This is a genomic window from Halorubrum salipaludis (genome assembly GCF_002286985.1).
GTDB classification, from domain to species: Archaea; Halobacteriota; Halobacteria; order Halobacteriales; family Haloferacaceae; genus Halorubrum; species Halorubrum salipaludis.
This window is the reverse complement of record NZ_NSKC01000001.1, coordinates 112,002-334,965: the sequence shown is the minus strand read 5'-3', so window position 1 is coordinate 334,965 and position 222,964 is coordinate 112,002. Positions and strand designations below refer to the sequence as shown.

General features: G+C 69.4%; 213 protein-coding genes and 3 tRNA genes (2 of these 216 only partly in view). 87 read left to right on the top strand and 129 right to left on the bottom strand.

Annotated elements, in window-relative coordinates; translation table 11 throughout:
- The 7 genes in view from cobS to CK500_RS01535 are tightly spaced (at most 52 nt apart) and all read left to right on the top strand, a layout consistent with a single transcriptional unit that may run on beyond the window.
- A protein-coding gene (gene cobS, locus CK500_RS01565) for an adenosylcobinamide-GDP ribazoletransferase (protein ID WP_095635499.1) crosses the window boundary here: on the top strand, nt 1–569 show its 3' portion. The gene continues 217 nt to the left of window position 1, outside the view; the window shows 569 of its 786 coding nt (coding positions 218–786); its start codon lies beyond the left edge, outside the window; its stop codon occupies nt 567–569.
- The gene (locus CK500_RS01560) at nt 569–1,237 is read left to right on the top strand and encodes an NTP transferase domain-containing protein (RefSeq protein ID WP_095635720.1); all 669 of its coding nucleotides are present in this window, start codon (nt 569–571) and stop codon (nt 1,235–1,237) included. Before cobS ends, CK500_RS01560 begins: the two co-directional genes overlap by 1 nt.
- Nucleotides 1,234–2,277 carry a pyridoxal phosphate-dependent aminotransferase gene (locus CK500_RS01555; protein WP_095635498.1) on the top strand — a complete coding sequence of 348 codons (1,044 nt, stop codon included), beginning with the start codon at nt 1,234–1,236 and terminating at the stop codon, nt 2,275–2,277. The genes CK500_RS01560 and CK500_RS01555 overlap by 4 nt, the downstream gene beginning before the upstream one ends.
- A complete protein-coding gene (locus tag CK500_RS01550) occupies nt 2,270–3,031 on the top strand; it encodes an adenosylcobinamide amidohydrolase (RefSeq protein ID WP_095635497.1) in 762 nt (253 codons plus the stop codon). The genes CK500_RS01555 and CK500_RS01550 overlap by 8 nt, the downstream gene beginning before the upstream one ends.
- Entirely contained in the window at nt 3,028–3,786 is a 759-nt protein-coding gene (locus tag CK500_RS01545; RefSeq protein ID WP_095635496.1) for a cob(I)yrinic acid a,c-diamide adenosyltransferase, read from the top strand. The genes CK500_RS01550 and CK500_RS01545 overlap by 4 nt, the downstream gene beginning before the upstream one ends.
- A 4-nt stretch (nt 3,787–3,790) precedes the next feature.
- Nucleotides 3,791–5,398, top strand: coding sequence for a cobyric acid synthase (locus CK500_RS01540; RefSeq protein WP_095635495.1), 1,608 nt, complete (start codon nt 3,791–3,793; stop codon nt 5,396–5,398).
- Nucleotides 5,399–5,450: 52 nt separating this feature from the next.
- Nucleotides 5,451–5,639: a hypothetical protein gene (locus CK500_RS01535; protein WP_095635494.1), complete on the top strand. Its 189-nt coding sequence runs from the start codon at nt 5,451–5,453 to the stop codon at nt 5,637–5,639.
- Nucleotides 5,640–5,712: 73 nt separating this feature from the next.
- Here CK500_RS01535 and CK500_RS01530 read toward each other — a convergent pair whose 3' ends face one another.
- Complete coding sequence (locus tag CK500_RS01530) at nt 5,713–6,018, bottom strand: MazG-like family protein (RefSeq protein WP_095635493.1); 306 nt, start codon at nt 6,016–6,018, stop codon at nt 5,713–5,715.
- Between the two features lie 101 nt (nt 6,019–6,119).
- Here CK500_RS01530 and npdG point away from each other — a divergent pair, with 101 nt between their 5' ends.
- On the top strand, nt 6,120–6,788 hold the full coding sequence (gene npdG / locus CK500_RS01525) for an NADPH-dependent F420 reductase (protein ID WP_095635492.1): 669 nt from the start codon (nt 6,120–6,122) through the stop codon (nt 6,786–6,788).
- A 58-nt stretch (nt 6,789–6,846) separates the two neighbouring features.
- Nucleotides 6,847–7,689: a polyprenyl synthetase family protein gene (locus CK500_RS01520; RefSeq protein WP_095635491.1), complete on the top strand. Its 843-nt coding sequence runs from the start codon at nt 6,847–6,849 to the stop codon at nt 7,687–7,689.
- Between the two features lie 15 nt (nt 7,690–7,704).
- Here the strand turns inward: CK500_RS01520 and CK500_RS01515 are convergent, their stop codons facing one another.
- A complete protein-coding gene (locus tag CK500_RS01515; protein ID WP_095635490.1) occupies nt 7,705–8,205 on the bottom strand; it encodes a DUF7529 family protein in 501 nt (166 codons plus the stop codon).
- Between the two features lie 107 nt (nt 8,206–8,312).
- Here CK500_RS01515 and CK500_RS01510 point away from each other — a divergent pair, with 107 nt between their 5' ends.
- The 5 genes from CK500_RS01510 (at nt 8,313) to CK500_RS01490 (ending at nt 15,305) form a co-directional block, all read left to right on the top strand.
- A complete protein-coding gene (locus tag CK500_RS01510; RefSeq protein ID WP_095635489.1) occupies nt 8,313–11,024 on the top strand; it encodes an ABC transporter ATP-binding protein in 2,712 nt (903 codons plus the stop codon).
- 223 nt (nt 11,025–11,247) lie between these two features.
- On the top strand, nt 11,248–12,978 hold the full coding sequence (locus tag CK500_RS01505; RefSeq protein ID WP_095635488.1) for an ABC transporter substrate-binding protein: 1,731 nt from the start codon (nt 11,248–11,250) through the stop codon (nt 12,976–12,978).
- Between the two features lie 24 nt (nt 12,979–13,002).
- The gene (locus tag CK500_RS01500; RefSeq protein WP_095635487.1) at nt 13,003–14,022 is read left to right on the top strand and encodes an ABC transporter permease; all 1,020 of its coding nucleotides are present in this window, start codon (nt 13,003–13,005) and stop codon (nt 14,020–14,022) included.
- Nucleotides 14,019–14,948 (top strand): ABC transporter permease, encoded by a 930-nt coding sequence (locus CK500_RS01495; protein WP_095635486.1) that lies wholly within the window; start codon nt 14,019–14,021, stop codon nt 14,946–14,948. Before CK500_RS01500 ends, CK500_RS01495 begins: the two co-directional genes overlap by 4 nt.
- 3 nt (nt 14,949–14,951) lie before the next feature.
- Complete coding sequence (locus tag CK500_RS01490; protein ID WP_095635485.1) at nt 14,952–15,305, top strand: DUF7268 family protein; 354 nt, start codon at nt 14,952–14,954, stop codon at nt 15,303–15,305.
- 9 nt (nt 15,306–15,314) lie between these two features.
- Here the strand turns inward: CK500_RS01490 and CK500_RS01485 are convergent, their stop codons facing one another.
- The 5 genes from CK500_RS01485 to CK500_RS01465 all read right to left on the bottom strand — a co-directional run bounded on the left by CK500_RS01485 (nt 15,315) and on the right by CK500_RS01465 (nt 21,720).
- Nucleotides 15,315–16,646 (bottom strand): ABC transporter ATP-binding protein, encoded by a 1,332-nt coding sequence (locus CK500_RS01485; protein WP_095635484.1) that lies wholly within the window; start codon nt 16,644–16,646, stop codon nt 15,315–15,317.
- Nucleotides 16,639–17,901, bottom strand: coding sequence for an ABC transporter ATP-binding protein (locus tag CK500_RS01480; protein WP_198951478.1), 1,263 nt, complete (start codon nt 17,899–17,901; stop codon nt 16,639–16,641). Before CK500_RS01480 ends, CK500_RS01485 begins: the two co-directional genes overlap by 8 nt.
- A complete protein-coding gene (locus tag CK500_RS01475; RefSeq protein ID WP_095635483.1) occupies nt 17,898–18,917 on the bottom strand; it encodes an ABC transporter permease in 1,020 nt (339 codons plus the stop codon). Before CK500_RS01475 ends, CK500_RS01480 begins: the two co-directional genes overlap by 4 nt.
- Before the next feature lie 118 nt (nt 18,918–19,035).
- Nucleotides 19,036–20,055, bottom strand: a complete 1,020-nt coding sequence (locus CK500_RS01470; protein ID WP_095635482.1) for an ABC transporter permease — start codon at nt 20,053–20,055, stop codon at nt 19,036–19,038.
- A 6-nt stretch (nt 20,056–20,061) separates the two neighbouring features.
- The gene (locus CK500_RS01465) at nt 20,062–21,720 is read right to left on the bottom strand and encodes an ABC transporter substrate-binding protein (protein ID WP_095635481.1); all 1,659 of its coding nucleotides are present in this window, start codon (nt 21,718–21,720) and stop codon (nt 20,062–20,064) included.
- A gap of 152 nt (nt 21,721–21,872) precedes the next feature.
- Here CK500_RS01465 and CK500_RS01460 point away from each other — a divergent pair, with 152 nt between their 5' ends.
- The 3 genes from CK500_RS01460 to CK500_RS01450 all read left to right on the top strand — a co-directional run bounded on the left by CK500_RS01460 (nt 21,873) and on the right by CK500_RS01450 (nt 24,650).
- The gene (locus tag CK500_RS01460; protein ID WP_095635480.1) at nt 21,873–22,328 is read left to right on the top strand and encodes a DUF7529 family protein; all 456 of its coding nucleotides are present in this window, start codon (nt 21,873–21,875) and stop codon (nt 22,326–22,328) included.
- Nucleotides 22,329–22,430: 102 nt separating this feature from the next.
- Nucleotides 22,431–23,144, top strand: a complete 714-nt coding sequence (locus CK500_RS01455) for a phosphoribosyltransferase family protein (RefSeq protein WP_095635479.1) — start codon at nt 22,431–22,433, stop codon at nt 23,142–23,144.
- Between the two features lie 126 nt (nt 23,145–23,270).
- Entirely contained in the window at nt 23,271–24,650 is a 1,380-nt protein-coding gene (locus tag CK500_RS01450; RefSeq protein ID WP_095635478.1) for an NCS2 family permease, read from the top strand.
- A 49-nt stretch (nt 24,651–24,699) separates the two neighbouring features.
- Here CK500_RS01450 and CK500_RS01445 read toward each other — a convergent pair whose 3' ends face one another.
- Nucleotides 24,700–25,185, bottom strand: a complete 486-nt coding sequence (locus tag CK500_RS01445) for a hypothetical protein (protein WP_095635477.1) — start codon at nt 25,183–25,185, stop codon at nt 24,700–24,702.
- Between the two features lie 150 nt (nt 25,186–25,335).
- Here CK500_RS01445 and CK500_RS01440 point away from each other — a divergent pair, with 150 nt between their 5' ends.
- Both CK500_RS01440 and CK500_RS01435 read left to right on the top strand, forming a co-directional pair.
- A complete protein-coding gene (locus CK500_RS01440; protein WP_095635476.1) occupies nt 25,336–25,590 on the top strand; it encodes a glutathione S-transferase N-terminal domain-containing protein in 255 nt (84 codons plus the stop codon).
- Between the two features lie 61 nt (nt 25,591–25,651).
- Nucleotides 25,652–26,020, top strand: coding sequence for a DUF192 domain-containing protein (locus CK500_RS01435; RefSeq protein ID WP_095635475.1), 369 nt, complete (start codon nt 25,652–25,654; stop codon nt 26,018–26,020).
- Nucleotides 26,021–26,050: 30 nt separating this feature from the next.
- On the opposite strand, the gene CK500_RS01430 is transcribed toward CK500_RS01435, so the two are convergent.
- Together CK500_RS01430 and CK500_RS01425 are read right to left on the bottom strand one after the other, a co-directional pair.
- Nucleotides 26,051–27,469 carry a sensor histidine kinase gene (locus CK500_RS01430; RefSeq protein WP_095635474.1) on the bottom strand — a complete coding sequence of 473 codons (1,419 nt, stop codon included), beginning with the start codon at nt 27,467–27,469 and terminating at the stop codon, nt 26,051–26,053.
- A 101-nt stretch (nt 27,470–27,570) separates the two neighbouring features.
- On the bottom strand, nt 27,571–30,165 hold the full coding sequence (locus CK500_RS01425; RefSeq protein ID WP_095635473.1) for a DNA topoisomerase I: 2,595 nt from the start codon (nt 30,163–30,165) through the stop codon (nt 27,571–27,573).
- A 199-nt stretch (nt 30,166–30,364) separates the two neighbouring features.
- On the opposite strand from CK500_RS01425, the gene CK500_RS01420 reads away from it, so the two are divergent.
- Entirely contained in the window at nt 30,365–31,855 is a 1,491-nt protein-coding gene (locus tag CK500_RS01420; protein WP_095635472.1) for an aldehyde dehydrogenase family protein, read from the top strand.
- A 77-nt stretch (nt 31,856–31,932) separates the two neighbouring features.
- Here CK500_RS01420 and CK500_RS01415 read toward each other — a convergent pair whose 3' ends face one another.
- A complete protein-coding gene (locus CK500_RS01415) occupies nt 31,933–33,150 on the bottom strand; it encodes a DR2241 family protein (RefSeq protein WP_095635471.1) in 1,218 nt (405 codons plus the stop codon).
- Nucleotides 33,151–33,152: 2 nt separating this feature from the next.
- A complete protein-coding gene (locus CK500_RS01410) occupies nt 33,153–34,022 on the bottom strand; it encodes a CbiX/SirB N-terminal domain-containing protein (RefSeq protein ID WP_095635470.1) in 870 nt (289 codons plus the stop codon).
- Between the two features lie 140 nt (nt 34,023–34,162).
- Here CK500_RS01410 and CK500_RS01405 point away from each other — a divergent pair, with 140 nt between their 5' ends.
- Both CK500_RS01405 and pheA read left to right on the top strand, forming a co-directional pair.
- Nucleotides 34,163–34,702 (top strand): DUF7523 family protein, encoded by a 540-nt coding sequence (locus CK500_RS01405; RefSeq protein ID WP_095635469.1) that lies wholly within the window; start codon nt 34,163–34,165, stop codon nt 34,700–34,702.
- A gap of 80 nt (nt 34,703–34,782) precedes the next feature.
- Nucleotides 34,783–35,589 (top strand): prephenate dehydratase, encoded by an 807-nt coding sequence (gene pheA, locus CK500_RS01400; protein WP_095635468.1) that lies wholly within the window; start codon nt 34,783–34,785, stop codon nt 35,587–35,589.
- A gap of 418 nt (nt 35,590–36,007) precedes the next feature.
- Here the strand turns inward: pheA and cysS are convergent, their stop codons facing one another.
- The 3 genes from cysS to CK500_RS01385 form a co-directional block, all read right to left on the bottom strand.
- Nucleotides 36,008–37,531: a cysteine--tRNA ligase gene (gene cysS, locus CK500_RS01395; protein ID WP_095635467.1), complete on the bottom strand. Its 1,524-nt coding sequence runs from the start codon at nt 37,529–37,531 to the stop codon at nt 36,008–36,010.
- A gap of 453 nt (nt 37,532–37,984) precedes the next feature.
- Complete coding sequence (gene ilvA, locus CK500_RS01390) at nt 37,985–39,247, bottom strand: threonine ammonia-lyase (RefSeq protein ID WP_095635718.1); 1,263 nt, start codon at nt 39,245–39,247, stop codon at nt 37,985–37,987.
- A gap of 52 nt (nt 39,248–39,299) precedes the next feature.
- Entirely contained in the window at nt 39,300–40,772 is a 1,473-nt protein-coding gene (locus CK500_RS01385; RefSeq protein WP_095635466.1) for a cryptochrome/photolyase family protein, read from the bottom strand.
- Nucleotides 40,773–40,876: 104 nt separating this feature from the next.
- On the opposite strand from CK500_RS01385, the gene CK500_RS01380 reads away from it, so the two are divergent.
- Nucleotides 40,877–41,260 (top strand): hypothetical protein, encoded by a 384-nt coding sequence (locus CK500_RS01380; protein ID WP_095635465.1) that lies wholly within the window; start codon nt 40,877–40,879, stop codon nt 41,258–41,260.
- A gap of 609 nt (nt 41,261–41,869) precedes the next feature.
- On the opposite strand, the gene CK500_RS01375 is transcribed toward CK500_RS01380, so the two are convergent.
- The 5 genes from CK500_RS01375 to CK500_RS01355 all read right to left on the bottom strand — a co-directional run bounded on the left by CK500_RS01375 (nt 41,870) and on the right by CK500_RS01355 (nt 47,858).
- Nucleotides 41,870–42,262 (bottom strand): DUF6276 family protein, encoded by a 393-nt coding sequence (locus CK500_RS01375; RefSeq protein ID WP_095635464.1) that lies wholly within the window; start codon nt 42,260–42,262, stop codon nt 41,870–41,872.
- 88 nt (nt 42,263–42,350) lie between these two features.
- Nucleotides 42,351–43,046 (bottom strand): V-type ATP synthase subunit D, encoded by a 696-nt coding sequence (locus CK500_RS01370; RefSeq protein ID WP_095635463.1) that lies wholly within the window; start codon nt 43,044–43,046, stop codon nt 42,351–42,353.
- A gap of 173 nt (nt 43,047–43,219) precedes the next feature.
- Nucleotides 43,220–43,969: a bacteriorhodopsin gene (locus CK500_RS01365; protein ID WP_394338248.1), complete on the bottom strand. Its 750-nt coding sequence runs from the start codon at nt 43,967–43,969 to the stop codon at nt 43,220–43,222.
- A gap of 126 nt (nt 43,970–44,095) precedes the next feature.
- The gene (locus tag CK500_RS01360) at nt 44,096–45,763 is read right to left on the bottom strand and encodes a helix-turn-helix domain-containing protein (RefSeq protein ID WP_095635462.1); all 1,668 of its coding nucleotides are present in this window, start codon (nt 45,761–45,763) and stop codon (nt 44,096–44,098) included.
- 178 nt (nt 45,764–45,941) lie between these two features.
- Complete coding sequence (locus CK500_RS01355; RefSeq protein ID WP_095635461.1) at nt 45,942–47,858, bottom strand: DUF7096 domain-containing protein; 1,917 nt, start codon at nt 47,856–47,858, stop codon at nt 45,942–45,944.
- Nucleotides 47,859–48,037: 179 nt separating this feature from the next.
- Between CK500_RS01355 and CK500_RS01350 the strand changes: the two genes are divergently transcribed.
- Nucleotides 48,038–49,324, top strand: a complete 1,287-nt coding sequence (locus CK500_RS01350) for a helix-turn-helix transcriptional regulator (RefSeq protein WP_095635460.1) — start codon at nt 48,038–48,040, stop codon at nt 49,322–49,324.
- A gap of 55 nt (nt 49,325–49,379) precedes the next feature.
- On the opposite strand, the gene CK500_RS01345 is transcribed toward CK500_RS01350, so the two are convergent.
- The 8 genes from CK500_RS01345 to ahaH form a co-directional block, all read right to left on the bottom strand.
- Entirely contained in the window at nt 49,380–50,801 is a 1,422-nt protein-coding gene (locus CK500_RS01345; RefSeq protein ID WP_095635459.1) for a V-type ATP synthase subunit B, read from the bottom strand.
- Nucleotide 50,802: 1 nt separating this feature from the next.
- The gene (locus tag CK500_RS01340; RefSeq protein ID WP_095635458.1) at nt 50,803–52,581 is read right to left on the bottom strand and encodes an ATP synthase subunit A; all 1,779 of its coding nucleotides are present in this window, start codon (nt 52,579–52,581) and stop codon (nt 50,803–50,805) included.
- Between the two features lies 1 nt (nt 52,582).
- On the bottom strand, nt 52,583–52,912 hold the full coding sequence (locus CK500_RS01335) for a V-type ATP synthase subunit F (RefSeq protein WP_004049075.1): 330 nt from the start codon (nt 52,910–52,912) through the stop codon (nt 52,583–52,585).
- A complete protein-coding gene (locus CK500_RS01330) occupies nt 52,909–53,955 on the bottom strand; it encodes a V-type ATP synthase subunit C (RefSeq protein ID WP_095635457.1) in 1,047 nt (348 codons plus the stop codon). Before CK500_RS01330 ends, CK500_RS01335 begins: the two co-directional genes overlap by 4 nt.
- Nucleotides 53,952–54,530: a V-type ATP synthase subunit E gene (locus CK500_RS01325; protein WP_095635456.1), complete on the bottom strand. Its 579-nt coding sequence runs from the start codon at nt 54,528–54,530 to the stop codon at nt 53,952–53,954. The genes CK500_RS01330 and CK500_RS01325 overlap by 4 nt, the downstream gene beginning before the upstream one ends.
- 22 nt (nt 54,531–54,552) lie before the next feature.
- Entirely contained in the window at nt 54,553–54,804 is a 252-nt protein-coding gene (locus CK500_RS01320) for a hypothetical protein (protein WP_004049078.1), read from the bottom strand.
- Between the two features lie 180 nt (nt 54,805–54,984).
- Nucleotides 54,985–57,159, bottom strand: coding sequence for a V-type ATP synthase subunit I (locus CK500_RS01315; RefSeq protein WP_095635455.1), 2,175 nt, complete (start codon nt 57,157–57,159; stop codon nt 54,985–54,987).
- A 4-nt stretch (nt 57,160–57,163) separates the two neighbouring features.
- On the bottom strand, nt 57,164–57,520 hold the full coding sequence (ahaH, locus tag CK500_RS01310; protein ID WP_095635454.1) for an ATP synthase archaeal subunit H: 357 nt from the start codon (nt 57,518–57,520) through the stop codon (nt 57,164–57,166).
- A 156-nt stretch (nt 57,521–57,676) separates the two neighbouring features.
- Here ahaH and CK500_RS01305 point away from each other — a divergent pair, with 156 nt between their 5' ends.
- Nucleotides 57,677–59,416 (top strand): nucleotide-binding protein, encoded by a 1,740-nt coding sequence (locus CK500_RS01305; RefSeq protein ID WP_095635453.1) that lies wholly within the window; start codon nt 57,677–57,679, stop codon nt 59,414–59,416.
- Nucleotides 59,417–59,480: 64 nt separating this feature from the next.
- Here the strand turns inward: CK500_RS01305 and CK500_RS01300 are convergent, their stop codons facing one another.
- Entirely contained in the window at nt 59,481–60,452 is a 972-nt protein-coding gene (locus CK500_RS01300) for a transcriptional regulator (RefSeq protein WP_095635452.1), read from the bottom strand.
- Between the two features lie 185 nt (nt 60,453–60,637).
- On the opposite strand from CK500_RS01300, the gene CK500_RS01295 reads away from it, so the two are divergent.
- Nucleotides 60,638–62,044, top strand: a complete 1,407-nt coding sequence (locus tag CK500_RS01295) for a tRNA(Ile)(2)-agmatinylcytidine synthase (RefSeq protein ID WP_095635451.1) — start codon at nt 60,638–60,640, stop codon at nt 62,042–62,044.
- Between the two features lie 63 nt (nt 62,045–62,107).
- Here the strand turns inward: CK500_RS01295 and CK500_RS01290 are convergent, their stop codons facing one another.
- Complete coding sequence (locus CK500_RS01290; RefSeq protein ID WP_095635450.1) at nt 62,108–63,445, bottom strand: outer membrane protein assembly factor BamB family protein; 1,338 nt, start codon at nt 63,443–63,445, stop codon at nt 62,108–62,110.
- A 171-nt stretch (nt 63,446–63,616) separates the two neighbouring features.
- Between CK500_RS01290 and CK500_RS01285 the strand changes: the two genes are divergently transcribed.
- Nucleotides 63,617–63,982 (top strand): VOC family protein, encoded by a 366-nt coding sequence (locus tag CK500_RS01285; RefSeq protein WP_095635449.1) that lies wholly within the window; start codon nt 63,617–63,619, stop codon nt 63,980–63,982.
- Between the two features lie 41 nt (nt 63,983–64,023).
- Here the strand turns inward: CK500_RS01285 and CK500_RS01280 are convergent, their stop codons facing one another.
- Together CK500_RS01280 and CK500_RS17270 are read right to left on the bottom strand one after the other, a co-directional pair.
- Entirely contained in the window at nt 64,024–64,254 is a 231-nt protein-coding gene (locus CK500_RS01280) for a DUF7543 family protein (protein ID WP_095635448.1), read from the bottom strand.
- 63 nt (nt 64,255–64,317) lie between these two features.
- Entirely contained in the window at nt 64,318–64,461 is a 144-nt protein-coding gene (locus CK500_RS17270; RefSeq protein WP_198951477.1) for a hypothetical protein, read from the bottom strand.
- Between the two features lie 95 nt (nt 64,462–64,556).
- On the opposite strand from CK500_RS17270, the gene CK500_RS01275 reads away from it, so the two are divergent.
- The 3 genes from CK500_RS01275 to CK500_RS01265 all read left to right on the top strand — a co-directional run bounded on the left by CK500_RS01275 (nt 64,557) and on the right by CK500_RS01265 (nt 66,871).
- Nucleotides 64,557–65,705: an aminopeptidase P family protein gene (locus CK500_RS01275; RefSeq protein WP_095635447.1), complete on the top strand. Its 1,149-nt coding sequence runs from the start codon at nt 64,557–64,559 to the stop codon at nt 65,703–65,705.
- A 293-nt stretch (nt 65,706–65,998) separates the two neighbouring features.
- Nucleotides 65,999–66,286: a DUF5789 family protein gene (locus CK500_RS01270; protein ID WP_095635446.1), complete on the top strand. Its 288-nt coding sequence runs from the start codon at nt 65,999–66,001 to the stop codon at nt 66,284–66,286.
- 93 nt (nt 66,287–66,379) lie between these two features.
- Nucleotides 66,380–66,871, top strand: coding sequence for a DUF302 domain-containing protein (locus CK500_RS01265; protein ID WP_095635445.1), 492 nt, complete (start codon nt 66,380–66,382; stop codon nt 66,869–66,871).
- Between the two features lie 455 nt (nt 66,872–67,326).
- On the opposite strand, the gene CK500_RS01260 is transcribed toward CK500_RS01265, so the two are convergent.
- The gene (locus CK500_RS01260; RefSeq protein ID WP_095635444.1) at nt 67,327–68,562 is read right to left on the bottom strand and encodes a cation:proton antiporter; all 1,236 of its coding nucleotides are present in this window, start codon (nt 68,560–68,562) and stop codon (nt 67,327–67,329) included.
- A 61-nt stretch (nt 68,563–68,623) separates the two neighbouring features.
- Nucleotides 68,624–69,103 (bottom strand): cation:proton antiporter regulatory subunit, encoded by a 480-nt coding sequence (locus tag CK500_RS01255; protein WP_095635443.1) that lies wholly within the window; start codon nt 69,101–69,103, stop codon nt 68,624–68,626.
- Between the two features lie 131 nt (nt 69,104–69,234).
- Here CK500_RS01255 and CK500_RS01250 point away from each other — a divergent pair, with 131 nt between their 5' ends.
- The 4 genes from CK500_RS01250 to CK500_RS01235 all read left to right on the top strand — a co-directional run bounded on the left by CK500_RS01250 (nt 69,235) and on the right by CK500_RS01235 (nt 73,688).
- Complete coding sequence (locus CK500_RS01250) at nt 69,235–69,543, top strand: DUF7562 family protein (protein ID WP_095635442.1); 309 nt, start codon at nt 69,235–69,237, stop codon at nt 69,541–69,543.
- A 124-nt stretch (nt 69,544–69,667) separates the two neighbouring features.
- Entirely contained in the window at nt 69,668–70,969 is a 1,302-nt protein-coding gene (locus tag CK500_RS01245; RefSeq protein ID WP_095635441.1) for an RNB domain-containing ribonuclease, read from the top strand.
- Between the two features lie 147 nt (nt 70,970–71,116).
- Nucleotides 71,117–72,202: a sensor histidine kinase gene (locus tag CK500_RS01240; RefSeq protein WP_321166833.1), complete on the top strand. Its 1,086-nt coding sequence runs from the start codon at nt 71,117–71,119 to the stop codon at nt 72,200–72,202.
- 106 nt (nt 72,203–72,308) lie between these two features.
- Nucleotides 72,309–73,688, top strand: a complete 1,380-nt coding sequence (locus tag CK500_RS01235) for an MmgE/PrpD family protein (protein ID WP_095635439.1) — start codon at nt 72,309–72,311, stop codon at nt 73,686–73,688.
- Between the two features lie 37 nt (nt 73,689–73,725).
- Here the strand turns inward: CK500_RS01235 and CK500_RS01230 are convergent, their stop codons facing one another.
- The 3 genes from CK500_RS01230 to CK500_RS01220 form a co-directional block, all read right to left on the bottom strand.
- The gene (locus CK500_RS01230; RefSeq protein WP_095635438.1) at nt 73,726–74,178 is read right to left on the bottom strand and encodes a universal stress protein; all 453 of its coding nucleotides are present in this window, start codon (nt 74,176–74,178) and stop codon (nt 73,726–73,728) included.
- Nucleotides 74,179–74,224: 46 nt separating this feature from the next.
- Nucleotides 74,225–75,499: an MFS transporter gene (locus CK500_RS01225; protein WP_095635437.1), complete on the bottom strand. Its 1,275-nt coding sequence runs from the start codon at nt 75,497–75,499 to the stop codon at nt 74,225–74,227.
- A gap of 121 nt (nt 75,500–75,620) precedes the next feature.
- Nucleotides 75,621–76,814, bottom strand: coding sequence for an MFS transporter (locus tag CK500_RS01220; protein WP_095635436.1), 1,194 nt, complete (start codon nt 76,812–76,814; stop codon nt 75,621–75,623).
- Nucleotides 76,815–76,973: 159 nt separating this feature from the next.
- Between CK500_RS01220 and CK500_RS01215 the strand changes: the two genes are divergently transcribed.
- The gene (locus CK500_RS01215) at nt 76,974–78,176 is read left to right on the top strand and encodes an acyl-CoA dehydrogenase family protein (protein ID WP_095635435.1); all 1,203 of its coding nucleotides are present in this window, start codon (nt 76,974–76,976) and stop codon (nt 78,174–78,176) included.
- A 558-nt stretch (nt 78,177–78,734) separates the two neighbouring features.
- Here CK500_RS01215 and CK500_RS01210 read toward each other — a convergent pair.
- The 9 genes from CK500_RS01210 to CK500_RS01175 all read right to left on the bottom strand — a co-directional run bounded on the left by CK500_RS01210 (nt 78,735) and on the right by CK500_RS01175 (nt 86,688).
- On the bottom strand, nt 78,735–81,053 hold the full coding sequence (locus tag CK500_RS01210; RefSeq protein ID WP_095635434.1) for a TRAP transporter permease: 2,319 nt from the start codon (nt 81,051–81,053) through the stop codon (nt 78,735–78,737).
- Nucleotides 81,054–81,097: 44 nt separating this feature from the next.
- Entirely contained in the window at nt 81,098–82,195 is a 1,098-nt protein-coding gene (locus tag CK500_RS01205) for a TAXI family TRAP transporter solute-binding subunit (protein ID WP_095635433.1), read from the bottom strand.
- A gap of 154 nt (nt 82,196–82,349) precedes the next feature.
- Nucleotides 82,350–83,864: an acetyl-CoA hydrolase/transferase C-terminal domain-containing protein gene (locus CK500_RS01200; RefSeq protein ID WP_095635432.1), complete on the bottom strand. Its 1,515-nt coding sequence runs from the start codon at nt 83,862–83,864 to the stop codon at nt 82,350–82,352.
- Complete coding sequence (locus tag CK500_RS01195; RefSeq protein ID WP_095635431.1) at nt 83,861–84,439, bottom strand: MaoC family dehydratase; 579 nt, start codon at nt 84,437–84,439, stop codon at nt 83,861–83,863. Before CK500_RS01195 ends, CK500_RS01200 begins: the two co-directional genes overlap by 4 nt.
- A gap of 62 nt (nt 84,440–84,501) precedes the next feature.
- Nucleotides 84,502–84,630: a hypothetical protein gene (locus CK500_RS17710; RefSeq protein WP_255521202.1), complete on the bottom strand. Its 129-nt coding sequence runs from the start codon at nt 84,628–84,630 to the stop codon at nt 84,502–84,504.
- A 247-nt stretch (nt 84,631–84,877) separates the two neighbouring features.
- Nucleotides 84,878–85,912 (bottom strand): tyrosine-type recombinase/integrase, encoded by a 1,035-nt coding sequence (locus CK500_RS01190; protein ID WP_095635430.1) that lies wholly within the window; start codon nt 85,910–85,912, stop codon nt 84,878–84,880.
- Nucleotides 85,909–86,088 carry a YbdD/YjiX family protein gene (locus CK500_RS01185; RefSeq protein ID WP_144049503.1) on the bottom strand — a complete coding sequence of 60 codons (180 nt, stop codon included), beginning with the start codon at nt 86,086–86,088 and terminating at the stop codon, nt 85,909–85,911. The genes CK500_RS01190 and CK500_RS01185 overlap by 4 nt, the downstream gene beginning before the upstream one ends.
- Nucleotides 86,085–86,273, bottom strand: a complete 189-nt coding sequence (locus CK500_RS01180; protein ID WP_095635428.1) for a hypothetical protein — start codon at nt 86,271–86,273, stop codon at nt 86,085–86,087. The genes CK500_RS01185 and CK500_RS01180 overlap by 4 nt, the downstream gene beginning before the upstream one ends.
- Before the next feature lie 160 nt (nt 86,274–86,433).
- Nucleotides 86,434–86,688, bottom strand: coding sequence for a hypothetical protein (locus tag CK500_RS01175; protein ID WP_095635427.1), 255 nt, complete (start codon nt 86,686–86,688; stop codon nt 86,434–86,436).
- Nucleotides 86,689–87,017: 329 nt separating this feature from the next.
- Here CK500_RS01175 and CK500_RS16720 point away from each other — a divergent pair, with 329 nt between their 5' ends.
- A complete protein-coding gene (locus tag CK500_RS16720; RefSeq protein ID WP_144049502.1) occupies nt 87,018–87,254 on the top strand; it encodes a hypothetical protein in 237 nt (78 codons plus the stop codon).
- Between the two features lie 125 nt (nt 87,255–87,379).
- Complete coding sequence (locus tag CK500_RS16715) at nt 87,380–87,868, top strand: hypothetical protein (protein ID WP_144049501.1); 489 nt, start codon at nt 87,380–87,382, stop codon at nt 87,866–87,868.
- A 95-nt stretch (nt 87,869–87,963) separates the two neighbouring features.
- On the opposite strand, the gene CK500_RS01170 is transcribed toward CK500_RS16715, so the two are convergent.
- From CK500_RS01170 to CK500_RS01130, 12 genes are all read right to left on the bottom strand, one after another.
- Nucleotides 87,964–88,923, bottom strand: coding sequence for a hypothetical protein (locus CK500_RS01170; RefSeq protein ID WP_095635426.1), 960 nt, complete (start codon nt 88,921–88,923; stop codon nt 87,964–87,966).
- Nucleotides 88,916–89,755: a hypothetical protein gene (locus CK500_RS01165; protein WP_233138643.1), complete on the bottom strand. Its 840-nt coding sequence runs from the start codon at nt 89,753–89,755 to the stop codon at nt 88,916–88,918. Before CK500_RS01165 ends, CK500_RS01170 begins: the two co-directional genes overlap by 8 nt.
- On the bottom strand, nt 89,752–90,279 hold the full coding sequence (locus CK500_RS01160; RefSeq protein ID WP_095635425.1) for a hypothetical protein: 528 nt from the start codon (nt 90,277–90,279) through the stop codon (nt 89,752–89,754). Before CK500_RS01160 ends, CK500_RS01165 begins: the two co-directional genes overlap by 4 nt.
- Nucleotides 90,280–90,281: 2 nt before the next feature.
- Nucleotides 90,282–91,118, bottom strand: coding sequence for a hypothetical protein (locus tag CK500_RS01155; protein ID WP_095635424.1), 837 nt, complete (start codon nt 91,116–91,118; stop codon nt 90,282–90,284).
- A gap of 163 nt (nt 91,119–91,281) precedes the next feature.
- Nucleotides 91,282–91,929, bottom strand: a complete 648-nt coding sequence (locus CK500_RS01150; protein ID WP_095635423.1) for a hypothetical protein — start codon at nt 91,927–91,929, stop codon at nt 91,282–91,284.
- Nucleotides 91,930–92,015: 86 nt separating this feature from the next.
- The gene (locus CK500_RS01145) at nt 92,016–92,417 is read right to left on the bottom strand and encodes a hypothetical protein (protein ID WP_095635422.1); all 402 of its coding nucleotides are present in this window, start codon (nt 92,415–92,417) and stop codon (nt 92,016–92,018) included.
- Nucleotides 92,417–92,701, bottom strand: coding sequence for a hypothetical protein (locus CK500_RS01140; RefSeq protein ID WP_233138640.1), 285 nt, complete (start codon nt 92,699–92,701; stop codon nt 92,417–92,419). Before CK500_RS01140 ends, CK500_RS01145 begins: the two co-directional genes overlap by 1 nt.
- A 200-nt stretch (nt 92,702–92,901) precedes the next feature.
- Nucleotides 92,902–94,563 carry a hypothetical protein gene (locus CK500_RS16710; protein ID WP_144049500.1) on the bottom strand — a complete coding sequence of 554 codons (1,662 nt, stop codon included), beginning with the start codon at nt 94,561–94,563 and terminating at the stop codon, nt 92,902–92,904.
- Nucleotides 94,563–95,489, bottom strand: a complete 927-nt coding sequence (locus CK500_RS16705; protein ID WP_144049499.1) for a hypothetical protein — start codon at nt 95,487–95,489, stop codon at nt 94,563–94,565. The genes CK500_RS16710 and CK500_RS16705 overlap by 1 nt, the downstream gene beginning before the upstream one ends.
- A 145-nt stretch (nt 95,490–95,634) precedes the next feature.
- The gene (locus CK500_RS01135) at nt 95,635–97,575 is read right to left on the bottom strand and encodes a hypothetical protein (protein ID WP_095635420.1); all 1,941 of its coding nucleotides are present in this window, start codon (nt 97,573–97,575) and stop codon (nt 95,635–95,637) included.
- Between the two features lie 223 nt (nt 97,576–97,798).
- On the bottom strand, nt 97,799–97,975 hold the full coding sequence (locus tag CK500_RS17130; protein ID WP_158224015.1) for a hypothetical protein: 177 nt from the start codon (nt 97,973–97,975) through the stop codon (nt 97,799–97,801).
- Between the two features lie 177 nt (nt 97,976–98,152).
- A tRNA-Ala gene (locus tag CK500_RS01130) sits at nt 98,153–98,224 on the bottom strand.
- Nucleotides 98,225–98,544: 320 nt separating this feature from the next.
- On the opposite strand from CK500_RS01130, the gene CK500_RS01125 reads away from it, so the two are divergent.
- The 3 genes from CK500_RS01125 to CK500_RS01115 all read left to right on the top strand — a co-directional run bounded on the left by CK500_RS01125 (nt 98,545) and on the right by CK500_RS01115 (nt 101,714).
- The gene (locus CK500_RS01125) at nt 98,545–99,345 is read left to right on the top strand and encodes a DUF120 domain-containing protein (protein WP_095635419.1); all 801 of its coding nucleotides are present in this window, start codon (nt 98,545–98,547) and stop codon (nt 99,343–99,345) included.
- Nucleotides 99,345–100,118, top strand: a complete 774-nt coding sequence (ribB, locus tag CK500_RS01120; RefSeq protein WP_095635418.1) for a 3,4-dihydroxy-2-butanone-4-phosphate synthase — start codon at nt 99,345–99,347, stop codon at nt 100,116–100,118. Before CK500_RS01125 ends, ribB begins: the two co-directional genes overlap by 1 nt.
- A 666-nt stretch (nt 100,119–100,784) precedes the next feature.
- Entirely contained in the window at nt 100,785–101,714 is a 930-nt protein-coding gene (locus tag CK500_RS01115) for a branched-chain amino acid transaminase (protein WP_095635417.1), read from the top strand.
- Between the two features lie 91 nt (nt 101,715–101,805).
- Here CK500_RS01115 and CK500_RS01110 read toward each other — a convergent pair whose 3' ends face one another.
- The gene (locus CK500_RS01110; RefSeq protein ID WP_095635416.1) at nt 101,806–102,516 is read right to left on the bottom strand and encodes a DUF502 domain-containing protein; all 711 of its coding nucleotides are present in this window, start codon (nt 102,514–102,516) and stop codon (nt 101,806–101,808) included.
- A gap of 89 nt (nt 102,517–102,605) precedes the next feature.
- Nucleotides 102,606–103,445: a proline dehydrogenase family protein gene (locus CK500_RS01105; RefSeq protein ID WP_095635415.1), complete on the bottom strand. Its 840-nt coding sequence runs from the start codon at nt 103,443–103,445 to the stop codon at nt 102,606–102,608.
- 104 nt (nt 103,446–103,549) lie between these two features.
- Here CK500_RS01105 and CK500_RS01100 point away from each other — a divergent pair, with 104 nt between their 5' ends.
- The gene (locus CK500_RS01100) at nt 103,550–104,092 is read left to right on the top strand and encodes a CDP-2,3-bis-(O-geranylgeranyl)-sn-glycerol synthase (protein WP_095635414.1); all 543 of its coding nucleotides are present in this window, start codon (nt 103,550–103,552) and stop codon (nt 104,090–104,092) included.
- A 164-nt stretch (nt 104,093–104,256) separates the two neighbouring features.
- Nucleotides 104,257–105,270, top strand: a complete 1,014-nt coding sequence (locus tag CK500_RS01095) for an aldo/keto reductase (protein WP_095635413.1) — start codon at nt 104,257–104,259, stop codon at nt 105,268–105,270.
- Between the two features lie 12 nt (nt 105,271–105,282).
- On the opposite strand, the gene CK500_RS01090 is transcribed toward CK500_RS01095, so the two are convergent.
- The 10 genes from CK500_RS01090 to CK500_RS01045 form a co-directional block, all read right to left on the bottom strand.
- Nucleotides 105,283–106,983: a hydantoinase B/oxoprolinase family protein gene (locus CK500_RS01090; protein ID WP_095635412.1), complete on the bottom strand. Its 1,701-nt coding sequence runs from the start codon at nt 106,981–106,983 to the stop codon at nt 105,283–105,285.
- Nucleotides 106,980–109,121 carry a hydantoinase/oxoprolinase family protein gene (locus CK500_RS01085; protein WP_095635411.1) on the bottom strand — a complete coding sequence of 714 codons (2,142 nt, stop codon included), beginning with the start codon at nt 109,119–109,121 and terminating at the stop codon, nt 106,980–106,982. Before CK500_RS01085 ends, CK500_RS01090 begins: the two co-directional genes overlap by 4 nt.
- Before the next feature lie 9 nt (nt 109,122–109,130).
- Complete coding sequence (gene hisH / locus CK500_RS01080; RefSeq protein ID WP_095635410.1) at nt 109,131–109,790, bottom strand: imidazole glycerol phosphate synthase subunit HisH; 660 nt, start codon at nt 109,788–109,790, stop codon at nt 109,131–109,133.
- Between the two features lie 87 nt (nt 109,791–109,877).
- Nucleotides 109,878–110,966 carry a phosphonate ABC transporter, permease protein PhnE gene (gene phnE / locus CK500_RS01075; protein ID WP_095635409.1) on the bottom strand — a complete coding sequence of 363 codons (1,089 nt, stop codon included), beginning with the start codon at nt 110,964–110,966 and terminating at the stop codon, nt 109,878–109,880.
- A 22-nt stretch (nt 110,967–110,988) separates the two neighbouring features.
- Nucleotides 110,989–111,774, bottom strand: a complete 786-nt coding sequence (locus CK500_RS01070; RefSeq protein ID WP_095635408.1) for a phosphonate ABC transporter ATP-binding protein — start codon at nt 111,772–111,774, stop codon at nt 110,989–110,991.
- A 28-nt stretch (nt 111,775–111,802) separates the two neighbouring features.
- Nucleotides 111,803–112,888, bottom strand: a complete 1,086-nt coding sequence (locus CK500_RS01065; RefSeq protein WP_095635407.1) for a phosphate/phosphite/phosphonate ABC transporter substrate-binding protein — start codon at nt 112,886–112,888, stop codon at nt 111,803–111,805.
- A gap of 102 nt (nt 112,889–112,990) precedes the next feature.
- Nucleotides 112,991–113,644: a uracil-DNA glycosylase gene (locus CK500_RS01060; RefSeq protein WP_095635406.1), complete on the bottom strand. Its 654-nt coding sequence runs from the start codon at nt 113,642–113,644 to the stop codon at nt 112,991–112,993.
- A gap of 407 nt (nt 113,645–114,051) precedes the next feature.
- Nucleotides 114,052–115,485: a glycerate kinase type-2 family protein gene (locus CK500_RS01055; RefSeq protein WP_095635405.1), complete on the bottom strand. Its 1,434-nt coding sequence runs from the start codon at nt 115,483–115,485 to the stop codon at nt 114,052–114,054.
- A gap of 88 nt (nt 115,486–115,573) precedes the next feature.
- Nucleotides 115,574–116,167: an endonuclease dU gene (locus CK500_RS01050; RefSeq protein ID WP_095635404.1), complete on the bottom strand. Its 594-nt coding sequence runs from the start codon at nt 116,165–116,167 to the stop codon at nt 115,574–115,576.
- A gap of 4 nt (nt 116,168–116,171) precedes the next feature.
- The gene (locus CK500_RS01045) at nt 116,172–116,354 is read right to left on the bottom strand and encodes a DUF5786 family protein (protein ID WP_004049114.1); all 183 of its coding nucleotides are present in this window, start codon (nt 116,352–116,354) and stop codon (nt 116,172–116,174) included.
- Nucleotides 116,355–116,469: 115 nt separating this feature from the next.
- Between CK500_RS01045 and CK500_RS01040 the strand changes: the two genes are divergently transcribed.
- Nucleotides 116,470–117,111 carry an MBL fold metallo-hydrolase gene (locus CK500_RS01040; RefSeq protein ID WP_095635403.1) on the top strand — a complete coding sequence of 214 codons (642 nt, stop codon included), beginning with the start codon at nt 116,470–116,472 and terminating at the stop codon, nt 117,109–117,111.
- Nucleotides 117,112–117,461: 350 nt separating this feature from the next.
- On the opposite strand, the gene CK500_RS01035 is transcribed toward CK500_RS01040, so the two are convergent.
- The 5 genes from CK500_RS01035 to CK500_RS01015 form a co-directional block, all read right to left on the bottom strand.
- On the bottom strand, nt 117,462–120,377 hold the full coding sequence (locus tag CK500_RS01035) for a DEAD/DEAH box helicase (RefSeq protein WP_198951476.1): 2,916 nt from the start codon (nt 120,375–120,377) through the stop codon (nt 117,462–117,464).
- A gap of 135 nt (nt 120,378–120,512) precedes the next feature.
- Entirely contained in the window at nt 120,513–123,152 is a 2,640-nt protein-coding gene (locus CK500_RS01030; RefSeq protein WP_095635402.1) for a PAS domain-containing protein, read from the bottom strand.
- A gap of 106 nt (nt 123,153–123,258) precedes the next feature.
- Nucleotides 123,259–124,710: a kynureninase gene (kynU, locus tag CK500_RS01025; protein WP_095635401.1), complete on the bottom strand. Its 1,452-nt coding sequence runs from the start codon at nt 124,708–124,710 to the stop codon at nt 123,259–123,261.
- 69 nt (nt 124,711–124,779) lie between these two features.
- On the bottom strand, nt 124,780–127,464 hold the full coding sequence (gene leuS, locus CK500_RS01020) for a leucine--tRNA ligase (protein ID WP_095635400.1): 2,685 nt from the start codon (nt 127,462–127,464) through the stop codon (nt 124,780–124,782).
- 251 nt (nt 127,465–127,715) lie between these two features.
- The gene (locus tag CK500_RS01015) at nt 127,716–129,956 is read right to left on the bottom strand and encodes a hypothetical protein (protein WP_095635399.1); all 2,241 of its coding nucleotides are present in this window, start codon (nt 129,954–129,956) and stop codon (nt 127,716–127,718) included.
- Between the two features lie 174 nt (nt 129,957–130,130).
- Between CK500_RS01015 and CK500_RS01010 the strand changes: the two genes are divergently transcribed.
- On the top strand, nt 130,131–130,556 hold the full coding sequence (locus CK500_RS01010; RefSeq protein WP_095635398.1) for a hypothetical protein: 426 nt from the start codon (nt 130,131–130,133) through the stop codon (nt 130,554–130,556).
- 14 nt (nt 130,557–130,570) lie between these two features.
- Here the strand turns inward: CK500_RS01010 and hisE are convergent, their stop codons facing one another.
- The 3 genes from hisE to CK500_RS00995 all read right to left on the bottom strand — a co-directional run bounded on the left by hisE (nt 130,571) and on the right by CK500_RS00995 (nt 131,779).
- Nucleotides 130,571–130,915, bottom strand: a complete 345-nt coding sequence (gene hisE / locus CK500_RS01005; protein WP_095635397.1) for a phosphoribosyl-ATP diphosphatase — start codon at nt 130,913–130,915, stop codon at nt 130,571–130,573.
- Nucleotides 130,912–131,505, bottom strand: coding sequence for a pyridoxal 5'-phosphate synthase glutaminase subunit PdxT (pdxT, locus tag CK500_RS01000; protein WP_095635396.1), 594 nt, complete (start codon nt 131,503–131,505; stop codon nt 130,912–130,914). Before pdxT ends, hisE begins: the two co-directional genes overlap by 4 nt.
- Before the next feature lie 109 nt (nt 131,506–131,614).
- Nucleotides 131,615–131,779, bottom strand: a complete 165-nt coding sequence (locus CK500_RS00995; protein ID WP_095635395.1) for a preprotein translocase subunit Sec61beta — start codon at nt 131,777–131,779, stop codon at nt 131,615–131,617.
- Between the two features lie 183 nt (nt 131,780–131,962).
- Here CK500_RS00995 and CK500_RS00990 point away from each other — a divergent pair, with 183 nt between their 5' ends.
- Entirely contained in the window at nt 131,963–132,232 is a 270-nt protein-coding gene (locus CK500_RS00990) for a thioredoxin family protein (protein WP_004049143.1), read from the top strand.
- Between the two features lie 114 nt (nt 132,233–132,346).
- Nucleotides 132,347–132,496: a 50S ribosomal protein L40e gene (locus tag CK500_RS00985; protein ID WP_095635394.1), complete on the top strand. Its 150-nt coding sequence runs from the start codon at nt 132,347–132,349 to the stop codon at nt 132,494–132,496.
- A 96-nt stretch (nt 132,497–132,592) separates the two neighbouring features.
- On the opposite strand, the gene CK500_RS00980 is transcribed toward CK500_RS00985, so the two are convergent.
- The 3 genes from CK500_RS00980 to CK500_RS00970 are packed head-to-tail and all read right to left on the bottom strand — an operon-like array spanning nt 132,593 to nt 135,887.
- The gene (locus CK500_RS00980; protein ID WP_095635393.1) at nt 132,593–133,237 is read right to left on the bottom strand and encodes a dolichol kinase; all 645 of its coding nucleotides are present in this window, start codon (nt 133,235–133,237) and stop codon (nt 132,593–132,595) included.
- 4 nt (nt 133,238–133,241) lie between these two features.
- The gene (gene glyS / locus CK500_RS00975; protein WP_095635392.1) at nt 133,242–135,038 is read right to left on the bottom strand and encodes a glycine--tRNA ligase; all 1,797 of its coding nucleotides are present in this window, start codon (nt 135,036–135,038) and stop codon (nt 133,242–133,244) included.
- A complete protein-coding gene (locus tag CK500_RS00970) occupies nt 135,039–135,887 on the bottom strand; it encodes a CBS domain-containing protein (protein WP_095635391.1) in 849 nt (282 codons plus the stop codon).
- Nucleotides 135,888–136,198: 311 nt separating this feature from the next.
- On the opposite strand from CK500_RS00970, the gene CK500_RS00965 reads away from it, so the two are divergent.
- Nucleotides 136,199–136,420, top strand: a complete 222-nt coding sequence (locus tag CK500_RS00965; RefSeq protein ID WP_095635390.1) for a DUF7556 family protein — start codon at nt 136,199–136,201, stop codon at nt 136,418–136,420.
- An 84-nt stretch (nt 136,421–136,504) separates the two neighbouring features.
- On the opposite strand, the gene CK500_RS00960 is transcribed toward CK500_RS00965, so the two are convergent.
- From CK500_RS00960 to CK500_RS00950, 3 genes are read right to left on the bottom strand one after another with little or no spacing between them, the layout of a single operon-like run.
- Nucleotides 136,505–137,410 (bottom strand): ketopantoate reductase family protein, encoded by a 906-nt coding sequence (locus CK500_RS00960; RefSeq protein WP_095635389.1) that lies wholly within the window; start codon nt 137,408–137,410, stop codon nt 136,505–136,507.
- A gap of 58 nt (nt 137,411–137,468) precedes the next feature.
- Nucleotides 137,469–138,674 (bottom strand): pyridoxal-phosphate dependent enzyme, encoded by a 1,206-nt coding sequence (locus CK500_RS00955; RefSeq protein WP_095635388.1) that lies wholly within the window; start codon nt 138,672–138,674, stop codon nt 137,469–137,471.
- Entirely contained in the window at nt 138,674–139,630 is a 957-nt protein-coding gene (locus CK500_RS00950) for a succinylglutamate desuccinylase/aspartoacylase family protein (RefSeq protein ID WP_095635387.1), read from the bottom strand. Before CK500_RS00950 ends, CK500_RS00955 begins: the two co-directional genes overlap by 1 nt.
- Nucleotides 139,631–139,784: 154 nt before the next feature.
- Here CK500_RS00950 and CK500_RS00945 point away from each other — a divergent pair, with 154 nt between their 5' ends.
- Nucleotides 139,785–141,947: a caspase family protein gene (locus CK500_RS00945; protein ID WP_095635386.1), complete on the top strand. Its 2,163-nt coding sequence runs from the start codon at nt 139,785–139,787 to the stop codon at nt 141,945–141,947.
- Here the strand turns inward: CK500_RS00945 and CK500_RS17705 are convergent.
- Nucleotides 141,944–142,075, bottom strand: a complete 132-nt coding sequence (locus CK500_RS17705) for a DUF7503 family protein (protein WP_255521203.1) — start codon at nt 142,073–142,075, stop codon at nt 141,944–141,946. The genes CK500_RS00945 and CK500_RS17705 overlap by 4 nt on opposite strands.
- A 208-nt stretch (nt 142,076–142,283) precedes the next feature.
- On the opposite strand from CK500_RS17705, the gene CK500_RS00940 reads away from it, so the two are divergent.
- Both CK500_RS00940 and CK500_RS00935 read left to right on the top strand, forming a co-directional pair.
- Nucleotides 142,284–142,532 (top strand): hypothetical protein, encoded by a 249-nt coding sequence (locus CK500_RS00940; protein WP_095635385.1) that lies wholly within the window; start codon nt 142,284–142,286, stop codon nt 142,530–142,532.
- Nucleotides 142,533–142,626: 94 nt separating this feature from the next.
- Complete coding sequence (locus CK500_RS00935) at nt 142,627–143,424, top strand: helix-turn-helix transcriptional regulator (protein WP_095635384.1); 798 nt, start codon at nt 142,627–142,629, stop codon at nt 143,422–143,424.
- A gap of 303 nt (nt 143,425–143,727) precedes the next feature.
- Here the strand turns inward: CK500_RS00935 and CK500_RS00930 are convergent, their stop codons facing one another.
- Entirely contained in the window at nt 143,728–144,261 is a 534-nt protein-coding gene (locus tag CK500_RS00930; protein WP_095635383.1) for an inorganic diphosphatase, read from the bottom strand.
- A 434-nt stretch (nt 144,262–144,695) separates the two neighbouring features.
- On the opposite strand from CK500_RS00930, the gene CK500_RS00925 reads away from it, so the two are divergent.
- A complete protein-coding gene (locus CK500_RS00925) occupies nt 144,696–145,055 on the top strand; it encodes a PadR family transcriptional regulator (protein WP_095635382.1) in 360 nt (119 codons plus the stop codon).
- A gap of 105 nt (nt 145,056–145,160) precedes the next feature.
- On the opposite strand, the gene CK500_RS00920 is transcribed toward CK500_RS00925, so the two are convergent.
- Nucleotides 145,161–145,850 (bottom strand): DUF7108 domain-containing protein, encoded by a 690-nt coding sequence (locus tag CK500_RS00920; protein WP_095635381.1) that lies wholly within the window; start codon nt 145,848–145,850, stop codon nt 145,161–145,163.
- Nucleotides 145,837–146,433: a ribonuclease HI gene (gene rnhA, locus CK500_RS00915; RefSeq protein ID WP_095635380.1), complete on the bottom strand. Its 597-nt coding sequence runs from the start codon at nt 146,431–146,433 to the stop codon at nt 145,837–145,839. Before rnhA ends, CK500_RS00920 begins: the two co-directional genes overlap by 14 nt.
- A gap of 218 nt (nt 146,434–146,651) precedes the next feature.
- On the opposite strand from rnhA, the gene CK500_RS00910 reads away from it, so the two are divergent.
- Together CK500_RS00910 and nreA are read left to right on the top strand one after the other, a co-directional pair.
- Nucleotides 146,652–147,653, top strand: a complete 1,002-nt coding sequence (locus CK500_RS00910; RefSeq protein ID WP_095635379.1) for a transcription initiation factor IIB — start codon at nt 146,652–146,654, stop codon at nt 147,651–147,653.
- Between the two features lie 82 nt (nt 147,654–147,735).
- Nucleotides 147,736–149,064 carry a DNA repair protein NreA gene (gene nreA, locus CK500_RS00905; protein WP_095635378.1) on the top strand — a complete coding sequence of 443 codons (1,329 nt, stop codon included), beginning with the start codon at nt 147,736–147,738 and terminating at the stop codon, nt 149,062–149,064.
- Nucleotides 149,065–149,114: 50 nt separating this feature from the next.
- Here the strand turns inward: nreA and CK500_RS17125 are convergent, their stop codons facing one another.
- Nucleotides 149,115–149,288 carry a hypothetical protein gene (locus CK500_RS17125; protein WP_158224014.1) on the bottom strand — a complete coding sequence of 58 codons (174 nt, stop codon included), beginning with the start codon at nt 149,286–149,288 and terminating at the stop codon, nt 149,115–149,117.
- 170 nt (nt 149,289–149,458) lie between these two features.
- Between CK500_RS17125 and CK500_RS00900 the strand changes: the two genes are divergently transcribed.
- Nucleotides 149,459–149,854 carry a hypothetical protein gene (locus tag CK500_RS00900; protein WP_095635377.1) on the top strand — a complete coding sequence of 132 codons (396 nt, stop codon included), beginning with the start codon at nt 149,459–149,461 and terminating at the stop codon, nt 149,852–149,854.
- A gap of 80 nt (nt 149,855–149,934) precedes the next feature.
- Here the strand turns inward: CK500_RS00900 and CK500_RS00895 are convergent, their stop codons facing one another.
- The 4 genes from CK500_RS00895 to CK500_RS00880 are packed head-to-tail and all read right to left on the bottom strand — an operon-like array spanning nt 149,935 to nt 155,289.
- The gene (locus tag CK500_RS00895; RefSeq protein WP_095635376.1) at nt 149,935–150,936 is read right to left on the bottom strand and encodes a cytochrome b/b6 domain-containing protein; all 1,002 of its coding nucleotides are present in this window, start codon (nt 150,934–150,936) and stop codon (nt 149,935–149,937) included.
- Nucleotides 150,933–151,394: a hypothetical protein gene (locus CK500_RS00890; protein ID WP_095635375.1), complete on the bottom strand. Its 462-nt coding sequence runs from the start codon at nt 151,392–151,394 to the stop codon at nt 150,933–150,935. The genes CK500_RS00895 and CK500_RS00890 overlap by 4 nt, the downstream gene beginning before the upstream one ends.
- Complete coding sequence (locus tag CK500_RS00885; RefSeq protein WP_095635374.1) at nt 151,391–152,065, bottom strand: 4Fe-4S dicluster domain-containing protein; 675 nt, start codon at nt 152,063–152,065, stop codon at nt 151,391–151,393. Before CK500_RS00885 ends, CK500_RS00890 begins: the two co-directional genes overlap by 4 nt.
- Entirely contained in the window at nt 152,065–155,289 is a 3,225-nt protein-coding gene (locus CK500_RS00880; protein ID WP_095635373.1) for a molybdopterin-dependent oxidoreductase, read from the bottom strand. Before CK500_RS00880 ends, CK500_RS00885 begins: the two co-directional genes overlap by 1 nt.
- 430 nt (nt 155,290–155,719) lie before the next feature.
- Between CK500_RS00880 and CK500_RS00875 the strand changes: the two genes are divergently transcribed.
- The gene (locus CK500_RS00875; RefSeq protein ID WP_095635372.1) at nt 155,720–157,918 is read left to right on the top strand and encodes a hydrogenase iron-sulfur subunit; all 2,199 of its coding nucleotides are present in this window, start codon (nt 155,720–155,722) and stop codon (nt 157,916–157,918) included.
- Nucleotides 157,915–158,547 carry a TorD/DmsD family molecular chaperone gene (locus CK500_RS00870; protein WP_095635371.1) on the top strand — a complete coding sequence of 211 codons (633 nt, stop codon included), beginning with the start codon at nt 157,915–157,917 and terminating at the stop codon, nt 158,545–158,547. The genes CK500_RS00875 and CK500_RS00870 overlap by 4 nt, the downstream gene beginning before the upstream one ends.
- A gap of 33 nt (nt 158,548–158,580) precedes the next feature.
- Here the strand turns inward: CK500_RS00870 and CK500_RS17120 are convergent, their stop codons facing one another.
- The 8 genes from CK500_RS17120 to CK500_RS00835 all read right to left on the bottom strand — a co-directional run bounded on the left by CK500_RS17120 (nt 158,581) and on the right by CK500_RS00835 (nt 164,174).
- The gene (locus CK500_RS17120; RefSeq protein ID WP_158224013.1) at nt 158,581–158,739 is read right to left on the bottom strand and encodes a hypothetical protein; all 159 of its coding nucleotides are present in this window, start codon (nt 158,737–158,739) and stop codon (nt 158,581–158,583) included.
- 123 nt (nt 158,740–158,862) lie between these two features.
- On the bottom strand, nt 158,863–159,213 hold the full coding sequence (locus CK500_RS00865; protein WP_095635370.1) for a hypothetical protein: 351 nt from the start codon (nt 159,211–159,213) through the stop codon (nt 158,863–158,865).
- Complete coding sequence (locus CK500_RS17700) at nt 159,210–159,344, bottom strand: hypothetical protein (protein WP_255521204.1); 135 nt, start codon at nt 159,342–159,344, stop codon at nt 159,210–159,212. The genes CK500_RS00865 and CK500_RS17700 overlap by 4 nt, the downstream gene beginning before the upstream one ends.
- Nucleotides 159,345–159,602, bottom strand: a complete 258-nt coding sequence (locus tag CK500_RS00860; RefSeq protein WP_095635369.1) for a hypothetical protein — start codon at nt 159,600–159,602, stop codon at nt 159,345–159,347.
- Between the two features lie 89 nt (nt 159,603–159,691).
- Nucleotides 159,692–160,399 carry a DUF7124 domain-containing protein gene (locus tag CK500_RS00855; protein WP_095635368.1) on the bottom strand — a complete coding sequence of 236 codons (708 nt, stop codon included), beginning with the start codon at nt 160,397–160,399 and terminating at the stop codon, nt 159,692–159,694.
- Complete coding sequence (locus CK500_RS00850; protein ID WP_095635367.1) at nt 160,392–162,206, bottom strand: aldehyde ferredoxin oxidoreductase family protein; 1,815 nt, start codon at nt 162,204–162,206, stop codon at nt 160,392–160,394. The genes CK500_RS00855 and CK500_RS00850 overlap by 8 nt, the downstream gene beginning before the upstream one ends.
- Before the next feature lie 79 nt (nt 162,207–162,285).
- The gene (locus CK500_RS00845) at nt 162,286–162,582 is read right to left on the bottom strand and encodes a DUF7130 family rubredoxin-like protein (RefSeq protein ID WP_095635366.1); all 297 of its coding nucleotides are present in this window, start codon (nt 162,580–162,582) and stop codon (nt 162,286–162,288) included.
- 593 nt (nt 162,583–163,175) lie between these two features.
- Entirely contained in the window at nt 163,176–164,174 is a 999-nt protein-coding gene (locus CK500_RS00835) for a radical SAM protein (RefSeq protein ID WP_095635364.1), read from the bottom strand.
- Nucleotides 164,175–164,314: 140 nt separating this feature from the next.
- On the opposite strand from CK500_RS00835, the gene CK500_RS00830 reads away from it, so the two are divergent.
- A complete protein-coding gene (locus tag CK500_RS00830) occupies nt 164,315–165,028 on the top strand; it encodes a DUF6517 family protein (protein WP_095635363.1) in 714 nt (237 codons plus the stop codon).
- Nucleotides 165,029–165,157: 129 nt separating this feature from the next.
- On the top strand, nt 165,158–166,264 hold the full coding sequence (locus CK500_RS00825) for a DUF373 family protein (RefSeq protein ID WP_095635362.1): 1,107 nt from the start codon (nt 165,158–165,160) through the stop codon (nt 166,262–166,264).
- A 36-nt stretch (nt 166,265–166,300) separates the two neighbouring features.
- On the opposite strand, the gene CK500_RS00820 is transcribed toward CK500_RS00825, so the two are convergent.
- From CK500_RS00820 to CK500_RS00800, 5 genes are all read right to left on the bottom strand, one after another.
- On the bottom strand, nt 166,301–167,341 hold the full coding sequence (locus tag CK500_RS00820) for a DUF7139 domain-containing protein (RefSeq protein ID WP_095635361.1): 1,041 nt from the start codon (nt 167,339–167,341) through the stop codon (nt 166,301–166,303).
- A gap of 112 nt (nt 167,342–167,453) precedes the next feature.
- Nucleotides 167,454–168,515, bottom strand: coding sequence for a phosphotransacetylase family protein (locus CK500_RS00815; RefSeq protein ID WP_095635360.1), 1,062 nt, complete (start codon nt 168,513–168,515; stop codon nt 167,454–167,456).
- Complete coding sequence (locus CK500_RS00810) at nt 168,508–170,670, bottom strand: acetate--CoA ligase family protein (RefSeq protein WP_095635359.1); 2,163 nt, start codon at nt 170,668–170,670, stop codon at nt 168,508–168,510. Before CK500_RS00810 ends, CK500_RS00815 begins: the two co-directional genes overlap by 8 nt.
- Nucleotides 170,671–170,878: 208 nt before the next feature.
- The gene (locus tag CK500_RS00805; RefSeq protein WP_095635358.1) at nt 170,879–172,684 is read right to left on the bottom strand and encodes a PAS domain S-box protein; all 1,806 of its coding nucleotides are present in this window, start codon (nt 172,682–172,684) and stop codon (nt 170,879–170,881) included.
- 122 nt (nt 172,685–172,806) lie between these two features.
- The gene (locus tag CK500_RS00800) at nt 172,807–173,196 is read right to left on the bottom strand and encodes a winged helix-turn-helix domain-containing protein (protein WP_095635357.1); all 390 of its coding nucleotides are present in this window, start codon (nt 173,194–173,196) and stop codon (nt 172,807–172,809) included.
- Nucleotides 173,197–173,326: 130 nt separating this feature from the next.
- Between CK500_RS00800 and CK500_RS00795 the strand changes: the two genes are divergently transcribed.
- The 3 genes from CK500_RS00795 to CK500_RS00790 all read left to right on the top strand — a co-directional run bounded on the left by CK500_RS00795 (nt 173,327) and on the right by CK500_RS00790 (nt 174,847).
- Nucleotides 173,327–173,962: a helix-turn-helix domain-containing protein gene (locus CK500_RS00795; protein WP_095635356.1), complete on the top strand. Its 636-nt coding sequence runs from the start codon at nt 173,327–173,329 to the stop codon at nt 173,960–173,962.
- A gap of 121 nt (nt 173,963–174,083) precedes the next feature.
- Nucleotides 174,084–174,236, top strand: coding sequence for a DUF7560 family zinc ribbon protein (locus tag CK500_RS17265; RefSeq protein ID WP_198951475.1), 153 nt, complete (start codon nt 174,084–174,086; stop codon nt 174,234–174,236).
- 143 nt (nt 174,237–174,379) lie between these two features.
- Nucleotides 174,380–174,847, top strand: coding sequence for a pyridoxamine 5'-phosphate oxidase family protein (locus CK500_RS00790; protein WP_095635355.1), 468 nt, complete (start codon nt 174,380–174,382; stop codon nt 174,845–174,847).
- A gap of 367 nt (nt 174,848–175,214) precedes the next feature.
- On the opposite strand, the gene CK500_RS00785 is transcribed toward CK500_RS00790, so the two are convergent.
- From CK500_RS00785 to folP, 4 genes are all read right to left on the bottom strand, one after another.
- The gene (locus CK500_RS00785) at nt 175,215–176,285 is read right to left on the bottom strand and encodes an NAD(P)/FAD-dependent oxidoreductase (protein WP_095635354.1); all 1,071 of its coding nucleotides are present in this window, start codon (nt 176,283–176,285) and stop codon (nt 175,215–175,217) included.
- 146 nt (nt 176,286–176,431) lie between these two features.
- Nucleotides 176,432–177,160, bottom strand: coding sequence for a class I SAM-dependent methyltransferase (locus tag CK500_RS00780; protein ID WP_095635353.1), 729 nt, complete (start codon nt 177,158–177,160; stop codon nt 176,432–176,434).
- A gap of 68 nt (nt 177,161–177,228) precedes the next feature.
- Nucleotides 177,229–178,665, bottom strand: coding sequence for a DHH family phosphoesterase (locus CK500_RS00775; protein WP_095635352.1), 1,437 nt, complete (start codon nt 178,663–178,665; stop codon nt 177,229–177,231).
- Between the two features lie 36 nt (nt 178,666–178,701).
- Nucleotides 178,702–181,428, bottom strand: coding sequence for a dihydropteroate synthase (gene folP / locus CK500_RS00770; protein ID WP_095635351.1), 2,727 nt, complete (start codon nt 181,426–181,428; stop codon nt 178,702–178,704).
- Nucleotides 181,429–181,590: 162 nt separating this feature from the next.
- Between folP and CK500_RS00765 the strand changes: the two genes are divergently transcribed.
- From CK500_RS00765 to CK500_RS16695, 3 genes are all read left to right on the top strand, one after another.
- Nucleotides 181,591–182,682, top strand: a complete 1,092-nt coding sequence (locus tag CK500_RS00765; RefSeq protein ID WP_095635350.1) for an ABC transporter ATP-binding protein — start codon at nt 181,591–181,593, stop codon at nt 182,680–182,682.
- A complete protein-coding gene (locus CK500_RS00760; protein WP_095635349.1) occupies nt 182,679–183,434 on the top strand; it encodes an ABC transporter permease in 756 nt (251 codons plus the stop codon). The genes CK500_RS00765 and CK500_RS00760 overlap by 4 nt, the downstream gene beginning before the upstream one ends.
- A gap of 90 nt (nt 183,435–183,524) precedes the next feature.
- The gene (locus CK500_RS16695; protein WP_144049497.1) at nt 183,525–183,662 is read left to right on the top strand and encodes a DUF7560 family zinc ribbon protein; all 138 of its coding nucleotides are present in this window, start codon (nt 183,525–183,527) and stop codon (nt 183,660–183,662) included.
- A gap of 480 nt (nt 183,663–184,142) precedes the next feature.
- Here the strand turns inward: CK500_RS16695 and ilvA (CK500_RS00755) are convergent, their stop codons facing one another.
- Nucleotides 184,143–185,354: a threonine ammonia-lyase gene (gene ilvA / locus CK500_RS00755; protein ID WP_095635348.1), complete on the bottom strand. Its 1,212-nt coding sequence runs from the start codon at nt 185,352–185,354 to the stop codon at nt 184,143–184,145.
- A gap of 271 nt (nt 185,355–185,625) precedes the next feature.
- Complete coding sequence (locus tag CK500_RS00750; protein WP_095635347.1) at nt 185,626–186,027, bottom strand: gamma-glutamylcyclotransferase family protein; 402 nt, start codon at nt 186,025–186,027, stop codon at nt 185,626–185,628.
- Nucleotides 186,028–186,174: 147 nt separating this feature from the next.
- On the opposite strand from CK500_RS00750, the gene CK500_RS00745 reads away from it, so the two are divergent.
- From CK500_RS00745 to CK500_RS00720, 6 genes are all read left to right on the top strand, one after another.
- Nucleotides 186,175–187,629 carry an MATE family efflux transporter gene (locus CK500_RS00745; protein WP_095635346.1) on the top strand — a complete coding sequence of 485 codons (1,455 nt, stop codon included), beginning with the start codon at nt 186,175–186,177 and terminating at the stop codon, nt 187,627–187,629.
- A gap of 51 nt (nt 187,630–187,680) precedes the next feature.
- A complete protein-coding gene (locus CK500_RS00740; protein ID WP_095635345.1) occupies nt 187,681–189,189 on the top strand; it encodes a stage II sporulation protein M in 1,509 nt (502 codons plus the stop codon).
- Nucleotides 189,190–189,304: 115 nt separating this feature from the next.
- Nucleotides 189,305–189,805, top strand: coding sequence for an Hsp20/alpha crystallin family protein (locus CK500_RS00735; RefSeq protein WP_095635344.1), 501 nt, complete (start codon nt 189,305–189,307; stop codon nt 189,803–189,805).
- A gap of 116 nt (nt 189,806–189,921) precedes the next feature.
- A complete protein-coding gene (locus CK500_RS00730) occupies nt 189,922–190,350 on the top strand; it encodes an Hsp20/alpha crystallin family protein (protein WP_095635343.1) in 429 nt (142 codons plus the stop codon).
- A 66-nt stretch (nt 190,351–190,416) separates the two neighbouring features.
- Nucleotides 190,417–191,049, top strand: coding sequence for a protein-L-isoaspartate(D-aspartate) O-methyltransferase (locus CK500_RS00725; protein ID WP_095635342.1), 633 nt, complete (start codon nt 190,417–190,419; stop codon nt 191,047–191,049).
- An 84-nt stretch (nt 191,050–191,133) separates the two neighbouring features.
- Complete coding sequence (locus tag CK500_RS00720) at nt 191,134–191,934, top strand: protein-L-isoaspartate O-methyltransferase family protein (RefSeq protein WP_095635341.1); 801 nt, start codon at nt 191,134–191,136, stop codon at nt 191,932–191,934.
- On the opposite strand, the gene CK500_RS00715 is transcribed toward CK500_RS00720, so the two are convergent.
- On the bottom strand, nt 191,935–192,411 hold the full coding sequence (locus tag CK500_RS00715; RefSeq protein ID WP_095635340.1) for a DUF7382 domain-containing protein: 477 nt from the start codon (nt 192,409–192,411) through the stop codon (nt 191,935–191,937).
- Nucleotides 192,412–192,526: 115 nt separating this feature from the next.
- Here CK500_RS00715 and CK500_RS00710 point away from each other — a divergent pair, with 115 nt between their 5' ends.
- Genes CK500_RS00710 through CK500_RS00695 form a run of 4 tightly spaced genes read left to right on the top strand, consistent with a single transcriptional unit; the run spans nt 192,527 to nt 194,765 of the window.
- Nucleotides 192,527–193,675 carry an ATP-binding protein gene (locus tag CK500_RS00710; protein WP_095635339.1) on the top strand — a complete coding sequence of 383 codons (1,149 nt, stop codon included), beginning with the start codon at nt 192,527–192,529 and terminating at the stop codon, nt 193,673–193,675.
- 22 nt (nt 193,676–193,697) lie between these two features.
- The gene (locus CK500_RS00705) at nt 193,698–194,045 is read left to right on the top strand and encodes a fluoride efflux transporter FluC (protein WP_095635338.1); all 348 of its coding nucleotides are present in this window, start codon (nt 193,698–193,700) and stop codon (nt 194,043–194,045) included.
- A complete protein-coding gene (locus CK500_RS00700; RefSeq protein ID WP_095635337.1) occupies nt 194,042–194,398 on the top strand; it encodes a fluoride efflux transporter FluC in 357 nt (118 codons plus the stop codon). Before CK500_RS00705 ends, CK500_RS00700 begins: the two co-directional genes overlap by 4 nt.
- Before the next feature lie 52 nt (nt 194,399–194,450).
- On the top strand, nt 194,451–194,765 hold the full coding sequence (locus CK500_RS00695; RefSeq protein WP_095635336.1) for a hypothetical protein: 315 nt from the start codon (nt 194,451–194,453) through the stop codon (nt 194,763–194,765).
- Nucleotides 194,766–194,816: 51 nt separating this feature from the next.
- Here the strand turns inward: CK500_RS00695 and cca are convergent, their stop codons facing one another.
- Nucleotides 194,817–196,229: a CCA tRNA nucleotidyltransferase gene (cca, locus tag CK500_RS00690; protein WP_095635335.1), complete on the bottom strand. Its 1,413-nt coding sequence runs from the start codon at nt 196,227–196,229 to the stop codon at nt 194,817–194,819.
- A gap of 173 nt (nt 196,230–196,402) precedes the next feature.
- Here cca and CK500_RS00685 point away from each other — a divergent pair.
- The 3 genes from CK500_RS00685 to CK500_RS00675 all read left to right on the top strand — a co-directional run bounded on the left by CK500_RS00685 (nt 196,403) and on the right by CK500_RS00675 (nt 197,157).
- Nucleotides 196,403–196,511, top strand: a tRNA-Asn gene (locus tag CK500_RS00685).
- Between the two features lie 62 nt (nt 196,512–196,573).
- A complete protein-coding gene (locus CK500_RS00680; RefSeq protein ID WP_095635334.1) occupies nt 196,574–197,038 on the top strand; it encodes a group I intron-associated PD-(D/E)XK endonuclease in 465 nt (154 codons plus the stop codon).
- Between the two features lie 43 nt (nt 197,039–197,081).
- Nucleotides 197,082–197,157, top strand: a tRNA-Ile gene (locus CK500_RS00675).
- A 26-nt stretch (nt 197,158–197,183) separates the two neighbouring features.
- On the opposite strand, the gene CK500_RS00670 is transcribed toward CK500_RS00675, so the two are convergent.
- Together CK500_RS00670 and CK500_RS00665 are read right to left on the bottom strand one after the other, a co-directional pair.
- Nucleotides 197,184–198,047: a TIGR01548 family HAD-type hydrolase gene (locus CK500_RS00670; protein WP_095635333.1), complete on the bottom strand. Its 864-nt coding sequence runs from the start codon at nt 198,045–198,047 to the stop codon at nt 197,184–197,186.
- 82 nt (nt 198,048–198,129) lie between these two features.
- A complete protein-coding gene (locus tag CK500_RS00665) occupies nt 198,130–198,642 on the bottom strand; it encodes a UPF0146 family protein (protein WP_095635332.1) in 513 nt (170 codons plus the stop codon).
- Between the two features lie 39 nt (nt 198,643–198,681).
- Between CK500_RS00665 and CK500_RS00660 the strand changes: the two genes are divergently transcribed.
- The 3 genes from CK500_RS00660 to ygfZ all read left to right on the top strand — a co-directional run bounded on the left by CK500_RS00660 (nt 198,682) and on the right by ygfZ (nt 200,855).
- Nucleotides 198,682–199,203 (top strand): archaemetzincin family Zn-dependent metalloprotease, encoded by a 522-nt coding sequence (locus CK500_RS00660; RefSeq protein WP_095635331.1) that lies wholly within the window; start codon nt 198,682–198,684, stop codon nt 199,201–199,203.
- A 71-nt stretch (nt 199,204–199,274) separates the two neighbouring features.
- Complete coding sequence (locus CK500_RS00655; protein WP_095635330.1) at nt 199,275–199,574, top strand: DUF6432 family protein; 300 nt, start codon at nt 199,275–199,277, stop codon at nt 199,572–199,574.
- 120 nt (nt 199,575–199,694) lie between these two features.
- Nucleotides 199,695–200,855: a CAF17-like 4Fe-4S cluster assembly/insertion protein YgfZ gene (gene ygfZ, locus CK500_RS00650; protein WP_095635329.1), complete on the top strand. Its 1,161-nt coding sequence runs from the start codon at nt 199,695–199,697 to the stop codon at nt 200,853–200,855.
- 348 nt (nt 200,856–201,203) lie between these two features.
- On the opposite strand, the gene CK500_RS00645 is transcribed toward ygfZ, so the two are convergent.
- The 9 genes from CK500_RS00645 to CK500_RS00610 all read right to left on the bottom strand — a co-directional run bounded on the left by CK500_RS00645 (nt 201,204) and on the right by CK500_RS00610 (nt 209,515).
- Nucleotides 201,204–202,379: an inorganic phosphate transporter gene (locus CK500_RS00645; protein ID WP_095635328.1), complete on the bottom strand. Its 1,176-nt coding sequence runs from the start codon at nt 202,377–202,379 to the stop codon at nt 201,204–201,206.
- 1 nt (nt 202,380) lies between these two features.
- The gene (locus tag CK500_RS17695) at nt 202,381–202,509 is read right to left on the bottom strand and encodes a DUF7859 family protein (RefSeq protein WP_255521205.1); all 129 of its coding nucleotides are present in this window, start codon (nt 202,507–202,509) and stop codon (nt 202,381–202,383) included.
- 430 nt (nt 202,510–202,939) lie between these two features.
- Nucleotides 202,940–203,458, bottom strand: coding sequence for a metallophosphoesterase (locus tag CK500_RS00640; RefSeq protein ID WP_095635327.1), 519 nt, complete (start codon nt 203,456–203,458; stop codon nt 202,940–202,942).
- Between the two features lie 412 nt (nt 203,459–203,870).
- Nucleotides 203,871–204,854: a replication factor C small subunit gene (locus tag CK500_RS00635; protein ID WP_095635326.1), complete on the bottom strand. Its 984-nt coding sequence runs from the start codon at nt 204,852–204,854 to the stop codon at nt 203,871–203,873.
- A gap of 92 nt (nt 204,855–204,946) precedes the next feature.
- Nucleotides 204,947–205,201, bottom strand: coding sequence for a hypothetical protein (locus tag CK500_RS00630; RefSeq protein ID WP_198951474.1), 255 nt, complete (start codon nt 205,199–205,201; stop codon nt 204,947–204,949).
- Between the two features lie 50 nt (nt 205,202–205,251).
- Nucleotides 205,252–206,175, bottom strand: coding sequence for a DUF5995 family protein (locus CK500_RS00625; RefSeq protein ID WP_095635325.1), 924 nt, complete (start codon nt 206,173–206,175; stop codon nt 205,252–205,254).
- Nucleotides 206,176–206,268: 93 nt separating this feature from the next.
- Entirely contained in the window at nt 206,269–207,216 is a 948-nt protein-coding gene (locus CK500_RS00620) for an electron transfer flavoprotein subunit alpha/FixB family protein (RefSeq protein ID WP_095635324.1), read from the bottom strand.
- Nucleotides 207,213–208,001, bottom strand: coding sequence for an electron transfer flavoprotein subunit beta/FixA family protein (locus tag CK500_RS00615; protein WP_095635323.1), 789 nt, complete (start codon nt 207,999–208,001; stop codon nt 207,213–207,215). The genes CK500_RS00620 and CK500_RS00615 overlap by 4 nt, the downstream gene beginning before the upstream one ends.
- Nucleotides 208,002–208,183: 182 nt before the next feature.
- A complete protein-coding gene (locus tag CK500_RS00610; protein WP_095635322.1) occupies nt 208,184–209,515 on the bottom strand; it encodes a helix-turn-helix transcriptional regulator in 1,332 nt (443 codons plus the stop codon).
- A 152-nt stretch (nt 209,516–209,667) separates the two neighbouring features.
- Here CK500_RS00610 and CK500_RS00605 point away from each other — a divergent pair, with 152 nt between their 5' ends.
- The gene (locus CK500_RS00605) at nt 209,668–210,966 is read left to right on the top strand and encodes a DUF7094 domain-containing protein (RefSeq protein ID WP_095635321.1); all 1,299 of its coding nucleotides are present in this window, start codon (nt 209,668–209,670) and stop codon (nt 210,964–210,966) included.
- A 162-nt stretch (nt 210,967–211,128) separates the two neighbouring features.
- Nucleotides 211,129–211,620: a type IV pilin gene (locus CK500_RS00600; RefSeq protein ID WP_095635713.1), complete on the top strand. Its 492-nt coding sequence runs from the start codon at nt 211,129–211,131 to the stop codon at nt 211,618–211,620.
- Nucleotides 211,621–211,651: 31 nt separating this feature from the next.
- On the opposite strand, the gene CK500_RS00595 is transcribed toward CK500_RS00600, so the two are convergent.
- Nucleotides 211,652–212,275 (bottom strand): methyltransferase domain-containing protein, encoded by a 624-nt coding sequence (locus tag CK500_RS00595; protein WP_095635320.1) that lies wholly within the window; start codon nt 212,273–212,275, stop codon nt 211,652–211,654.
- A gap of 113 nt (nt 212,276–212,388) precedes the next feature.
- On the opposite strand from CK500_RS00595, the gene CK500_RS00590 reads away from it, so the two are divergent.
- Nucleotides 212,389–213,192 (top strand): DUF6663 family protein, encoded by an 804-nt coding sequence (locus CK500_RS00590; protein WP_095635319.1) that lies wholly within the window; start codon nt 212,389–212,391, stop codon nt 213,190–213,192.
- Nucleotides 213,193–213,198: 6 nt separating this feature from the next.
- On the opposite strand, the gene CK500_RS00585 is transcribed toward CK500_RS00590, so the two are convergent.
- Nucleotides 213,199–218,445, bottom strand: coding sequence for a VWA domain-containing protein (locus tag CK500_RS00585; RefSeq protein WP_158224012.1), 5,247 nt, complete (start codon nt 218,443–218,445; stop codon nt 213,199–213,201).
- A gap of 232 nt (nt 218,446–218,677) precedes the next feature.
- On the opposite strand from CK500_RS00585, the gene CK500_RS00580 reads away from it, so the two are divergent.
- Nucleotides 218,678–218,932 carry a hypothetical protein gene (locus tag CK500_RS00580; protein ID WP_095635317.1) on the top strand — a complete coding sequence of 85 codons (255 nt, stop codon included), beginning with the start codon at nt 218,678–218,680 and terminating at the stop codon, nt 218,930–218,932.
- Between the two features lie 72 nt (nt 218,933–219,004).
- Here CK500_RS00580 and CK500_RS00575 read toward each other — a convergent pair whose 3' ends face one another.
- Nucleotides 219,005–219,979: a C-terminal binding protein gene (locus CK500_RS00575; protein WP_095635316.1), complete on the bottom strand. Its 975-nt coding sequence runs from the start codon at nt 219,977–219,979 to the stop codon at nt 219,005–219,007.
- Between the two features lie 226 nt (nt 219,980–220,205).
- Between CK500_RS00575 and CK500_RS00570 the strand changes: the two genes are divergently transcribed.
- The gene (locus tag CK500_RS00570) at nt 220,206–220,484 is read left to right on the top strand and encodes a DUF7536 family protein (protein ID WP_095635712.1); all 279 of its coding nucleotides are present in this window, start codon (nt 220,206–220,208) and stop codon (nt 220,482–220,484) included.
- A 21-nt stretch (nt 220,485–220,505) separates the two neighbouring features.
- On the opposite strand, the gene CK500_RS00565 is transcribed toward CK500_RS00570, so the two are convergent.
- Nucleotides 220,506–220,787 (bottom strand): MarR family transcriptional regulator, encoded by a 282-nt coding sequence (locus tag CK500_RS00565; protein ID WP_007997999.1) that lies wholly within the window; start codon nt 220,785–220,787, stop codon nt 220,506–220,508.
- Between the two features lie 271 nt (nt 220,788–221,058).
- Here CK500_RS00565 and CK500_RS00560 point away from each other — a divergent pair, with 271 nt between their 5' ends.
- Together CK500_RS00560 and CK500_RS00555 are read left to right on the top strand one after the other, a co-directional pair.
- Nucleotides 221,059–221,367 carry an EMC6-like membrane protein gene (locus CK500_RS00560; protein WP_095635315.1) on the top strand — a complete coding sequence of 103 codons (309 nt, stop codon included), beginning with the start codon at nt 221,059–221,061 and terminating at the stop codon, nt 221,365–221,367.
- Between the two features lies 1 nt (nt 221,368).
- A protein-coding gene (locus CK500_RS00555) for a ribosome biogenesis/translation initiation ATPase RLI (protein ID WP_095635314.1) crosses the window boundary here: on the top strand, nt 221,369–222,964 show its 5' portion. The gene runs 225 nt beyond the window's last position; the window shows 1,596 of its 1,821 coding nt (coding positions 1–1,596); the start codon lies at nt 221,369–221,371; its stop codon lies off the right edge, out of view.

The window sequence follows — 222,964 nt, the reverse complement described above, 5'->3', positions numbered from 1 at the left end:
ACGCCGTCACCGGGATCGGTCACCTCGACGGCGTGGCCGACCTCGGCGACGCGGCCGTCGTCCACGGGGACCGCGAGGAGCGCCGGCGCGTGTTGAAGGACTCCCAGCTCGGCGTCGGCGGGACGGTCGCGCTCGCGCTGGTCGTCCTCGGGCTGGCGACCGCCGCGCTCGGACTGGTCGAGGTCGGGGCGACCGCGCGCGGCGGCGTCCCCCTCGCCGCGCTCGGCCTCGTCGTCGCCGCGGAGGTCGGCGCGAAGGCCGCGACCGCGACGCTGGTCTGCGTCGGCGACGCGCCCCACGAGGGGCTCGGCTCCGCCCTGACCGGCGAGTCGTCGGCTCGGGCCGCGCTCCCGGTCCTCGCGCTGGCGGCGCCCGCCGCGCTGTTCGCGTGGCCGCGGCTCCTGCCGGCTCTCGCAGCCGTGCTCGCCGCGCTGGCGACGGCGCCGGTGATCCGGCTGTGGTCCCGCCGGCGGCTCGGCGGCGTCTCGGGCGACGTGCTCGGGGCGACGACCGAGGTCGCGCGGGTCGCCGCGCTGCACGCGGGGGTGATCGCGTGGACGCGCTTCTGATGTGCGGCGGCCGGGGGACCCGCCTCGGCGGCGAGGCGGAGAAGCCGCTCCGCGAGGTCGCGGGGCGCCCGATGGTCGACCGCGTGCTCGACGCGCTCGCCGCGAGCCGGATCGAGGCGACTCACGCGGTCGTCTCCCCGCACGCGACGCGGACGCGCGAGCGCCTCGCCGAACGCGCGAGCGGCTCCCCGTCCCTGTCGGTCGTCGACGCGCCCGGGAACGGGTACGTCGCCGACCTGCGGCACGCGATGGAGGCGGTCGACGCGGGCGGAGACCCCCTGTTGACCGTCGCCGCCGACCTCCCGCTGCTCGACGCCGCGGCGGTGAACGCGGTCCTCGACGCGGCCCGCGCCGCCGACGGCGACTCGCTCACCGTCTGCGTGCCGGCGGCCCGGAAGCGCGACCTGGGCGTCAGCGCGGACGCGACGACCGAGATCGACGGGCGCGAGGTCGTTCCGGCCGGGATCAACGTCGTCGGCGGGGCGGGCGACGAGAGTGACGCGGAGGGCGACGACGAAGGCGAAGCGTCGGCGGACCGCGACGCGGGCGCGGTCCACCTCACCGACGACGCCCGGCTCGCCGTCAACGTCAACTACCCGTCGGACGTGCGGACGGCAGAACGGCTGCTGACGGACGACGGACCGGACCGACACCCCACCGACCCATGAACCTCGACAGCGCGCTCGGCCTCGACCGCGAACCGCACGGAAGCAGCGACGACCCCGACCTGCTGGACTTCTCGGCGAACACCAACCCCGAGGTCCCGCCGGGGGTCGAGGAGGCGTACCGCGAGGCGTTCGCGGCCGCGCGGTCGTACCCCGCGGAGCCCCCGGAGTCGTTCCGCGAGGCCGCCGCCGCGTACGTCGACTGCGACCCGGACGCGGTCGTTCCCTCGCCCGGCGGGCTCGCCGCGATCCGGGCCGCGATCGGGCTCGCGGTCGATCCGGGCGACACCGCCCTGCTCCCGGCGCCGAGCTTCGGCGAGTACGCCCGCGAGGTCCGCCTCGAAGGCGGCGACCCCGCCTTCGCCTCGGCCGACGATATCCTCGACGCCGACCCGGAAGACCACGCGCTCGCGGTCGTCTGCGCCCCGAACAACCCGACGGGAACCGACTACGAGCGCGGGGAGCTGGAGCGGTTCGCGGCGCGGTGCCGCGCGGCCGACACCGTCCTCCTCATTGACGAGGCGTTCCGCGGGTTCACCGACCGCCCCTCGCTCGCGGGGACCGCGGGCGTCGTCGTCGCCCGGTCGCTGACGAAGCTGTTCGGGCTCCCCGGGATCCGGACGGGGTTCGCGGTCGCGACGGGGGAGCTGGGCGCGGCGTTAGCGCGCGCCCGGCGGCCGTGGAACGTGAGCGTCCCGGCGCTCTCGACCGGCGCGCACTGCATGCGACGGGACGCGTTCGTCCGGGAGACCCGCGACCGCGTCCGGGCGGAGCGCTCGCGGATGGCGGCGGCGCTCGCGGAGCGCTACGACGTGACGCCCTCCGAGGCGCCGTTCCTGCTCCTCGACGTGGCGGAGAGCGGCCGGTCCGTCGACCGGGTCGTCGCCGACGCCCGCGACCGCGGCGTGGCGGTCCGGGACGCGACCACCTTCCGCGGGCTCGACTCGCACGTCCGGGTGGCCGTGCGCCGGCCCGCCGAGAACGATCGGCTGCTGGCGGCGCTGGGCGTGAACGGGGAACCGGAGGCGGATTCGCGTGTTTGACGCGACCGTCCGCGAGGGCGTGCTCCGCCTGCGCCGGCCCGGGACGCGCTGGCTCTCGACCGGCTGGAACGGGGGTCGATCGCGGTCGGCGGCCGCTTACAACGTCTCGGTGCCGGAGGGGTTCGACCGGACCGACCTCGGCGCGTACCGCGACGAGCGGCTGTCTCGGGCGGGGTTCGGAACTGAAGGCGAGCCGCCGACCCTCTTTACCGGCGTCTCGATGGACCACGCCCGCGGCGCGCGTCGCGGGCCGGTCGTCGCGTACGCGACCGCCGGCCTGTCGAACCCGGCGATGCTCCCGATGGACCCGGCGGGAGCGACGGCGGCCGCCCCCGACGACGCCGAGCGCGACGCGGACGGGTCCGGCGAGGTGCCCCCCGCGGAACCGACGGCGCGCCCCGACCGCCCCGGCACGGTCAACCTGATCGTCGGCACGACGCGCCGGCTCGCGGACGGCGCGGCCGAGAATCTCGTCGCGGTCGCGGCGGAGGCGAAGGCGGCGACGCTGCTCGCGACGGCAGGCGTGCCGGGGACCACCAGCGACGCGGTGGTCGTCGGCGACGACCCGACCGGAGATCCGGCGGCGTTCTCGGGCAGCGCCACCCCGGTCGGCGCGGCGGCTCGCGTCTGCGTCCGGGACGCGGTCCGCGCGAGCCTGCGGTCGCGGTACCCGGACGGCGACTACCCCGGTCCGCCGGCCGACGCCGAGCACGGCGTCGTCGCCGACGACCGGGCGGAGGTCTTCGAACCATGACGACTGACGACACAGACACCAACGACGGCGACGCGGCGGCATCGAGCGACGAGACCACGGCGACATCGGCCGAGGGCGACGAGTCGGCGGCGAACCGGGCGCGCACTCCCGGCGGCGGCGCCGCCCCCGAACCGGAGCCCATCGAGCCCGCCGCGCCCGAGGAGTTCGGGCTCGTGCAGGCGTGGTGGGGCGACGGTAAGGGGAAGACCACGGCGGCGATGGGGATGGGATTCCGGGCCGCGGGCCACGGCTACCGCGTCCACATGCTCCAGTTCATGAAGGGCGGCGCCGACAGCGTCGAGGGCGTCAGGGGGGAGTACAACGCGATCGCCGCCATGCCGGGGTTCTCCTACGAGAACGCCGGCCACTACGGCTGGCACGGCCTCCTCGACGGCTCCGGCGACGACGAGCACGCGGCGAAGGCGAGCGCGGCGTTCGAGCGCGCGGAGGAACTCGTCGCCGGCGCCGGCGACGCGGACCTGACCGAGCCCCTCCCGCTCAACGGCAACCCCGACGAGGGCGTCCACATGCTGGTACTCGACGAGGTGCTGTACGCCGCCGACCGCGGGCTCGTCGACCCGGACGACGTCGTCGCGCTCGCGGAGTCGAAGCCCGAGAACCTCGAACTCGTCCTCACCGGGAGCCACGCCGAGCCGGCGTACCTGGAGGGCGTCGCCGACCTGATCACCAACGTCCGGAAGGTGGCGCACCCGTTCGACGCGGGCCACCGCGCCCGGCGGGGGACGGAGTACTGAGGCCGTGAGCGAGACGACGGACACCGGCGAGACGGCGGAGACCGTCCTGATCGCCGGCACCGCGAGCCACGCCGGCAAGAGCACGCTCGCGGCCGGGCTCTGTCGGCTCCTCGCGCGCCGGGGCGTCTCGGTGGCGCCGTATAAGGCCCAGAACATGAGCAACAACGCCCGGGTCGCCTTGGCGCCCGACGGCGAGTGGGGCGAGATCGGCGTCTCCCAGCACGTGCAGGCGCGGGCGGCCCGCGTCCCGGCGACGACCGACATGAACCCCGTCCTCCTCAAGCCGCGCGGCGACGGCGAGAGCCAACTGGTGATCGACGGCGAGGCGGTTGGCCACTTTGCTGCCGGCGAGTACTACGAGTCGCACTGGGAGACCGCCCGGGACGCGGCGGTCGCGGCCCACCGCCGCCTCGCGGCCGACCACGACGTGATCGTCGCCGAGGGCGCGGGGAGCATCGCCGAGATCAACCTCCACGACCGCGACCTCGCCAACGTGGAGTGCGCCCGCTTCGCCGACGCCCGGATCCTGATCGCGGTGGACATCGAGCGCGGCGGCGCCTTCGCGAGCCTCTACGGGACCCTCGAACTCCTCCCCGACGACGTGCGCGAGCGCGTCGCCGGCGCGGTCATCACGAAGTTCCGCGGCGACCCGTCCCTCCTCGAACCGGGCATCGCGGAGATCGAGGACCGGACTGCCGTCCCGATCGTCGGCGTCGTCCCCCACGACGACCCCGGTCTGCCGGCGGAGGACAGCCTCTCGCTGCCGGACGCGGGAGACGCCGGCGGCGGGGGCGGCGAGGGGAGCAGAGCCGCCCTGGGCGCGGACGACGGGGTCCCCGACGCGGAGGCGGTCCGGATCGCGGTCCCGCGGCTCCCGCGGATCTCGAACTTCACCGATCTGGAACCGCTCGCGCGCGAGCCGGGCGTCCGGGTGGCGTACGTCCCGCTCGACGCCTCCGCCCGCGACCCCCTCGCCGACGCCGACGCGGTCGTGCTTCCCGGCTCGAAGAACACTGTCGACGACCTGCTCGCGCTGCGCGAGGCCGGCCTCGACGAGGCGATCCGGCGCTTCGAGGGGCCGATAGTCGGGATCTGCGGCGGCTATCAGCTCCTCGGCGAGCGGATCACGGGCGCCGACGTGGAGGGCACCGGCTCGCGCTCGACCGTCGTGGGCGTCGGCGTGCTCCCCGTCGAGACACACTTTTCGCCCGACAAGCGCGTCGAGCGCGTGACACGATCGGTCGACGGAATCGGTCCCTTGGCGGGAGCGACCGGGACCGCGACCGGCTACGAGATCCACATGGGCCGGTCGTCGCCGGCGGAGTCGGTCGCCCGACCGGTGGGCCCGGAGAGCGCGGCGACCGACCGAGCCTTGGGGACTTACCTCCACGGGATCTTCGAGAACGAGACGGTCCGGGAGGCGTTCGTCGAACGGGCGTTCGCGGCCGCGGGGAAATCGCGCCCCGCGGCCGGCTCGCGCGCTCGGGACGGAGACGCGACCGCGGAGGCGGACGACCGCTCCCCGTACGACCGGGCCGCGGACCTCGTCGCCGACAACGTCGAGCTCGACGCGCTCGGCATCGACGCCCTCGCGCTCGGCGACCGCGGCTGATCACGGCCGATCGGGCGGAACCGATTTGGTCGACGCGACCGACGGACCGCGCATGGTCTCCCGCGAGAACGCCGTCATCGGGACGTGTATCGCCCTCACGCTCGCCGCCGCCCTCCTCCTCGAGTCGCTGAACGCGTCGTCTCCCGAGTGGGCGCCCCTCGCGCTGCTTCTCGGCGGCGGGGTCGTCGTGCCGCTGGCGATCAACGGCGCGCTCGATCGGCGCGAGGAGGCGGCAGAGTGATCGCGGTACGGGGGTTCGGCCACTGAGACGGGAGATCGGTCACTGAGACGGGAGCGCAGGACGCTCGGTCCGGTCAGCGTCCGGAGCCCGCGTCGCCCGACTCGTCGATCCGAGACCGGTACTTCGCCAGCGACTCGTCGAGCGCGTCGCCGGCGTCGACGCCCGTCGCGTCCGCGAGCGCGAGCAGCGCGAAGAGGGCGTCGCCGATCTCGTCGGGCGCGATCGAGACCTCCGCGGGCGCGGCGCCGTAGTCGGTGGACGCCGTCACCTCCTTGGCGATCTCCCCGACCTCGCTCTCCAGATCGAGGACGCGGTACGGGAGGTCGGCGTCGAGGTCGTGCTCGTCGACGAACGCGGCCACGCGGTCCTGCTCGTCCATGGGCGTCGCCTCTGCGCGCTCCCGCAAGAGCGTACCGCTCAGGCGGTGGCGAGGACGGCCGGTCACGCAACCCTGAAGTCGCGAGCGACCCGACTGACCGTATGCAAATCGCGATACTCGGCGGCACGGGCGACATCGGGCAGGGGCTCGCGCTCCGGCTCGCGGCCGACACCCCCCACGCGGTCGCGATCGGGTCGCGCGACGCGGAGAAGGCGGAGACCAAGGCCGAGGAGTACACCACCGAGCTCGACAGCCGCGGCCTCGACGCCGCGGTCGAGGGCGCCGAGAACGAGGTCGTCGCCGCCGAGGCCGACGTGGTCGTGCTCGCGGTCCCGCCGTACCATATCGGCGACACCGTCGAGGCGATCGCGGACGAGCTCGTCCCCGGCGACGTGCTCGTCTCGCCGGCCACCGGGATGAAACGCGACGACGAGGGGTTCCACTACCACAGGCCCGGCGCCGGCTCGGTGACGCGGATCGCGGCGGACGCCGCGCCCGAGGGGGTCGCCGTCGTCGGCGCGTTCCACAACCTCGCGGCCGCCCGCCTCGCGAACCTCGACGCCGACCTCGGGATCGACACGCTCGTGATCGGCGACGACGAGGACGCGAAGGCGACCGTGGCCGACATCGCCGAGGGGATCGAGGGGCTGCGCGCGCTCGACGCCGGCGGCGTCGCCAACGCCCCCGAGATCGAGGCGCTCACGCCGCTTCTGATCAACGTCGCGGAGCACAACGACGGGCTTCACGACCTCGGGATCGAGTTTCAGTGATCCGAGGCCGGTCGACGTTCCGTTAGGCCTTTGCGCGGCGGGTCCCTCCGGGTAATAGATGGAGTACCTGGAGCGCCGGGTCGCGCTGGTCGAGGACCGGCTGGAGGCCGTCATCGACGAGGTCGAACCCGACGAGCTGTCCGCGGAGGTCGGCCACGTCGTCCTCGCCGGCGGCAAGCGAGTCCGCCCCGCCGTGACGATCCTCGCCTGCGAGGCGTTCGACGGCGACCCCGACGCCGCCGTCGACTTCGCGGCCGGGGTCGAGTTCGTCCACAACGCGTCGCTCGTGATCGACGACATCATCGACCGCTCCGAGGTCCGCCGCGGCACGCCCTCGGCGTGGGCCGAGTACGGCTACGGGCCGGCGATCATCGCCAGCGACGGGCTCCTCGGCGAGGCGTTCGCGCTTTTCTCCGCCGAGCCGCGCGCGATGCGGACCGTCGCCGAGGCGCTGGTCGAGCTCGGAGAGGGCGAGGCCACCGAGCTGGCCGCCCGTCCCACCACCGAGGCCGAGTACATGGAACTCGCCCGCCGGAAGACCGGCGCGCTGTTCCGGGCGGCCGCCGAGCTGGGGGCGATCGCCGGCGGCGCCGACCCCGACGCGGTCGAGTCGTTCGGCGAGTACGCCGAGCGCGTCGGCGTCGCCTTCCAGATGCGCGACGACGTGCTCGACGCGACCGCCGACGCCGACGACCTGGGCAAGCCGACCGGGCAGGACGCGGAGATGGACCGGCCCTCGGTCCTGCAGGTCACGTCGCTGTCGCCCGAGGAGATCGACGAGCGCGCCCGCGAGCAGTCCGAGCTCGCCTTGGCCGCGCTCGACGACGCCGACCCGCCGGAGACGGAGGCGATCGAGTACCTCCGCGACCTGGCGGAGTTCGTGGTCGTCCGCGAGCGGTAGGAGAGCGACGGCCAGCTAGGCGTCCCCGGTGTCCTGCGGCGGGAACAGCGGGGTGGGATCCTCGTGGTCGAACTCGAGCCGCTCGTCGCCGGAGAGGGGGTGGACGTACGTGGTCATCGCGTCGCCGGCCCGGACGCGATCGAGCATGCGGTCCGCCTCGACGACCCGGTAGTACAGCGGGAGACAGAGCGCGGTCTGGCTCGCCGTCGCCCGGAACACCAGCGTCAGATAGACGATTCCGTTCTCGTGGGCCCGGAACGCCTCGAACTCGTCGAACTCGTCGGTCTCTACCAGCTCCGCGAGGCGGTCGAACTCCTCGCCCGACAGCAACACGTCGAGGCCCACCTTCTCGTCGGCGGAGTCGCCCGGCGCGGGGAGCGGAACCACGTCGCCGGGGATCGGAGCGAACGCCGTCCACCCCCGTTCCCGGTACTCCTCGGCGGTCGCGCGGCACTCCTCGATGACCGTCGTCCACGCGTCGTCGTCGTCCGCGAGCGGATGCTCTTCGACGTCCATGCACGGCGTAGGCGGTCGACGGCGGGTAAAGGTTCCCTCCTGACGGCCGGCGATCGGTCGACGACCGAAGGCAAAAGTATATCCATAGACGGTCAGAAAATCGCCACATGCCTCCGTTACTCTCACTCTCTGACCTCCACACCCAGTTCTCGACTGAGCGCGGGCAGGTGAAGGCGGTCGACGGGATCGACCTCGAGATCCGCGAGGGAGAGACCGTCGGACTCGTCGGCGAGTCCGGGTCCGGAAAAAGCGTCACGGCGCTGTCGACCATGGGACTCGTCGACGATCCCGGCGAGATCGCCGGTGGAACGGTCGAGCTGACCGACGCCCGTCTCGCCGACGAGCTCCGCGATCGGTTCGACGCCGCGGAGTTCGTCGACGGCGACACGATCGACCTCACCGACGCCCCGGAAGAGGCGCTCCGGCTCATCCGGGGCCGGGAGATAAGCATGATCTTCCAGGACCCGATGACGTCGCTGAACCCCTCGGTGACCGTCGGCGAGCAGGTCGCAGAGAGCCTCAGACTCCACCAGTACGGCGGGCGTCGAAAGGACTCGTGGTTCAGCGCCGTCCGCGAGATCCTCCCGAAGATCAGCCGCGACGTGGACGAAGAAGTGCGCGAAGAGACAATCGAGGTGCTCGAAGACGTCGGCATCCCGGAGCCGGGAGCGCGGGTCGACGAGTACCCGCACGAGTTCTCCGGGGGCATGCGCCAGCGGGTCCTCATCGCGATCGCGCTGGCCTGTCAGCCGGGACTGCTCGTCGCGGACGAGCCGACGACCGCGCTCGACGTGACCATCCAGGCGCAGATCCTCGACCTGATAGACGACCTGCAGGCCGACCTGGGGATGTCGGTGCTGATGATCACCCACGACCTTGGCGTCGTGGCCGAGACGTGCGACCGCGTCGCCGTGATGTACGCGGGCGAGATCGTCGAGGAGGGTCCCGTCGAGGAGATCTTCGGGAACCCCTCGCACCCGTACACCTACACCCTCTTGGAGTCGCTCCCGACCGAGGAGAAGGAGCGGCTCACCCCGATCGAGGGGAACGTCCCCGACCTCATCGACATGCCGACGGGGTGTCACTTCGCGCCGCGGTGCCCGTGGGCGACCGAGGAGTGTACGAGCGGCGAGATCCCGTTCCTCCAGCACGGCGGCGAGGGTGTGGATCACCGGTCGAAGTGCATCATGGAGTCGTTCGACACCGACGAGTACGGCGACGACGCGGTCGCTCCGGGGCGCGACCGGTCGATCGGCGAACCGCTGGTCGAGGTTGACGGGCTCCGGAAGTACTACGACCAGGCCGACGGCGTGCTCGACAGGGTGCTCGGCGCCGACGACCGCAGCGTGAAGGCGGTCGACGGGATCGACTTCACGATCAACCGCGGCGAGACTCTGGGGCTTGTCGGCGAGTCCGGCTGCGGGAAGTCGACGGCCGGCCGGGCGCTGTTACACCTCACCGAACCGACCGACGGCCGAGTGGTGTTTGCCGGGACCGACCTCACCGACCTTGACGGGTCGGGGCTACGAGAGACCCGGAAGGACCTCCAGATGATCTTCCAGGACCCGCTCTCGTCGCTCGACCCGCGACAGACGGTCGGGCAGACGATCCGCGAGCCCCTGTCGATCCACGACCTGCCGGAGAGCGATCCGGCGGTGGCGACCGAGGCCGAGGTGACCGTTTCGGGAATCGCTCGCGATCGCGTCGACGTGACGGTCGACGACGAGATCGACGCGGTCGTCGGCTCCGGCGACGGCGTGGCGACCGCGCACGTCGACGTGACGGTCGCCGACGGCGAGGTCGACGTCGACGTGCGCGAACACCTCGGCGTCGAGGGAACGGTCGAGCGCACCGACGCCGGCGACGTGGAGCGGGTCTCCGTCACCGTCTCCCCCGGTGACACCGATCGGCTCCGACGGCGTCGCCGCGTTCACCAGCTGCTGGAGGCCGTCGGGCTCGAAGTGGGACAGCACGACCGGTATCCCCACGAACTCTCGGGCGGTCAGCGCCAGCGGGTCGGCATCGCTCGCGCGCTCGCGGTCGATCCGGAGTTCATCGTCGCCGACGAGCCGGTCTCCGCGCTCGACGTGAGCGTGCAGGCGCAGATCCTCAACCTGATGGAGGACCTCCAGGACCGGTTCGACCTGACGTACCTGTTCATCGCGCACGACCTGTCGGTGGTGCGGCACATCAGCGACCGGGTCGCCGTGATGTACCTCGGCGAAATCGTCGAGGTCGCGACCACCGACGAGCTGTTCGCGGACCCGCAACACCCGTACACGAAGGCGTTGCTCTCCGCGATCCCCGAGCCGGATCCGACGGCGGATACCGACGACCGCGTCATCCTCGAAGGGGACGTCCCGTCGCCGATCGACCCGCCCTCGGGGTGTCACTTCCGGACCCGGTGTCCGTCGGTGATCCCCCCCGACGACCTCGACATCGAACAGGAGACGTACCGCGAGGTGATGGACTACCGACAGCGCGTCGAACGACGGGCGATCGATGTCGAGACGATCCTCGACGGAGCCGGCGAGTCGGCCGAGCGAGTCGCGGCCGACGGCGGCACCGCGTCGGCCCCCTCGTCCGGAGACGACTCGGTTCCGCCGGGCGCGGTCGACGCGGTCCGCGACGCGCAGTTCGACCGGTTCCCGGACGGACGCGCCGCGGAAGTGGTCGACCGATCCATCGGGCTGGTGATCGCCGGCGAGTGGGAGGCGGCGGCGGACGTCCTCGAAGAGACGTTCGCGAGCGTCTGCGAGCGAAGGGACCCCGAGCTCCCCGACGGCGATCACCCGGCCGCGTGCCACCTGATCGAGTAAATTTTACCGCCGGACAGATCTGTCACGCTCTCGATCGATCCGTTCCAGCGCTGCTCGGCGGCGCGACGTGGCGAGATGGCGAATGAGGCGACGACGAGACTGACGAGCCGAACGGCTCGCGGGTAACCCGGATCGAAACCGTAAGGTCAGATATAGTTCGAATCGGAATATTCCTGCCGGTTCGTTCGGTAGGTTTATACTGGCAAGTGTTCAGATTCGATCTATGTCATCCCGCGACACGAACGTTTCACGGCGTAAGTTCCTCGGTGCCGCCGGTGGCGCCGCGGTTACGGTCGGTCTCGCCGGGTGTTCCGGAAACGGCGATTCTGACGGTTCGGACGGGTCGGACGGCTCCGACGGGTCCGATGGATCGGACGGCTCCGACGGGTCGGACGGCTCCGACGGCGGCGACGAAACGAGCCTGCTTCGGTACGGCCGGGGGAGCCACTCGCCGACGCTGGACTTCCAGAACAGCACGAGCGGCGAGGTCGCCAAGGTCACCGAGCAGATCTACGACACGCTCATCAACTTCGAGCCGGGCGAATCGACGCTCACCGACGGGCTCGCGTCCGACTACTCGCTCGACGGCCAGACGGCGTCGCTTACGCTGAAGGAGGGGGTCACCTTCCACAACGGCGAGGAGTTCACCGCACAGGACTTCGTGGCGACGTACCGCCGCTTCGTCGACTCTGAGTACGAGTACTACGCCGGCGACGACTACGTCTCCGCGTACGGCCCCTTCACGCTCGGCAGCTGGATCGACGAGATCCAGGTCGACGGCGACTACGAGCTGACGATCCAGCTCACCCAGACGTACGCGCCGTTCCTGCGGAACCTGGCGATGTTCGCGGCCGCGGTCCACTCCGAGGCCGCCATCGAGGAGTACGGCACCGACCTCTCCGAGAACGCGGTCGGGACGGGGCCGTTCGAGCTCGACACGCTCGACGACTCCAACGAGCAGGTCCGGCTCGCCGCGTACGACGACTACTGGGGCGAGGGCCCGAACGTCGACGAGGTCGTGTTCGTCACGGTCGGCGAGAACTCCACCCGGGCGCAGTCGCTCGGAAGCGGGGAGCTCGACATCATCGACGGGCTCGGCGCGCAGTCCTCTCAGCAGGTCGACGGCTACGACAACGCCGAACTGGTCCGCACCGAGGGGATCAACATCGGCTACATGGCGTTCAACATCGCGGCGGTCGAGGAGTTCCAGGACCGCCGCGTCCGGCAGGCGATCAGCCACGCGATCAACACCGAGGCGATCGTCAACGAGATCTACTCCGGATTCGCGACGGAGGCCAGCCAGCCGCTGCCGCCGAACGTGCTGGGGCACAACGACGACCTCGACCCGTACGAGTACGACCCCGAGCAGGCCCAGAGCCTGCTCGAGGAGGCCGGCTACGGCGACGGGTTCTCCTTCGAGCTGGCGACGTTCCAGAACCCCCGCGGATACAACCCCTCGCCGATCCAGACCGCCGAGACCGTCGCGTCCAACCTCGGTGAGATCGGTATTGACGTGGAGATCAACCAGCAGTCGTTCTCGCCGTACCTCGAGTACACCGCGCAGGGCCGTCACGACGCGTGTTTCCTCGGGTGGTACACCGACAACGCGGACCCGGACAACTTCGCGTACGTCCTCCTCCACCCGCAGGTCGAGGAGAGCGAGCTCACCGAGGGAGAGGACTGGGTGAGCTTCGACGCCGAGGGGTACAACACGAGCAACCGCTCGGCGTGGGCGAACCGAGAGTACATGGACCTGGTCGAGGAGGCCCAGCAGACGACCGACGAGAGCGACCGCGTCGACCTGTACAACGACGCGATGGAAGTCGCCCACGACGAGGCGCCGTGGGTGTACATGGACTACGCTGAGGAGCTCCGCGGCGTCGCGAACAGGGTCAGCGGGTTCCAGATCGCCGCGATCAGCGGTCCGTACCTGAACCTGGTCTCGCTGGAGTAGCCGACCGGCCACTTCACCCCCTCGATGTTTCCAAAGCGATTCGTACTCAAGCGGCTGCTGTTGCTCGTCCCGGTGCTCATCGGAGTGGCGACGCTGGTCTTCTCGATCCTCCACCTCTCGCCGGGCGACCCGGCGCTCACGATCGCCGGGGAGCGCGCGAGCCAGGAGTTCGTCGAGCGCATCCGCGCCGACCTCGGGCTCAACGACCCGATCTGGGTCCAGTACATCGACTTCCTCGGCAACGTCGCGCAGTTCGACTTCGGGGAGTCGTACGTCATCAACCGGAACACCTCCGTCCGGGAGGTGCTCGCGGACACCCTGCCCGTCACGCTCGAACTGGCCCTGTACGGCCAGCTGTTCGGGATCCTGTTCGGCATCCCGCTAGGCGTGTTGAGCGCGGTGAAACAGGACACGATCACCGACCACGCCACCCGCGTCGGCGCGCTCACCGGAATCAGCGTCCCGATCTTCTGGAGCGGTCCGCTGCTGATCCTGCTTTTTGCGCAGGTGCTCGGGATCCTCCCGACCAGCGGCCGGATCTCGTCGACCTACAACGTCGCTGCGATCCGGGTCACCGGGATGGTGACGATCGACACGCTGATCGCCGGCGACTGGGAGATGTTCCGCTCGGCGGTCAGGCACATGCTTCTGCCGTCGCTCGTGATCGGCGTGTACTCGATGGCGCTCATCTCGCGGATGATGCGCTCGTCGATGCTGGAGGTCGTCAGGCAGGACTACATGCGCACCGCCCGCGCGAAGGGGCAGGGCGCGAAGATCACCGTGCTGAAACACGGGTTCCGTAACGCGCTGATCCCGGTCGTCACGATCATCGGGATCCAGTTCGGCGGGCTCCTCGGCGGGGCGGTGCTGACCGAGACCGTGTTCGCGATCGGTGGCATCGGTACCCTCCTCGTCGAGGCGATCGAGGTCGGCGACTACCCGATCGTTCAGGGAACCGTCCTGACGTTCGCGTTCCTGTTCACCTTGGTGAACCTCGTCGTCGACGTGACCTACTCGTACCTCGATCCGAGGATCCAACAATGAGCACCGAAACACTCACCGACGGAGAGGCGGAGACGGCGAGCCGGGGGCTCGTCGACCGCGTCCGCGCCTCGCCGTTCCTCTCACAGCTGCTGTCGAACCGCCTCGCGCTGGCCGGGCTCGCGATCATCCTGGCGATGATCGTGATCGCCGTGTACGCTCGGCTCACGCTCGATCTGGAGGTCATCTCCCGCTCGCAGCTCGGCACGAACCCGAACCGCGCCGCGCCGAGCCTGGAGTACCCGTTCGGGACCGACGGGCAGGCGCGGGCCCTGCTCCCGCGGGTCGCGTACGGCGCGTGGTACGCGATGCTGTTCGGGACGGTGACCGTTGGCGCGTCAACAGTGCTCGGGGTCGGCCTCGGCATCGTCGCCGCCTACTACGGCGACATCACCGACAACGTGATCATGCGGACGATGGACGTGCTGTTGGCGTTCCCCTCGCTGCTGTTGGCGCTCGCGCTCGTCTCCATCTTCCCGGACGAGCTCGGGCTGTGGCGGGCGGTCGCGGCCCTCACGCTCGTGTACACGCCGCGGTTCGCCCGCGTCGTCCGGGGGGCCGCGCTCACCGTGCTGGAGAACGAGTACATCGACGCGACCGTCGCGCTCGGCGCCACGGACCCGCGGGTGCTCGTCAGGCACGTGCTCCCGAACTGCCTCGCGCCGATCACCGTCCAGTCGACGCTGAACTTCGGGCTGGCGATCATCGACCTCGCCGCCCTGTCGTTCCTCGGCTTCGGCGCCTCGGCCGGTACGCCCTCGTGGGGGCTCATGCTCTCGAACGGCGTGAGTCAGGGACTGCTCACCGGCGTCTGGTGGTGGTCGTTCTTCCCCGGCCTGTTCCTCGCGTTGACCGTCCTCGGGTTCAACCTGCTCGGCGACGGGATGCGGGACGCGCTTGACCCCCGCATGCGGGAAGCGGTCGACTGACCGATGTCGCCGGTGCCGTCGGCCGTCCGCGATCGCGGGCGGCTCGTCGCCGGCGGCGCCGCCGTCGGCGCCGTCGCGACGCCGGTCCTCGTGATCGGGCTGGTCGCAGTCGGGGGATTCGCTCCGCTCTCCGCCGCCGAGACGGCGTTCGCGTTCGGCGGTCTCTGGTTCGGGCTCGCGCTCCTCGGCTGGGCCGGCTCCGTCGCCTCCGGTCGAGCGATCGAAGCGGCTCAGGAGCATCTCGACGCGGACTCGGGCTGGACCGAGCGCCGGTCGCGACGCGCGATGGCGCGGATCGGCGGGTTCGGCGCCGGGATGATGCTCGTCGCGCCGATCGTCGGAACCGCGGTCGGCTGATCGGTCCCGTTACCGCGACGACGCGCCGACCCCCGGAGCGTCGCGGTCGGCCTCCCACTCCTCGCGGGCCGCCTCCACGTCGTCCGGCTGCTCGTTCAACAGGCACGCGGAGGGGTGTTCCCCAGCCGGTAACGCGGGATCGACCGCCTCGCAGGGCGACCGATAGCGCTCTCGCAGCGTCGCCGCGGCGGCCTCGCGGTCACCGTCGGCGAGCGCGCGGATCGCCTCGCGGACCGTCCCCTCGTCGTCGTCGGGGAGGTCCTCGTCGAACGCCTCGGCGTACAGGGAGTCGACGAACGCCGCCCGGTCCTCGCGGTCGGGGTCGCCCACCTGCTCCCACCGCGTGTCCACGTCGATGTCGCCGTTCTCGATCCGGGTCCTGAACTCGCTGATCTCGCGGAACGCCGCCTGCGGCGCGTCCAGCCACGGCGGCTGGATAAGCTCCGGACACCGCGTCCGGAACGAGCAGCCCGAGGGGGGGTCCCGCGGCGAGGGCACGTCGCCGCGGATCGTCTCGACGACGCGGTCCCGCTCGTCGGTGTCCGCCCGCGGGACGGACTCCAGAAGCGCCTTCGTGTACGGGTGTTGCGGGTCCTCGAAGATCTCTTCGGTGGGGCCGATCTCGACGATTTCGCCGAGGTACATCACGGCGACCCGATCGGAGATGTGACGGACTACCGACAGGTCGTGCGCGATGAACAGGTACGTCAGGTCGCGTTCCGCCTGCATGTCGGCGAGCAGGTTCAGCACCTGCGCCTGCACGCTCACGTCGAGCGCGCTCACCGGTTCGTCGAGGACGACGAACTCCGGATCGATGGCGAGCGCGCGGGCGAACCCGATGCGCTGGCGCTGGCCGCCGGAGAACTCGTGGGGGTACCGGTCGATCTGGTCGGCGGAGAGCCCCACCTCCTCTAGGAGGGTCTCGGCGCGCTCGCGCCGCTCCGCGCCGGTTCCCACGCCGTGGATCGCGAGCGGTTCCGTGATGATCTCGCCGGCGGTCATCCGCGGGTCCAGACTGGAGAACGGGTCCTGGAACATCACCTGCGCCCGCCGCCTGAACGCGTCCATGTCGTCGCCGGAGAGCTCGTAGACGGGGTCGCCGTCGAACGTCACGGAGCCGCCGGTGGGCTCGCGGAGGCGCATCAGCGTCTCCGCGAGCGTCGACTTCCCGCAGCCGGACTCGCCGACGACGCCGAGCGTCTCGCCCTCGCGGACCTCGAAGGAGACGCCGTCGACCGCGCGCACCGCCTCCCGCTCCGCGCCGGTCAGCCGGTCGAGCAGGGTGTCGTTCTCGTAGTAGTACTTCTCGAGGCCGTCGACGGTCACGAGCGGGTCAGTCATCGCTCACCTCCGCGTCGGTCTCGCTGGACCGGTCGGAGGCACCCGACTCGCCGGGGCCGACCGACCCGCCCCCGGGCGTCCCCGCGTCGTCCGTCGGGCCCGAGAGTCTCCCCTCCGGGACCGCGTCGGCCTCGCTGTACTCGCGTTCGGCGAGGACGCAGCGGGCGCGGTGCCCCTCGCTCACGTCGTACTCCGGCGGTCGGGTGAGACAGTCGGTCATGGCTTTCGGACAGCGGTCGGCGAAGTAACAGCGGTCGGGCATGTTCGCGTCGACGAGGTCCGGCACGTTGCCCGCGATGGGTTCGAGCCGCTCGCCCGGGCGGTCGATGTCCGGCACCGAGCCCAACAGCCCCTTCGTGTACGGGTGGACCGGGTCGTCGAACACGTCTTCGAGGGTGCCGCGCTCGACCACCTCGCCGGCGTACATGACGCTCACCCGGTCGGCGACGCGGGCGATGACACCGAGGTTGTGGGTGATGAGCACGACGCTCATCTCCATGGTCTCCTGGAGGTCGGCGAGGAGGTCGAGGATCTGCGCCTGGATGGTCACGTCCAGCGCGGTCGTCGGCTCGTCCGCGACGAGCAGGTCCGGGTCGCCGGCGAGCGCCTGCGCGATCATCGCGCGCTGGAGCATCCCGCCGGAGAACTGGTGCGGGTACTCCTCGGCGCGCTCGGCGGGGTCGGGGATGCCGACGCGCTCGAGCAGCTCGACCGCGCGGTCCCAGCTCTCCGCGGAGGTGTACGAGCGGTCGGGGAGGACGCCGTCGAGGAGCAGTTTCCCCAGCCCGTACCCCTGCGTCCGCGATCGGGTCGAGCGGGGGTTCGCGCTCGCGCGGCGCTGCACCTCGGCCGCCTCGGCGATCTGCTCGCCGACGGTGATCGAGGGGTTGAAGCTGCTCATCGGGTCTTGGAAGATCATGCTGAACGCGGAGCCGCGGAGCGACCGGCGCTCCGCCTCGGAGAGCCGGCGGAGGTCGACGAAGTCGCCGTCGACCGCCTCGGGCCGGTCGCCGTCGACCCGCTCCGCGAGGTCGGCGTTGTTGTACCAGATCTCGCCGCTCGTAATCCGCCCCGGCGACTCGACGAGGTCGATGAGCGAGAGCCCGGTGACGGACTTCCCGCTGCCGGACTCGCCGACGACGCCGAGGACGGAGCCGGCCTCCACCGTGAAGGAGACGTTCTCGACCGCGTTGATCTGGCCCTCCTCGGTGAAGAAGCGCGTCGAGAGGTCCCGGACGCGCAGCAGGTCGGTCACGGCGCACCCCCCTGCCCCTCGATGCCCGGATCGAGGGCGTCGCGGAGCCAGTCGCCGATCAGGTTGATCCCGATGACGGCGGCGACGATGGCCAGTCCGGGGACGGTCGCGATCCACCACGACGACGAGAGGTACTGCCGGCCCTGCGCGATGTCGAAGCCCCACGAGAGCTGCGCCCCCGAGAAGCCGAGGAACGACAGCGAGGACTCTAACAGGATGATCGCGGCGATCTGGATCGTCGCGAGCACTAAGATCGGCGTCAGGCTGTTCGGGAGCACGTGTTTGAGTATCACGTGGAGATCGCTTCCGCCCATCGATCGCGCCGCCTTCACGTACTCCTGATCGCGGACGGAGAGCGCCTCCCCCCGCGCGACGCGGGCGAACCACACCCAGTTCACGAGCGCGACGACGACGATCACGGTCCCCGGTAACACGACGTGTTCCGGCATTTCCGAGGAGGCGATCCCGAGGGCGACCAGCGGATCGGGGATGCGCCACGACGCCTGCCCCCACAGCCCGATCAGCGCGATCGCCAGCACGAGCGACGGGAACGCGAGCATGACGTCGGCGAAGCGCATCAGCGCGTCGTCGATCCGGCCGCCGTAGTAGCCGGCGGTGATCCCGACGGTGACGCCGAGCACGACGGCGATCGAGGTCCCGAGCAGGCCGACCAGAAGCGACGTGCGCGCGCCGAACATCGTGCGGGAGAGCACGTCGCGGCCGAGCGAGTCCGTGCCCAGCGGGTGTTCGGCCGTGGTGTTGACGACGACCTCCTCCTCGACGATCTGCACCTCGCCGTCGACCATCTGCGAGGTCGTCTGGTTCTCGGTCGCCGTGAACCCGAGCGGCGGGACGTTCGCGTTGTCGAGGTTCTGGTCCGTCGGGTCGTGCGGCGCCAGAAGCGGGGCGAACAGCGCGGTAAAGAGGATCACCGCGAGGATCGCGATCCCGAGCTTCGCGAGGAGGCTCCGCGAGAGCTCGCTCCGGAGGTTCCGGAGCGTCCGCGGAGAGATCACCCGAGGATCACCCCCGGAATCGTAACGGGAGGGACCCCGCGCGACGCCTCGGTCGTTCGGGAGTCGCCCGTGCGACGCTCGACACCGCCCGAGAGAACGGGGAGACATCGGTTCGTCATCAGTGGACCACCCGCGGATTGAGGTACGCGTAGAGCGCGTCGACGAAGATGTTGATCAGCACGAAGCCGGTCCCGATCACGATCAGCGACCCCTGGATCAGCGGCCAGTCGCGGACGTTGATCGAGTCGATCACGAGCGTGCCGAGCCCGGGCCACGAGAACACGGCCTCGGTGATCACCGCGCCGCCGATCAGGGTCCCGAGCTGGAGCCCCAGCACGGTGACGATCGGGATGAGGGTGTTCTGAAGCGCATGTTTGTACTGGATCAGCGACTCTGGGAGTCCCTTCGCGCGCGCCGCCCGGACGTACGGCTGTCCGAGCTCCTCGATCATCCCGCTGCGGGTGAGCCGAGTGATGAGCGCGGTGAAGTACGTACCGAGCGTCACCGCCGGCAGCGCGATGTGCCACAGCCACGTCCCCAGCCCGTCGAGGAAGGCGCCGACGTCCATCGGCGCGGCGAGCCCGTTCTCGACCGTGACGAGGAACGCGAACGCCTCGAAGAAGCCGATCGGCCGCCGGCTGGTCGGGAACAGCCCGAACTCCACGGACAACACCAGGATGAGCATGATCCCGAGCCAGAAGTTCGGCGTCGAGATGCCGACCAGCGAGAACAGGGTGGCCCCGTAGTCCGCCGGCTCGCGCCGGCGCGTCGCGCTGATGACGCCGAGCGGGATCGCGATGACGACGGCGACGACCGTCGCCGCGACCGCGAGCTCGACGGTGGCGGGCACGCGGGCGAACACGATGGTGCTCGCCTCCGTCCCGCGGAGGTACGAGTACCCCATGTCACCCTGCAGGAGTCCGCCGACGTAGTCGACGTACTGGACGTACAGCGGCTGATCGAGCCCCAGCTCCGCGGCTATCCGCGCGCGAAGCTCCGGGCTCGCGTCCAGCGGGGCGACGAACGTCACCGGGTCGCCGGGGGTGATGAACCGCAGCAGGAACACCGCGGTCACGACCCCCCACACGACCAGCACGCCCTGGATCCCGCGTTTCAGGAGGAACCGTCCCAGCGCCATCGGGCCTCAGTTTCCGCCCGGCAGGCTCTGGGAGTCCGCCATGAGCTCGTCGACTTCCTCGTCTTCCCGGTAGCTGGAGAGCGCCCCGTCGGAGGTGAGAAGCGGGATGATCGTCTGGCTGGCGTCGAACGTGGTGTTCCCCCAGCCGAGCAGGTAGAAGTGCGGCATGTCCTCGATGTTGCCGCTCGTCACCTCGCCCGCGAGCGAGCCGAAGTCGCGCTGCTCGACCTCGCAGGAGACGTTCGAGAGCTCGTCGATCTGGCTGGCGACCGCCTGCGCGATCTCCACGTCGCGGAGGTACCGTCCCACGGGCGTTTCGAGGGTGATCTCGGCGCCGGCGTGGCCGGAGTCCTCGACGAGCTGTTCGGCCTGCTCGACGTCCTGCGGGTACGGGTCGACCTCCTCGTTGTAGCCGACGAATCCCTCGAGGGTGGGCTGGCCGGTCGGGTCGGCGAACCCCTGTAAGATGTTCTCGATGATGCTGTCCAGGTCGATCGCGTAGTTCAGCGCCCGCCGGAACTCCGGGCTGGAGAACGGCTCCACGTCGTAGCGCATGGCGTTGAAGATGACGCGGGTGCTCGGCACCGCCGCGACCTCCGTGCTGTCCTCGTCGCGGACGCGGCTCACTTCCTGCGGCGGCACGTTGACGACCAGGTCCGTCTCGCCGGCGAGCAGCTCCGAGACCCGCGTGCTCGACTCGCTGGCGGCGCGGATCGTCAGCTCATCGATCTCCGGCGCGTCGCCCCAGTAGTCCTCGTAGGGCTCGTAGACGATCTCCACGTCCTGCTCGTACTCGACGACCTGGAACGGACCGGTCCCGTTCATGTCGGAGTTGATCTCCGAGGACTCGCGCGACTCGATCCAGTCCTGCTGGACGACCTTACAGTACGAGGCGAAAAGCGAGAACACGATCGGGTTGATCCCGTCGGAGGTCACCTCGACCCCGCCGTCGACGACCTCGGCGCCCGTGACGCCGGCGAGCTGGTCGCTCTGCGGGCTCTCGATCCCGACCTCGGGGTCGACGACGCGGTTGACGCTGTAGGCGACGTCCGCGGGCTGGAGCTCGTCGCCGTTGTGGAAGGTGACGCCGTCGCGGATCTCGAACCGGACCCGCCCGTCTTCGAGCCGCTCGTAGTCGGTCGCGAGCGCATCGATGATGTCGCCGTCGGCGTTGCGGCCGAGCACGCCGTCGTGGGCCTGCACCACGATGTTGTCGGTCGGCGTCTCGCGGTGGTCGTGGGGGTCGAGCCCCGAGTCCATCGACGACTGGGTGATCGTGACAGACGGCTCGCCCTCCGTCACCGAGATGGCCTGCGCCTCGATCCGCTCGTCCCGGCGGGCGTCCCAGTCGAGCCGGCTCGCGATGCCGTACACGCTGTACTGCCGGTTGAGGAAGATCCACGGGGCGCGCTCGTTGAGCCGCAGGTTCGCGCGCTGGAGGTGTTCCTCGCGGGTCTCCGGCTCCGGGAGCTGCTCTTCGTCGTCTCCGTCCTCCCCGTCGGAGCCGTCCATCCCGTCCGACCCGTCGTCGCCGTCGCTCCCGTCGCTTCCGTCCCCTCCGTCGCCGCCGTCGTCCGAACAGCCGGCCAGCCCGACGGCGGCCGCAGTGCCTCCGACGTACTTGAGGTACGTCCGGCGGTTCACGTCCGAGTCATCGCGTGGCATAGGCGGTTCAATACTACCGGAGGTTATAAGATCTGTGGTCACATAGCACAGTGTCGACGGCGTCAAACCGGCGCTCGCGGCCGATTTTCGCCTCGGGCGATCCGCGACGGAGAGGCGAGAAGGTTTACCTTCCCGCGGCGTCGCTCCCCCCTATGAGCAGAGCCGACCTCGGCGAGCGGTGGCAGCGCGTGTTCGACGACACCGAGGCGACCGCGGCGGAGTACCGCGACCGCGGGTGGGAGGCGCTCGCGCTCCACCCCGGCGACGTGAACCCGATCGTCGACGAGGCGCGGCTCCACGTCCTGTTGCCCGGATCGGAGTTCGACGAGGCCAACGACCTGCTCTCCGGGGCGACGATCGAGTCCGTCCGCGTGTACGCGGCGCCGGGCGAGACGGCGATCTACCGGCTGGTGGTCGCGGAGAACGCGACGGACGAGATCGCCGTCTGCGTCCCGACGTTCGTTCTCGACTCGGACGGGGAGGCGCTCGAAGCGGCCGCGGCCGACGCGGGCCGCGTGACGATCCGACTCCGCCCGCTCGACGACCGCGACCGCGTCGAGTTCGCCGTCGACGACCCGGAGATTTTCTTCCGGGATCCGCCGGAGTAACGCCGGCCGCGCCGCCCGTCCTCCCGTGGGACCCACGTTCGTGGCGATCGGCTCCCCCGACGACTTCGACGTATTCATACTTGTGCGATCACGATCATCTGCATGAACCGAGCAGAGAAGGCCGCCCTCCAGCTGCAGGCGGTCGCCGTGTTGCGGATGTTGAAGGAGACGCGCACCTACGAGGAGCTGTCCGACGTGACGGGGCTGCCCGCGGGCGACCTGAACCGGTACGTCAACGGCCACGTGCTCCCCGGCACCGACCGCGCGAGCGAGGTCGTCGAGGCGGTCGGCCGCGAGGCGCTCGCGGACGAGCTGCTCGCCCGCGTCGAGTTCGACGACGAGGGGTACGTCGACAACTCCGGCGTCGTCTTCGACCAGCCGTTCCTCGACCTGGTCGCGCCCGTCGCCGCGGAGACGTTCGAGTTCGAGTCGCCCGACGTGGTGCTCACCGCCGCCACCGACGGGATCACCCTCGGCGCGGCGATGGCCTCCTTCTTCGACGCCCGCTTAGCGTACGCCAAGAAGTCGAAGGAGACCGCCGTCGAGGAGTTCATCGAGTCGCGCCAGCGGCTCGCCTCCGGCATCGAGCTCACCTACTACCTCCCGGCGAGCGCGATCGACGCGGGCGACACGGTCCTCGTCGTCGACGACCTGATCCGGTCGGGGGAGACCCAGGAGCTCCTCTTGGACATCGCCCTGCAGGCCGACGCCGACGTCACCGGCGTGTTCACGCTCATCGCCGTCGGCGACGAGGGGATGGACCGCGCGCGGGCGATCACCGACGCCCCAGTTGGCGCGCTGACGACGTTCGAGTAATCACGTTCGCGCATTTCCCTCGGAGATCCAACGGTTAGAGGCGGATTTTTATGCAGCATCTTGTACACTAGACGCTGGCGTTCAGCAAAGCTTATCACCCGATCCCGGGGTACACTCACCCGTTCAATGGGGCTTACAGACACGCTCGCTGCGCGGTTCGACCTGGAGGGGCACGACTCCGACGCTCGGACGGAGCTGGTCGCGGGGCTCACGACGTTCCTCGCGATGTCGTACATCATCGTGGTGAACCCCGCGATCCTCTCCGAAGCGATCCAGATCGAGGGGTACGGACCGAACGAGGTCTTCCAGATGATCGCCATCGCCACGATCCTCTCGGCGGCGATCGCGACGGCGGTGATGGCGCTGTACGCCAACCGGCCGTTCGGGCTCGCGCCGGGGCTCGGCCTCAACGCCTTCTTCGCGTACACGGTCGTGCTGGGGCTCGGAATCCCGTGGCAGACGGCGCTGGCCGCGGTGTTCGTCGAAGGGGTCCTGTTCATGATCCTCACCGCGGTCGGCGCGCGCGAGTACGTCATCCGGCTGTTCCCCGAGCCGGTGAAGCGCTCGGTCGGAGCGGGTATCGGGCTGTTCCTGCTGTTCATCGGCTTCCAGGAGCTCCAGATCGTCGTCCCCGACGAGGCGACGCTCGTCACGCTCGGCGGGGTCTTCGGGAACCCGTGGGCGATCTTAGGCCTGCTCGGGCTCGCGTTCACCTTCGGCCTCTGGGCCCGCGGGATCACGGGCTCGATCGTGATCGGCATCGTGACCACGTCGCTGGCCGGCTGGGGGCTCACCCTCGCCGGGGTCTTCGAGCGCGGCGCGATCACGCCCGAGTCACTCCCGAGCGCCCAGTACGACATCACCCCGCTCGCGGGCGCGTTCGTCGACGGGCTGGGACAGATCGACCCCCTGACGTTCGTTCTGGTCGTGTTCACGTTCTTCTTCGTCGACTTCTTCGACACCGCCGGGACGCTCATCGGCGTCTCGCAGTTCGGCGACTTCCTCGACGAGGACGGCGACCTCCCCGACATGGACAAGCCGCTGATGGCCGACGCGGTGGGGACGACCGCGGGCGCGGTGCTCGGCACCTCCACGGTGACGACGTACATCGAGTCGTCGACCGGCGTCGAGGAGGGCGGCCGCACCGGCCTGACGGCGCTGGTCGTCGCGCTGCTGTTCCTGGCGTCGCTCGCCGTGATCCCCCTCGTCGCCGCCATCCCGGCGTACGCCTCCTTCATCGCGCTGATCGTCGTCGGCGTGATGATGCTGCAGGGGCTCGTCGATGTCGACTGGGACGACCCCGCGTGGGCCGTCTCCGCCGGCCTCACCGTCACCGTGATGCCGTTCGCCTACTCGATCGCCGACGGGCTCGCGGCCGGGATCATCGCCTACCCGCTGATCAAGGTCGCGGTCGGCGAGTACGACGAGGTCGCGCTCGGCCAGTACGTGATCGCGGCGCTGCTGGCGCTCTACTACGTGCTGCAGACGCGCGGCGTCATCCTCTAAGCACGGTCGGTCCAAACGCGGCTCGGCCTTCTCTCTCCGTTCGCCGCCGCTACGGCGCGGTCACGACGAACTCGTCGAACTCCCCGTCCTCGACCGCCTCGACCGTCTCGGGGACGCCCCCGTCGAACGTCAGCTCGACCCGGTAGGAGTCGGCCGCGATGTCGTCCGTGCACTCCTCGCCCGCCTCGGCGTCCCGGCGGCCAACCACCCGCACGCTGGCCGCGCTCTCCGCCGCGTCGTACGTCGCGCGGTCGAGCGCGACCTCGCCGCACGAGCTCGACGAGTAGCTGATTGTTCCCTCCACCGTCACCCGCGACGCCGCCTCGTCGAACGCGATACGGGGCGGTTCGTCGGCCGCCGGCGCGCCCTCGATCCCGGTCGTGAACGTCGCGTCGCGGAGCTCGGTGGGGCGGTCGCCGTCGCCCCCGGTGCCGCCTCCACTGCCGTCGCCGTCCCCGACCGAGCCGTCGAGACAGCCGCCGAGCGACGACGCGAACGCGACTCCGACGCCCCCGAGCAGCGTACGGCGGTTCATACCCCCACGTCCGCTCGGCACGGATATATGCTTTCCAGAGAGTACAAGCGGTCTTTCAGTCTCTCGGTCTCACAGTTACCCCCGCCGCCCGTGCGCGCGCCGCGACCGCCCACCGTACTTCTTTACGCGTCTGTCCCCTACCCGCCGGTGATGACGGACCTGACGCTCTACGAACTGGAAGGCTGCCCGTACTGCGCGAAAGTGAAGACCAAGCTCGCCGAGCTCGACTTGGAGTACGAGTCGGTGATGGTGCCGCGCTCGCACGGCGAGCGCACGGAAGTCGAGGCGGTCTCCGGCCAGACCGGCGTCCCCGTCCTCGTCGACGAGGCCAACGGGATCGAGGGGATGCCCGAGAGCGACGACATCGTCGAGTACCTCGAGGAGACGTACGGCGACGCGAGCTAGCTCGGCAGCTGACGCCGACGACGCCGGCCGATCGCGAGGCTATTTATCCGATGCCCGTCACGTGCGGAGCGTGCGACTCGTCCACCGCAGCGACCGGTCCGGCGGCTCCGAGGAGACCGTCCTCGCGAGCGACGTCGACGTGGCGCGCTCGGCATTCGAACAGGGCCGCGGGCTGATGTTCCGGCGGTCGATCCCAGACGGCTACGCCCTGGTGTTCCCCTTCGACGCGCCCGACACGCAGTGGCTCCACATGCTGTTCGTCCCCTTCGCGATCGACGCCGTCTGGCTCGTCGACGGCGAGGTGCAGAAGACGAAGCGGCTCGCCCCGTTCGTCGGGCTGGGCCGCGGCCGCGCGGACACGGTGATCGAGCTCCCGGCCGGCGCGGCCGACCCGGTCGCGGTCGGCGACGAGCTCCGGCTCGTCGAGTGACGGCGGCGCTCGGACCCCCCTCCCCGTCGCTCACCCGCCGTTCGGCGTCCGAAGCTCCATCTCGATCCGCGTCCCGCCGGCCTTGCTGTCCCCGATGTCGAACCCCCCGCCGCCGGCGGTGACGATCCAGTTGACGTACCAGAGGCCCAGCCCGCTGGCGTGCTCCAGCGGCGTCTCCTCGCCGGTGAGCACCGACCGCTCGGCCGGCGGGATCCCCGGTCCGTCGTCGGCGACGACGAGCGACGCCCACGACTCGCTCGGGAGCTCGGCGGCCGTGATCTCGACGCGCGGGCGGTCGGCGTCGCTGTGCCGGATCGCGTTGTCGACGAGCTCCGCGATCGCCTCGGCGAGGTAGCCGATCGCCGACACCGTGATCCCCTCGGGCACGTCGACCTCGACGTCGGCGCCCTCGCGGAGCTCCGGCGGGAGCGAGCGGAGCGCCTCGTCGACGGCGTCGGCGAGGTCGATCGACTGGGGGGCGGGCCGGTCGGAGAGCAGCCGCTCGACGCGCCGGGAGGTCTCGCCGACGCGGAGCAGGCGCTCGGCGGTGTCGACGACCCGTTCGAGCTCCGTCGCCAGCTCCGGGTCCTCGACAGCGTCGATGGCCCGCTCCGTGAACCCGGTCACCACGTTGAGGTCGTTCCGGAAGTTGTGCCGGAGCACCCGCGTCAGGACGGCGAGGCGCTCCTCGCGGAGCGACGCCTCCGTTCGGTCCTCGCCGACGCCGATCGCGCCGACGACCTCGTCCCCGTCGACGATCGGTCCCAGCGCGAGCCGGTAGGGAACGCGTTCGCCGGACCGCGTCAGCAGCGTCGCCTCGCAGTCGGCCGGCTCGCGGTCGCGGTACACGCGCCGGAGCGCCCCGGCGACGGCGCCGCGGGTCTCGCCGTCGAACAGCGCCGTCAGGTCGGTCCCGGACAGCTCCTCGCCGCCGCGCTCGGCGTCGGCCGCGAGCCGGTCGTTCCAGCGCGCGAGCGTCCCCTCCGCGGTACACTGGAACAGCGCCGACGGCACCGTCGAGGCGACGGCGTCGACGACCCGCAGCTGCGACCGGAGCTCCTCCTCGGCCGTGACCCGGTCGGTCACGTCGGTCAGCCCGACGATCAGCCACCGCTCGTCGCCGATCGTCGTCGTGTGAAGCGACAGTGAGAGCCGCCGACGCCCGCGCTCCCCGCCGGTCTCCCACTCGAAATCGGTGACGCCCTCCCGGTCGACCGCCGCCTCGACGGCCGCGGTCACCGACTCGCCGTCGACCGTCTCGTCGGCCTCGCCGAGGTCCGTGAGTCCCATCAGCGTCAGCGTTCCGCGGTCCTGTCCGAGCAGCGCGACCGCCGGACCGTTCGCCGCCCGGACCGCGTGCGTCTCCGGATCGCAGGCTATCGCCGGGGTCGGAACCGCCTCGACGAACGCCCGCACGACGCGGGGTGTCGACTCGCCGTCACGATCCATCCATACTCCGCTTGACGGGCTCTGAACTTATAAACAGCGAGGGAACCCCCCGACGGCGGGGCTCCGCGAGCCCCGACGTGCGGCGGTGGTCCGTCTTCGCCTCAGTCCGCCTTCGCCTGCCAGTCGCGCACCGTGTCTGCGCCCACGCCGTCGACGTCGGCCGCCAGCTCGTCCGGATCGACCGACTTGAGGTCGTCGACGCCGTCGACGCCGGCGTCCTGCAGCTTCTCGGCGGTCTTCTCGCCGATCCCCTCGACGGTCTGGAGCTCCGACCCCTCCTGTCGGGCGGTGAACTCCCGGTAGTTGCAGATGGGGCAGCCGAGCTCCCACGGCTCGTCGCCGGAGTGGACCCGGAGGTGCGGCAGGCCGTGTTCCTCGCAGGTCTCGTCGGTGACCTCGATCTCGCCGCGCCGGGGGAGCGGGAGCGAGTAGTCGCAGTCGGGGTAGCGCGTGCAGCCGACGAGCCGGGAGCCGGAGCGGAGCCGCTTGATGGCGAGCTCGCCGCCGTGCTCTTCTCCGCACTCGGGGCAAACGCCGATCACCTCGTCCTCCTGTTCGTCGGCCTCGTCGGCCTTGCACTGCGGGCAGCCGTGGACGAACGTCTTCCGGCCCGCGAGCATCTTCACGTGCCGGAGCTCGTGGTCCTCGCAGGTCTCGTCGAGGATGAGGGGCTTCCCCGTGGAGGGGAGCGGCAGCGTGTACTCGCAGTCGGGATAGCCGTCGCAGCCGACGAAGTACGACCCCTGTCGGGACTTCCGGACGAGGAGGTCCTCGCCGCACTCGGGGCAGGGACCCAGCGTCTTGTCCGCCTTCAGCGACTTCTGGAGGTGGTCGCCGACCGCCTCGCGCGACTCGGTGAGGTCGTCGAACACGCGGTCGAGCAGCTCGCGGGACGCCTCGGTCACCTCCTCGTACCCCTTCTCGCCGGCGGCGATCGCCTGCATGTCCCGCTCCAGTTGGGCGGTCATCTCCTCGCTCACGACGTGCTCGGCGAACTCCTCGGCCGCCTCGACGACCGCCTCCGCGAGCCGGGTCGGCCGCGGCGGGTCGCTCTCGATGTAGTTGCGGTCGTAGAGCTTCTCTAAGGTGCGGTGGCGGGTCGCCTTCGTGCCGACGCCGCGCTTCTCCATCTCCTCGATGAGCCGGGACTGGCCGTACCGGCGGGGCGGCTGGGTCTCCTTCGCGTCCGTCCGCCGGTCGGCGAGCGCGAGCGTCTCGCCGACCTCCACGTCGGGGACGATCCGCTCGTCGCTGGAGCGGTACGGGTACACGTCGTGGTAGCCGGCCTCCAGCAGGCGCTTGCCGTTCGCCTTCAGCCGGAGCCCGCCGTCGGCGACGAGGTCGGCGGGACTCGACGCCTCCTCGGGGTCGCGGAGGGCGGCGAGGCCGTCCGCGCGCTCGGCGACCTCCGTCGCCGCGTCGTTCGCGAGGGCGACGACGCGGAGCCGCTCCCACGTCGCGGGCTCGGCGCAGGTCGCGAGGAAGCGGCGGACGATCAGCTCGTACACCTCCCACTCGTCCTCCGAGAGGTCCGAGGCCGAGGGGAGCTCGCCGGTCGGGTGGATCGGCGGGTGGTCGGTCGTCTCCTCGTCCCCCTCGGTGGGCTCGATCTCCTCCTGTTCGAGGAGCGACTTCGCGTCCTTCCCGAACGTCGAGGCCGCCGAGAGCTCCTCGATCAGCTCGCGGGGCTCTAAGTCGTCGGGGTACACCGTGTTGTCGGTCCGGGGGTACGTGACGTAGCCGGCGGTGTACAGGTCCTCCGCGAGCGACATGGCGCGCTGCGCGGAGTAGCCGAGCGAGCCCGCGGCGCGGATGAACGCCGTGGTGTTGAAGGGGGTCGGCGGGTCGTCGGTGCGGGTGCGACGGCGCACGTCGTCGACGACCGCCTCGTCGGTCGCGTCGAGCGCCTCGGTGAGCACCTCGGCGACGTCGCCGTCCCAGACGCGCTCGGCCTCGTTGCCCTCGTCGTTCAGGTAGAAGTAGCGCGCCTCGAAGGGGTCGCCCCCGGACTTGGTCAGGTTCCCGTACAGCTCCCAGTAGGACTCGGGGTCGAACGCCTGGATCTCCCGTTCGCGGTCGACGATCAGCTTGAGGGTCGGCCCCTGCACCCGGCCCACCGAGATGAAGTCGTCGCCGAGCTGGCGGGCGGACAGCGAGAGGAACCGGGTGAGCGCCGCGCCCCACGTCAGGTCGATCACCTGTCGGGCCTCGCCGGCGGCGGCCAGGTCGAAGTCGAGCTCGTCGGGGTTCGCGAACGCCTCCCGCACCTCGTTTTCGGTGATCGAGGAGAAGCGGACCCGGTCGATCGGGGCGTCCTCGTTCACCTCGCGCACCAGCTCGTACGCCTCCTTGCCGATCAGTTCGCCCTCGCGGTCGTAGTCGGTCGCGATGACGACCCGGGAGGCGTTGCGCGCGAGCTTGCGGAGCGCGGCGACGATCCCCTCCTGCGTGGGCTCTTTGGTGACCGGCGCGTCGATCAACTCGACGGGCTCCACGTCGCGCCAGTCGTTGTACTCGGCGGGGAAGTCGACCCCGACGACGTGGCCAGAGAGGCCAATACAGCGCTTGCCGCCCCACTTGTAGACGTTCACGTCGTTCTCCCGCTCCGCCGTCGCGGACTCGCCGCTCAGGATGTCGGCGATGCGACGCGCCGCGTTGTCCTTCTCCGTGATGATCAGCTCGGGGCCGCGACTCATTGCCCCGACGTAGGCCGTTCCCCCGTCTAAAGCTTTCGCGACGCCTGATCGCACGCACGCGAGCGCGCGATCCGCCAGCCGACGACCGATCGACGACGGGCGAAAGCCGCCTCCGGAGACCTGTCGACGAGCTGTGATCCGGGCGATTTCACTCCTATCGGCCGCCTTATCCGTTTTTCTACCATTTGGTAAAACACAGATGTCGACCGACCTGTCCATCGACGCCGACTGGAGCGCACAGTACATCGACGGCGAGTGGGTCGCCGCCGGTGACGACGAGACCATCGCCGTCGAGGACCCCTCGACGCGCGAGGTCGTCGCCGAGGTGCCGAGCGCGACCGAGGGCGACGTCGACGCCGCCTACGAGGCCGCGGCCGCCGCGCAGGAGGAGTGGGCCGAGGCGCCGCCGGCGCAGCGCTCGGCGGTGATCCAGCAGTTCCTGCAGGCCCTCCAGGAGCACGACGAGGCGGTCGTCGACCTGCTGGCCCACGAGGCCGGCGGCTCGGCGATCATGGGCGAGACCTCGATCCAGATCGCGTCCGACCACGCCGGCGAGGCCGCGACGCTGCCGCGCCGGATGAAGGGCGAGCACGCGGAGTCGAACATCCCCGGCAAGGAGAACATCGTCGAGCGCGGCCCGAAGGGCGTGGTGACGGTCATCTCACCGTGGAACTTCCCGCTGAACCTGAGCGCGCGGGCCGTCCTCCCCGCCATCGCCGCCGGGAACAGCGTCGTCCTCAAGCCCTCGACGAACTCCCCGATCACGGGCGGGCTGCTGTTCGCGAAGCTCTTCGAGAAGACCGACCTCCCCGAGGGCGTGATCAACGTCGTCACCGGTCGCGGCTCCGAGATCGGCGACCGCGTCGCCAGCCATCCGGAGAGCGACGTGGTCTCGTTCACCGGCTCGACCGAGGTCGGCCAGCACGTCGCGGGGCTCGCGGGCGAGAACCTCGCGGTGCCGGCGATGGAGCTCGGCGGCAACAACGCGTTCGTCGTCGCGAGCGACGCCGATGTCGACCGCGCCGTCGACGCGGCGACGTTCGGCTCCTTCGTCCACCAGGGACAGGTCTGCATCTCGATCAACCGTCACATCGTCCACGAGGACGTCTACGACGAGTACGTCGCGAAGCTGACGGAGCGCGCCGAGGCGCTGGCCGTCGGGAGCGCCCACGAGCCCGACACGGTCGTCGGCCCCATCATCGACGAGTCGCAGCGCGACGAGATGCTGGCGTACGTCGAGGAGACGGTTGACGCCGGCGCGACCCTCGAAACCGGCGGGGAGACGGCAGAGATCGACGGCGTCGACGACTCGCTCGTCGTGCGGCCGACCGTCCTCTCGGACGTGACCAACGACATGGCGGCGGCGTGTAACGAGCACTTCGGTCCCATCGCGCCGGTTATCCCGTTCTCCGACGTGGACGAGGCGGTCGCGATCGCCAACGACACCGAGTACGGGCTCTCCGGCGCCGTCCACGCCGGCGACCTCTCGGTCGCGAAGGAGATCGCCGGCCGCATGGAGACCGGGAACGTCCACATCAACGACCAGCCGATCAACGACGAGGCGCACGTCCCGTTCAGCGGGATCGGCGCCTCGGGCGTGGGCGAGTACAACAGCGACGCGTTCCTCCGGGAGATCACGGAGACGAAGTGGATCTCCATCCAGCACGAACCGCGCGAGTACCCGATCTGAGGACGGCTCGCGGAGCCGGGCGGTCCAAGAATTGAACGGGTCGCGTAACGGGCGCCTCCGCCCGGCGCCGACCCCCGCTACTCCTCGTCTTCCTCGTCCGGGTCGGTCGGCACGCCGCCGAGGTTCCCCTCGTCGTCGAACAGCTTGGCGCGCAGGAACCGCGCGCGGTAGCGGTTCGCCCCCTCCTTCGTGTCGGCCTCGCGGATCTCGTCGATCCGGCCGTCGGCGACCGCGTCGATGATGTCCTCGACCTGCTCCTTCTCGCTCGGCGTCAGCTCGAACTCGTAGGTCCGGGGGACCTCGCTCTCCAGCCGGGTCCACTTGCGCGCGGCCGAGACGACCACCGAGCAGGGCTCCCGGCAGGGGAAGACGCCGTCGCCGCCGTCGACGTCGAGGTCGGTCTCGTCGTCGTACTCCCACTCGCGGCGCTTCAGGCACTGCGAGTCGTCGCAGCACGCCTCCGCGACCCAGTTCACGTGCTCGTACCCCTCGCCGCGGTCCCATGTCTTGATCACGCCGTAGATGCCGGACTGGCGCTCCATCGCCTCGCGCCAGTGGGTCACGTCGAGCTCGCCCTCGCGCTCCCGGTGCCAGTTGGCGACCGTCGCGGGGTATATCGTCTCGACCGCCTCGTACGCGTCGCGCGGGCCGAGGTCGGGGAAGACCCAGTCGCCCGCGAGCGACGGCGCGGTCTTGAGGGGCCGGTACCGGCCCTTCTCGTCGAACGTCACCAGATCGCGGGCGTCGAGGGGGTCGTCGTACGCGTCGAGCTCGTCGACCGGGACGCCGGCGTCGTCGGCGTGGCGCACGTCGTACCGGCGCTCGCCGCGGTCGGTGACGGTGGCCGTAATCCGTAGTTCGCCCCACGCGCGCTCGATCCCCTCGGCGAGCGCGGCGTACCGGGCCGCCACCGTCGCGCCGTTGGCGTCCTCCAGCCAGCGCAGGAACGCGCGGCGGGGACCGAACTCGCCCACGACGCGCTCGAAGACGTACCAGTCGGTGACCGCGGGGGCGCGCTCGGAGAGGGCGGCGTGGAGCTCGCGCTCGCTCAGTCGGGTCGGCCGGTCGCCGTCGGCGAGGACGTACTCGTCGGAGACGCTCTCGCCGTCGCCTTCGTCGTCGGTCTCCTCGCCGCGCGCGACGCTGAACCCCTCGAACCGGAGGGGGTCGCCGGGGTCGCGCTCGGCGAGCGCGTCGAGGACCGCGTCGAAGGCGTCGCTCGGGAGGTCGATCTCGGGGGGCTCGGGGTCGTCGCCCTGCGGCGGGTCGGCCGAATCGGCGGTGGGTTCCGGCACGGTCAGTCCCCCGTGGCGACGCGGGTCGTCTCGCGCACGTCGTCGAGCGCGGTCCCGAGGTCGGCGCCGGCGTCGGCGGCGCGCTCGAGGATTACGTCGGCCATCAGGGGCTCGGTGCCCACCGCGCCCGCGTACCAGATCCGGGTGCCGTCCACGTCGGTCGGCACGTCGTATCCCTCGGTGTGGTCCTCACAGAGCCCCACGTCCTCCGGGATGTCCTCTTGGGTGTGGTAGCCGTCGGCGATGAAGAGGGGGACTAAGACCACGTCGTCGCTCTCGAAGTGCTCGGGGAGGTCGTCGACCTCGGGATCCTCGTCCATGTACAGCGCCTTCACCTCGTCGAAGCGGTCGCGGTCGGCGATCCGGTCGGCGTGGTACTCGATCGCCTTCGCGCTGTTCTCGTTGCGCTCTGTGCCGTGGCCGACCACGGCGAGGCCGAACCCGTCGCCCACGTCGGGGTCGCCGGTGACCGACTCCGCGCGCCGGACGATCACGTCGGTCATGGCGCGGTGGGTCCCGACCGGGCCGCAGTAGTGGACCTCGCGGCCGATGTCCTCGGCGATGAGGGTTGCCTGATCGGCGGAGAGGCCGTCGGAGTCCCACTCGGAGACGTCCCAGCCGTCGAGCCGGAGTTCGCGGGGGATCACCTGCTCGGTGAAGTAGCCCTCCGAGACGAACAGCGGGACGACGTAGACCTCGTCGCCCTCGACGGTGCGGAGCACCTCGCGGAAGTGCGGCTCCTCCTTCCAGAAGCCGGTGCGCACCTCGTCGAAGGCGCCGGTCGCGCGGATCGTGTCCGCGTGGTCGTACGTCGGCGCGCTCGACCCCGGATTGAGGTGTGAGCCGTGTGCGACGATGACGAGCGACTGCATACGCCTGCTGGGGGCGCGCCGCTCTTAGGGACTTCGGAGGGTTCGGGCGCGCGGGAACGCGGCGGCGGCTCTTTCGGCCAACGCGAGAACCCCGGATCCCGACCGAAACCGCCATGCCGCCCCGCGCCGCAGGTCCGGCCATGTCGCTCGCAGCCGAGACCCGCGAGGCCGCCCGCGCGCGCCCCTTCGTCCTCGACGCGCTCCGCGCCGGCGTCCTCAACCACAGCGCCGCCGCCGCGTGGCTGGCCGACGAGGCCGGCCTCGACGGCGATCCCGACGCGATCGCGACCGCGCTCCGCCGGTTCCGCGAGGAGCTGTCCGACTACGCGACCGCGGACCGACCCGCCAGCGTGTCGATGCGGAGCGGGGTCGGCGTCGTCGACGGGGAGGACGCCGACGGCGACGGTGCCGACATCGACGGCGCCGGCCCTCTCCTCCGCGTCGGCGGCGCGGCGGTCGTGCCGGAGGGGACGGACACCGCGATCCTCGCGACCGGCGCGGTCGACGCCGCGGCGCTCGCGGCGGTCCTCCGCCGGCTCGCCGCCGCCGGCGTCGCGGTCGAGGCCGCGGGGGTCGCCGGGGAGACGCTCGTCGTCGTGGTGGGGCGGCGCGACGGCGCGACCGCGGTCCGGACCGCGGAGTCGGCGCTGGCGGCGGTGCCGACCGACGGCGGGGACTGAGTCCCGGTCCTCCCGGCCCCTCCAGCCAATATCCGCGCGACCCCGCACGTTTTTCTAACGCGGTCTGATAGGTAGGAGCGATGAACGCCGTCACGCTCGGCCCCGCCGGCACGTACTCGCACCGTGCGGCGCGGGCCGTCGCCGCCGAGGTGTCGTTCCGCGAGTCGGTCACCGCCATCGTCGACGCCGTCGCGGCCGGCGAGTTCGAGCGCGGAGTCGTCCCCATCGAGAACAGCATCGAGGGCTCCGTCACGGAGAGCCTCGACGCCCTCGCGAACCACGACGTCGCGGTCACTCGCGAGGTCGTCACTCCGATCCGCCACGCCCTCCTCGCGCAGGGGTCGGAGTTCGACGTCGTCGCCAGCCACTCGCAGGCGCTCGCGCAGTGTCGCAACTGGCTGGAGGCCAACTACCCGTCGGCGGGCCTCGAAGCGGTCGCCTCCACCGCCCGCGGGGTCGAGCGCGCCCGCGAGGACGCGCGCGTCGCCGGGATCGGGCATCCGGACAACGCCGGCGACGACCTCGAGATCCTCGCCGAGGACATCCAGGACCGCACCTCCAACGCGACCCGGTTCCTCGTCGTCGCGCCCGAGTCCGCCAAGTCCGACGCCGGCGGCAAGACGACCCTGATCGTCTACCCGAACGCGAACTATCCCGGACTCCTCTTGGAGCTCCTGGAGGCGTTCGCCGACCGCAACCTCAACCTCTCGCGGATCGAGTCGCGCCCGAGCGGCGAGCGCCTCGGCGACTACCTGTTCCACTTCGACGTCGACGCCGGCCTCTACGAGGAACACATGGCGAAGGCGGTGGGGGACATCGAGGCGATCGCCGACAAGGGGTGGGTGAAGGTGCTCGGGTCGTACGACACCGAGCACGTGTTGGAGTAAGACACCACGGGGACAGTTACTTATAAGAAACGCGACGGTGGCGCGTGCCTCCGAGCGTGCCGCCGAAGGCGGCCGCGAGGAGCACGCGCGAGGGAGTCGCTGGCTCCCGAAGCGAAACGGAGGGTGCCAGGGACGAGGCTGGGGAGGCGTGAGGTGCGGGGCTGCGCGGTCGGGTGGGACTCAAAGGGGCAGCCGCGAGGGCGGCGCAGACGACGTAAGCACCGCAGCGAGTGAGCGAAGCGAACGAGCGAGGCGCGCAACGAGTGTGCGCCGCCCTCGCGGCTGGGGCTTTGGAGGTCTCATCCGTGTCGTCGACGGCACCTACGTATAGCCGAGCGGCTGGGGCTTCGGAGGCGTTCGCTGCGGTCGTGCCGGCAACGATTGACAAGCAGTTCCCGGAGAATTCGTCGTCCCGACGCTATTCGAACCGGTACGACGCCCCGTCCGGCTCGTCTTCGATCTCGACGCCGACCTCCTGTAGCGCGTCCCGCAGCTCGTCGGCGCGCTCGTAGTTGCCGGCCTCGCGCTCGGCCTCGCGCACGTCCAACACGAGTTCGACCAGCTCGCCGGCCAGGTCCACGTCGCCGTCGGTCGTCGACTCGAACTGGAGGCCGAGCACGTCGCCGCCCAGCGCTTCAAACGCCTCGACGGCCTCGCGGAGGCCGCGGTAGTCGTAGGCTGCCGTCGCGTCGGCGGCTCCGTCCGCGTCGTCGGCCCCGTCCGCGTCGTTGACCCCGTCCACGTGCCGGTTCACCGCGTCGGTGAGATCGAGGAGCGCCGCGGTCGCCTCCCGGAGGTTCAGGTCGTCGTTCATCGCGGCCGCGAAGTCGTCGCGCGCGGCGTCGACGGCCTCGCGGAGGGTGTCGTCCGCGGCCTTCGCGCGGGCGTCCACGGAGTCGAGCGCGTCGACCGCGCGGTCGTAGGTTCGCGAGAGCCGCTCCCAGCGCTCCTCGGCCTCGGCGATCGTCTCCTCGGTGAGCGCCTGCTCGGAGCGGTAGGCGGCCCCGGCGTAGAAGGTGCGGACCACGTTGACGCCGAGCTCGTCTAAGGCGTCCGGCACGGTCCAGAAGTTGCCGATCGAGGAGGACATCTTCTCGCCGTCCATCGCCAGGAGGCCGACGTGGAGCCAGTGGCGCGCGAACGTCTCGCCGGTGGCGGCCTCCGACTGCGCGATTTCGTTCTCGTGGTGCGGGAAGACCAGGTCGCGGCCGCCCATGTGGATGTCGAGGGTGTCGCCGAGGTGCGTCGTCGACATCGCCGAGCACTCGACGTGCCATCCGGGCCGTCCCTCGCTCCACGGCGACTCCCACGTCTCGCCCGCGGGCGTCTCGGCGCCGTGGTCGTGTTTCGCGTGCTCGCGCGCGGCGGTCTCGCTCACGCCGTCGGCCTTCCACAGCGCGAAGTCCGCCGGGTTGCGCTTCTCCGACCGTTCGTCGGGCTCGCCCTGCGCTTCGAGCTCTTCGATCTCCTGGTTCGAAAGCTTCCCGTACTCGTCGAAGCCGGTCACGTCGAAGTAGACGGAGCCGTTTGACTCGTAGGCGTACCCCTTCTCGACCAGCGTCTCGACGAGGTCGATTATCTCCGGGACGTGCTCGGTGACGCGGGGGTACACCTCGGCCCGCAAAAGATTCAGCCCGCGCATCGCGTCGAAGGTGGTCGCGGTGAACGTCTCGGCCACGTCGCGCTCTGCGGTCCAGTCGTCGCGCTCGCCCACGCGGGCCGTGATCTTCTCGTTGACGTCGGTGACGTTCTCGACGTGGCGCACGTCGTAGCCGACGTGTTCGAGCCACCGGTGGAGGACGTCGGCGTGGAACCACAGGCGGGCGTGTCCGAGGTGGGGGTCGTCCGACACCGTCAGGCCGCAGACGTACAGCGTGACGTCGCCGTCGGCCGTGAACTCGACGCGCTCGTCTTCCAGGGTGTCGGTAACGACGAGACTCATTACCGGGTCGTTGCTACGGTGAGAGTTTTAAACCGTCGGATCGACTGAGAGCGTCACTACGAGTAGTCTGTCGATCGCTTATAAACGACCGTTGCTGGTGGCGGAGCGGCGGAGAACGCGTCTAAAGTCCCGGTCGTTCGCTTATAAACGGCTATCGTCGGATCGAGCGCGCGGACCTCTCCGAAGCCCCAGCCGGGAGGCCGGCGCACGCTCGCTGTGCTCCTCGCTCAGTCGCTGTCGCTCCTTCGCTGCGGTGCTTGCGTCGCCTGCGCCGGCCTCCCGGCTGCCCCTTCGAATCCCGCCCCGCACAGCCCCGCGCCTCATACCTCCCCAGCCTCGCGGTTCGCGCTCTGCGAGCGCTCACCGCGTCCCTCGCGCGTGCTCTTCGGCCGCAAAGCGGCCTCGGAGGCACGCGCCACCGCAGGTCTGTTTATAAGCAACCGATTCCGCCCCTCACTCCTCCTGCGTCGTCCACGCCACCTCGTACCCCGCCTCGCGCACCGCCTTCAGGACGCGGTCGACGTGGGCCGGCCCGTTGGTCTCCACCTCGAACACGAGGTCTGCGTCGCCGACCGGGAGGTCCGGTCGGCTGCGCTCGTGGCGCACGGTCCGGATGTTTGCGCGCTCCGCGCCGATCAGGGTGCTGATCTCGCCCATCGTCCCGGGCGTGTCGTCGATCCTGACGGAGAGCTCGATCAGCTGGCCGCGCTCGACCAGGGCGTGGGTCACCACCTCCTTCAGCGTCGTCACGTCGATGTTGCCGCCGCAGAGCAGGGGGACGACCGTCTCGCCGGCCAGATCGAGCTCGTCGACAGCGTCGTCGTCGAGGAGGGCGGCCGCGGCGGTCGCGCCCGCGCCCTCGACCATCTGCTTCGCGCGCTCCAGGAGGAGCAGGATGGCGGCCGCCACGTCGTCGTCGCTCACGACGACCACGTCGTCGAGGTGCTCGTTCAGGAGGCCAAAGGTGAGCTCGCTCAGCCCGCCGGTCGCGATCCCGTCGGCGATGGTGTCCGGCTCCTCGCGCGTCACCAGCTCGCCGGCCGCGAGGCTCTCCGAGAGCGTGGAAGCCCCCTCGGTCTGGACCCCCACGACCCGCGTCTCCGGCGACCGCGCCTTGACCGCGGTCGCGACCCCGCCGGCGAGCCCGCCGCCGCCGACCGGGACGAGGACGGTGTCGACATCGGGGACCTGGTCTATCACCTCCAACCCGAGCGTCCCCTGCCCGGCGACCACGTCGGGGTCGTCGAACGCGTGGACGAACCGCGTCCCGGGGTCGTCGACCAGCGTCTGGGCGTGCGCCATCGCCTCCGGGAACGCGCTCCCGCGGAGCACGACCTCGGCGCCGTAGCCGCGGGTCGCCTCGATCTTCGCCGCCGGCGCCGACTCCGGCATCACGATCGTCGCGTCGATCCCCGCGCCGGAGGCCGCCAGCGCGACCCCCTGCGCGTGGTTGCCCGCGCTCGCGGCCACGACGCGGTCGATATCGGGCCCGTCGGTCCCGTCCGCGGCCCCCTCGACCGCCCGCGAGATCGCGTTGTACGCGCCCCGCGTCTTGAACGAGCCGGTTCGCTGGAGGTGTTCCATCTTGAGACGTACGTCGGCGCCGCACCGCTCGCTCAGCGACCGGCTGCGCTCGACGGGCGTGCGCTGGACGATCGCCGCCGGTTCGAGTCGGTCCGCGGCGGCCTCGACGTCCGCGATCGTGACGGAGGACATGACGACGGTGTTCACCACAGCGGGTGAAAAATGACCCGGGGACGAGCCGGGCTCACCGCTTGCCGAGCGCCTCCTCGAAGACGCGCTGCGCGCGCTCGTACCCCTCGTCCCGGTCGACGATCGGGTGCGGGTAGTCGGGGGCGAGCGCCTCCCGCTCGCGCCGCGAGAGGGTCGGCCAGTCGACGACCGTCTCGGCCGGCACGTCCCGCAGTTCGGGGACGTACGCCTTCACGAACCGCGCGTCCGGATCGTACTTCGCCGCCTGCGCCACCGGATCGAAGATGCGCACGTCCACCGAGTCCGTCCCCGTCGAGGCGGTCCACTGCCACGCGCCGTGGTTCGAGGCGTGGTCGTGGTCGATCAGCCGCTCCGCGAAGTGGCGCGCCCCGCGCCGCCAGTCGATCAGGAGGTGTTTCGTCAGGAAGCTCGCGACGACCTGTCGCGGGCGGTTGTGAACGTACCCCTCTGCGTTCAGCTGGCGCATCCCGGCGTCGACGAGGGGGTAGCCCGTCCGCCCCGCCGTCCACGCCTCGAACGCCGCGTCGTCGTCGCGCCACGCGATCGGGTTCGGGAACGACTTGTAGTTCGTCGCGGCTAGGTCGGGGTTGTAGTACAGGAGGTGGTACATCTGCTCGCGCCACGACAGCTCGTCGCGGTACTTGTCGACGTTGCGGCGCTCGTCGCCCGTCGCCGCCTCGAACGCGTCGGTCGCGTCCGCCCACACCTCCCGGATCCCGATGGCGCCGACGGCGAGGTACGGCGACATCCGGGAGACCGCGAGGGTGGGCGCCTCGACGGCCCGCGAGAGGTCGTCGCGCGTGTCGGCGTACGACCGGATCCCGCCGTCGAGGAACCCGTCGAACCGCTCGCGGGCGGCGCGGTAGCCCGGTTCCGGGAGGTCGATGTCGGCTTCGGCGTCGAGATCGAGATCGGCGTTGAGGTCGGCGAAGTCGACGAGGCCAGATCCTGAGTCGGAGCCGAAGTCGGATCCGGAGCCGAGGTCGGAACCGGAGACGCCCTCGTCTTGCACGCTCGCGAGTGCGTCCGGCTCGGGCTCCGGGTACGGCTCGGACTTCGGGACCGCCGCCCAGTCGTCGCGAAACCGACCGTGGTTCGGGTAGCGCTCCTCCAGCCGGCCGGGATCGACCAGCACGGCGTCGGTCCGCGCGTCGGTCTCGACGCCGGCGTCCGCGAGCGCCTCCTCGACCGCTCGCTGTCGCCGCCGCCGCTCGGGGCGGTAGTACTCGTTGTAGAAGACGCTCTCGGCGCCGTACTCGTCCGCGAGCTCGACGAGGACGTTTTCGGGGTCGCCCGCGCGGACGATCAGGTCGCTCCCGAGCTCCCGGTAGCGCTCCGCCAGTCGCTCGACGTGCCGGAGGAAGAAGGCCCGCTTGCGCGCGCCGGTCGTCTCGAACAGATTGGCGTCGCAGACGAAGACGGGGACCGTCGTCCCCGCCCGCGCGGCCGCGGCGAGCCCGGCGTTGTCGCGCGTTCGCGGGTCGCGTCGGTGCCAGAACAGCTGCATAGACTCGATACGGGCTCCGCCGGATAGTGTCCTTCGGCGGTCGCTCGGCGTCGACCCGGCGAATCCACCCGTGCGCTTATGTCGTCGAGGTCGAAGCGGGAGGTATGGACCCGCTCGTCGCCGTCATCCTCGTCGGCGTCCCGCTTGCGTGGCTCGTCGCCTTCGCCGCCTACGCCTACCTCGACGCGCCGAACCACGGCATGGACCGGCGGAAGTGGGCGCTCATCGCGTTTTTCGTCCCGCTGTTCGGCTTCTTCGCGTACGTGTTCGAGCGCGGCGAACGCGACTACGACCCGTCCGAGGACCCCTACGCGCCGGGGAGCGACGCCCGCACGGCCGGACTCGCTGTCCACGAGCGGCGGCGCGGAGAGAAGCGACTCGGCCCGGCAGGGACCGAGGCCGCCGACGGCGACGAGGACGGAGCGGACGGAGACGACGAGTGGAACGACCCGGACGGGATCGAAATCGACGACGACAGAGACCGCTGAGGGACCACGTCGGGACGGCTGCACTGGTGCTGTTACCACCCCGTCTTCGGACCTGTTCTCGCGTGAAACAGCTGGCCGGCGAACTGCGCTTCCCGATTGATAACGGGAGTGAGTCTCGCAGATCGGCGGTGACGAGAGAATATTTAAAAGGAATGTGAGCGACGGCGACGATTGCTTATAAAGAACGATGCGGTGGCGCGTGCCTCCGAGGCCGCTTTGCGGCCGAGGAGCACGCGCGAGGGACGCCGCGAGCGCGAAGCGCGAGCGGCGAGGCTGGGGAGGCGTGAGGTGCAGTTGCGGTGCGGACGGGTGGGACTCAAAGGGGCAGTCGCTGTGGGCGGCGCAGGCGACGTAAGCACCGCAGCGAAGGAGCGGAAGCGACTGAGCGAGGAGCGCAGCGAGCGTGCGCCGCCCACAGCGACTGGGGCTTTGCAGGTCTTCACCGCAGCATCGTCGATCGCTTATGAACAGCCGCCAGCAACACCACAACTCTACTTATAAATGGCCGAATCACCGTCTCGATGGATCCACTCTCACTACCGATCGTAACGTCGTCCGTACCGGTCACGGGGTCGAAACGGCTCACGTCCCGAGGACCGCAACGGGTCGCTACACCATGTCGAGCAGCGCCGACCGCCGCCGTTCGAGGTCGAACGCGGCGTCGGGGGCGTCGAGCCGCTCGAAGAAGGCGAAGGCGTCCGCGCCGGACCGCTCCGCGTGTTCGACGAGCGCCTCGATCGACGCCCGGTTGAGCGCGAGCGACTCCAACTGGCCGCAGGCGAGCGCGAGGGCGACGCCCGCCTCCCCGGTGGGGAACGCGGGGTCGACCGCGGTGAAGTCGGGGGCATCGGCGGTGGCCGGTTCGTCAGTCGGGACGTCGTCCGCCGGAAACGTCCGGAGGCAACGGGTGCAGATCGCGCTCGACGAGTCCGGCGCGTGCTCGCGGAGCGCGGGCGGAACGGCGAACGCGACGACGGGGGCGTCGCAGTGAGGACAGGACATCGAGTGGAAAGGTGGGATCAGGGAGAAAGGTGGGATCGAGGGAGAGAGGTGCGATCGAGAGACGCGAGCGGGGACCGTTTCGAGCGATTCAGTCCGCGGGCTCCGGTTCCTCGGTCGCGGCGGCCTCGGCGGCGGCTTCGGCCTCGGCTTCCGCCTCCTCTTCCTCCTTTTTGGCCTTGATCTTCTTCATGCGGAAGATCTCCTCGCGCTCCTGCTCTTCGAGCTTCTGCTCGATGTACTCCTGGTTCTCGTACAGGGTCGGGAGGAGTGTGAACTCCAGGGCGTTCACGCGGCGCTTGGTCGTCTCGATCTCCGTGAGCATCTTCTTCATCGCCGTCTCGACCTCGGCGGCGAGAATGACCTTCTCTAACAGCTCCTCGTAGGCGTCGGCGGCCTCGTCGATCCGCGCGGAGGAGCCGAGCAGCCCGTACCCGCGCTCGTCGAGGCTCTTTTTCACCTTCGAGGACTCGATCTGCGGGACCACGACGCCCATGATGTTCTTCGACTGGGTCGTGATCTCGGGGTGCTCTTTCAGCGCCGCGGCCGCGCCGCGGACGGCGACGTCGCCCTCCATCGCGCGAGCCATGTCGATCTTGCGCTGGGCCGTCTCGTAGTTCTCGGACACGTCCGACCGGACGTCCTGCGCCTGATCGAGGATGTCCATGAACTCCATGATGAGGCCGTCACGCTTCTGTTCGAGCGTGTCGTGACCGCGCTCCGAGAGTTCGATGCGGTCCTCGATCGCCATTAGGTTCTTGCGCGTCGGCTTGACGTCCTTGGCCATCTTGTCCGGACGTAGAGAGCCGAGCCTGTTAACCTTTTACTGTTCGTCGACGAGGCGCCGCGCGCGGCGGTCTGTGCGCCGTTTGTTCGGGGTCAGTCGTTCTCGGTTTCCCGGGCTTTCCGGCGGCCAATCCCTTCCGAACCGCGCCGGGGGCGCGGTCGCTCGGGGCCCGCTCAGTCGGCGGCGCTCGTCCCGGCCATCGCCGAGCCGGCGGCGTCGAGCACCTCGCGGCTCGACAGCAGGATGAAGCCGAAGCCGACCTTCGCCACCAGGTCGAGCACCATGAAGCCGGCCGTCTCGACGTTCAGCGAGAGGATCCGGAGCCCCTCGGTCCCGAGGAGCCACCACACCGGATACACGAGCCAGACGACGACGATCAGCGTCCGGAGGGTGCCGAACGTCGACGCGGCCTCGCCGGACAGCTGCGACGCCTTCTCGTCGAGCGACCCGTACAACATGTACAGGAGCACGAGCAGGAAGCCCGTGGAGACGCCCCACCAGACGAGCCGCGTCCCGCCGGCGGAGAGCACGGCCGCGCTGGTCGACAGGGTCGCGATCGCGCCGGTGCCGATCATCAGCACGTCGAGGCCGACCAGCGAGGCGAGCTGGTTCCGCGTCGCCCCGGCCAGGAGGCCGAGGTCGACGAGCAGGAGCGGGGTCGTGAACAGCCAGTCGGTGTAGCGGGCCCAGTAGATGGGCAGCTCCTCGCCGCCGAGGCTCACCGTCGTCACCCCGAACCCGAGCGCCATCGCGAGGTAGTTGACGAACGCGATGGCGGTGATGAAGATCGTGACGATGTAGAACTCCTGGCGGTGTCTGTCCGTTTCGCCCCAGCCCCTGGCGATGAAGTACAGCATCCCCAGGAACATGCCTAACGTCCCGATCCACAGCCATATCGCTTCGCTGCCGGGTTGTGCCATCATGACGCGCGTATATATACGGCGTAGTCTGTACTAAGGGACGTACACAACTGGTTTGGTCGCCGATTCCGGACGCGACGCCGTCGACGACAGGGGCCGTTCCACCGGTTCCACCCCTCTCCGATCCGTTCAGCGGTCGAAGATCGCCGCGGCGATCTTGCGCTGTGCCGCCCGCAGGTGCTGGTGGAACGTCGACCGGCTGATGCCCATCGAGTCGGCGATCTCGTCGCCGGTGGTCTCGTGCGGCCACTCGAAGTACCCGCTCGTGTGGGCGCGGAGCAGCGCGGCCAGCTGACGCTCCGTCAGCTGCGTCTCGATGTCGCCGACGAACTCGCGCCGGGTTTCGTGGTCCCGCTCGCGGCGGCGATAGCTGCGGAGCTCCGCGTGCGCGAACTCCTCGACGGCGTCGGACGCGAGCGACCGGGCGAGCGTCTCTCGGCCGACCTCGACGGTCGCGATCGCGATCCCGTCCTCGACGGCCCACCCGCACAGGTCGCCGCTGTACTCCCTGAGCAGTTCCTCGAACGCCGTCTCCTCGACCCCGACCTCGACGACGGGCGTCGCCGTCGTCGACGCGAGCACGCCGTGGACCGTGACGCCCGCGCGCTCGCCGGCGGCCCGGATCGCCTCCTCGTCCGCGCCGTCCCCATCCGTGAGCTCGAACAGGAGCGACCGTTCGCCGCGGTCGCCGACGGTTCCGAGGTGTCGGAGCGAGCAGGACAGCGCCTCGCCGAACGACGCCAACGGGTGATCGCCGAGCGCCAGCCGGAACTCGACGACCCCGTCCCCGCGGAGCGTCCGCTGGCTCTCGATGGCGTTGATCCCGATCGCGACGGTCCGCCCCACCGCCGCCAGCACGTCGCGCTCGTACTCCTGGAACTCTCGGGTCTGGACGTAGACGGCGAGGGCGCCGTACGTCGCCTCGCCGAAGTGAAGCGGCACGCCGGCGACCGCCTCTCCCGCCCCGTCGGGGCCGTCCGTGCCGATCGGTTCGAACCGCACGTCCCGCTCCTCGACAGCGGTCGCGACGGCGAGCGTCACCGGACGCTCGCCCGCGTCGGCGGCTCCGACGCGGATCGGTTCGGGCTCCGGGGCGACCTCGCCGTCCGCCGCTCGCGGCTCGACCGTCTCGGTTGCCGGGTCGTACGTCCCGATCCACGCGCCGGCGTACGTGTCCGCGATGCTCCGGACGACTTCGCGTCGGAGCTCTTCCCGCGATGACGCCAGCGCCACGGCCTCGGTGACGTCGGCGACGACGCCGTCGAGCCGTTCCAGGAGACGCGTCTGCGCGGCCCGCTCGCGCTCGATCCGCGCCGCCCGGTCCGCGACGGCCTGTTCGGCCCGTTTCCGGCGCGTGACGTCTTGCTGGAAGCCGACGTAGTACGCGATCTCGCCCGCGTCGTCCCGGAGCGGCGCGAGGGTCACCTCGTTCCAGAACAGCTCGCCGTTCCGCCGGTAGTTGCGGAGTTCGACCGTCACGGGCTCCTCGCGCTGGATGGCGGCGCGCATCCGGCTCACCGGGCGCTCCCGGGTCGCCTGGCCCTGCAGGAACCGGCAGTTGCGGCCGATCGCGTACGAGGTCGAGTACCCGGTTATCCGCTCGAACGCGGCGTTCACGTACACCAACGGCATGTCCGGCCGCGTCGCGTCAGCGACCGTGATCCCGACGGGCGCCTCGTCCATCGCGCGGGTCTTCAGCGCCTCGTCGACGGCGTCGGTGCTCGCCGACGTCGCCGAACGGTCCGCGCGCTCCGACCGCTCAGGCTCCGGGTCGGTCGGGAACTCCCGGCGTGTCATAGTTACATACGGTGTCGGACGACCAAAACGTACGGGGTCAAATGGGGGAGGAAACGGCACTCGCCCGGGCCCGGCGCGCCGGCGCGGTCAGCGTTCCACGGGTCGCCGCGGTCAGCGTTTCGCGGGTCGACGGACTCCCGACGGAGCGCGGCGACGGCGGATCGGACTTGGCTCTCCGTCAGTTGTCGTCGGGGTCGTCAGGGTCGTCGGAGTCGTCGGGGTCATCCGGGTCGTCGGAGTCGTCGGGGTCATCCGGGTCGTCGGAGTCGTCAGGGTCGTCGGAGTCGTCGGGGTCATCCGAGTCGTCAGGGTCGTCGGGGTCATCCGAGTCGTCAGGGTCGTCGGGGTCATCCGAGTCGTCAGGGTCATCCGAGTCGTCAGGGTCATCCGAGTCGTCAGGGTCGTCGGAGTCATCCGAGTCGTCGGGGTCGTCCGAATCGTCGGAGTCGTCAGAGTCGTCTTCGTCAGGATCGTCCGACTCATCGGAGTCGTCGTCCGCCTCGCGGCCGTCGATCTCGACGTTCTCCGCCTCGAGGGCGCCGCCGTCCCCGACCGCGAACTCGATCTCGGCCTCGAAGCTCCCCTTCGCGAGCCCGATCTCCAGCCCGCCGTCGTCGGTCCCGGGCGCGTCGAACGAGAGCGTCCCGTCCGGGCCGGTCGCGCCGACCGACTCGCCGCCGGCGGTGACGGCCACGCCGTCGACGCCCTCGCCGTCGTACGTCACGGAGACCGTGACGGTGCCGTTGTCGACGGTCCCGCTCGCGTCGAGGCGCTCGCGGATCGCCTCGTCTTCGGCCACCTCGGGCGGGCTCGATCGGAGCGCAAGCTCCAGTTCTCCCTCGCGGTCGCCCGCCTCGATATCGACCTCGACCTCGTCCTCGTCCGGCAGCCGCACCGCGATCCGGCCGTCCGAATCGGTCGCTCCGGCGTCCCGGTCCCCGACCTCGACGGTCGCGTTCTCGACCGGCTCGCCGGCGGCGGTGACCCGGAGAGTGACGGTCGCCCCGGGCTCGGCGGTGCCGTCGACGATGCCGATCGACAGCGGCACCTCGTCGGCGTCGTCGTCGCCCTCGGATGCGCCCTCGCGCGGCTCGATCTCCTCTTCGAACTCGAAGACTGCGCCGGTCTTGCCGTCGACGCTCACCGCGGCCTCGCCGGTCGCCGCAGGGCCGTGGAGGCCGAACTCGAACCCGTAGTAGCCGTCGTCGTCGCGCTCGACGGAGCGGAGCGTCCACTCGCCGTCGCTCCCGTTCGAGAGCGGCTCCCTCGCGGCCGCCAGCGCCTCGCTGTGAGTCACCCGGAACGTCCCGTTGCCGGGTCGGTCGCGCTCGAACTCGCGGGAGCGCTCCCCGTCGTCCGACTCGACCTCGATCGAGACGCCCTCGTCGACATCGATCGAGAACTCCCCGGCGCGCTCACCGGTGTACTGCGCGAGCAGCGCGTTCGCTCCCGAGCCGGTCGCACGGGCGAGCCGGTCGCGCGCCGCCTCGTTGGCCCCCCGGTCGTAGCCGGCGGCGCGCAGCTCCAGCGCGGAGACCGCTGCGGCGCGGTCGTCGAGGCGCTCGAAGCCGCGGTCGACGGTCCCAGCTCGCCCGGAGATCACTGCGAGCCGCCGGGCGAACGCCTCGGGCGCGAGCTCTCCCGCCTCGTACGCCTCGCGCGCCTCGCGGTGGTCGGCGACGACCGCGTCGGCCCGCTCGCGGAGCTCGGCCGCCCGGTCGGCGAGGATCGTGGCACGCTCCGCCTCGCTGCCGTTCTCCAGCGCGGCCTCGAGCGACGACGCCGCGACGCCGTCGCTCACCTCGTCGTCGGTGACGGTGATCACCGTCGCGAGCTGTTGGCCGACCGCCGCCCGCGACGCGTTCCCGTCGCTCGCGTTCCCTACCGCGCTCTCGTCTCCCCCCTCTCCCGCGGCGGTTCCTCCGTCGTCCGCCTGGACCGGTGAGTTCGACGCGTCGGCCGACCGGATCGACGCGTCGCTCGCGTCGACCGCCGCCCCGCCGGGAGCCGCTCCGGCCGCCAGCGCGCCGCCGGGGACCGACCCGACGACGAGCCCCAGCGCCACCAGGACGGTCAGGATCCGTGTGCCGTTCATCGTCGGCGTAGTGGCACGCCGAACACATATATCGCGTCGTTCGTGTCGCACCGTTTCGGCCAGTTTCGCCGCGTTGCACGCGGCTCGACCCGGCGCGTCGACGAACCGCCCGAACTCCGGGGGCGCGACGACGACGGACATCTGTGGCTTTAACCCGAACGGCGGAGTACCCCCGTCCGATGCGACCGAGCGATCGGAACGCGCGTGCGGTCCTCGCCCTCCTCGTCGCCGCCTGCTGCGTGGCGGCCGTCGGGTTCGCCGCTCCCACGGGCGCGCAGTCCCCCGCCGTCCCGCAGACCGACGACCAGCCCTCTCCGGACAACACGATCACCCGGATCGATCTGGCCGCCGACGGCTCGGCGACGTGGGAGGTCACCCTCCGGACCCGGCTCGAAAACGACTCCGACGTGGCGGAGTACGAGCGGTTCCAGGAGCGGTTCCGATCGAACACGAGCCGCTACCTCGACCCGTTCGCCGAGCGCATGTCCGGCGTCGTTTCGGCCGCGAACGACTCCGCAGACCGCGAGATGCGCGCGACCGAGTTCGAGGCCGAGACCGGGATCCAGGAGGTCCCCCGCCGCTGGGGCGTCGTCACCTTCCGGTTCACCTGGACCGGCTTCGCCGCGGTCGACGGCGACGCGGTGGTCGCCGGCGACGTCTTCGCTGGGGGGTTCTTCATCGACGACGACGACGCGCTGGCCGTCTCTGCGCCGGAGGGGTACGCGGTCGAGTCCGCCGATCCCGAACCCGACGAGGCCGGCGACGGGGTCGTCGAGTGGCGCGGCCGCGAGGACTTCGGCGACGGTCGGCCTCGGGTCCGCGCCGTGCCGGCGACCGGCGGTAGCGGCGACGATACCGGCGCTGACGGCGAAAGCGCTCCGGACGTCGGCGGCCCGCCCCTCCTCTCCGGGCTCGGCGCCCTCCTCCTCGTCGGGGCGGTCGGGGTCGGCGCCTACGCCGTGCGGTCCGATCGGATCGACCTCGGGGGAGCGGAGACGGACGACGGGGAGAAACCCGAGGGCGGCCCGACCGACGACGACGGGCGGGGAGGCGACGGCCCGGACCCCACTTCACCGGCGGCGAACGCCGGTGCGGCGGGCGGATCGGCGGCCGGGACGGCTGGGTCCGCTGACACTGACTCGGACTCCGACCTCGAGGACGCCGCCACAGTCGCCGAGACCGCCGACGACGGGACCGACGCGATCGACCCCGAACTCCTCACCGACGAGGACCGGATCAGGCGCGCCCTCCGCGAGCGCGGCGGCCGGATGAAGCAGTCGGCGATCGTCGAGGAATTCGACTGGTCGAAGTCGAAGACCTCGCGCGTGCTCTCGCGGATGGCCGACGCCGGGGAGGTCGAGAAGCTCCGGATCGGCCGCGAGAACGTGATCGACCTCGCCGACGCTGACGATCCGGTCGACCCCGACACCTCCGACGACTCTGACGGCTCGGACGACGCCGACTGACCGGCGCAGCCGCTCGTCGTATTGCGCGTGAAAGAGTAAGAGTAGAGAAGCCGCGTTAGTCGGCCGCTTCGACGACTTCGCGCTCGGAGTCGTCCTCGCGGTAGTACTCCTCGATGAACTCCTCGTCGATCCGGTTGAGGGCGTCCTTCGGGAGCATCGAGAGCAGGTCCCAGCCGATCTCCAGCGTCTCCTCGATGTCGCGGTTCTGGTCGAAGCCCTGGTCGACGAACTCCGACTCGAAGGCGTCCGCGAAGTCGAGGTACTTGTTGTCGAGCTCCGAGAGCGCCTCGCGACCGACGATGTTCACGAGGTCGCGCAGGTCCTCGCCCTCCGCGTACGCCGCGAACATCTGGTCTTTCACGTCGGCGTGGTCCTCTCGGGTGAGCCCCTCGCCGATCCCGTCGTCCATCAGCCGCGACAGGCTGGGGAGGACGTTGATCGGGGGCTGGAGTCCCTGACTGTTCAGGTCGGGGTCGACGTAGATCTGCCCCTCCGTGATGTACCCGGTCAGGTCCGGGATCGGGTGAGTGTCGTCGTCGCCCGGCATCGTGAGGATCGGGATCTGCGTGACCGATCCCTCACGGCCCTGAATCCGCCCGGCGCGCTCGTACAGCTGCGCCAGGTCGGTGTACATGTACCCGGGGTAACCCCGGCGACCCGGGACCTCCTCGCGGGCCGCCCCGATCTCGCGGAGCGCCTCGCAGTAGTTGGTCATGTCCGTCAGGATGACGAGGACGTGGTAGTCCTTCTCGAAGGCGAGGTACTCGGCCGTGGTGAGCACCATCCGCGGGGTGACCGTCCGCTCGACGGCGGGGTCGTCCGCGAGGTTCATGAAGACGACTGAGCGCTCCAAGGCGCCGGTGCGCTCGAAGTCCTCCATGAACTCGTTGGCCTCCTCCTGAGTGATCCCCATCGCGCCGAAGATGACGGCGAACTCGGAGCTCTCCTCGTCGTCGCCCTCCTCCTCTTCTGGCACGCTGGCCTGCCGGGCGATCTGCATCGCCAGTTCGCTGTGCGGCTGGCCGGAGCTGGAGAAGATCGGGAGCTTCTGTCCGCGCACGAGGGTGTTCATCCCGTCGATGGCGGAGACGCCCGTCTCGATGAACTCCTCGGGGTACTCCCGGGAGTACGGGTTGATCGCCGCGCCGACGATGTCCTGTCGCTCCTCGGGGACGATCTCCGGGCCGTCGTCGATCGGGCGGCCGGAGCCGTCGAGGACCCGCCCGAGCAGGTCCTCGGTGACGGGCATCTTCATCGTCTCGCCCAGGAAGCGGACGGACGCGTTCTGGTCGATACCGGAGGTGCCCTCGAACACCTGGATGGCGACGACGCCCTCCGAGGATTCGAGCACCTGTCCGCGCAGCGTCTCCCCCTGTGCCGTCTCGATCTCGACGATCTCGTCGTAGCCGATGGCCTCGTCGACCTCGGCGTACACGAGGGGACCGCTGATCTCGGTGATGGTCTGATACTCTTTCATGTTAGTAGAGGCTCCGGAGTTCCTCGGTGATCTCCGCTTTGAGCTCCTCGACGTACTCCTCGTAGTCCTCCTGGACGCCGATCCGGTTGATCCGGGGTGCGGCCTCCGTGTCGACGATCTCTTCGACGGGCACGCCCGCCTCGAGGGCGTCGAACGCCTCGTCGTTGAACGTCTCGATCGTCGTCAGCATGAGGTACGTCTTCTCCGGCGGACAGTACGTGTCCACCGGGTGGAACGCGTTCTGCTGGAGGTACGCCTCGCGCAGGTAGCGGGCGACCTCCAGGGTGAGCTGCTGGTCGTCGGGCAGGGCGTCCTTCCCGACGAGCTGGACGATCTCCTGCAGCTCGGTCTCCTCGTCGAGCACGTCGACCGCCCACTGGCGCTTCTCGGCCCAGTCGTCGGCGACCTCGTCTTCGAACCAGGGGTCCAGCTGATCCTTGTACAGCGAGTACGACTCGTTCCAGTTGATCGACGGGAAGTGGCGGCGCTCCGCCAGGTCCGCGTCGAGCGCCCAGAACGTCTTCACGATACGCAGCGTGTTCTGGGTGACCGGCTCGGAGAAGTCGCCGCCGGGCGGCGACACCGCGCCGATCGCGGAGACCGACCCCTCGGTCCCGTTGACGTTCTCGAAGTAGCCGGCGCGCTCGTAGAACTGCGCCAGGCGGGCGGCGAGGTACGCGGGGTACCCCTCCTCGCCGGGCATCTCCTCCAGCCGGGAGGAGATCTCGCGCATGGCCTCCGCCCACCGCGAGGTGGAGTCGGCCATCAGCGCCACGTCGTACCCCATGTCGCGGTAGTACTCGGCGATCGTGATCCCCGTGTAAATGCAGGACTCACGCGCCGCGACGGGCATGTTCGACGTGTTCGCGATGAGCGAGGTCCGGGCCATCAGCGGGTTGCCGTTGGCCGGGTCCTCGAGCTCGGGGAAGTCCTCGATGACCTCGGTCATCTCGTTGCCGCGCTCGCCGCAGCCGACGTAGATGATGATGTCCGCGTCGGCGTACTTCGCGAGCTGGTGCTGCGTGACCGTCTTCCCGGAGCCGAACGGGCCCGGGATCGCGGCCGTCCCGCCCTTCGCGATCGGGAACAGGCCGTCGAGGATGCGCTGCCCGGACACCAGCGGCGTCCGGGGGGTCTTCTTGTTCGCGGAGGGGCGCGCCTCGCGGACGGGCCACTCCTGGTGCATCGAGACGTCGGTCCCGTTGGCGAGTTCGATCACCGTCTCGGTGACGTCGAACGAGCCCGACTCGACGGCGGTGACCTCGGTGGTCTCGCCCTCGTCGAGCGCGTCCGGCGGCACCATCACCTTGTGGTCGATGGTGACCGTCTCCTCGACGACGCCGACCACGTCGCCGCGGCCGACCTCGTCGCCGACCTCGACGGTGGGCTCGAACTCCCACTCCTTCTCGAGGTCGATGCCGGGGGCGTCGACCCCGCGGTCGAGGTACGGACTGCCCATCTTGCCCTCCAGCACGTCCAGGGGGCGCTGAACGCCGTCGTAGATGGCGTCCAGCATGCCCGGACCAAGGTCGACCGACAGCGGCTCGCCCGTGTTCTCGACGGGCTCGCCGGGGCTGACCCCGGAGGTCTCCTCGTACACCTGAATGGTCGTGATGTCGCCTTCGATCTCGATCACTTCCCCCATGAGGCCTTCGTCGCCGACGTAGACGACGTCGTTCATGCGGGCGTCGAGGTCGCGGGCGCTCACGACCGGACCGCTCACGCTTTGGATAACACCGTCTTCGCTTGGGGTGGTCTCCGTGGATTCTGCTTTGCTCATATTAGTCGTCCTCCTCCATCAGGTCGATCCCGATGGCTCGTTTGATCTGGTCGCGCAGCCCGCCGCTGCCGGCGCCGGACCCGCCGAGCGTCACGAGCACGGGCTCGATGCTCCCCTCCACCGACTCGCGGGTCCCCCGCGAGAGGTGGTCGAGGTCGTCGTCGTGCATCACGATGATGCCGGTGTCCTCGTCGTCGAGGGTCCGTTCGACGGCGTCGTCGAGCCGCTCGTCCTTCTCGTCGTCCGGTACGTTCTCGAACTTCCGCACGCCGGCGAGCCTGAACCCGGTGGTGAACTCGGGGCTCCCGACGACGGCGATCTCCTGGCTCATGTTATCACCAGCTCCGATTCGATCTCGTCGGCCGACAGCCCGGCCTCCTTCCCGCGGGCGATCGCCCGGATGTTCTCGACCTCGCGCTCCTTCGCGAGGATGTACGAGATCACCGGCGTCACCGACACCGGGTGGATCGTGCCGAGCCGGTCGCCGTACGCCAGCAGGGCGGCGTCGGTCGCGTGCTCGAACGCGATGAGGCTGTCCGCCTCCTCGAGCTCGCGCAGCGCGGGACCGAGCTCCTCGCCGTACTGGCTGTCGGCGATGTACTCCACGAGGTCGTCGAGGTTCCGCGCGAGCCGCGCGAGCGACCCCCGCGTGAACAGCTCGCCGCCCTCGATGAAGTACGCCGCGGGGTCGATGTCGGCGCCCGACCGGGCGAGCCGGAGGGCGTTCGTCGCGTTCCGGAAGTCGACCTCCGCCTTGAGGAACGCCTCGTACTGACGGGTCGGCTCGCCGCCGCCGAGCCCCGACAGGAGCCGCTCGTAGAACGCGCGGTCGACGGCGTTCTCCAGCGGCACCAGCGTGTCCGTCTCCTCGTACTCGGCGTACGCCTCGCGCAGGGGATCGCCGTAGATCGTGTCCTCTAAGACCTCGACGACTGCGTCGATCGAGTCGGCCTCGAGCAGCCGTCGCATCCGGCGGTCGTCGAACTCGCCGGCGCGGATCAGGTCGACCTCGATGGCCGACTGGTCCGCGTCGGTGTAGACGCCGCGGATGACGGTCTTCACGTTCCAGGCGTCGAACTTGCGGAGGTAGCGGGCGATCAGGTCGTACAGCGCGCCCTCGCTCCAGTCGAGGATGTCGTCGAACTGCTCGGCGAGGTTCCGGTTCAACGCGTACTCGATCAGGTCCACGCCGCCGTGGCGACTCCCCAAGGCGTTGATCTCCGCGCCGTAGCTCGACTCCTCCATGAACCGGGCGATCTCAGCCGGGCCCATCCGGGTCAGCTTCCGGTACTCCTCGTCCCCGTAGAGGCTGCCGCGGCGGGCACGAACCCGCGCGACGACGTACTCTGGGTTCGAGCTCCCGACGGCGCTCATTGGTCGAACAGTCGCTCCGAGATGTTCTTCAACTCGTCGTCCCAGACGGACTCCAGGACCGAGTCGAACGTGTTGTTCACGCGAACGCGAGAGGTGTCGCTCTCCGCGACGACGCCGCCGAGGCAGTCGACTTCGCCGTCGACCGCGGCGTTGCGGCCCTCGACGAGCTCCTCGACGAGGTCGACGTCCTCGGCGCGGGCGTAGACGGCGACCTCCTCGTCGTCGTCGAACTCCGCGAGCGTCGCGTCGAGCAACGTCTCGGTCAGCTCGTGGCGCCGGTCGCCGTCGAGCCCCTCGATGGCGGCCTCGACGTCGTCGTGAACGTCCTCTAAGACGTCGCGACGGGCGCCGAGCCGCTCTTGCTTGGCCTCGAGTTTGGCCGAGGAGAGCGTCTGCTCGCGCTCCTGATCGATCTGTCGATCGACCTCGGCGAGCCGCTCCTCGCGGATGCGCTCGGCGTCGGCCTCCGCCTCGGCGACGATCTCGTCCGCCTCGGACTCCGCCGCCTCACGGATTTCCTCTGCACGCGCGCGGGCTTCGTCTCGAACGTCCTCAACGACAGTGTCCAAACTCATTGGTGTGGAAAGGGGGTGCCGCTCAGACGATGAAGACGACGACGAGTGCGAGAATGACAATCGTCTCGGGGAGGACCGTCAGAATGAGCCCGTTGACGAACAGATCGTCGTCTTCGGCCATCGCGCCGACGGCCGCGGAACCGATCCCCCGCTCGGCGTAGCCCGCGCCGAGCGCCGCCAGCCCGACGGCGAGTGCTGCCGCGGCGTTGGCGTCAGTCAGCGTTCCACCGGCCTGCAGTGCGACGTTCCCGAGTTCGTTGGTAGCTTCAAGCATTGGTAGTAGTTGCGGTTGCTCGTCTCCGAACAGTTGCTAGTTGCCGCCACAGTAGTCATAAAGCTTCCCAAAACGACCGAATAGAGCGCCCCTGACGCGGGATAAAAATCCGACTAACGACGCCAAATTTCGGATCCGGTGCGGCGTCCGAGAGGACGATCGCGGACCGCGCCGCGACCGTCAGTCCTCGTCGGCGGTGTACTGCCGGTCGTAGCCGAACGGCAGGTACGCGTCCCCGCCGCCCTCGTAGAAGTTCCCGAAGAACTCCACGTACTCGAGACGCACCGCCTGAATGCCGGCGGAGGTGATCCCGAGCGCGAGGACGACGATGTGCCCGACGACCGCGACGACGATCCCGCCCACGAGCGCGACGATCCCGACGAGGCCGATCGAGGCCGGGTCGAACGCGGTCGTGATCCCGGCGAAGACGAGCTCGTACTCCTCCGGATGGCTCCGGATGTACTCGAGGTACTCGGCGGAGAAGATGAAGTGGAAGCTCCCCTCGCCGCCTTCACCGATGTACGCCCCGAACGCCAGCAGGTTCACCGCCAGCGCCATTCCGCCCTTCGCGAGCAGCACCGCCATGATCCGGGCGTACGAGATGACGTTGACGATCGGCGAGAGCACCTCGGCGAGCTCCGGCGGCTCGCCGATCGCGAGCAGGACGACCCCGAGCAGGATGGCCGCGATGGCGGCGTAGCCGACCGCGACCGGGAAGCCGGCGAACGACACCGCCCCGAAGGTGAGGATCGAGAACGACTCGAACAGGAAGTCCGGCTTCGGGCCGGGGAGGTGCTGGCTGAAGATCCAGATCCACGCGCCGTTGAGGATCAGCAGCCACGAGCCGCCCTCGTACAGCGCGTGCTTCAGGTCGTGCTGCTGGTAGTTGCTCACGAACGAGAGGATGTGCCCCGCGTTCAGGTGCACGAGCCCGAACAGCACGCTGGCGACCAGGAACGACAGCGCCCAGTCGATGTCGGCCGGCGAGAGGCCCTTCCCGTCGACGGGCCAGTGGATGTCGCCGGGCAGCAGCTGGTAGGCGTGGTAGCCGAACACGTCGATCCCGAAGTAGATCCCGAACAGGATCGTGAAGCCGCCGGCCCACAGCGCGACGGCGCCGAGTTCGCGGAACGTCCCGTCGTACCTGCTGTAGAGGAACGCGCCGATCGCGGCGTACAACACGCCGTACCCCACGTCGCCGATCATGAAGCCGAACATGAGCGGGAACGTGAGGAAGACGAGGAGCGTCGGGTCGAACTCCGAGTACTTCGGCCGCCCGAAGCCCTGCACGAGCAGCTCGAAGGGGCCGGCCGCGCTCCCGTTGTTCTGAACGACCGGCGGGTCGTCGCCGCCGTGGGCCGCGTGGCCGCCGTCGGTGGCCGCCTCGCGCCCGGCGCCGCCGTCCGCGACCGCCTCCGTGTGGTGGTCGCCGTCCGGGGTAAAGGAGGCGCGCTCGAGCTCCTCGACCTCGGCGTGCTCGCCGACGGCGTCGGTGATGGCCGCCTCAAGCTCCGGGAACGTCTCGGTCGGGACCCATCCCTCCGCGATGAAGGCGTTCTCCGTGGTCGCGAAGGAGAGCGGCGCCTGCTTCTTCTCGGCCTCGATGGTGAGCCGCTCTTCGGCGCGCAGGAGGAAGCCGGCCGCCTCCTCTTTCACCGCCGCGAGCTCGGCCTCGACCTCGTCGAGGTCGCTTTCAAGCACCTCGCGTTCGCGCTCCAGATCTGCGACGTACTCGCCGGGGCTGGCGTCCGCGTCCGGCACTTCCAGCAGCGCGATGTCGACGCCGACGAGCGAGTCCTGGAGGACGCCCTCCTCGGCGCCGTCCGCGGGACGCGCGAAGATCGCCACGACGTCGCCCCCGGCGAACACCTCGAACGTCTCGATCCCGTCCGCGTCGGCGAGCGTCGCCTCGACCGCGTCCGGCTTCGCCTCGCCGACGACGACCTCGAGCGAGTCGTAGCCGCCGAGCAGGTCGAGCTCGATGCCCAGATCTGCGAACGGCTCCATCCGGTCGATCTCCTCCTGCCGGTCGCGGATCTCGGCCTGGAGCGTGTCGCGCCGGTCGTTGAGATCGTTGACGCGCTCGCGCACGTCGGCGAGCTCCGCTTCGAGCTCCTCGTCGCCGAGCGGACGGGCCCCGTCGACCTCGTCGCCCTCGATGTCGAGGATGCTCTCCAGCGAGCGAACCGTGACGAGCTTCTCGTTGACGGTCTCCGCGCCGTCGAGCGACTCGCCGGGCGAGAAGCCCTCGTAGCGCTCGTCGTAGTCCGTGACGTGCAGGGAGTGGTGTTCGTACGTTGCTTCGATCACGTCGTCGATGACGCGCTTCGAGCCCGTCACCGACACCTTGCTCATCCGCTCAGGCCTGAGCATCCACCGCCTCCTCGGCCTGTTGGTTCACCGCTTCTTCGAACCGTTCGACGGCGTAGTCGACGGCCGAGTCCACGCGGTCGCGGGCCTCGCGTTCGAGCTCGTCGCGGTCGGCACGACCCGATTCGAGGATCTCCTCGCGGCGTTCCTCGATCTCCTCGCGGGCCGTTTCGAGCCGCTCTTGGGCCTCGGATTCCGCCTCCTCCTCGGCCTCGGCGCGGATCTCGTCTGCGCGCTCTCGAGCCTCGGCGAGGCGCTCGTCGGCGTCCGATTCCGCCTCGGCGATGGTCTCGTCCGCATCCCGTTCGGCCTGCTTGATCGCGTTGAGCACCTCTGGTCTCGCCATGCTACTAATCGCCTGAAACTCCACAAGCGACGTATAAGGTGTTTGCGAAAGTGCCCGCGCGCTTCCGCCGGCTCGGACGGTCGATCGCGCCGAAACGCCGCCTCGATCGGACCGTCGCCGCCTACATTTAAGTAGCAGTCGCCGGACCCTCACCGTATGGCAACGGTGTATGCGGTCGCGTCGGCGAAGGGTGGGGTCGGGAAGACCACCACGACCGCGGCGGTGGCGACGCTCCTGGCGGACTCGGGCGCCGACGTCGTCGCGATCGACGCCGACCTCGGCATGGCGAACCTCGCGGCGGCCGTGGGCGTGCCCCCCGGCGGGATCACCCTCCACGACGTGCTCGCGGGGGCGGCCGACCCCCTCGATGCGGTCCACGAGGGGCCGGCCGGCCTCCGCGTTGTCCCCGGCGCGGCGGACCTCGACGCGTACGCGGCGGCCGACCCCTCCGGGCTCCGCGATGTCGCCGAGGCCTTCGACGACGCCGACTACGTGCTCGTCGACGCCGGCGCGGGGCTCTCGCACGACTCCACGCTCCCGCTCGGCCTCGCGGACGAGACCCTGCTCGTCTCCACGGCGGAGCGGAGCGCCCTCGGCGACACCGAGAAGACGCGCCAGCTGACGGAGCGGCTCGGCGGCGCCGTCGCGGGCGCCGCGATCACCCGCCTCGACCCCGCGACCGCCGCAAGCGACGATCCGATCGAGGCGGTCGAAGGGACCCTCGACGCCCCGGTGATCGGGCGCATCCCCGAGGACGACGCGGTGTTGCGCGCGGTGGAGTCGGGCCAGTCCCTCCCGGTCTTCGCCCCGGACGCCCCGGCGACCCGCGCGTACCGGGACCTGACGCGAGCCCTGACCGGCGCGCCGATCGAGGGACCCGGACTCGCCGCCGCCGACGTGGCCGCGGAGGAGGGGACGGCCGCGAGCGAGGACGACTCCTCCACGGACGCCGCCGACGAGGAGCTGGACGCCGAGGGGTCGGTCGCCGACGCCGACGGTTCAGACGATCCGGACGAGCCGGCCGAACCGGCCGACTCGACCGAGATAGACGAGGCGGAGGGCGACGAGACCGCGCCCGACGAGGAGGACATCATCGTCGCCGACTCCGAGCGGGCCGGGCTCGGCGAGCCGGGCGACGAGGAGGACATCATCGTCGCCGACGAATCGCCCGTCGACGGCGTCGACGAGGCAGAGCCCGTCGGGCCCGGCGAATCTGACGAACCCGATGAATTCGCCGAGCCCACCGATGACGACGCGGTTGGCGTGGAACCGGAGACCGCCGACGCGGAACCGGCGTCGAGCGGCTCGGCGGCCGACGCGGAGGCCGACGCCACGAGCGACGCGGTCGTCGCGGGCGGAACGGAAGCCGGCGACGTCGACGCCGTCGACGGCGAGACCGAGACGGTCGGCGAGGGCCACGTCGACGGCGACGACCTCGAAGCGATGATCGAGTCGGACCTCGACGCGGAGCAGTTCGACGAGGAGCCCGCCGAGCCGACCCCGGGCGGCGAGTCGTCGGGCGACGGACCGACGGACGGGGCGGCTGACACCGACTCCGCCGAGGACGCGACCGCCGCCGGTCCGGCGGAGACCGAGAGCCCCGCGGAGGAGGGTCCCACGGAGCCGTCACGCGGCGACGCGCCCGAAGCGGGCGGTGAGCCGAGCTCCCCGCCGGAACCGGAATCCGTGCCGGACGCGGAGACCGCACCGGAACCGGAATCCGCGCCGGCGCCGAGCGAGGGGTCCGAGCCCGACCCGGACGACGAGCTCGCCGGCAGCGTCCCGTTCCGAGACGACGACACGGGGACGATGAACACCGTGCTCTCGGAGGAAGAGGACGACGAGGACGACGAAGACGAGAACGGCGGCTTCTTCAGTCGACTGCTCGGTCGGTAGGAACCGATATTTCTCCGGGTTCAGGTTGCGAGACGTCCGATATGGGACGCGGATCGGAGGGACTTCAGGCCTCGGACGGCGCCTTCGCCCGGTCGCGGATGAGCTCGCGGATCTCCTCGGGGTCGGTGATGCCGGCGAGCTCCTCGCAGGACACCAGGGCGGTCCCGTCGACCGACTCGCGCTCCTCGTCCCCCTCCGTGAAGTAGACCGAGCGAGTCTGCGCCACCTCACCGATCGAGGACATGATCCGGGCGCGCTTCTCGGCCGCCGGAGTGAACGTCGAGTGGCCGGTGAGCACCCGGGTCACGGCGCTCCCCTCGTCCTCGGAGACGGCCTTGAACGGCGCGCGGGCGGTCGGGTGGACCGTGAAGCCCGCGTTCGTGAGCACGTGGAGGACGTGCTCGTCGTCGGGGTCGGTCTCGGGCGCCGAGGGCGTGGGCTCGGCGTCGCGGACCTCGTCGGCGCCGTCGAGCACGTCGACCGGACTGGAGAACGGCTCGTTGAACAGCTCCTCCAGCTGGATCGCCACCTCGATGGAGGCGTTCATCCCGTCCTCGTACTTCGAGACGGTGCGGCGGGAGACGCCGAGCTCGGTGGCGAGGCGGCCGAGCGACCAGCCGCGCTCCTCGCGCTCGTCGGCCAGCAGGTCGCCGTCGAGGCTGACGTAGAGCCCGCCGGGGGCCGCGTAGATGAGCGGCGGCATCTCCTCGACGAACAGGTCGTACCCCGTGTCCGGGTTGATCACCGGAACGCCGTGCCGGAAGTAGACGACCCCCGGCTTCAGCTCCTCGTCGCGGGTCCGGATCCCGATCACCATCGGCGTCGCCTGCAGGTACTCGCCGAGCCGGCGCATCTCCGCGCCGGTCTCCGCGTCGAGCGCGTCGACGTTCCCGAGGATCTTCAGGAGGACGAGGTCGTCGCCGCGTCGGGCCGCCACGTCGAAGCTCTTGGGCCGGACCGCACACCGGTCGCTGACGAGGAAGTCCGCGTCTTCCAGCATCGCGGTGACGTTCTCGATCAGCGCAGTCCGGGACATGGTCGAGATAAGCGGCTCGCCGTATATATGCGTTGTGTCAGTCGTACGCGCTCGAACTCCCTGCCAGCCTGCGGTTTTCCCGATCCGGGCGCCGATGCAGTTATATACTCGCTCGTCGGCTCAGCCCTCCTCCGACCTCCGTCTCGCCCCGAAACCGGTTTGTCCGGGAGCGCGAAAGGGCGCGTATGCCCATCGTCGCCGTCGACGACACCGACTCCCGCGAGCGCGGGATGTGCACGACGTACGTCGGCGCGCGGCTGACCGAGCGGCTCGACGCGGCGGGCGGCCGCGTCCGCCGCCGGCTCCTCGTCCGGCTCAACCCCGCGGTGAAACACAAGACCCGGGGCAACGCCGCGGTCGCGCTCCACGTCTCCGGCGTCGACGCCGAGGCGGCCTTCGACCTCGCCGCGGAGACCGTCCGGGAGTTCGCCGCGGCCGACGACCCGCGGACCTCGCCCGGGGTCGTCGCCGCCGATATCGACGCGGGGGGCCTCGACGCCGACGGCCTCGACCCGACCGCGTCCGACGGCGCGCAGATCCCCGCCGAAGTCGCCGACTTCGCCCGCCGCGCGCTCCGACGCCGCCTCTCGCTCGACGAGGCCCTCGACCTCGCCGACGAACACGGCTTCCGCCACGCGGCGTTCGGGTCCGGCGGGGAGACGGACGCGGAGGCCGTCGCGGGACGCGGCCGGATCGGCGCGCTCGCGGCTGTCGGCGCCCCCGCCGCGTTCGACGACTGGACCGTCGAGCGCATCTCCTACCGCGAGCTCGACCGCTGTGGCACCCCCCGCGACGTCGACGTCGAGAGCGTGTTCGCGGCCGCCGACCGCGGGTACCCGACCGTCTGGGACACCGTCGATCGCGGGACGGGCGAGGCTGTCTGCGTGCCGAACGCCCCCGGACCGATCCTCCACGGGATCCGCGGCGACGACGCCGACGCGTGCCGCGCGGTCGCCGCGGCGATCAACTCCGAGCCGGTCGAGCGCGCCGCGACGTTCCTGACGAACCAGGGCACCGACGCACACCTCGCGCCCGGCGCGATCGGCGACCTCCGGGACGGCGCGGGCTACCGCGTCGACGGCGTGGTCGCGAGCGACCCGGAGACGAAACGCGGGGGCCACGTCCACGTCGACGTGGCGGCGTCGGGTGACTCGACCGACGCGACGACCGGTGACGCCCCCTCTCCGCGCCTCCGATGTGTCGCGTTCAAGCCGACCGGCCGCTTTCGGGACCGCGTGCGCGCGCTCCGCCCCGGCGACCGGGTGACGCTGTGCGGCGAACACGAGGTCCGGTCGGTCGAGGGCGCGCTCGAAGCGACGCTGAAACTGGAGAAGTTCGCCGTGCGCGACCGCGTCGAGACGGCACCCGCCGTGCCGACCTGCCCCGACTGCGGGCGGTCGATGTCCTCGGCGGGGCGGGGGCAGGGGTACCGCTGTCGCGACTGCGGCACCGATGCGCCCGGAAAGGTTGAGGTTCCGATCGAGCGGGACCTGGAGATCGGCTGGTACGAGGTCCCGCCGAGCGCCCGCCGACACGTCGCGAAGCCGCTGATTCGGGGCGGATTCGACGGGCCGACGCACCCGGAGCGGTGAGCCGGTAGAACGGTGAGTCGGTGGTGCGGTGAGCCGGGCGGAACGAGGCCCTGGGGGCGGCCGTTACTCGCTCTCGACCAGCTTGTAGCACATCCCGGCCGCGTCGGAGTCCTCCGGGGCGCGCTCCGCGTAGTAGATCCCGTCGTCGGTCACGGTCGCCGCGCTGGTCACGTCGCCGCGGCCCTGAGCGGTCCAGGTGACCGAGCCGTCGTCGCGGTCGAGCGCGTACAGCTTCGCGTCGTACGAGCCGACGAGCACGTGGTCGTTCGTGGCGACCGCGCTCCCGGTGATCCACCCCCCCGTCGGAGTCGACCACAGCTTCTCGCCGGTCTCCAGATCGATCGCGTAGGCGTTGCTGTCGTGGCTGCCGACGTACACCTCCCCGTCGTGGACCGCGGGCGCGCACATGACGCCGCCCGTGCTCCCGGGGGACGGGTCGCCCTTCGACGTCTCGCCGCCGTCGGTCTCGAACTCCCACAGCATCGAGCCGTCCTCGACGTCGAGCCCCGTGACGGTCCCCGCCCACGAGGGGACCACGGCGATCCCCTCGCTGATCGCGAGCGGGAGCTTCACGTCGCCGCCGGTGTCGTAGGCCCACTCGCGCTCCAGGTCCGGGAACGACCACGCGTAGCAGTGGCCGTCGTTGGAGCCGAAGATGAGACGCCCGTGTTCGCGGTCGATCGCGACCGTCGAGTGCGGGTGGTCGGTGGGGCGGTCGTCTCGCTTCTCGACCTCGCCGCTCTCAGCGTCCATCTTGACGAGGCCCCCGCTCGGGTCCGCGTACTCGACCGCGACGTAGAGCTTCCCGTCGTGGTAGGTCGGACTCGCGGCGGCCGAGCCGCCGATATCGGTCTGCCACAGGATCTCGCCGTCGTCGAGCGCCAGCGCCGAGACCACGCCGTCGTACGAGCCGACGTAGAGGCGCCCGTCCGCGATCGCCGGCGTGCCGTGGCTGCCGCGGTCGTGGTCGCTGATCGAACTCGCCCAGTTCACGGAGCCGTCCGGCGCGATCGACTGCACCCGCCCCGTGTCGTCGGCGAGGACGATCGCCCCGTTCGGCGCCACGACCGGGCTCCCCTTCGAGGCCGAGTGGTCGCCCCGGTTCGCCGGCACCTCCCACGCGGTTTCGACCGACTCGGGTATCGTCGCGTCGACGTACCCGGTGTTCAAGAGTCCGTGTCGGAACTGCGTCTTCACCCCGTCGTCTGGGGCTTCGGTCGGGCGGTCGCTCCCGTCCGAGTCCTCTCCGTCGCCCCCGTCTCCGTACCCCCCGTTCCCGGACGTGTCGTCCTCGTCGGACCCGCCGGCGTCGAAGGCGGAACAGCCGGCCAGCCCCGCGGCGCCGGCGGCGCTCGCGGCGCCGAGGCCCCGGAGCCAGTCGCGACGCGTTCGTTCGGTCATGGTGGTCCCCTACCCGCAGCGAGAATAAAAAGCCACGCTCCTCGGCGGCGCACTCGCGCGACTGCTCCGCCGCCGCCGCCGGGCGACGGTCACCTCCCCGCGGCGTCGGACGCCGGGCCGATCTGGCCGTCGCCCGGTGCCGTGAAGTGGCCCGTCCCCGTTCACCGGGCCATGTCCGGAATCGCCTTCCACGCGACGGAGCGGCACGACGCGGTCGTCGAGTTCTACCGCGAGACGATGGGTGCGACGGTGCGGCTCGAACAGCCCGACTGCACGATACTGCGGTACGACAACATGCTGTTCGGGTTCTGCGAGCGCGGTCACACCGACGACTGCGGGACGCTCACGTTCGTCTACTCGGACCGCGAGGCGGTCGACGAGATGCACGCGGAGCTCCGCCGGTCGGTCGCCGCGGACGCGATCGAGGAGCCGCGGGAGAACGAGCGGTACGACATCTACCAGTTCTTCGCCGAGGACCCAGACGGGCGGACCGTCGAGTGTCAGGCGTTCCTCGACGAGGCGGTGTCGCTCCCCTGACGGGCGGTCGGAGTTCGGGAGCCGGACCGGTGGCCCGACCGTCAGCCGTCGATGTCGCGCTCCTCGCGCCACGCCGCCGCGCGGTCGAGCGCGGCCTCGCGGTCGTCGAACCGCTCGCGCTCGTAGGCCGACTCGTCGGCCGCCTGCTCCATCACGTCGAGGCGGGCGACGAACCCGCCGTCGCCGCGCTCGCGGATCCGGACCGTCGCGTAGCCGTCGGAGCGCTCCCACTCGGTGATCACGTCGTCCTCGCGTCCAAGTGCCCAGGGCATACCGGAGAGCGCGCGCGACGCGGCTAAAGCGACGCGGTTCGGCGGCGGTTCGGTTTCGCCCGGTCAGGCCCCGTCGCCCGCGGGCGCCGTCGCGTGCGAACAGACCGGACAGACGGCGTAGCCGAGGGCGTCGTACGGCACCGACGCCGAGGGGGCGGTCACGTCGCACTCGGGGCAGTCGAACGTCGACTCCGGCTGGATGCTCATACCTGTCCGTGCGAGCGCTTCGCATATCGTTATGTGCCGCTTGCCGCCCCGCAACGACTCCCTACTTATAAGCGATCGCCGGTCCGAGTTCGACCGTGACCGAAGACGTCCATGCGGAACGACGCGAGCGCGCGGCGGCGCGGCTCCGGGAGACCGGCGCCGACGGGGCGGTCTGCTTCCCCAGCCGGAACCTCCAGTACCTCACCGGATTCGCCGAGGAGCCGGGCGAGCGACACCTCCTGCTCGTCGTCCCGGCGGCCGGAACGCCCTCCGACGACCGCGGCGACGGCCCGACCCTCCTCGTTCCGGCGCTCTACGAGGCGCAGGTCCGCGAGGAGACCACGGTCGAGGCGGTGCGGACGTGGGCCGACGGCGACGACCCGACCGCGGCCGTCCGGGAGCTCCTCGCCGACCTCGGGCTCCGCGATGGGCGCCTCCTCGTCGACGACACGATGTGGGCGACGTTCACACAGGACCTCCGGGCCGCCGCGCCGGACGCGGAGTGGGGGCTCGCGAGCGAGGCGCTCGCCGACCTCCGGGTGCGGAAGGACGAGGCGGAGCTGGACGCGATGCGCGCGGCCGCGACCGCGGCCGACGCGACGGTCCGGGACCTCCGCGAGCTCGGGGCCGACGCGGTCGGGATGACCGAGCGCGACCTCGCCGACCGGATCGCGGACCGGCTCGCTGCCCACGGGGGCGACGGGACCGCCTTCGAGACGATCGTCGGCGCGGGCCCGAACGGAGCCAAACCCCACCACGGGTGCGGCGACCGCGAGGTCCGGGCGGGCGAGCCCGTCGTGCTCGACTTCGGGACTCGCGTCGAGGGGTACCCCTCGGACCAGACCCGGACGCTCGTCTTCGACGGCGAGCCGCCGGCCGAGTACGAGCGCGTCCACGAGACCGTCCGGGAGGCGCAGGCGGCCGCGGTCGAAGCGGTCGAACCGGGCGTCCCCGCCGAGGCGGTCGACCGGGCCGCCCGCGGGGTGATCGAGGACGCCGGCTACGGCGACGCGTTCTTCCACCGCACCGGTCACGGCGTGGGGCTCGACGTCCACGAGGAGCCGTACGTCGTGGCCGGCAACGACCGGGAACTGGAGCCGGGAATGGTCTTCTCGGTGGAGCCGGGGATCTACCTCGACGGTCGGTTCGGCTGTCGGATCGAGGACCTCGTCGTCGTCACCGAGGACGGGTGCGAGCGGCTGAACGACACCGACCGCGGCTGGCGCACGGGAGAGACGTACTGAAAAGCGGTCGACGAACTCACGAACTCACGCGCCCTCCGGGCGCGCGATCGCGGGAATCGTGTGCGTGATCCCAACCAGAACTTGTTGCCGGAATGCATAATCTCTCCACCGAATTATTTCGGGTGTCCCGATCCGGTGCCCTCGCGGCGGACGCCGCGGGATCTCCTTCGCGTTTCAGTCCGGTCCGGCGTCCCCGGTCCGGCGTCTTTGGTTCGGACCGACGCCCCCGGTTCGGCCCGGCGCTCCCGGTTCGCATCGAAACCATTAGTGTCGCCGGAGCGAAAGCGCGGGGTATGAGCGACACCGACGAGGCCGAGGCGGAGGAGCCGGCCGTCGAGCTTGGCGAGGGGCCGGACGTGGCGGGCGAGCCGATCGCCCGCGTCGCGTCCCGGCTCACGTGGCCCGCGAAGCGCAGCGACCTGCGCGCCCAGGAGGGCGACGCGACCATCCGAACGCCCGAGGGCGCCCGAAACCTCGGCGACGTGCTCGACGAGTCCGAGGTCCCGCTGTTCGAGAGCCGGAGCGAGTTCGTGACCGAGATCGAGGACGTCGTCGGTCGCGGTCCGGTCGCGACCGAGTAGCCGTTTTCCCCCGTTCCCCCGTCGCTCCGCCCCGCCACCGTTTCCTCTCGTCCCCGTCGCGGGCTTTTTGTCCGGTCGACGCCGACTCCCGGTATGACGCTCCCGTTCGATCCGCACGAGCTCGATCCCGAGGAGTACGGCGAAGCGCGGACGACGCTCGAAACCGACCACGAGTCGGCGATCGAACGCGTCCGCGAGGCGTGCCTCGACGAGGGGTTCGGGGTCCCCGTGGAGTTCTCCCCGTCGGAACTGCTCAACGAGAAGGTCGACAGAGAGGCGCGAAGCGCCTCAGGCAGTCGGACGCAGTCCGACGACGCCGATCGCGACCCCTACTACGTCCTCGGCGCCTGCAACCCACAGATGGCGAACCGCGCGCTCGACGCGACCGACGAGCGGATCGGCGCGCTGTTCCCCTGTAACATGATCATCCGCGAGGTCGAGCCCGGCACCCAGGAGGTGTACCACGTCTCGATCATGAAGATCGCCCGACTGCTCGGCCTCCCGACCGACGACGAGGAGATGGACGCGATCATCGGCGACACCGGCGAGATGGTCGACGCCGTGTTCGCGGAGCTAGAGGAGTAGGAGACCGTCGTCAGCGGCTTTATAACGAATCCTGACAGCGACGACAGACGCTTATAAAGGAACAAAGGCGGTGGCGTCGCCGGCGGCTCCGCCGCCGGCTGCAAGCGAGAGCGGAGCTCTCGCCCTGCGTGCCTCCGAGCGCCCTGATAAGGGCGCGAGTAGCACGCGCGAGGGAGTCGGGCGCGGCGAGGGCGACCGACAGGAGCCCGAAGCACGCGCCCGACGAGGCTGGGGAGGCGTGCGGTGCTGTGCGGGACTCAAAAGGGCAGCCGTGAGGCGGGCACAGGTGACGCAAGGACCGCAACGAGGGAGCTAGCGACCGAGTGAGAACCGCAGCGAGCGTGCGCCCGCCTCACGGCTGGGGCTTTGCAGACCTTCAGCGCAGCGTCGTCGATCACATAGTACCGAGCGGCTGGGGCTTTGGAGGTGTTCACCGACGAGTTCTCAGGAGCAACTTATAAGCGATCACTCCCGCCGTCACCAGCGCTGCGATCCAGCCACGAGACCGCGATCGACTCGAACGGCCCGGAGTACTGCATCAGCGTCGTCCCGAGCACCGCCATCACGAGCACGTAGCCGACGGCGAAGGCGTTGATCGTCGCCGCGAGCGCAGGGTCGAACGCCCCGGCGTCCGCGCCGGTCACCGCGATCGTCGCGATGATCAGCGAGAACTCCCCGCGGGTGGTCATCCCGAGCGCGACGCGCGTCGACCGGCGGGTGTCCAGGTCGAACGCGCGCCCGGCGAGGTACCCCGTGACCAGCTTCGTCGGCGTCGTCACGACCACCGCGAGCGCGATCAGGGCCGCCACGCCGCCGAACAGCGTCGGGTCGGTGACGAGCCCGATCCAGAAAAAGAACACCGCCGCGAAGGTGTCGCGCACGGGCTCTAACAGCGTCTCAATATCGTGGGCGTGCGCCGTCGACGAGAACGCCATCCCGACGAAGAAGGCGGCGACGGCCTCGCTGACGCCCAGCGCGAGCGCCGCGCCCGCGACCAGCACGACCGTCCCGATCGACCGCAGCGCCACGAACTCCCGGTTGTCAGTCGCGACCAGTCGGTCGAACGCCGGCGTTCCGAACCGGACCAAGAGCAGTAGCCCGAGGATGAACCCGATCGCGATCCCGATGTCGACCGCGGCCGCGGCGACGTCGCCGCCGCCGAGCACCAGCGCGGACGCGACCGCGAGGTAGACGGCGATGAACAGGTCCTCGTACACCAGCGTCCCGAGCAACGGCTCCGCCTCGTCGTTGGCGATCCAGCCGAGGTCGATGAGCGACTTCGTGATCACCGCCGACGAGGAGATGTAGACGATCCCCGCGACGAGGAAGGCCGGGAGGAACGCGCCGAAGACGAGCCAGCCGAGGACGAGCCCCGCGCCGAAGTTCGCCAGATCGATCGTCCCGGCGGTCCCGATCTGGGTCCGCCGGGCGAGGAGCCGGTCGAGGTTGAACTCCAGTCCGAGGAAAAAGAGGAGGAAGACGATCCCCAGCTCCGCGCCGAGCGCGATGAACTCCGTCTCCGGGACGTAGGCGGTCCCGACGACCGGCAGCGAGAGTCGACCGAGGACGAACTCGCCGAGCGACATGCCGGCGAGGATGTAGAAGGGGATCACCGACTGGCCGAGCCGGTCCGCGACCATCCCGACGACCGCGACCGCGGCGAACATGATCCCCACGTCGAGCAGCGCCACTAACGGACACCTCCGCGGAGCTCCCTCGCGGAGAGGGATACGACGGAGACGGGGCCGCCGCTCATCCGGTGAGCAGTTCCTCGAACGCCTCGCAGTTCTCGGGCGTCCCGACCCCGATCACGGTGTCGCCCTCGCCGAGGGTGGTCTCGGCGCCCGGGCTGTCGATCACCTCCTCACCGCGCTGGATGGCGACCACCGCGAGCCCGGTCCGGTTGCCGATGTCGGCGCTCTCCAGCGTCTCGCCGACGAGCGGGGATCCCGGCGGGAGTTCGTACCACTCCAGGAGGATGCCGCCCGGCAGCGTCGTCTCCTGCGTGTCCGGCTCGACCGGCTGGAAGTACGCCCCCTCGATGATCGACCCGATCTTCCGGGCGAGGTCGTCGCCGAACGCGAACACCTTCTCGGAGTCGGCGTCCGGGTCGCTGCGGCGGAACACCTCGCGTTTGCCCGTGTTGTGGATCACGACGATCATCTCCTCGTCCCCGAGGTCGATCTCGAACTTCTTCCCGACGCCCGGGAGGTCGGATTCGCTAATCGTCATACCGAGGCAAAGCGCGGCCACGGTCTTAGTACTGTAGTTCGGGCCGGCGCGACCGTCCCGTGCCGGAATCCCGTCCGACGGGCGTCTGCCGCGCACCAAACGCTAAGTGCACACGGTCCGAGGGGTCGGACATGTGGCGCTCCCGGAAAAGCCGGGACCGGCGGACGGTGATCTGCATCGCGTGCGGGGACTCCGTGCTGCGCGAGGACGCGCGCGAGTACGACAAGGAGGGTGACCGCTGGAACCGGCGCGACAAGGAGTTCGAGTACCTCTGTACCGACTGCGACGACGACATCTGTCACCAGCCGCGCGACGGGCTCGAATCGCTGCTCCTCTCGATCGAGTCCGACGGCCTCTCCCGCGAGGAGTTCCTCGACCGCTACGCCGACGCCGTCGCCGACGCCGGCGAGTCGCCCGAGCGCTCCGAACGCGACCGATAGGACCCCTACCCCTTCTCCCCTACCTGCTTCTACTCGCCCCTACCCGCCCCTATTTCCGCTCCGTCGCGCGCCGCCCCTTCCCCGCCCCGACAGGCCTTTCTAACGGACACGCGTTGGTCACCGTATGTCAGACGACGAGCCGAAACCGGGGTCCGCGGAGGACCAGGGTCCCGTGACGATCACGCCGGAGCTGGCCGACCGCCTCGCCGAGAAGCGCGAGGAGCTGTTCGAGGAGTTCGAGATTCGCGACGAGTTCCCGAGCGAGGTCCTCCGCGAGGCCGAGGCCCGGACCGAGGACGTGTACGAGGAGATCGAAGCCGAGATCGACGAGCGCGAGGACCTCCGCGATCTCACGACGTGGACCACCGACCCGGTCGACGCGCAGGACTTCGACGACGCCATCTCCATTAAGCGGGAGGAGGGCGCCTACCGGCTGTGGGTCCACATCGCCGACGTGACCCACTACGTCACCCCCGACACCGCGATGTGGGAGGAGGCGGTCGAACGGGCCAACACCGTCTACCTGCCCGACTACACGATCCACATGCTCCCGCCGGTGCTCGCCGAGACCGTCTGCTCGCTCGTCCCGAACGAGGACCGGCTCGCGCACACCGTCGAGATGGAGATCGACGAGGAGACGCTCTCGTTCGAGGACATCGACATCTACAAGTCCGTCATCAACTCCGACGAGCGGCTCACCTACAGCGAGTGCGAGGAGCGGCTGGAGGACCCCTCGCTCCCCCTCGGCGAGGAGAACGCGCTCGCCTTCGAGCTCGCCGACAGCATGCACGAGCAGCGCAAGGAGGACGGCTCGCTCGTCTTGAACCCCCGCCGGGACCGCGCGCACACCATCATCGAGGAGTCGATGCTGAAGGCGAACAAGGCGGTGACGCACACGCTGATGTGGGACCGCGGCGTCGAGGCGATGTACCGCGTCCACCCGCAGCCGACGCCCGACCAGTGGAGCGAGGCGCTCAAGGAGATCCAGGAGCTCGACGGCGTCTCCATCCCCGGCGACGCGTGGGGCGACGACCCGCGGAAGGCGGTCAACGCCGCCCTCGAAGAGTCCCCCGGCCGCCAGCTCAACAAGATCCAGCGCGCCGTGCTGAAGGTGATGCCCCGCGCGAAGTACATGAACGACCCGTTCGGCGGCCACCACGCGCTCAACTTCGACATCTACGGCCACTTCACCTCGCCCATCCGCCGGCTCTCGGACACGATCAACCACTGGATCGTCCACGAGAACGACGTGCCGGAGAACCTCATCGAACTCTGCGACCACGCCAGCGACAAGCAGAAGGACGGCGAGACCGCCGAGCGGCTCTACAAGCAGTTCCTCCAGGAGGTCGGCCTCGACCCCCACGCGGTCAACAACCGCGGCGTCGAGGTCGTCGACGACCCCGAGGAAGCGAAGCACACGGCCTGATCGGGCGACGCCGGCGGCGACTCCCCTCCCGAGTGAGCACACTGCGCGCGCGTCGAGGTCCGCCGAACGGAGGCGGACGTATCGATTCATTCAAAATATCGAATATCGACATTTTCAATAACGTATATACGTCTTGTGATAGGACGGATGCGTATGGATTCTGAGGGGAGAGCACGGTGGCGTCAATTGCCTTTGTTCCTCCAAGGAACCGGATTGTTATTTTTTGCCATATTCTTTATTGTTTTCTTTTTCTTCCACGGGTTTGAAATAGAAGGTCTGTATTCCGATAACTTCGTGTTCGGCATCATCACCACCTATCCGTTCATGTTCGGCATCATATATGCCGGCTACTGGCTCGACGGGAGTCGACTCCCGGTGGGGCGATACCCGCGCATCGGCAAGTGGTTCGTCGGCGGACTCGTTGGATTCCTGTCCCTGAACGCGCTCATGATCTCCGTGTGGCCCGCCGACGCCCTGTACAACAACCTCATGTGGGGACTGTTCGCCGCGGTCGTCGGTGGCGCGGGCGGCGTCACGATCGGCCTGTTCGAGGCGCGGGCGATAGAGCGCGCGCTCGCCGCCGAGCGGCAGGAGCTGAAACGGAGGCGAGTCGAGGAACGCAACCAGCGCCTCGACGAGTTCGCGGACACCGTCAGTCACGACCTCCGGAATCCGCTGAACGTCGCCTCCGGACGCCTCGAGCTGGCGCGGGCGGACTGCGAGAGCGAGCACTTAGCAGCGGTGGCGGACGCACACGACCGGATGGAGTCGCTGATCGACGGGCTGCTCGCGCTCGCGAAGAGCGGGAGAGACATCCAAGAGACGGAACAGGTTCGGCTGTCTGATGTCGTCGAGAGGTGTTGGGAACACGTCGCGACCGCGAACGCGACGATGGCGATCGAGACCGATCAGGCGGTTCGGGCCGACCGAAGCCGTCTCCGACAGCTGTTCGAGAACCTCATCCGAAACAGCGTCGAACACGGAGGCGAGAACGTGACGGTGACCGTCGGCCGTTTGGACGACGGGTTCTACTTTGAGGACGACGGCTCGGGGATCCCCGTCGAGGACCGAGAACGGGTGTTCGAGATGGGATACTCGCTGTCACAGGAGGGGACGGGACTCGGTTTGAACATCGTCAAGCAGGTCGCCGAGGCCCACGGGTGGCGGATCCGGGTGACCGACGGTTCCGACGGGGGTGCGCGGTTCGAGGTCACGGGCGTCGACGACGAGTGAGCCCGGTCGCTCGAGCGATTTCGCGCCCGGGGGAACCGTGGTCTCCCGTCCGACACGTCGCTGCCGACACGCGAAGCTTGATACGGTCCCCTTTTCACCCATAGGCATGGTCACAGACCGCATCGTCGACCACGCCCTGTCGGTCGACGGCGACCGCCCGGACCTGCCGGCGCACCTTCTCGACTGGTTCGCCGTCGCCGTCGGCGGGGCGGCCCACGCCGACTCCTCGCCCGCGATCCGCGACGGGATCGACCGGATCGCGGGCCCGACCCCCGACCCGGCGACCGACGAGACGGCCACCGTCCTCCCGACCGGCGAGGCGATGACTCCCGCGGACGCGGCCCTCGTCAACGGCGCGCTCGCGCACAGCCTCGACTTCGACGACACGCACCTCCCCTCCTCGCTGCATCCGGGCGCGCCGACGGTCGCGGCCGCGCTCGCGGCCGCCGAGGGCGCCGACGCGAGCGCCGACCGATTTCTCGCGGCGGTCGCGGCCGGCTACGACGTGGCCTGTACCGTCGGCGAGGCGGTCGGCCCCGACTCCCACTACGACCGCGGGTTCCACGTGACCGCCACCTGCGGGACCTTCGGCGCGGTCGCGGCGGCCGGCGTCGCGCGCGACCTCGACGCCGACGCGCTCCGGAACGCCCTCGGGATCGCCGGGAGTCAGGCGGCCGGCTCCCTCCAGTTCCTCGCGAACGGCGCGTGGAACAAGCGGCTCCACCCCGGGCTCGCCGCCCGCCGCGCGATCGAGGCGACCGATCTGGCCGCCGCCGGCGTCGTCGGCGCGGCCGACCCCCTCGACGGCGAGCACGGCTTCTTTGCGGGGTACAGCGACGACCCGAACCCCGCGGCGTTCGACCGGCTCGGCGAGCGCGACGCGGTCGCGGAGACGGGGCGCAAGCCGTACCCCTGCTGTCGGTACCTCCACTCCGCGATCGACGGCCTCCGGGAGATCGCGCCGGCGGTCGACATCGACGAGGTGGAATCGGTCGAAATCGCGATCCCGAGCGCCGGCGTCAGGCTCACCGGCGACCCAATCGCGGCGAAGCGGCGCCCCGAGAGCTTCGTCGACTGTCAGTTCTCGGCGCCCTTCGCCGCCGCGCTGACGCTGATCGAGGGGTCGGCCGGCGCCGAAGAGTTCCTGCGGGCCGTCGGGCGGTTCGACGACCCGCCGCGCTGGGACGACCCGGTGATACGCCGGCTGATGGACGCCACGAGCGTGACGACCGACGAGGCGATCGAGCGCCGGTTCCCCGAGGAGTGGGGCGCCGAGGTGGCCGTGACCGCCGGGGGCGAGACCCGCGAGCGCTCGGTGAGCGTCCCCCTCGGCGAGCCCGCGAAGCCGATGTCGGACGCCGACACCCGGGCGAAGGCCGAGGGGCTGCTCGCCGGGACCGGCGTCGACGCCGACCGCCTGACGGCGGTCGTCGAGTCGCTCGGAGACCGGTCGCTCGCGGAGCTGGTGGACGCGGCGACGGCGTGAAAAGCGGAGTTCGTTCGTGGCGGCGCCGTCCGGAGCGCTACTCGTCCTCGTTCGGCTTCCCGACGATCACCGGACGGTCGGCGTTGAGCAGGACGGTCTGGCTGACGCTGCCGAACAGCGCCTTCCCCACCGGCGACCGCTTGCGCATCCCGAGGGCGATCGCGTCCACGTCTCGGTCGGCGGCGACCTCGAGGATCGCCTCGGCGGCGTCGCCGACGTGGAGCTCTCGGTCGTGAGCGATCCCGAGCGCGTCGAGCCGGTCCTCCACGTCGGTGAGCGAGTCGGGGATCCCGCGGAGCTCCTCGATCGACTCGTTGATGTCGTCGATGACCGCCGACCCCGCCTCGTCGGCCGGCGCGTCGACCGACTCGTACACGTGCAACACCGTGACCTCGATCGCCTCCGGATCGACGGGGAGCGATTCGAGGATGTCCACCTGCGAGAGCGCGCGCTTCGACTCGATGTCGACGGGCAACAGGACGTGGTACATATCTCACGGTTCATCACGGGCCGTCTTAAAAGCGCCCGTCGGCGGGTCAGTCCTGTCGCGTCGCGAACCGCGTGACCGCGGCGGCCGACAGCGCGCCGAGGGTCGCGATGCCCGCGAGGACGACGAACAGCTCGCGCGGCCCCGCCCGCGTCAGGACGGCGCCCGCGAGGGCGGCGCCCAGGGACCCGACGCCGAAGATCCCGAGGTAGGTGTAGCCGAACGAGATGCCCCGCGCCTCGCTCGGGGAGTAGGCCGCGACCGTCGCCTGCGAGAGCGGCTGGACCGTGAACAGCGCGACGCCGAGCGCGAGCGAGGCCGCGACGAACGTCGCCGTGGTCCGCCCGGCGGGCACGAATAGGAGCGCGAGGGCCGCCAGGATTCCCATCAGGACCATCAGCCCCCGCTCCGGGGCCATGCGGTCGGCGATCCGTCCCCCGAGGTACTGCCCGAGCACGCCGACGGTGAGGACCGCCACGTACAGGTATCGACCAACGTCGAACTCCTCCGCGTACGGGCTCTCGGAGTCGATGAGCTGGACGTCGATCAGCCCGCCGAGCACGTCGCCGAGGAGGTCCGGCAGGAACGTGAGGAACGTCCGGTAGTAGAGCCCGCTGAACGTGACGAACGCGAACACGATCAGGAAGCCGCCGGCGAGCAGCACGCGGGTGTCGTCGACGATCGTCGACGCCGAGATCTCGCCTTTGGTGCCGCCGGAGCCGCCTCCTCCATCGCCGTCGCCGCCACCAGCGTCGTTCCCCCTGTCCGGCATCGCGTCGCCGACGTCGACGGTCGCGCCGTAGGCGGCGACGACGGCCACGGGGGCCGTCAGCGCGGCCGCGACGAGCCGCCAGTCGAACGCCAAGAGGAGGAGCGCGGTCGCCAGCGGCCCTAACGCGATCCCGAGGTTCCCGCCGATCCCGTGGTAGCCGAGCGCGGTCCCCCGCTGGTCGACCGCCTTCGAGAGCAGCGACAGCCCCGCGGGGTGGTAGACGCTCGCCGTGACCCCCCACGCGGCGATCGCGACCGCGAGCGTGAGGAGGTTGGGGGCGACGCTCACGAGCAGGAACGAGCCGGCCATCCCGGCGAGACAGGCGAGGATGAGCGGCTTCGATCCGAAGCGGTCGACCAGGATGCCGCCGGGGAGCGCCCCGACGCCGAACAGCCCGTAGCCGACCGTCACCACGAGCCCGAGGGCGGCCGCCGTCGTCGAGAACTCCCCGATCCACACGGTCAACAGGATCGGGATCGACAGCTCGTAGGTGTGAACGAGGCCGTGGGAGCCGGCGGTGAAGGCCACGATCCGTCGTTCGGCGGAGTCCATTGGAAGGGCGTTCTCCGTCGCTCGTGAAAGGTCCGGGGGTACCCGCCGCCGTTGCCGCGAGAGGGTGGACGACGGGCGCAGGCGGCCGGTCGAGGTGCGGGCGCGGGGGCAGGAGCAGGGGTCACTCCGCCATCGCCGTCTCCCCGACGGGCGGGTCCGACCGGATGACGGCGACGACGAGAACGGCGGCGACGAGACACACGCCGGCGAGCAGCGTCCAGCTCGCCCGGTAGTCGAAGGCGTCCGCGAGGTAGCCGAACGCCGGCGGCGCGAACAGCGCCCCCGAGGTCAGGGCGAGCTGGCACCCCGCGGTCGCGCTCCCCATCTGCTCGGAGGGGACGAGCGTCGCCATACAGGAGTAGTAGACGCCGGTGAAGCCGAGCACGAAGAAGCCGAGCGCCGCGAACGCGACCCCGGCGTTCGCGGGGGTCGAGGTCCGCGCGACGACGAGGAACAGGACCGCGCTGGCGACCGTCTGCACCAGCAGGATCGCGCCGATCCGGGTCTGGGGGTCGCCGGGGAGGTGATCGGAGAGCCAGCCGCCGAGCAGCCGCCCGCCGCTCCCGAACAGCTGGACGACCGCGAGCACGACGCCGCTGAACGCGACCGACGCGCCGATCGACTCCTCGACGTAGAGCACGGTGTACCCCGTCGTCGTGAACAGCGCGGCGCCGAGGAACAGCCCGGAGACGGCCAACAGCACGTACGGCCGGTTCGACGCCAGTCCGCGGAGGTCCGGGTAGCTGCTCGTCCCGCCGCCCGCGCCGCGGTAGAGGACGTAGAAGCCGGCGGCGACGACGACCCCCAGCGCGGCCGCGATGAGGAACCCGATCTCCCAGAAGAAGTAGCCGGCGAGCCCGGTGACGAGCAGGGCGCTGATCCCGCTGCCGCCGGTGACGCCGACCTGTTTGATCCCCATCGCGGTGTTCTGACGGCCGGGCGCGATGCTGTCGTACACGGCCTTGTTCGTCCCGGGCATCGCGGTGCTGTACACCGACCCGAGCAGGAAGACGGCCGCCAGCAGCAGCGCGTACGTGGGCGCGCCGGCGACGAGCACCATCCCGGCCGAGAGCCCGACCAGCCCGAGCGAGAGCGTCCGCCGCTCGCCGAACCGGTCCGTGAGCGCGCCGACCGGCAGCAGGAACATCGCGTACCCGAGGGTGAGCGTCGTGACGACGATCCCGACCCTGAACCGCGAGAGCCCGAACTCGTCGCGGAAGAACGGCGTCGCCGCGAAGACGGTGTAGTAACAGATGCTCGCCGACACCTGCCACAGCGTGACCAGCGACACCGTCCGCCAGTAGGCGCGATCCATTCACCGTCAGCCACCGCATCCCGATTCATAAGCGGTCCGCTCTCGGCAAGCGGCGGCCGCGGGGGCCGGCGGATATCCGGGACCGAAGGTCCCCGACCGGTCAGAGCACGGATCGCCACGACGCGAATCCTTATGCGACGCCGCGGCCCACGTCAGCGCATGCCACGAGACTGGCGCGACTCGGTCGATCTCTCCGAACGGCAGGCGCTCGTCCGGCGGAGCATCCGCGACCTCTGTTCGGAGTTCGACGACGAGTACTGGCGTGAGCGCGACCGCACGGCCACCTATCCGCAGGCGTTCGTCGACCAGCTCGCGGCCGACGGCTGGCTCGGCATGCTGATCCCCGAGGAGTACGGGGGCGTGGGGATGTCGACCAGCGAGGCGGTGGTGATGATGGAGGAGATCGCGGCAAGCGGCGGCGGGTTCGCCGCCCCCCAGTCGATCCACGGCGGGATCTACAACTCCGTCCCCATCGTGAAGTACGCCGACGAGGAGCTGAAAGCGGAGCTGCTCCCGAAGGTCGCCGCGGGCGAGGAGACCATCCAGGCGTTCGGGCTGACCGAGCCGAACGCGGGCTCCGACTCGACGGCGATGGAGACCCGAGCACGGCGGGACGGCGACGAGTACGTGATCAACGGCGAGAAGGTGTGGATCTCCCGCGTGGAGGACAGCGACTACCTGCTGTTGATGGCGCGGACGACCCCCCGCGAGGAGGTCGAGAAGCGCACGCGGGGCATCTCGATGATCCTCGTCGACCTGGAGGACGCCTACGCCGACGGACTGGAGATCGAGCGCATCCCGAAGACGGCGAGCCGGGCGGTCCACTCCTACCAGCTCTACTTCGACGACGTGCACGTGCCCGCGTCGAACCTCGTCGGCGAGGAGGGCGAGGGGTTCTACCAGATGCTCGACGGCCTCAACGAGGAGCGGCTGGTGATCGCCGCGGAGTGTCTGGGACTCGGCGAGACCGCGCTGGAAAGCGGGATCGACTACGCCAACGAGCGCGAGGTGTTCGGCGGGCCGATCGGCGCCAACCAGGCGATCCAACACCCGCTCGCGGAGGCGTACGCCGACCTGCTCGCCGCGAAGAAGGTGATCTACGACGCGGCCGACCGGCTCGACGACCTCGACCGGACCGAGGCCGGCGCCGAGGCAAACGTCGCGAAGTACCTCGCGGCCGAGGCCGCGTTCGAGGCGGCCGACGCTGCCGTCCAGACCCACGGCGGGTTCGGCGTCGCCCGCGAGTACGACGTGGAGCGGTACCTCCGCGAGGCCCGGCTCACCCGGCTCGTCCCGGTGACCCAACAGCTCGCGCTCAACTACCTCGGCGAGCGTGTGCTCGGGCTCCCGCGGTCGTACTGACTCATCCCGCAGCGAGCGATATCGGGAGTGAGTATTGCAGATCGGTGGCGGAGATAAAGTATTTAAACGGACTGTGAGCGACCGCGATGATCCTTTATAAACGAACTGTGGTCGGCGCGCGCCTCCGAGCGGGCCATCGGCCCGCGAGGAGCGCGTGCGAGGGAGTCGCTGGCGGCGATCGCCGCCAGCGACGAGGCTGGGGAGGTATGAGGTGCTGTGCGGTTGCGGGGCGGGTGGGACTCAAAGGGGCAGCCGGGAGGGCGGCGTAGGCGATGCAAGCACCGCAACGAGGGAGCAACGCGACCGAGTGAGGAGCACAGCGAGCGTACGCCGCCCTCCCGGCTGGGGCTTTGCAGGTCTTCGCCGTCGATCCGTCGATCGCTTATAAACAGCCGCCAGCAACACTACTCGATCACGTATAAACAACCGATCAGCCAACGTGCTATACCCACTCCCGTCATCGATCAAGGGGCTGTTTCGCGAGGGGAGACCGCCAGAAAAGCGGATCGCGACGAAGCCGACCGTTCTCGCTCGGCGATCGAGGGGTGAAAGCGTCCGTTACCGCTTCCGACCGGAGAGCGTCCCGGCCGCCCCGCGGAGGGCGCCGAGCGGGTTCGGCCGCCCGATCACGATCTGCAGGGCGTACAGCGCGCCGACGGCCGCGATCGACCCGATCTGAACGATCTGGCTCGGGTGGACCATCGCCAGCACCCCGGCGACGAAGAACGCCACGCGGAGCCCGTACGTCTGGCCGCGGCCGAAGACGAACCGGTAGTTGATCCCGTGGATGATCGCCAGCGCGCCGACCATCGCGATCGCGCCCGCGGACAGCGACGCGTAGTTGAACGTCCCGGAGACGAGCTCGGGGTGGTAGACGAAGGCGAACGGGAGGACGAAAAGCGGCGCGGAGATGCGCAACGCCTCCTTACAGCTGCCCCAGAACCCACCGCCGGAGATGCCGCAGGTGACCGCGACGCAGGTCGCGATCGGCGGCGTCAGCCCGGCCAGAATCGCGGCGTAGAACACGAAGAAGTGCGCCGCGATGTCCGGGACGAGGAACTGGCTGATGAGCGTCGGCGCGACCAGCAGCGCCACGACGGTGTACGCCGCCGTCGTCGGCATGCCGAGCCCGAGCAGGATACAGATGATCATCGCCAGCACGAACGCGACGATCGGAATTCCGCCCGACAGATCGAGCAGCGTGAGCGAGATCGCCGTCGGCACGCCGGTCGCCATCAGGATGTCGACGACGCCGTTGATCGCGGCGAGGATGATCGTCACCGGCGCGACGACGATGACGCCCTCGCGGAACCCGTCGACCGTCTGCTTCAGCGTGTCGAACAGGGTCTCCTTGTGACTCTCGCCGTCGAGCGCCGCCTGGATCTGCGGGACCCCGACCCCGAAGACGACCATCGAAACCGCGGTGTACAGCGCGGCGGTCATCACCGTGTACTGCAGGATGCCGAGGACGTAGATCAGGATGAACAGCGGGACGCCGTACTTCACCGACTCCAGTACCATCGTCCGCCGGTCCATCTGGTCGCCGATGAGCCCGTCCATCTCCGGGTTCTCGATCTGCGGGGCGGCCACGTAGTGGACCGCGATGACGATGGAGACGACGAGGATGGCCGCCGGGATCAGCCCGGAGACGATGACGTCGACGTAGGTGATCCCGGTGATGAGGTTCGCCATGATGAACGCGCCGGCGCCCATCACGGGCGGGAGCACCTGTCCGGACGTGGAGGCGACCGCCTCGATGCCGCCGGCCGTCTCCGGTTTGATCCCGTTCTCCTTCATCAGCGGAATCGTGAACGAGCCGGTCATGCCGGCGTTTGCGGTCTGGCTCCCGTTGACCGAGCCGATGACCGCGCTGGCGACCACGGCGGTCTGCGCGATCCCGGAGTCGACGTACTTCGCCGAGCGCACCGCGATCCGGAGGATGAGGTCGAACGCGCCGTACGCCTTCAGCAGGCCGGCGTACAGCAGGAACAGGGCGATCCACGCCGCCACGAGGCGGGTGAGGAACCCGTAGAACCCGTCGACGCTCACCACGAGGATCCGGAGCATGCGCGTCCCGGAGAGCCCGCCGTGGCTCAGGGCGCCGGGCATGAACGGCCCCGCGAACCCGTACCCGATCCCGACGAGGACGACCGCGAGGAACGTGATCCCGAACGACCGCCACGTCAGGTAGATCATCGCGAGCGTGAACGCGAACGCCATCGCGAGCTGCGGCTCGGTCGCGCGCCCGACGGTGTCGATCGCGACCGACTGGTAGTTCACGAAGAGGTACCCGCTGGTCCCGAGCGAGACCAGCCCGGACCCGACCAGCAGCGCCACCTCGACCCAGTTGCGCTCGATGAGCGGGTCGTCGAGCTCGGAGATCACGTACAGCGCGAGGATGCCGCCGAGGAACGCGACCGCGTACTGCCCGCGGGGCATCAGCTGGGTGTACGAGTACCACATCACGATCATCCAGAACGGGATCGAGAAGGAGACGAGCGCCATCCGGAGCCGCTCTTCGATCCCGGACCCGAGCCGGAGGATGAGCGCCGAGACGCCCGCGACGCCGAGCCCGGCGCCGACGCCGAGGATCGTCGTCGCCGACTCCTCGATCGCGGTCGCGAGCCCCGCCGGATCGTCGAACAGGAGCGCCGGGAGCGAGGCGCCGTACGCCCCCGACAGGAAGTTCGGGACGATCAGCGTCGGCAGGAAGATGACGAGGAACCAGAACGGGAGCGAGAGGAGGTAGAGCCAGAGCTGTCTGCGACCGCGGTCGCCGGGGGCGAGTTCGAGCGACTCCTCGTCGTCGAGCAGTCCGCCCCCGGAGTCTTCGGTCGGGTCGATCGGATCGGTCGTGTTATCGGGGTTGGTGGCCATCCGTCGTGAAATATAGGGGTGTTCGGGCGGTCAGGCGACCGGTACTACTCGTCGCCGCGGTTCCAGGAGTCGTCCCAGACGTCGTTCTCCTCGAAGAAGTCCGCGACGCCGGCGTGGACGTCGATCTCCGGGATGACCGTCTGCGTCATCGCCTCGGGCGAGTACTCGAGGGTCGTCGGGTCGGACTCCCGCAGCGTCTCCTCGTGCTCCATGGCGAGCCGGCAGACCTCCCGGGTCGCGCGGGCTGGGATGTCCGGGCTGAACGCCCACTGACCGGCCAGCGACCAGGCCGTCAGGGTGTCGGTGTACTCGGTGACGTCCTGCTCGTACCCGTACGGTTCGACCTCCTCGAGGATCGCGCCGGGGTGGTCCTCGATGACCTGGCGGAAGTCGTCGTCGACCTCGAGCAGGTTCAGCCGCTCGCTGCTGCGAACGTCGACCTCCTGGCACCAGCCGGAGAGGTTGACGCCGTTGGCGCCGTACAGACACAGCGCGTCGACGCGGTCCTCCTCGACGGCGCCCGGGATGTCGCCGGTGTCGACGTTGAGGATGTCGTTCGGCTCCCATACGCCGGCCTCCTTCAGGATCTCTTCGGTGAGCAGCCGCGTCCCGAAGCCGGGCTGGATCGGGTAGATCGTGTAGCCGCCATCGCGGAGGTCGGACACGGACTCGACGCCGCTCCCGTCGAGACCGACCCAGTGGATCTGCAGCGACGTGAACAGGAACCCCTGGTTCGGGAGCGTGTCGACGGGGTCGTCGGCGAACGGCCCCTCGTCGTTGAGCGCCTTCGCCAGCGAGTTGTTGTCGACGCCCATCGCCGGGATCTGGTCGTCGTCGTACTCGTAGAGGTTCGCCGTCCACCCCTGCGTCTCCTGGACGGAGATGTTGAGGAAGTCGCTGTGCTGCTGTGCCGCGCGGGCGAGCGCCTGGCCCGCCGCCTGCGTCGAACTCCCGGTCGACGTGCCGCCGATCGTGATCGTGACGTCGCCGTCACCGCCGTCGCCGCCATCGCCGCCGTCACCGCCGTCGCTGCCGTCACCGCCGTCGCCGCCGTCGCCGGAACAGCCGGCCAGACCGACCGCGCCCAGCGTGGCCGCGCCCTTTACAACGTCGCGCCGAGTCGTCTTGTCACCATCTATCATGTAGCTCACTTCTGAGCGCCGATTAGTAAAAGCGTGTCGTAGCAGGGGAGAATTTCGCCGCCGCTGCCGGCCGATGTGCTGCTTTTTACTACGGGGCGAGTCAACTAAGAGTTATTTCTCTGTGGTCCCGGATGAAACCTTCTACATGGTGGTCTCAACTGTCATCTCGTTCCCACGAGAACGCCGTCTCGAGGTCGTGCGGCGTGTTGCCGCCGTCGTCCGCGGCTCGCTCGCGGTACGCGTCGAGGTCGGCGCGGAACGAGGGATCGGCCACCGCCACGAGCGCCTCGGCCCGCTCGCGCGGCGAGCGGCCGCGGAGGTCGGCGACGCCGTGTTCCGTGACGATCACGCTGGCGTCGTGTTCCGTGTGATCGACGTGCGGCGTCAGCGGCACGATCCGAGACACGTCGCCGCCGACCGCGGTCGACGGCAGCGCGACGATCCCCAGCCGGCAGTTGCGCGCGAAGTCCCCGCCGCCGCCGATCCCGTTGACGACGCGGGTGCCCCCGATGTGGGTCGCGTTCACGTTCCCGTACAGGTCGACCTCCACCGCGCTGTTCACGCCGACGACGCCGAACCGGTCGATCAGCTCCGGGGCGTTCGAGACGTCCGCCGGCCGCAACACCACGTCCTCGGCGTAGCGCTCCACGTCGTCGAAGAGCCGCTCCTGTCCCTCCGCCGACAGCGCCAGCGAGGTCGCGCTCGCGCCGCGGAGGTCGCCCGCGTCGAGCATGTCGAGGAGACCGTCCTGCACGACCTCGCCCACGTACGACACGGGTCGGTCGCCGAAGTCGACGTCCGCCAGCGCGCCCATCAGGGCGTTCCCGAGGCTCCCCACGCCGAACTGGAGGTTCGCCGCCTCGTCGAACAGCGGGTTGCGCTCCAGCTCGGCCTCCAGGAACGCGCCGAGGTTGTCGGCGATCGCCTCGTCGGTCGCGGAGACCTCGCGGAACTCGTAGGGGTCGTCCGCCCGGTCGGTCTCGACGACGGCCGCCAGCTTCGCGGGGTCGAACCGGACGGCCGGGCCGCCGGTCTCGCCGAGGGGGTCGTCGAGGGGGATCGGGCTCCGGTTCGGCGGGTCGTCCCGGACGTGTACGTCGTGGACGCGGGCGAGCTCGACCGGCTGCGCGCGGTTCACCTCGACGATCACGCGGTCGGCCGCGCCGACGTACGCCGGGGTGTGGCCGATCGACGTGGAGGGGACGAGCCAGTCCGGGCCGACCGCGACTGCCTCGACGACCGCGACGGTCTCGCCCCGCATCCCGGCGCGGAGCCCGCCGAACCGCACCTCGTCGGCCAGCCGCGAGATGTGGCGGTCGTGGAACTGGATCCGGCCGTCGTTGGCGGCCGCGCGCGAGGTCTCGTTCGGGACGAACGGGTAGCGCCGGGCCATGTCGCCGGACTCGACGAGGTCGCGGTCGATCTCGTCGCCGACGCCCCCGCCGGAGACCACCGTGAGCTCGCGTTCCTCGTCGGCCGCCGCCAGCGCCTCCGGGACGAGCTTGGGGTACCCGACGCCGCCGAAGCCGGAGACGAGCAGCGTCGCGGTCTCGGGGACCAGCGCGGCCGCCTTCTCGGGCGTCGCGATCGGCAGGTCGCCGCCGAGCCGCGTCTCGGGGACCGGGTCGTCGAGCGTCGGCGCCGCGGGGCCGGAGGGGGACGGCGTCACTCCAGGTCCTCCGGCTGGGTGCCGATCCCCTCGGGCCACCCCGTCGGCTGCGCCGCGCTCGGCTCGGCGTGCGAGCGCTTGAGCACCATCGGCGTGCGCTCCAGGGAGAGGACGAGCTCGTCGTTCTGGTTGTACGCGCGCAGCTCCGTGGTGACGATCCCGACGTGGTCGCGCGAGGAGGACTCCCGCTTGTCGAGCACCTCCGACTCCGCGAACAGCGTGTCGCCGTGGAAGACGGGGGCGTGGTGGCGGATGTCGTCGTAGCCGAGGTTCGCGGTGGCGTTGGCGCTCACGTCGATGACGCTCATCCCGACCGCCAGCGCGATGACGAAGGTGCCGTCGACGAGGCGCTCGCCGAACTCCGTCTCGGCGGCGTACGCCTCGTTGAAGTGCATCGGGTTGAGGTTCATCGAGAGGTTCGTGAACCAGACGTTGTCCGTCTCGGTCACGGTCCGGCCGTACGGGTGTTTGTACACGTCACCGACCGCGAAGTCCTCGTAGTAGCGCCCCTCCCAACCGCCGACGAGCCGACGATCGCTCTCCTCGTCGCTGTGTGCGTCGCTGTCGCGTGCCATACCGCCCCCGACAACGAACGGCTAAAAGAGGGTTGCGTTCGCGGCCCTACGCACCGGATCGGTTACGTGGAGGCCGTGTACAGCAGCATTCCGACGGAGACGATCGTGACCAGCAGGATCCACCCGACCATGATCGCCCCCATCTGCCGGTGCGTGAGGTTCTGGCCCTCAAGGAACTCGGAGATGCCCATGTGAGGTCGATCTGACTCGGAGTATATAAGGTGTCTGGGTCGCCGGACGGCGTCGTTTCGCTTCGAACGCGCCGCATTTCCTTCGCCGGACGGCGAGGGGATCTAGAGGCGTCGGGGTGAACTCTGATCGGCGATCGTCTTCGTTCCGTTAGTCCCGCGGACGAAACGACAGCGAGGCGTCTTCTCTATTGGGTCTGGGTACCTTCGCGAGAAACGGGGACTGCTATGGACTCGCGGGGCAGGAGCTTTATCGATCATCTGACAACACCTCCGAATCATCGAGAACATCCTTGCGGACGGTCATCTTCTCCTGATCACTCCGAACGTCGTAGTGCTGGTACAGTACCTCAAGCGTCACATCCATCCGTTCGCTGACGATCTCCGGCGTCGTCCCAGCGTTGAGGAAGTGAGTTATCGAGCCGCGCCGGATCGCGTGCGGACCACACGACGACGGACACCGGCTCGGGTAGCCGTCGTGACCGAGCGCGTCGCACTCGTCGAGGTCACGATCGTGCGGACAACCACCGTACTGGCAGGGTTGGGTCGCTCTGTTCACCCAGACGTAAAGCGTGTCTCCGGTCGGGCGACCCTGCTTCGAGGTGAACAGGGGACGCCGGCCGTAGTCGTCGACCACATCCTTCCGGTCGGGATTCTCGGCGTAGTCCTCGATCACCTGGAAGACCTCGGGACCGAGGTAGACCCAACGGTTCCCGCCGTCGCCGTTCTTCAGGTTGGTTCCGGTATCCGGGCGATTCTCGACGACAATCGCGTTGTCGTCCAGGCGGAGGTCGTCGACATCGATCGACCGAGCTGCGGACCGGCGCATCCCGGTGACCCAGAGCAGGAGGATCAGCGCGTGGTCGCGGCTCGCGTAGTGATACCGGTCGAGCGAGGCGATGATCGCTCGGGCGCGCTCGGCCGAGAGGTGGTCGTCGCGGGACTCGGCACCGTCAGGGAGATCGGGCGAATGGACCTTCTCGCGGAGCCCTTCGTCGACGGCTTCCATGTCCGCCCACCATTCGAGGGCCGCCCGAACCGTACTCAACTGCTTTTGCAGGGTGATCGGTGCGATATCCCCCTGCCGCCACGCGACGAAGTCAGCGAGGTCCCGACCGTCGAGGTCGTTCAGGTTCTCGATCTCCCGTTCGTCGCACCACTCAAGGAAGTGATTCAGTCGAGTCTGGGCGTTGTTGAGCGTCGACGGCCGAACGGACGGCTTCCGGTATCGAAGGAAGCGTTCGACGCCCTCGTGAGGTTCGAGGGGTTGGAGGTCGTCGCTCATAGGTAGCCCTCCGGCGCGTCGAGGATCGGGTGGTCCGGGTGGTCTTCGGCGAAGTGGTCGAGGTAGCCCGCGACCTGCCGAGCGTACTCGGTGAACCCGTCCGGCGGGTCCGGGTCGATCGAGGCGTCGCAGACGGGACAGATAGAGAGGTCCTCGGCGAGAGTGTTCGAACTCATGCCGGAGCCCTCCATCCCGAGGTTTCCCGTTCCCAACAGTCGACGTGAAACGCGTACTCCGCGTCAGCCTCGTAGAGAGGTGCGGTCGGGTGGCAAGTCCGCGGCTTCCGCTCCGCGTCGATCCACATGTGATCGTCGTCGGGCTCGAAGCGGTTCCCGCAGATCGCACAGTAGAGCGTCGTCATAGGACCGGCACCCCGATCGTCCCGGAAGCGAAGACTCTACAGTGAGGGCAGAAGACGCCCGTTTCCTCACCGATCGAAGCGTCATGAAACACGAGACGACGAGTTTCGAGACCACACTCGCCGCAGGTGATATTGTGAGCGACAGGATTGAGATCGTCACTCATCGCGCGCCCCCGTCGAGATCGTCGTCGTACGGTCCGGTCGGCGTGACGAGCTGCACCTGGTGACGGAGCAGAAGCGCGTCGGTCTTCCGGTCGCGCAACTGGTAGAACGCACCATCGACATCGTCCCGGCGCGCGCAGTGTTGACACCAGAAATGGTGATTCGTCGGTTCCCACGTCCGGTGGCCGAGAGGGCAGATATACCGCCAGCGATCGGTCTCGTTCTCGATGCGAACGAGTTCCTTTGAGGGCATCACCTCACCCCGACGACAGTGTATATAAAAGACGAAATCCTTGTACGGGGACTGAAAGTGAAACTGGTCCCAGTCGCTGGTTGCCGTGCGATCCCATCCGTCGTGGGGGGATTGAATACCCCCTATCGTCTTTGCTGACATGGCTTTCGTGGCTGGTTCACGGAAGCCCGTGCGGACCTGCTGTTCCAGCAGCGAGGTCCGTTTTTGAATCGGGTCTCCGTTATCGACCAGAAAGAAGAGGAGTAATATAGTTCTACTGCTATTACTAATAATAGGAAAATTACCAATTCTCACACACTAATTAGTGGGAGGAGGATAACGGGTAGATAATGGCAGGTCGAAAGGAGACGGTTTCTGATGAAGAGATTCTATCTATATTCATGGAAAGTTCGGATCCGTTTATGACAACCGCCGAGATCGCGGAGGAATTAGATTTCACACTTACAGGGGCCAGAAAACGGTTATACGGTTTGGAGGAGAACGGACTTTTAAATTCAAAGAAAGCAGGAAATAGCCCAGTATGGTGGATTAGTGAAAACGGTGTTGTGAGGATAGAAGATAAGTAGTTATCAATTCGCCGAATTCCAGGGTTAAATTTATACTATATTTGAAGAGAAGGGAAGGTATGAATCGTCGACGAGGGTTACTGGGCGGTCTCGGAAGCATAATGATTGCCTCACTCGGAGGCTGTTTGGACGAAAACGACGGGTCGGATGAAGCAGATCCGGAAGAAACTGAAACGAATCAGGTCTCAAGCGACGAAGAAAACACCGAAGAACGAGAAGAAATCCTTAACGAATACAGAAGCGCATCCGACGAATTTCAGAGCGGGATGGAGCATCTACTAGCTACATTTTCAGCGGTACATTCAGAAGGAGATCTGGAGAAGGCAGAACAAAGATGCGATGAAGCTCTCTCCGATTTCTTGGGTGCGAGGAACACTTTCTCAAGTATCGAATTTTCTGCTACCGGAATACCTGGTGGAAGCGAGGTCTCAGGAGCTTGTGAGGACGCTACCGAAAAGTCGGAAAACCTAATATTCGCAGTAGAAGCTATTCAAACCGCTATCAACGAAGCATCAAATCCTCCAGTACATTATATAATCTCAGAGTATATTACAAAATCTAATGAATCTAATCTAACACCATCTGTAGATATTAAAGAATCGCTAGAACTGTAATTCGTGTTGCCCGCGCGACCCCCCGCAGGGAGGGGCCGCGCGGGCGGTCGCCCACTGAAAGGGGTGGGTGGGTCGGTAGGTGGATCACCGTGGTGTTAGGTTGCAGGTCCGCGTTCGCGCAGCTCGGCGAGGAGATCGGGCCAGTCGAGGTCTTTGCTGAATAAGTCGGGTTCGAGGTCCCACTTCCAGGGCGCGGCGTCGTTCGGGTCGGGTTCCGCGCTCGCGGGTTCGAGGTTTTCGACAGTCCCACCGAACAGCTGGTTGGTCGGCTTGTCAGCGTCTGCCGGCCAATCGGCGAAGAAGTCAACCTCTTTCTTTGAGTGCTTGAAGTACGCCGTGGTGAAGAGGCGTTTCAGCTCCGGGTGGCAGTCCTTCCCGGTGTGGAACACGGTTCCGAAGACGTCGACGTTCACCTTCGCCATCCGCTTGGCGAGGGGAGAGAACTGCGCCGCGACCTCGTAGCTGTTCGTCCGCGCGTCGAAGTGGGTCGAGCCCTCGTCGATAAACACGAACTTCGGCCGGTCGCGATGCTCGATGCAGGTGACCGCGAGGTCGTGGGCGCTCGTAACGACGATATCCGTTCGATCCCACGTTCGGGAGTTTGAGATGATCAGGAGATCGTCGACGGTCGCCGATCGGAGCTCGGCGAGCAGCGCCATCAGGTTGGTCTTTCCCGTGTTGGGGTTGCCGGCGCCGCCGATGAACGCGGTCGCGTCGTTGTTGGTCATCATCTCGTCGAGGCGCAGCGGGAGCCGGAGCGCCGAGGCGTCGAGGTCCTGTTCCGTCACGCCGACGAGATGCGAGAGCAGCAGCGAGTTTCCCGAGCGAATCGCTTCGGACGCCTGCCGAGACTGCTGGGTCCGATCGACGAGCGACAGCAGCTCGGACTTTCCGGTCACGTCCGGCTCGATATCGTCGAGGAACACCGAGGCAGGAACGTCGTCGGGAACGAGCACGCCCGCGCCCGACGCCATGTCTCGATCCGTGTCGATGTTCCCCTGGAGCTGCTCAGCGAGCTTCGCCGCGGTCAGCATCCCTTCGTCGGAGTCACCCATCGACCGACACCTCGGTTTTCTCCGCGTGGCCGTTGCGCTCGGTGGCGGGTTCGGGTTCGGAGAAGTCGAATCCGGACTTGTGGTCGAGGTCGTCGAGATCGGCGTCGTCGACGAGGTCAGAGAGGTCGTCGCCGGAGGCGTCAGCCAGTCCGAACTCCTCAAGCTCTTGGTCGATGGCTCGGCCGATCCCGTCGCCCGAGTCGGGAAGCGAGCCGTCCTCGAACAGCTCGACGACACGCTCCACCGTGTTTCGGGTCGCCCGGCGGACGACCGTGAACGCGGAGGTTTCGAGGATGAAGCCGCGCTGGGCATCGTCTTGTAGCTGGCCGCGGCACTCGTGGACGGCACGGAGCGCGCGGGTCAGCTCGCGATCGTCGAGCGTGCCGCGCCACGTCCCCACGACGGTCATGTCTTCGAGGTCCACCTGTTTCCCGACGTAGAGGTTTGGGGACAGCTGGGTGAGGTCGTAGGAGGTATTGATGAACTCGTCGTCGTCGAGCACGTCCATCTCGCGGAACTCGTCGGGCGGGAGGCGATAGATACCGCCGTCCAGTACGCGAGCGTCGAGGTCGATCAGCCAGACGAACGACGGGTTGTAGAGCCAGCCGACGACTTTCGAGCCGGTCCACCAGCCGAGCGGGGTGACGAACAGACCGGACAGTCCCGCGATGTACCAGAAGCGCGGCACCGACACGTCGAAGCCGGCGAGGATGGCGACGATCGCGGCGACAGTCGAGAGCACGACCAGCTGGGGAGCGCGAGCGCGAGCCCAGTCGAGGAGGTCCAGGTGCGCAGGCTGTTCGTCTCGGGTCGCGGGATTCGTGGAGTTCATGCTACCCTCTCGGCTTCTTCGGTTTTGCCGTAGACGCGCCGGGCAACGAGGTAGAGCGTGGTGAGCGCGACACCGAGCGCGCCGCCGACGCCGGCGGCTTGCGTGTCGCTCGCGGTGAATGGGCCGGCGACGATCGTCGAGGAGGTCCGCACCTCTTTCTGGTAGAGCGTCTGTCCGGCGGCGATTGTGACGCCTTCCGAGCCGCCGTCGACGGTGACCGTGAGGCGGACCGTGTTACGGCCGGCGTCGAGCGCGACCCGTCGCTGTTCGAGCACGCCCGAGCCGCGCCGGAACGCTTCGGTCACCGTGACCGTCTGCGGGCCTTCGGTGTAAATGTCAACCACCACGTCCGAGCCGTCGAGTTCGGCCGAGCAGATAGCCGTGTACTCGTTGATGCGTTCGGTACACTCTTCGGTCGCGTTCGTGGCTGTCGCGTTCGTCGAGGCGTCTTGTGCGACAACGGCACCGGGGAGGAACAGCGCGGTCGCTGCGAGCGCGAGCAGCGCGATAAAGATGGGCCGCATGGTTAGTTGTTGACGGCGCCGAGACCAAGCAGACCGAGCACGGCGACGATGATCGCCTTGCCCTCGGTCGAGAGTCCAGACCAGCCACCGCCGCCGCCGTCAGTGGCCGTGTCGTGGACGTTCTCGGTGGCTTCCTTGTTGGCTTCGTAGTTCTCTGTGAAGATTTGTTCAATCTCCTCAGCAGAAGTGTCAGCCGAGGCAAGCGACCGATCGTTGAACGAGACGCCATCAGCACCCTCGGCGGAGACGATCGTGAACTCATCGCTGAGTTCGAAGATGTCCGCTCCGGGGCCAGTGTCGGTCGAGCCGTCGTCCGTCGTGTTCGTCGTGTTGCCGTCGAGGTCGTCGACGCCATCAGGAAGGTTGACCGCGGCGAAGATCGAGCCTGGGATGTTCTCCGCGAAGTGAGTCTGACCCACGGCGAGCGTGTTGCCCTGATGGGCCGTCCACGAGAGCCGGCCCGTCAGTTCGAGTTCGCCATCGTCGTTGTCCGCCGGGATGGTGAACGTCACGACCTGCTCGCTCATCGGGTAGCCCATGCCGCGAAGCGCCATCGCCGCTTCTTGGTAGTCGGACGCGGTCGAGGCGGTGTCGGTCAGGTGCTTCGGGCCGACCATCTCCTGTAGGTCGACCTCGCCGTCCTGTGCGGGTTGGAAGTACGAGTCGACCATCGACGAGACCTCATCGATCAGCGTGGAGCGCCGGTCGAGGAGATCCTTATAGATGGGAACCCAGTTTTTCGCGTTGATCGCGTCGACCTCCGACGTGCTCCACGACTCACCTTCGTCGACGCTGTCGTAGTCAGTAGCCTCGGGAGCGAGCATCGAGAACCCGTACATGTGCCCGCTGTCGTTGCGAGCAGCATCGTACTCAGACGGGTCAGCAGTTACGGCGAGGTGGGTTGTGGTCGAACTACTGCTGAAGGTGTGCGTCAACCGCAGATGAGCGTAGTCGTACGAGTCGCCGTTGACGAGCGTCCGAGTACCCGTCGTCGGGTGAGTATCAGAGTTCTGTAGGTCGTACTACCTCCGTAGAGCTTGAAGCACCCAGATCGTCGTACAGACGGTTGCCGATGTGGCGACTCCCGTAGTACTGAGAATCAGTACCGGGAAGGAGGCTCTGGGCGACGTTGTGGAAGCGATTGACGCGGATGGAGAAGCTGTCGAGAATCGCACGCTCAACGACGGCGTAGGCGTCATCGATCGCAGCCTCAGCCGCAGCAGTTGCGTCGGACTCCGTTCCCGAGTCAACGGCCTGTTCGTAGATCGCGAAGATGGCTTCTTCGCGGGCCTTGTTCTCGACGAGCTGCACGTCGCGTTCGACCGAGGCGAGGGTCTGTTCTTGAGACAGTCCCTCCTCGCGGTAGCGGGTGAACTCATCGACGTGTGCTTGGTAATCTAACGAGTCAGCGACGGCGTCCTCGTTCGAGCTACCGACGCTCGCCCCGTAGGCGAGCAGGGCAATCGGGCCACCGACGACCGTAGTGGCGGCGATGCCGACTTTCTGCCAGTCAACGGCTGCTGCAGAGCCGAGAGGGGAGCCGAGGTACTTCGAGCCGATCCCGGCGGCCGCAGTGGCACCGAGACCGCTTACGAAGGCGCGGCGGCCCAGACGAGAGCCAGACCGAACAGTATCATCGTCACCGCCCACGCGGTCCCGAGCAGCAGGGCGGTTAGAGGCGTTACAGCTAGTCGTTGTTTCATTGTTGGAACTCATAAGTGAAGTTCGAGGGGTGGTTACCGAACAGCGACGCCCCAGGCGACGACGGTCGAGAGGAAGGCGACGATCGGGCCGAGGTTGCTACTCGTGTTGATGATGTCGGCGAGCTGGGGAACGTACTGGTAGCCGACGATGACCGCCGGACCGAGCGCGATCGCAACCTGTTCCCATCGCTCGTACGATTCGAACTGCTTGGTCTCGCTGCTCGCGAAGGCGATCGCGTACGCGGCCAGCGAGATGAACGTCGCGTGTTCCGCGGTGAGCGTGTAGTCGACCCACGTCAGCATCACCTCGGAAATCCCGCCGAACTGGTAGAGTCCAGCGAGGATGAACACGACCGACAGGAGCGCGGGCAGCGTCCGCAGGTGGGTGTAATCCGAGAGCGCGTCGCCCATCGAGTTCGAGTAGGACGACGCCATCAGTCACCACCCGGGAATGAGACCATCGTCGGGTTGTAGTCGTGCGTCGAGCCGTCGTCGCGTTCTAGCGTCACCTCTTCGGTGTCCATCGCGACCCAGATCTGTTCGCCGACCTCGATGGCGTCCTGGGCAGCTGCGCGCTTCACTTCGTCTTTCGCGAAGTACCGCACGACTCCGCGACTCTCGTCCTTGATCTTGAGCCGGTACCAGGGGCCGTACTCTCCCTCTCCTTCGGTGAGGTCGAGCACCAGCCCGTCGAGCACTTCGCCCGGTTCGAGTTCCATAGTCGGAACGTCGCTGTCGGGATCGGTGCTTTCGAACCGTTCGTAACCGTCAGGCGGCGTCGGTCTTTCAGTCGACATCTCCAAATATTAATGAAGAAAGAGGCTATGTATAGAATTAGCTTAGGCAGAGTGAAAGTGAAGCAAGGGCAGTATATCCAGATACTATTTTGTGAATATATGCCTCTAGTGCAGATTATTAGCTACATTTGAAGAATTATCCCATTCTGAGAAGTAGACTCAATCGCTGCTTCATAACTGAACGTTACTTTAACCCAATCCCGGGGTGAGACATTATCTGGCATTTCGGATTCATTCCATTCTGGGACATTTTCTCCGGGAGTGCTTGTGACCGAGATCGGCTGGTGAACCGATTTTTCGATATACTCGTAGTCCTCTGAAAACCATATAATGGCTAAGAAATTTGAATCAAGGATGTTTAGAATGGGAACATTCGAGTACTCAAGATAACTATTCAAATCCTGATTTGAAACCCGGTTGCTATTTTGATTATTTCGCAAAACTCTTGACACCTCTCTTTCTCCGGTAGCTATAAACTCAACATCTCGTGATGAAATTATATCATCAAACATCTCTGGAATAGCATTATATGAGGAAACCTGGTTTAATTCGAAGGTAAGATTGTCTATCACAAATTCCCTATATTGTTGTAAGATACGAGAAAAATTATTGCTGAAAATTGTTTGAATACCTGAATCAACAAATACCCTACGAGGAAACCTCCCCTCTACAGAGAAACGATCAAGTTGATCCTCATCAACTGATGGATTTTCTGTAATTCCGGTTGTTTCTCGGATCGCTCTCCGAAATGAGTCATCATTTAGTTTTGAGTTTACTTTCTCAGCAAAACGTTCAGTAGTAGTATTATCAATTGGCTGCGTTCTCGTCCATTCACGCTCTCGTGATTCAAATATTGTTTTAACTTCTTCAAAGTGTTCAATAAAGTCATCACAGATATGTTGTATATCATCTTCACTATCCAAGAATTCTGCTAGTGGGTACTCTTCCTTATACGACTCAAATCGTTCTATGATTGGATCAATATGAATTGATCTTTCTGAATATCGAAGAACTGGACTCTCTTCTGGAGAAAGAGAGTTTATAGAAGTATTGTAATTCTCATTAACCATCCAAATCAGAATACTGCAATAGAATTTTAACATCCATGTATTTGGGGCCATTCCGGAAAAAGCGACCCCGAAATTACGATCTAATTGCCGATTCATATTCCAATTTTCCCATATATCAATTATCTCATCGGATTCCCTCACACGGAAAAACACATCTGAGATTTCCTCAATTGAGCCGAAGTCCTCAGTAACTGGTCCTTCTAAGATCTGTCTTACTGAGGAATCTAGAAGATCCCCTTCTGTATAAAGATGAATACCCCATCCATATGTTGCGAATTTGAGTTCCTCAATACGTTTCCTGTAATTATTTGCATAATATTGCTTCTTCTGATGGAAATCTAATTCAGAAGGCTGTTCCTCTATAGTATCACTATCTTGTGGGAGAACAGCATATTCACCTCTTTCGAACTGGTAGACATCATTTAATAACGTTCTTAGTGAATTCAGTAGAGCAATCTTATTGTGTTCTACAGTTGCTTTCCACATCTCGGAATGGGTATGTAGAAGTGTATCTACAAGACTCTCAGAGCGAGAAAGTGTCTCTTCATTCTCAGCACTATTGAACTCCGCTAAGACTTGTGATTGTGCGTTGTTGAACCGCTCCAAGAGAATTTGCGGGGACTCTGCTGGAGGATCGTGAGATAACCCTCTTTTATACAATCTAGAGAACATATAGAGAGTTCTCTCAACAGGGTTCGAACGGTCAACACTCATTAGTTTTGATCCCTCCATCTGTTCATAGATATCCAGTATACTCCTGATAATGAAGCAACCACCTGTTCCTCCAGCTCTTCGTTCTGTTGTTTGATGGACCTACGGTACAGTGAGTCATAATTACTGAAAACAAAATCCCAAAGTTGGGTATCAGTAGCAACCGTTTCATCTTTTTCCAAAAGCACCTCTAAGAGTATCTCTACCCTTCTTAGTTTTTCTCTGAGCTGATCTGGTCTATCTGCATCTATTTCATGTCTGCTTGCTTCAAAGAAATGCCCTAGATATGAATCAAAATCTCCTGCCGGACTATGAAATTTCCCGGATAAGTGGTCTCTAGCATATTTTTCTACATTATCATCTAGAGTGTTATGAAGTAGCAGATCTAACACGTGCCAGAATCGTTCCAGAATGAAAACTAAACTAGCAAAGAACAGGATACCAGCGGGAAATCCTATTTCAGGAGGTACTGACCCATCTCCTAATCTCAAAACAGCAGCACCAATAATGAGATTTGAGAAGAGGAGAAATGAGATAATTTCTATAGATCTCAACCTATGGGCAACCTCTGCGATTATACCGGGGTCAGTGGGTAGATCCTGAATCTGATTCCAAGCGAAAGATAAAGCAACAAGTCCAAATCCAATTATTGTTGCATGTACTGCCCATAGAGTACTTAACTCAGACTTATTAAAGTCAAATATCCCAAAATGAAGTATTCTTGCCAGGATTGATTTAATATGTGGGCCAATCAGATATCCACCTATTGCCAAGATCAGGGCCAGAGAACATCCGATGAACAAACCCCACCATCGACTGTATAAGCCTTTGTAGGCCCGAAGCAGTATAATATATAATTTTTGATAGCCTTGACGTAACCTCATCCGAACAGAATCAAAAATATCTGGTACTTCTTCAGAGACACCCATGCTATTGCATTTATCGTAAGTCGTTTAATTAGTTTGGGGACCCCAAGAAATATCATTAATTGGATTTAATACACAAACATCATTTGGTTTATCTCACCACTACTAATTATCTCTAATAACATTTGAGAAGAAATAGATTGTATTCTCATTTCGGCATATTTCCATTAGGATGTAACATACAAGGACGGAGTTCATCGCGAGCCATCTCTGGGTTCGAGATGTGGTAGTCCTCAACGACTAAGAGACGGTCAGCGACATCAGGGTCAATGATACCGTTGTTGACGAACCCCCGAGCGATCGTTTCCGGGTCGTGAGTCGCAACGCCAGTCCGTCTATTCCGGAAGACCTCTCCTTGTGCGAGGTCGTTCGAGAGCCGAGTGTTCTCGATGATGTGCCCGACAGGAAGCTCCAGCTGCACCATATCGACACCACCGCCACCGGGTTGGTGTTCGTTGCCGTCGCTATCGACGATTGCCTTCAGCTCGTAGCCGAGCTGTGGCTCATGTTGGCGCCGATCGACCGATTCCGACTCCGGTTGTTCGGTTCCGTTCAGTATCTCGCCGACGAACTTCTTGTCCGACGGGTCGATGTTCAGATGCGCCAGTAACGAGGGGAGCGACACGTCTTGCCCGTGAACATCGAGGTAGTCCTGGACGCGCTCACGGATGAGCGCCTTTCGGGGAGACTCGCCGTAGGACCACGCGCTATCGGCACTCGGCCATCGTTCGGCGAGCGAGCGACCCGGTTCAGGTTCCGGCGGCGGCGTAGCCGCGCCAGCTGCCCATCGGAGATCGTCGTCAAGCGCGGTTTCCGATTCGGGAGGTCCGTCGAGTCGGTCCTGGTCGACAGTCCACGGTGATCCGCAGCAGGCACAGACCACATCGGCGCCGTGGCCGTCGTCCCACCGGACCCGCTCGCCGTGAGGATCGACCTGTCCGGATTCTTCGTTTTCGGCACGCTGCTCGCACCGATCGGCGCGAATCGCTTGGTTCACCGTTTGAGACCGAGAGGTTCGTCGCCGAGCTGCCGACCAGTACACGGCACCCCACGCGATGTACTCGATCGGCTTGTCTAGGAGGTCCTCCGTGTAACCACCCATGTACGCGGCGAGGTAGGAACCGAGGTTACCAACGCCTGCATTCATAGAGATGCAGCCGTTGTCTTCCTGTAGGTAGTCGTCAATCTCGTCGTAGTTGTGTGCTGACCACCCTGCAAGGTCGCACACTTCTAGGTGCTTGTCGATCACCCGTTCGAACTCAGAGGCGACCGGACGGAGGTCATCGAAGCGGCCGCCGTCGAAGTAGACGCCGACGTGAATATGAGTGTAGCAGGCATTGAGTCCGGCGTCTTCGTCGGGGTTCGAGGCAGCACCCATTCCGTGCGGTTCTGCTTGGAGCCAGTAGCCCCACTGTTCGGGTTCGAGATCGAGGTGATACTCCATCACGTTACGGAGCGTGTCGCGGACGCCGCCGTAACTGAACGCGTCGTGAATCGCGTCCATCTGGTCGACGGGAGGCACGCGGGTACCATCGGGGACAGACGAAGCAGTCAGGGTCAACATGGTGGTCACGGCATCGTCCCACGCGGGGACCGCTTCGCCGCCGGACGGACGTTTGCCGCCGGACATCTGTCGCTGGAGCGCGCGAGCCCGTGCGTACTGCGTTCGGCTATAGTCCTCTCCCCATGCATCGACGAGAGGTACGTCGAACTCGTCGCCGCTTTCTCGATCTTCGAAGCGGGCGAGCATTCCTTTGTACTCGTGATGTGCCCGGAGGAAGGCGTGAACGGCATCGAGCCACGTTCCGGCGGAACGCTCGCGGAGCGTATCGACGGCAAAGGAGTCCTCAAGCGGGCGGTCTGGGTCGACGAACTCCTGTTCCCAGTCGGCTTCCGTGACGATGCGCCGAAGCTTCCGCCCGTGCGTCTCAGAGAGCGGTTGATCGGCGAGGTGTGGGTACTCGGACGCGAACTCAGAGACACGTTCGACGACGGGATCGGCGTCTTCCTCTAATCCGGTGAGAGAAGCCGTTACAGAGTTAGTCTCCTTGGAAGGCCAAGACGCACCCCCTTCGTCGGGCGCGCTCATCGCTCACCTCCAGGTGTGCGCGACCGCGCCGCGACAGCACCGCCGCTCGTTTGGCGACCTTCGGTCGCCTGTGCGCGGTCGGCGCCGTTCGGTCCGCGTCCGGCGGACCTCACGGACCGCAAGGTCGCCGACCGCTTGGAGAGACTGCCGAGGGTCGCGTGGTCGAGGCGGACGAGATCGTGCCGAACCCGTGGGGAGGTGGACCGGCGCGCAGCTGGCCGGCTCACTTCTGGTCAGGATTCGCGAGGTCGTCGGGCCGCTCGGGGCAATCGAGCGCGTGCCCGTACTCGATGCCGCTGGTGGAGTTCCGCGTGCACCGCTGATTACAGAAGGGGCACCAGAACTCACCCGGGCCGTCCGCGGACAGGGTCGTCCCGGTGGAGCCGTCGGTCAGGCTCACCGCAGATCACCCCGATTTCCTTCGATGAAATCAGCAGACAGCAGGTACCCGGATGTACGAGATTTATGGACTCTCTTTTCTCGCCCGGGTTTATTCGACCCTCCGGAACGAGTAATTTGGAGAGATAGGGCCTCAGCTAACGAATTTAGGAACCTTCGAGAACATAACCGGCAGTTATGGACTCGCGGGGATTTGAACCCCGGGCCTCTTCCTTGCGAAGGAAGCGATCTGCCGCTGATCTACGAGCCCGCACCCGGAACCAATCGCCGTTCGTATTTGTACCTTACCTTTCGGCGACCCGCACGCGGGTGGTTCGCACTCCCACGCGGGCGTCCCGTATTCTCGCGCCGGCGTCCGCCGCCGTCGCCCCGCACGCTCGACGGCGTCACAGCTCGCGACGACGACCGCCGATACCGATGGGGTTAGGTACGGGGCGCCACGACGTTCAGTACCTTCGGACGCGACTTCGGTGACTTCGGCCGCCGGTTCCCACTCCCCACCCGATTAACGTTTCTGGGACGCATCTCATTTCCGTTACTCTTTTGCGTGCGGACGACCCAGACCCGGACATGGCAGAAGCGACGTCGACGGCGGACCCCGACCCGGCCGCGATCGCGGCCCTGAAACACGTCGGGCTCGTCGGCGGCCTGACCGAGACGAAGGTGTCGTGTGCGGCCCTCGGCGACCGGCTCGACGCCTCGACGCAGACCGCCTCTCGGCGGCTTCAGACCCTCGAATCCGCGGGGTACATCGAGCGCGACGTGGTCGGCGACGGCCAGTGGGTGCGCGTCACCGACGCGGGCGAGGCGGCCCTCCGCGCGGAGTACGCCGACTACCGCCGGCTGTTCGAGACCGACGTGGAGCTCGTGCTCCGCGGCGCGGTCACCGGGGGGATGGGCGAGGGGCGACACTACATCACCCTGCCCGGCTACGCCGAGCAGTTCCGCGCGCGCCTGGGCTACGAGCCGTTCCCGGGTACGCTCAACGTCGACCTCTCCGAGGAGAGCGTCCGCCGGCGCGGCGAGATGGCCGGCATCGACGCGGTCCCGATCGACGCGTGGGAGGGCGAGGACCGCACGTACGGCGCGGCCTCCTGTTACGGCGTCACCCTCGTCGCCGGCGACGAGCGCTACGAGGAGGTCCACGCGATCGTCCCCGACCGGACCCACCACGACGACGACCAGCTCGAGCTGATCGCCCCCGAGCGGCTCCGCGACGCGCTCGACCTCGACGACGGCGACGCGGTCGAGGTCCGCGTGGCCGCCACGAGCCGGGCGGACGAGCCCGAAAGCGAGGCGGCGTCCGAGTCGCCGGAAGACGACGACGAGGGCGAGAGTCCCGCTGACGCCGTCGAGACGGAGGTCGCCTGATGCGCGCCGACGCCGACGTGGACGCCGAGGCGGAGGCCGCGCCCGCGGACGCCGAGGCGGTCTCCGACTCCGACTCGGATCCCGTCCCCGACGCCGATTCCGGCTCCGACGCCGATTCGGTCCGGCGCGCCCTCGACGCCTTCCGCGCGGGCGATCCGGTCTGCGTCCACGACTTCGCGGACCGGGAGGGCGAGACGGACATCGTCTACCCGGCCGGCGCGGTCGACGAGGCCGCCGTCGCGCACATGCGCAACGACGCGGGGGGGCTGATCTGCGTCGCGGTCTCCGACCCGGTCGCGGATGCGTTCGGGCTCCCGTTCCTCGCGGACGCGCTCGACCACCCCGCGGTCGACGACGACCCCGAGTACGACGACCGCTCCTCCTTTTCGCTCCCGGTGAACCACCGCGAGACGTTCACGGGGATCACCGACGAGGACCGCGCTCGGACCATCGTCGAGCTCGCGAACGCGGCCGCTGCCGCCGGCGCCGACCCGGCGAGCTACGGTCCCGAGGAGTTCGCCGCGGAGTTCCGCGCGCCCGGCCACGTCCACGTGCTCCGGGGCGCCCGCGACGGGCTGCGCGGCCGGACCGGTCACACGGAGCTCGGGCTCGCGATGGCGGCGGCCGTCGACGCCGCCCCCGCCGCCGTGGTCTGCGAGATGCTCGACGACGAGACGGGCGCCGCGCTGGCGCCCGCGGACGCCGAGGCGTACGCCCGCCGGCGCGGAATCCCCTACGTTGAGGGCACTGCCCTCGTCGAGGCGCTGCGCTGACGCCGCGAGGGCACAGACGACCGACCCGCTTTCTCTCGATGAAGTGCTCCTGACTAGCCGATCCGGCGCGCGCCTGCGAGCGGTCGCCTCCGGCGACCGCGAAGCAGCGCCGCGCGAGGGAGTCGCGAGCGGGCGACCGAAGGGAGCCCGATCGAGCGACGAGGCTGGGGAGGCGTGAGGTGCTGTGCGGTGCGGGGAGGGACTCAAAGGGGCAGCCGCGAGGCCGCCAGACACTCGCTGCGCTCCTCACTCGTTCGCTCCGCTCACTCGTTGCGGTGCTTGGCGTCGTCTCTGGCGGCCTCGCGGCTGGGGCTTTGGAAGTGTCGGTACCGATCGTCGGTTTATAAACATCGTACAGCCGAGCGGCTGGGGCTTTGGAAGTGTCGGTACCGATCGTCGGTTTATAAACATCGTACAGCCGAGCGGCTGGGGCTTTGGAAGTGTCGGTACCGATCGTCGGTTTATAAACATCGTACAGCCGAGCGGCTGGGGCTTCGGAGGCGTTCGCGTCGGTTCCCGTGGAGCCACTGATAAACGGGCGACCGCGGACTCAGGGTATCCACCGTCGGTCCGTCAGCAGCTTGTTTATAAGTGGGCGGGTCGCCGACGGTCGCCGCGTTCTCCGCATGTCACAGATTTAAGCCGGGAGGTCACGACCGCTGTAGTATGGGATTCGACGAGATGGATGTCGACACGATCTGGAAGAACGGTGAGTTCCTCGACTGGGAGGACGCGACCACTCACGTTCTGACCCACGCGCTCCACTACGGGAGCGGCGTGTTCGAGGGCGTCCGCTGTTACGACACCGAGCGGGGACCGGCGATCTTCCGGTGGGACGAGCACCTCGACCGGCTGTTCGACTCCGCGAAGATGTACGACCTCGACATCGAGCACTCCCGCGAGGAGATCACCGAGGCCACCCTCGAACTCCTCGACCGGCAGGACCTCGGGTCCTGTTACATCCGGCCGATCGCCTACTACGGCTACGACTCGCTGGGCGTCTCGCCGAAGGACTGCCCGACCGACCTCGTCCTCGCCGCGTGGCCCTGGGGCGCGTACCTCGGCGAGGAGGCGCTCGAGGAGGGCGTCGACGTGATGGTCTCCTCGTGGCGGAAACACGCCTCCTCGCAGGTGCCGACGAACGTCAAGACCACAGGCCTGTACGTCAACTCCATGCTCGCGGGCGAGGAGGCCCGCCGCAACGGCTACGTCGAGGCCATCGTCCTGAACAAGGAAGGCAACGTCGCCGAGGGGCCGGGCGAGAACATCTTCATGGTCAACGACGGCGAGATCTACACCACCGGTCCCGCGCAGTCGATCCTCGAGGGGATCACCCGCGACACGGTCATCGAACTGGCGGAGGAGCGCGGCTACACCGTCCACGACGAGGCGATGATCTCCCGCGGACAGCTGTACACCGCCGACGAGCTGTTCTTCACCGGCTCCGCGGCCGAGGTGACGCCGATCCGGTCGGTCGACGACACGGAGATCGGCGCGGGCACCCGCGGCCCGGTGACTGAGGAGCTGCAGAGCGCCTTCTTCGATCTGGTCGAGCGGCGGACCGACGACCACGACGACTGGTTTACCTACTTATAAGCGGGTCGCCGTCGTCATCGGCGCCGAACGGTCGCCGCCGTTGCCGTCGTCAACGTTGCCGTCGCCGATCGGTCGCTTCCGCTGTCGCCGATCAGTCGCCGTCGCTTCCGCCGTCCGTCGACGACCGGTCCGACTCCCCGGGCGTCCCGTCGGTGCGGACCCCGCTGACGCCTCCGGGCTGTCCGGTGGTCCCGTCTGACGGCGCCTCCTCCTCGACGGGCACCTGATGCGCGGACTCGGCGAAGCCGGCGGAGAGGACGCGCGTCATTCCCTCCTCGACGGTCTCGCCGGTCTCCTCGACGCGCTCCGGTTCGACCTCGATGACGAAGCCGGTGGTGATGTTCGGCGCGGTCGGCATGAACAGGACGATCTTCCCGTCGCGGGTCTTCCGCCCGGTGCGGAAGGCGGTCATGCGGATCCCCGGCCACGTCTCGATGTACACGGGGCTCTGGAGCTCGTCGGTCCCGGAGACGGCCGTCTCGATCGCGAGCTTCGAGGCGTTGTACACCACGCGCAGCGCCGGGATCCGGTTTATGGCGCCGTCGACGGTGGACTCCGCCAGCCGGCCGAGCGTCGTCCGCATGAAGTAGCCGACCGCGAGGACGACCGTCGCGAACACCGCCATCGCGATGATAACCCGCGAGACCGGCTCCAGCGGCCCGGGGATGATCGGCGGCTGGAGCTCGTCGATCAGCGGGATCGAGGCGATGTACCGGTAGATCCACTGGAGGACTAAGAGGAGCACCAAAAGCGGGGCCAGCACGATGAGACCGCTGGCGAAGTCGCGTTTCCACGTGGACATCTATCGAGTCCGTATCTGTCGGCAATCCTTAAAGGGGCTTCTACGTACCGGGCGGCCTCGGCGGACGCCCGCGGGATCGCGGTCCTCGGTCACCGCCCGAGCACCGCCCGCGCCGCGAACGTCAGGTTCTGCCTGCGCTCGCGGACCCGCCGGTAGAAGTACGAGAGCCACCGGTTCCCGTACGGGGCGTACTGGGCCACGTCCACCCCCTGCGCGGCGAGGTCGCGCTGGGCCTCGTCGCGGACGCCCATCAGCATCTGGACCTCGTAGTCGGTCCCGTGCTCCCGCGCGAGCCGGTCGGCGAGCGCGATCATCGCGGGGTCGTGGGAGCCGACCGCCACCCCGCGGTCGCGGCGCTCGAACAGGAACTCGAGGTCCTCGCGGTACGCCCTGTCGACGCGCGACTTCTCTGTGTACGCGATCGACTTCGGCTCGTCGTACGCGCCCTTCACGAGCCGGATCGAACCGGGCACGTCGACGAGGCGCTCCAGGTCCTCGCGAGTGCGCTTGAGGTTCGACTGGACGCACTGCCCGACGCTCCACGGGTACTCCGCGGCGATCGACTCGAAGGCGTCGAGCGTCGCGTCGGTGGTGTCGGCGTCCTCCATGTCGCACCAGACGAACGCGTCCAGCTCGTGGGCGCGGGCGACGATCTCGCGGTAGTGCTCCGCGAACAGCTCGTCGGACACGTCGAGCCCGATCTGCGACGGTTTCACCGAGACGCAGGCGTCGAGCCCGCTGTCGGCGATGTCGTCTAACAGCGCGAGGTACGCGTCGGCGTCAGCGCGGGCGTCCGCGGGGTCGTCGTAGTGCTCCCCGAGCAGGTTCAGGATGACGGCGACGCCGTCCTCGTTACACGTTCGGGCGTGCTCGATGGCTTCCGGGACGCTCTCGCCGGCGACGAACCGCCGCGCGATCGGAGGGATCATACGCCTTACTCGCGGCGGTAGCGACTTGATTGTTGCCGACGCCGACGCTTTCGGGACCGACGCGATCCGGGATTTATATACCCCAGACGGGCGACGACGCAGGTATGATCGGTTCGCTCGTCGCGACCGCGTTCTGGGCGATGTTGCCCGCCTACGTGCCGAACAACGCCGCGGTGCTGGCCGGCGGCGGCCGCCCCATCGACGGCGGCCGCGAGTGGCGCGGCGCCCGCGTCCTCGGCGACGGGAAGACCTGGCGCGGGACCGCGGTCGGCACCCTCGTCGGCGTCCTCCTCGCGCTCGCCCTCAACCGCCTCGCGACGCCCGCGGGCGCCGCGCTCGGCGTCGACCTCCCGACGTTCGCGCTCCCGGCCGCGTTCGCGCTCGCGTTCGGCGCGATGTGCGGCGACATCGGCGCCTCGTTCCTCAAGCGCCGGTCGGGCCGAGAGCGCGGGGCGGCGTTCCCGGGGCTCGACCAGCTCGACTTCGTCGTCGGCGCGCTCGCGGCGGTCTTCGTCGTCGACACCGACTGGGCGCTCGCGGTGTTCACCCCGTCCGTCCTCGCGGTCGTGCTCGTGATGACGCCCGTCCTCCACGTCGTCACCAACGTCGGCGCCTACGCGCTCGGACTGAAGAACGAGCCGTGGTAGTGAGGAACGAGCCGTGGTAGTGAGGAACGAGCCGTGGTAGTGAGGAACGAGCCGTGGTAGGGGCGTCGCGACACGCGCGTCGCGACCAGTCTTCTCGCCCCACGTTCACACGGTACATCCGCTTGCTGTAGGTTTTTGCGGCGACGGGCACAACCGCCTGATCGATGACTCCCGAACTCGACGATATCGACCTCGATACGGTCCCGCTCGGCCGAACCGGCCTCCGAACGAGCGAGCTCCAGCTCGGCACGTGGCGGTTCGGCCGCGTGACCGAGGCGGGCAACGTGGAGATCGACGAGGACCGGGCTCACGAGCTGCTCGACGGGTACGAGGCCGCGGGCGGGCGCTACATCGACACCGCCGACGTGTACGGCGGCGGCGACTGCGAGCGCTGGATCGGCGACTGGCTCGCCGAGCGCGACCGCGAGCGCTACACGATCGCCTCGAAGGTGTACTGGCAGATCCGCGACGGCGATCCGAACAGCCGCGGCACGAACCGCAAGAACGTCCGCCACCGCGTCGACGCCCTCTTGGACCGGCTCGACACCGACTACCTCGACGTGCTCTACATCCACCGGTGGGACGACGAGACGCCGGCCCGCGAGCTGATGAAGACGCTCAACGGGCTCGTCGAGTCCGGCAAGGTCCACTACCTCGGCGCCTCCACGCTCCACCCGAACGCGTGGAAGGTCGCCCGCGCCAACGAGATCGCCCGCAACGAGGGCTGGGAGCCGTTCAAAGTGCTTCAGCCGCGCTACAACCTCGTCGACCGCGAGGTCGAGGGCGACTACCTGGAGTTCGCGCGCCAGCGGAACCTCGCCGTCTCCCCGTGGAGCCCCCTCGGACAAGGCTTCCTGACCGGGAAGTACGACCGCGACGCCGACCTCCCTGACGACTCGAAGGCCGCCGAGTCGAGCCGCTTCCAGGAGTCGTACCTCACGGAGCAGAACTTCGACCTCCACGACGAGCTCGACGCGGTCGCCGACGAGGTGGACGCCACGCCTGCGCAGACCGCCCTCGCGTGGCTCGCCCACCGCGACGGCGTCACCGCGCCCATCGTCGGCGCGCGCACGACCGACCAGCTCGCGGAGAACCTCGCGGCCGCCGAGATCGACCTGTCCGACGAGCAGGTCGACCGGCTCACCGCCGCGAAGCCCGGCCCGTACGACGGGCTGTAGGACGGCGGCTCCTCATTCCTCGGTCGGACCGTCTCGGGTCGTCTTCCCGTCCGTCCGGTCCCGTTTCCTCGCCGCCGGGTCGCGCTCCGCGGGGTCGCCGTACCCGCCCCCGCCCGGCGTCCGGACGGTCACGGTCGTCCCCGGATCCACGTCGACCGTCGCCTTCGCGGGGACGGGCTCGCCGTCGATCAGGTTCTCGCCGACCGCTCCGGACTTTCCGCCCTCTCGGCCCGCGGGGGCGTGACGCCGCCGCTCGGTCAAAAGCGAGACCGTCGCCGCGGCCTCGACCCGGACGGTCCGTTCCAGCCCGAGCCCGCCCCGGTGGCGCCCGTCCCCCCCGCTGCCCGGGCGGAAGGCGTACCGCTCCACTCGGAGCGGGTACGCCGCCTCCAGCGCCTCGACGGGGGTGTTGAGGGTGTTCGTCATCCCGACCTGCACGCCGTCCATCCCGTCTGCGTCGGGGCGCGCGCCGAACCCGCCGCCGATCGTCTCGTAGTAGGTGAACGACTCTCGGGTGTTGCCCGCGGGGTCGCCGCCCTCGCCGCGACCGGCACCACCTCCGCCCCGACTCCCGATCGTGAGGTTGTTCATCGTCCCCTGCCCCTCGGCGATCACCCGATCGGGGGCCGCCTCGCCGAGCGCCGCGAGGACCACGTCGACCGCGCGCTGGCTGGTCTCGACGTTCCCCCCGACGACCGCCGCCGGCGGCTCGGGGTTCAGGATCGACCCCTCGGGCGCCGACACCGACACCGGCTCGTAACATCCGTGGTTCGGCGGGATCGACGGGTCCGTCACGCAGCGCACGGCGAAGTAGACCGCGCTCTTCGCGACCGCGAAGGGGGCGTTGCAGTTCCCCGCGACCTGGTCGGCGCTCCCCGCGAAGTCGACCGCGAGCGACCCGCCGTCGACGGTCACCCTCGTCCGGATCGGGATATCGGCGTCGGTGACGCCGTCCCCCTCCAGCGCGTCTTCGGCCTCGTACGTCCCGTCCGGCAGCTCCCGTATCGCGCCGGTCGTCCGCTCGCGGGAGTAGTCGATCACGGCGTCGAAGGCGGCTTCGAGCCGGTCGCGGCCGTGTTCGGCGGCGAGGTCGCGGAGCCGGTCGCCCGCCCGCTCGTTGGCCGCGACCTGCGCCTCGAAGTCGGCGCGCCGCTCCGCCGGGTTCCGCACGTTCGCGAAGATCAGGTCGAAGACGTCCTCGACCCGGTCGCCGCCGTCGACGAGCCGTATCGGCGGGATCCGGAGCCCCTCCTGGTAGATCTCGCGGGCGCCGGCCGGCATGCTCCCGGGGGTCATCCCGCCCACGTCGGCGTGGTGCGCGCGGGAGACCGCGAAGCCGACCACGTCGCCGTCGAGCGCCAGCGGCGAGACGAGCGTCACGTCGGGGAGGTGCGTCCCGCCGGTGAACGGGTCGTTGAGGACGAAGACGTCGCCGGGGGCGGGGTCCCGCTCCCGCACGGCCGCGACCGCCTCCGGCATCGCGCCGAGGTGGACCGGGATGTGCTCCGCCTGCGCGACCATCCGGCCGTCAGCGTCGAAGAGCGCTGTCGAGCAGTCCCGCCGCTCCGTGATGTTCGGCGAGTACGCCCCGCGGATCAGCACGGTTCCCATCTCCTCGGCGACGCCCTCCAGCTGGTTGCGGAGGACCTCGAGCGTCACCGGGTCGATGGCGGTGGCGTCCCCGCCGTCGGCGTCCGGTCCGCGACCGGTCATCGGCCGTCACCCCCCGTCGGTCCCGCGGCCCCCTCCTCCCGCTCCAGCACGACCGTCCCGTCCCGCCGGACGCGACCGCCCCACGCGGGCGGGACGACGGTCGTGCTCTCGGCGCCTTCGAGCACCGCCGGCCCGTCGAGGGTCGCTCCGGCCCCGAGCGCGTCGCGGTCGTAGACGGCGGCCTCGACCGCGCCGGCGTCGGGGAAGACGACCCTGCGAGCCCCCCGTTTCGTGTCGACCGCGCCGGCCCGCGAGACGGTCGGGGCCTCGACCGCGACGGTCGCCGTCGCCCGGAGCGTGACCGCCTCGACCGCGGCGTCGAGCCGGTAGCCGTAGGCGCGCTCGTGGGCCGCCGCGAAGCGCTCGGCGAGGGTCGCGGGGTCGGCCGGCGTAACGGCGCCGCTCCGGCCGGACTCGCTTTCCCCGCCCCCGGCGTCGACGGTGAGCTCGAAGCTCTGCCCGACGTATCGGCAGTCGGCGGCCAGCTCGACCGCCGCCTCGGGGTCCGAGACGTCCGCGAGGACGCGGTCGGTCAGCTCCGCGAAGGCGGCCGTGAGCTCCTCGCCGGTCTCGTCTCCGAGCCCGAGCCGAACGGTCCGAGCCGCGTCGTGGGTCTCGTCGGCCGCGATTAGCCCGTACGCCGACAGCACGCCGGCCGGGCCCGGGACGAGCACGCGCTCCATCCCGAGCCGGTCGGCGAGCGCGGCGGCGTGCATCGGCCCCGCGCCGCCGAAGGCGACGAGGTCGAACGCGCGCGGGTCCCGGCCGCGCTCGACCGTGACGGACCGGATCGCCCGCGCCATCGTCGCGTTGGCGACGCGGTAGGCGCCCCGTGCCGCGGCGGTCGCGGCGTCGAGGCCGTCGTCGCCCTCGATCCCGGCCTCGTCGGCGAGCCGGTCGAGGGCGTCGCGGGCCGCGTCGGCGTCGAGCGAGAGGTCGCCGCCGAGCGCCGCGTCCGGACCGATGTACCCTAAGCGCACGTCGGCGTCGGTGACCGTCGGCTCGGTCCCGCCCCGCCCGTAGCAGGCCGGTCCCGGCTCCGCGCCCGCGGATTCCGGGCCGACGCGGAGCGCGCCGCCGGCGTCGGTCCACGCGATCGACCCGCCGCCGGCGCCGACCGTCTCCACGTCGACGGTCGGGGTCCGGAGGGGGACGCCCGCGATCGTCGTGTCCGCGGCCCGCTCGGCCCGGCCGTCGCGCACGAGGCTCACGTCGCTCGACGTGCCGCCCATGTCGAAGGTGACGGCGGCGGTGGGTTCGCCGGTCTCATCGCCCGTCTCATCGTCCTCGGCGGCGCCCGCGAGTGTCGCGCCGCCCGCGACCGCGGCCGCGCCGACGACGCCGGCGGCGGGCCCCGACAGCACCGTCGTCACGGCGCTTCGCCGGACCGTCTCGGCGTCGGCGACGCCCCCGTTCGAGCGCATCACCCGCGGCTCGGGGAGTCCCAGGTCCGCGGCGCCCGCGACGATCCGCCCGAGGTAGTCGTCGAGCTCCGGCGTCAGGTACGCGTCCGCGGCGGTCGTCGCCGTGCGCTCGAACTCCCGGAACTCGGCGAGCACGTCGTGAGAGGCGGAGACGGGGACGTCGAGCGCCTCGCGGAGGCCCTCGGCCACCGCGGCCTCGTTCTCCGGGTGCGCGTACGCGTGCAGGAGACAGACGGCGACGCTCTCGGCGTCGCTCTCGGCGATCTCGGCCGCCAGATCGCGGACCTCGTTGGGGTCGACCGCGTGCTCGACCCCCTCGGTCGTCGCGCGCTCGTCGACCTCGAACCGGCGCCGCCGGGGAACGAGCGGGGCCGGCTTCTCCGCGTCGAGGTCGTAGAGGGCGGGCCGGGTCTGCCGGCCGATCTCCAGCGCGTCCCGGAAGCCGGCGGTCGTCACGAGCGCGGTCCGGGCGCCGTCGCGTTCGAGGAGGGCGTTGACGGAGACCGTGGTCGCGTGGGCGAAGGCGTCCACGTCGGCGGGGGCGACCCCGGCGGCGTCACAGGCCTCGCGGATCCCGTCGAGGACGCCGGCGTGTTGGGGAGTCGTCGTCGGCACCTTCGCGGTCGTGAGGTCGCCGTCGACGACGAGCGCGGCGTCGGTGAACGTGCCGCCCACGTCGACGCCGAGCCTGACGGTCGGACTGTCGTCGGCCATCCTCGGTCGCTACCGGTCTGCGCAGTATTCGACGAAGTTCCGCAGGATGCGGAGCCCCGTCTCCCCGCTCTTCTCGGGGTGGAACTGGGTCCCGAACACGTTGCCCGCCTCGTTGGCGACGACGGCGGGGAAGTCGACCCCGTAGTCCGCCGTGGCGACGACCGCGTCCGGGTCGTCGGGCTCGGCGTAGTAGGAGTGGACGAAGTAGGCGTACTCCCCCTCGACCCCCTCGACCAGCGGGTGGTCGCGCTCGACGGACAGCTCGTTCCAGCCCATGTGCGGGACCTTGCGGTCCACGTCGAATCGGACGTTGGTCCCGGGGACCAGATCGAGGCCGGTCACCTCGCCTTCCCCCTCGTGGTCGGCCTCCTCGCTGGACGTGAGGAGCATCTGCATCCCGAGGCAGATCCCGAAGAGAGGACGGCCGGCGTCGGCGTGGTCGGTCAACGCCTCCCGGAGGGGGCCGGCGTTCTCCATCCCCTCGCGGAACGCGCCGACGCCGGGGAGGACGACGCCGTCGGCGGCCGCGAACGCCTCGGGGTCGTCGGTGATCTCGACCGACGCGCCGGCGCGTTCGAGGCCGCGGGTCGCGGACCGGAGGTTCCCGAGGCCGTAGTCGACTAAAACCACGTCCGCCAGCGTCTCCGCGGGCGGTTCGAAGGTGCTCATACGTCCCCTCGGAGGGGCACGGAAAAGTCGGTTTCCCTTGTGACAGTCGGGAGGCGACGGACCGCGTCCGCGGTGGACGCCGGCCGACTACTTCAGCATCGAGTCCGCCATCCGACGCGGGAACCCCGCGATGAGCTCCCAGATGCCCATCTCCACGTCGTCGGAGCGCAGCCGCGACCGGAGCCGCTGGCTGAACAGCTCGACGGAGATGATGAGCAGGAAGATGGCGAGCAGCGTCGCCATCATCTCGGTGAACCGCAGCAGGTTCTGCTGGGAGGTGAGGACGTAGCCGAGCCCTCCGGCGCCGATGACGCCGACCGTGACGCCGATCCGGACGTTGATCTCGAAGATGTACAGCGTCCACGCGATAAAGGCGGTCCGGACCTGGCTCAGCATGCCGAAGAAGACGATCTGGGGCTTGCTCGCCCCGGTCGTCCGCATCGCCTCGATCGGCCCGTCCTCGATCTCTTCGAGCTCGTCGACGAACAGCCGGCCGAGGTTCCCGATCGTGTCGAACGCGATCGCGATCGCGGCCGAGGCCGGGCCGAGCCCGAGGAACGGGATGAAGATGAGCGTCCAGATGATCGCCGGGATCGCCCGGATGAACGACATCGTCCCGCGGAAGATGAAGTTGAAGGGGAACGGGGTGACGCGCTCGGAGCCGAGCGTCCCGAAGACCAGCGCGAACGGGAACCCGAGGACCGTCCCGACGAACCCCATCGCGAGCGTGATGCCGGCCTCGCCGAATATCTGGAAGATCCCGAGCTCGAGGAAGAAGAACGCGTAGATGTCCGCCAGGTTCGGCGGGAACTGGAACAGCAGTCCGCCGATCTCGGGGTCGTACAGCAGGTTCTCCTGCCTGATGAACGCGACGTACTGGCCGAAATCGAGGAACGGGATCACGCCGAAGTGCCTCGTGATCGGGAAGAAGCCGGTGAGCGAGTCGGTGAACGTCTCGAGGCGCGCGTCCGGGTTCAGAAGCTCCGTCGCGGCGAACGCCTGCACCGTGGCGAACGCGAGAAACGCCAGCAGGCCGGTCCACCCGAGCGCTCGGCGGCGACGCGTCTGCCTGATGTTCTCGAACTGTTCGGCGATGCGATTCGGAACGTCGGACCCCTCGTCGTCGACCGCGTCGGATCCGACCGTCCCGTCGGAGGTCGTTGTGTCTGTTGTCACTCGTAGATCAGCTCCGTTCCCGTCACGACGTCGCGACCTCGTCGGTCGCGGCGTCGGCGTCGCCGTCGTCGCGGACGAACATCCCCTCGGTGTCGATGTCGCCGTAGAGGTCATCGATGACGTCGATCGTCAGCTCGTCTCGGTAGCCGTCGAACACCTTCTTCCCGTCTCTCAGGCCGATGAATCGGTGCCCGAACTTCCGGGCGATGTTCACCTGGTGGAGGCTACAGAAGGTCGTCAGATCGCGGTCGTCCGAGGCGGTCCGGAGGTAGTCCATCACGCTCTGTGCGCTGCCGGGGTCGAGGCTCGCGACCGGTTCGTCGGCGAGCAAGACGTTCGGCTGCTGAACGAGCGCGCGGGCGATCCCCACGCGCTGCTGTTGGCCGCCGCTCATCCGTCGCGCCTTCTGCTCGGCCTCGTCCAAGAGCCCGACCGTGTCGAGGGCGTCGAGGGCGCGGTGCTTCTCCTCTTCGTCCTGTAGCTGGAGGACGCTGGAGAGGAACCCGGAGCGGTGGACGCCGCCGGAAAGCGAGTTCGAGTACGCCGTCATGTCGCCGATGATGTTGTGCTGTTGGAAGATCATCGCGACCTCCGGGCGGGGCTCGATCATTGGCTCGCCGTCGATCCGGATCTCGCCCTCGGTGGGCGAGAGCAGTCCGCTCAGCGTCCGCAACAGGGTGGACTTCCCGGACCCGGAGACGCCGAGCACGATGACGAACTCGCCGGCGGGGACCTCGAAGGACACGTCGTCGAGCGCGACCGTGTCGCCGAACCGCTTCGTCAGACCGTCTACTTCGATGTAAGTCATGAGGAGAGAGTGTAGATCGCCGCGCGGCCTAGAGTTCGCTCCACTCCAGCCCGAGCTCTCGACCGAGGTCCGCGACGGGCTGGTAGTCCTCCTCGGTCGCCGGCTCGACGCCGCTGAACCAGAGGGCGTGAGCCTCGACCAGATCGAGGTCGTCCTGCTGTTCCTCGCTGAGCTCGGACTCCTCCATGTCGAGGATCTCGGGGTCGATGTTGAGCGCCTCGGCGATGTCCGCCTGCGAGTCGTGCTCGAACGCCTCCTGTGGCGCGTCGATCATCAGCTGCCGGATGTCGTCCTTGAGCGACTCCTCCCACGCGCCGTTGCTCACGATCGGCGCGCGCGGGATCGGGTCGGAGACGGCGAGGAGCTGCAGCTCGGGGTCGTCCTCGCCGGCCCCGTCATACTCCACGGAGATGTCTGCGAACTCCTGTGACATCTCGTCGAACTGCTCCTGCGGGACGTGCGAGGCCGTCGAGAACGCGCCGGTCCCGGCGGCCGCGATCCGGTCGTCCTCGATGAGCTGTTCGCGGGCCGTGGTGTGATCGGAGGTCCGGAGCTCGAAGTCCTCGGGCGAGCCCGAGGGGGCGTTCCCGATGTCGAGCCCGGCGTTGCTGAGCATGAACAGCGGGAACAGCGTCCCGGAGACCGACGTCGGCGCCGCCGACGCGAAGACCTCGCCCTCGATGTCGGCCAGCTCCTCGATGTCGCTGTCGGGCGTCGTCGTGATGAGCGAGAAGTACCGCTCGGCGCCGAACGCCACCCGCATCCCGGTCACGTCGAGCTCCTCGGGGATCTGCGCGACCGCGCCCGGTGAGGTGTCAGCGAAGAGGCGGTCGCCCTCCTCGGCGCGCCGGAGCTCCTGTGCCGTCCCGGAGTAGCTCGCGGTCGGCTGCTCGACGATCTCGACTTCCGCCTCGGACTCGATGTACTCGAACAGCGGCTGATACTGGACCTGGATGTCGATCTCCTCTTCCGCGGGGTTCATCACCCACGTGACCTCGGTCGCAGAACTCCCGGAACCGCCCAGTCCGGAACACCCGGCGAGCCCGACTGCCCCGGCCGCGCCGGCCGTTTTGACAAACGTTCGCCGATCCGCCGACCACCTGTTGTCGGACATACGGTTGTGGGTTCGACTCGCATGGTATATTATTTTCTATGTTTCATACCTAGAGCTACTGTGGCGGACGTTCGCACGGCTTTTGCCCGCTATTCGTTCGTTTCAGAACTCGCCGAGCCGCGACTGACCGCCCGACTCGGCGCCGGCCACGCCGCTCAGCTCGCCCGCCCGCGCGATCGTCTCGAAGAACCCGTCGCGCTGGCTCCGGTCGTACAGCGTCGCCGCGGGGTGGACGGAGAGCAGCACGCGGCGCGACGCCCCCGCAATCCGCGCGTCCACCACGTCGCCCGACTCCGACGTGATCGCCACTGACCGGTCGAGGAGGTGCTCGCTCGGCACCTTCCCGAGGGTGACGATCAGCTCCGGATCGACGCGGTCGATCTCGCCTTCGAGGTGACCGCGGCAGTTCGCTAACTCCCCCTTCTTCGGGTCTCGGTTGTCCGGGGGGCGACACCGCACGCAGTTCGTGATCCGCACGTCCGCTCGCGCGAGCCCGGCGTCACGGAGCGCGTCGTCGAGCACGTCGCCGGACCGGCCCACGAACGGCTCGCCCTTCTCGTCCTCCTGTGCCCCCGGTCCCTCGCCGACGAACAGCAGGTCCGCGTCGGCCGGGCCGACGCCGTCGACGATCCGGCTCCGCGACTCGACGAGCGCCGGGCAGCGCTCGCAGGAGGGCACTCGGAGGTCCTCGTCGAGGGCGTCTCCGTCGAGGGCGTCGCCGCCAGGCGCGTCTCCGTCGTCCCCGTTCTCGGTCATGGATCGGTCTGTGGGCGGGGTCGACATAAGTCCGTCCGCCTCGCGACGACGGTTCGATCGGGTGGTGTCTCGATCGCGTGGCCGGTGTCGGACGTTTATAAACGGTTACTGACAGTGACCCGGCGGCGAACACCGCCAAAGCCCCAGCCGGGAGGCGGACAGACGCTTGCTGCGCGCCTCGTCACTCGCGTTGCTCGTTCCTGCGGTGCTTACTGCGCCTCTGTCCGCCTCCTGACTGCCCCTTTGAGTCCCGCCCCGCACAGTACCGCACCTCACGCCTCCCCAGCCTCGTCGCTGGCGGCTATCGCCGCCAGCGACTCCCTCGCGCGTGCTCCTCGGCCGCGAAGCGGCCTCGGAGGCACGCGCCACTGCATGCCGTTTATAAGCGATCGGCGCGTCTCCGACGCTCAGTCCCGTTTTTCGACCACGATCGCCCGCAGGTCGTTGACGTTCGTCCCGGTCAGCCCGGTCCGCAGGAGCGCGCCCGCGTCGTCGAGGAGCGGGTACGCGTCGTGCCGGTCGAGGGCGTCGCGGGCGGCGTCGGGGTCGAGCGTCGTCGCGTCCGCGACGGCGCCGGCGGCATCGGTCGGGCCGTCGATCCCGTCGGTGTCGACGCTCGCGACGACGACCCGGGGGTCGCCGCGGCCGGCTTCCTCCCCCAGCGGCCCCGCCGCGAGGGCGAGGCCGGCGCTCGCGACGAACTCCGCGTTCGGGCCGCCAGTCCCGGGGTCCGCCGCGTCCGCGAGCGTCACGGTCGTCTCGCCGCCCGAGAGCAGCACGGCCGGCGGCTCGACCGGCGACCCGCGGGCGGCGCACTCCTCGGCGATCGCGGCGTGGGTCGTCCCGGCCTCGCGCGCCTCGCCCCGGACGCTCGCGGAGAGGACGAGCGGTTCGTACCCCCGGTCCGCCGCGGCGCTCGCGGCCGCGTCGAGCGCAGTCCGCGCGTTGCCGACGACGAACGCCGCGGTCCGGTCGAACGCCGGGTCGCCCGCGGTCGGGGTCTCCGGGAGGTCGCCGTCGGCGCCCGTCGAGAGGTGCTCGCGCACCGCGGCGGGGACGTCGAGGTCGTACCGGTCGAGGACCGCGAGCGCGTCCGCGTACGTGGAGGGGTCGGGGACGGTCGGGCCGCTCGCGATCGTGTCGAGCGGGTCGCCGATCACGTCGCTGACCGCGAGCGTCGCGGTCGTCGCGGGGGCGGTCGCGCGAGCCAACTGCCCGCCCTTCACCGCCGAGCAGTGCTTCCGGACCGCGTTGATCTCGTCGATCGACGCGCCCGACGCGAGCAGCCCCTCCGTGAGCGCCCGGAGGTCGGTGACCGAGAGCGGGTCCGCGGGCGCGGCCAGAAGCGCGCTCCCCCCGCCGGTGATCGCGGCGAGCACGAGGTCGTCGGGCCCGGCGCGCTCCGCCGCGTCGAGCACCCGCCGCGCGCTCTCGGCGCCCCGTTCGCTCGGGATCGGGTGGTCGCCGGGGAGGACCGCGAGTCCGGCCGCGGACGGTCGGTCCGCCGGGTCCTCGGTGACGACGACGCCCTCGGCGACGCCGTGCCCGCCGTGCCCGCCGCCCTCGAGAACGGCGGCGAGCGCGGCGGCGACCTCGGCGGACGCCTTCCCCGCCCCGAGGAGGACGATCCGGTCGAACGCGTCGAGGTCGTACTCGCCGGTCTCGCCGTCGCCACCCTCGATCCGGAGGCTCCCGTCCCGGACCGAGACGGCGTCGCGGACCAGTCGCTCCGGGAGCGCGGCCTCGATCCCAGCCGCGAGGCAGTCGAGGGCGGTCTCGTGTGTCCGCGTCCGCGCGAGCCGCTCGCGGTCGCGGAACCGCACGCCGCGGTCGTCGCTCATACCGGCGGATCTCGGCGGACCGGTATATATCCGGCGCGGGCCGTTGCCCGCGGTTCGGCCGGGGGCTCGGGCCAGAACCGGGTGCCGACTACCCCTCCGCCGCCTCCCGATGGGCGCTCGCCGCGATCGCGGCGATCCGGAGCGGCTCGGGACGGCGGAACCCCTCGCGGACCAGCCCGCGGACTGCGGCCGCGGCCTCGCCCGCGTCGATCCCGACCGCGCGGACAAACAGGGGCTGCGGGTCCTCGTCCGTCGCGTCCGCGGCGTCCCCGGACTCGTCCGGTACCACCCGAACCCGGTCCGGCAGGGACCGGTAGACCTCGAGCCGCCGGGCGAGCGCCTCGCCGTCGAACGCCTCGCGGAGCGCCGGTTCGAGCCCGGGGCTCGCCTCGTAGCTCACGGCGTAGGCCGGTCGGTCGACGGCGTCGCGGAGGCGCGGCAGGTCGAGGAGGTTGAACCACGCCGGCGCGATCCCCGAGACGGCGACGTGACGCACGTCCTCGCGGCCGAGCCGGTCGACGAGCGCGATCGCGGCGTCGGTCGCGTCGGTTCCGCCGACGGTACACGCCTCGAACCCGAGCCCGTCGAGCGTGCCGTCGGATCTGACCACGGCCCCGGCTAGGCGGCTGGTCCGGTCGCCGTCTGAGAACGCGATTCCGAGCGTCCGGCTCGGCGGGGTCACCCCGTTACGTCTCCTCGGACTTGATCTCCTGGAGCCGGTCGAGAAGCTCGTCGTTCGACGCGCCGGGCTCGTAGTCGACGGAGCCCTCGTGTACCTCTTCCGCGGCTCGGACTCCGTCGTCGTCGTCGAAATCCGCGTCCAGGTCCTGGTTCTCCTGTTCGGATTCGTCGTAGCTTCCGAAGCCCATATGTGAGTGTAACTAACACGCCGCGACGGATAAATCCCCGGGCGCTCGGGGGTGTTCGGCGATCCGCCTGCCGGCGACTGCACGCTTTTACCCGTTCGGCGGCCTTCGTGCGCGTATGGAGCCGATCACCGTCACTGCGGACGCGGAGGAGTTCACCTGCAACGCGTACCTCGTGCCCGGCGAGGCGCCGACGCTCGTGGACGCCGGGACGATGCCCGGCGTCGAGGACGTGATCGCCGACGCGCTCGACGAGGCGGGCGTCGACGGGCTCGACCGGGTCGTGTTGACCCACCAGCACCACGACCACGTCGGCGAGCTCGACGCGGTGCTCGACCGGTTCGACGCGACGCTCTACGCCAACGCCTCCCACCCCAGACGCGACGTGGCGATCGGCGACGGCGACGAGGTCCTCGTCGGCGACGAGCCCTGCGAGGTCGTCGAGAGCCCCGGTCACGCCGACGACCACGTCGCTCTGGTCGGCGACGAGCGGCTCTACTCCGGCGACGTGGTCGTGTACAACGACGGCGCGTTCGACGACGGCTCGTTCGGCCGCACCGACATGGCCGGGCAATCGCGCGAGGCGCTGATCGAAAGCCTGCACGCTATCCTCGACGCGCTCCCGGACACCGTGACGGCGATGTACCCCGGCCACGGCGACGTGTACCGCGCGAGCGACGGCCCCGACACGGTCCGCGAGGTTATCGAGCGCGCGACCGAGCGCGCCGAGCGCCGCGAGCCGAAGTACCCGGACGAGTAGGGGGCGAATCGGGCGGACGGCGTCTACGATTATTTATAAACGGCTGTTGCGGTGGCGCGTGCCTCCGAGCGCCCAGCGGGCGCGAGGAGCACGCGCGAGGGAGTCGCGACCGAAGGGAGCGACGAGGCTGGGGAGGCGTGAGGCTGCGGTTGCGGGACGGGTGGGACTCAAAGGGGCAGCCGGGAGGACGGCGCAGGCGACGTAAGCACTGCAAGGAGCGAGCGAAGCGAGCGACTGAAGCGCGCAACGAGCGTGCGCCGTCCTCCCGGCTGGGGCTTTGGAGGGCTCCCCGACGTTTTCGATCGCTCACCAACAATCGACCGAACCACCGTCTCGGTCTAGGTATCGATCTAGTCCCAGAACGACTGCGTCCGCGCGTACTCGCGCTCCTGGCGGAGCACGTCGCGGTAGAACTCGTCTTCGTCCTCGCGCAGCTTGTTGATGATCCGCGCGGCGTTGTGTGGCCCGACGCCGCGCGCCGCCAGCGCGATCACGGCCCGCTTCCCGTGCGTCTGGACGAGGCTCGCCGCCCGATGCGCCCGCTCCGTCCGCCGCTCCTGCTCCTCGTCCTTCTCCGACGCCCGGACCGCCGCGACCGTCTCGTCGTCCCACGGGTTCAGCGCCGCGATCCGCGTCGAGCCGCACTCGGGACACTCCGGCTGGTCCGGGACGCGCCGGACCTTCGTGGTGCGCGTCCAGTCGGCGCAGTGGAGACAAAAGAGGATCACCCGGTCGTTTTGAATCCGCTCGCGGATCGTCTCGATCACGTCAGCGTCGGCGTTCTCGGGGACGAGGAACTCCGTCCCAGAGGACCGGCCGGCGGTCCCGAGCGGGGTCCGCTCGCGGGCGATCGCGGTCTCGATCGAACCGTCCTGCATCCCCTCCAGCACTGCGGCGGTCTCCCCGACCGCGAGGTCGGCGTGGAACACCTCGCGGAGCGCCTCGTCGTAGACGGGGGTGTCCTCCAGCGCCGCGAGCAGTCGGTCGCCGCCGAAGCGCCCCCGTCCCTCGCGGTAGCGCTTGACCGCGCCGAACTTCGCGGCGACCTGCGCGAGGGTGAACTTGAGCGCGTCGGACTTTTTCAGGGCGAGTTCGAGGTACGCCTCCAGGCGGTCGGGGTCGGTCGTCTCCAGCACCTCGCGGAAGGTGCCCGGATCGGCGTCGTGCGGGACCTCGAACTCGACCCGGTAGGGATCCACGTCCATCCCGATCGACGAGCCCGCGCGCTGCCCCACGAGCGCCGCGAGCAGGCGCGCGAGCGTCTCGTTGACCTCGTGGCCGAAGGCGGCGTTGACCGCGACGGTGCGCGCGCTCCCCTCGATCACGACCCGGCGGTCCGTGGGGACCGGGTGGCCGGCGTCGACGTGGTCGACGACCGGCCGCAGCGCGGTCGCGATCGTCTCCTCGTCCGCCGGGTAGCGCTCCGCCAGGTCGCCCGCGACCGCCTCGGGCGTCGAGCCCGCTTCCAGCGCATCGGCGACCTCGCCGCGGATCCGGCCGACCTCCTCCGCGACGGGCTTCGGGACCGGGATTTCCTGGCCGATCCACGAGGGAACCTCTCCCGCGGGGTCGGCGATGGGCGTGACGTTCACCCGTTCCTCCTCCTCGTCGACCTCGGTGATGCGCCACATCTCGCCGCGCTGGATGAACGTCTCGCCCGGCCCCGCGAAGTTGACGACGAACCGCTCGTCCAAGGTGCCGATCCCGCGACGGGAGGACATGTCGTACACCTCGTAGGTGGACTCGTCGGGGATCATCGAGAGGTTCGCGTAGAAGTACTGCCACGTCCCGCCCGACTTCTCTAAGGTGTCCGACTCCTCGTCGAGCCACAGCAGGCGGTTGCCGTCGAGCTCGCGGACGACCTCCTGGAACTGCGGCTCCGAGAGGTCCGCGAACGGGTACGCGTTCGTGACGATATCGTACGCCCGTCGGGCGTGAACCTCGCCCTCGTCCATCACGATCCCGACGATCTGGTTGGCGACGGTGTCGAGGCTCCCGTGGTGGATCGCGGCCGGCTCCACCAGCTCTTCCCCGGCGCGCCGCGCGATCGCGAGCGCTTCGAGCGTGTCGTCGCCGCCCTGCGTCACGACGGTCCCCTCGGAGACGAGGTCGCGGCGGTGCCCCGCGCGCCCGACGCGCTGGAGCAGGCGGGCGACCTCGCGCGGGCTCCCGTACTGGACCACGTGGTCGACGCGCCCCACGTCGATCCCGAGCTCCATCGAGGAGGTGCAGACGAGCCCGTCGAGCTCGCCCGCCTTGAACCGGTCCTCCACGTCGATCCGCACGTCCTTCGAGAGCGAGCCGTGGTGGACCTCGATCTCGGTGGGGTCGGCGACGCCCTCCCGCTCCTCCCGCTCCGCGAGCGTCTTGAACCGCGAGCCCAGCGCCTCAGCGGTCTGTCGCGTGTTGACGAAGATCAACGTCGACTCGTGGTCGGCGACGATCTCGCGGATCGCCCGGACGTGGCTCGCGGTCGTCTCGTCGACCGCCAGCTCGCCGGCGAGCGTCGAATCGCGGTCCGTAATCGGCGGGTCGAGCACCCGCACGTCGGTGCGCGTCCCGGCCGCGACCTCGACGACCTCGAACTCGCGGTCCCCCTCGCGGTTCGGGTCGCGTGTCCCCGACCCGACGAGGAACCGCCCGACCTCCTCGGGGTCGCCGACCGTCGCGGAGAGTCCCACTCGCTGGAACGGGCCGGCCACCCGGCGGAGGCGTTCGAGCCCGACCGTCAGCTGGGCGCCGCGCTTCGCCGAGGCGAGCTCGTGGACCTCGTCGATCACGACGTGCGCGACGTCTCCGAGCGCGACCCGCATCTTCGAGCCGGTCAAGATTGCCTGGAGGCTCTCCGGCGTCGTGATCAACACGTCCGGGGGGTCGTCGGCCTGTTTGCTCCGCTCGTACTGGGTGGTGTCGCCGTGGCGCACCGCGACCTCGACGCCGAGCCGGTCGCCCCACCACTCCAGTCTGTCCATCATGTCGCGGTTGAGCGCGCGGAGGGGGGTGATGTAGAGGGCAGAGATCCCCTCGCGCGGCTGGTCGCCCGGCGAATCCCGGGCGTCGACGATCGCGTCGAAGACGGGGAGCATCGCGGTCTCCGTCTTCCCGGTGCCCGTCGGGGCGAGCACGAGGGCGTTCTTCCCGTCGGCCAGCGGCGGGATCGCCTCGCGTTGGGGCTCCGTGGGCGTGGAGAACCCCTGTTCGGAGAGCGCCTCGCGCAGTTCGCTCCCGAGGTGCGCGAACGCGTCCATGCCCGACGGTTCCGGCATTCTCTGATCGTCGGACAATGGGCGCTCGGGCGATTAAGCCCGTCGCTGTGCGAGGTCTGCGCGACAGGTCAGCGCCGCCCGCGGCCGCGATACGTCTCGCGTTCCCGTCAGTCGGCGAGAGGCAGTCGCGTCCCGTCAGTCGGCGAGAGGCAGTTCGACGACGAACACGCTGCCCGTCGGCTCGTTGTCCTCGACCCAGACGTCGCCCCCGTACTTGTCGACGAGCGTCTTGACGAGGTAGAGCCCGACCCCCGTCCCGCCGCTCTCGAGGCCCTTCTCGCCTTCCTGGAAGATCTGTTCTTTGTGTTTATCCTCGATACCGGGACCGTTGTCGGCGATCGACACGCGCACGCAATCGCCGTCAACGCGCGCCGAAACCGCGATTTCGGCCACGTCCTCGTTGTTGTGGACGACCGCATTCGTCAGCAGGTTCCGGAACACCGACTCCAACAGGTCGTCGGCCAACACCGTCACGTCGGGGATGTCCCCGTCGACGGAGACCCTCGCCCTGTCCTGATCCGCGCGGACCCGCTCGATCTGATCGGAGAGCTCGTCGCGGAGGTTCACCGGCGACCGGTCGCTGCCGACCTGTAGCAGCACGTCGGTGACGTCCTTGGCCGTCTCCGTGATCTCCGTCGCCTGCTTCGCCGCCTCGATGACCGTCCGCGCGTACGTCCGGCTCTGGTCGTCGGGCAGCGAGTCCACGAGCAGCTCGGTGTACGACTCGACGACCATCAGCTGGTTCCGGATGTCGTGGCGGACGACTTGGTTGAGGAGGGTGAGGCTGTCCCGCTGCTGCTCGAGCGTCCGCTCGTACTCCTTGAGTTCGGTCACGTCGCGGGCGTATCCCAGCACGGCGTCTTCCCCCGTCTCGGACACCTTGTAGGGGATCTTCGTCGTCTGCAGGATGCGCGTCTCGCCGTCCGCCGTCGTCAGCATCTCCTCCCCGATCAATCTCGGCTCGCCCGACTCGATCACCTCCAAGTCGTCCTGTCGGAACTCGGCCGAGTCGTCGACGTTGGGAATGATGTCGGCCTCCGAGCGTCCCTCGACCTCTTCGGGCGTCTTTCCGTACGCCTCCGCGGTCGCCTTGTTCGCCAGTAGGTACTCGCCGTCGCGGTTCTTCGCGAACACTAGGTCCGGGACGAGGTCGATGATCTTCCGAAGCTCCTCGCGGGTCGACTCGAGGGCGACCTCGTACTCCTTCCGCTCCGTGATGTCTTGGAACAGCCCCAACGCGCCGACCACGTCCCCCGAGTCGTCGAACTGCGGATCGCCGATCGCCCTGACCCACCGGGTCTGCCCGGACTCCCTGACGACCCGCAGTTCGAGGTCGTACGACTCGCCCTCCTCGATCAGCCGGTCGAAGGCGGCCTCGATTGTCTCTCGGTCGGCCGGGTGGTAAAACTCGATGGCGTCCTCCAGCTCGACCGACTCGTCCATCGGCACCTCGTGGATGCGATACACCTCGTCGCTCCACGTGAGCGACCCGTCGAGCAGATCGAACTCCCACCACCCGATCGACGCGCTCTCTTGGGTCCGCTCGATGAGCGCCCGAGTGCGTTCCAACTCCCGTTCTCGCCGCTTCTGATCGTCGACGTCGAGGTGGATGCCGACGGCCCGAACCGGTTCTCCCTCCCCGTCGCGCTCGACGACCTTCCCGACGTCGCGGATCCACTTCCACTCGCCGGACGCGGTACGCATCCGGTGTTCCGTGTCGTAGTACGCCGTCTCGCCGGCGATGTGCTCCGACAGGGCGTCTTCGACCGGCTCGAGGTCGTCGGGGTGGACGCGGCGCTCCCACTCCTCGAGGCGCGGTTCGATCTCGTCCGCGGAGTGTCCGAGCATCCGCGCCCACTGCTCGTTGAACTCGACCTCGTCGGTGGTCATGTCCCAGTCCCAGATGCCGAGTTGGGCGCCTTCGACCGCGAGTTCGAGGCGGTCTTTGAGCTGCTGAAGCGTCCGTTCTCTCTCCTTCTGCTCGGTGATATCCGTCGAGACGCCACAGACGGCCACGATCTCCCCCTCGTCGTCGTACACGGGTGACTTCCGAGTGAGGCGGACGCTTTCCCCCGCGGAAGTCGGGATCGTCTCTTCGATTTCGATCTGCTCTCCGCTGTTGAGGACTCGCTGGTCGTCCGCCCGGGCCCGTTCCGCGCTCTCCTGCGGGAAGAGGTCTCTGTCGGTCATCCCGACGGAGTCGTCGTCCACGTCGAGCAGATCGCGGCACGCCTGGTTCATCAGGAGATACCGACCGTCGGCGTCTTTGAGGAACACCGCCGCCGACATCGTCTCCAACACGGTCTGGAACCGGCGGTGCGTACGCTGGTGCTCCCGCTCCTGTTCCTTCTGCTCGGTGATATCCCGAGCGACGCCGACGATCCGCGTCACCCTTCCGTCCTCGGTGATCGGCGTCAGCTTCGTCTGCCAGCAGCTCGTTCCGCCCGGAAAGTCGAGCCACTCCTCGTACTCGATCGTCTCTCCGCGTTCGACACAACGGCGGTAGTTCGCGGCGACGGCCGCACCCTGCTCGTCGCCGAGGAACTCCCTCGGTGTCTGACCCCGCATCGCGTCCTCGGAGAGCCCCGTCTGCTCCTGGTGTGCGGTGTTGTTCTGTCCAAAGGTAAATTTGTAGCCGTCGCCGGTCCGGCCGACCTCAACGATAAAAACGGCGTCGTCCATCTCGCGAAAGATCGCCTCGTAAACGCTGTCGACGCCCTCGTCGGTCACGTCGAACGAGCTGGCGTCGTCGGTTGAACGTGCATTCTCGCCCATCGGTTCTCTTAGCGCCAGATAGGATTAATAGGCTGATAAGAGTGCGGATGTCGGTGCTCGAATTCGGACTCTAACGGGCCGCGACGCGACCAGATCGACGCGACCGCTACGTCACCCCGCCCTCGCTCGTCGCGTAGCTCTCGTGCGCCCCCGACTTGAGGATCGCCTCGATCTCGTCGACCACTTCCAGCACGTCGGCGAATCCGGTGTACGGCGCCGCCGGACACACTCGAACCACGTTCGGCGGCCGGAAGTCGACGACCACGCCGCGGTCTCTTAAGGCCTCGCTCAGCCGTTCCGCGTCGGGGTGTTCGAGGGCGACGTGGCCCCCGCGAGCCGCGTGTTCGCGCGGCGTTCCGACGTCGACCGCCGGGAGCCGGGCGTCGACTAAGGCGATCAGGAAGTCGGTGAGCGCGAGCGACTTCTCTCGGAGACGCTCGATCCCGGCCTCCCGAAGGAGTTCGACCGACCCCTCGAGGGGCGCCGCGGCGAGCAGCGGCGGGGTGCCGATCTGCCACGCCCCTGCCGACTCCGCGGGCGTGTACTCCATGTTCATCTCGAACTGGGTCGCCTTCTCGTGGCCCCACCACCCCGCCAGTGCGGGCGTGAGCCCGTGATGGCGCTCGGCGACGAACAGCGCCCCGATCGAACCGGGGCCGGCGTTGAGGTACTTGTAGGTGCACCACACCGCGAAGTCGATGCCGGCGTCGCCGAACTCGTGCGGGACCGCCCCCGCGGAGTGAGCCGCGTCGAACCCGACGTACGCGCCCGCCTCGTGGGCGGCGTCGGCGATCCGCGCGACGTCGAACAGCTGTCCGGAGCGGTACAGCGCGGTCGGCATGCAGACGATCCCCACGTCGTCGTGTGCCGCCAGCGCGGCCTCGATGTCGCGGGGGTCGATGGTCCGCCCGTCCCGGCTCGGAACGACGCGGAGCTTCTCGTCCGGGTCGATCCCGCGCTGGCGGAGCTGCGCGCGGACCGCGTAGTGGTCCGAGGGGAAGTCGAGCTCGTTGACGAGGACGGCGGGCTCGGTGTCGGGGCCGCCGTCCGGTTCCCACGTCCCGTCGGCCGCCTCGAACTCCTCCCGATCCGGGCCGTTCCCCGCCAGCAGCTCGTCGAGGAAGGTGCCGATCAGCGTGTGGACGTTGACGGTGATCGAGTTGCCGACGACGACCTCGCTCGGGTCGGCGCCGACGAGGGGCGCGAGCGCGTCGCCGAGCCGCTCGCCGACCTCGAACCACGGCGGGTCGGCGTCGGTCCACCCCCCGATCAGCCGGTCGCGCCACTCGTCGACGACGCGGTCGAGGCTCGCGAGGGCCGCGTCGCTCGCGGGGCCGAGCGAGTTGCCGTCCATGTACAGGACGCCGTCGGGCACGTGGTACCGGTCGGCGAACCCGGAGAGCGGGTCGCCGTCGTCGAGGCGGGCGGCGAGGACGGCGGGGTCGGGGTCGGCCGCGCCCCCACCGTCCGCAGCGCCGAGACCCTCGCCCGCGAGGACGTCGCGGGCGGGGGCGTAGGGGCCCCCGGACTCGCCGCTCGCCGCGTCGGAATCGTCCATACACGGGGGGACGCCGCCGGCGACTAAGCCCTTCCGGGCCGCCGGATCTGTTTATAAATGGTCGGGCCGCTACTCGACGATATCGATCGCCGGGCGACCCGGCTCGGCCTTTCGAACCACCGAGTCGTCGGCGTCGGCCGCGCGCTCGACGCGGACCGGGGCGTCGAACTCGCGCTCGATCAGCCACGAGGCCGCGCGCAGCGCCTCGTACTCCTCGTCGCCCGACAGGGTCTCCCGGAGCGCCTCGCGGTTCGCCTGCAGGTCCTGTCCGTAGGAGGCGGCGTCGTCGCCCCGCTCGCGGATGTGGCTCTCCGCCATCAGCTCCGAGATGAGGTTGTCGGCGTCGCTGTCGATCGCGATCGACAGGGCGTCGTACTTCCAGTCGGGCGCGACAACCACGTCGATGCGCTCGGGGTCCTCGATGCCGGCAACCTCGACGATGTCGCGCACGTCCTCGCGGGTGTTCTCGACTAACCGGCGACGCTTCTCGACCGTCTCGCGGTCGACCGTCGCGGTCGGCCAGTCGGCCTCGACGACGAACCCGTCGCGGCCAAGCGTCTCCCACAGCTCCTCGGCCAGGTGCGGGACGACCGGCGCGAGCAGGCGGACGGCGACGTCCAGCCCGCGCTCGTAGGTCTCCGGGTGCGGGTCGGCGTGCCCCCGGTAGCTCCGGAGCGTCCCCACGAGGTCCTGCGCCTCGCGCAGCGCGACGTTGAAGGTGAGGTCGTCGTACTCACCGCCCGCGATGGCGACGGCGGCGTCGATCTCGTCGGCGACGTAGTCGTCGACCGTGTCGCGGTCGGCGCCCTCGGCGTCGCCGTCGCCGGCGAGCGACGCGTCGCCCGCGGCGTACTCCTCGACGAGGTCCGTCAGCCGCGCCAGGAAGCGGTGCGTCGACTTGACGCCCTCCTCGGACCAGTCGAAGTCGCGCTCGGGCTGGGCGGCCTGCATCATGAACAGCCGGGCCGTGTCGGCGCCGTACTCGTCGACGATGCGCTGGGGGGAGACCGTGTTCCCCACCGACTTGGACATCTTCTCGCCCTCCAGCTGGACCATCCCCTGCGCCAGCAGGTTCGTGAACGGCTCGCGGTGCTCCAGCCCCTCCTCGTCGGCCAGCACCTTGGTGACGAACCGGGAGTACAGCAGGTGCATCACGGCGTGCTCGATGCCGCCGACGTACTGGTCGACCGGCATCCAGTCGTTCGCGCGCTCTAAGTCGAAGGGGACCGCCTCGTCGCCCGGCGAGACGTAGCGCAGGAAGTACCACGAGGAGTCGACGAACGTGTCCATCGTGTCGGTCTCGCGGGTCGCGGGGCCGCCGCACTCCGGACAGGTCGTCTCCTTCCACTCCTCGGCGGCGTCCAGCGGGTTCCCGGTGGTGTTGATGAACTCCGGCAGCTCGACCGGCAGGTCCTCCTCGGGCACCAGCACCGAGCCGCAGTCGTCGCAGTGGACGACCGGGATCGGGGTCCCCCAGTAGCGCTGTCGGGAGATTCCCCAGTCGCGCAGGCGGTACTGGGTGGTCGCCTCGGCGCTCTCGATGTCCTCGGTCAGCCGCTCGCGGGCCGTCTCGCTGTCGAGCCCGCTGTACTCGCCCGAGTTGATGACGACGCCGTCGTCGGTGAACGCGGCCTCGCTCACGTCGGGCGCGTCCGGGACCGTCTCGCCGTCCCAGTCGTCGGGCTCCGGCGCGATCACCGGCTCGATGTCGACGCCCATCTTCTCGGCGAACGCGTGGTCGCGCTCGTCGTGGCCGGGCACCGCCATCAGCGCGCCCGTCCCCACGTCCGAGAGGACGAAGTCGGCGACGAAGACGGGGATCTCCTCGCCCGTCGCGGGGTTCGTGGCGGTGAGCCCGGTCTCGACGCCGTTGGGCTCGTCGCCCTCGGGGTCGGCCTCGTGGTGGACGAACTCGTGGACCGCGTCGTCCTCGTCGGCCAGCTCCTCCGCGATCGGGTGGTCCGGCGCCAGCGCGAAGAACGTCGCGCCGTGGATCGTGTCGATCCGCGTCGTGAACGCCGTGACAGGGCCGTGACCCTCGACGTGGAAGTCCACCTCGCTCCCGTGCTGGCGGCCGATCCAGTTGCGCTGCATCTGGCGCACGGAGTCGGGCCACCCCTCCAGCTCGTCGATGGCGTCGATCAGCTCGTCGGCGTACTCCGTGATCTCTAAGAACCACTGGTCTAGGTCCCGCGTCTCGACGGGGGTGTCACAGCGCCAACACAGCTCGTCGTCGCCCTCCACCTGCTCGTCGGCGAGGACGGTCTCGCAGGACGGACACCAGTTCACCTCGGCGTCGCGGCGCTCGACGAGCCCCGCCTCGTGGAACTGCCGGAACAGCCACTGGTTCCACCGGTAGTACTCGGGGGTGCAGGTGGTGACCTCGCGGTCCCAGTCGTAGCCGAACCCCATCGACTTCATCTGGCCGCGCATCGTGTCGATGCAGTCGAACGTCCAGTCGCGGGGGTTCGTGTCCCGCTCCTTGGCGGCGTTCTCGGCGGGCAGACCGAACGCGTCCCACCCCATCGGGTGGAGCACGTCGTCGCCCCGCATCCGGCGGTACCGGGCGTACGCGTCCGTGATCGTGTAGTTGCGGACGTGGCCCATGTGGAGCTTCCCGGACGGGTACGGGTACATCCCCAGCACGTAGGTGGGGTCGTCCACCTCGTCCGGCGTGCGATACACGGAGGCGTCCTCCCACGCCTCCTGCCACCGTTTCTCGACCGCGGTGTGGTCGTAACCCTCCTGAGACATCTGCTTATATACTCGTGGTCGGGTCGGCGTCGTATAGCTTTCCATCCAGTGGTGCGGCGTGGCACACCCTCACGCAGCGGCTCGCGGCGCGAAAAAGCGGCTCGTCGCCCGCGCCCCCTCTACAGCTTCTCCGATTCCTGCCTACAGCTTCTCCGATTCCTGCCTACAGCTTCTCCGATTCCTGCCTACAGCTTCTCCGATTCCTGCCTACAGCTTCTCCGATTCCCGCCTACAGCTTCTCCGATTCCCGCCTACAGCTTCTCCGATTCCCGCGCCTGCTCGACGCGCCGCGTCGCCTGCTCGACCCGCTTTCCGGTCGCGTTCGCGAGGCCCGGCGGGAGCCCGTCTCGCGCCGCCGCGAGCCGTTCCTCGATTCGGGCGATCCGATCGAGCACGTTCTCCAGCTGGCGCTCCGTCCCCTCGCCGTCGCCCTCGCGGGCGCGCTGCTCGGCCCGTTCCGCGTGGTCGACCGCGGCGGCGAGCGCGCGTTCGAGCCCGTTCACCGCGTTCGACGGGCCGCCGTCGTCGGATCCGCCTCCGCCCGAGTCCCCGTCGTCACCGTCGTCGCCGTCGCTTCCGTCGTCGTCGCTGTCGCTCCCGTCATCGTCGTCGCCCCCGCCCTCGGCCGCCGCGGCCGCCACCTCCGCCCGGGTCTCCTCGGCCACGTCGGCGACGAACCCGGCGAGCGACGCCGCGCCCGTCTCGGGCCGGTCGATCCGGATCGGGTCGTTTCCGTCGGAGCCGTCCCCTCCGGCCGCCGGGTCCGGGTTGACCCGACTGGCGCCGATCTCGCCGTCGGCGTCGCGCACCTCGTTCGTGTACGCGCCGCCCGCGTGGACGTACACCGCGTCGCTCCCGTCGACCGCCGAGTCGTAGATCCGGCCCGCGAAGTCGTCCTCGATCGCGTTCCGAGTCACGTCGACGTCGCTCTCGGCGTCCGACAGCTCGACCTTCGTCGCGTTCTCGCGGGCGACGAGGGGGATCTCGCCGTCGACGCCCGCGGTCGTCACGGGCTCGTCCGCCGAGACCGTCAGCCCCTCGCTGTGGGGCGCCTGCCCCGCGCCGTTGACGGTGAGCCGGTGGTCGCCCTCGGGGACCCCGTTCGCGACCACGACCCCGCCGGCGAACGTCGGCACCGCCTCCGGGTCGCTCTCGATCAGGACGAACGACTCGGTGACCGCGTCCGTCGTCGTCAGCCCCTCGCCCTCCGGGGCGTCGTCGCTCTCCGTCGCTCGGGTGACGCGGGCGACGACCCCGTCCAGCCCCTCGGCCGCCGCGTCGCCGAACGACTCGTCGTCAGCGATAGCGTCGTACCGCGCGGCGAGATCCGACCGGTGGTTGCCGGCGGTCACGTCGAGCGCCGGGTTCCCGTAGCGCGGCTGCTCCCACGGGACGCCCGTGGTCGTGAGGTGACCGGCGACGGCGTCCTCGACCGCCTCCGGGACCGCGAACTCGAAGCTCAGCTGCGGGCCGGTGAACGCCGAGATGTCCTCCAGCTCGGCACTCTCGACCAGCTCGTACTCGATCACCTCCTCGGCGGTCTCGTCCGCGGCCGCGTCCTCGCGGTCGGCGTGCCGGAAGGCGATCCCCGTCTCCCGGAGCGGGAGGTCGGTCGGCGGCGACCCCAGCGCGTCGAGCGATCGGACCGTCAGCGCCCCGTCGACCAGCGATTCGGAGGTGACCGAGGGGAGGTCCGGGTGCTCGTAGATCGGCGCGCCCTCGTACTCGGGGACGACGAACGGGAGCCGGGTCCCCTCGTCGCGCGGGAGCCCGTACGCGATGGGGGCCCCGAGGAGGTCCTCGACGGTGTCGATCGTCGCGTTCGTGATGTCCGCCAGTAACCCCTCCTCGCCGACGCGCTGGAACCGGTCGGGGATCTCGTTGACCGAGAGGGTGCTGGAGTGCGACCCGAGCTCCGAGAGGATCCGCGGAACGGCGTCCGGATCGGGGTCGAGGAACTCGTTGTTCGGCACGCTGCGGGAGTGCGAGCTGGCGACGTACAGCTGCGGGTCGCCGGCGTCGAGGTCGACGAAGACGTGGAGCACCTCCCAGTCGTGCCAGTGGAAGTTGGCGGTGAACTGGTCGAACGCGGAGTAGAGCCAGAACTGGACGACCGCGAGCGGCGAGTCCTCGTACCGGACCCCGTTGTAGAAGACCGTCGGGTCCGGCGGCTCGCCCGCCTCGTCGTAGCGCTCGTGGTAGCCGTCGAACGCCTCGAACCCGTCGACGACCGTCTCGCCGTCCTCCTCGACGGCGTACGGACGCGGGTCGGTCGGGAACCACGGCTCGGCGGAATCGAAGTACAGCGTCGGCGCGAACCGCGCGGCGAGCTCGTCGAGCGTGTCCGGATCGAGGTCCTCCGTGGCCGCGTCGCTCGGCATCGAATCGGACCCGGAGCCCGAACAGCCCGCGACCGCGGCGCTTCCGGCCCCCGCGAGCGCGCCGAGGACGGTCCGCCGGTCGACGGTTCCGCGATCCGACTCCTCGGTCACGCTCGGCCTCCGTCGGACCGCACGCCGACATGGTTCGGTCGTGTTCGCGGTTCCGGACTCATTTCGTCGTGTAACGCACACACCGGCGAATAAGTCTTCTGACGGAGACCCGAGACGGTTGCCGATCTGAACGGCGGGCTAAGGTATTTGCGCCCGGCCGAGTGATTTCCCGGTATGGACGGGAAGAAGGCCCTCTACTACGGCGCAGTTGCGATCGCGGTCTTCATCGGCGTCAGCGTCCTCATATCCGTCGCCTGGTGGTTCCTGAGCCTCGTGTGGGCGATCGCCACCGGGATCGTCTCGCTCGCCGTGTTCGTCGGTGTCGTCTACGCCCTCTACAAGGCCGGGGCGTGGGCGTTCGGCGACGACGCGAGCCACGCCGCCGGGGAGTCGCTCGGGCGGTCGCGTTCGTCTTCGGCGTCGTCGACCGGTAGCGGCTCGGAGAGCCGGCAGGATCGGCTCCGCAGACAGTACGTCGAGGGACAGATCAGCGAGGCGGAGTTCGAGCGCCGGATCGCGAGCGAACTGGAGACGGAGGAGCTCGACGACATCGATCGGGAGCTCGCCGATATCGATCGGGAGATCGAACGGGAGCGGTAGGGAGCCGGCGACTCTCAGAACCGGTCCCGGAGCTCGCCGCGCAGGTCGTCGAGGTCGAGGTCCTTCATCGCGAGCAACACCAGCAGGTGGTAGACCAGGTCCGCGCTCTCCGCGGTGAGCTCGTCGAGCTCGTCGTCTTTCGCCGCGAGGATCGCCTCGGTGGACTCCTCGCCGATCTTTTCTAGGACGGCGTTCTCGCCCTTCTCGTGGGTGAACAGCGAGGCGGTGTACGACCCCTCCGGAAGCTCTTCCTTCCGCGACTCGATGGTGGCGAACAGCTCGTCGAGGACGGCCTCGCGGACCTCGTTGTCGGCGGCGTGCGCGGAGTCGTCGTCACCGCCCGCGTCGGGCTCGCTCACGCGACCACCTCCCGCTCCGGGAAGAAGGCGAGGTCGTGGATCCGCGGGTCGTCGGTGAGTTCGGGGTGGAACGCGGTGGCCACGACGGGCCCGTCCCGGACCGCGACCGGGCGGCCGTCGACGGTCGCGAGGACCTCGACGCCCGGCCCCACCTCGTCGATGAGCGGCGCGCGGATGAACACGGCGTGGAACGGGTCGTCGAGGCCGTCGACGGGCACCTTCGCCTCGAAGGAGTCCTTCTGCCGGCCGAACGCGTTGCGGTCGACGGAGGCGTCGACGAGCCCGAGCGCGTCGACCCGGTCGTCCTTCGCGTCCCGCGAACAGACGATGAGTCCCGCGCAGGTGGCCAACACGGGCTTCCCGTTCGCGACGTGCTCGCGGATCTCCTCGTCGATCCCCTCCCGCCGGATCAGCCGCGAGATGGTCGTCGACTCCCCGCCGGGCATGAGGAGCACGTCGCAGTCGGGGACGATCCCCGCGTCCCGGACCTCGACGACCTCCGCGGGCTCGCCGTGCGCGGCCGCGGCGTTCTCGACCGCCGCGGCGTGTTCGGCCACGTCCCCCTGAACGGCGATGACGCCTGCTTGCATGGGAACCGGTCGGGGTGGGACGGGCAAAAAGGGCGCGCTACGGAGCGAGAAAGCGAACCGCTGACGAATGTAGTGAGGTGTGAGGAACCGAAAGCCCCGATCGGCCGATCTACGCGACCGTCAGCGAGAGGATCTGTACGAACACGCCGAAGAGGATGCAGAACGCGAGGACGGTCTTCGGGTCGATCGAGATCGCGTCCCGGCCCTCGCTGTCGAAGTAGCGGACGAGGCCCGCGCTGGACATCAGCCCGCCGGAGTTGGAACCGCTGCTCATACCCGACGGTGCGTCTCGCGGCATTCTAAACGTTTCGTTCGGGACCGAAACGACGCGCCCGCGAGGCGTCCGGCGTCGCGGTCGCGCGAAGGCGCGTAGCCGGCCCGACCGCCGCGGTTCCAGCCGGCGCGTGCACAAGTGGGAAACCCTTATGCGCCGCCCGGCGGTAGATTGCGCCGGATAATGACTGTTCGACTGCTGGATTTTCACGCTGACTGGTGCGGCCCGTGTAAGACGCAGGACCCGATTCTGGAGGAGATCCAGGAGGACCTCGGCGACGCCTTCGAGCTGCAGAAGGTGAACGTTGACGAGGAGCAGGACGTCGCCAACCAGTACCAGGTGCGATCGCTGCCGACCCTCATCATCGAGAACGACGAGGGCGTCGTCGACCGGTTCGTCGGCGTCACCCAGCGCGAGGACATCGAGGCTGCGCTCTCGGAAGCGGGCGCGTAACGGCCGAACCACGGTCTTCTGAGGTGAATCACGGGCGCTCGGTGCGCTTCGAAGCGACCACCACGACCCGTCGCGTCTCGCAACCTTTTACAGCGTCGGCCCGACAGTAGGGGTATGGCCAGTTTCGACGCCGCGGAACGCCGCAACCTCGACCGACACATCTGCATGCGCTGTAACGCCCGCAACTCCCCGGACGCGAACCGCTGCCGCAAGTGCGGCTACACGAAGCTTCGCCCCAAGGCGAAGGAACGCCGCGCGGCGTAGATCGGTCGCCGACCGCCCCTCGTTTCTCCTGCAGATCACTCCTCCGGAGCGACCGGTGCGCGTCGATCGAACGCCTACGCCAACACCGTCGAACGCCTACGCCAACACCGTCACCGCGAGGAGCATGCCGCCGGCCGCGGCGAGCGGGATGGTGAGGTTGTCGTCGACGGCGACGCCCCGGATCACCGGCGGCAGTCCGTCGGCGACCGCGGCGGGGACCGCGCCGGCGAGCGCGACGGCGACGCCGACGCCGGGCCCGAACGCGGGCACGGTGAAGAGGAGCGCCAGCGCGAGGCTAACGACGAACATCGCGATCCACGCGACGGGTCGCTTCGACTCGGTCGCGTCGTTGTCCCCGAGCGCGCCGCTGACGGGATCGCCGAGCGACACCATCCAGATCGCGGGGACCGCGAGCGTCGGCGTCATGCCGGGGATCCCGAGGGCGGGGACCGCGCTTGCCGCGACCGCCGCGGTGCTGATCTGATACATCGCGTAGCCGGCGACGCTGTCGGACTCGTACTCCCGGGTGAGATGCCGATAGACGGCGTGATCGAGCCCGACGACGAGCCGGAGGAACTCCAGCAGACCGACGACCGCGACGCCGACGGCGAGGACCGCGGCCGTCTCGGTCCACGTGAGCCACCCGAGCAGGTACGGGACCGGGAAGAGCGTGCCGCTCGCGTGGACCAGCCGCCGCTCGAACTCTACCTCGGCCCGCCACTCCGCCGCCGGAAGGGACACGGGACTAGCTGGTCTCGACGTCGGTCTCGACTGTCTCGTAGCGGTCCACCAGGTCGTCGAAGTCGCCGCCCGCACGGAGCGCGGCCAGCTCCGCGGCCAGCTCCGCGGCCGGGACCCGGACCTGCGCCGCGGAGTCGCGCTCGCGGACGGTCACGGTGTCCTCCCCGTCGCCCTCGACCCCGTCGCGGTCGACCGTGACGCAGAACGGGGTGCCGATCTCGTCCTGTCGGCGGTAGCGCCGCCCGATCGAGCCGGAGTCGTCGTACGCGACCGCCAGCCCCGCCTCGCGGAGGTCCGCGGCGACCTCGTCGGCCAGCTCGGTGAGCCGGTCGTCGTTGGTCACCAGCGGGAACACCGCGGCGTCCTGCGGCGCGACCTCGGGCTCCAAGGAGAGGAACGTCCGCTCCTCGCCGTCGACCTCGTCCTCGCTGTAGGCGTGCGCCAGCAGCGTCTGGACCGTCCGCCCCACGCCGAAGGAGGGCTCGACGACGTGCGGGGTGAGGTGCTCGCCGTTCTCGGTCACCGTCTCGACCGAGAAGTTCGCCACGTCGGCGTCGACCTCGTGGGTCTCGGCGTCGTCGCCGTCGCCCACCTCGACCGACACCGTCTCGCCGTCGAACGCGTCAGGGTCGCGCTCGGCGAGCGTCTCGAGGGCCTCGGCGACCGCGGCGGCGTCCCCGCCGAACTCGGGGCCGAGCACGGACATGTCGGGGTCGACGGTCGCGCGCTCGACCGTCTTCGGCTCGTCGTAGCGCTTGAACACGGTGAACGCGTCGTCGCCGTAGGCGTCGTGCTTCGAGAGGTCGTAGTCGGAGCGGTACGAGAACCCCGCGATCTCGATCCAGTCGCCGTCGACCTCGCTCTCGGCGTCCCAGCAGTCAGACGCGTAGTGGGCGCGCTCGCCCGCGAGGTGCTGGCGGAACCGGAAGCGGTCGAGGTCGACGCCGACCCGGTCGTACCACCGCTTCGCGACGCCGAGGTAGTAGCCGACCCACGGCGAGCCGATGATCCCCTCGTCGACCGCCTCGCCGACCGTGGTCTCGACGTACTCGCCGTCCTCGGCCTGCTGTTCGGTCGCGGGGTACAGCCGGACCTCGACGTCGCGCACGCGGTCCAGCGGCGGCTCGTCCTCCTCGGGGTCGATGAACTGCTCCAACTCGGCCTGCGTGAACTCGCGCAGCCGGAGGAGCCCGCCGCGCGGCGAGATCTCGTTGCGGTAGGCGGGACCGATCTGGGTGATCCCGAACGGGAGGTTCCCGCGGGCGTACTCCTTCAGCCGCGGGAACTCGACGAAGATCCCCTGGGCCGTCTCCGGCCGGAGGTACCCGGGCTGGGCGTCGCCGGGACCGATGTCGGTCGCGAACATGAGGTTGAAGTCCTCGACCGTCACGCCCGCGAGCGCGGTACCGCAGGACGGGCAGGCGATGTCGTTGTCCGCGATGAGCTCCTCGACCTCCGCGCCGGGGAGCGCCTCGGCGTCCTCGATCTCCGTGACTTCCTCGACGAGGTGGTCGGCGCGGTGGGACTCACCGCACTCGGGGCACTCGACGAGCATGTCGTCGAACGTGTCGAGGTGGCCGGACGCCTCGAAGACGGGCTCCGGCATGATCGTCGGCGCCTCGATCTCGCGGTTCCCCTCCCGGATGGTGAACCGGTCGCGCCACGCGTCCTCGACGTTCTTCTTCAGCGCCGCGCCCTGCGGACCGAAGGTGTAGAAGCCGGCCGTGCCGCCGTACGCGCCGTTCGAGCCGAAGAAGAACCCGCGCCGCTTCGCCAGCTCGACGATCTCCTCGGACGCCATTTATAAGCCCTCCAGCAGGTCCACGTCCCGCACGATGCCGTCGAGGTCGGTGCCGTTGACCAGCGGCACCTGCTCGATGTCGTTGCTGATGAGCTCCTGTGCGACCTCCTTGGCGGTCCGCGTGCCGCTGACGGTGACGAGGTCCGCGGTCATGAAGTGGCGGACCGCTCCCACGGGCAGCTCCACGTTCCGGGTCGGGAGGTAGCGGGCCCCGGTCGCCTTGATCCCCTCCCACGACCACTCGGAGTCCTGCTCGGCGATGGAGTCGCCCGTGCTGGCCTCGCCCTCGACGACGCGGGCGACCTCCAGCACGTCGACCTCGGTGAGGATGCCGGCGAGCCCGGCGTCGTCGTCGAGCACCACGGCGTAGGGGACGTTCGCCAGCCCGATCTCCCGCTCGGCGACCGGCAGCGGGGTCTCGGTGTGTGTCGCGTTGACCGCGCGGGTCGCGAGCCCGCCCACTTCCGTGTCGCCGTCGATCTCGCCGCGGGCGATGGCCCGCACCACGTCGGTGACGGTGATGATCCCGACGAGTTCGTCGCCGTCGACGACCGGGAGCCGGCGCGAGTCCTCGGCCGCCATCGTGGCGGCAGCGTCGCCGATCGCGTCGTCTGCGCCCACCGTCGGCACCTCGCGCATCAGCAGCGCGAGCTGGTCCTCGTCCGGCTGCTCGATCAGGTCGTCGCGGGAGACGAGCCCGCGGTACACCTCGTCGCCGTCGACGTCTTTGACGACCGGCACCGACGAGAAGCCGTACTCCTGGATGTACTCCAGCACGTCGTTCCGGCTCCCCGGGATCTCGACGACGACGAGATCCGACCGCGGCGTCATGGCGTCTGATACGTTCATGCACCGTCTTTCAGCGTGCCACCTCTTGTATACTGCGAAGGTGGTCCGCGAGCCGTTTCCGGCGTGCGACGACGGAATCCGGGGAGTCGCCGGACATCCCCCGCGGGTCACCCGCCGCTCGCCGCCCCGAACCGGCGCCCGTGACAACGAGCCGATCTGTTCGTCGGATCGGCGCTCTACTCGGATAATTTCCCCGTGATCGACGATTGACAAAGCCTCTCGTCCCCGATTATCGGCCCGAAACGCCGATCCGCCGACGGCGGACGCTCTCGGTCCGGAACGCTTATACGTACTGTGAACAATTCACAATCATGTCACGGAGTTCCACTCCATGGGACGACCCGGACCCCGATCACCGCCGGACGGCGCTGCCGACGGATCCGGCCCTCGACGCCGACGACTCGCCGGACGTGATGGCGTCCATCGACTCGTCGTCGTCGCGACCGGAGCTCGTGATCGCGGACGTCTCTCGGGAGAACGCGTGGGTCTCGGTCGACGAGACCGACGCCACCGTCCTCGAGGAGTGGTGTTGAGCCGGTCGCCGACCACCGACAGCTGAGCGTCGGCCTCGGCGAATTCGCTGATTCGCAGAGTTGCCGATTCGCCGATCCCGCGCGTCACCCGGACTCGCGGACCCCTTCTCCGACCTCCCACGCCCGGATCAGCGACGCGATCGTCCGACACGTCGGCGCCGGCACGCCGAACCGGTCGGCGCGCTCGGTCGCGGCGCCGTATATCGCGTCGACCTCGGTCCGGCGACCGGCGGCCACGTCCTCGCACATCGACGACCGGTTGGCGGCGGTGTCGGCGGCGACGCGCTCGACGGCGGCGACCGCCTCGTCGTCGCCGAGGCTGATCCCGTCGGCCCGCGCGACCCGCGCGACCTCGCGGGCCGCCTCGCGGGCCGCCTCGCCGCCCGGCCCGCCGAGGGTCTCCCCGTTCGAGAGCCGCGCGAGCGCCGAGGGACCGTTGATCCCGGCGTTGACCGCGAGCTTCTCGTACCGGCGCCGGGGCATGTCCGCGGCGACGGTCGTCTCGATCCCGGCCTCCTCGAACGCGCTCCCGACGCGCTCCGCGAGCGGGTCGGTCCCGCCCGAGAGCGCCCCGACGACGACCTCGCCCACGCCGGTACAGGTCACCCGCCCGGGTTCGGCGAACCGGGCGCCGTAGCTCGCGGTGCCCGCGAGCACGGTGGGGTCGAGCGCCGCAACCAGCCGCTCCTCCGTGAAGCCGTTCTGGAGCGAGCAGACCGCGTCGTACTCGCCGGTCGCGAGCGCCCGCGCGGCCGCGTCCGTGTCGTACGCCTTCGTCGTGACCACCGCGAGGTCGGCCGTCCGGTGCGTCCCGTCGGTGAGCGCCCGGGGGCGGACGCGGGCGTCGACCGCGCCGTCGATCCGGAGCCCGTCCTCCCGGACCCGTCGCATGTGCGGGTCGCGGCCGACGAGCGTGACCTCGTGCGCCCGCGCCAGCAGCCCCCCGACGAGGCTCCCGAGCGCGCCGGCGCCGTAGACGAGGACCTCCATACGCCTCCCCACGGGACGAGACCGAAAAGGGATGGCGGTGGGACGGCCCTCCGCCCGTTCAGCCCTTCAGCCCGCTCCCGGTCAGGGGGACGACCACGTCGGCGTCGGGCGCGAGGACGCCGCGCTCGCGGAGCTCGCGGAGCGCCGCCGGCGCCACGGCGCAGGTCGGTTCGGTGTAAAAGCCCGCGGCGTGGAGCCGGTCGAGCTCCCGCTCGGCCGCCGCCCGCGTGACCGCGAGCGCGTCGCCGTCGGTGTCGGCGACGGCGTCGAGGACCTCTCGCTTCCGGACCGGCTCGGCGATCTGGATCCCGTCGGCGATCGCGTTGACCCGCCCCTCCGGGTCCGCCGCGTCCGCGCCGTGGAGCTCGCGGACGATCGGCGCGACCCCGGCCGCCTGCGCGCCGAACAGCCGCGGGACCGCGTCGATCCACCCCGCGCGTTCCAGCCGGCGGAAGCCGCGGTAGGCGCCGAGAAAGAGGGTGCCGTGGCCGAGCGGGGTGACGACCGCGTCGGGGGCCTCCCAGCCGCGCTGGGCCGCGATCTCGTAGGCGACGGTCGCGGTCCCCTCGAAGAAGGCCGGGTTCCACGCGTGGCTGGCGTACCACGCGGATTCCCGAGTGCCGCCTCCGGTTTCGCCCCCGCTCCTTCCGTCTCCGATTACCGCGGCCACGCACGCCTCGGTCACGTCCGCGCGGGAGCCCTCGATCCGGACCGGCTCGGCGCCGGCCCGGCGGATCGCGCGGAGCTTCGACTCCTTGACGTCGGCCGGGACGTACACCGCGGCGTCGATCCCGGCGCGCGCCGCGTAGGTCGCGATCGCGGCCCCGGCGTTGCCCGAGGAGTCCTCGACGACGCGCTCGACGCCCAGTTCGCGCGCCCGGGTGAGCGTCGTCGTCGCGCCGCGGTCCTTGAACGAGCCGGTGGGAAAGACGTACTCCAGCTTGAACGCGGCGTTCCACTCGTCGGCCTCCGCCTCGCCGCCCGCGGCCCTCCCGTCCGCGTCGACAAGCGGCGTCATCCCCTCGCCGAGCGTCACCCGGTCGGCGGGGTCGTCGCCGACGGCGATGAGCGAGTCGAACGCCCAGAGCCCGCCGCGGAGGTCGACCGACTCCGGTCCGGCCTCCTCCGGAACCGGCGGGTCGGCGAATTCCAGCGGCGCGCCGCACTCGCAGCGCCACCGGTCCCGCACGGTCGCGCCGCACTCGGGACAGGCGAGCTGCCTCGGGGGAGCGCCGCAGTCCCCCGGATTGCGGCCGGCGGACATCAGTAGCTGTCGACGCTGGTCCCGACCGAACAGACGTACTCGCCGGCGGCCACCTGCGGGAGCCGCCGCGTGCGCCAGAAGACGCCGTCGTCGTCGGCGGTGACGCGGTCCTTCAGTTCGCCGAACACGTCGGTGACCTCGAAGAGGACGTCCCCGGCGGAGACGCGCTCGCCGAGCTCGCGTTCGAACCGGATCAGCCCGCCGGCCGGCGACCCGTACTGGTCGAAGCCGCGCGCCCTCGTCTGGCGTTCTAGACTGACGTCGCCCTCGAGGAAGCCGTAGTGGCGGAGCACGTTGAACACGCCCTCGACGCCGTACCGGATCGACTCCTCGTCCCAGCCGACGCAGCCGCCGAGCTCGGGGTCGACGGTCGGGATGCCGTGTTCCGGGCCGACGCGCGCGAGCTGTCCGTCGGGCCCCTTGATGTCGAGGACGTGGCCGCAGCCGAAGGCCTTCGCCAGCTCCAGGCACTCGCCGTGGAGGCGGTGGCGGATCCCGCAGCGGACCCGCGTCTCGTTTATCATCCGGCTGGTCGACCCCTGGTGGAGGTCCAAGATGAGGTCCGCCCGCTTTGCGGCCTGGAACGTCGCGTGGGCGATGCGCTCGCTCGTCGTTCCGTCCTCGTCGCCGGGGTAGCCGCGGTTCATCTTCCGGTCGTCGATCGGGTTCCGGTGTTCGGCGACCTGGAACGCGAAGTAGTTGACGACGCCGACGACGAGGACCGTCCCGGACAGCTCCGCCGGATCGAGCCGGGGAACGACGCGGTTGACGACGCCGAGCCCGTTGAGCTCGTCGCCGTCGCTGACCGCCTGCATGTACAGCGTCTCGCCGTCCTCGGCGCCGTTGACGACGGCCACCGGCAGCCGGACGGGACTCCCGTCCCGCGTCTCGCCGACCTCGAGACGGCCCGTGTCCGCCTCTCCAGGGGAGGCGCGAGCCGTTCCAAGCGTGATCATTACGCCAACGTGGGCCGGCCGCCCCTTTATCCGTTCGGTCCGCGGCGATCCCCCGACACAACCTTTATCGCCGTCTCGCCCGAGAAGTCGGTAACGACGACCGCGTCGCTCCCCGCGAGGTGCCCCGAGCGCCGATCGCGCGCGGTCCACCCTCATGAGCATCGACATCGACCCGCTGTCCGACGCGGCCGGGCTCACCGTCACGGACCACATCGAGAACACGCAGTTCGAGGTGTACACGGACCGGTCGGTCGAGCCGACCGCGAGCCCCGAGGACGCCCACTACTTTCCGGTCGACGCGAGCGTGACCGTCGAGACCGGTGTCATCGAGATCCCCCGCGTCGCGGTCGTGGAAACCCGCTCCGGCGACGGGAGCCTGCTCACCCGCGGCGACTCCTACGCGATGCCCGCGGGGACGTACCACGTGGGGATCGACCCCGCGCCGACGAAGCTGTACCTCTCGTTTTCGGCGCCGTTCTCCGTGTCGACGACGGAGCGGACGACCCGGATCGATCTGGACACCCCCGCCGAGGTCACGCTCGGGTTCCGGTCGCTCCACCAGGTGCCCGCGGGGACGATCGAGACGCCGACCGATCCCGAGTCGCTGATGGACGCCGTCTCCCTGCTCGGCTCCGCGCTCCAGACGACGAGCCCGGAGCGGTCGTTCCCCACCCTCCGTGGTCACCCGCCGCTGATCGAGCCGGGCGAGGCGCTCCGCGTCCCCGACCGGGTTGAGCCGCTCGACTCCGGCGTTCGGATCGTCGTCCCGCCGGAGTACAGATACCTCTACCCGGTGGTCTCGCTGGCGTACTACTTCGCCGCCGACGTGGTCCCCGGCGACGTACCGCGGATCGAGGGCGACGGCTGGACCCACTCGCTCGAGCCCGACTTCGAGCGCCGGACCGCTGAGGTGCTCCGGCAGGCGTTCCACTTCGACTGTCTCGCGCGCACGGAGGGGTTATACCCGGTCGACCTCCACGAGCGCGAGACCACCGACCTCGACCTCGACTGGGGTCGGCTGTACGACCTCCCGCTTGCGGAGCGGCTCGGCGAGTATCTGGCGGTCCCCTTCGAGCGCGTCGAGCCGGAGCTCCCGCAGTGGACGCTGACGACCGACGTGCGCCCCGACCCCGAGAACGTGGAGCTGCTCCCGTTCGTGGCCGGCGAGCTGTCGATCGTCCGGTCTCCGGAGACGGTGACCCCCGCGGCCGCCGGCGAGGGCGACGGGCTTGGGTTCTTCCGCGGTCCGCGGACCGGCGCCGGCGACCCTCCGACCGAGGCGGCGCCCCTCGGTCCGGACGAGTTCGTCCGGGGCGCCGCCGAGAGCGAGCCCGCCGCTCCCGCCGAGTCACTCGACTCCACCCGCGGCGCCGACGCCTCGTCTGAGCGCGGCGCGGTGCCGACCGACGCCGACTTCGTGCGGCCCGAGCCGGTCGACACGGTCGAGCACGCGTGGGTCGGCGCTGGCGTCCCGCTCGACGCCAACAAGGCCACCCTCGACGCGTACCACCGGCGGCTGGAGGCCGGCGCGGTCGAGCAGTCGCGGATCTCCGTGCTCGTGGTCTGTAACGACGAGCAGATGCGCGAGGAGGGGGAGGTCGCCGACCTCTACGGCCTCCGCGACATGGTCCAGTTCGACATCGAGGTGCGCCACGACCTCACCCGCGAGGAGATGCGCGAGGCCCTGCGGTCCGACGTGGACTTCCTCCACTACATCGGCCACGTCGACGACCGCGGGATGCAGTGCACCGACGAGTACCTCGACCTCACCGCCGAGGACCTCGACGTCGGCGTCAGCGCCTTCCTGCTCAACGCCTGCCAGTCCTACCAGCAGGGCGAGGCCCTCGTTCACCGCGGGTCCCGCGGCGGCATCGTCACCCTCTCCGACGTGGCGAACTCGCCCGCGACCCAGCTCGGCCGGATCATCGCCCGCCTGATGAACAGCGGGTTCAACCTCCGCACCGCGCTCCACGTCGCCAAGCGGGAACTCATCACCGGCCACCAGTACATCGTCGTCGGCGACGGAGGGGCAACCATTTGTCAATGCCGAAGTGGCATGGCTGTTATTTTCAATTTATATAAAGACTCAAAAGACGTGTGGTACTTATCGAGCGAACTCTATCCAAACGGGAACCACGGAATTGGCTCACTTTCGTGGCTTAATATCGATATAGCGGATTCTAACTATTACGTTCCCTCAGATGTTTCCTTTGAAGATGTTAGTAGTACTAGTCTATCCAGCTTACTTGACCTTGAATTAGTTCCAGTTTTCTATGATGGTGAATTAGTCTGGAGTGACAATTTGTCTTTAGATTAGGGGCCTGGGTTTGCACCGCCAACGTTCGCCGCCGCGGGCGCCGCCTGCGTCATCAGCAACAGCGCGGTGAACAGGACGCCGGCCATCTTCGGGTGCTCTGCCACGTAGTCTGCAACACTTTCGTGCATATTGCACAAAATATCGCGTGATATTAACATCAATACCGTTTTGCGGCAACTATTTTCACATATTTAAATACTCATAAATAATAAATTAATATCTCAGCGCACAACGTTCGCACCTCAGCCACTCCGTCACCATCGACAACCGCCGCCCTGATGCCAGTTTCGGGGGTCGCCCCACCGTTTTTTCAGCCTCCCCGGCGGAGGTGGACGTATGACCAACGTTCACGCCGCGATCCGCGACGCGTTCGAGCACACCGACTACGACCTCGGCGACGTCGCCGTCAACCGGCGACAGGTTCGGGTACCGGTGCTCCAGGAGGGTGCCGACCCCGACGCGCTCACCGCGGTGATCGAGGAGGCGCTCGGCGCGGACGCGGTCGTCGCCGCGACGGTCACCACCGAGGCCATCGACGGCGAGGACACCATCGGGACCGTCGTCTCGTTCCGGTACCGGCCGTGAGGTGGTTGCGAGCCCGAACGACGCCGCACGCCGCCTTGCAGGCGTGTGACGCGGTACGATTAACCGTACGGTGTTCGTACACGCGTCTCAGACGATGACGGTCGACGACGGACACGACGGCGCACAGTACCTCGCCGGGTCGCCCGTCCGGGTCGCGATGCTCCGGGCGATCCGAGAGGAACCGCGCCGCCCGGCGGGGCTCACGGACGCGGTCGACGCCACGCGGACGACGGTTCAGCGCATCCTCTCCGGGTTCCGCGAGCGTGACTGGGTCGTCAAGCGCGGCGCGGCCTACCACGTGACGCCGACCGGGAAACGGGTCCACGACGCGTACGAGGCGCTGCTCGACGAGGTCGAGGTCGCGGACCGGTACGGGCGGTTCGCCGCCGACCTCGAGCGCGTCGGCGCCGACTTCCCGCCCGCGGCGATCGACGCCGGGGAGCTGACCGTCGCGGCCGACCGCAACCCCCTCGCCGCGGTCGACCGACTCACCGAACTGCTGCACGAGGGGCGCGGCTCGGAGATCCGCGCGGTCTCGCCCGTCGTCATCCAGCAGTTCAACGACGCGGCCGCGGAGGCGCTCGACGGCGGCGCCGAGATCGAGCTCATTATCGACCGCGACGTGGTCGAGGAGTCGATCGCGGAGTTCGGCCCCGCGACCGACCGGGCGCTCCACGACGACGGCGCGACGGTGTACGTCTCCCCGGAGCCGCTCGAGTACGGGATCTTCCGGTACGACGACCTCGCGTGCGTGACCGCCTACGACCGCAGAAACAACCCCCGCTGCGTGCTCGAATCGACCGATCAGGCCGTGGTCGAGTGGGTCGACGAGCGGTTCGAGTCGTTCGTCGCCGAAGCGCAATGCCTCTCCGCGGTCGTCGAGAACGCCTGATTCAGCGTCGCTACGTGCGGATGTCGGCTACGCGCCGACGTCGGATGCGTGTCGTCGTCGCTACGTATCCGCTCCGTCCTCGGAAGCGTCGTCGGACTCGTCGTCGGGATCGAAGTTGGCGGGGACGACCGTCGGGTGATCGATGCCGACGGACGGCTGGCTGTGTGCGCTCATGGCTCTATCCGTACGTAGGCGACCCACTCTCTAAAAATTACCCATGGGCATAACGCATCCCCGGTGCGGGTGGGTATGCCCAACGGTTATGGGTCGCGGGGAGTCGGAGCCGTCCGACCCGCCCTCCGTCTACTGGAAATTCTCGTCGTACAGGTCCTGCGCGTGTTCGATCGCGTCCTTTGCGGCCGCTTTGTCCTCCCAGCCGAGGGTCTCGACTTCCTTGCCCGCTTCGAGGTTCTTGTACGTCGAGAAGAACTCGTCAATCTCGTCGCGGATCTGCTGGGGGATGTCCTCGAGGTCGTCGATGTGGTCGAACCGCGGGTCCTCCGTGGGCACCGCGATCACCTTGTCGTCCTGCTCGCCGTCGTCGTCCATCTTCATCAGCGCGACGGGGCGGGCCTCGATCACGCAGCCGGGGAACGTCTGGTCCTCGACGAGCACCATCACGTCGAAGGGGTCCTCGTCGTCGTAGTACGACTGCGGGATGAAGCCGTAGTCGTACGGGTAGTGGACGTTCGAGTGGAGTACGCGGTCGAGGACGACGCCGGGGATGTCCTTGTCGTACTCGTACTTGTTCCGCTCGCCTTTGAGACACTCCACGACGGCGTAGATCTCGTCCGGCGCGTTCGGTCCCGTCTCGAGATCTTCCCAGAGGTTGGCCATGTACGGGGTACTCCGTCCATCGGTCGCAAAGTCCTTTCGGGTTCCCGCCGCGGCGACCGACGCTACCGCCTCTCTCCGTTGCCCGCCTCCCTCCGTTGCCCGCCTCGATCTGTCGTCCGCCTCGACGACTGGTTTCTCCCCGTCACTCCTGATCGTTCGGTCGTCTTCGCTTTTCGGCGAGGCGCGTCTTCCGGCGAGATCCTCCGATATATCGGGTGACACATTCGGCCCGAAGATCCCGATTCCGTCGACGATCTGTCGTGTATCCCCGGCTGAAGCCGGAGATCGCTCGGGAACGACGTTCCGCCGGATCGGTGTGTTTGCCACCGCTCTCACCGGTAACGGCTCGATTTTCCGGATTTACTCGTGATGAAGTATTAAAACGTTCGTGAACCTTGAGAAAGGTTATAAGTTCGGGCACCTTCCACCTAACTATGTCAGAGGCACAATCAGTCACTGATGACCCGACGACACGGACGGCGGCGGACCTGACGGCGTTTCAACAGAACATCCTCGCGATCCTCGCGGAGGAGCCGATGTACGGGCTCGCGATCAAGCGGGAGCTCGAGTCGTACTACGGCTCCGAGGTGAACCACGGGCGGCTCTACCCGAACCTCGACGACCTCGTCGAGGACGGGCTCGTCGAGAAGAGCGAGCTCGACAAGCGAACCAACCAGTACGAGCTCACCGAGGCGGGCCACGACGCCGTTCTCGGCCAGCTGGAGTGGGTCCTCGACCGGTTCGTCACCGACGAGGAGCGCGCGGACGAGGTCCGCGCCCTGCTCGGCGAGTAACGACGACCGCGTCACGGGCGTCCCGGGCGGCGACCAACACTTTTGGCACACGCGCGCGGCGAAAGCCGCGCACGCTCGCACGGCTAGCGGCGGCCTCGTCGCCCGTTACTCCTCGGGACCGTCCACGTCCGCCGCGACCGACTCGATCACGGCCAGCGACTCGTCGAGCGCCGCCAGCTGCTCGTCGCTCGGCCAGCCGTTCCGCGGGAAGTACTCCTCGCGGAACTCCGCGCGCATGTCCGGGGTCGCATCGTCGACCGCGCGCACGTAATGATTGCTCATGAACGCCGCGAAGCTCCGGGCGGTGTCGGCGTGCGGCTCGCCGTGCGCCTCGGCGACCGCGTCGGCGACCGCGTCGTTGTACGCGGCGACCTCGCGGTAGCGGTCGGCGTCGCCCGGCCCCGACAGCGACACCTCGACTGCCCGGTCGGTGGTCTCGATCCGGTCGAGCTGAACCGTCCCGTCGTCCATCCACTCCCCGGGGTACAACACGAGCGTGTCGTCCTCGTCGCGCAGCCGCGGGACGTAGTCGTGGCTCTCGACCAGCTCGTCGCGGCGGTCGCGGTAGAACGCGGCCGCCGCCTCGTCCTCCGTCTGCCGGGCGAGTCGGGTGAGCCGCTCCGCCTCGTCGACGACCGCGGCCGGCACGTCGGGAACGCGGTCGTCGCCATCGGCGGCGTCCGCCGCCCCTTCGCCGTCGACTCCCTCCGGCTCCCCGTCGCCGGTCTCCGCCGCCATCACTTCGCGGGCCCGCTCTTTCGCCCACTCCGGGGGCTCGTCGTTAGTTCGGGTCATCGAGTGCCTCGTTCGCCAGATCGTCGGCGCGCTCGTTTATCTCCCGCGGAACGTGGCCGATCGACCACCGGTCGAACCGCGTTAACAGCTCCCGGACCCGGACCCGCTTCTCCCGAAGCTCCGGGTCGTTGGCGTTCCACTCGCCGCGCACCTGCTTGACGATCAGCTGGGAGTCACCGCGCACGTCGATCTCGTCGAAGCCGTGTTCGTCGGCGGCCTCGAGCGCCCGGATCAGCGCGGCGTACTCGGCCTGGTTGTTGGTGGCGCGGCCGATCCGCTCGCCGCCCTCGGCGACGATCCCGTCCGCGGTGACCAGACACCAGCCGACCGCGGCCGGGCCGGGGTTCCCGCGCGAGGCGCCGTCGAAGTAGACGTGCGCGCGTCCGCCGCCCTCGCGCAGGAGGGCCGTCAGGCGGGTCGGATCGCTCCCCTGCACGACGACCTTGTCGTCGTAGGCGACGGCGACCGCTCCGTCGCGCTCGGCGCGCCACCGCTCGTGAGGGGTGTTCCCCCCGTCGATCCGGACGCCGGCGTCCTCCAAGCGGGTCCGCGCGGTCGCCGGATCGCAGTCGATCGTCGGCATTCGTCCGGTCTCCGCGCCCGCCGGACTAATGGCTGTCCGTCCGAGGACGGCAGTCGAAACGCCGACCGTGTGTGAGAATACGAGGAGCGAGGTACGTGGTGAGATTCCGGCCGAGAGCGCGCCTGGGGACCGAACACGTTCGTCCGTTCGATCCCGTGTGGCGAGTTCACACTCTCACGAACTTTTAAGTCAATCCGTTTGGATAGTATATAAATGCGATGACACGGCCAACCCGGCAACGGGATCACGACCGGCAGCGTGTGCGGGACGAGGACGCCGACGAGACCGAAACCGACGCCGAGGGGGTCGAGGGGGTCGACGCCGACGAGTTGGACCCCGAGAACTTCGACCCGGAGGAGCTCACCCGGACGGCCGACGGGGAGCTGATACACGAGGAGACGGGACTCATCGTCGAGGAGGAGCAGATCGATCCCGGCCCGGAGTGGCGCGCGTTCAACCACTCGGAGCGCCAGTCGAAGTCGCGCGTCGGCGCCCCGACGACGAAGACGATGCACGACAAGGGGCTGACGACGACGATCGACTGGAAGGATAAGGACGCCTACGGGCGCTCCATCTCCTCGAAGAAGCGGTCGCAGATGCACCGGCTGCGCAAGTGGCAGGAGCGGATTCGGACGAAGGACGCGGGCGAGCGCAACCTTCAGTTCGCGCTCTCCGAGATCGACCGGATGGCCAGCGCGCTCGGGGTACCCCGATCGGTCCGCGAGGTCGCTTCCGTCATCTACCGCCGCGCGCTCAACGAGGACCTCATCCGCGGGCGCTCGATCGAGGGCGTCTCCACCGCCGCCCTCTACGCCGCCTGTCGCAAGGAGGGGATCCCTCGCTCGCTGGAGGAGATCTCCGACGTGTCGCGGGTCGACCGCAAGGAGATCGGGCGCACCTACCGCTACATCTCTCAGGAGCTCGGCTTAGAGATGCGCCCCGTCGACCCGAAGAAGTACGTCCCCCGCTTCTCCTCGGAGCTGGAGCTCTCCGAGGAGGTCCAGTCGAAGGCCAACGAGATCATCGAGACCACGGCCGATCAGGGGCTGCTCTCCGGGAAGTCTCCGACCGGATACGCGGCCGCCGCGATCTACGCCGCCTCCCTGCTCTGTAACGAGAAGAAGACCCAGCGCGAGGTCGCCGACGTCGCGCAGGTCACCGAGGTCACCATCCGCAACCGGTACCAAGAACAGATCGAAGCGATGGGGATCCACAGCTAGGCCTCGCGGGAGGGCCGTCGGTCGCGCGTTTCGTCGCCCGCGCCGGAAACGTTCAAGCCGCCGCGCCGCCAACGGCCGACGAATGCGGCTCGACGAGTTCATCGAGTTCGAGGCGAACGAGCGCGCCGAGCGGCGGCGCCTCGCCGCCGAGAAGGACTACGGGATTCTCGACCACCTCGACTCCTTCGAGCGGCGCTTCGAGGAGCACGTCTCCGACGACGCCGTGGTCGGCAGCGTCTCGCCCTCCATCTTCGTCGGGCGCTCGAACTACCCGAACGTCTCGACCGGGCTGCTCTCGCCGGTCGGCCGCGAGGATCGCGCGGCGGCGTTCGAGACCTCCGCGGCGTGGTACGACGAGGGCGTCTCCATCGCCGACGTGTTTGACCGGCGCACGAGCCTGCTCAACTCGACGCGGGGGGTCGACGTGGCGGACGCCGGCGCGACGGGCGGCGTGAAGTCGGTCGGCGCCGGCGGCGGTCCAGCCGAGAGCGTCCACGACGCGTGGGACGGCTGGCTCGGCGTGCAACGCGAGGTCGCGATCGCGGACCGGCCGGTCGACGTGGAGATCGGGCTCGACGGCACCCCCGACCTCGACTTCGAGGTCGGCACGGAAGACATCAAGACGCCGACCGGCCCCCGCGCCGCGGCCCGGACCGCCGACCTGGGGGAGAACCCGCACGTCCCGCGACCGGTGAAAAAGACCCTCGAAGACGACGACTGGCGCGCCGAGGGCGCGATGACGTACCTCTACCGGCGCGGGTTCGACGTGTACGAGATCAACACGATCCTCTCCGCGGGCGCGCTCGGGCGGGGCGAGAACCGGCGGCTCGTCCCGACGCGCTGGTCGATCACGGCGGTCGACGACACGGTCGGGCAGTTCCTCCGCGGCTCGATCCGCGACAACCCGACGGTCGACCGGATCGAAGTCCACCGCAACGAGTACCTCGGCAACGCATTCTGGGTAATCTTGGTCCCGGGACGCTGGGAGTACGAGCTCGTCGAGATGAAGTCGCCCGGCTCGATCTGGAACCCCGACCCCGAGGCGGGCGTCTACCTCGCGGCCGCCAGCGAGGGCCGCGAGGGGCGGACCGGCTACGTCGAGGAGACCGCAGGCGCCTACTACGCGGCTCGGCTCGGCGTCTTAGAGCACCTCGACGACCGCGGGCGACAGGCGAAGGCGCTGGTGCTCCGTCACGTCTCCGACGACTACTGGGGGCCGGTCGGCGTCTGGCAGGTGCGCGAGGCGATCCGGAACGCGTTCGAGGGCGAGCGCGGGACCGCCGAGACGTTCGGGGAGGCGGTCCGCGGCGTCGCCGAGCACCTCCCGGTCTCGCTGGGTCGTCTCCGGCGGAAGTCGACGATGGCGGCCGGCCTGCAGGCGAACCTCGGGGACTTCGTCGACGCGGGGTGACCCGTCCGGCGGTCGCGGCCGGAGACCGGTCGTGGTGGGGCCGGTCGCCGCTAGAGGAAGGCCGTCGCCGTCATGGCGACGGACATCGCGGCGCCGAGGGCGACGACGGCGCCGTCTGCCCTCCCGATCATGTCGTACTCGCGGGCGCGAAACGCGACCGCGAGCATGCCGACGACGCCCACTGCCACCATCAGGACGGCCAGCGCGTCCGTGAGTAATGCCATATCACCGCATGGGCGGCCCGCCTCTTGAAAGTTCGTCCGCGGTCTCGGCGGGGCCCTCGTTCGGCCCCGGTCGGCGGCGACTCGTTCCGTCCCCGGCTCCCGACGCCGCGGTTCCGGCCGACGGAACCGGCGTGCCAAGGTATATTTCCGTCCTCGCCCTTGCGGCGTGTATGCGGATGGAACTGCGGGTGTGCAAACACTGTCACAACGGCGAGCACGGAAACGATCACAAGACCGCCGTCACGCGGGACATGGTCAAATGCGCCGAGCGCATCCGCGAGTACAAGGACCTGATCGGCATCGACTCGCTGTACATCACCTACGTCGAGGAGGGCGACACCGGGGGCGCCGAGGCCCTGCCGGCGATCGTCGCCTCGATCGGCGACAACCAGATCCAGCTCTCCGACACGCAGCTGGTGATGGAGGACGCCGACGGCAACATGTTAGTCTACCCCGAACCGGAGGACATCCTCAAGGTGTTGACCCGCAACATCGACCAGATGGCCGAACAGACCCGACAGGACGTGACCGTCGACCTCTCTCCCGAGGCGGCGGAGCTGCTGTAACGACGAGGGAAGGCGCTTCTCGAAACGGACTCGACGAGAAGCGAGAACAAGAGAGCGTCGGGCGGAGCGGGCGGCCGGCGTCAGTCCTCGCGCGGTTCGCCGCCGTCGGCGGCAGCCGCCGGGACTTCTTCGGTCTGCCGCTCCTTCTTGTACCGCGCTCGGAGGACGTTGCCGTACATCGACAGCGTCAGTCCGATGAACAGCACGAGGAACCCGGCGTTGATGCCGATCGTCCGCAGGAGGCTCCCCTCGTTGAACGCGAGCTCGCTCGGGACCGGGTAGCCGCCGTACGAGACCGACGAGAGCATCACGCTGACGATGCCGAGCACGGTGAGGGCGCCGACGACGTTGGTCGCCCACCGCCACGACTTCTTCCGGCGGAGCCGCTCGATGCCGGTCGTCTCGTGGTCGTCCGGGTCGCCGTGGAAGTTCGGCGTGTCGTCTTTCGGCAGGAACGCCTTCATCTCGACCGGGAAGAAGGCGGGATGGAAGCCGTGCTCGAAGGTGTGGAACATGACCCCCATCAGCATGATGACGCCGAGCAGCCCGTGGAAGGCGACGAACGCCATCGCCGCCGACTGGGTGTTGTAGATCCCGATGAGCCACGACTTCTGCCAGATGAGCAGCCCGGTGACCATCAGCAACAGGAGCTCGACGGTGAAGATGGCGACGACGCCCTTGCCGATGTACGAGAGCAGGGGCACCTCGTCGGCCTTGTAGCCGGCGAACTGGCGGGCGTTCGGGTGGCGTTCGTCCGCCCGACCGAGGGCGAACTGGACGTCTTGGACGAACGCGTCGACGTCGCCCTTACTCGGTAACAGCGACCGGATCCCGCCGCCGTTCGTCCGGCTCAACAGCATGTACGGCACCCAGAAGCCGGTCAGCGCGATGAGCGCGAAGGCGGCCGCGCGGTGGACCACCAACACCCCGGCGTTTCCGCCCATCAGCTCCACGAGCCACCACAGCTCGGTGTTAAAGGCGACGGCGTAGCCCGTGAAGAAGAGCAGGAACACCGTCAGCGCCAGCATCGAGTGGAATAGGGTCGTCACCCGCGAGAACTTACCGTGGTCGAGGTTCGTCATTCGCGGTCACCTCCCTTCGGTTCGCCGCCATCGGCGACGGGCGCCTCCGTCTCCATTCCGGTCCCGGTCCCGGCCGGCGGTCGCATCCGGCTCGCGAGCCGGTGGAACGCCGTCCAGTGGATCAGCATCAACAGGAGGATGAAGATCCCCATGACGACGTCCGCGACGTGGATGAAGTCGATCAGGAACGTCAGGACCGTGTTCGTGACGCCGGCCTCCCAGCTGGCGCCGACGCCGCCGCCGCTCAGCGTGGGGTGGACCCGCATCAGCGCCTCGTGCCAGATCCCTTGCGAACTGAAGAACCACACCGACCCGGTCGCCAGCGCGAGGCCGAAGACCGCACAGCCCCAGAAGACGAGGCTGTCGGCGCGGTCGCCGCCGCTCGATGCCCCCGACGCCTCCGTCGTCGCCGGCTCCTCGTCGCTCGTGTCGCCGTCGGTCGGGTCGGGATCGCTCATGCGTCGCTCACCATGTCGGCGTCGTCGCCGAAGATTATCTCTAGGGCGGTGTCGTTGAAGAACGACCCGCTCCCGCGCTGTTCGAGTTCGTCCGCGATGTCGCCGGCGGAGCCGACGAGGATGGCGTCCGTCGAGCACTCCTCGGCGCACGCCGGTCCCTTCCCGGCCTTCTGGCGCGACCGGCAGCCGGTACACTTGTCCATCACGCCGCCGGTGCCGAACACCTCGGAGCTGACGGTCCCCTCGCCGTCCGGGAACTGCGGGGCGCCGAACGGGCAGGCCGACAGGCAGTACTGACAGCCAACACAGAGGTCGTCCGACACCGTCACGAAGCCGTCGTCCTCCTTCTGGAGGGCGTCGGTCGGGCACACCGACACGCACGGGGCGTTCTCGCAGTGGTAACACTGCATCGGGAGGCTGGTCTCCCCGGGGTTCTGTCCCTCCGCGAGGGCCGCCGTCTGGCGGTGGTTGTACCCCTCGTCGCCCTCGCGGCCCTCCAGCATGGTCGATATCTCGATGCGCTGTTCGGTGTTCGGTACGTCCCACGTGCGCTTACACGAGACGACGCAGGCCCCGCAGTCGATGCAGGCCTCCACGTCGGGGAAGATGCGCATCCCCTCGCCCGTGGACATCACGCCGTCGCTCATCCGGTTTTGGTTGTGTGTTGACATTAGTCGTCACCGAAGCTCTCTTGTGCCATGTCCCAGTCGCGCGTGTCGTAGGACTTCTGGCGGCCGATGCCGGCCTCGTCTTGCGGGTAGTCGATGAACTCCATGTCGAGTTCCTCGACGCGCGCCTCCGTCGCCTTCTCCATCACGACGATCCCCGCCTTGGTCTCTTGCATCTGCGTCTCGACGTCGAACCCGGAGGCCGTCACGATGTTCGCCGACTCGCCGATCGCCAGCGGCTTCGTCCCCTCCGGGTAGGCGTCGGCCTGGCTCTGGCCGCTGAAGACCCCGCCCCAGTGGTACGGCAGGAATATCTCCTCGGTGTTCGGGCGCTCCGTCACCTTCGCCTTCACGAGGATCGAGCTCTTCTCCGAGGCGGTCGGGTGGACGATGACGTGGTCTTCGCCGCCGCGGAGGTCCATCTCCTCGGCGACGTCCGGATGGATCTCCGCGTACATGTGCGGCTGGAGATCGGCCGTCAGGGGGTTGTTGCGCGTCTCGGCGCCGCCGCCCTGATGTTCGACCTGTCGCCCCGAGGTGAGGATCAGCTGCTGGGCGCCGTCGGGCATCTCCGCTTGGGCCGACTGCACCTCCTGCATCGCGTTCTCCTGTGTCGTCGCGTTGTTCTGGTCGAGCCGCCAGAAGTTGTGCTGCTGGCCGTTCGCGGGCCACTCCTCGACGAGGTCCGGGCGCGGGCTCTCGATCGGCTCGCGGTGGACCGGGACGGTGTCGAGGAAGTTCCACGCCACCGCGCGGGCCTTGCCGCGTCCCGTCGGCGGGTCCGGCTGGTTGTTGTCGAACTGCGCCCAGAAGTCGAGGTCGTGGTCGTGACCGTAGTTCTCGTTGAGCTCCTGTGCCGCGTCGAACGCGGAGCGGTCCTCGCGGAGCGCGTACTCCTGCGGGAGCGACTGCTGGTGCGGCTCGGTCACGTCGTCCGGCAGCGTCGTCGTGAACGCCGGATACTGCGGGACGCCCTCGATGGTGTCGTCCCACCACTCGGGCTCGAAGGGGTCGCGCAGCAGATCGAGGCCGTCCGCCTCGCCCTCCTCGGCGACCGTCTCGGACATCGGGTACGGCTTGTCGACGCCCATGTCGTCCCACTCGTCGGGCGTGGGGGCCTGCGTCCCCCAGCTGGTCCGGAAGTCGTGGCCGCCGTCGCGCGGGTCGAGCTCGGAGGTCCAGATGATCGGCGTCCCGGGGTGGTCGCCGCCCCAGTAGGGCCACGGCAGCGACCAGTACTCCCCGTCGACCGGCGTGCCCGGCGCGTCGGCGCGGAGCGTGTCGGTGTTGAACAGGTAGTCGTACTCGACGTGCTGTTGGAGCTTCTCCGGCGGCTGCTGGTAGCCGATCGAGCGCGTCCCGAGGTTGATCTCGCGGACGACGTCCTCGTGGGTCGACCGGCCGTTGTAGATCCCCTTCCCGGAGCCCCAGTCGAAGTGCTCGCCGAAGCCGAGCTCGTGGGCCAGCTCCATGAATATCTGGAGGTCCGGCTTGGAGTTGTGCGCCGGCGGCGAGGCGCGCTCGGACCACTGGACCGAGCGGTTGGTGTTGGTCAGCGTCCGGACGTGCTCGTACTGGCTCGACGCGGGCAGTAGCAGGACGTTGTCCTCCTTCGGGAGCGTGCCGGCGACCGCCGGGAAGACGTCGACCACGACCAGGAGGTCGAGCGCCTCCATCGCCTGTCGCTGTTTGTCCATCTCCGAGATGGAGTTCGCCGAGTGGCCCCAGTAGAAGGCCATCTTCACCGGGTCGGGCTGGTAGAGGTCGGACTCGTTGAGCCGGTCGCTCTGGTCGAGCGCGGCCTCGTACCACCGGGCGACGGTCAGCCCCTCGCGGAACATCATGTTGCCCGCGGTGTCCGGCCAGCTCGTGTCCCGGTCGTCGCCCGGGGGCCCGCCGTTGATCTTCTCGAAGAGCTCGTCGTCCATCGTGGCGAAGTAGTCGTCGTGGAGCTCCTCGGCCGTGATCGACCCCGAGGTCCACGGACTCTGGTTCCAGACGTTGGTCCAGTGTTCCCACGACCCCGCGCCGCCGACGCCGTAGTAGCCCGGAAGGATCGACGACTCGACGCCGAGGTCGGTCGCCCCCTGGACGTTGGCGTGGCCGCGCATAACCTGGAGGCCGCCGCCGGAGCGGGCGGCCGACCCCCACCCCAGCGACGCCAGCGCGTACGAGCGGATGTTCTGCGTCCCGTTGTTGTGCTGGGTGCCGCCCATCGCCCACTCGATCTGGATGTTGGGCTGGTTCTCGATCACGAGGTCGCCGATCTCCTGGAGGCTCTCCTCGCTTATCCAGGAGATGTCGGCGACGGTCTCGAGGTCGTACTGGTCGAGCTCGGCGTCGACGTCCGGCCACCCCATCGTCCGCTCGTCGAGCATCTCCTCGTCGAGCTCGCCCTGGTCGCGGACGTACTTGATGAGGCCCATCATGATGGCCACGTCCGTCCCCGGGCGCATCCGGTGGAAGCGGTCGGCGTGCGCCGACGTCTTCGTGTACCGGGGGTCGATAGAGACGATGGTGCCGCCCCGCTTCTGCCCCTCCAGGATGTGCTGCATCACGACCGGGTGCGCCTCCGCCGGGTTCTGCCCGATGATGATGAGGAGGTCGAAGTTCCGGTAGTCGTTGATCGTGTTGGTCATCGCCCCGTAGCCCCACGTGTTCGCGAGGCCGGTGACGGTCGTCGAGTGGCAGATACGCGCCTGGTGGTCGATGTTGTTGGTGCCGAGGAACGCGGAGAACTTCCGGGAGGCGTACGCCGACTCGTTGGAGTGGTGCGCCGATCCCAGCAGCATCACGCTCTCCGGGCTGTACTGCTCGACCGTCTCCTCGTAGGTCTCGGCGATCTCGCTGTACGCCTCGTCCCACGAAATCTTCCGCCACTCGCCGTCCTCCTTCCGCATCGGGTGTTTGAGCCGCCGCTCGGAGTGCTCGGTCTCCAAGATCCCGGCCCCCTTCGAACACAGCGACCCGTTGTTCAGCGGGTTCTCGTGCCACGGCTCCTGGCCGACGAACGCCTCGCCGTCCTTGACGGCCTTGAAGCCGCAGCCGATGGAACAGTAGTTACAGATCACCTTCGCTGTCTCGGCGTCGTCGCCGACGCCGTCCGGTTCCTCCTCCTGTCCGAGGACCTGTCCAGTCGCGCCGCCCCCGAAGGCGACCGCGCCCGCCAGCGCGGAGGCCTTCATGAACGACCGCCTGTCCAGGTCGAGTGTTACGGGCTCGCTCATTGGTTGCCGCTCCGTGTGCCCAACCCCACGTGTCCCGCACGCCGGATCGGCATACAGCATGGGCCCACGACCGTAATCAAAAGAAACTTCCGACAGAACCGGCCAGATCTTCCTGTATTTATGATTATAGTTACTTTTCAGACCGCTGGAACGCGGAAAATCTATTTATAGTATTTAAACCCTCCGACGAAGGGCGATGAATGTGCTACCGATTGGCGCGGATATCGCTCGCGCGCGCCGGCCCGCGATCGGCGGACGCGCGGTGCGAGCGGTGACGCATTCCGAGTCCGGCGCGGGACACTGATCTGTGCCCGGGACAGACCCACGTGCGGGTCGCGGCCCGATCCGTGCCGGCGGTCGCGGCGGTTCTGACCGGATCCGGTTCGGTTCGCAGCAAGCCCTTTGACACTCCGGCCATAACCCGGTTCGCATGAACACGGGGACCTTCGTCTGCTCCTGTGCGGACACCTGCGACGTCGACCTCGCCGAGGCCCGAGAGGGCATCGAGGGGGTCGACGTCGCCGCGAGCTCGCGGATGCTCTGCGGCGACGGCCGCGATGCCATGTCGGCGGTCATCGACGAGCACGACCTCGACCAGCTCGTCGTCACCTGTCCGGAGCCCGGCGTCCAGGAGTCGCTCCGGGAGGAGGCGGTCGACCACGGGCTCCACCCGGACGCCATCGAGTTCGTCGACCAGCGCGAGGGCGCCGGCTGGGTCCACGGCGAGTCCGCCGCCACCGACAAGACCGCGCGACTGGCCAACGCCGCGGCCACCCGCTTCGACCACGAGCCGGTCGAGCGCGTCCACACCCGCGAGGCAGGCGACCGGGTCGCCGTCGTCGGGGACGCCGAGACCGCCGCGGCGCTCGCCGACACGGCCGACGTGACGCTCGTCGCCGACGGCCGGGAGCTGGCCGGCGAGGCGGACCTCGACGAGGTGACCGTCGAGCGCGGCCGCGTCGCCGACGTCTCGGGGCGGTTCGGCGAGTTCACCCTGACGCTCGAGGCCCGCGTCACCGAGGACTGCATCTCCTGTATGGAGTGCGTCCGACGGGGACCCGACGGGATGGTCACGACCAGGCCGGTCGACATCGACCCCGACGCGCCCGACGGCGCGTGGACCGACTGCTGTCCCGTCGACGCCATCGACACCGACGGCGTCGCCCGCGAGCTGGAGGTCGACCAGGTCGTCTACCCCGGCGCCGACGCCGACACCCGCGGTGGTCGGATCGGGTTCTACACGCACGTCGACGCCGGGGCGGTCTCGGCGATCGAGTCCATGCTCGGCGGCTACGAGGGTCCGGACCACCTCGATCTCGATATGGACGTCTGCGCCGCCGGCGAGTCGGGCCAGCAGGGCTGTACCGCCTGCGTCGACGCCTGCCCCCACGGCGCCGTCGAGCGCCCCCGCGTCGACGACGTGGACTTCTTCAAGGAGGCGTGCCGGAACTGCGGCGCCTGCACCAGCTCGTGTCCGACCGGCGCGGTCACGCTCAGCGAGCCCGACAACGAGCGCATCGCCCGACAGGTGGAGGCCCTGCTGCGTCCGACCACGGACGACTCGGGCGGCTGGCTCTTCGACCGCGGCTCGGACGGGATCGAGACGCCCGTCGTCGCGTTCGTCTGCTCGGAGCGCGCCGCCGAGGCGCTCTCCGAGTACGGCCGCCGCTCGCAGATCGGGCCGGGCGTCGAGTACCCGCCGATCCTCCCCGTCCGGGTCAACTGCACCGACACCGTCGGCGAGGCGCACGTCGCCCACGCGCTCGCCGCGGGCGCGGACGGCGTCGCGGTCGTCGGCTGCGGCGACGACTGCCTGCACTCCGGACCGGACCCCAAGGCCGAGTTAGTCGACCGGCTCAACCGCGCCACGACCGACCTCGGCCTCGGCGAGCGCGTCGCCTTCTTCGCGCCGAATCTCGCCGACCACGGGCCGTTCGTCGACGAGCTCGACGCGTTCGTCGAGTCGCTCGACCCGTCGCCCGTCCCCGCCGGCGAACACGAGGCGACGGGGCGGCTCGTCGACCCGGGCGCCGGGAGGGACGGGGCGGGCGCCGCCCTGACCGACGGCGGGATCGCGGCCCAGCCGAGCGGCGGCGAGCGCCCGAACCCCGCGTTCAACAGCCACGACTGGACGTTAGAGAGCGTCCGGACGATCCTCGACCACGTCGACCCCGAGCGGGACGTGATCCGCGGGCTGAAGGACTTCGCGGCCGTCGAGGTGTCCGACGACTGCGCGCTGACGCCGACGTGTTCGAACCTCTGTCCGACCGACGCGCTCCGCCGAGACGGCGCCGAGCTCCAGTTCAGCCACGAGCGGTGCGTCAACTGCGGACTCTGCGAGGAGGGGTGTATGGAGGACGCGATCGAGCTCGATCCGGGGATCCACCTCGACCGGCTCCCGGAGAACCGCGACGGGGAGTCGTGGGAGACGGCCTTCGAGGGCGAGATGCGCGAGTGCGCCAACTGCGGGACGCCCTTCGCCAGCGAGGGCACGGCCAGCAAGATCCAAGAGGAGGTCGGCGGGCTCGTCGAGGGGCTCACCGCCGGCGACGAGAACGTCTTCGACTACTGTCCGGACTGCCGCGTGCGGCTCCTTCACGGGAGCGGCGACGTGGGGGGCGACCGATGAGCCTCGACCAGACCGCCCTCTACGAGACCCGCCTCGAGCTCTCGGGGTTCCTCGTGGACGCCTTCGCCGACTACCCGCCGGAGGAGCTGCTCGAACGGCTGCTCTCGGGCGACTTCGAGGTCCCGGAGCAGGCCGTCTCGGACGACCTCGACGCCGGGTTCGAGCGCCTCCGCGCGTTCGCCGCCGACAACGAGGGGCGCGACGTCGACGCGGTCCGCGACGACCTCGAACGCGAGTACACCCGCGTCTTCGTCGGCCCGCGGCCGCCGGTCCTTCCCCACGAGACGCACTACCGCGACGACACCGACTTCCGCGGCGAGGGGCTCGCGAAGGTCGAGGCCAGCTACGGGGCCGCGGGCTGGTCGCCGCCCGACGACTACCCCGAGGAGAACGACCACGTCGCCGTCGAGCTGGCGTTCCTCCGGCACCTGATCGAGCGCCAGCGGGCGGGCGACGAGGAGACGCTGGGGTTCCAGCGCGTCTTCCACGACGAACACCTCTCGCAGTGGATCGACGACTGCGCGCGGGACGTGTTGGACAACACCGACGAGCCGTTCTACGAGGCGGCGGCGTACCTGCTGTCGGGGTACGTCGCCTTCGAGGAGGAGATCGCGAGTCAGATGACTTGACCGGCCGGCTGGGCGTTCGCCGCTTCCGGCGCCCTACTCGTCGTCTTCGTCGTCCTCGGTCAGTCCGAGGTCCATCTCGTCGGGGTCGCGCTGGCCGTCGTTTATCTCGTGGGCCGCGTTGTGCGTCCACGTCTCGTGACCGTTACACCGCTGACAGCCGGTGTCGGGACGCCATCCGCTGTCTTCGTGCATACGACTGTCATACCCGTGCACGGACAAATAGCTTCCCCTCGACCGCGTTTTCTCGGCCCGGCGGCGAGGCGAAACGGAGGGGAGCCGACGCCTCACAGAGGCACGAGGCGGAAGCCCACGACTTCAGTCGTGGGTCACTGACTCCGGCGTGACGGTGTCGGAGTCGAGGAACGCGCCGGCGAAGAGATCGACGTGGAGCCGCAGCACGGTCTCGCGGTCGACGCCGGACGCCTCGGCCTGGGCGTCGAGGAACGCCCGCAGCTCCCCGCTGGGGACGTATCGGATGATCTCCCCCTCCTCGTCGAGCTCGAAGTCGACCTCCTGAGCGCCGGTCGCGAGGTGTTCGATCTCCAGCAGCGCCTGCTCGGCCTTGGCCTCGAGGGCGGCCTCCTCGGTCATCACGCGCTCTTCGGCCCACTGGTCGGCCCCGCGGCGGAACCGTTCCGAGATCGGGACCTCGATCGGGTCGCTCACGAGTTCGGCGCCCCCTCGAAGGCCGGTTCCCACGTCGTGGTCACTCCGCAGTCGGGACACTCGCGTACGACGGGCTCGTCCAGCGGGTTCCCCCGGTCGACCAGCCCGCACTCGGCACACTCGTAGTACATCTACTGCGGCGGCCACTCGTCCGGCGCGGGACCATCTTCGTTCAGCTCGCCGACGAGGGCGATGGCGAACCCGACGAGGGCCAACAGCACGACGGCCCCGACGACGGCGCCGACGCCGTGTTGGCCGATCCACCAGTCGGCGGCTATCGGTCCGGCGCTCGTCGCGACGTTCAGCGCGGTGAGCGCGCCCCATCCGATGAACAACAGCAGTCCTGCCAGAAGCAGTCCGTTCTGCTGGCTCGCGGTTCGAAGACCCATGCCCGTGATATCTCACCACACGGTCTAAAGTGTTCCCCGTGCCGGCAAGCGGTCCGGAACCGCTCGGGCGGCGGGCGACTCCCCCGCGGCTACGCGAGGTCCCAGCCGGCCTTCTCGGCCGCCGTCTCCAGGGGGACGAACTCCCAGCCGGCCGCCTCGGCGATCCACTCGTCGTCGGGCGTCCCGACGACCGCCAGCCGCTCGGCGTGGAACATCGAGGTCTCGTCGACCTCGGCGAGCCGTTCGGCGGGCCCGTCACCCGTGCCGTTGAAGAAGTCGGCGTCGACGCCGTGATCGCGCTGGAACCGCGTGATGACCGGGGCGCTCACGTCGCCGACGATCCCGATCCAGTCGGCCCACTCGCGGGCGGAGGCGACGACCAGCCGTGGGTCGGCGAGCGCGGTCAAGGCGTTGTACGTCAACGCCATCGTCATCTCGTCGGTGCCGCCGCCGTGCGGGCCGCCGCCCATCGGACGGGCGTCGTCGGGCGCCTCCGAGACCGTCGCGCCCGCGCCGGAGCCGCCGCGGTCGGTCGGCACGCCGGCGGGCTTGTCGTCGTTCTCCCGCGGGACTCGCGGGATGGCGCCGGACGGGCTGTCGTCGGCCGCGTCGGAATCAGCCGCGTCGGAATCGGGCGAGTCGGCGGCGACCGAGTCGGTATCGGGCGACCCGCTGCCGGCCGAGTCGGCGCCGGTCTCGTCGCCGTCCTCGCTCCGCTGTAGCCAGGCGTCGCGGTCGGGTCGGGAGTCGTCGTCACCGTCCGTCTCGATGTCGTCGAGGTCGATCCGTTCAGTCATCGTCGTGTCTCGGAGGGTCGTTCTCGGGCGGGGTTCCGACCGGCGTCTCGGCGTCGGCGACCGCATCGAGGTCGAGCCGGGCGAGCGTTTCGGGGGTCGGCAGCCCGTCGCGGTCCCAGCCGCGGGCGGCGTAGTAGGCGTCGAGGAGGCGTTCGAAGGCCGCCGGCTCGACGCGGTCGCCCGCCGCGGGGCCGTCCGTGACGGGCTCGGTCAGGGTGGGCGGGAGTTCGTCCGCCTCGCGGTCGAACCCCTCGCGGGCGTTGAACAGCCGAACGAGGTTCCAGACGCGCTCGCCGGCCAGCCGGAGGGACGCGGCGTCGTGGTCGTAGCCGAGCGCGTCGAACCACTCGGCGCCGAACCCGTCCCACAGCGGCTCGCCGGCGAAGTCGTCCGCGACGAAGCTCCACAGCGCCGACCGAGTGTTCTGCGCGGTCACGACCGCCGCGACCCGGTCGCTCGTCGACGCCCCGTCGGCGACGGCTTCCCACTCGATGGGGCGGGCCCGGCGGTGACAGCCGCCGCGGTCGCTGGTCGCGTACGCCAGCGCCATGCCGACGGCCGCCCGGGGGTCGTACGACGGCAGCTCCATCGACTTGACCGTCGGGATGGCGTCGTCGGTGCCGTAGGCGTCGGCCGCGGCATCGACGCCCCCGGCGAGCGCGTCGGCGACGCCCGGCTCGCAGGGGCCGGCCCCGCCCGTCGCGATCGCCTCGATGAGCGCGCGGGCGCCCTCGGGGTCGCCGAACGAGACCTCGCAGTCGACGCGGCCGGCCTCGGCCGCGCGGACCGCCCAGGCGACGGCGTTGCCCGCCGAGATGACGTCGACGCCGAGGCGGTCGCAGTGCTCGCCCAGCGCCGCGACGGCGTCGAACTCCGCGACGCCGAGCCCCGCGCCGAGGGTCATCGGCGCCGCGCCGCGGGGGACCGAGCGCCCCGCGTCGGTCTCGACCTCGAAGCCGCCGGGTACCTCGCGGTCGGGGCGTTCCCGTCCGACCGCGGCGGAGCGGGCGGCCTCGATGCCGATGTCATCGGCGGCCTCGAAGCGGTCGCGCTGCCACCCCTCGGTGGCGAGCGCGCCCACCTCGTTGGCGAAGTCGACGCTCTCGATGGTCTCGCCGGCGGCCTGCCAGCGCCCCGTGTCGCCCTCGGCGTAGGCGCGCTCGTCGCGCTCCCGAAGGGCGGCCAGCGCGGGCGGGACCCCGGGCGGATCGCCGCGGGCCACCACGGCCTTGAGCCGCTTCGACCCCATGACCGCGCCGGCGCCGCCGCGACCGGCGTGGTGGTCGCCCGCGTCGGAGGCGATCGTCGCGTAGGCCACGCCGCGCTCGCCCGCCGGACCGATACAGGCGACGCCCGCGTCCGGGTGGGCCGCGTCGGTCTCGACCGTGTCCGCGCCCCAGGTCTCGGCCGGTTCGACGCGGGCGTCGCCGCCCTCGACGACGATCCGGACCGGCTCGTCGGCGACGCCGGTCACGAGCAGGGCGAGGCAGTCGTCGAGCGAGCCGACCAGGCGGTCGGCGAAGTCGCCGCCGGCGTACGAGTCGAGGAAGCCGCCGGTCAGGGGCGACTTCGTCACCGCGGCGTAGCGCGTCTCGCCCGGCAGGTATCCCGAGAGCGGACCGACGCAGAAGCCCAGCAGGTTGTCGGGGCCGAGCGGGTCGGTCCCCCCGTCGAGCCCGTCGTAGAGGTAGCGGGCACCGAGCCCCTTCCCGCCGATAAAGCGGCGGCGCCACGCCTCCGGAACGCGCTCGCGGGAGACGGTCTCCGAGGAGAGGTCGACCCGCAGGACGCGGTCTCGTTCGGGCATCTCTCCCTCGGTTTAGCGCCGGTACGCAAAAGCGTGACGGCGACCGAGATCTCCGAGGGGCAGGTCGCCCCGACGGGACTCAGTCCTCGGCCCAGTAGTACAGATCCTCGCGCGGCGCGTCGCAGCTCGGACAGTTCGCGGGGAGCTCGCCGCTGATCTCGCCCATCTCTCCGCACTCCCAACAGCGCCACATCACGTAGGCGGTGCCGAACACGTCGCGCGCCTCGGTGAGCGGCAGCGACTCCGCGCCCGCCGGCGACGAGACGTAGAAGCCGTCGTCGTCGACGCCCCGAACCGTCCCCAGCCGCCCGCCGTCCTCGTCGTATACCTCTTGGCCGATACTCACGTTGGCGAACACGGGTTCTTCGGAGGCCATGCGCGGGGATACGCGCCGGGTCGGTTTAAATCATGGTCCATGTTGACAAGCAACTTTGTGCGGTCGGCGCGCGCCTCCGAGCGCCCTTTTAAGGGCGCGAGTAGGGAGAGACCGAAGGTCTCTCTGACAGCCGGCGGCGACGCCGCCGGCGAGAGCGCGTGCGAGGGAGTCGGCGGCGACCAACGGGAGCCGCCGACGAGGCTGGGGAGGCGTGAGGCGCTGTGCGGTACTGTGCGGGGCGGGACTCGAAGGGGCAGCCGCGAGGCGGCCGCAGACGACGCAAGCACTGCAGGGAGCGAGCAACGCGAGCGACCGAAGCGCACAGCGAGCGTGCGGCCGCCTCGCGGCTGGGGCTTCGGCGGTGTTCGTGTCGCTCAGCGGTTTATAAGCAATCGCATCGGCGTACGGCCGAGCGGTTGGGGCTTCGGCGGTGTTCGTCGTCGATCTAACAGCAACCGTTTATAAGCAAGCGGTTGGGGCTTCGGCGGTGTTCGTCGTCGATCTAACAGCAACCGTTTATAAGCAAGCGGTTGGGACTTCGGCGGTGTCCGTGTCCCTCAGCGATTTATAAGGGTCTCCGAGCCGCTCCGCGTCTACGCGACCGGCGTGCGCTCGACGACCGTGCCGTTCACGGTCGGGTACTGCTCGACGATCTCACCCTCCGCCAGGTCGCCGTCCTCGACCATCTCCTCGAGGAGCCACCACGCGACCTCGACGTGGTCCGACTTCACGGTGTAGAACTCCTCGGGAACGCCGAGCGCCTCGAAGCGCTCGGGGTCGGCGAACGCCTTCCCGTAGACCAAGGTCCCGTCGTCGGTCACCTCGTCGAACTCCCGGCGGATGTTCTTCGCCATCCGCTTCAGCCGGTTCCGGTGTTGGGCGGCGTCTTTGAACACCGAGGTACAGAAGTACACCTTCTCGTGGCTCGCCATCTCGGAGACGATCGCGTCGTCCTTCGACCCCTCGACGGCGGACATGTGGCCCTCCTGCAGCTCGAAGCCCTCCTCCTGCATCCGGCGGTAGTTCCCGTCGGACATCTCGAACTCGTTGATGTTACAGAACTCCGCGGCGCCCTCGTCCAAGAACTCCAGGAACTCCGGCTCCGCGCGGATGCCGGGGATCTCGAAGGCGGGGGTGAGCCCCTCCTCGCGGGCGATGTGGAGGATCTCCTCCCACTCGGTGCCGTGCATGTCGCCCCACACCTCCAGCGGCGGGTGGAAGCGGATCTCGTCGAGGCCGGCCTCCGAGAGGCGGCGCATGTTCTCGCGGCCGCCCGTGATACCCGTGTACAGGTGGGTGTGGTGGTCCTCGCCGAACTCGTCTTTCAGCAGTTCGAGGTACCGACACGTCTTCGCCATCGCCTCCTGCGGCTCGCCGCCGGTGATCGAGGTGCCGAGCGCGCTCATGCGCTTGGCCTCTTGGATCACGTCCTCGTCGGACTCGACCTTCCGCTCGTTGGCGTACACGTCGGTGACGTTCTTCCGGTTCTCTCCGAGGGGGCAGTAGAAGCAGTCCCGCTGGTCGCAGTAGCCGTAGACGAACAGCACCATCTTCCCGCCCTTGGCGCACTGTTCGCAGCCCTTGGAGATCATCTACCCTCTTCTACCGGCTGCGGCCTCAAAAAGCGTCCGAACCGCGCGTTTCCGGGTGATCCGTTGTCACGGGGGTCAAATCGGTCGGGACGAACATACGAACACAAAGTATGTACCCCCGCCGCCGGGACGGATGGGGTATGAAGCCCGAGCCGCGTTCCGACGCCGCCGCGGAGGACCGCACGGGAACCGCCCCGACCACCCGCCGCCGTGCGCTCGCGCTCGCCGGCGCGGTCGGCGCCGCCGGCCTCGCCGGCTGTACCGCCCTCGACGTCGTCACCGGCGACGAGCCCGCGGAGTTCTCCTCGGGCACGGCGACGGTCGCCGACGCGACGCTCTCCGAGACGGGGTACGAGCTCAACGACGTGAGCGAAGAGACTGTCTCCCGGGAGGTCGAGGCCGCCGGACAGACGCGCGAGGTCCGGGTGACGAACACTATCGCCGAGTACGACAAGGCCGTCGAGCTGTTCGGCGAGCGGTACCAGGCGGCGGTCTTCGCCGCGCTGGCGACGCCGCGGGTCGAGGTGCTCGGTGAGGCGTTCAACCCGGTCGGCGAGCTCGACGCCGACGAGCGCGCAGAGCTGATCGCGGACCGGTACGAGGGCGTCAGCGACCTCGAACGCGGCTCCGAGTACACCACGGCGGTACTCGGCGCGGACACCGGTGTCGTCGTGTACTCGGCCGACGGCGAGATCGAGGGAACCGGCGTGAGCGTCGAGCTCGAGTTCCACATCGCGGAGACGGTCGAGGTCGGCGACGACTACGTCCTCCCGCTGGCCGCGTACCCCGAGTCGTTCGGCGACGGCGAGAACGTCCGCGCCATGATGAACGGGCTCGAACACGAAGAGGCGTAGCGACGCGGTCGAGCCGCGGGGCCGACGGATCCCCCCGACCGTCTGCCGTGCGCGACGGTGCGGTCGACGGATCTGCGACGACCGGGCCGAGCCGAAAACATATGCCGACCCCTCGCGTAGACTCCGATAATGCTGCTCGTCCTCTGCGTCGACCTCGACGACGACCTCGGCCGGAAGACGGGGATCCCCACCCCCGTCATCGGCGCGGACGAGGTCACCGAGGCTGCGGTCGCGCTCGCGACCGCCGACCCGGAGGACTCCGACGTGAACGTCCTCTTTCAGGGCGTCAACGTCTACGACGAGCTGGCCGCCGGCGGCGAGGCGGTCGAGGTCGCCGCGGTCACCGGCGTCGACGGCTCCGACGTGCGGGCGAACCGCGCGGTGGGACAGGAGGTCGACCGCGTGCTCGCGGAGCTGTCGACCGGCGAGGAGGTGTCGGCCGTCGTCATCACCGACGGCGCGCAAGACGAGTCGGTGCTCCCGGTGATCCGGTCGCGGATGCCGATCGACGGGATGCGCCGCGTCGTCGTCCGCCAGGCGCAGGACCTCGAGTCGCTCTACTACACGATCAAGCAGGTGCTCGCGGACCCGGAGACCCGCGGCACGATCCTGGTGCCGCTCGGCGTGCTCCTCCTCATTTATCCGCTCGTTGTCGTCGCCAACCTGTTCGACGTCGCCGGCGCGGCGGTCCTCGGGATCCTCTCGGGGATCGTCGGGCTCTACTCGCTGTTCCGCGGGCTCGGGCTCGAAGACACGGTCGACGGCGTGGCCGCGTCCGTGCGCAACGTGCTCTACACCGGGCGGGTGACCCTCGTCACCTACGTCGTCGCGCTCGCGCTGATCGTCGTCGGCGGGGTCCAAGGGATGGAGACGGTCGAGACCGTCCGCGGGGTCCGCGGCGGCGTCACCGCCGGCGTCGCGCTCGCGGCGTTCGTCCACGGGTTCGTCCAGTGGCTCGCGGTCGCCGGGGTCACCTCCAGCCTCGGCCAGATCACCGACGAGTACCTCGCGGGCCGGTTCCGGTGGCGGTACCTCAACGCGCCCTTCTACGTCCTCTCGATCGCGGTCGTGCTGTACGCGGTCTCCGGGTTCTTCCTGCCGGCCGCGCCGGGCGTGACCTCGCTCGGGCTCCCCGACCTCGCGATGGCGCTCGCGGCCGGGACGCTCACCGCGGTGTTGAGCACGCTCGCGTTCGCGGTCGCGGAGTCACAGCTCCCGTCGGCGGATCCGGCTTGAAAAGGTGACGACGCGGGCGACTGTCCCCCGACCGGCTCACCGCGGCGTCCACTCCTCACAGGCGTCCATGTCGTCCATCAGCTCGTCGTAGTGACCGCAGTACGGCTGCATCCCCTGCTCCGTGCGGACGTAGTCGAACTGCGCGCAGTTCCCGCAGTAGGTGTCGCCCGGGCCGTCGCGCGCGGCGGGCGAGACGCCGGGAGTGACCGGGCCCTCGGGTCCGGACGGGCCGTCGGAACCGCTCCCGTCGCCCGCCCCGTCGAGCGGGGACCGGATGTCGCTCGCGGTCGCGCCGCCGTCGCTCACGCCGGCGGGCCGGCTCTTCCCGCTCGATCGCGATCCGCCGGACGATCCGGTCGACCCGGACGCTCCGGCGGATCCGGACGGGGGAGACGATCCGGTCGGACCGGTCGACTCGGACGGGACCGACCCGGATCGCGAGCCGGAACCGGCACCGGAGCCGCTCCCGCCGCGCCGGTTCGTCTGCGTCTCCACGTCGCCGTCCGGCGTGCCCCCGAGCAGGCCGACGCCGCCGCCGCGGTTGAGCTCGGCGCGGTCGACCTCGATCACCTTCGTCTCCCCCTTGTGGGTCACCTCCATCGTGACGGTGCCGCCGGGGTCGTTCCGGGTCTTGAAGTTGGCGACGCCGACGAACACGCTCCACAGCGTCGTCGCGGCGCCGGCGAAGTACAGCCCCGCGGTCGGCAGCGTCAGGTCCGTCAGCTCGGGACGCGGGCCGCCGACCCAGTGGTACGGGTAGGCGTATGCGAACAGCGCGACGCCGAGACACATCACGCCCGCCCCGACGACCGCGGCGACGCGGGTGTTGCGGTCCGCCGGGAGGACGGTCATCACGCCGAGAAACACCAGGGGGACGCCCACGCCACCGAGTACGCCGCCGAGACGCCTCGCTTCGCCGGAGCTGTAGCCGCTCGGGAGGACGACCTCCGCGGCTACGAGGAGTCCGGCGACGAGGAGCAGCGTTCCGGCGACGAACGAGCCCACGCCCAGGTACAGTCGGCGCGGGTCGACCTCGGAGCGCCCCCGTCCGCCGTACGCCTCCGAGAGACTGGTCATACGCGCCCTACGTCGTCCTCCCTGAAAACAGTATGTCAGACGTTCGCCCGCGGCGCGGGACGGAACGGGGATCGGGCTGGGGGATCTCCCTCGCTCGGCGGCCGGCTCCGACTCAGACCAGCGCGTCCACGTCGACGTGCGCGTCGAGCAGCTCCGCCATCCGGTCGACGGTGCGCGCGTCGCGGGTGCGGCCGCCGCGGACGACCTCCTCCGCGCGGTCGATCGCGGTGACCGTGTCGGTGTTCACCGCGAGGACGGGCTTGCCGGCGTCGGCCGCCTTCCCCAAGACGGCGCCCGAGGGGCGGTGGCCGCCGGTCAACACGAGGCACGCGACGCCGGAGGCCTCGAGCGCCGCGGTCTGGACGTCGGCGCGGTCGCCGCCGGTGATGACGGCGGCGTCGCGGGCGCGCCGGAAGTACCGGAGCGCCTCGTCGCCGCCCATCGCGCCCACGAGGAAGCGCTCGACGAAGCCGTCGGTGGGGGCGTCGGTGAGCAGCTCCGCGCCGAGCTCGTCGGCGAGCTCGCCGACGGTGACGCCGGCCAGCTCCTTCTCGTGGGGGAGCGCGCCGAACACGGTGATCCCCTTCGACTCCAGGAACGGGATCCCGTCCTGGTCGAGCGACTCGAACGCGTCGTCGGAGACCTTGTTGAACACGACGCCGGCGAGCCGGTCGCCGAACGCGTCGGCGGCCGCCAGCACCTCGTCGAGGTCGTTCGGCGAGTCGTAGCCGGCGACCAGCACGACCCGCGCGTCGAGGAGCTCCGCAACGTCAACGTCGGTGAGGTCGACGACGCCGCCGGTGGTCCAGCGACCGCCGCCCTCGACGAACATGTGGTCGCGGTCGGCGGCGAGCTCCTCGTACTCCTCGCGGATCCGGTCGCGGAGCGCGTCCGCGTCCTCGGTGCCGCGGATCGCGCCCTCGACGAACGTCGGCGAGTAGACGACGGGCTCCATCTGGTGCATCTCGGCGTCGAGGTCGAGCACCTCGCGGGCGAGCATGGGGTCCTGATCGAGCGTCTTGCCGACGTTCGACTGGAGCCGCGTCCCCTTCGGTTTCATGTAGCCGACGCTGCGGTCGCGGTCGGCGGCGAGCCGCGCCAGGGCGACGGTGATCGCTGTCTTTCCGGCGCTGTCTCCGGTCGCGGTGACGAGTGTGGTGGTGGTGTCAGACATTGTCGAGTTCCTCCGTGTCAGGTTCGGCCGCGTCGGGGTCGTTCGAGTCGAGCTCCTCCGGGTCGACGGTGAGTCTCACGTCGACGGCGGCGGCGTTCGTGTCGCCGTCGCCGTCGGGCAGTGCGACGAGCGGGTTGATATCGAGTTCCAAGATCGCCGGGAAGTCGGTGACCAGCTGCGAGAGCCGGCCGATCGTCTCGACCACGGCGTCGACGTCGACCGGGTCGCGGCCGCGGGCCCCCCTGAGGAGCGGGGCCGACTGGATCTCCTCGGTCATCTCGCGGGCCTCCGGCTCGGAGACGGGGGCGACGCGGAAGGTGGTGTCCTCCATCACCTCCACGAAGATCCCGCCGAGCCCGAACATCAGCAGCGGACCGAACTGCGGGTCGCGGTTCATCCCGACGATCGTCTCGACGCCGTCGTCGAGGTCGACCATCTCCTGGACCTGCACGCCGAGCACGGTCGCGTCCGGCTGGTAGTTGCGCGCGCGGGTGATCAGGTCCTCGTAGGTGTCGGCGACCTCGTCGTCCTCGACGCCGACGGCGACGCCGCCGATGTCGGACTTGTGCAGGATGTCGGGCGAGACGATCTTCATCACCACGCCGCCGTCGATGTCGGCGGCGACCTCGCGGGCGCGCTCCGGCGAGTCGACGATTTCGCCGGCAGGCGTGGGGATGCCGTAGGCGTCGAGCAGCTCCATCGCCTCGACGCCGAGGCGGTTGTCGTCGCGGTCGCGCACCGTCCCGAGGATCTCGCGGGCGCGCTCGCGGTCCACGTCGAACGACATCGGGTCGGCGTACTCGCGCGCCTTGATGTCGCGGTACTCCGCGAGCGTCGCGAGGCTCTCGATCCCGCGGGCGGGGTCGAAGTAGCAGGGGATCCCCTCCGCCTGGAGCTTCTGTTTCGGCTCGCGGGTCCGGTCGCCGCCCATCAAGCAGGCGGCGACGGGCGCGTCCATCTCGTCGCTCACCTCGCGGACCGCGTCCGCGAGCTCGTCGAAGTCGATCGTCGCGGTCGGCGCGGCCAACACGAGGGCGGCGCCGACGTTGTCGTCGGCGACGGTGATCTCCAGCGCCTCGCGGAAGCGCTCCACGTCGGCGTCGCCGATCACGTCGACCGGGTTGTGGATGTTCGCCTCCTCCGGCATCGACTCGGCGAGGGCGTCGCTCGTCTCTCCGGTGAACGAGGCCATGTCGAGGTCGGCGTCGCCGACCGCGTCGGTCGCCATCACGCCGGGGCCGCCGGCGTTGGTGACGATCGCGACGCTGTCCGTGTCGGGGAGCGGCTGGCTCCCGAGGATGCCCGCCGAGTCGAACAGCTCGTCGACGGACTCGGCGCGGATGACGCCCGCCTGGTCGAGGCCGGCCTCGTACGCCTTGTCGGAGCCGGCGAGGGTGCCGGTGTGCGAGGAGGCGGCCTGCGCGCCCGCGCTGGTCCGGCCCGACTTCACGGCGACGATCGGGGTGTCTTGGGTCGCCTCGCGGGCGGTCTCGATGAACTCGCGGCCGTCCTCGATCCCCTCGAGGTAGCCGATGATCACGTCGGTCTCCTCGTCGTCGCCCCAGTGGTCGACGAAGTCGGTCTCGTCTAAGACCGCCTTGTTGCCCAGCGAGACCACGTCTTTGAAGCCGATCCCGTTGTCGTTGGCCCAGTCGAGGACCGCGGTGACGAACGCCCCGGACTGGCTCATGAAGGAGAGCCCGCCCGGCAGCGCGTTCTCCGGGCCGAACGTCGCGTTCATTCCCGAGGGCGTCGACATGATCCCCAGGCTGTTGGGGCCGACGAGGTCGAGGTCGTATTCGTCGGCCAGCTCCGCGAGGCGCTGCTCCCTCGCGGCCCCGTCCTCTCCCGTCTCGCCGAACCCGGCGGTGATCACGACGACGTTCCGGACGCCGGCCTCGCCGCACGCCTCGATCGCGTCCAACACGATCGACGGCGGCACGACGATCACGGCGACGTCGGCGTCGGCGTCGCCCACCTCGTCGACGCAGGGCGTCCCGAGCACCTCGTCGTAGTTCGGGTTGACGGGAACGGTGTCGCCGTCGAAGTCGTCGAGCAGATTCGACGTGACGGCGCGACCGACGGCCCCCTCTCGGGTGGTCGCGCCGACCACGGCGACCCGGTCCGGGTCGAACAGATCGTTGAGCGTACCCATCGGTACGTGACTATACGCACCGGCGGTTTAAGATCGACGGGAGCGTTCTCATATCCTGAATATTAATGAACGACCGATCGCATCGACGCCGGCTCGTTCGAGGTCCGGAGAGGTGATCTCCCGTTCGGTCCAGTGTTCCGTCGCTTCGGCTCCCGATCCGTCGATCGGCTCGGTCCTCGCGCCGCAGACCGAGACTCGACCCACCCGGTCAGTCCTCGCCGTCGGAGTCCCGGGGCTCCCGGTCGCCGTCCTCGGTATCCGAGGGCGCGGATCCGTCCGTTCGCATCTCCGTGTCAGGCCGTCCCGCGGCGGCGGTCCCTCGCCGCTTCGACGGGCTTGCCCCGGGAGCTCTTTCGTCGGCCGCGCCGGTCTCCGCGTTCGGCACCGTGAGGGTCACGACGTTCCCGTCGGCGTGGGTGTCGAAGGTCAGGTCGCCGCCGGACCGGTTCGCGACCCAGTACACGAGCCACAGGCCCATCCCGCCGGTGTGACGGAGGTCGTCCATCTCCCACCGGTCGGTGATGACGTACCGCTCCTCGACCGGGATCGGCGGGCAGTTGTCGCGGATCGACACCTCGATCGCCTCGTCGGCCGCGCGCACGTCGATCCGGACCCGCGGCGTCGACTCCGCGTGTTCGAGCGCGTTCTCGACCAGCTCCGCGATCGCGTAGTCGAGCTCCGGATGCGTGAACGCCCTCGCGTTCGGCGGGTACGAGACCGACACCCGCGGCCGCGGCGGGTGGTCGTCTCCCACCTCCGCGCTCGCCGCCTCCTCGTCTCCCACCTCCGCGCTCGCCGCCGTCCCGTCGGTCATCCAGTCCGTGTCCTCGGTTGCGTCCCCCGGCTCGTTTCCGGACTCGCTCCCCGCCGCGTCCCCGTCGTCGACCGGATCGCGATAGGTGAGGTCGACCGCTTCGTCGTAGCCGTCGACGACCATGCCGAGGGCCTCTTCGACGATCGGCGCGACCTCGACCGCTCGGGGCGAGCCGCGCTGTCGAAGCAGGTCGATCACGCCGCGCTGCTTCTCCGCGGTCGTCAGCAGGTCGGAGGCGACCCGCCGGATCGTCTCCGCGTGCTCCTGCAGGTCCGCGCCGAGCTCGGCGAGGGCGTCGGGATCGGTCGGATCGTCGTCGCCTCCGGGAATCGCCTCCCCGTCTCGCGCCTCCGCGTCGAACGCGTCCGACGCGGCGACGATGTCGGCGATGCGCTCCGCGGTCCCGTCGACGATGTTCATGTCGTTGCGGATCGTGTGCCGCATGAGGTTGTCCATCACGGCGAGCTGTCGCTCGCGGCGGTACTCGTCGGTGACGTCGCGCGCGAACCCGGTGACCGCGACGACCTCGCCGTTTTCCGTCACCGGCTTCCCGGGCACGCGGACCCACTTCGTGGTCCCGTCGGCGGAGCCCAGCCGGTAGTCGATCCGCGTCGACTCACCGTTCGAGAGCCGTCTCATCGCCCGCTCGACGTACGGGCGGTCGTCGGGGTGGACAGCGTCGAGGAAGCTCTGGGGACACCGCCCGAGTTCGTCTCGGGAGACGCCGAAGATCTCCTCGACGGCGTCGTTGACGAACAGCAGCTCGTCCCACTCGGCGGAGAACATCCAGAACACGTCGGACGACACCGACGCGATCGTCTCCAGCCGGCGGCGGGACTCGACCTCGACCGTGATGTCCCGCGAGGTCACTACGTAGCCGTCGATCCCCGTCTCCGCGGGCGGGTGCACCGACGACCGGAGCCACACCCACTCCCCCTCGGCGGTTCGGTACCGGTACTCCAGCGAGTCGACGGCGCCCAGCTCTCCGGAGACGACCCGCGCGAAGGTCTCGCGGAGCCGCTCTTCGTCGTCGGGATGCGCTCGCGAGAAGGCGTCAGTCCCGACGAGCACGTCCGACCGAAACCCGAGCAGATCGGCGACGGACGCGTTGAGGTGTCGATAGACGCCGTCCTCGTCCAGAACGGCGATCTTGTCTCCGGCGAGATCCAGGAGGGCGGCGGGATCCGGAGACTCGGCCATATGGGTACCCGTTTTCCGAGGCGATTGATAAGGCTAATCGCCTGATTATCACGAGGGAAATCTCGCTTCCGCGGTCGGTCGAGACGCCAGTAGCGATCAGTCGGCCGAGACGTCAGTAGCGATCAGTCGGCCGAGACGCCGGTGGTGTCGAACGCGGCGCTCACCGCGTCCGTCTCGGTGTCGTCGACGGTCAGCGTGACGCCGCCCTCGCCGAGCTCGATGGTCGCGTCGGTCGCGCCCCGCGTGTACTCCGCCGCGTGGTCGCCGTCGGGGTCGAAGCGGACGCCCTCGACCAGCAGGGGCGTCTCGCTGAGCCGTTCCACCTTGCGGTACGCGGTCGAGAGTGCGATGTCGCACGCCTCGGCCAGCTCGCTCGTCGTCATCGCCGTGTCGGCCGCCCCGAGGATCGCCCGGCAGTCGGGGTCGGCGAGCGCGTCGAACGTGTCGTCGAGCGTTTCGTCGCCTTCCGTCGCGGTCGTCGGTCCGGTCGCCTGCAGCGCGTTTCGCTTCATGGATGTAGGTAACGGCTCCGTCCACCCCAACACCGGCCCTGCATATGTGGGGTGTTTTATAAGCGGACCCGAACGGCGACGCCCGGACGGCGTCAACGTTTTGCCGGCCGGCGGACACGAACGGACGCAGATGGGATCCGGAATCAGGGCGGAGGTCTCGCTCCCGACGGCGGCGCCCTCCCCGTTCGAGGGCGTCGTCGACGGGTCGACGCCGATCTACAGCGTCGCGCGCAGCGCCTCGACCGGCGACCCGGAGTCGGTCGTCTTCGAGTTCATCGCCGACGCGGACCTCCCCGTCCCCGAGGGGGTCGACGTCGTGTTCGACTACGGCGCCAAGGCCGCCTATCGCTTCGAGACGCCGTGCGTCGAGGAGTCACCGTTCGCGGTGCTCGACCGGCACGGGGTCCCCGCCTCGGAGACGACGATCCGGGACGGCCGGCTGCTCGTCACCTTCCACGCGACCGATCTCCCGACGCTCCGTGCCGTGCTCGACGAGTTCCGGGAATCCTGCTCCGACATGCAGGTGTTGCGGCTGCTCCAGTCGTCGTCGACGCCCGAGGAATCGGACCTGGTCACCGTCGACCGGAGCGAGCTGACCGAGCGCCAGCGTGAGGTGCTCACCGTCGCCTACGACGCCGGCTACTTCGACCATCCAAAGGGGGCCAACGCCGGCGAGGTCGCGGCGTCGCTCGACATCGATCGGTCGACGTTCTCGGAGCACGTGGCGGCCGCACAGCGGAAGCTGCTCTCGGCGCTGCTCGATTAGATCGGTCTCCGCCCGTCCTCCGTCCGGCGTTCGCTCGCCTTCGAGTCCCGTGATCCGTCGGATTCCTGTGGCCTCGGAATTCGAATCATCCTTCATGTGGATCCGTGTCGTATTTCCGGGCATGAGCCCACGGACGCACACCTTCGTCTGCCCGGAGTGTCGCCGATCGATCGAGGTGGACGACGAGATGCGGGCGACGCTGCTCGAGGCGGGCTGTGTCGTCTGCGGCGCCCCCATCGGCGAGGGGGACATCGCGGACCCCCAGACCGCGTAGCGACCGTCGTCCCCTGCGGACCGTTCGAGTCCCTCGGCCCCCGCGTGGCTCCTCGCCATTGCGGACCGCTGTCACCGATAGCCGTCGGCTCCGCCTCGCTCAGTCTCGTGTCCTTTATCCCCTCGTATCCAGAGAGATAGCGTATGGCGACGAGAAGCGAGGTCGAGATGTCCGACGCCGAGGTCGACGCGCTCCTGTCCCGGCACGAGACCGGAGTGCTGTCCCTCGCGCGAGACGAGACGCCGTACGCGATCCCGATCTCGTACGGGTTCGATGAGGAGTCGCGGAACGCCTTCCTCCGGCTCGTGTCGACGCCCGACAGCGAGAAGCGCGAGTTCCTCGCGTCCGACCCGCAGGCCCGGATCGTGGTGTACGAGGAGGGCGGCGAGGGGGACCGCGAGGAGTACGCGAGCGTCGTCGGCGTCGGCACCCTCCACCGGGTCGACCTCGCCGATCTCACGCCCGAGACGATCGCGCAGTACGGCGAGGCCCAACGGCCCCTCTTCGAGATCTGGGCCGAAGGAAAGGCGGACCTCGACATCGAGCTGTACCGGTTCGAACCGGAGCGGCTCACCGGTCGCACGGTCGTCGTCGACCGCGACGACGAGTAGGAGTACATCGATCGGCGGCTTCGCCCTTCTCGCTGTCACTTATAAGCGGTTCCGAGGCGTCCTCCGGTGAAGATCTCCAAAGCCCCAGCCGCGAGACGGGCGCACGCTTGTTGCGCTCCTCGTCACTCGCTGTGCTCGTTCCTGCGGTGCTTCCGTCGCCTGCGCCCGCCTCGCGGCTGCCCCTTTGAGTCCCACCCGTACCGCACCGAAGCCTCACGCCTCCCCAGCCTCGCGGCTCACGGCTCGCGGCTTCGCCGCTCGCGTTCGCCGCGTCCCTCGCACGCGCTCCTCACGGCCGCCGATGGCGGCCGCTCGGAGGCGCGCGCCACCGCAGAATCCGTTTATAAAGAGTCGCTACCGGTGTCGCTCAGTCGTCCGCGGCCGCGGCGTCGGCCTCGGGCTCGTACAGATCGCCGGCGCGCTCGCGCTCGGTGAGGTACTCGTCGACGTCGAGCGCGGCCTTCACGCCCATCCCGCTGGCGGTGGCCGCCTGCTGGTAGTGGTAGTCGACCACGTCGCCCGCGCCAAAGAGGCCCTCGACGCCGGTCGCGGTCTGATTCCCGCCGCGGCCGCCCTCGGTGATCAGGTAGCCGTCGTCGTCGGTCTCGATCCCCGTCCCCTCCAGGAAGTCCGTGTTCGGGGTGTGGCCGATGGCGAAGAAGACGGCGCCCACGTCGAAGTCGTACTCGTCGACCTCGTCGGCGGTCGCCGGGTCCTCCAGCTTCTCCTTCGGGTGCCCGTCCGGGTGCTCGACGAGGGTGACGTGGTCGACGCCGTCCTCGGGCGTGCCGTGGATCTCGGTGAGCTCGGTGTTGAGGAGGAGCTCGATCTCGCCGTCCTCGACCTTCTCCATCGTGCGGTCGATCCACACGTCCTCCGCGCGGAACTCCTCGCGGCGGTGGGCGATGTAGACGGTGTCGGCGAACTTCGTCAGGAAGTTCGCCTCCTCCATCGCGGCGTCGCCGCCGCCGACGACGAGCATGTCCTCGCCGCGGAAGAACGCGCCGTCGCAGGTCGCACACGTCGAGAGCCCGTACCCCATCAGCTCGTCTTCACCCGGAACGCCGAGCGTGCGGGCGCTGGCGCCGGAGGCGGCGATGAAGGCGTCGGCGGTGTAGGCGTCGCCGTTAGAGAGCTCCACGCGGAAGTGGCCCGCGGGCTCCTTGGTGACGTCCTCGATGACCCCGTTGCGGGTCTCGGCGCCGAACTTCGTCGCCTGCTCTTTCATGTCGTTGATCAGCTGCGGGCCGGAGATCCCCTCGGGGAAGCCGGGGTAGTTCTCCACGTCGGTCGTGAGCGTGAGCTGCCCGCCCGGCTCGTCGCCCTCGATGAGCAGGGGGTCGTTGTTCGACCGCGCGGCGTAGATGCCCGCGGAGAGCCCGGCGATCCCGGTGCCGGCGATGATCAGCCGGCGGTGTTCGTCGGCGTCGTCGGTCATGGATACCGCTTCGCCGCCGCGAAGTATGTAGGTTGCGCCCTCGGGCGCGCGCCGCGGCAGACCGGAACGGTCCGGAGGCGCCGGCCGTCTCGGCGACCCGACGGCGCCTGAGGCGACCCGACGACTCCCGGGGCGACCCGCCCGCCTCATCCGAGCGCGACGAACACGGTCCGGTCGTCCCCCGGCCCGTAGCCGTCCGCGGTGCGGACCGCGAACCCGGCGCGGTCGAGCGCGGCGGCGATCTCGTCGTCCGCGAACGGGGTCATCCGACGCCGGTCGGTGAACACCTCGCCGCCGGGCGCGAACGTCACCGAGCGCCAGTCGAGCCGTCCGCCCTCGACCGGGACGTGTCGGCTGACGCGGGCGTACCGCTCGCCGCCGACGGTGCCGGTGTCGAGTCCCGGGCGATTGCCCCCGGGCGGGAGCGGGGAGTTGTCGAAGACGAGGAGCCCGCCGTCGGCGAGGCGGTCCCGGAGGGCGTCGAGCGCCGGCGAGAGGGCCGCGGGCGGGAGGTGGTTGATCACCCCGCGGATCGCGACGATCGCGTCGTAGGTCCCGCCGAGGTCCGGCTCCGGAAGCGCCGCCTCGCGGAAGTCGACGTCGAGGTCCCGGTCGTCGGGAGACCGGCGCTCGCACTTCTCGCGGGCGCGGTCGAGCATCGGCCCGTGCTTGTCGATCGCCGTGACCGCGAACCCGCGCTCGGCGAACCGGCGTGCGTGCTCGCCGGTGCCGCAGCCGACCTCGAGGAGTCGGTCGCCGTCGGCCCCGTGGCGCGCGAGCCGGTCGGTCACGAATGCGACGTCGCGGTCGTAGTCCCAGTCGGACTGGACGGCGTCGTACAGCTCCGGGTGCTCGTCGTACAGTCCGTCGCTCATGCGGTCGGTGGATCGGCGGCCGGAAAGGTGTGCGTTGCGGCGGTCAGGCGAGACCGCGAGGGAGGCTCTCAGTCGGTCGGGAACTCCGGCACGGTCCCCGTCGGCGGCGAGGGGGCGTCGTCGAGCGCCTCGAAGAACCGCCCGGCGACGAACTCCTCGACCACGTCTTCGAGCGACTCCTCGTCCGACACCTCCTGGAGGATGCCGAGCGGGACCTGCGCGCCGGCCATCGTCGCGTGCCCGCCGGCGGAGCCGACCGGGTCGAGGGCGTCGCGGAGCAGTTCGCCCACGTCGAGGTCCGCGCCGCGGGCCCGCGCGGAGCCGTAGACCACGCCGTCCATGTAGCCGAAGACGAACGTCACCGCGATCCCGTCCAGATCGAGGAGGCGCTCGGCCGCCTGCGCGAGGGCGTCGCGGTCGCCGATCTCGCCGACGCAGGAGGCGACGGTCGAGCCGCGCACGTCCCGTTCCTCGATGGCGCGGGCGAGCACCCGGAGCGTCTCCGGGCTCACGCTCGGGCTCTCGACGCGTTCGAGCGTCGACTCGTCGGCGTGGGGCGACAGCGACGCGGCCGCCTCGAAGTCCGGGATCGACGTCGACCGCGTGAAGTCCTTCGTGTCGATCCGGATCCCGTACAGGAGCGCGGTCGCGAGCCCACGGTCCGGCTCGATCCCGAGCCGCGAGAGGTACTCCTCGATCAGCGTGCTCGTCGCGCCGACCGCCGGCCGGATGTCGACGAACTCCCCGGCCACCGGTCCGCGAGGCGGGTGGTGGTCGATGACGACGTCGACCGGATGCCCCTCGGGGAGGCTGTCGTTGATCCCGGCGCGGGAGTGGTCGACGAGCGCGACCCCGTCGTAGTCGTCGAGGTCGATCCCGTCGAAGGACTGCAGCGAGAGGTCCAGCAGGTTCACCATCGCGCGGTTCTCCTGGTGGGCGATCTCGCCGCCGTAACAGGCGTCCGCGGGGACGCCGACCGCCTCGGCGACCCGCGCCAGCCCGAGCGCGCTCGCGATGGCGTCCGGGTCGGGGTTGTCGTGCGCGACGACGAGCAGGGGGCCGGCGAGGTCACGGAGCGCCCCAAACAGCCGGACCGGCTCCTCGTCGGCGTCGGCGCCGGTCGCCTCGCGGACACGGGCGGCGACGGCCTCGACGGGGTCGACGACGCGGTCGGCGACCGCCCCCAGCGCGTCCTGCTGGGCCGCGGTCGGGTTCGTGCCGACGTGCGCGACGATCATCGCGTCCGGGTAGCTGCGCCGCGCGGCCTCCGCGGCGGCGACGTTCCGCGCCGGGTCGTCGCTCGCGACCAGCACGACCGCGGCGCTGTCGGGGTACGTCCCGGGGTCGGTCGGGTCGGCCTCCACGGTGGCGACGTTGCGGTCGCGCAGGGTCGAGGCCCACCCGGTGTCGTCGGTGATCGCCACGAGCTCGCCGCGCGACTCGCGGGTGCGCTCGACGAGCGTGTTCCCGACCGCGCTACAGCCGAGCAGCAGGCGTCGGGCCATACCGGCGCGAGGGGGTCGCGACGCAAAACGCTGCCGTCATTCGTCGGGGTCGTCCGCCTCGGCGCCCACCTCGGGGCCGCGGTCGTCGCTCTCGTCGCCGGCCTCGCCGCCGCCATCGTCGCCGCCCCCCTCGCCGGCCTCGCCGCCGCCATCTCCCCCGCGCAGGGAGCCGTTCACCGCGGCGGCGACGTCGACCGCGGCGCGGTTCTCGGCGACGTCGTGGACGCGCACGATGTCGGCGCCGCGGTCGGCGGCGAGCGCGGTCGCGGCGACGGTGGCGTGCTCGCGGTCGTCCGGGCCCCGGTCGACCGCCCCGTACATCGACTTGTGGGAGTGCCCGATCAGCACCGGGCAGTCGAGCGCGTCGAACTCGCCGGCGCGGTCGATCAGCTCGAACGCCTCGGCGGCCGACTTGCCGAAGCCGATCCCCGGGTCGACGATCACCTTCTCGCGGTCGATCCCGGCGGTCTCGGCCAGCGCGAGCCGCTCGCGGAGCGCCGCGATCACGTCGTCGACGGCGTCGTCGTACTCGGGGTCGTTCGTCGGGTCGACGGGGGCCTCGAGGCTGTGCATCACCACGACCGGGCAGCCGGCGTCGGCGACGACCTCGCGCATCTCCGGGTCGGCCAGCCCGGTCACGTCATTGATGATATCGGCGCCCGCCGCCAGCGCCGCCGCCGCGACCGCCGGCTTCCGCGTGTCGACCGAGACCAGCACGTCGCCGTCGGCGACCGCGGACACCGACTGAATCGCTTCGAGCGTCGGGACCACTCGGTCGATCTCCTCGTCGACCGGCACCGGTTCGGCGCCCGGCCGGGTCGACTCGCCGCCCACGTCGACGATATCGACCCCGGCCTCGACCATCCGCTCGACGCCCGCGACCGCGTCGTCGAGGGCGGCGTGTCGCCCGCCGTCGTGGAAGGAGTCCGGCGTGACGTTGAGCACGCCCATGACCGCGGTGCCGTCGGTCCAGGGGTAGTCGTCGGGGGCGGATCCGGCGGTGCCGGAACCGCTCCCGGACCCCGAGTCACCCCCGTCGATCCCGACCCGGTCGGCGATGTCGTCGGCGATCCCCGCGAACCCCTCGCGCTCGCGGAGCCGGCCGAGCAGCTCGCGGTACTCCGCGACCGTCCCCGCGAGCGTGACCGGGACGCGCTCGCCGCCGGGGACGCGCCCCTCGCCCCCGCCGAGCCCGCCGATCGCGGCCTCGCCCCCGACCGCGCGGAGCGCGGCCGCGATCCGCTCCGCGCGGTCGCCGCGGAGCCGGAGCGAGAGGACGCGGTGGTCGATCCCCTCGGTGCGGTCCGCGGCCGAGTCGGCTCCGGTCTCGGGCGGGACCCCGCCGGCGTCGAGCGCGCGGACCGCGTTCGCGGCCGGGTCGTTCCCGCCGCCGACCGATCGCGGCGTCACGGTCCGCATGCGCGCCGCGCGGGCCTCGGCGACCGCGAACAGCGAGCCGACGAGCAGCACGCAGTCGCCGGGGGCGGCGCGCTCGACCGCGGCGTCGAGGGCGGCGGCCACGTCGTCGCCGGCGGTCACGTCGTCGACGCCGGCGCTTCGGAGCGCGGCCGCCAACACCTCGGGGTCCTCCGCGCGGTCGAGGTCCGGGCGACAGGTGACCGCCGAGGCGGCGTCGGGGAGCGCGCTCGCGGCGCTCGCGTGGTCCTTGTCGTGCATGGCGCCGTACACGAGGTGGAGGTCGTCGTAGTCGTACTCGGCGAGGGTGCCGGCGAGGGTCCGGCAGGCCGCCGGGTTGTGCGCGCCGTCGAGCACCGTCAGCGGGGCGGTGTTGACCACCTCGAACCGCCCGGGCCACGTCGCCCGCGCGAGGCCGTCGCGGACCGCGGCGTCGGGGAGGTCGGGGGCGGAGCCGCCGTCCCCGTCACCGAGGGCCCCCGCGGTGCGCCGGGCGAGCGCGACCGCGATCCCCGCGTTCGTCGCTTGGTGGTCGCCGACCAGCGGGATCCGGTAGGTCCCGTCGACCTCGCCGGACAGCGTCACCTCGGCGTCGGTCGGGCTCACGCGTCCCTCGTAGGCGACGGAGAGGGTTGGGTCGGCCCCGTCGCCCCCCTCCGCATTCCCGTCCGCGTCCTCGCCCGCCCTCGCCACGGTCGCGACCGGCGCGCCCGCCTCGCGGGCGACCTCGCGGACGACCGAGAGGGCCTCGCCCTCGCAGGCGGTGACGAGCGGCGCGTCCGGCTCGGCGATCCGCGCTTTGGTGCGGGCGATCTCTTCGATCGTGTCGCCGAGGACCGCGGTGTGTTCGAGCGAGACGTTCGTGACCGCGGTCGTGACGGGGTCGACCGCGCTGGTGGCGTCGTACTCGCCGCCGAGCCCGACCTCCAGGACGGCCACGTCGACCTCGCGGCGCGCGAAATCGTGGACCGCCATCGCCGTCACGACCTCGAAGAAGGTGAGGGGCTCGCCGGCCGCGGCGCGCTCGACGAGCCACGGCTTCACCTCGGCGACGAAGTCGGCGATCGCCTCGTCGGTCATCTCCAGTCCGTCGACGCGGATCCGCTCGGAGAGCGCGGAGAGGTGCGGGGAGGTGTAGAGGCCGACGGAGAGCCCGGCCTCGCGCAGGATCGACTCGGTCATGCGCGCGGTGCTCCCCTTCCCGTTCGAGCCCGCGACCTGCACGAACGACACGTCCTCCTCCGGGTTCCCGAGGTGATCGAGGAGGGCCGCGATCCGTTCGGTCCCCGGCTTCACCGAGAAGCGGCGGAGGTCGAAGAGGAACGCCGCCGCCTCGTGGTAGTGCATACGCCGTGGGTCGGCTCGCCGTCGCTTAGGCGTAACGGACCGGGACGATCGCGGCCCTGCGCCGTGGCTTCCCTCGACGGCCCGTCCCGGTCCCCCGTCTGCCCGGCCCCTCGTCCGCCCGGAAGAGCAACCCTTACGCGCGCGGCACACCGACCCGTTTGCATGAACGAGACTGCGGCCGCGTCGGCGTCCGCGGCCGAGGACGGGGAACCGGACCGCGACGCCACCGACGCCTCCGACGCCACTGCCGCCGACTCCGGCCCGGTCGTCGTCGGAGAGGGCGTCCGCAAGTCGTACGGCGAGGTCGTCGCGCTCGACGGCGTCGACCTCCGGGTCGAGCCCGGCGAGGTGTTCGGCCTCATCGGTCCCAACGGCGCGGGGAAGACGACGCTCGTCCGCGCGCTGACGGGGACGACCGAGGCCGAGGGCGACCTGCGCGTGTTCGGCGTCCCGCCGCGCGAGGTCGACCCGCAGCGGATCGGGCTGCTCCCGCAGTCGTTCGGCCCCCCGGAGCGGCTCACGGCGGCCGAGCTGGTCGACTACTACGGCGGGCTCTACGACGCGGCCCGCGACACCGACGCCGTCCTCCGTGACGTGGGGATGGCCGACGACGCCGACGCGTGGTACGAGACGCTCTCGGGCGGCCAGCAGCGCCGGACCTGCGTCGCCACCGCGGTCGTCAACGACCCCGACCTGCTCTTCCTCGACGAGCCGACCACGGGGATCGACCCGGCGGGCCGGCGCTCGATCCACCGCCTGATCGAGCGGCTCGCCGACGGCGGCACGACGGTCTTCCTCACGAGCCACGCGATGGACGAGATCGAGCGGCTGGCCGACCGCGTCGCGCTCCTCCGGGACGGCGCGGTCGTCGCCGTCGGCGCCCCCGCCGAGCTGGTCGAAGAACACGGGGGCGAGCCGCGGCTGGCGGTCGCGCTCGACGGCTCGGCTTCAGCGGCCGAGGTCGACGCCGTCCGGGAGGCGCTCGGGGAAGCGTCGGCGGGGGAAGGTGGGGGTGCCCCCGCGGTTGAGTCCACTCGCAACGGCCTCCGGATCGCGGGCGTCCGGCCCGAGGGGATCGGCGACGCCGTCGACGCGCTGGAGGCCGCCGGGGTCGCCTTCGAGTCGCTCGCGTGGTCCGAGCCCTCGCTGGAGGACGTGTACCTCCGGCTCACGGGCGAGGAGTACTCGCCGCGACCGGAGGCGCCCGGCGAGGGGCCCCTCGACGAGACCGCGGCCGACGGGGGCGACCGATGAGCCGGCTCGCCCGGATCGCGACGGAGGCGAGCGCGGCGTCCCGGTCGTTCCTCCGGCGGCGGACGGCGGTGTTCTTCACCTTCTTTTTCCCCGTCATCCTCGTGATGATCTTCGGTGCGCTGGTCCAGACCCAGCCGACCGGGGGCGGGCTGTTCGCGGAGCCCGCCGGCTACTACATCCCCGGCTACCTCGCGGTCGTCGTCCTCTTCACGCCGCTGTCGCGGGTCGGCTCCGAGATCGCCCGCCACCGCGACGGCGGCCGGTTCGAGAAGCTGGCGACGACGCCGCTCTCGCGGGCCGAGTGGCTGCTCGCGCATACGCTGGTCAACGTCGCGATCATCGGCGCGGCGAGCCTGCTCATCCTCGCGCTCGTCCTGGTCGTGACCGACGCGGAGCCGGTCGTCTCGCCCGCCTTGGCGGCGCTGCCCGTCTTCGTCGCCGTCGCCGTCGCGCTGTTCTGCGGGCTCGGCGCGCTGCTCGGCGCGCTCGCGGACTCGCAGGACGGCGTGATCGCCGCGAGCAACACGGTCGCGCTCCCCCTGCTGTTCCTCTCCGAGACGTTCGTCTCGCCGGCCCTGCTGCCGGAGTGGTTCCTCCCGGCGGTCGCGGCCTCGCCGCTGACGTACTTCGCCCGCGGGACGCGGGCGATCGTCCACGAGCCGGGGCCGTGGCTCGGCGACCTGGCGGTGCTCTCGGCGCTCGCCGTCGCGTTCCTCGCGCTGGGGGCGTACGCGGTCCCGCGGACGGACTGAGGCGGCCGCTCTCGACGCGGATTCCCGGGTCCCGAAACGGAAGCCGGTCATTTATATCGCCCGCCGCCGTCTCCGACAACGAGAGCAAGCGTGCCCACGGTTCAATTCACCTGTTCGGACTGCACGCAGACCATCGAGGTCAACGAGGAGATGCGGGAGACGATCCTCGACACCGGCTGCCCGGTCTGTACGACCCCGGCCAGCGAGGACGACTTCGGCGAGGAGTAGCGGCTTTATATTCGGAGGATGGATGCGTTTGCGTTCGGTTGTTTATAAACGATCGACGACTCCGTAGTGAAGACCTCCAAAGCCCCAGCCGCTCGGCTGTACGACGATGCGATTGCTTATAAATCGCTGATCGGCGCGGAGAAGACCTCCAAAGCCCCAGCCGCTCGGCTGTACGACGATGCGATTGCTTATAAATCGCTGATCGGCGCGGAGAAGACGTCCAAAGCCCCAGCCGCGAGGACGCCACACGCTCGCTGCGCGCCTCGGTCGCTCACTTCGTTCGCTCCCTGCGGTGCTTGCGTCCCCTGTGGCGTCCTCGCGGCTGCCCCTTTGAGTCCCACCCCGCACCGCACAGCCTCACACCTCCCCAGCCTCGCCGCGGCCGCCGCTGGCGGCCGCGGGCTCCCTCGCGCGTGCACCTCGCGCCCTTCGGGCGCTCGGCGGCACGCGCCACCGCGCCCTATTTATAAAGAACGGCGCTCACGAGAGTATCTCGACCTCGTACCCCTCGGCTTCGAGGGCGTCGACGATGTCGGCGGCGTGTTCGGCGTCGTCGGTCTCCAGCTCCAGTTCGAGCTCCGCGGCGTTGACGGCCACGTCCCGCGAGGTGCGGTCGTGGTGGACCGCGTACACGTTCGCGCCGGTGCGGGCCACGATGCTGGAGACGCGCTCCAGCTCGCCGGGGCGGTCCTTCAGGTCGATCGTGATCTTGAGGTACCGGCCCATCTGGACCAGTCCCCGGCGGATCACGGTGCCGAGGCGGTTGAGGTCGATGTTGCCGCCGCAGAGTGCGGCGACGATCGTCTCGCCCTCGTCGTACTCGAACGCCTCCGAGAGGACGGCCGCGAGCGCGACCGCGCCGGCCCCCTCGACGAGGGTCTTCGAGCGCTCCAACAGGAGCGTGAGCGCCAAGGCGATCTCGCGGTCGTCGACCGTGACGACCTCGTCGACGTACTCGCGCATCACCTCGAGGGTCTGCTCGCCGATCGACCGGGTGGCGATCCCGTCGGCGATCGTGTCGACGCTGTCGATCTCGTGGACCTCGCCCTTTTTGAGGGACTCACCGGCGGAGGCCGCGCCCTCGGCCTGCACCCCGACGACGCGCACGTCCGGGAGCTGTTCTTTGATCGCGACCGCGACGCCCGAGATGAGCCCGCCGCCGCCGATCGGGACGACGACCGTGTCCAGGTCGGGGCAGTCCTCGACGATCTCCAAGCCGAGCGTCCCCTGTCCGGCCATCACCACGGGGTCGTCGAACGCGTGGACGTAGGTCCGGCCCTCCTCGCGTTCCAGCTCGTGGGCGTACGCCTGCGCCTCGTCGTAGTCGACGCCCTCCAGCCGGACGCTGGCGCCGTACCCGCGGGTGGCCTTCACCTTCGAGACGGGCGCGAACTTCGGCATCACGACGGTGGCGTCGACGCCGGCGCGGTCGGCAGCTAGGGCGACGCCCTGCGCGTGGTTGCCCGCGCTCGCCGTGACCACGCCGGCCTCGCGCTCGGCCTCGGAGAGCGTGGCGATCCGGTTCATCGCCCCGCGGATCTTGAACGCCCCGGTGCGCTGGAAGTTCTCCAGCTTGAGGTGGAGGTCCGCGCCGCTCATCTCGGAGAAGCTCCGCGACCGCTCCAAGGGCGTGTGTCGGGCGGCGTCGCCGACGCGCTCGCGCGCCTCGCGAACGTCGGAGAGGCTGATCATGTGCGGACATCGCCGCGCCGGGCGCTAATCGGTTCCGGTCCGTTCCCTCTCGCCGACGAACGCGCGAACGGGCGAGTCGAGACCGCGTCGAGAGCGAGCCGCGAGCTCGCCGTCCGTGACCGAGCCGAAGGCTCGCCGTCTGTGAAAGGGGGAATGCACGCGTGTGACGTGCGAGTGAAACGAGACGGCGCGAACACAAAAAGGTGGGGCTAGCGGAGTGAAAGTGAAACCGCACGACTGCGCGGCCGTCATCGCTCCGTCAGACGGGATCTCAGGGGGTCAGGCGCACCCGAACGTCCTCCCGGTCGAGGTACCGATCGACCCGCTCGGCGAATCCGAGTTCGCTGTCGCCCGGCCACGCCGCGTCCGCGTCGAGCCGATCGGGGTCGCCGACGTACACCGCCGCCTCGTCCGGGTGGTCGTCGGGCGCGTCGAGCGGGACCGACACGCGCCGATACAGCCCCTCTCCGACGCGCTCGTACTCGTCCAGCGCGCCCACCTCCTCGGTGCGGAGGAGCCGCCCCGCGGTCTCGCCGCCCGGCGCGAGCGTCGGGTACCGCCCCTCGACGAGGTGGAGGCCGAACAGCGTCGCCGGCCCGACGTACACGTACGAGCCGAGCACCTCGGCGACCCGCTCCGGCTCGGTGAGGGTTCCGTACACGAAGACGTCCATGGTCCGTGTGCGTCGTTCGCACGCTTCAACGTTCGGGCGGCGGACGACCGCTACGGCCCGAGAGCGACCACCGTCCGGCGGGTCGCATCCGGCGGTGGCCGCCGCCTCCGACACGCAAAAGCCCCGCGCGTCCCTCCGCGGTGACAGATGGACCTTCCGCGGCTCCGGCGCGTCTGGACGCGCGTCTTCTCGCTCGCGTGGCCGGTCATGGCCGAGCAGACGTTCCGCACCGCGATGCGGACGACCGACGTCCTCGTCACCGCGCTGTTCTCGCCGGCGGCCGTGGTCGCGATCGGGCTCGCCGACCTCTACGCCCGGTTCCCCCTCCGGATCGGGCTCGGACTCGGCGGCGGCGCGATCGCGCTCTCCTCGCAGGATACCGGCGCGGGCGCGACGGACACGCGCGACGAGGCGGTGACGCAGGCGATCCTCGTCGGCGCGCTCGCGGGGGTCCCGTTCGTGCTCTTCGGGCTCTTCTTCGGCGAGTACGCGATCGACGTGTTCGGCCGGCTCGTCGGCGAGCGGACCTCCCCGACCGTCGTCGACCTCGGCTCGACGTACCTCGCGATCGTCTTCGCGACCGCCCCCGCGCGCCACGTCGCCTTAGTCGCCGCCCGCGCCCTGCAGGGGACCGGCGACACCCGCACCCCGATGTACGTCAACGTCGCCGCCAACTCCGTCAACATCGCGGGCTCGGTCGCCCTCGGGCTCGGCCTCTTCGGACTCCCGCGGCTGGAGGTCGTCGGCGTCGGCCTCGCGACCGCCGGCGCCAACGTGCTCACCGCGGGGCTCCTGTGTCTCGCCATCCGGGGCCCGTGGACCGAGGCGTCGTTCGCGCGCCCCCGCGACCTCACGATCGCGAGCCAGCTTCTCCGGGTCAGCGCCCCCCGCGTGCTCGAGGGGTTCGGCTCGGAGCTCGCCGAGTTCCCGTTCAACGCCCTCCTCTTAGGCTTCGGCGAGTCGGTCAACGCCGGGTTCCAGATCGGACGCCGCGTGTACCAGCAGGTGACCGGGCCGCTCTCGCGGGGGTACAACGTCGCCGCATCGGTGCTCGTCGGCCAGTCGCTCGGCGCCGGCGACCCGGACGAGGCCCGGTTCAACGGCTGGGCCGTCGCCGGGCTGGGCGTGCTCACCGTCGGATCGATCGGGCTCGCCCTGGTCGCGCTCGCGCCCCGGCTCGTCCCGATCTTCACCGACGACGGCCCCACGATCGCGTACGCGGTCGACTTCGCCCGGGTCTACGGGCTCGCCGGCACCGTCTTGGTCTGCTTCTCCGCGCTCTCCGGGGCGCTACAGGGAGCGAGCGAGACCCGGATCCCCCTCGTCGCCCGCGTCTCCGGGATGTTCGGCCTCTTCCTCGGAGCGTCGTGGCTGCTCGGGCGCACGGCCGGACTCGGCCCGCAGGGGGCGTACGTCGGCGTGTTCCTCGCGTACGCGTGGATGGCGCTCGTCGTGATCGCCGGCTTCCGCTACTCGGGATGGGCGGACCGCGCCGCGGCGATGATGGCCGAGCGGGGGACCGACGCCGCCGACGGTGGGTCGCCCGACGCCGACGCCGCCGAGCTGTCGTCGGAGGATCGGCCCGACCGCGCCTCGGAGTGACCCTCCGGACCGCTCGGGTTTTTTAAGTATCGGACGGCCGAACCGACTCGCATGGACCTGTCATCCGCGGTCTCCGCCACTGCGTCGACCCTCCGGCGGCGCCCCGCCGACCTGCTCCCGTTTTACCTCCTCGGCACGGCCGTCCCCGTCGTCGCCCGGATCGGCCTCTTCGTCGCGCTCGCCGGGACGTACCTCCACTACGAGCTGACCGGGCGACTCGCCGACGCGCGCCGGGCGCTCGCCGAGCTGGACCTGACGCCGCCCGACGCGCAGGACCCCGAGGCGGTTCAGGCGTGGACCGAGAGCGTGACGCCCGCGCTCGAACCCCTCGCGTCCCCGACCGCGCTCCTCCTCGTGACCGTCGGCATGGCCGTGACCCTCCTGTTGGCGATCCTCACGTACGCCGCGGTCTCCGCGGGGCAGATGTCGGCGGTCGCGGGCCGCGTTCGCGGCGGTCGCGGGCTCACGGCCGGGATCGCCGGCGTCCGGGAGCGCTGGCTCACGTTCCTCGGCCTCTACGTCGCCGAACTCCTGCTGTGGGTCGGGGTGACGCTGCTCGCCGGCCTCGCGGTCGCCGGGGGGTTCCTCGTCAACCCCTTCCTCGGGGCCGCGGTCGCGCTGGTCGCGCTGCTGGTCGGGCTGGTCGTCCTGCTCCTCGTCCGCGCGGTGTTCGCGTTCGCGCCGGCCGCGGTGGTCATCGACGAGACGGGCGTGGTCGGCGCCGTCGAGGGAGCGGGCGGGTTCATCCGGAGGAACCCCGTCGACGCCCTCGCGTACCTCGTCGTCGCCGTCGGCGTGCTCGTGGCGATCTCCTCGGCCGCGTCGGCGCTCGCGTTCCTCGGCGGCGGGGCCGCCGTCGCGCTCGCCAGCGCGGTCGTCGCCGCCCCCGCGCTCGACCTGCTCAAGACCCTCCTGTACGGCGACCACCGCGGCGTTGTCGCGCCCGTCGAGCCGGTCGACGCCCGGATCCGCGACCAGTTCGTCGGGGGCCTCCGCCGCGGCTGGAGAGAGATGGTCGGCTTCGTTCGGCGGACGCCGGGGCTCCACCTCGTCACCGTCCTCGTCGGCGTCGGGTTCGGTGTGGTCGGATGGCTCGCCGTCGACCCCTTCGTCGGCGCGGTCACCACCTCGATCGAGTCGCGGCTGGTCGGTCACCTCCCGCCGACGGCCGCGCTCAACTTCTTCGGCAACAACTGGTCGGTCGCGATCGCGACCTCGTTCGCGGGCACCGCGCTCGTGGTCCCCGCGCTCTCGTCGATCGCGTTCAACGGGCTCGCCCTCGGCGCCACCGCGGCGCTCGAGGAGAACCTCGCCGCGCTGGTCGCGTTCGTCGTCCCCCACGGAATCCTCGAGATCCCCGCCCTGTTCGTCTCCGGCGCGTTAGGGATCCACCTCGGGATCGTCTCGTGGCGGACGTTCCGCGGCAGCCTGTCCCGCGAGGCGTTCGCCGACGCGCTGGAGAACGCGTTCTGGGTGTTGATCGGGGTCGGCGCGCTGATCGCGGTCGCCGCGTTCATCGAGGGATTCGTGAGCCCGTACTACTGGCGGCCGTTCCTCTGAGCGCCCGACTCCCCGGTCCTCTCGGCCGATTCGCCCTCCGCTTCGGCCTTCGCTTCCCCCGTTCGCCGACATCCGCCCGTACGTTCAAGTCCCTCCGACTCGAATCCTGACCTGTATGACGCGACGCGATCCCTTCACCGAGATAGAGGACCTGCTCGAACGGATGGGTCAGGAGTTCGAGGAGCTCGGCGGTACGCTCGACGCGCCGGACTCCGGCGTCCCGGGGTTCCCGGGCGCCCGCGACGTCGCCGTCGACGTGATCGAGGACGACGAGGCGATCACCGTGATCGCCGACCTCCCCGGCTTCGACGCCGACGAGATCGAGGTGGAGCTCCGCGATGACGCCCTCTCGATCGCGGCCACCCGCGAGGAGACGCGGGACGCGGAGGCGACCGTCGGCGACAGCGACGCGGCCGAGGGCGACGCGGCAGGCGACGGGGAGGTTCGGTACCACCGCCGCGAGCGAAGCCGCCGCGCGGTGTCGCGTCGGATTCCGATCCCCGAGCCGGTCGAACGCGACGGGACGACCGCTTCGTACGACGACGGCGTGCTCACCGTCACCCTCCCCAAGCGGTCGCCGTCGGACGCCGCCGGTCACAGCATCGACGTGAACTGATCGGCCGCGATCGGTCCCCCGTCGCCGTCATTCCGCACTTCTCGACCCGACTGCCGCGAGCTATCACCTATCCTGTCGTCTTTAATACCACAGAGTGCGTCCATGAGGTGAGTATCATGAACAGAACCAACCCCTTCGACGAGATCGAGCAGTTCCTCGGCCGCACCACCCTCGGCGGCGACCGCATGTGGGGGCGCGACCTCCGGACCACCGACATCGACGTGGCCGAGTACGACGACGAGTTCGTCGTCATGGCCGACCTCCCGGGATACGACCGCGAGGACATCGATGTCCGGGCGACGGAGGGGCGGCTCACGATCTCCGCCGAGCGCGGCGCGGACCCCGAGATCGCGGAGAGCGAGGACGCGGACCGGCGGTACCTCCGACGCGAGCGCCGCCACGAGTCGATCACTCGCTCCGTCGACCTTCCGGGACACGTCGTCGACGAGGACGCGAGCGCGACGTACCGCCACGGCGTGCTCACCGTCACGCTCCCGAAGGCCGTCGACGAGGCGGCCGACGGCCACCGGATCGACGTGGCGTAGGCCCGATTCAACCCCGTTTTCCACCCCGCCGACACTTTCTCCACGCGCCGCGTGCTATGCCGACGCATGGACGACGCCGATCACGAGGCGGCGCGCCGCGAGCTCGTCGCCCGGCTCCGCCGCCGCCTCGACGTCGACGAGCGGACGCTCGCGGCGATCGAGGCGGTGCCGCGACACGCCTTCGTCCCGGAGCGCCACCGGTCGCGCGCCTACGCCGACCGGCCGCTCCCGATCGGCCACGATCAGACGATCAGCGCGCCGCACATGGTCGCGGTCATGACCGATCTGCTGGACGTCGAATCCGGCGACAAGGTGTTCGAGGTCGGCACGGGCTGCGGCTACCACGCCGCCGTCGTCGCCGAGGTCGTCGGTCCGGGAAACGTCTACAGCGTCGAGTACGTCCCGGAGCTGGCCGAGGCGGCCCGCGATCGGCTCCGGCGGCTCGGGTACGACGTGACCGTTCGAGCCGGCGACGGACGGACGGCGTTTCCGGAGGAGGCGCCGTTCGACGCGGCGTACCTGACCTGCGCGCCGAGCGACGGCGTCCCGGACCGGATCGTCGACCGCGTACGGACGGGCGGCCGGGTCGTCGCGCCGGTCGGTCGCGCCGGCGCACAGCGGCTCGTCAGGCTGACGGTCGGCCACGAGGGCCTCGACCGCGAGGACCACGGCGGCGTCCGGTTCGTTCCGATGCAGTGACGAGCGGTACGGCGGCAGCCGACCGGTGGCGAGCCGTGCGACGACGAGCGAGCGCTTTTAGAGGGCCGAGCACCGAGTCCGGCTATGGACGAGGCGTCGCTTCGGGCCGACATGATCGAGGGGCTCGAACATCAGATCGGCGAGACGCTCGACGAGCCCGTGCTGGCGGCGCTCCAGCGCGTCTCCCGCGACCCGTTCGTCGACGACGCCTCGACGGTCGGGGCCGAGACAGGCCGGGGAGGCGGGGACGGCGGGAACGGGGACCGGTCGCTCGCGCCGGCGACGGTCGTGCGGCTGATCTCCGCGCTCGACGCTCGCGAGGGCGACGAGGTGCTGGTCGTGGGCGCGGGGGTCGGCTACTCGGTCGCGCTGCTCGCCGAGATCGCGGGCGCGAAGCGCGTCCACGCGGTCGACATTGACCGCGAGGCGGTCGCGCTCGCCCGCTCGAACCTCTCGACGGCCGGATACGACGCCGTCCTCGTCGACCGGCGCGACGGCGCGAACGGGCTCCCGGAGTACGCCCCGTACGACCGGATCCTCCTCGAAGCCGGGGTGGTCGAGCCGCCGCGCGCGCTCCGCGAACAGCTGGCTGCGGGCGGTCGGATCGTCTACCCGCGGGGGACCGCGGTCCAGACGATCGCCGCGATCGAACCCGACTCGGAGGGAGCGCCGTCCGACGAGCCGGCCGACGACGAGGCGCCGACCGGGTTCCGGACGGTCGAGACCGCCGGCCCGACGCGGCTGCAGCCGATGCTCGCCGACGGCGAGCAGCGCGGCGTCGAGCGGAACCGCACGCGCCGCGAGGACGCCGAGCGCGCCCAGCAGGGCCACTTCGCGCGCCACGGCTGGGAGCAGGACTGGATCGACTGGGACGACCAGCTCTGATCACTCCGCGACCACCAGCACCTCGGTGTTCCCGCGCTCGTCGACGTAGTCGCCCTCCGCCGGCGGTTTCACGTCGACGGTGAGGGTCCCGTCGGGCTGGTTCGGTCCGAGCTCCGGGTCGACGTCGACGGTCGCGGTGCCGTCGGATCCCGTGGTCGCGGTGGCGACGCCGTCGATCTGCGCCGATCCGCTTCGCACGATCACCGTCGCGTCCGCGACCCGAGACCCGTCCGGATCGAGGACCGCCACGTCGAGCGACTGCTCGCCCGGCGTCGTCACCTCCGGCTGCGGCTGCGCGTCGACCTCCGTCGCGGCTAGCCCGTCGATGTCGCCGATCATCCCCATCATCACGCTGAGGCTCGCGACGCCGACGACGAGCGCGATGACCAGCCTGACCGGTAGGCCCTCGATCGCCCGACGGTCCGAGCGAAACGATCGGCGGTTCGCGGTGCGTCCGTCCCGTTTCGAGTGCGGCATATGGCCGGTGGCCGCGGTATCACTGATAAAGGATCGGACGAGTCGAGCGGGTCGGGGGGATCGGCCGGCGCGTCGCGCCCCGACCTTTTTGTGCGGTACCGCGGCCACCGCGCCCATGCACGTGCTCGGACGCCACTTCGGTTCGGACGAGGGAGCCATCACCGACGGCGCGAACGACGGGTCCGGCGGCGACCGGATCCCGACCGTCCGGCTCGGCTCGTTCCTCGCGCGCGACGGCAGCGCCGGGGCCGCGGTCGGCGTCGACGCCGACGGCCCGCACGCGGGCGTCGTCTTCGGTAAACGCGGCACCGGGAAGTCGTACACGCTCGGCGTCCTCGCGGAGGGGCTCGGGGCGGCCCGCGGCGTCTCTCCGGTCGTGGTCGATCCGATGGGCGTCTTCGGCGGTCTGGAGTCGGCCGGCGGACGGGTCGTCGAACCGCGCATCCGCCCGACGGCGATCCCCCCGGAGGCCTGGCCGGACCTGCTCGGCCTCGACTCGGCGGGCGGGCCGGGAAGTCTTGTCTGGCGCGTCGTCGCCGGCGCCGTCGACGCCGCCGTTGGCGGGTCGGAGCGTTCGAGCGACTCGCCCTCGCTCGCGGCGATCCGCGAGCGCGTCGCCACCGCTGACGCGCCCGCCGACGACCGCCGCGCGGCCGCGAACCACCTGCGGCTCGCGGAGTCGTGGGGCGTCTTCGACGCGGGCGCGCCCCCCGTCGAACGCCTCGCCGCCGACGGCGCGCCGACCGTGCTCGACCTCGCCGGGGCCCCGGAAGCGGCCGCGGCCGCGGTCGTCAGGGCGGTCGCTCGCGGGCTCTACGACGCCCGGATACGCGGCGCGCTCGACCGACTCCCGTGGCTGCTCGTCGACGAGGCGCACGCCTTCTTCGGCGGCGTCGCCGACCCCGCGCTCCGGACGCTGTTAACGCGCGGCCGCGCGCCCGGCGTCTCGCTGGTCTGTGCGACGCAGCGTCCCGGCGCGCTGCCGAGCGTCGCCGTCTCGCAGTCCGACCTGCTCGTCGCCCACCGCCTCACCGCCGAGCGCGACCTCGACCGGCTCGCCGAGGCGGAGGCGACCTACCTCGCCGGCGACCTCGCCTCGCGGCTCCCGGCCGGGACCGGCGAGGCGCTCGTCGTCGACGACGCGACGGAGACGGCCCACACCGTCCGGATCCGCGAGCGCCGGACCCCGCACGGCGGCGGGAGCCCGTGCGCGAGCGGGACCGAGGCGGCCGCGAGCGCCGCCGCGAAGTCCGAAGACCCATGATAAGCGGGGACGACGACGCGGTATGGAACGGACGCCGCTCGGGTTCCTCCTCGTCGCGCTCGGCGGGTTCGTCGGCGCCGTCGCCAGACACGGGGTCGACGTCGCCGCCGGCGACGCGACCGGCGTCGGGACCCTCCTCGCGAACGTCCTCGGCTCCTTCGCGCTCGGCGTGTTGCTCGCGTGCGCACCGAGCCGCCGGACGCGGCTGTTCGTCGGGACCGGCGCGCTCTCCTCGTTCACCACCTACAGCACCTTCGTCGCCGACGCCGCGTCGCTCGGAACGACCGCCGGCGCCGCGTACGTCGCCGCGAGCTACGTCGCCGGGCTCGCGGCCGCCGCGGCCGGGCTGTTCGTCGGGGGGCGACTGTGACCGATCCGCTGTTTGCGGCCGTCCTCGTCGGAATCGGCGGATCGGCCGGCGCCGCGGCCCGGCACGCGGTCGGCCTCCGGGTCGAGGGGCGCCGCTCGGTCGTGGTCGTCAACGCGCTCGGGAGCCTCTCGCTCGGCGTCCTCCTCGCCGCGCCGATCGGCTCGGAGGCGACGCTCCTCGCCGCCGTCGGGTTCTGCGGCGCGTTCACGACGTTCTCCTCGTTCGCCGTCGAAACCGTCTCGACCGCGGCCGACGGCGAGCGACGAGCCGCGGTCGGGTTCGCGGCCGCGAACTTGACGGTCGCGCTGCTCGCGTTCCTCGTCGGGGCGGCTGTCGGCGGCGCGCTCGCCTGACCGCGGTTCGGGGAACGACAGGTACAGGCGGGTCCGGACCCTACCGCTTTGCGTGACCGACGACGCCGAGGATCGGATCGACGCCTCGACCACCGAGGCTCCGGGCGAGAGTCCCGACGACGCCGACGAACCCGACGTGCCGGTCGACTTCGGGGATCTCTCGCTCCCGCAGCGCGCGTTCGTCGCCGCCGTCCAGAACCCGACCCGCGGGGTGGTGATCGCCGGTCTGCTCGCGTTCGCGTTCTCGTTTTACGTCGCTTTCTGGCTGGTCTTCCCGCGGGTCGCGGCGTTCATGTCGGCGGTCGGCGCCGTCCTGCTCGCGCTCGTCGCGCTCGTGTACCTCGTCTCGGATCGGCTCTCGCGGTAGGCTGCTCTTCGGTCGCAGTTCTCGGCCGCGCTCTCGGACCCCTCCGTGCCACTACGGATGCGGCTCGTAGAACTCCCTGAGCGGCACTCCGAACGCGGGCGCGAGCGTCGCCACCGCGTCGCCGACGAGCACGTCGCGCTCGGCGAACTCCCGCTCGACCTGCGCGCCGAGCGCCACGTCCCCGGCCGCGTCGCTTTCGAGGTACTCGCGGACCGTCGTGAACTCCCGCTCCCGCTCGACGACGTACCGGTCGCCGTCGATGAACGGGCCGTAGGTCTCCGGGTCCACGTCGTCGGCGTACGACTCGTAGAAGCTCGCGGCGTGCTTCCGCACCGCGACCGGGGGCCCCTCGTGGCGCACTACGGCCGGCCGCGTCGCGACCTCCAGTTCGGCGTACAGCGCTGCGCGCTCGGCGCCGGACTCGTTGTCGTCTCTACCGTCGCCTCCGTTGTCCGCCCCGTCCGCCGCGTCCGTCATCGCCTGCGCGCGGAGCACGTCGAAGCCGCGCTCGTTCAGTCCCCGGACGACCCCGTCGAGCGACCGCCGGAGCTGTGGCCACAGCTGGTCGTCGACCACGTCGGGCGCGTCGAACACGACGGCGGCCGGCGTCGTCTCTCGCCGGTCGAGGTGGTCGCGAACGTCGCCCGGGCCGAGCGGCGTCAGCGCTTCGGGTTCGAACGGCTCCTCGCTCGGCGTCGCGAGCAGTTCGCGGGCGTAGTGCTGGAACCGCGCGAGGTTCGCCGCCGAGAGCACGGCCGCGACGTTCCGCGTCGGGTCGGTCGGATCCACCACGACCAGCGGGTCGTCGAAGGTCCGCTCGGCGTGGCCCTCAGGGTCGAACTCCACGGGAGGGTGCCAGCTCCGCGCGGACTCCACGAGGGGGACGAACCCGCCGAGCTCCAAGACGAGCAGCTCGGTCAGGTACCCCGAGAACCCCTCGGTGCGGAGGTCGCTGCCGTACGCGCCGATCCCCTTCAGGAACGCCTTCGCGAGCACCACGTCGTCGGCGAGGTCCTCGTCCAGCCGCGCGGACAGGTACGCGTCGTGGAAGGGGGTGCGGTCGACGGCGGAGACGAGGTCGCCGGCGGTCGCCACGTCGTGACAGGGGACGAGATCCACGTCGAACCCCTCGTGGGTGCCCTTCACGTAGGGGTGTTCGGCGTACTCCTCGTGGCCGTCGGGGAGGACGGCGTGGCCGACGGCGAGCCCGTACTCCTCCAGCTGTTCGCGGTCGAGGTCGGCGTCGAACCGTACGAAGAGATCGATGTCGCGGTCGCCGGAGACCCACGTGCCCCGCGCCGTCGACCCCACCTGCACCACGTCGGCGTCGACGGGGAGGTCGGCGATCGCCTCCCGGGTCCGCTCGGTGAGATCGGCGGCGACGGCTCGCAGGTGCTCGCGCTCCGCCGGCTCGGGCACCACCCGGTCGCGAACGCGCGACAGCACCGCCTCGAGATCGTCCATGGAGTCGGCTTCTCGCGGTTCGGCCGAAAACGTGTCGGTGGCCGCGCGAAAGCGGTGATCGGGATCGCGATCGGGAGACGAGGGGCGGGTTCGACTGCGCCGCGCCAACTGATCGCACTCGCGTCGGGCGGAAACGAAAGCCCTATCAAAACGAGTCGAGTACTCGGAGATGAGCCGAAGTAGCTCAGTTGGTAGAGCGCCTCGCTGTTACGACGCTCGGTGGGTTTCCCCCCGGACGTCACAGTCACGAGGCGGTCCCAGGTTCGAGTCCTGGCTTCGGCGCTTCTTTCATACGGTCTTGATGACGACCACGCGTTTTGTACGAAACCGACGCAGGGCGTCGTATGTCGCGCTCCGAGCAGTACGACCGACTCGGCGAACCTCAGAAGCGCGGACAGGCCACGGAAGCGATCGTCACGGCGGAGCTGATCGCTCGCGGCGTCTCCGTCCTCACCCCGGCGTACGATAACGAACCATACGACCTCGTGATGGAGATCGACGGCAGCTTTCACCGGATACAGGTCAAGACCGCGTTCGACGGCAAACGCGACGGTGCGGTGGAGTTCCGGACCCGAAGCGTTCGGACGAAAAGCGAGGGGTACGAACGAGAGGGATACGACGGCGAGATCGACTACTTCGCAGCCCTGAACGTCACGAACGAGGAGATCTATCTCGTCCCGATCGAAGACGCCGGATCGACGGCGACCACGATCCGGTACGAACCCGCCGCGAACAACAACCGGGCGAACGTGAACTGGCACACCGAGTACCGGCTTGACACGGTCCTCGATCGCCTCCGATCGGGGTAATGCGGTAGGCTAAAGAACGTGCCTCGTATATCCCGGATCTGTCGGGCCTTTAGCTTAGTCTGGCTCAAAGCCCTCCGCTCATAACGGAGTGATCGCCGGTTCAAATCCGGCAAGGCCCATCCTCTATCTCCCGTTTTCTCGTTTTCTACTCCAACAGCGTCACCAGCTCGTTCACGTCTTCGACGACCGCGTCCGCACCGACCTCGGTGTACTTCCGACGCCCATCCTCGCCGGTCAGGCCGCCGGTGAGGACGCCGATCCCGTAGTAGACGCGGCTCGCGTCCTCGTCGTCGGCGTTGCGCGCGGTCCGCACGTCGTCGAGCGTGTCGCCGGCGAAGGCGACCCGGTCGGCGTCGAACCGCTCCGCGAGGGTCACCAGGGCCCGCGGGTGCGGCTTCCCCTCCTCCCAGTCGTCCATCGTGAACCGCCGGTCCTCGGGCACGTCGAGGCCGACGCGCTCCAAGGCGATCTCCGCCTCGGCGGCGGGCCGCCCGGTTAACACGCCCACGTCGAACCGGTCGGTGAGGTCGGCGATCGTCTCGGGATCGACCAGGGTCGGCTCGTCGTGGATGTATCCCGGCGCCGACAGCGGCGGCTCGCCGCCCTCCAGCTCGCGGTACAGGTCCGCGCCGAGGTACAGCGCCTGAAACGTCTCGCGGAGGCGGTCGGTGTCCCACTGGTCGCGGACGCGCGCCTGCGCGACGCGGGGGAGGTCGCCGACGACCGCCTTCGCGGCGTCGAGCCCGCCGCCCTCCTCGGCGACTCGGTCGGTGAACGTCTCCACGTCCATCCCGAGCCCCTCGCGGCGGGCGAGCACGTAGAGGGCAGCCGCGTTCGTCAGCTCCCAGTCGTTGTTGAACCCGCCGGCGTCCTTGAACGACTGGACCGCGTCGCGATCGATCGTCTTGTCACACACTCGTTCGACGGACTCGATGATGGCCCGCCGGTAGGAGTCCGCCACGTCGACCAACACCCCGTCGATGTCGAGGACGACTGCGTCGACCTGCATACCCGTACGCCGGCAGGAACGGGAAAGAACGTTCGGGTTCTCGTCGATCCGGTCGGGTTCGTTCGGTTTCGCTCCCGTCGGCTCATTCCGGGTCTGGCGGCGGTCCCCCGCGCTCCCCGTCCCGTGCGACGTACAGCACGGCTCCGTCGACGGAACGCCGCCGCACCGGGACGACAGGCTCCTCGAACCCGAGGGTGGTGAACGCGCAGGCCGCGTCGAGCCGGTCGGCGAGCGCGACGGTCGGGCTCTGCAGTTCGGCCGGAAGGTGACACGCGTACACCGCGCCGACCGCGGTGCGGCCGTCCGCGTCGTCGTCGGGGTCAGCGAGGGGATCGCCGTCGCGTTCACTTTTCCCGTCCGCGAGCGCGAGGATGTCCCCTCGCCGGACGCGGAGCGACCCCGCAACCTCCTCGCTCTCGGTTTCTTGTGCGGCCGCCCGCGTCCGGTCTCCCGGTTCGACGTCGACGGCGACGACCCGGCACCCCCGCTCCGCGAGCGCTCGCGCGACCCCCGGTCGGTCGCCGACGCCGACCTCGACGAGGCGGTCGTGTCCCGCAATTTCTTCGACCAGCGCGCGACGGGTGGATGAGACCACGGCGCGGGCTTTATGATTGCGGCGGTCATAAGCGGTTCCATGCTCGTGGACATCGTCCCAGTCGGGGAGGTCACCCCCCGCGTGAAACGCGAGGCCTCCGCCGCGCTCCGTTCGGTGTACGACTGCGACGTGACCGTCCACGACGACCAGCCGATCCCCGAGACGGCCTACGACGGCGACCGCGACCAGTACCGCGCCGAGGACCTCATCGAGACCGTCGGTCGCGTCGGGGGCGGCGACAAGAACATCGGGATCACCCCGCGCGACCTCTACTACCGCCGCCGGAACTACGTGTTCGGGCTCGCGTACCTCAACGGCAGCGGCTCCGTGATCTCGACCCATCGCCTCCGCACCTCCTCCGACGGGGGCGTCTCGACGAAGCCCGCGGTCGACGTGTTCTCCGACCGCGTCCGCAAGGAGGTCGTCCACGAGATCGGCCACACGCTCGGCTTGGAGCACTGCGACAACAGCAAGTGCGTCATGTCCTTCTCGCCGACGGTCCGCGAGGTCGACGTGAAAGAGGAGAACCTCTGCGGCTCCTGTTCGCGGCTCGTCCGGTAGACGTCTCGCTGCTCCGTCGGCGACTCCCCGCCGCCGGTAGACGTAAACCGTATCCTGTCTAACTGCGATGTATGGCCGCAAAGCCGGAGTACCGCGACCGGCCGGACGTCGAGGTCGCGCTGCTGGACGCGCTCGTCGACCGCGGCGACGAGGGGATGACGGTGCTGGAGCTGCGCGCGGCCGTCGACGCCGACATCGACGCCGTCGAGGAGGCGCTGTCGGCGCTGAAAGAGGACTCGCTCATCACCGTCGAGAGTCGGGAACGGGTCCGCGTGTACCCGCACGACCGCGTCATCCCCGACCCCGAGGACCAGATTGACGACGGAGCGGGCTCCCTCGTCGACGCCGTCCGCGACCGGCTCGGTCTGTAGGGACACCGGATCGGGACGTAACGACACGAAATGCACCCGCGAGGTGCGGGGGCGGCAGGGAATCGCCCCGCGTCCGCCGAAGCCAGCGGCCTTTTGCCGCTCGCCCGACTCCGTACCGGTATGACTCTCGTCTCCGACACTCATGGCGCCCACGGCGCGGTGTACCGTGACCGCGGCGGCCGTCAGGTGGTCGACCACTACCGGAAGCCCGAGCGCGTCGGCAAGGCGGTCCGCAACGTCGTCGGCGCGATCGAGATGGGGTACGGCGTGCTCGCCGTCACGGGCGAAGACCGCGTCGAGTTCGTCGACAACGCCGTCTCCAACCGGGTGCCGGACGAGGACGGACAGGGGGTGTACGCGCTCCTGCTCGACCCGCAGGGCGGCATCGAGACGGACATGTACGTGTACAACGCCGACGAGCGCCTGCTCGTCTTCCTCCCGCCCGAGCGGGCCGAGGCGGTCGCCGAGGACTGGGCAAGCAAGGTGTTCATCCAGGACGTGGCGATCGACGACATCTCCGAGGAGCTCGGCGTCTTCGGGGTCCACGGTCCCAAGTCCACCGAGAAGATCGCCTCGGTGCTCGGCGGACCGGGGGCCCCCGAGAAGCCGCTCTCCTTCGTCCGCGGGTCGATGGTCGACGCCGGCGTCACCGTGATCGCGACCGACGCGCCCCTGGGCGAGGAGGGGTACGAGGTCGTCTGCGCCGCCGAGGACGCCGAAGAGGTGCTCGACACGCTGCTCAACCGCGGGCTCAACGCGGCCCCCTTCGGCTACCGGACGTGGGACGCGCTCTCGCTCGAGGCCGGCACGCCCCTCTTCGAGTACGAACTGGAGGGAACGGTGCCGAACGTCCTCGGGCTCCGCAACGCCCTGGACTTCGAGAAGGGCTGTTACGTCGGCCAGGAGGTCGTCTCCCGCGTCGAGAATCAGGGCCGACCGAGCCGGCGGCTCGTCGGGCTCGACCTCGGCGGCCTCGCCGACGCGACCGCCGACATCGACGGCGACGCGAATCCGGAGGGGTACGACGAGGTCCTGCCCGCTCCCGGCGCGGCCGTCTTCGACGGCGACGAGGCGGTCGGCGAGGTGACCCGCGCGGCGGTCGGTCCCGCCGCCGGCGACCCGATCGCCCTCGCGCTCGTCAGGTTCGACGCCGACCTCGCCGACCCCACCGTGCGCGTCGACGGCGAGGAGGTGCCGGCGACCCGCGCCGACCTCCCGTTCCCCTCCGTCAGAGGGAGCGCGCAGTCCGCCCGGCTGCCGACGTACCCGAGCGACGAGTAGTTCCCACCGTCGCTTTGCGGTCGGTGCGTGCCGCCGAGCGCCCTGATACGGGCGCGAGGTGCACGCGCGAGGGAGCGGTGAGCGGAGTGGGCGACCGGAGGGAGCCCCGAGCGAGCCGCGAGGCTGGGGAGGCGTGAGGCTGCGGTGCTGTGCGGTGCGGGACTCAAAGGGGCAGTCGGCTCCGGGAAGATGGGCGACGCAAGCACCGCGAGGAGCGAGTGAAACGAGCGACTGAGGAGCGCAGCGAGCCCCTCGACCGGAGCCGACTGGGGCTTTGGAGGTATTCACCACCGCTCCGCTGTTAATCTATATAACTGGAGACTCACCGCTCGTGGATCCGGGTGATCGTTACAGCACGAACTGCACGGCCGAGTACACGCCGAACCCGAGCGCCAGCGACCCGACGAGCGACGCGATCCACGCGAACACGGTGTACCCCATCTTCGCCCGGCTCACCCCGGCGTCACCCGCGGCGTAGCCCGCGCCGACGATGGCGGAGACGATGATCTCGTTGAACGAGACGGGGATCCCGAACGCGACGGCGGTCTGTGCGATCGCGAACGACGGGATGAGCGCCGAGATCGACCGCCGCGGTCCCATCGAGGCGTAGTCCTGCGAGATCGCCTTGATCATCCGCGGCGCGCCGGTCCACGACCCGGCGAGCAGCCCCGCGCCCCCGCCGACGAGCAGCGCCCACAGCGGGACGCCCACGTCGCTGAAGATCGGCACGAGCGGGCCGATCGCGAGGCCGACCTGCGAGCCACCGGCCGAGAAGGCGACGAGCCCGCCCATCGCCAGCAGGAACCGGCGCTGAGCGCCCTCGCGGTCGCGACCGAGGTCGGCGTACACCGCGACCGCGACGATCGCGGCGACCGCGGCCGTGATCAGGGGCGTCCCGATCGCGCCGAGCCCGAGCCCGGGACCGAGCGCCTCCGACAGCGACGCCTGCTCGCCCGCCGGCCCGAGCAGCGCGAATCCGACGTTCGCGACGATCGCGCCGACGAGCCCGGCGAGCGCGGCGGTGAGCGGTCGCTCCGGGAGCGCGTCGCCGATGAGCCCGCGAGCGACGACGTAGGCGACCCCGCCGCCGGCGAACGGGGTGAGCACCCACAGCGTGAGGATCTCGGTGTACTTCGGCCACGCCGGGTCGCCGCCCATCGCGAGCCCGACGCCGACGACCGCGCCGGTGACCGTGAAGGCGGTCGCGATCGGGTAGCCGGCGAACACCCCGATCGCGACGAGCGCGGCCGCGGTGAGCAGCGCCACGATGGCGGCGCCGGCGGTGAGCGTGACGCCGCCGATCAGCTCGGTCCCCACCGCTTCCGTCACGTTCGCGCCCTGCAGGATCGCGCCGAGCAGGCCCAACACCCCGACGACGAGCCCCGCGCGCATCACGGAGATGGCGTTGGCGCCGACCGCCGGCGCGAACGGGGTCGACCCGGAGGAGCCGGCCCCGATCGACCACGCCATGAAGAGGCTGGCCGCGGCGGCGACCCCGAGGGTGGCGACAGTTGCGACGACCATCTTACCGCTGCCCGTCCTCGTACCCTTCGCGGAGCCCCGTCAGCGTGCGCCGGACCAGCAGAAACGCGAAGAAGAAGAACCCGAGCAAGACGAGGAGGATCACGACGAACAACGGTTCGACCGGGAGCATACACTCGAATCCGTCGGCACGGTGTTATGCGTTTCGGCAGGCGATGGACCGCCGGTTCAGTCCGCCGGTTCCGGGCGTCGCTCCCGGCCGCCGGTTTCGGGCGTCGATCTCGGGCGTCGCTCCCGACCGGAGTCGCCCGGTGACTAAAACGCGCCTTTGTCCATAAGCTACCTATAAGCTATCACCGGCGCAAGGTGTCGATGCGACCCCCGCTTCGGCCCTCTCCCCACGATCGGTCGCCGACCGGCGAGCTGCGACGGCACACGACCCGCACCCGCTCGGGTCTCTACCACCCTCCCCGCTCAGCCCCCTACCCTCCCTCCACGCCCGCCTCCCGGTCCGACCGATCCACGCGGGGCGTCGCGTTCGCCCGCCGATCCCTCCCCCCTTCCCGGTTCGGCGGGCGGTACCGTTTCACCCTTCCTCCGACTCAGTGCGCGATCCGGAACTCCTCGAAGACGTCGCCGTCCGGCGTGACGAGCCGTCCGTTCAGCGCGCGCTCCCCTCCGGAGACCGGTTCGAGCTCCGCGTGCGCCGGTCGGTTCCCGCGGGGCTGCGCGTGGCTTCCGGGGTTCAGTATCGGGAGCGCCCCCGAGTCGTCGAAGCGGGGACGGTGGCTGTGGCCGCAGATCACGGCGTCGGCGTCGCGCTCGCGGCCGAGCATCACGAGCCCGGTGTCGCCGCTGCGGTGTCGGTGCGTGACCGCGAACCGGACTCCCTCGTACTCGACCGTCCTGGCTTCGGGCAGCCGGTCGCGGATCGCCGCGTCGGCGTTGTTGCCGTAGACGGCCCGCAGGCTCCGCGCGGCCGACTCGAAGGCGTCGAGCACCGGCTCGCGGTAGAAATCGCCCGCGTGAACGACGAGGTCGGCCTCCCGGACCGCCTCCGCGGTCCGGCCCTGCAGCTTCGTCTCCTCGCGCGAATGGGTGTCCGAGACGACGACGAGCATACTCGCCGTCCGTGCGCGTCCGGCTTAAAAAGCGCGCCCGGCGTCGACGCCGATTCACACTTGGGCGTGTTGCGGTGGCGCGTGCCGCCGAGCGCCCTGATACGGGCGCGAGGTCACGCGCGAGGGAGCCCGCGGCCGCCACTGGCGGCCGCGGCGAGGCTGGGGAGGCGTGAGGCTGCGGTGCTGTGCGGGGCGGGACTCAAAGGGGCAGCCGCCTCGCGGCTGGGGCTTTGGAGGCGTTCGTGTCGATCGGCTGTTTATAAGTGTCAGCGCACAGCCGAGCGGCTGGGGGTTTGAAGCTGTTCACCGCAGCAACGTCGATCACGTATCGTCGGGCTACCGGGGCCTCGAAGGCATTCGCCGTCAGTCTGCCAGCACCCCTACAACCGATCCCGGCGTCGTCCGAGATCGACTATTCTTCCAGGGACAGCGACGCGAGCAGCGACTCCAGCTGCACCTGCTCGTTCGCGCCCTCGGCGATCCGGTAGTCCGCCTCGCCGATCCGCTCCATCAGCGCGACCGCCTCGCGCTCGCTCAGATCGAACTCCCAGACGGAGCGGTGGAGCTGGTCGATCACGTCGCCGCCGGCCATCCCCGTCTCCGTGAGGAGGGTGTCGAGGGTCGCCCGGGCCCGCGTGAAGTCCCCCTTCAGTGCGTTCGTCACCATCGACTCGATCTCCTCCGGGCGCGCGGTCGCCGTGATCGCGTACACCGCCTCCTCGTCGACCACGTCCCCGGTCGTCGCCGCCGCCTGCAGGGAGTTGATCGCGCGGCGCATGTCCCCGTCCGCGGCGTACACGAGGGCGTCGACGCCGGCGTCGGTCACCTCGATCCCCTCCGCCGCCGCGATCTCGCGGGTCTGCGCGGCGACGGCCTCGTCCGAGAGCGGCGAGAAGCGGAAGACGGCGCACCGCGACTGAATCGGGTCGATGATCTTCGACGAGTAGTTACACGAGAGGATGAATCGGGTGTTGTCGGAGAACTGCTCCATCGTCCGGCGGAGCGCCGACTGCGCGTCGTCGGTGAGGGAGTCCGCCTCGTCGAGGAACACGATCCGGAAGTCGCCGCCGAACGACGAGCGCGCGAACCCCTTGATCCGGTCGCGCACCACGTCGATCCCGCGCTGGTCGGAGGCGTTGAGTTCGAGGAAGTTGCCGCGCCAGTTGTCCTCGCCGTACACCTGTCGAGCGATCGCGGTGGCGGCGGTCGTTTTTCCGACGCCGGCAGGGCCGCTGAAGAGGAGGTGCGGGATGTCGTCCTGCTCGATGTAACTCTGGAGCCGCTCGACGATCTCCTGTTGGCCGTGGATGTCGTCGAGCGACTGCGGCCGGTACTTCTCGATCCAGATCTCCCGGCCGGTCGCGGTCGCAGCCGTCTGCTCGTCGGCCTCGCTCATGCCGGATCGGAGGGTCGGCGGGGTCATAAACGCCCCGAGACCGGGCCGCGTCGGGGAGGTGAAGCGGGCGGTTCGCGCCGCGGGTCCGAACCTCAGTCCGCCCGCGAGAGCCGCTGGAGCTCGTACGCGAACACCCAGATCCCCATCAACACGCCCACGGGAACCACCACCTCGGCGATCTCGCGCGAGACCGGCAGTTCCGCGACCTCGACGAGCAGGTGGGTCGTCGCCCCGGCGACCTGCGCGAACAGCTCGTACTCCTCGCGGATCGTGTTCGTCAGCATCGATCCGACGACGAGCGTCACCATCGCGGCGACGCCGTGGATCGTCCCCCGGATGTGTGGCATAGTCGTCACATCCGCGACGACCGTGATAGGTGTTTCTCCCTCGAAACCGCTCACATCCGCCGTCGGATCCCCTCGCGGAAGGCCGCCGCCGCGTCGGCTTCGGCCTCCGACTCCCGCAGGTGCGCCTTCGCCTCGGCGTCGATGTCGGGCGCGAGGACGACCGCCGCGGCGCCCGTCGAGACGGTCTCGGCGCGCCAGCCGACGTACCGATCGGCGAGCCACGCCGGGAGGTCCGCCAGCAACACGGCGTTCCGCCACGCGAACTCCCGACTGCCTTTCAGTCCGAGCAGGGCCAGCCGGTCGTCGAGGGGATCGAGCACCCGGTCGATCCCGTCGATTCCGACCGCGCCGTACGTCTCGACGAGCGCGTCTTGCACGGTCTGGACCAGGCGGGCGAGGATCGCGTTGATGCGGTCATGGTCCTCGCGCTTGGCGTTGCGATCCGGGTCGATACCCACGTCGTCGAGCGTGTACGCGAGGTCGTAGACGATGTGGGCGTTGATGCCGAGCAGGGCGTCCTGCGCGACGAGCGTCTCGCCGCGCGCCCCGGCGGCGAAGGCGATCAGCCACGGCCGCGGGAGCGCCTCGAACGCCCGCCGCTCGAATGCCACCAGCGCCCGACGGTAGCGCTCCGCGAAGGCGACGAGGTACGACGCGGCCCACTCGGGATCGAGGAACGCGCCGTCGTCGATCGCGGTCCGGACGGTCGCTGTCATCCGGCTGTACACCGTGAGGAACACCGCCCGCCGGTCGCCGCGCTCGCGGAGGTACGACTCGGTCCGCGCCAGCCGCTCGTCGACGTCGTCGACGGACGCGAACGGGGCAGTAACGAGGTCGAGCAGCGCCGCGTCCGGCTCGTCGGCGGCCAGGTCCGCGGCGACCGCGTCGACCCCCGGACCGGCGGTCCGCCGGATCCCGGTGAGCAGCGCTCTCGCTTCCTCGGCGGTCGGGACGGTGGCGCGGATCGGGGTCATCGTGAGCGACGGCGGGCCCGTCTGGCCGTCCGGTACTCACCCGGGGTCAAAGAGGTTGCTGCCGGCGCGGGACCGGCACCTGGTCGACGCTAACTACGCGAACTCGTCGACGAGCTCGGGCACCACGTCGAAGAGGTCGCCGACGATCCCGTAGTCGGCGATGTCGAAGATCGGCGCGTTCGGGTCGGTGTTGATGGCGACGATCGTGTCCGAGCCCTTCATGCCGGCGACGTGTTGGACCGCGCCGGAGATGCCGATCGCGATGTACACGTCCGGCGTGACGACCTTCCCGCTCTGCCCGACCTGGCGGTTCTTCGGGAGCCAGCCGTTGTCGACGATCGGCCGGGAGGCGGAGAGCGTCGCGCCGAGCGCGTCGGCGAGCCCCTCGACCAGCTCCAGGTTCTCCTCCTCCTCGATCCCGCGGCCGACAGAGACGAGCACGTCGGCGTCGGCGATGTCGACGTCGCCGCCGCCGACCTCCTCGAAGCCCGTGACGCGCGCGCCCGACTCCGGGAGATCGACGTCGACGGACTCCACCGTCGCGTCGCCGACGCCCTCGGCCGGCGCCCACTCGCCGCCGCGGACGGTGAGGACGAAGCGGTCGTCGGCCACGTCGACGGTCGTCTCCACCTTCGAGCCGTACATCTCGCGGGTGACGGTCAGCCCGTCGTCGGACTCGAAGCCGATCGCGTCGGTCACCAGGCTCCGGTCGGTCGCCTCGGCGACGGCGGGCGCGTAGTCCAGTCCGTTGACCGAGTTCGGGATCACGACGGTCTCGGCGTCGACCGTCTCGAGCAGCGCCTCGACCGCCGACTGGTAGACGTTGTGGTCGAACTCCTCGCCGTTGGCGACCGCGTGGATCGCGTCCACGCCCTCGCGGTTCAGGTCCTCGGCGAACCGGTCGGTGTCGCCGCCGATCACCGCAACGTGGAGGTCGCCTCCCTGCGCGTCGGCGAGCTCCCGGCCGGCCGTGATCGCCTCGCGGGACACGTCTCGGAGCTCTCCGCGCCGGTGTTCCGAGACGACGAGCACGCTCATCACGCGCCCACCCCCTTTTCGCGGAGGACCTCGGCGAGGCGCGACGCGCTCTCCCCCGCGTCGCCCTCGATGATCTCGGCGTCCGACTCGCTCTCCGGCTCGTACATCGAGGCGATCGTCAGCGCGCTCTCGACGTCGGCGGCCGACAGCCCGAGGTCAGCCAGATCCCTCGCGTCGATCTCTTTGCGCTGCGCCTGTCGGATGCCCCTGAGGCTCGCGTACCGCGGCTCGTTGAGCCCGGTCTGGACGGTCAACACGGCGGGGAGGTCCACTTCCGTCAGCTCCTCGACGCCGCCCTCCAGCTCCCGATGGACGTGCGCGACGCCGCCGTCGGCGTCGACCTCGAGGTCGTTGACCACGGCGGCGTGCTCGAAGCCGATCCGCTCGGCGAGCGCGACGCCCGTCGCGCCGAACCCCGTGTCGGCTGCCTGTACCCCCCCGAGCACGAGGTCTGGCTCCTCCGCCTCGACGACCGCCTCGAGCGTCGTCACCTTCGCGGCGACGTCGGCGAAGCCGGCCTCGAAGGCGTCGTCCCACACCCGCACGGCGCGGTCCGCCCCCTTCGCGAGCGCCATCCGGATCGTCTCCTCCGCGCGCTCCGGGCCGATGGTGACGGCGACGACCTCGTCGGCGATCCCCGCCTCGGCCAGCTGCACCGCCGCCTCGACCGCGTAGTCGTCCCACTCGTTGAGGTCGTACTCGAGGTCGGACGCGGCGATGTCCGTGCCTTCGATCGCGAAGTCGTCGTCCGGCTCCGCAACCTCCTTGACTGTCACCAGAACTTTCATGATCGATACTCCGTCGTTCGGCCTGTAAGAGCTTTCGGAACGCCGCACCGCGGGCTCGCGGTTTCCGCCTCTCCCTCGCCGAAGTCGGCCGTTCCCTTTCGCCTCGTCGTCGGCCTCGACTCTCGGATCTCCTGTCGTCGCCGTCGGACTCTGATATCGGATCCCCCGTCGCCGCCGTCGACTCAGGCCCCGGATACCCTGTCGCCGCCGTCTTCGGCGTCGGAGCCGTCTCCGTCGCCGTCGTCGTCCGGGATCGAGATCAGGTTCTCGCGGCCCAGTCGGAGCTTCTCCACCCGCCCCGAATCGGCCATCGCGGAGAGCAGCTGCGACACCTTCGCGTCCGACCACCCGGTCTCCGCGACGATGTCGGCCTGTCGCATCCGCCCGCCGTTGTCCTCGAGAAGCCGCTCGACGCGCTCCTCGTCGGACAACAGCGAGAGGTCCTCCCCGTCGCCCGCTCCGCCGGTCGCGTCGTCGGCTCCCGTGTCATCGCCCGTCGGATCCGGGCCGTCCGCATTCCCGTCCGCGCCGCCGCGCGGCCCGCCGTCGGTCGGCTCTCCGCCGTCGCTGTCGACCGCTCCCTCGTCGGCGCTCGCGCCCGCGACCGGGTCGTGTTCCCCGTCGGTCCGGCGCCGGTAGCCGACGATGCTCCCGGCGATGAGCACCGCGGCGACGACGATCGCGGCGGTGAGCATCGTCCACGGGGGCGCGGTCGTGCCCGCGGGGGCGTACACGACCGCGACCCGCTCTCCCTCGGCGAAGGTGCGCGGCCCCTCGATGATCACGGCGTTGTCCCGCAGCGGGACCGTGGCGCCCGGGGTTCCGGTGACGGTGTACCCCTCCGGCGTCGCCACCTCGAGCGTCTGCCCCTCCTCCAGCGAGAGCAGCCACGTCCCGTCGTTCGGCGTGGTCAGGGCGTCGCCCAACACCAGGTTCTCGCCGTCCGCTTCGAGGAACTCGGTCCAGACGAACGTCAGTCGGAGTTCGCCGACCGCCGTCGTCTGGTCGCCCGCCACGTCGAACGACGAGGGGTCGTCGTGGACGACGACCTCGCGCTCGACGTCTTCGATCCGCATCGTCCGGTCGACGTTCCGGCTCGCCTCGCGGGCGAATCCCTCGAACAGGGCGGCGTCGGGGCCGATCTCCCCGTCGCGGAACCGGTCGCCGGTCGCGTCGAACGCGGCGCGGTCGGTCTCGTCGGCGAGCGCGTACCTCACCGACACGGTCCACCGGGCGTCCCTGTCGGGCGTCGGCTCGATCCGGATTTGCGTCGCCGTATCCGGGTCGAACGGTTCGTCGATCTGTTCGACCGTCGCCGGATCGACAGTTGCCGGACCGACGGTCGCTGAGCCGATTCCCGGGGGACCGGCGGTCGACGAACCGGCGGCCGCCGCGTCGGCGTCGATGGAGGGCGAAGGCGAGGGCGCGTCTCCCGCGACGGGGGCGACGCCGCTCGCGACGAGCGCGACGGCGATCAGCCCGACGAGGAGAGCGCGAGGCGGGGCGTTCCGCATACAGATCAGGGCACTCAGGCGCCGGGCAAAACGCTTTCCATCGTTCGTTTTGCCTTCGAACGAGGTCGCGACGGGCGGATCGGCCGCGCTCCCGATCGGTTCCGTCGGCTCGTTGAGGTGGATTTTTTATATCCTGGCGCGAACCGAGACGTATGAGAGCCCTCCCGATCTCCCTCGCGGTCCTGCTTCTGCTCGCGCCGATCGCCGGCGCGGTGTCGCCGGCGGCGGTTGCGGGGGCGGTCGCCGATCCGGTCGCGTCCGATCCGGTCGCGTCCGATCGCGTCGGCGCGTTCGACGGCGTCGACCCCGACCGATCGCAGGTCGACGCGGCGAACCTCACGTTCCGGACGCTGTCCGCGCCGACCGACGCGGACACGCGCGTCGGCGCCGCCGCCCGCGGCGCGGACCTCGGATCGTCGGTCGGCTTCGCCGTCGACGAGACCGACGCCGCCATGGAGACCGCGGCGGTCGTCCAGCGGATCGAGGCCGCCGAGACGAGCACGGAACGGCAGCGCCGCATCCTCGCGGCGATCAACCAGGTCGAACGCGACGAGGTGACGCTCAACAGCCGACAGGCGGAGGCGTTCAGCGCGCACGCCGCCGGCGAGCTATCAGACCGGGAGCTCCTCGACGAGCTCGTCCGCATCGCCGCGACCGCCCGCGAGTACGACGAGCGGCTCGACGAGCTCGACGCGCTCGCCGAGGAGACGGACGGGTTCAGCTCACCGACCCGGCTCGACGAGCTCCAGGTCGCGCTGCAGGTGTACGAGGGGCCCGTCCGTGAGATCGCGCTCTCGGCGGCGCGCGGCGAGGTGTCGGCCAGCGAGGTGTACGTGGAGTCGAGCGACCGGTCGATCGTGTTAGCGACGATCGTCGACGGGGAGTACGTCCGCGAGGTCTTCCGGATCGACCGCTGGGACCGCGGCGGCGGCACGATCGGCAACGACGAGGCGATCGAGGTCACGTCCGCCGCCTATCCCGAGACGGCGTCGCTCCGCGAGCCCGACGCCTTCGGCGCCGGCTCGGTCCAGCGGATCACCATCCCCCACGAGTACGGGCTCCTGCGCACCTTCGTCAGCGGCGGCACGGAGCGGGTGTTCGTCGAGCACCAGCGGATCGCGCTCGACGCGTTCCCCGACACCGAGTCCGTCTCCGAGTCCGGCGACGGCTTTAACGTCACCGTCGACCGCAGCTACGCCGGCGGCCTGGTGACGGTGACCGTCCGCGACGACGAGACCGGCGAGCCCGTCCCCGACGTCACCGTCACGAAGAGCGTCGGCGACGGCGACAGCCGAGCGATCGGCACCACCGACGCGGACGGCACGGTCCGGACGCTCTCCCCCGCGGAATCCTACCGGGTCACCGTCGTCGACGAGCCCCGCGCGGTGTTCGTCGACGACCTCGAACCCATCGCGACGCCGCACCCGGTCGAGAGCGACGACGGCGAGTAGGGCTCGCGCCGCCCCGACGCTTTTCCCGGATACCGCGGCAGTCTCCCCGTGGCCACTGACACCGATCCCCCGGACGAGACGAGCGTGTCGACGACGGCGAGCACGCCGACTGAGACGAGCACGCCGACTGAGACGAGTGCGCCGACTGAGACGAGTGCGCCGATCGAGGCGACACCGACGGCCTCCCGTTCCGCCCGGTCCGCCCGCGGGCTCGCGCCCGTCGCCGGCGTCCTGCTGCTCGCCGTCACGGTCGTGCTCGCCGGCGGCGTCGTGACCGCGGCGATCGGCGCCCCGCCGGAGCCGGCGCCGACGGCGTCCCTGTCGCTGTCGGCGACCGACGACCGGATCGCGGTCACGCACCGCGGCGGGGACGCCCTGAACGCGAGCGAACTGGATGTCCGGGTGCGCGTCGACGGCGAGCCGCTCGCCCGACAGCCGCCGGTCCCGTTCTTCTCCGCGGCGGGGTTCCGTCCGGGACCGACGGGCGCGTTCAACGCGGCGACGGACGGCGACCTGCGCGTCGGCGGAACGGCGTCGTTCCGGGTCGCGGGGACGAACGACCCGGTCCTCGAACCCGGCCGAACGGTTACCGTCGAGGTCTCGGTCGACGGCCGGCCGGTCGCGACGCTGGAGACGGTCGTCGAGTCGGAATAAGGGGAACGGGAGCCGCCCAAGTGCCGCGTCGCTACTCGTCGGGGACCCGTGCGACCGTCGTGATCGCGCGCGGGCTCCGGGGCGTCGACTGCTGGATGTGGTGTTCGTACGTCTCGTAGCCGGCGGCTTCGAACATCCGGTCGGCCTCGTCCTCGTCGTAGAACAGCATGATCGCGTCGGCGATCCGCTGGAACACGCGGTTGTGCGGGTAGTCGGGGCCGACGACGAGCACTTGTCCGCCCGGCTTCGCGACGCGTCGGAGCTCCCGGAGTCCCTCGATCGGGTTCGGCCAGTACTCGATCGATCCCGAGGACCAGACCACGTCGAACGTGTCGTCGCGGAACGGGAGCCGCTCGGCGTCGCCGCGGTAGAAGTTCACGCGGTCGTGTTTCCCGAACTTCTCGAACGCCTTCTCCATCTGGTGGACGCTCTGATCGAGCCCGTGGACGTCGTCGGCGTGTTCGAGGAGCCCCTCGGTCCCGAACCCGGTGCCACACCCCACGTCGAGCACCTTCGGATCGTCGCCGAACTCCAGCCACGAGAGCGCCTCCGCGCGCATCTCCTCGTTCCAGTTGAACCAGTTGATCTTGTCGTACACCTTCGAGAGGTACTTGTAGAACACCCTGGCGTTCGACTTGTCCTCGAGGATCCCCATTTACCGATCGGTTGGGTCGCCCGCCCCATAACGACACGGATCCGGTGCGGTCGGCGCCTCGGCAGCTCCCGCGTTCCGACCGGCTTTTCCGCTTGCCCGTCCGACCGTGCGGTATGGAACCGACGACGAGCGGCCGCTTCCGCGTCCACGACCGCCGCCCGCGTCCCGACATCGACGGGACCGGCCCGTCCGACCCCCTCGAGGAGTTCGTCCTCGTCGAGCACCCGGAGGGACCGGTGGACCCGAGCGACCCCGACGCCGAGGACCGGTTCGACCCGCTGTACGCCGCCGCCGAGGGGTACGAGGGCGATCTCGCCGACCGCGTGACGTCGCTGGAGCCGGGCTTCGTCGTCGACGCGACGCTGGCGTGGACCGACGGGTCGGCCCGCTTCGCCGACCTCGAGGTCGTCCGCGAGAGCCGGTTCCGCTTCGCGGACGACGTGGAGGGGATGTTCGAGGCGGCCGTCGACGCGTGGGACCAGATCCGGTCCGCGGGCGAGGCGGTCGGCTCGGTCACGACGCGCTCGAACGACGGGGACCCGAACGGCGCGCTGTACCTGTTCGCCGACGCGCCGGGAAGCGACGCGTTCGCCGACCTCCGGGCGGGGCGGCTCCCGATCGAACCGCTCGTCGCGCGCGTCAACGAGTCGCGGGGGGACGACGAGCCCCGCGAGGTGTTCGTCCTCCGCCCCGCCGCGCACGACTTCGTCGCCGTCTACGTCGTCTTCGACCGCGAGGGCGTGTTGGCCCAGACGGTGCGCGACACCTACGACCTCGGCCCCGGGCTCGCGGGGGGCCTCGATGTCGTTGGGGACGCCGACCAACGAGCCGGGAACTCGCCCGAAACCGACGAACAAAACAGTTCTGACGACGATCCTGATCAAAAAGGCGACTTCGATATCACCGACGGACTCTGACCCCCCTCACTCCGTCCGAATCCCGACCCTCCGGGCTACCAAACTCGCGATGAGGAGGCTCAACACCGTAATAACCGCGCCGAATCCAGGCACGGCAAACACCTCTTCGTCGGGCGCTTCGCTCTCGGGCTGCGTCGGTCTCTCCGGCGACTCATCCTCCGAGTCCGACATCTCCTCCTCTGAGTTCGGCTCCTCTCCCTCAGCTCCCGGATCAGGATCGACGGTTACTGCCAGCGTAGCGGGATTCGACGCATTCACCCGGAAGATGCCGGATCCTCTGTGTGACGTTTCGACCTGACTCCACGTCTGATCCCCGGCGTGATAGACGGTTACATCCTCGAAATCGGCGGATTCCGGAAGGCCAGAAGCTTCGAGCTCAAACGTTATCGAGGCGGTCTCAAGCGCCGGATCTGCCGCCGGTCTCTCTCGCTCTATCGGAACGTATCCGATCACCGTTTCGTCGTCGAGCGCCGGTGCAGTCCTCGGCTCTGCCGACGGCTCGAAGAGGTCGTACTTGACCACGTCGATGCTGGTCGCGGCATCAAGTGTTATCGACCGAACCCGAATGTGTTCGTCGCTGGGTGCCCGATCGAGTTCCTCAGCGAGATCGGCGGTAAGCGTCTGTGATTCGTTAATTCCTCTGAATTCCACGATTGCACCGTCGGCATCGGGGATCACAGACGTCTGTACCACCAGAATTCCGCTTCCGGTGCCGACCCCCAAATCCGAACGGTCCTCTCGGACCGTCAGCGTCGTTTCGCTTCGATCGTCTTCGGTCGTGACGGCTGCCACCGCTCCGTCGTCTCCACGATCGGTCCCGTAAGTGAATTCGAACGTCTCCAGCTGGTCGGGATCCAGCTCAACCGTCCGCTCGGCGACGGTTTCGTTGTCAACACTAAAGGAAACCGTCTGTGTATCCGGCTCATCTCCGAGGTTCCCCACTGTGGCGTTAACCGTGACATCGTCGCCCGGTTCGACGTCCGTTTCACTCAGGGTGCCCACTATCGACGTTCCGAACTCCGCCGGCCCCAGTACGTCTAGCGTTGTGGTGTCGTCGCCGGCTCGGCTGATAACTTGCACCGTGTACTCTCCCGGTTCGTCGGCAGACACGGTGAAGTTCTGACTCACCGATTCTCCGCCGTCGAGCGCGACCGTCTCGGACTGCTGTCCGGATTCGGGGATGCTGAATATCACGCTCCCCTCCTCGGTGACCTCGCCGACGTTGCTCACGTTGACGGTTGCCTCGACGTTCTCACCAGTCTCGACGGTTTCGGTCGTTTCGACGAACTCTACGCTGATTTCGCCGGGCGCAAGTACTGTCACCGTTATCGGTGCTGTGACGACGCCACCGTCGGAGGCGAACACCCGGGCAGTCCCGCGGTACTCGCCGGGCGTCGTTCCGTCCGGAAGGTCCACCGTCGCCGTCACGTTCTCTTCGCCTTCGTTGAGCGTCACGGTTCGCGGTTCGACGCCCACCCGCTCGTCCGCAACCGTGTCGTTTCCGTCGACCGCAGAGAGATCGGAGATGTCGACAGTCACCGAGTCCTCGGTGTCCGTTCCGGTCTGGTCGACGGTGACAGTGAACTCCGTCGACTCACCGGGGACCGCCTTCGCCGTGTCCCGCTGTGCGATCGAGATCGGCGGGTCCTCTTTCACGACCCACGAGGTCGTTTCGATCCGGGAGAGCGTCTCTCTCTCAGCGGTTACGGTGACGTTGTACTCCCCGGCTGCGGTGGCGGTGAGCGTTCCGGCGTACACGCCGGACTGTCCTTCCGCAAGCGAGACCGACACGTTCGTCCCGTCGGGTCGTTCGACGACGGCGTCGATGTCCGCTCCGGGCACGCCGCCGTCAGCTCCGACGAGGGTCGCCGTGATGTCGATCTCCTCTCCGACGTAGTACGTCTCACCCGCGGTCGAGACGTCGGCGCCTATCTGTGCGTCGCCGGTGATGTCGACGGCGAACTCTGACGCGTCGGGCTGTTCGTTGCGGAGTTCATAGCTCCACGTTCCGGCCGCCGGGTCCTCGATCCGGTAGATCACCGAATCACCGACGATCGACACCTCGACGTCGGAGTCGTTCGTGTCGACAACCGACCCGTCCGGCCGAATGAGCGTCACCGGCCCGGTGTCGTTCACGTTCTGCGTCCGGATCGCCGCTCCCGGAGCGTCCTCGTCGCTCGCTCCCTGCACGTCGGCGGCCGACGCCTCGATGTCGTCGAATTCGGCGTTCTCGAGTCGGAGGTTCGTCGTGAGCTGCGAGACGCTCTCGTCGACCCCGAAGTCGGCCGACTGCGACTCGTCTTCGCCGAGGACGCCCTCGTCGCTCGTCAACTGATCGGCGTCGGCGACGTCGCCGCTGAGGTCCGCGAACACCGCCTGCAGCGTGTCTTGGATGCTGTCGACTTCTCCCGACTCTCCGGCGAATCGGTAGTCGCCGCAGTCGGACGCCTCGGCCACGTCCTGCATGAACTGCTCGTCGGCGCCGCTCGTGAACCCGATCGTGTACAGGCAGACGTCCTGCTCGTTGTAATCGGGGACGATCTCGTTCAGGATCTCTCCCTCACCCGGTCCGCTGTTGCGGACTCCGTCAGTCATGTGGATTCCCGCCTTGCTCGCTCCCTCGGGCGCGTCATCGAGGGTATCGAGGCCGTCGATCATCGCATCACCGACATTTGTGGATCCACTGGCGCTCAAGCCCTCGATGGAATTGATGACATCCTGTCGCCCGTCGCCGAGCCTCGTGAGGTCTTGGTCGACGCGGGAGTAGCCCGAGTAGCTGACGACCGAGACGTAATCCTCGTCGGTCGCCTGCTCGACGAACGTCACGCCGCCCTGCCGCGCTTCGGACATGATTCCGCTCATGCTTCCGGAGCGGTCGATCTGCAACGAGGTCGCGAGCTGCGTCGTCTCTCCCTCGGCGTAGTTGATCGCGTCCGGTTCCTCGTCGGTCACGTCGTCGTACGAGACGGTGACGTTGTACTCTCCCCCCTCCGGCTGCGTGGGGGGCACGAACTGAATCTCGTACAACCCCACGGCTTTTCGCGTCACTAAGGCCCGGTTGTCGACGGTGCGGTCGCCGACGGTGATGTCGAGACGGTCCTGCTCGATGGGGTCGACGAAGGGATCTCCGTCCGGTTCTTCCATATCGACGACGACCTTGACTGGCCGGGGCGTATCCGTACCGCCGGCCGTCCCGTCGGGAACGTCGGTGATCGTGAGGTCACCGGAATCGACGCTGCTCACCTCGAATAGCTCCGAATAGAGCTCGTATCGCTGCTCCAGTTCGTGGTTCCCGGCATCCTCCGGGTAGACGGAGAGTTCGACGACGACGTCCCACGTTCCGTCCCCGGAGAGCGCCAGCGGGACTTCGATATCACGTTCGTTCGGGTCGACACCGGCTGAAACACCCACAACGTCCGGCTCACCGGTTCCGACGAACGCGGTGTGTCGCTGGACCGTTTCACCACCGCTACGTTTGTCCGATCTCGTCGTGATCGCGTAATTTTGTGGTTTAAACCCGGTATTTTCGATGGTGATCTCCTGTGCGTTCGGCGTTCCGTTCAGCGCGTACGATGTTTCGCCGATGTCTGCGATTTCGCCGTCGATCTGGTCTCGGTCCGGATGGATCTCGATCTGTTCTTCGGGATCAGCTCTGCTGTCAATGTATCTCGTTAGCGATATATCCGCCTCGGAGTCCGTCTCCCAGCGGTCCTGCTGCATCGGGATCTTGCCCTGCGGACTCGGTAGTAACGGCGCGTCACGGCCGGGGAACCGATATATCGCACCCTCGTATTCGCTCCACGATTCGTTGCCCGTCAGACGGGTGATTTCGTACGTTTCGTCTCCGCCGCCGTTCGTCGCAACCTCTGGGACCCATCTGTCTCCACTCGCCGAAAATCCGTCAGCGGTCGGATCAGCGTACAATGCTGCAGCGCGCCGGTCCGGTAGTTCACCGGCGTCACCGGCGCCGTCACAACCTCGTAGCCGTGACCTATCGCCGTCACAGAGGAATTGATCCTGATACAGGTATTCGACATCGGGCGGGTCCGGTTCACTCACCGGCTCGTCGCCGTCGGCTCCTTTTGGGCCAAGGAAGTTGGAGTGGGCGCCCTCCGCGACGTACAATACCGGCCGGTCTTCGACCGTTTCGACTCGCTCCCAGCTTCGCAGCTCGCCGCCCTTGTGCTGCTGGGCCGCTATCCACTGTGGATCCCCGTCGTCGTCAACGAGTACGAACACCGGCTCCTGATCGCCTGTATGAGCAGCTACCGCGGAAGATGCCTCGCCCTCCGGCTTCGGATCGTGGATGTACACCATCCAGTACCCAATTGCGGTGTACTCTTCGCCATCGAAGAATACGTTTTCGTGGACGCTGGCGTACACCGTCTCAGGATAATAATCCGCTACGACGGTCTGTTGATACGTTTCGTGTTCATCGTCCCCTCGCGTCTGGGGACTCAGATAATTCTCCTCATGAGTTGTTGTGCGGTCAGTCGCTCGGCGAGGATCTCTGATAATCGACCCCCTGTTCGGTGCGTAATCGACCCCGATATCAGTGAGCGTGACTCCCTCGATCAGCGTAAAATCAGGCCGTTTAACGTCAGTTCGCAGGTCCGAGTTCTCGACGTACGCCTCGTACCGGGTCGGGTAATACCGCTCGTTCGGGTGGAAGTTCAGCACCGGAGCATGCTGCTGAACGAGTTCCTGTGCGTTCTGTCCGGCGACCGGCGTTTCTTCTCGATCGACCCTGATGTGAGCGGTGTACGTGTCCGATCCGTCGACGACAGCCCTGATCTCGTATACGCCGGGCTCCGTCGGTCGGAAGCTCGTCGCACGGGCGTCGTGTGGGAGGCTATCCGGTGCCGCGTCACTGAGTTCGGCCGTGCTCGTGTGTAACAACTGATCGTCGTCTCCGTTCACGACCTCCCACTCGTACGTGTCTCCGCCGTGGTCCTCCAGAAACCCTATCGCAACGCTCTCACCCACGTATATCGGTTCAAAATAGTCACGCGGCACGTAAAGCGATTCATCTGTCGAAATATACTGATCTTCGGCGAGGTCGCGCGCGATGTCAGTATCTGTCCCGATAGCAGCTATATCGCCATCGGTTGCGTCACTACCGGGGCCTACTGTTTGCGGAGATATCCCCTCAGTGTGCACCGTGTCCGGATCGGTCTCAACTGCGGCTACACCCGTTTCGGACGTATCGGTACCAGTTCCGACTCCTACCGCCCCTATCGTGAGTATACTCACACCCACAAGTATAATTAATATTGACTGAACAGGTTTTTCAGCTGTCATCAAGACAATGATAATAAAACATTCATAATAAACGTACTTTTCAGATCTAGCCAGTAAATATTTAAAAATATATAAATTTCGATGTTGTATCAAGTGTGATACTATCATTTAGCATGCTTGCCGATTATGGAGCTACTTTACGACCGTGAAAACGCTTTTTTGTTACCCAACAGTCTACAAGTCCATGATTCCAGCATCTCCGAACATTCTCTCCAGATACACGACAGTCGTCGCCACTACCGGATTCGGAGCACTAGTTATCATCCATTACCTTGTTGTACTCTTGTTTTTCATTTTCGGCTTCGCTGCTACCTTTGGTGTCGCCACCCTTCTTTTGGACTTGAGCATCGTATGGGCTGCACTTTTGTCGGTTGTCATCGGCGTACTGTTCGGTGTTTCCGGATACTTCCTTTTTTTAATCGGACTCGCCAGCCTCTGATTCCGGTAGAATCGATATCGAAGTCGAAAATGGCTCGCAACTCCCGTTTTGACTAGTCTACTCCCGGCCCGCCTACAACCAGTCGGCGTTCGGGTCCACCCGTCCGTCCGGCGTCTCGCCGTTGAGCACGGCGGCCACGTCGGCGGCGCCGCTCCGGTTCAAGTCGTCGCGGGCCTCCTCGCTGTACCACGCCGCGTGCGGCGTGACGATCGTGTCGTCGCGCCCGACGAGCGGGTCGTCTTCGGGCGGCTCCTCGGCGAGCACGTCGAGGCCGGCGCCCTTGATCGCGCCCGACTCCAGCGCGTCGAGCAGCGCGTCGGCGTCGACGACCGGCCCGCGCCCCACGTTGACGACCACCGAGTCCTCGCCGAGGCGAGCGAGTGCGTCGGCGTCGACAATGCCCCGGGTCGCGTCGGTCAGCGGGGCGTAGACGCCGACGTGGTCGGCGCGGTCGAACAGCTCGTCGAACGAAACCTTCTCTGCGCCGTACTCGGTCATCTCCGCGGCCTCGACGAACGGGTCGTAGGCGACGAGATCGGCGTCGAACCCGCCGAGCTGTTCGGCCGCGCGCCGAGCGATCGGGCCGAACGAGACGAACCCGATCGTCGACGCGCTCACGCGGCGGACCGGCCGCCCGACCTCCCAGCTCCACCCGCCGGCGGCGACGTCGTCGTCGTACGACTTCAGCGACCGGAGGCAGGCCAAGAGCAGCGAGACGGAGTGGGCCGCTACCTCCTCGGTGCAGTAGTCCGGGACGCGAGTGACGGTGACGCCGCGCTCGGCGGCGGCCTCCACGTCGACGTTGTCCACGCCGACCGCCGACCGGACGACGACTCGGAGGTCCAGTTCGTCGAGCGCCTCGGCGGTGACCGGCGTGTCGATGTCGGTCACCACCGCGTCGGCCCCCTCGGCCGCCGCGACGAGGCCCTCGGTCGACCCCAGCTCGGCGACCTCCACCTCGACGGGCTCGTCGACCGCGGCGTCGAGGACCTCGCGGTACGTCTCCGGATCGATCATCGGGAACGCCGACAGCACGACTCTGGGCATACGCGACCGTTCGGCTCGTCCCACTTGACGGCTGTCACGCGTTCTCGGCTTCTGAGACAAGAATTTTCGATCGTGATGGTCTCGGTCCGGTTGCGCACCCCTCCGCGTTCGCTCCGTCCGGCGCTCGAGTTTCGACGACTCTTTTCGCGCGCGCCCGCAAGGACGACTCGTGAGCGACGATACCGTGAGCGACGACGGTTCGGTCGAGGGGTCGAGCAAGCCGCCGATGCTCGTGCTCTTGGAATCGCTGGCGTTCTATCGGAACGTCCGCGTCGGGCTCGTCGCCGGCGCGATCGTCGCGGTCTCCCTGTACGCGGTCCGGACGCTGGAGCTGCTCGGCCCGGTGATCGACACCCGGGACTACCCGCTGTTCGGGCCGGACGTGTGGTTCCTGCTGCTGGCGTTCGTGTTGGCGGCGACGTTCGCGCTGCTCGTCGCGGTCGCGCTCACCGTCGCCGAGGCTGTGCGGGGTGCGCGGGACGCGTCCGGGAAGATCCGCGAGTAGAGGGGCCGAGAGACGGGGTGGTCAGTCGGCGGTACAGGAGGCGTCGCTCTCGTCGCCGGTGAACTCCTGTGCGGGCTCGGTGAGCTTGTAGAGGTTCTGCCGTGCGTCCGCGAAGTAGACGTCCTCGTCGACGACGCCGATCCCCTCCAGCCGTTCGAGCGCGTAGCGGACGGTCCGAGCCGACAGCATCGACTCCTGGACGATCCCCTTCTGGGTCAGCGGCCCGTTGTACTCGAGCACCTTGAAGACGAGCTTGGCGCTCGGCGGGAGGTCGTCGAGCCCCTCCGTTTGGGTTCCTTCCATCGTTACGAATCGAAACCGCACACCGGCATAAATGTTGATGCGTCACCGCGCTCGATCCGGCGTTTCTCTCCTGATAGCGGATCATATTGCTGGTTATCCGCACGATATGCGGCAATATAATCCTATAACCCGCCTGCAGACTGACCAGTCAGTCAGCGATAGCGCTCGCGCGCGCTCCGCCGGCGGTCCCTCGTCTCGGCGATCGGCCCCTCGGTGATCGGGCGCTCGGCGGAACGAACGGCTTTTCACCTGCGCTCGCGGATCCAGTGGTATGAGCGACGACTCGGGGATATCGGGCCACACCCGAAGCGTGGTCGTCACGACGATCTGCTGTCTCGCGGGGATCGTCGCGGGCGTCGTCTCGGCCGCCTACGTGGGCACGACCGTGGCCGCGGCCCAGAGCACCACCGTCGTACTGGTGCTCGGCGCGTTCGTGGTCGCCCAGTTCCCGCTGTACAAGGCGATCGGCGTCGGCGACTTCGGAGTCAAGGACAACCTCTACGTGGCGTTTCTGACGTTCACGCTGTGGTTCATCAGCTACACCGTGCTCGCGACGTCCGGCGTCCAGCTGGTGATCTGAGATGGCGGACGACAGCATCGCCGTCGTCGACCTCGACCGGTGTCAGCCCGACCGGTGTAACTACGAGTGTATGAACTACTGCCCGCCCAACCGGACGGGCAAGGAGTGCATCACGAAGCGCGGCGAGGACGCGGTCGAGGGCGACCCTGACCAGATCCACATCTCCGAGGAGATCTGCCTCGGCGAGACCTGCGGAATCTGCGTCGAGAAGTGTCCGTTCGACGCGATCGAGATCATCAACCTCCCCTCCGAGCTCGACGAGGAGCCGGTCCACCGCTACGGCGACAACGCCTTCTCGCTGTACGGGCTGCCGACCCCGGAGCCGGGCAACGTCACCGGCATCCTCGGGCCGAACGGGATCGGGAAGTCGACGGCGGTCCACGCGCTCGCCGGCGAGATGGTCCCGAATCTGGGCGACCACGAGTCGGAGGGCGACTGGGAACGCGTGCTCGACCGGTTCCGCGGCACCGGACTGCAGAACTACCTCGGATCGCTGAAGGAGGGCGACGTGACCGTCGCGCGCAAGCCGCAGTACGTCGACCAGATCCCCAACCAGTTCGACGGCAACACCCGCGAGCTGTTGGAGCGCACCGACGAGCGGGGCGCGCTCGACTCTCTCATCGACCGGCTCAACATCGGGCCGGTGATGGACCAGCCGATCGACTCCATCTCCGGCGGGGAGCTCCAGCGCGTCGCCATCGCGGCGTGTCTCGCCCGCGACGCCGACTTCTACTTCCTCGACGAGATCACGCCGTACCTCGACATCGGCCAGCGGATGGTCGTCGCGCGGCTCATCCGCGAGCTCGCTGACGACGACGCGGCCGAGCGCTCGATGCTCGTCGTCGAGCACGACCTCGCGATCCTCGATCTCCTCGCCGACACCCTCCACGTCGCGTACGGGGAGCCGGGGGCGTACGGGGTCATCACCGACCCCAAGTCGGTCCGCAACGGGATCAACGAGTACCTGAAGGGGTACCTCGACAACGAGAACATGCGGATCCGACCGTCCGCGATCACCTTCGAGGAGCACGCGCCGCGGGTCTCCTCGCGCAGCGAGACGCTGATCGAGTACCCCGACCTCTCGAAGTCGTACGGCGAGGGCGAGTTCGAGCTGCACGTCGAGGGCGGGGAGATCAACCGCTCCGAGGTGCTCGGCGTGGTCGGGCCGAACGGGATCGGGAAGTCCACCCTCGCGAAGCTGTTCGCTGGCTCGCTGGAGCCGGACGAGGGCGCGCTCGACTTCGCGCTCGACATCGCGTACAAGCCGCAGTACATCGAGATCGACCAGCCGATGCGCGTCGACGCGTTCCTCTCGTCGATCACCGACCAGTTCGGCTCCTCCTACTGGAACACGGAGATCGCCCAGCCGCTCCAGCTCGACCGCGTGATGGAGCAGAACCTCTCGGACCTCTCGGGCGGGGAGCGCCAGCGCGTCGCCATCGCGGCGTGTCTCTCCGAGGACGCCGACCTGTACCTCCTCGACGAGCCGTCCGCGCACCTCGACGTTGAACAGCGGGTGCGCGCGACGACCGCCATCCGGCGGTACGCGGAGAACCACGACGCGACCGTGATGGTGATCGACCACGACATCTACATG

Bases quoted from the DNA above. Each gene is read 5' to 3' on its own strand.
- CK500_RS01560 (WP_095635720.1), top strand. From the start codon at position 569: ATGTGCGGCGGCCGGGGGACCCGCCTCGGCGGCGAGGCGGAGAAGCCG.
- CK500_RS01555 (WP_095635498.1), top strand. From the start codon at position 1,234: ATGAACCTCGACAGCGCGCTCGGCCTCGACCGCGAACCGCACGGAAGC.
- CK500_RS01545 (WP_095635496.1), top strand. From the start codon at position 3,028: ATGACGACTGACGACACAGACACCAACGACGGCGACGCGGCGGCATCG.
- CK500_RS01535 (WP_095635494.1), top strand. From the start codon at position 5,451: ATGGTCTCCCGCGAGAACGCCGTCATCGGGACGTGTATCGCCCTCACG.
- CK500_RS01530 (WP_095635493.1), bottom strand. From the start codon at position 6,018: ATGGACGAGCAGGACCGCGTGGCCGCGTTCGTCGACGAGCACGACCTC.
- npdG (WP_095635492.1), top strand. From the start codon at position 6,120: ATGCAAATCGCGATACTCGGCGGCACGGGCGACATCGGGCAGGGGCTC.
- CK500_RS01520 (WP_095635491.1), top strand. From the start codon at position 6,847: ATGGAGTACCTGGAGCGCCGGGTCGCGCTGGTCGAGGACCGGCTGGAG.
- CK500_RS01515 (WP_095635490.1), bottom strand. From the start codon at position 8,205: ATGGACGTCGAAGAGCATCCGCTCGCGGACGACGACGACGCGTGGACG.
- CK500_RS01510 (WP_095635489.1), top strand. From the start codon at position 8,313: ATGCCTCCGTTACTCTCACTCTCTGACCTCCACACCCAGTTCTCGACT.
- CK500_RS01505 (WP_095635488.1), top strand. From the start codon at position 11,248: ATGTCATCCCGCGACACGAACGTTTCACGGCGTAAGTTCCTCGGTGCC.
- CK500_RS01500 (WP_095635487.1), top strand. From the start codon at position 13,003: ATGTTTCCAAAGCGATTCGTACTCAAGCGGCTGCTGTTGCTCGTCCCG.
- CK500_RS01495 (WP_095635486.1), top strand. From the start codon at position 14,019: ATGAGCACCGAAACACTCACCGACGGAGAGGCGGAGACGGCGAGCCGG.
- CK500_RS01490 (WP_095635485.1), top strand. From the start codon at position 14,952: ATGTCGCCGGTGCCGTCGGCCGTCCGCGATCGCGGGCGGCTCGTCGCC.
- CK500_RS01485 (WP_095635484.1), bottom strand. From the start codon at position 16,646: ATGACTGACCCGCTCGTGACCGTCGACGGCCTCGAGAAGTACTACTAC.
- CK500_RS01470 (WP_095635482.1), bottom strand. From the start codon at position 20,055: ATGGCGCTGGGACGGTTCCTCCTGAAACGCGGGATCCAGGGCGTGCTG.
- CK500_RS01465 (WP_095635481.1), bottom strand. From the start codon at position 21,720: ATGCCACGCGATGACTCGGACGTGAACCGCCGGACGTACCTCAAGTAC.
- CK500_RS01460 (WP_095635480.1), top strand. From the start codon at position 21,873: ATGAGCAGAGCCGACCTCGGCGAGCGGTGGCAGCGCGTGTTCGACGAC.
- CK500_RS01455 (WP_095635479.1), top strand. From the start codon at position 22,431: ATGAACCGAGCAGAGAAGGCCGCCCTCCAGCTGCAGGCGGTCGCCGTG.
- CK500_RS01450 (WP_095635478.1), top strand. From the start codon at position 23,271: ATGGGGCTTACAGACACGCTCGCTGCGCGGTTCGACCTGGAGGGGCAC.
- CK500_RS01445 (WP_095635477.1), bottom strand. From the start codon at position 25,185: ATGAACCGCCGTACGCTGCTCGGGGGCGTCGGAGTCGCGTTCGCGTCG.
- CK500_RS01440 (WP_095635476.1), top strand. From the start codon at position 25,336: ATGACGGACCTGACGCTCTACGAACTGGAAGGCTGCCCGTACTGCGCG.
- CK500_RS01430 (WP_095635474.1), bottom strand. From the start codon at position 27,469: ATGGATCGTGACGGCGAGTCGACACCCCGCGTCGTGCGGGCGTTCGTC.
- CK500_RS01425 (WP_095635473.1), bottom strand. From the start codon at position 30,165: ATGAGTCGCGGCCCCGAGCTGATCATCACGGAGAAGGACAACGCGGCG.
- CK500_RS01420 (WP_095635472.1), top strand. From the start codon at position 30,365: ATGTCGACCGACCTGTCCATCGACGCCGACTGGAGCGCACAGTACATC.
- CK500_RS01410 (WP_095635470.1), bottom strand. From the start codon at position 34,022: ATGCAGTCGCTCGTCATCGTCGCACACGGCTCACACCTCAATCCGGGG.
- CK500_RS01405 (WP_095635469.1), top strand. From the start codon at position 34,163: ATGTCGCTCGCAGCCGAGACCCGCGAGGCCGCCCGCGCGCGCCCCTTC.
- pheA (WP_095635468.1), top strand. From the start codon at position 34,783: ATGAACGCCGTCACGCTCGGCCCCGCCGGCACGTACTCGCACCGTGCG.
- cysS (WP_095635467.1), bottom strand. From the start codon at position 37,531: ATGAGTCTCGTCGTTACCGACACCCTGGAAGACGAGCGCGTCGAGTTC.
- ilvA (WP_095635718.1), bottom strand. From the start codon at position 39,247: ATGTCCTCCGTCACGATCGCGGACGTCGAGGCCGCCGCGGACCGACTC.
- CK500_RS01385 (WP_095635466.1), bottom strand. From the start codon at position 40,772: ATGCAGCTGTTCTGGCACCGACGCGACCCGCGAACGCGCGACAACGCC.
- CK500_RS01380 (WP_095635465.1), top strand. From the start codon at position 40,877: ATGGACCCGCTCGTCGCCGTCATCCTCGTCGGCGTCCCGCTTGCGTGG.
- CK500_RS01375 (WP_095635464.1), bottom strand. From the start codon at position 42,262: ATGTCCTGTCCTCACTGCGACGCCCCCGTCGTCGCGTTCGCCGTTCCG.
- CK500_RS01370 (WP_095635463.1), bottom strand. From the start codon at position 43,046: ATGGCCAAGGACGTCAAGCCGACGCGCAAGAACCTAATGGCGATCGAG.
- CK500_RS01365 (WP_394338248.1), bottom strand. From the start codon at position 43,969: ATGATGGCACAACCCGGCAGCGAAGCGATATGGCTGTGGATCGGGACG.
- CK500_RS01360 (WP_095635462.1), bottom strand. From the start codon at position 45,763: ATGACACGCCGGGAGTTCCCGACCGACCCGGAGCCTGAGCGGTCGGAG.
- CK500_RS01355 (WP_095635461.1), bottom strand. From the start codon at position 47,858: ATGAACGGCACACGGATCCTGACCGTCCTGGTGGCGCTGGGGCTCGTC.
- CK500_RS01350 (WP_095635460.1), top strand. From the start codon at position 48,038: ATGCGACCGAGCGATCGGAACGCGCGTGCGGTCCTCGCCCTCCTCGTC.
- CK500_RS01345 (WP_095635459.1), bottom strand. From the start codon at position 50,801: ATGAAAGAGTATCAGACCATCACCGAGATCAGCGGTCCCCTCGTGTAC.
- CK500_RS01340 (WP_095635458.1), bottom strand. From the start codon at position 52,581: ATGAGCAAAGCAGAATCCACGGAGACCACCCCAAGCGAAGACGGTGTT.
- CK500_RS01335 (WP_004049075.1), bottom strand. From the start codon at position 52,912: ATGAGCCAGGAGATCGCCGTCGTCGGGAGCCCCGAGTTCACCACCGGG.
- CK500_RS01330 (WP_095635457.1), bottom strand. From the start codon at position 53,955: ATGAGCGCCGTCGGGAGCTCGAACCCAGAGTACGTCGTCGCGCGGGTT.
- CK500_RS01325 (WP_095635456.1), bottom strand. From the start codon at position 54,530: ATGAGTTTGGACACTGTCGTTGAGGACGTTCGAGACGAAGCCCGCGCG.
- CK500_RS01320 (WP_004049078.1), bottom strand. From the start codon at position 54,804: ATGCTTGAAGCTACCAACGAACTCGGGAACGTCGCACTGCAGGCCGGT.
- CK500_RS01315 (WP_095635455.1), bottom strand. From the start codon at position 57,159: ATGAGCAAGGTGTCGGTGACGGGCTCGAAGCGCGTCATCGACGACGTG.
- ahaH (WP_095635454.1), bottom strand. From the start codon at position 57,520: ATGGCGAGACCAGAGGTGCTCAACGCGATCAAGCAGGCCGAACGGGAT.
- CK500_RS01305 (WP_095635453.1), top strand. From the start codon at position 57,677: ATGGCAACGGTGTATGCGGTCGCGTCGGCGAAGGGTGGGGTCGGGAAG.
- CK500_RS01300 (WP_095635452.1), bottom strand. From the start codon at position 60,452: ATGTCCCGGACTGCGCTGATCGAGAACGTCACCGCGATGCTGGAAGAC.
- CK500_RS01295 (WP_095635451.1), top strand. From the start codon at position 60,638: ATGCCCATCGTCGCCGTCGACGACACCGACTCCCGCGAGCGCGGGATG.
- CK500_RS01290 (WP_095635450.1), bottom strand. From the start codon at position 63,445: ATGACCGAACGAACGCGTCGCGACTGGCTCCGGGGCCTCGGCGCCGCG.
- CK500_RS01285 (WP_095635449.1), top strand. From the start codon at position 63,617: ATGTCCGGAATCGCCTTCCACGCGACGGAGCGGCACGACGCGGTCGTC.
- CK500_RS01280 (WP_095635448.1), bottom strand. From the start codon at position 64,254: ATGCCCTGGGCACTTGGACGCGAGGACGACGTGATCACCGAGTGGGAG.
- CK500_RS17270 (WP_198951477.1), bottom strand. From the start codon at position 64,461: ATGAGCATCCAGCCGGAGTCGACGTTCGACTGCCCCGAGTGCGACGTG.
- CK500_RS01270 (WP_095635446.1), top strand. From the start codon at position 65,999: ATGAGCGACACCGACGAGGCCGAGGCGGAGGAGCCGGCCGTCGAGCTT.
- CK500_RS01265 (WP_095635445.1), top strand. From the start codon at position 66,380: ATGACGCTCCCGTTCGATCCGCACGAGCTCGATCCCGAGGAGTACGGC.
- CK500_RS01255 (WP_095635443.1), bottom strand. From the start codon at position 69,103: ATGACGATTAGCGAATCCGACCTCCCGGGCGTCGGGAAGAAGTTCGAG.
- CK500_RS01250 (WP_095635442.1), top strand. From the start codon at position 69,235: ATGTGGCGCTCCCGGAAAAGCCGGGACCGGCGGACGGTGATCTGCATC.
- CK500_RS01245 (WP_095635441.1), top strand. From the start codon at position 69,668: ATGTCAGACGACGAGCCGAAACCGGGGTCCGCGGAGGACCAGGGTCCC.
- CK500_RS01240 (WP_321166833.1), top strand. From the start codon at position 71,117: ATGCGTATGGATTCTGAGGGGAGAGCACGGTGGCGTCAATTGCCTTTG.
- CK500_RS01235 (WP_095635439.1), top strand. From the start codon at position 72,309: ATGGTCACAGACCGCATCGTCGACCACGCCCTGTCGGTCGACGGCGAC.
- CK500_RS01230 (WP_095635438.1), bottom strand. From the start codon at position 74,178: ATGTACCACGTCCTGTTGCCCGTCGACATCGAGTCGAAGCGCGCGCTC.
- CK500_RS01225 (WP_095635437.1), bottom strand. From the start codon at position 75,499: ATGGACTCCGCCGAACGACGGATCGTGGCCTTCACCGCCGGCTCCCAC.
- CK500_RS01220 (WP_095635436.1), bottom strand. From the start codon at position 76,814: ATGGATCGCGCCTACTGGCGGACGGTGTCGCTGGTCACGCTGTGGCAG.
- CK500_RS01215 (WP_095635435.1), top strand. From the start codon at position 76,974: ATGCCACGAGACTGGCGCGACTCGGTCGATCTCTCCGAACGGCAGGCG.
- CK500_RS01210 (WP_095635434.1), bottom strand. From the start codon at position 81,053: ATGGCCACCAACCCCGATAACACGACCGATCCGATCGACCCGACCGAA.
- CK500_RS01205 (WP_095635433.1), bottom strand. From the start codon at position 82,195: ATGATAGATGGTGACAAGACGACTCGGCGCGACGTTGTAAAGGGCGCG.
- CK500_RS01195 (WP_095635431.1), bottom strand. From the start codon at position 84,439: ATGGCACGCGACAGCGACGCACACAGCGACGAGGAGAGCGATCGTCGG.
- CK500_RS17710 (WP_255521202.1), bottom strand. From the start codon at position 84,630: ATGGGCATCTCCGAGTTCCTTGAGGGCCAGAACCTCACGCACCGGCAG.
- CK500_RS01190 (WP_095635430.1), bottom strand. From the start codon at position 85,912: ATGAGCGACGACCTCCAACCCCTCGAACCTCACGAGGGCGTCGAACGC.
- CK500_RS01185 (WP_144049503.1), bottom strand. From the start codon at position 86,088: ATGAGTTCGAACACTCTCGCCGAGGACCTCTCTATCTGTCCCGTCTGC.
- CK500_RS01180 (WP_095635428.1), bottom strand. From the start codon at position 86,273: ATGACGACGCTCTACTGTGCGATCTGCGGGAACCGCTTCGAGCCCGAC.
- CK500_RS01175 (WP_095635427.1), bottom strand. From the start codon at position 86,688: ATGCCCTCAAAGGAACTCGTTCGCATCGAGAACGAGACCGATCGCTGG.
- CK500_RS16720 (WP_144049502.1), top strand. From the start codon at position 87,018: ATGGCAGGTCGAAAGGAGACGGTTTCTGATGAAGAGATTCTATCTATA.
- CK500_RS01170 (WP_095635426.1), bottom strand. From the start codon at position 88,923: ATGGGTGACTCCGACGAAGGGATGCTGACCGCGGCGAAGCTCGCTGAG.
- CK500_RS01165 (WP_233138643.1), bottom strand. From the start codon at position 89,755: ATGAACTCCACGAATCCCGCGACCCGAGACGAACAGCCTGCGCACCTG.
- CK500_RS01160 (WP_095635425.1), bottom strand. From the start codon at position 90,279: ATGCGGCCCATCTTTATCGCGCTGCTCGCGCTCGCAGCGACCGCGCTG.
- CK500_RS01155 (WP_095635424.1), bottom strand. From the start codon at position 91,118: ATGTACGGGTTCTCGATGCTCGCTCCCGAGGCTACTGACTACGACAGC.
- CK500_RS01145 (WP_095635422.1), bottom strand. From the start codon at position 92,417: ATGGCGTCGTCCTACTCGAACTCGATGGGCGACGCGCTCTCGGATTAC.
- CK500_RS01140 (WP_233138640.1), bottom strand. From the start codon at position 92,701: ATGGAACTCGAACCGGGCGAAGTGCTCGACGGGCTGGTGCTCGACCTC.
- CK500_RS16710 (WP_144049500.1), bottom strand. From the start codon at position 94,563: ATGAGTGTTGACCGTTCGAACCCTGTTGAGAGAACTCTCTATATGTTC.
- CK500_RS16705 (WP_144049499.1), bottom strand. From the start codon at position 95,489: ATGGGTGTCTCTGAAGAAGTACCAGATATTTTTGATTCTGTTCGGATG.
- CK500_RS01135 (WP_095635420.1), bottom strand. From the start codon at position 97,575: ATGAGCGCGCCCGACGAAGGGGGTGCGTCTTGGCCTTCCAAGGAGACT.
- CK500_RS01125 (WP_095635419.1), top strand. From the start codon at position 98,545: ATGGCAGAAGCGACGTCGACGGCGGACCCCGACCCGGCCGCGATCGCG.
- ribB (WP_095635418.1), top strand. From the start codon at position 99,345: ATGCGCGCCGACGCCGACGTGGACGCCGAGGCGGAGGCCGCGCCCGCG.
- CK500_RS01115 (WP_095635417.1), top strand. From the start codon at position 100,785: ATGGGATTCGACGAGATGGATGTCGACACGATCTGGAAGAACGGTGAG.
- CK500_RS01110 (WP_095635416.1), bottom strand. From the start codon at position 102,516: ATGTCCACGTGGAAACGCGACTTCGCCAGCGGTCTCATCGTGCTGGCC.
- CK500_RS01105 (WP_095635415.1), bottom strand. From the start codon at position 103,445: ATGATCCCTCCGATCGCGCGGCGGTTCGTCGCCGGCGAGAGCGTCCCG.
- CK500_RS01100 (WP_095635414.1), top strand. From the start codon at position 103,550: ATGATCGGTTCGCTCGTCGCGACCGCGTTCTGGGCGATGTTGCCCGCC.
- CK500_RS01095 (WP_095635413.1), top strand. From the start codon at position 104,257: ATGACTCCCGAACTCGACGATATCGACCTCGATACGGTCCCGCTCGGC.
- CK500_RS01090 (WP_095635412.1), bottom strand. From the start codon at position 106,983: ATGACCGGTCGCGGACCGGACGCCGACGGCGGGGACGCCACCGCCATC.
- CK500_RS01085 (WP_095635411.1), bottom strand. From the start codon at position 109,121: ATGGCCGACGACAGTCCGACCGTCAGGCTCGGCGTCGACGTGGGCGGC.
- hisH (WP_095635410.1), bottom strand. From the start codon at position 109,790: ATGAGCACCTTCGAACCGCCCGCGGAGACGCTGGCGGACGTGGTTTTA.
- CK500_RS01070 (WP_095635408.1), bottom strand. From the start codon at position 111,774: ATGACTTACATCGAAGTAGACGGTCTGACGAAGCGGTTCGGCGACACG.
- CK500_RS01065 (WP_095635407.1), bottom strand. From the start codon at position 112,888: ATGTCCGACAACAGGTGGTCGGCGGATCGGCGAACGTTTGTCAAAACG.
- CK500_RS01060 (WP_095635406.1), bottom strand. From the start codon at position 113,644: ATGACCGAGAACGGGGACGACGGAGACGCGCCTGGCGGCGACGCCCTC.
- CK500_RS01055 (WP_095635405.1), bottom strand. From the start codon at position 115,485: ATGAGCGACGACCGCGGCGTGCGGTTCCGCGACCGCGAGCGGCTCGCG.
- CK500_RS01045 (WP_004049114.1), bottom strand. From the start codon at position 116,354: ATGGGCTTCGGAAGCTACGACGAATCCGAACAGGAGAACCAGGACCTG.
- CK500_RS01040 (WP_095635403.1), top strand. From the start codon at position 116,470: ATGGAGCCGATCACCGTCACTGCGGACGCGGAGGAGTTCACCTGCAAC.
- CK500_RS01035 (WP_198951476.1), bottom strand. From the start codon at position 120,377: ATGCCGGAACCGTCGGGCATGGACGCGTTCGCGCACCTCGGGAGCGAA.
- CK500_RS01030 (WP_095635402.1), bottom strand. From the start codon at position 123,152: ATGGGCGAGAATGCACGTTCAACCGACGACGCCAGCTCGTTCGACGTG.
- kynU (WP_095635401.1), bottom strand. From the start codon at position 124,710: ATGGACGATTCCGACGCGGCGAGCGGCGAGTCCGGGGGCCCCTACGCC.
- leuS (WP_095635400.1), bottom strand. From the start codon at position 127,464: ATGTCTCAGGAGGGTTACGACCACACCGCGGTCGAGAAACGGTGGCAG.
- CK500_RS01010 (WP_095635398.1), top strand. From the start codon at position 130,131: ATGGACGGGAAGAAGGCCCTCTACTACGGCGCAGTTGCGATCGCGGTC.
- pdxT (WP_095635396.1), bottom strand. From the start codon at position 131,505: ATGCAAGCAGGCGTCATCGCCGTTCAGGGGGACGTGGCCGAACACGCC.
- CK500_RS00995 (WP_095635395.1), bottom strand. From the start codon at position 131,779: ATGAGCAGCGGTTCCAACTCCGGCGGGCTGATGTCCAGCGCGGGCCTC.
- CK500_RS00990 (WP_004049143.1), top strand. From the start codon at position 131,963: ATGACTGTTCGACTGCTGGATTTTCACGCTGACTGGTGCGGCCCGTGT.
- CK500_RS00985 (WP_095635394.1), top strand. From the start codon at position 132,347: ATGGCCAGTTTCGACGCCGCGGAACGCCGCAACCTCGACCGACACATC.
- glyS (WP_095635392.1), bottom strand. From the start codon at position 135,038: ATGGCGTCCGAGGAGATCGTCGAGCTGGCGAAGCGGCGCGGGTTCTTC.
- CK500_RS00970 (WP_095635391.1), bottom strand. From the start codon at position 135,887: ATGAACGTATCAGACGCCATGACGCCGCGGTCGGATCTCGTCGTCGTC.
- CK500_RS00965 (WP_095635390.1), top strand. From the start codon at position 136,199: ATGTCACGGAGTTCCACTCCATGGGACGACCCGGACCCCGATCACCGC.
- CK500_RS00960 (WP_095635389.1), bottom strand. From the start codon at position 137,410: ATGGAGGTCCTCGTCTACGGCGCCGGCGCGCTCGGGAGCCTCGTCGGG.
- CK500_RS00955 (WP_095635388.1), bottom strand. From the start codon at position 138,674: ATGTCCGCCGGCCGCAATCCGGGGGACTGCGGCGCTCCCCCGAGGCAG.
- CK500_RS00950 (WP_095635387.1), bottom strand. From the start codon at position 139,630: ATGATCACGCTTGGAACGGCTCGCGCCTCCCCTGGAGAGGCGGACACG.
- CK500_RS00945 (WP_095635386.1), top strand. From the start codon at position 139,785: ATGAGCATCGACATCGACCCGCTGTCCGACGCGGCCGGGCTCACCGTC.
- CK500_RS17705 (WP_255521203.1), bottom strand. From the start codon at position 142,075: ATGCACGAAAGTGTTGCAGACTACGTGGCAGAGCACCCGAAGATGGCC.
- CK500_RS00940 (WP_095635385.1), top strand. From the start codon at position 142,284: ATGACCAACGTTCACGCCGCGATCCGCGACGCGTTCGAGCACACCGAC.
- CK500_RS00935 (WP_095635384.1), top strand. From the start codon at position 142,627: ATGACGGTCGACGACGGACACGACGGCGCACAGTACCTCGCCGGGTCG.
- CK500_RS00930 (WP_095635383.1), bottom strand. From the start codon at position 144,261: ATGGCCAACCTCTGGGAAGATCTCGAGACGGGACCGAACGCGCCGGAC.
- CK500_RS00925 (WP_095635382.1), top strand. From the start codon at position 144,696: ATGTCAGAGGCACAATCAGTCACTGATGACCCGACGACACGGACGGCG.
- CK500_RS00920 (WP_095635381.1), bottom strand. From the start codon at position 145,850: ATGACCCGAACTAACGACGAGCCCCCGGAGTGGGCGAAAGAGCGGGCC.
- rnhA (WP_095635380.1), bottom strand. From the start codon at position 146,433: ATGCCGACGATCGACTGCGATCCGGCGACCGCGCGGACCCGCTTGGAG.
- CK500_RS00910 (WP_095635379.1), top strand. From the start codon at position 146,652: ATGACACGGCCAACCCGGCAACGGGATCACGACCGGCAGCGTGTGCGG.
- nreA (WP_095635378.1), top strand. From the start codon at position 147,736: ATGCGGCTCGACGAGTTCATCGAGTTCGAGGCGAACGAGCGCGCCGAG.
- CK500_RS17125 (WP_158224014.1), bottom strand. From the start codon at position 149,288: ATGGCATTACTCACGGACGCGCTGGCCGTCCTGATGGTGGCAGTGGGC.
- CK500_RS00900 (WP_095635377.1), top strand. From the start codon at position 149,459: ATGCGGATGGAACTGCGGGTGTGCAAACACTGTCACAACGGCGAGCAC.
- CK500_RS00895 (WP_095635376.1), bottom strand. From the start codon at position 150,936: ATGACGAACCTCGACCACGGTAAGTTCTCGCGGGTGACGACCCTATTC.
- CK500_RS00890 (WP_095635375.1), bottom strand. From the start codon at position 151,394: ATGAGCGATCCCGACCCGACCGACGGCGACACGAGCGACGAGGAGCCG.
- CK500_RS00885 (WP_095635374.1), bottom strand. From the start codon at position 152,065: ATGTCAACACACAACCAAAACCGGATGAGCGACGGCGTGATGTCCACG.
- CK500_RS00880 (WP_095635373.1), bottom strand. From the start codon at position 155,289: ATGAGCGAGCCCGTAACACTCGACCTGGACAGGCGGTCGTTCATGAAG.
- CK500_RS00875 (WP_095635372.1), top strand. From the start codon at position 155,720: ATGAACACGGGGACCTTCGTCTGCTCCTGTGCGGACACCTGCGACGTC.
- CK500_RS00870 (WP_095635371.1), top strand. From the start codon at position 157,915: ATGAGCCTCGACCAGACCGCCCTCTACGAGACCCGCCTCGAGCTCTCG.
- CK500_RS17120 (WP_158224013.1), bottom strand. From the start codon at position 158,739: ATGCACGAAGACAGCGGATGGCGTCCCGACACCGGCTGTCAGCGGTGT.
- CK500_RS17700 (WP_255521204.1), bottom strand. From the start codon at position 159,344: ATGTACTACGAGTGTGCCGAGTGCGGGCTGGTCGACCGGGGGAACCCG.
- CK500_RS00860 (WP_095635369.1), bottom strand. From the start codon at position 159,602: ATGGGTCTTCGAACCGCGAGCCAGCAGAACGGACTGCTTCTGGCAGGA.
- CK500_RS00855 (WP_095635368.1), bottom strand. From the start codon at position 160,399: ATGACTGAACGGATCGACCTCGACGACATCGAGACGGACGGTGACGAC.
- CK500_RS00850 (WP_095635367.1), bottom strand. From the start codon at position 162,206: ATGCCCGAACGAGACCGCGTCCTGCGGGTCGACCTCTCCTCGGAGACC.
- CK500_RS00845 (WP_095635366.1), bottom strand. From the start codon at position 162,582: ATGGCCTCCGAAGAACCCGTGTTCGCCAACGTGAGTATCGGCCAAGAG.
- CK500_RS00835 (WP_095635364.1), bottom strand. From the start codon at position 164,174: ATGATCTCCAAGGGCTGCGAACAGTGCGCCAAGGGCGGGAAGATGGTG.
- CK500_RS00830 (WP_095635363.1), top strand. From the start codon at position 164,315: ATGAAGCCCGAGCCGCGTTCCGACGCCGCCGCGGAGGACCGCACGGGA.
- CK500_RS00825 (WP_095635362.1), top strand. From the start codon at position 165,158: ATGCTGCTCGTCCTCTGCGTCGACCTCGACGACGACCTCGGCCGGAAG.
- CK500_RS00820 (WP_095635361.1), bottom strand. From the start codon at position 167,341: ATGACCAGTCTCTCGGAGGCGTACGGCGGACGGGGGCGCTCCGAGGTC.
- CK500_RS00815 (WP_095635360.1), bottom strand. From the start codon at position 168,515: ATGTCTGACACCACCACCACACTCGTCACCGCGACCGGAGACAGCGCC.
- CK500_RS00810 (WP_095635359.1), bottom strand. From the start codon at position 170,670: ATGGGTACGCTCAACGATCTGTTCGACCCGGACCGGGTCGCCGTGGTC.
- CK500_RS00805 (WP_095635358.1), bottom strand. From the start codon at position 172,684: ATGGCCGAGTCTCCGGATCCCGCCGCCCTCCTGGATCTCGCCGGAGAC.
- CK500_RS00800 (WP_095635357.1), bottom strand. From the start codon at position 173,196: ATGAAGCGAAACGCGCTGCAGGCGACCGGACCGACGACCGCGACGGAA.
- CK500_RS00795 (WP_095635356.1), top strand. From the start codon at position 173,327: ATGGGATCCGGAATCAGGGCGGAGGTCTCGCTCCCGACGGCGGCGCCC.
- CK500_RS17265 (WP_198951475.1), top strand. From the start codon at position 174,084: ATGAGCCCACGGACGCACACCTTCGTCTGCCCGGAGTGTCGCCGATCG.
- CK500_RS00790 (WP_095635355.1), top strand. From the start codon at position 174,380: ATGGCGACGAGAAGCGAGGTCGAGATGTCCGACGCCGAGGTCGACGCG.
- CK500_RS00785 (WP_095635354.1), bottom strand. From the start codon at position 176,285: ATGACCGACGACGCCGACGAACACCGCCGGCTGATCATCGCCGGCACC.
- CK500_RS00780 (WP_095635353.1), bottom strand. From the start codon at position 177,160: ATGAGCGACGGACTGTACGACGAGCACCCGGAGCTGTACGACGCCGTC.
- CK500_RS00775 (WP_095635352.1), bottom strand. From the start codon at position 178,665: ATGGCCCGACGCCTGCTGCTCGGCTGTAGCGCGGTCGGGAACACGCTC.
- folP (WP_095635351.1), bottom strand. From the start codon at position 181,428: ATGCACTACCACGAGGCGGCGGCGTTCCTCTTCGACCTCCGCCGCTTC.
- CK500_RS00765 (WP_095635350.1), top strand. From the start codon at position 181,591: ATGAACGAGACTGCGGCCGCGTCGGCGTCCGCGGCCGAGGACGGGGAA.
- CK500_RS00760 (WP_095635349.1), top strand. From the start codon at position 182,679: ATGAGCCGGCTCGCCCGGATCGCGACGGAGGCGAGCGCGGCGTCCCGG.
- ilvA (WP_095635348.1), bottom strand. From the start codon at position 185,354: ATGATCAGCCTCTCCGACGTTCGCGAGGCGCGCGAGCGCGTCGGCGAC.
- CK500_RS00750 (WP_095635347.1), bottom strand. From the start codon at position 186,027: ATGGACGTCTTCGTGTACGGAACCCTCACCGAGCCGGAGCGGGTCGCC.
- CK500_RS00745 (WP_095635346.1), top strand. From the start codon at position 186,175: ATGGACCTTCCGCGGCTCCGGCGCGTCTGGACGCGCGTCTTCTCGCTC.
- CK500_RS00740 (WP_095635345.1), top strand. From the start codon at position 187,681: ATGGACCTGTCATCCGCGGTCTCCGCCACTGCGTCGACCCTCCGGCGG.
- CK500_RS00735 (WP_095635344.1), top strand. From the start codon at position 189,305: ATGACGCGACGCGATCCCTTCACCGAGATAGAGGACCTGCTCGAACGG.
- CK500_RS00730 (WP_095635343.1), top strand. From the start codon at position 189,922: ATGAACAGAACCAACCCCTTCGACGAGATCGAGCAGTTCCTCGGCCGC.
- CK500_RS00725 (WP_095635342.1), top strand. From the start codon at position 190,417: ATGGACGACGCCGATCACGAGGCGGCGCGCCGCGAGCTCGTCGCCCGG.
- CK500_RS00720 (WP_095635341.1), top strand. From the start codon at position 191,134: ATGGACGAGGCGTCGCTTCGGGCCGACATGATCGAGGGGCTCGAACAT.
- CK500_RS00715 (WP_095635340.1), bottom strand. From the start codon at position 192,411: ATGCCGCACTCGAAACGGGACGGACGCACCGCGAACCGCCGATCGTTT.
- CK500_RS00710 (WP_095635339.1), top strand. From the start codon at position 192,527: ATGCACGTGCTCGGACGCCACTTCGGTTCGGACGAGGGAGCCATCACC.
- CK500_RS00705 (WP_095635338.1), top strand. From the start codon at position 193,698: ATGGAACGGACGCCGCTCGGGTTCCTCCTCGTCGCGCTCGGCGGGTTC.
- cca (WP_095635335.1), bottom strand. From the start codon at position 196,229: ATGGACGATCTCGAGGCGGTGCTGTCGCGCGTTCGCGACCGGGTGGTG.
- CK500_RS00680 (WP_095635334.1), top strand. From the start codon at position 196,574: ATGTCGCGCTCCGAGCAGTACGACCGACTCGGCGAACCTCAGAAGCGC.
- CK500_RS00670 (WP_095635333.1), bottom strand. From the start codon at position 198,047: ATGCAGGTCGACGCAGTCGTCCTCGACATCGACGGGGTGTTGGTCGAC.
- CK500_RS00660 (WP_095635331.1), top strand. From the start codon at position 198,682: ATGCTCGTGGACATCGTCCCAGTCGGGGAGGTCACCCCCCGCGTGAAA.
- CK500_RS00655 (WP_095635330.1), top strand. From the start codon at position 199,275: ATGGCCGCAAAGCCGGAGTACCGCGACCGGCCGGACGTCGAGGTCGCG.
- ygfZ (WP_095635329.1), top strand. From the start codon at position 199,695: ATGACTCTCGTCTCCGACACTCATGGCGCCCACGGCGCGGTGTACCGT.
- CK500_RS00645 (WP_095635328.1), bottom strand. From the start codon at position 202,379: ATGGTCGTCGCAACTGTCGCCACCCTCGGGGTCGCCGCCGCGGCCAGC.
- CK500_RS17695 (WP_255521205.1), bottom strand. From the start codon at position 202,509: ATGCTCCCGGTCGAACCGTTGTTCGTCGTGATCCTCCTCGTCTTGCTC.
- CK500_RS00640 (WP_095635327.1), bottom strand. From the start codon at position 203,458: ATGCTCGTCGTCGTCTCGGACACCCATTCGCGCGAGGAGACGAAGCTG.
- CK500_RS00635 (WP_095635326.1), bottom strand. From the start codon at position 204,854: ATGAGCGAGGCCGACGAGCAGACGGCTGCGACCGCGACCGGCCGGGAG.
- CK500_RS00630 (WP_198951474.1), bottom strand. From the start codon at position 205,201: ATGCCACACATCCGGGGGACGATCCACGGCGTCGCCGCGATGGTGACG.
- CK500_RS00625 (WP_095635325.1), bottom strand. From the start codon at position 206,175: ATGACCCCGATCCGCGCCACCGTCCCGACCGCCGAGGAAGCGAGAGCG.
- CK500_RS00615 (WP_095635323.1), bottom strand. From the start codon at position 208,001: ATGAAAGTTCTGGTGACAGTCAAGGAGGTTGCGGAGCCGGACGACGAC.
- CK500_RS00610 (WP_095635322.1), bottom strand. From the start codon at position 209,515: ATGCGGAACGCCCCGCCTCGCGCTCTCCTCGTCGGGCTGATCGCCGTC.
- CK500_RS00605 (WP_095635321.1), top strand. From the start codon at position 209,668: ATGAGAGCCCTCCCGATCTCCCTCGCGGTCCTGCTTCTGCTCGCGCCG.
- CK500_RS00595 (WP_095635320.1), bottom strand. From the start codon at position 212,275: ATGGGGATCCTCGAGGACAAGTCGAACGCCAGGGTGTTCTACAAGTAC.
- CK500_RS00590 (WP_095635319.1), top strand. From the start codon at position 212,389: ATGGAACCGACGACGAGCGGCCGCTTCCGCGTCCACGACCGCCGCCCG.
- CK500_RS00580 (WP_095635317.1), top strand. From the start codon at position 218,678: ATGATTCCAGCATCTCCGAACATTCTCTCCAGATACACGACAGTCGTC.
- CK500_RS00575 (WP_095635316.1), bottom strand. From the start codon at position 219,979: ATGCCCAGAGTCGTGCTGTCGGCGTTCCCGATGATCGATCCGGAGACG.
- CK500_RS00570 (WP_095635712.1), top strand. From the start codon at position 220,206: ATGCTCGTGCTCTTGGAATCGCTGGCGTTCTATCGGAACGTCCGCGTC.
- CK500_RS00565 (WP_007997999.1), bottom strand. From the start codon at position 220,787: ATGGAAGGAACCCAAACGGAGGGGCTCGACGACCTCCCGCCGAGCGCC.
- CK500_RS00560 (WP_095635315.1), top strand. From the start codon at position 221,059: ATGAGCGACGACTCGGGGATATCGGGCCACACCCGAAGCGTGGTCGTC.